223 protein-coding genes, 3 tRNA genes, 2 pseudogenes and 2 riboswitches (2 of these 230 cut by a window edge) are annotated in these 222820 nt (G+C 63.5%); of the genes and pseudogenes, 106 read left to right on the top strand and 122 right to left on the bottom strand.

The annotated features are described in order from the left end of the window. Both D0Y60_RS06325 and rpsU read left to right on the top strand, forming a co-directional pair. Positions 1 to 99: the end of an FAD-dependent oxidoreductase gene (locus D0Y60_RS06325; protein WP_117367886.1), read on the top strand. It extends 2112 nt beyond the left edge of the window; only the last 99 of its 2211 coding nucleotides appear in the window; its start codon lies off the left edge, out of view; its stop codon occupies positions 97 to 99. 236 nt (positions 100 to 335) lie between these two features. Further along, positions 336 to 572, top strand: a complete 237-nt coding sequence (gene rpsU / locus D0Y60_RS06320; protein ID WP_117367884.1) for a 30S ribosomal protein S21 — start codon at positions 336 to 338, stop codon at positions 570 to 572. An 89-nt stretch (positions 573 to 661) separates the two neighbouring features. Here rpsU and D0Y60_RS06315 read toward each other — a convergent pair whose 3' ends face one another. After that, the gene (locus tag D0Y60_RS06315) at positions 662 to 1087 is read right to left on the bottom strand and encodes a sulfocyanin-like copper-binding protein (protein WP_117367882.1); all 426 of its coding nucleotides are present in this window, start codon (positions 1085 to 1087) and stop codon (positions 662 to 664) included. Between the two features lie 186 nt (positions 1088 to 1273). Here D0Y60_RS06315 and D0Y60_RS24710 point away from each other — a divergent pair, with 186 nt between their 5' ends. Beyond that, entirely contained in the window at positions 1274 to 1450 is a 177-nt protein-coding gene (locus D0Y60_RS24710; RefSeq protein ID WP_158565412.1) for a hypothetical protein, read from the top strand. 746 nt (positions 1451 to 2196) lie between these two features. Here D0Y60_RS24710 and D0Y60_RS06310 read toward each other — a convergent pair. The 4 genes from D0Y60_RS06310 to D0Y60_RS06295 all read right to left on the bottom strand — a co-directional run bounded on the left by D0Y60_RS06310 (position 2197) and on the right by D0Y60_RS06295 (position 6208). Beyond that, complete coding sequence (locus tag D0Y60_RS06310) at positions 2197 to 3252, bottom strand: histidine kinase dimerization/phosphoacceptor domain -containing protein (RefSeq protein WP_117367880.1); 1056 nt, start codon at positions 3250 to 3252, stop codon at positions 2197 to 2199. Positions 3253 to 3270: 18 nt separating this feature from the next. Further along, entirely contained in the window at positions 3271 to 3717 is a 447-nt protein-coding gene (locus tag D0Y60_RS06305; protein WP_117367878.1) for a response regulator, read from the bottom strand. Next, a complete protein-coding gene (locus D0Y60_RS06300) occupies positions 3714 to 5210 on the bottom strand; it encodes a CHASE3 domain-containing protein (protein WP_117367876.1) in 1497 nt (498 codons plus the stop codon). The genes D0Y60_RS06305 and D0Y60_RS06300 overlap by 4 nt, the downstream gene beginning before the upstream one ends. A 116-nt stretch (positions 5211 to 5326) precedes the next feature. Further along, the gene (locus D0Y60_RS06295; RefSeq protein WP_117367874.1) at positions 5327 to 6208 is read right to left on the bottom strand and encodes a DMT family transporter; all 882 of its coding nucleotides are present in this window, start codon (positions 6206 to 6208) and stop codon (positions 5327 to 5329) included. A gap of 186 nt (positions 6209 to 6394) precedes the next feature. On the opposite strand from D0Y60_RS06295, the gene D0Y60_RS06290 reads away from it, so the two are divergent. Beyond that, positions 6395 to 7300, top strand: coding sequence for a DMT family transporter (locus tag D0Y60_RS06290; protein WP_117367872.1), 906 nt, complete (start codon positions 6395 to 6397; stop codon positions 7298 to 7300). A gap of 94 nt (positions 7301 to 7394) precedes the next feature. Further along, positions 7395 to 8051, top strand: coding sequence for a helix-turn-helix transcriptional regulator (locus D0Y60_RS06285; RefSeq protein WP_117367870.1), 657 nt, complete (start codon positions 7395 to 7397; stop codon positions 8049 to 8051). Between the two features lie 17 nt (positions 8052 to 8068). Here the strand turns inward: D0Y60_RS06285 and D0Y60_RS06280 are convergent, their stop codons facing one another. Beyond that, on the bottom strand, positions 8069 to 8890 hold the full coding sequence (locus D0Y60_RS06280) for a transporter substrate-binding domain-containing protein (protein WP_245409101.1): 822 nt from the start codon (positions 8888 to 8890) through the stop codon (positions 8069 to 8071). A 117-nt stretch (positions 8891 to 9007) separates the two neighbouring features. Here D0Y60_RS06280 and D0Y60_RS06275 point away from each other — a divergent pair, with 117 nt between their 5' ends. Continuing rightward, on the top strand, positions 9008 to 10960 hold the full coding sequence (locus tag D0Y60_RS06275) for a glycosyltransferase family 2 protein (RefSeq protein WP_117367866.1): 1953 nt from the start codon (positions 9008 to 9010) through the stop codon (positions 10958 to 10960). A gap of 10 nt (positions 10961 to 10970) precedes the next feature. Here the strand turns inward: D0Y60_RS06275 and D0Y60_RS06270 are convergent, their stop codons facing one another. From D0Y60_RS06270 to D0Y60_RS06250, 5 genes are all read right to left on the bottom strand, one after another. Further along, positions 10971 to 12989 (bottom strand): beta-galactosidase, encoded by a 2019-nt coding sequence (locus D0Y60_RS06270; RefSeq protein WP_199564115.1) that lies wholly within the window; start codon positions 12987 to 12989, stop codon positions 10971 to 10973. A gap of 95 nt (positions 12990 to 13084) precedes the next feature. Beyond that, on the bottom strand, positions 13085 to 13732 hold the full coding sequence (locus tag D0Y60_RS06265; protein ID WP_199564122.1) for an SDR family oxidoreductase: 648 nt from the start codon (positions 13730 to 13732) through the stop codon (positions 13085 to 13087). Between the two features lie 16 nt (positions 13733 to 13748). Further along, positions 13749 to 15404, bottom strand: coding sequence for an amino acid ABC transporter permease (locus D0Y60_RS06260; RefSeq protein ID WP_117367862.1), 1656 nt, complete (start codon positions 15402 to 15404; stop codon positions 13749 to 13751). A 145-nt stretch (positions 15405 to 15549) separates the two neighbouring features. Further along, positions 15550 to 16296, bottom strand: coding sequence for a transporter substrate-binding domain-containing protein (locus D0Y60_RS06255; protein WP_117367860.1), 747 nt, complete (start codon positions 16294 to 16296; stop codon positions 15550 to 15552). 224 nt (positions 16297 to 16520) lie between these two features. Further along, positions 16521 to 16594: transfer RNA gene (locus D0Y60_RS06250), tRNA-Gly, on the bottom strand. 246 nt (positions 16595 to 16840) lie between these two features. Here D0Y60_RS06250 and D0Y60_RS06245 point away from each other — a divergent pair. Continuing rightward, positions 16841 to 17122: a hypothetical protein gene (locus D0Y60_RS06245; protein ID WP_117367858.1), complete on the top strand. Its 282-nt coding sequence runs from the start codon at positions 16841 to 16843 to the stop codon at positions 17120 to 17122. Between the two features lie 30 nt (positions 17123 to 17152). Here D0Y60_RS06245 and istB read toward each other — a convergent pair whose 3' ends face one another. From istB to D0Y60_RS06230, 3 genes are all read right to left on the bottom strand, one after another. Continuing rightward, positions 17153 to 17965, bottom strand: a complete 813-nt coding sequence (gene istB / locus D0Y60_RS06240) for an IS21-like element helper ATPase IstB (RefSeq protein WP_117367856.1) — start codon at positions 17963 to 17965, stop codon at positions 17153 to 17155. Next, complete coding sequence (gene istA / locus D0Y60_RS06235) at positions 17955 to 19481, bottom strand: IS21 family transposase (protein ID WP_117367854.1); 1527 nt, start codon at positions 19479 to 19481, stop codon at positions 17955 to 17957. The genes istB and istA overlap by 11 nt, the downstream gene beginning before the upstream one ends. A 96-nt stretch (positions 19482 to 19577) precedes the next feature. After that, positions 19578 to 19874 carry a hypothetical protein gene (locus D0Y60_RS06230; RefSeq protein WP_245409114.1) on the bottom strand — a complete coding sequence of 99 codons (297 nt, stop codon included), beginning with the start codon at positions 19872 to 19874 and terminating at the stop codon, positions 19578 to 19580. Between the two features lie 444 nt (positions 19875 to 20318). Between D0Y60_RS06230 and D0Y60_RS25210 the strand changes: the two genes are divergently transcribed. After that, positions 20319 to 21788 carry an MJ1477/TM1410 family putative glycoside hydrolase gene (locus D0Y60_RS25210; RefSeq protein WP_117367852.1) on the top strand — a complete coding sequence of 490 codons (1470 nt, stop codon included), beginning with the start codon at positions 20319 to 20321 and terminating at the stop codon, positions 21786 to 21788. Here D0Y60_RS25210 and D0Y60_RS06220 read toward each other — a convergent pair. After that, a complete protein-coding gene (locus tag D0Y60_RS06220) occupies positions 21785 to 22816 on the bottom strand; it encodes a LacI family DNA-binding transcriptional regulator (protein ID WP_117367850.1) in 1032 nt (343 codons plus the stop codon). The two genes, D0Y60_RS25210 and D0Y60_RS06220, sit on opposite strands and share 4 nt — an antisense overlap. Positions 22817 to 22908: 92 nt before the next feature. After that, positions 22909 to 24015: a 2'-deoxycytidine 5'-triphosphate deaminase gene (locus tag D0Y60_RS06215; protein ID WP_117367848.1), complete on the bottom strand. Its 1107-nt coding sequence runs from the start codon at positions 24013 to 24015 to the stop codon at positions 22909 to 22911. 78 nt (positions 24016 to 24093) lie between these two features. Continuing rightward, positions 24094 to 24172, top strand: a riboswitch (SAM riboswitch). A gap of 43 nt (positions 24173 to 24215) precedes the next feature. Here D0Y60_RS06215 and D0Y60_RS06210 point away from each other — a divergent pair. Together D0Y60_RS06210 and apaG are read left to right on the top strand one after the other, a co-directional pair. Beyond that, entirely contained in the window at positions 24216 to 25400 is a 1185-nt protein-coding gene (locus tag D0Y60_RS06210; RefSeq protein WP_117368440.1) for an O-succinylhomoserine sulfhydrylase, read from the top strand. 125 nt (positions 25401 to 25525) lie between these two features. Continuing rightward, positions 25526 to 25918 carry a Co2+/Mg2+ efflux protein ApaG gene (apaG, locus tag D0Y60_RS06205; protein ID WP_117367846.1) on the top strand — a complete coding sequence of 131 codons (393 nt, stop codon included), beginning with the start codon at positions 25526 to 25528 and terminating at the stop codon, positions 25916 to 25918. 15 nt (positions 25919 to 25933) lie between these two features. Here the strand turns inward: apaG and D0Y60_RS06200 are convergent, their stop codons facing one another. The 3 genes from D0Y60_RS06200 to D0Y60_RS06190 all read right to left on the bottom strand — a co-directional run bounded on the left by D0Y60_RS06200 (position 25934) and on the right by D0Y60_RS06190 (position 29253). Beyond that, positions 25934 to 26926, bottom strand: coding sequence for an Hsp33 family molecular chaperone (locus D0Y60_RS06200; protein WP_117368438.1), 993 nt, complete (start codon positions 26924 to 26926; stop codon positions 25934 to 25936). A 196-nt stretch (positions 26927 to 27122) separates the two neighbouring features. After that, positions 27123 to 28034 carry an ornithine carbamoyltransferase gene (gene argF / locus D0Y60_RS06195; RefSeq protein ID WP_117367844.1) on the bottom strand — a complete coding sequence of 304 codons (912 nt, stop codon included), beginning with the start codon at positions 28032 to 28034 and terminating at the stop codon, positions 27123 to 27125. 28 nt (positions 28035 to 28062) lie between these two features. Continuing rightward, positions 28063 to 29253, bottom strand: a complete 1191-nt coding sequence (locus tag D0Y60_RS06190) for an aspartate aminotransferase family protein (protein ID WP_117367842.1) — start codon at positions 29251 to 29253, stop codon at positions 28063 to 28065. Positions 29254 to 29676: 423 nt separating this feature from the next. Here D0Y60_RS06190 and D0Y60_RS06185 point away from each other — a divergent pair, with 423 nt between their 5' ends. Beyond that, complete coding sequence (locus tag D0Y60_RS06185; protein WP_117367840.1) at positions 29677 to 30207, top strand: GcrA family cell cycle regulator; 531 nt, start codon at positions 29677 to 29679, stop codon at positions 30205 to 30207. A gap of 275 nt (positions 30208 to 30482) precedes the next feature. Here D0Y60_RS06185 and phoB read toward each other — a convergent pair whose 3' ends face one another. The 7 genes from phoB to phoR form a co-directional block, all read right to left on the bottom strand. After that, on the bottom strand, positions 30483 to 31166 hold the full coding sequence (gene phoB / locus D0Y60_RS06180) for a phosphate regulon transcriptional regulator PhoB (RefSeq protein ID WP_117367838.1): 684 nt from the start codon (positions 31164 to 31166) through the stop codon (positions 30483 to 30485). Between the two features lie 21 nt (positions 31167 to 31187). Next, entirely contained in the window at positions 31188 to 31916 is a 729-nt protein-coding gene (gene phoU, locus D0Y60_RS06175; protein WP_117367836.1) for a phosphate signaling complex protein PhoU, read from the bottom strand. A 50-nt stretch (positions 31917 to 31966) separates the two neighbouring features. Next, a complete protein-coding gene (gene pstB, locus D0Y60_RS06170) occupies positions 31967 to 32782 on the bottom strand; it encodes a phosphate ABC transporter ATP-binding protein PstB (protein ID WP_117367835.1) in 816 nt (271 codons plus the stop codon). Positions 32783 to 32795: 13 nt separating this feature from the next. Further along, positions 32796 to 34124 (bottom strand): phosphate ABC transporter permease PstA, encoded by a 1329-nt coding sequence (gene pstA / locus D0Y60_RS06165; protein WP_199564114.1) that lies wholly within the window; start codon positions 34122 to 34124, stop codon positions 32796 to 32798. Then, positions 34121 to 35605, bottom strand: coding sequence for a phosphate ABC transporter permease subunit PstC (pstC, locus tag D0Y60_RS06160; RefSeq protein WP_117367833.1), 1485 nt, complete (start codon positions 35603 to 35605; stop codon positions 34121 to 34123). Before pstC ends, pstA begins: the two co-directional genes overlap by 4 nt. Before the next feature lie 106 nt (positions 35606 to 35711). Continuing rightward, positions 35712 to 36746, bottom strand: coding sequence for a substrate-binding domain-containing protein (locus D0Y60_RS06155; protein WP_117367832.1), 1035 nt, complete (start codon positions 36744 to 36746; stop codon positions 35712 to 35714). A gap of 189 nt (positions 36747 to 36935) precedes the next feature. Then, entirely contained in the window at positions 36936 to 38123 is a 1188-nt protein-coding gene (gene phoR / locus D0Y60_RS06150) for a phosphate regulon sensor histidine kinase PhoR (RefSeq protein WP_245409113.1), read from the bottom strand. 260 nt (positions 38124 to 38383) lie between these two features. On the opposite strand from phoR, the gene ppk2 reads away from it, so the two are divergent. Beyond that, on the top strand, positions 38384 to 39265 hold the full coding sequence (ppk2, locus tag D0Y60_RS06145; protein WP_117367830.1) for a polyphosphate kinase 2: 882 nt from the start codon (positions 38384 to 38386) through the stop codon (positions 39263 to 39265). A 9-nt stretch (positions 39266 to 39274) separates the two neighbouring features. Here ppk2 and D0Y60_RS06140 read toward each other — a convergent pair whose 3' ends face one another. After that, a complete protein-coding gene (locus D0Y60_RS06140) occupies positions 39275 to 40411 on the bottom strand; it encodes a biotin transporter BioY (RefSeq protein WP_117367829.1) in 1137 nt (378 codons plus the stop codon). A 387-nt stretch (positions 40412 to 40798) separates the two neighbouring features. Here D0Y60_RS06140 and D0Y60_RS06135 point away from each other — a divergent pair, with 387 nt between their 5' ends. From D0Y60_RS06135 to D0Y60_RS06115, 5 genes and pseudogenes are all read left to right on the top strand, one after another. Beyond that, positions 40799 to 41761, top strand: coding sequence for a nitronate monooxygenase family protein (locus D0Y60_RS06135; RefSeq protein ID WP_117367827.1), 963 nt, complete (start codon positions 40799 to 40801; stop codon positions 41759 to 41761). Positions 41762 to 41885: 124 nt separating this feature from the next. Continuing rightward, positions 41886 to 41961, top strand: a tRNA-Thr gene (locus tag D0Y60_RS06130). A 302-nt stretch (positions 41962 to 42263) separates the two neighbouring features. Beyond that, the gene (locus tag D0Y60_RS06125; protein ID WP_117367826.1) at positions 42264 to 42611 is read left to right on the top strand and encodes a YidB family protein; all 348 of its coding nucleotides are present in this window, start codon (positions 42264 to 42266) and stop codon (positions 42609 to 42611) included. A 39-nt stretch (positions 42612 to 42650) separates the two neighbouring features. Beyond that, on the top strand, positions 42651 to 43106 hold the full coding sequence (locus D0Y60_RS06120) for a hypothetical protein (protein WP_117367825.1): 456 nt from the start codon (positions 42651 to 42653) through the stop codon (positions 43104 to 43106). A 315-nt stretch (positions 43107 to 43421) separates the two neighbouring features. Further along, positions 43422 to 43978, top strand: a pseudogene (locus tag D0Y60_RS06115) (NADPH-dependent FMN reductase). A 69-nt stretch (positions 43979 to 44047) separates the two neighbouring features. On the opposite strand, the gene D0Y60_RS06110 reads toward D0Y60_RS06115, so the two are convergent. Continuing rightward, positions 44048 to 44284 carry a DUF4189 domain-containing protein gene (locus tag D0Y60_RS06110; protein WP_117367823.1) on the bottom strand — a complete coding sequence of 79 codons (237 nt, stop codon included), beginning with the start codon at positions 44282 to 44284 and terminating at the stop codon, positions 44048 to 44050. Positions 44285 to 44393: 109 nt separating this feature from the next. After that, complete coding sequence (locus D0Y60_RS06105) at positions 44394 to 45590, bottom strand: AI-2E family transporter (protein WP_117367822.1); 1197 nt, start codon at positions 45588 to 45590, stop codon at positions 44394 to 44396. A gap of 299 nt (positions 45591 to 45889) precedes the next feature. Between D0Y60_RS06105 and D0Y60_RS06100 the strand changes: the two genes are divergently transcribed. Both D0Y60_RS06100 and pgi read left to right on the top strand, forming a co-directional pair. After that, positions 45890 to 47590, top strand: coding sequence for a long-chain-fatty-acid--CoA ligase (locus D0Y60_RS06100; protein WP_117367820.1), 1701 nt, complete (start codon positions 45890 to 45892; stop codon positions 47588 to 47590). Positions 47591 to 47715: 125 nt separating this feature from the next. Next, positions 47716 to 49341 carry a glucose-6-phosphate isomerase gene (pgi, locus tag D0Y60_RS06095; protein ID WP_117367819.1) on the top strand — a complete coding sequence of 542 codons (1626 nt, stop codon included), beginning with the start codon at positions 47716 to 47718 and terminating at the stop codon, positions 49339 to 49341. On the opposite strand, the gene D0Y60_RS06090 is transcribed toward pgi, so the two are convergent. From D0Y60_RS06090 to D0Y60_RS06075, 4 genes are all read right to left on the bottom strand, one after another. Next, a complete protein-coding gene (locus D0Y60_RS06090; protein WP_117367817.1) occupies positions 49342 to 50427 on the bottom strand; it encodes a glycosyltransferase family 1 protein in 1086 nt (361 codons plus the stop codon). It abuts the gene before it with no gap. 48 nt (positions 50428 to 50475) lie between these two features. After that, on the bottom strand, positions 50476 to 51405 hold the full coding sequence (locus D0Y60_RS06085; protein WP_117368432.1) for a carbohydrate kinase: 930 nt from the start codon (positions 51403 to 51405) through the stop codon (positions 50476 to 50478). Between the two features lie 63 nt (positions 51406 to 51468). Further along, a complete protein-coding gene (locus D0Y60_RS06080) occupies positions 51469 to 52167 on the bottom strand; it encodes an orotate phosphoribosyltransferase (protein WP_117367815.1) in 699 nt (232 codons plus the stop codon). Between the two features lie 130 nt (positions 52168 to 52297). Beyond that, complete coding sequence (locus tag D0Y60_RS06075; RefSeq protein WP_117368430.1) at positions 52298 to 52723, bottom strand: DoxX family protein; 426 nt, start codon at positions 52721 to 52723, stop codon at positions 52298 to 52300. A gap of 189 nt (positions 52724 to 52912) precedes the next feature. Between D0Y60_RS06075 and D0Y60_RS06070 the strand changes: the two genes are divergently transcribed. From D0Y60_RS06070 to D0Y60_RS06060, 3 genes are all read left to right on the top strand, one after another. Further along, positions 52913 to 53110 (top strand): hypothetical protein, encoded by a 198-nt coding sequence (locus D0Y60_RS06070; protein WP_117367813.1) that lies wholly within the window; start codon positions 52913 to 52915, stop codon positions 53108 to 53110. A 117-nt stretch (positions 53111 to 53227) separates the two neighbouring features. Then, a complete protein-coding gene (locus tag D0Y60_RS06065) occupies positions 53228 to 53932 on the top strand; it encodes a Crp/Fnr family transcriptional regulator (protein WP_117367807.1) in 705 nt (234 codons plus the stop codon). 33 nt (positions 53933 to 53965) lie between these two features. Continuing rightward, positions 53966 to 55810 (top strand): adenylate/guanylate cyclase domain-containing protein, encoded by a 1845-nt coding sequence (locus D0Y60_RS06060; protein ID WP_117367805.1) that lies wholly within the window; start codon positions 53966 to 53968, stop codon positions 55808 to 55810. 6 nt (positions 55811 to 55816) lie between these two features. On the opposite strand, the gene D0Y60_RS06055 is transcribed toward D0Y60_RS06060, so the two are convergent. Beyond that, positions 55817 to 56236 carry a hypothetical protein gene (locus tag D0Y60_RS06055; protein ID WP_117367803.1) on the bottom strand — a complete coding sequence of 140 codons (420 nt, stop codon included), beginning with the start codon at positions 56234 to 56236 and terminating at the stop codon, positions 55817 to 55819. Positions 56237 to 56251: 15 nt separating this feature from the next. Then, positions 56252 to 56893, bottom strand: coding sequence for a FecR family protein (locus D0Y60_RS06050; RefSeq protein WP_117367801.1), 642 nt, complete (start codon positions 56891 to 56893; stop codon positions 56252 to 56254). A gap of 187 nt (positions 56894 to 57080) precedes the next feature. Here D0Y60_RS06050 and D0Y60_RS06045 point away from each other — a divergent pair, with 187 nt between their 5' ends. Beyond that, entirely contained in the window at positions 57081 to 58106 is a 1026-nt protein-coding gene (locus D0Y60_RS06045; protein WP_117367799.1) for a tetratricopeptide repeat protein, read from the top strand. 48 nt (positions 58107 to 58154) lie between these two features. Here D0Y60_RS06045 and D0Y60_RS06040 read toward each other — a convergent pair whose 3' ends face one another. Then, the gene (locus D0Y60_RS06040; RefSeq protein WP_117367797.1) at positions 58155 to 59189 is read right to left on the bottom strand and encodes a proline racemase family protein; all 1035 of its coding nucleotides are present in this window, start codon (positions 59187 to 59189) and stop codon (positions 58155 to 58157) included. A 164-nt stretch (positions 59190 to 59353) separates the two neighbouring features. On the opposite strand from D0Y60_RS06040, the gene D0Y60_RS06035 reads away from it, so the two are divergent. After that, positions 59354 to 60160, top strand: coding sequence for a phosphodiesterase (locus tag D0Y60_RS06035; protein WP_117367795.1), 807 nt, complete (start codon positions 59354 to 59356; stop codon positions 60158 to 60160). 122 nt (positions 60161 to 60282) lie between these two features. After that, a complete protein-coding gene (locus D0Y60_RS06030; RefSeq protein WP_117367793.1) occupies positions 60283 to 60918 on the top strand; it encodes a DUF1236 domain-containing protein in 636 nt (211 codons plus the stop codon). Positions 60919 to 60978: 60 nt separating this feature from the next. Here D0Y60_RS06030 and D0Y60_RS06025 read toward each other — a convergent pair whose 3' ends face one another. The 9 genes from D0Y60_RS06025 to D0Y60_RS05985 all read right to left on the bottom strand — a co-directional run bounded on the left by D0Y60_RS06025 (position 60979) and on the right by D0Y60_RS05985 (position 71882). Continuing rightward, positions 60979 to 62226, bottom strand: coding sequence for an alpha/beta hydrolase (locus tag D0Y60_RS06025; protein ID WP_199564113.1), 1248 nt, complete (start codon positions 62224 to 62226; stop codon positions 60979 to 60981). Positions 62227 to 62358: 132 nt separating this feature from the next. Further along, a complete protein-coding gene (locus D0Y60_RS06020) occupies positions 62359 to 63090 on the bottom strand; it encodes a FadR/GntR family transcriptional regulator (protein ID WP_117367791.1) in 732 nt (243 codons plus the stop codon). A gap of 85 nt (positions 63091 to 63175) precedes the next feature. Beyond that, positions 63176 to 64144, bottom strand: a complete 969-nt coding sequence (gene yjfF, locus D0Y60_RS06015) for a galactofuranose ABC transporter, permease protein YjfF (RefSeq protein ID WP_117367789.1) — start codon at positions 64142 to 64144, stop codon at positions 63176 to 63178. After that, positions 64141 to 65166, bottom strand: coding sequence for an ABC transporter permease (locus tag D0Y60_RS06010; RefSeq protein ID WP_117367787.1), 1026 nt, complete (start codon positions 65164 to 65166; stop codon positions 64141 to 64143). The genes yjfF and D0Y60_RS06010 overlap by 4 nt, the downstream gene beginning before the upstream one ends. Then, the gene (ytfR, locus tag D0Y60_RS06005; protein ID WP_199564112.1) at positions 65163 to 66680 is read right to left on the bottom strand and encodes a galactofuranose ABC transporter, ATP-binding protein YtfR; all 1518 of its coding nucleotides are present in this window, start codon (positions 66678 to 66680) and stop codon (positions 65163 to 65165) included. Before ytfR ends, D0Y60_RS06010 begins: the two co-directional genes overlap by 4 nt. A gap of 151 nt (positions 66681 to 66831) precedes the next feature. Further along, complete coding sequence (gene ytfQ / locus D0Y60_RS06000) at positions 66832 to 67794, bottom strand: galactofuranose ABC transporter, galactofuranose-binding protein YtfQ (protein WP_117367783.1); 963 nt, start codon at positions 67792 to 67794, stop codon at positions 66832 to 66834. A 213-nt stretch (positions 67795 to 68007) separates the two neighbouring features. Then, positions 68008 to 68084 (bottom strand) — tRNA-Arg (locus D0Y60_RS05995). Between the two features lie 137 nt (positions 68085 to 68221). Next, on the bottom strand, positions 68222 to 69691 hold the full coding sequence (locus D0Y60_RS05990; protein WP_117367781.1) for a HAMP domain-containing sensor histidine kinase: 1470 nt from the start codon (positions 69689 to 69691) through the stop codon (positions 68222 to 68224). A gap of 184 nt (positions 69692 to 69875) precedes the next feature. Then, the gene (locus D0Y60_RS05985) at positions 69876 to 71882 is read right to left on the bottom strand and encodes a methyl-accepting chemotaxis protein (protein WP_117368426.1); all 2007 of its coding nucleotides are present in this window, start codon (positions 71880 to 71882) and stop codon (positions 69876 to 69878) included. A 424-nt stretch (positions 71883 to 72306) separates the two neighbouring features. Between D0Y60_RS05985 and rpmH the strand changes: the two genes are divergently transcribed. The 5 genes from rpmH (at position 72307) to yihA (ending at position 76449) form a co-directional block, all read left to right on the top strand. After that, positions 72307 to 72444 (top strand): 50S ribosomal protein L34, encoded by a 138-nt coding sequence (rpmH, locus tag D0Y60_RS05980; protein WP_117367779.1) that lies wholly within the window; start codon positions 72307 to 72309, stop codon positions 72442 to 72444. Between the two features lie 33 nt (positions 72445 to 72477). Then, the gene (gene rnpA / locus D0Y60_RS05975; protein ID WP_117367777.1) at positions 72478 to 72867 is read left to right on the top strand and encodes a ribonuclease P protein component; all 390 of its coding nucleotides are present in this window, start codon (positions 72478 to 72480) and stop codon (positions 72865 to 72867) included. Then, positions 72867 to 74669 (top strand): membrane protein insertase YidC, encoded by a 1803-nt coding sequence (yidC, locus tag D0Y60_RS05970; RefSeq protein WP_199564111.1) that lies wholly within the window; start codon positions 72867 to 72869, stop codon positions 74667 to 74669. Before rnpA ends, yidC begins: the two co-directional genes overlap by 1 nt. 160 nt (positions 74670 to 74829) lie before the next feature. Further along, positions 74830 to 75744 (top strand): DMT family transporter, encoded by a 915-nt coding sequence (locus D0Y60_RS05965; RefSeq protein ID WP_117367773.1) that lies wholly within the window; start codon positions 74830 to 74832, stop codon positions 75742 to 75744. Between the two features lie 51 nt (positions 75745 to 75795). Next, complete coding sequence (gene yihA, locus D0Y60_RS05960) at positions 75796 to 76449, top strand: ribosome biogenesis GTP-binding protein YihA/YsxC (protein ID WP_117367771.1); 654 nt, start codon at positions 75796 to 75798, stop codon at positions 76447 to 76449. Between the two features lie 125 nt (positions 76450 to 76574). On the opposite strand, the gene D0Y60_RS05955 is transcribed toward yihA, so the two are convergent. From D0Y60_RS05955 to D0Y60_RS05945, 3 genes are all read right to left on the bottom strand, one after another. After that, positions 76575 to 77132, bottom strand: coding sequence for a fasciclin domain-containing protein (locus D0Y60_RS05955; RefSeq protein WP_117368424.1), 558 nt, complete (start codon positions 77130 to 77132; stop codon positions 76575 to 76577). Between the two features lie 186 nt (positions 77133 to 77318). Next, positions 77319 to 78053: an anti-sigma factor gene (locus D0Y60_RS05950; RefSeq protein WP_117367769.1), complete on the bottom strand. Its 735-nt coding sequence runs from the start codon at positions 78051 to 78053 to the stop codon at positions 77319 to 77321. Further along, positions 78050 to 78589, bottom strand: coding sequence for a sigma-70 family RNA polymerase sigma factor (locus tag D0Y60_RS05945; RefSeq protein WP_117367767.1), 540 nt, complete (start codon positions 78587 to 78589; stop codon positions 78050 to 78052). Before D0Y60_RS05945 ends, D0Y60_RS05950 begins: the two co-directional genes overlap by 4 nt. 124 nt (positions 78590 to 78713) lie before the next feature. Between D0Y60_RS05945 and argB the strand changes: the two genes are divergently transcribed. Further along, positions 78714 to 79601: an acetylglutamate kinase gene (gene argB, locus D0Y60_RS05940; protein ID WP_117367765.1), complete on the top strand. Its 888-nt coding sequence runs from the start codon at positions 78714 to 78716 to the stop codon at positions 79599 to 79601. Between the two features lie 34 nt (positions 79602 to 79635). On the opposite strand, the gene D0Y60_RS05935 is transcribed toward argB, so the two are convergent. Further along, positions 79636 to 80538, bottom strand: a complete 903-nt coding sequence (locus D0Y60_RS05935) for an EamA family transporter (protein WP_117367763.1) — start codon at positions 80536 to 80538, stop codon at positions 79636 to 79638. 103 nt (positions 80539 to 80641) lie between these two features. Between D0Y60_RS05935 and D0Y60_RS05930 the strand changes: the two genes are divergently transcribed. Beyond that, complete coding sequence (locus tag D0Y60_RS05930; RefSeq protein ID WP_117367761.1) at positions 80642 to 81337, top strand: pyrimidine 5'-nucleotidase; 696 nt, start codon at positions 80642 to 80644, stop codon at positions 81335 to 81337. Between the two features lie 134 nt (positions 81338 to 81471). Beyond that, positions 81472 to 82437 carry an EF-hand domain-containing protein gene (locus tag D0Y60_RS05925; protein WP_158565410.1) on the top strand — a complete coding sequence of 322 codons (966 nt, stop codon included), beginning with the start codon at positions 81472 to 81474 and terminating at the stop codon, positions 82435 to 82437. Positions 82438 to 82567: 130 nt separating this feature from the next. Here the strand turns inward: D0Y60_RS05925 and D0Y60_RS05920 are convergent, their stop codons facing one another. The 3 genes from D0Y60_RS05920 to rmuC form a co-directional block, all read right to left on the bottom strand. Then, positions 82568 to 84898 (bottom strand): methyl-accepting chemotaxis protein, encoded by a 2331-nt coding sequence (locus D0Y60_RS05920; RefSeq protein WP_117367757.1) that lies wholly within the window; start codon positions 84896 to 84898, stop codon positions 82568 to 82570. Positions 84899 to 85184: 286 nt separating this feature from the next. Next, positions 85185 to 86087, bottom strand: coding sequence for a ribokinase (locus D0Y60_RS05915; protein ID WP_117367755.1), 903 nt, complete (start codon positions 86085 to 86087; stop codon positions 85185 to 85187). Between the two features lie 43 nt (positions 86088 to 86130). Next, positions 86131 to 87324, bottom strand: a complete 1194-nt coding sequence (gene rmuC, locus D0Y60_RS05910) for a DNA recombination protein RmuC (RefSeq protein ID WP_117367753.1) — start codon at positions 87322 to 87324, stop codon at positions 86131 to 86133. A 122-nt stretch (positions 87325 to 87446) separates the two neighbouring features. Here rmuC and def point away from each other — a divergent pair, with 122 nt between their 5' ends. Genes def through truA form a run of 3 tightly spaced genes read left to right on the top strand, consistent with a single transcriptional unit; the run spans position 87447 to position 89688 of the window. Then, a complete protein-coding gene (def, locus tag D0Y60_RS05905) occupies positions 87447 to 87971 on the top strand; it encodes a peptide deformylase (protein WP_117367751.1) in 525 nt (174 codons plus the stop codon). 29 nt (positions 87972 to 88000) lie between these two features. Continuing rightward, the gene (fmt, locus tag D0Y60_RS05900) at positions 88001 to 88945 is read left to right on the top strand and encodes a methionyl-tRNA formyltransferase (RefSeq protein WP_117367749.1); all 945 of its coding nucleotides are present in this window, start codon (positions 88001 to 88003) and stop codon (positions 88943 to 88945) included. Further along, positions 88945 to 89688, top strand: coding sequence for a tRNA pseudouridine(38-40) synthase TruA (gene truA, locus D0Y60_RS05895; RefSeq protein WP_117367747.1), 744 nt, complete (start codon positions 88945 to 88947; stop codon positions 89686 to 89688). Before fmt ends, truA begins: the two co-directional genes overlap by 1 nt. Here truA and D0Y60_RS05890 read toward each other — a convergent pair. From D0Y60_RS05890 to dapD, 4 genes are all read right to left on the bottom strand, one after another. Next, positions 89685 to 90281 (bottom strand): hypothetical protein, encoded by a 597-nt coding sequence (locus tag D0Y60_RS05890; protein ID WP_117367745.1) that lies wholly within the window; start codon positions 90279 to 90281, stop codon positions 89685 to 89687. The two genes, truA and D0Y60_RS05890, sit on opposite strands and share 4 nt — an antisense overlap. Next, on the bottom strand, positions 90268 to 91461 hold the full coding sequence (dapE, locus tag D0Y60_RS05885; RefSeq protein ID WP_117367743.1) for a succinyl-diaminopimelate desuccinylase: 1194 nt from the start codon (positions 91459 to 91461) through the stop codon (positions 90268 to 90270). The genes D0Y60_RS05890 and dapE overlap by 14 nt, the downstream gene beginning before the upstream one ends. A gap of 90 nt (positions 91462 to 91551) precedes the next feature. Beyond that, positions 91552 to 91938, bottom strand: a complete 387-nt coding sequence (locus D0Y60_RS05880; protein WP_117367741.1) for a DUF805 domain-containing protein — start codon at positions 91936 to 91938, stop codon at positions 91552 to 91554. A 3-nt stretch (positions 91939 to 91941) separates the two neighbouring features. Beyond that, positions 91942 to 92799 (bottom strand): 2,3,4,5-tetrahydropyridine-2,6-dicarboxylate N-succinyltransferase, encoded by an 858-nt coding sequence (gene dapD / locus D0Y60_RS05875; protein ID WP_117367739.1) that lies wholly within the window; start codon positions 92797 to 92799, stop codon positions 91942 to 91944. Between the two features lie 174 nt (positions 92800 to 92973). Here dapD and D0Y60_RS05870 point away from each other — a divergent pair, with 174 nt between their 5' ends. Further along, positions 92974 to 93867 carry an LOG family protein gene (locus D0Y60_RS05870; protein WP_117367737.1) on the top strand — a complete coding sequence of 298 codons (894 nt, stop codon included), beginning with the start codon at positions 92974 to 92976 and terminating at the stop codon, positions 93865 to 93867. Between the two features lie 16 nt (positions 93868 to 93883). Here the strand turns inward: D0Y60_RS05870 and D0Y60_RS05865 are convergent, their stop codons facing one another. Beyond that, positions 93884 to 94243, bottom strand: coding sequence for a hypothetical protein (locus D0Y60_RS05865; protein WP_147324496.1), 360 nt, complete (start codon positions 94241 to 94243; stop codon positions 93884 to 93886). After that, positions 94243 to 95184 carry a nucleoside hydrolase gene (locus D0Y60_RS05860; RefSeq protein ID WP_117367733.1) on the bottom strand — a complete coding sequence of 314 codons (942 nt, stop codon included), beginning with the start codon at positions 95182 to 95184 and terminating at the stop codon, positions 94243 to 94245. The genes D0Y60_RS05865 and D0Y60_RS05860 overlap by 1 nt, the downstream gene beginning before the upstream one ends. Before the next feature lie 183 nt (positions 95185 to 95367). Between D0Y60_RS05860 and D0Y60_RS05855 the strand changes: the two genes are divergently transcribed. Then, positions 95368 to 95799, top strand: a complete 432-nt coding sequence (locus D0Y60_RS05855) for an Hsp20 family protein (RefSeq protein WP_117367731.1) — start codon at positions 95368 to 95370, stop codon at positions 95797 to 95799. Positions 95800 to 95930: 131 nt separating this feature from the next. Further along, complete coding sequence (locus D0Y60_RS05850; protein ID WP_117368422.1) at positions 95931 to 96191, top strand: DUF1150 family protein; 261 nt, start codon at positions 95931 to 95933, stop codon at positions 96189 to 96191. Between the two features lie 21 nt (positions 96192 to 96212). Here D0Y60_RS05850 and trmB read toward each other — a convergent pair whose 3' ends face one another. The 18 genes from trmB to mutS all read right to left on the bottom strand — a co-directional run bounded on the left by trmB (position 96213) and on the right by mutS (position 116904). Next, positions 96213 to 96914 (bottom strand): tRNA (guanosine(46)-N7)-methyltransferase TrmB, encoded by a 702-nt coding sequence (gene trmB, locus D0Y60_RS05845; RefSeq protein ID WP_117367729.1) that lies wholly within the window; start codon positions 96912 to 96914, stop codon positions 96213 to 96215. An 8-nt stretch (positions 96915 to 96922) separates the two neighbouring features. Further along, entirely contained in the window at positions 96923 to 98161 is a 1239-nt protein-coding gene (gene metK, locus D0Y60_RS05840; RefSeq protein WP_117367727.1) for a methionine adenosyltransferase, read from the bottom strand. A 194-nt stretch (positions 98162 to 98355) separates the two neighbouring features. Next, a complete protein-coding gene (locus tag D0Y60_RS05835; protein ID WP_117367725.1) occupies positions 98356 to 98775 on the bottom strand; it encodes a helix-turn-helix domain-containing protein in 420 nt (139 codons plus the stop codon). A 147-nt stretch (positions 98776 to 98922) separates the two neighbouring features. Further along, positions 98923 to 100509: an apolipoprotein N-acyltransferase gene (lnt, locus tag D0Y60_RS05830; protein ID WP_117367723.1), complete on the bottom strand. Its 1587-nt coding sequence runs from the start codon at positions 100507 to 100509 to the stop codon at positions 98923 to 98925. A 118-nt stretch (positions 100510 to 100627) separates the two neighbouring features. Beyond that, the gene (locus tag D0Y60_RS05825) at positions 100628 to 101779 is read right to left on the bottom strand and encodes a hemolysin family protein (RefSeq protein WP_117367721.1); all 1152 of its coding nucleotides are present in this window, start codon (positions 101777 to 101779) and stop codon (positions 100628 to 100630) included. Positions 101780 to 101788: 9 nt separating this feature from the next. Beyond that, on the bottom strand, positions 101789 to 102298 hold the full coding sequence (ybeY, locus tag D0Y60_RS05820) for an rRNA maturation RNase YbeY (protein ID WP_117367719.1): 510 nt from the start codon (positions 102296 to 102298) through the stop codon (positions 101789 to 101791). Between the two features lie 14 nt (positions 102299 to 102312). Next, entirely contained in the window at positions 102313 to 103365 is a 1053-nt protein-coding gene (locus tag D0Y60_RS05815) for a PhoH family protein (protein WP_117367717.1), read from the bottom strand. 27 nt (positions 103366 to 103392) lie between these two features. After that, entirely contained in the window at positions 103393 to 104784 is a 1392-nt protein-coding gene (gene miaB, locus D0Y60_RS05810) for a tRNA (N6-isopentenyl adenosine(37)-C2)-methylthiotransferase MiaB (RefSeq protein ID WP_117367715.1), read from the bottom strand. 39 nt (positions 104785 to 104823) lie between these two features. Further along, on the bottom strand, positions 104824 to 105612 hold the full coding sequence (locus D0Y60_RS05805) for a lysophospholipid acyltransferase family protein (protein WP_117367713.1): 789 nt from the start codon (positions 105610 to 105612) through the stop codon (positions 104824 to 104826). A gap of 42 nt (positions 105613 to 105654) precedes the next feature. Continuing rightward, complete coding sequence (locus D0Y60_RS05800; RefSeq protein ID WP_117367711.1) at positions 105655 to 106080, bottom strand: Fur family transcriptional regulator; 426 nt, start codon at positions 106078 to 106080, stop codon at positions 105655 to 105657. Between the two features lie 37 nt (positions 106081 to 106117). Continuing rightward, positions 106118 to 106612, bottom strand: a complete 495-nt coding sequence (locus D0Y60_RS05795) for an N-acetyltransferase (RefSeq protein WP_117367709.1) — start codon at positions 106610 to 106612, stop codon at positions 106118 to 106120. A 4-nt stretch (positions 106613 to 106616) separates the two neighbouring features. After that, complete coding sequence (gene tsaB / locus D0Y60_RS05790; protein ID WP_117367707.1) at positions 106617 to 107258, bottom strand: tRNA (adenosine(37)-N6)-threonylcarbamoyltransferase complex dimerization subunit type 1 TsaB; 642 nt, start codon at positions 107256 to 107258, stop codon at positions 106617 to 106619. 30 nt (positions 107259 to 107288) lie between these two features. After that, positions 107289 to 107858: a NifU family protein gene (locus D0Y60_RS05785; protein ID WP_117368418.1), complete on the bottom strand. Its 570-nt coding sequence runs from the start codon at positions 107856 to 107858 to the stop codon at positions 107289 to 107291. Positions 107859 to 107954: 96 nt separating this feature from the next. Next, entirely contained in the window at positions 107955 to 108446 is a 492-nt protein-coding gene (locus D0Y60_RS05780) for a universal stress protein (protein WP_117367705.1), read from the bottom strand. A 36-nt stretch (positions 108447 to 108482) separates the two neighbouring features. Next, positions 108483 to 109550 (bottom strand): tryptophan--tRNA ligase, encoded by a 1068-nt coding sequence (gene trpS, locus D0Y60_RS05775; RefSeq protein ID WP_117367703.1) that lies wholly within the window; start codon positions 109548 to 109550, stop codon positions 108483 to 108485. An 87-nt stretch (positions 109551 to 109637) separates the two neighbouring features. Beyond that, complete coding sequence (murJ, locus tag D0Y60_RS05770) at positions 109638 to 111230, bottom strand: murein biosynthesis integral membrane protein MurJ (protein WP_117367701.1); 1593 nt, start codon at positions 111228 to 111230, stop codon at positions 109638 to 109640. Next, the gene (locus tag D0Y60_RS05765; protein WP_117367699.1) at positions 111227 to 114070 is read right to left on the bottom strand and encodes a [protein-PII] uridylyltransferase; all 2844 of its coding nucleotides are present in this window, start codon (positions 114068 to 114070) and stop codon (positions 111227 to 111229) included. Before D0Y60_RS05765 ends, murJ begins: the two co-directional genes overlap by 4 nt. A gap of 95 nt (positions 114071 to 114165) precedes the next feature. Continuing rightward, complete coding sequence (gene mutS / locus D0Y60_RS05760) at positions 114166 to 116904, bottom strand: DNA mismatch repair protein MutS (RefSeq protein WP_245409100.1); 2739 nt, start codon at positions 116902 to 116904, stop codon at positions 114166 to 114168. A gap of 137 nt (positions 116905 to 117041) precedes the next feature. On the opposite strand from mutS, the gene D0Y60_RS05755 reads away from it, so the two are divergent. Further along, complete coding sequence (locus D0Y60_RS05755) at positions 117042 to 119324, top strand: NADP-dependent malic enzyme (RefSeq protein ID WP_117367697.1); 2283 nt, start codon at positions 117042 to 117044, stop codon at positions 119322 to 119324. A 143-nt stretch (positions 119325 to 119467) separates the two neighbouring features. Here D0Y60_RS05755 and D0Y60_RS05750 read toward each other — a convergent pair whose 3' ends face one another. From D0Y60_RS05750 to D0Y60_RS05730, 5 genes and pseudogenes are all read right to left on the bottom strand, one after another. After that, positions 119468 to 120346 carry a GNAT family N-acetyltransferase gene (locus tag D0Y60_RS05750; protein ID WP_117367695.1) on the bottom strand — a complete coding sequence of 293 codons (879 nt, stop codon included), beginning with the start codon at positions 120344 to 120346 and terminating at the stop codon, positions 119468 to 119470. A gap of 84 nt (positions 120347 to 120430) precedes the next feature. Next, on the bottom strand, positions 120431 to 122707 hold the full coding sequence (locus tag D0Y60_RS05745) for an ATP-binding protein (RefSeq protein ID WP_117368414.1): 2277 nt from the start codon (positions 122705 to 122707) through the stop codon (positions 120431 to 120433). A 56-nt stretch (positions 122708 to 122763) separates the two neighbouring features. Then, entirely contained in the window at positions 122764 to 123255 is a 492-nt protein-coding gene (gene lspA, locus D0Y60_RS05740) for a signal peptidase II (RefSeq protein ID WP_117367693.1), read from the bottom strand. Then, positions 123252 to 124106: an RNA methyltransferase gene (locus tag D0Y60_RS05735; protein WP_117367691.1), complete on the bottom strand. Its 855-nt coding sequence runs from the start codon at positions 124104 to 124106 to the stop codon at positions 123252 to 123254. The genes lspA and D0Y60_RS05735 overlap by 4 nt, the downstream gene beginning before the upstream one ends. Continuing rightward, positions 124103 to 125128, bottom strand: a pseudogene (locus tag D0Y60_RS05730) (class I SAM-dependent rRNA methyltransferase); the annotation flags it as partial. The pseudogene D0Y60_RS05730 and the gene D0Y60_RS05735, both read right to left, overlap by 4 nt. 204 nt (positions 125129 to 125332) lie before the next feature. On the opposite strand from D0Y60_RS05730, the gene D0Y60_RS05725 reads away from it, so the two are divergent. Further along, positions 125333 to 125779 carry a carbon monoxide dehydrogenase subunit G gene (locus D0Y60_RS05725; protein ID WP_117367689.1) on the top strand — a complete coding sequence of 149 codons (447 nt, stop codon included), beginning with the start codon at positions 125333 to 125335 and terminating at the stop codon, positions 125777 to 125779. 1 nt (position 125780) lies between these two features. On the opposite strand, the gene D0Y60_RS05720 is transcribed toward D0Y60_RS05725, so the two are convergent. Genes D0Y60_RS05720 through sppA form a run of 3 tightly spaced genes read right to left on the bottom strand, consistent with a single transcriptional unit; the run spans position 125781 to position 127426 of the window. Beyond that, positions 125781 to 126119, bottom strand: a complete 339-nt coding sequence (locus tag D0Y60_RS05720; protein ID WP_117367687.1) for a LapA family protein — start codon at positions 126117 to 126119, stop codon at positions 125781 to 125783. 26 nt (positions 126120 to 126145) lie between these two features. Continuing rightward, positions 126146 to 126463 (bottom strand): integration host factor subunit beta, encoded by a 318-nt coding sequence (locus D0Y60_RS05715; protein WP_158565422.1) that lies wholly within the window; start codon positions 126461 to 126463, stop codon positions 126146 to 126148. 9 nt (positions 126464 to 126472) lie between these two features. Continuing rightward, on the bottom strand, positions 126473 to 127426 hold the full coding sequence (sppA, locus tag D0Y60_RS05710) for a signal peptide peptidase SppA (RefSeq protein ID WP_117367683.1): 954 nt from the start codon (positions 127424 to 127426) through the stop codon (positions 126473 to 126475). Positions 127427 to 127679: 253 nt separating this feature from the next. On the opposite strand from sppA, the gene lptC reads away from it, so the two are divergent. From lptC to ptsN, 6 genes are all read left to right on the top strand, one after another. Next, positions 127680 to 128306, top strand: a complete 627-nt coding sequence (lptC, locus tag D0Y60_RS05705; RefSeq protein WP_245409099.1) for an LPS export ABC transporter periplasmic protein LptC — start codon at positions 127680 to 127682, stop codon at positions 128304 to 128306. A 7-nt stretch (positions 128307 to 128313) separates the two neighbouring features. Next, complete coding sequence (locus D0Y60_RS05700; RefSeq protein WP_117367679.1) at positions 128314 to 128871, top strand: LptA/OstA family protein; 558 nt, start codon at positions 128314 to 128316, stop codon at positions 128869 to 128871. 34 nt (positions 128872 to 128905) lie between these two features. Then, entirely contained in the window at positions 128906 to 129691 is a 786-nt protein-coding gene (gene lptB, locus D0Y60_RS05695; RefSeq protein ID WP_117367677.1) for an LPS export ABC transporter ATP-binding protein, read from the top strand. A gap of 140 nt (positions 129692 to 129831) precedes the next feature. Then, positions 129832 to 131397, top strand: a complete 1566-nt coding sequence (gene rpoN / locus D0Y60_RS05690) for an RNA polymerase factor sigma-54 (protein ID WP_117367675.1) — start codon at positions 129832 to 129834, stop codon at positions 131395 to 131397. 250 nt (positions 131398 to 131647) lie between these two features. Beyond that, positions 131648 to 132223, top strand: coding sequence for a ribosome-associated translation inhibitor RaiA (raiA, locus tag D0Y60_RS05685; RefSeq protein WP_117367673.1), 576 nt, complete (start codon positions 131648 to 131650; stop codon positions 132221 to 132223). 72 nt (positions 132224 to 132295) lie between these two features. Next, positions 132296 to 132760 carry a PTS IIA-like nitrogen regulatory protein PtsN gene (gene ptsN, locus D0Y60_RS05680; RefSeq protein WP_117367671.1) on the top strand — a complete coding sequence of 155 codons (465 nt, stop codon included), beginning with the start codon at positions 132296 to 132298 and terminating at the stop codon, positions 132758 to 132760. A gap of 77 nt (positions 132761 to 132837) precedes the next feature. Here the strand turns inward: ptsN and grpE are convergent, their stop codons facing one another. Then, the gene (gene grpE, locus D0Y60_RS05675; RefSeq protein ID WP_117367669.1) at positions 132838 to 133452 is read right to left on the bottom strand and encodes a nucleotide exchange factor GrpE; all 615 of its coding nucleotides are present in this window, start codon (positions 133450 to 133452) and stop codon (positions 132838 to 132840) included. An 82-nt stretch (positions 133453 to 133534) separates the two neighbouring features. Further along, on the bottom strand, positions 133535 to 134614 hold the full coding sequence (gene hrcA, locus D0Y60_RS05670) for a heat-inducible transcriptional repressor HrcA (protein WP_117367667.1): 1080 nt from the start codon (positions 134612 to 134614) through the stop codon (positions 133535 to 133537). Positions 134615 to 134789: 175 nt separating this feature from the next. Between hrcA and rph the strand changes: the two genes are divergently transcribed. From rph to hemW, 4 genes are read left to right on the top strand one after another with little or no spacing between them, the layout of a single operon-like run. Then, positions 134790 to 135509, top strand: a complete 720-nt coding sequence (rph, locus tag D0Y60_RS05665) for a ribonuclease PH (protein WP_117368410.1) — start codon at positions 134790 to 134792, stop codon at positions 135507 to 135509. A gap of 9 nt (positions 135510 to 135518) precedes the next feature. Further along, positions 135519 to 135935, top strand: a complete 417-nt coding sequence (locus D0Y60_RS05660; protein WP_117367665.1) for a VOC family protein — start codon at positions 135519 to 135521, stop codon at positions 135933 to 135935. 8 nt (positions 135936 to 135943) lie between these two features. Beyond that, positions 135944 to 136588, top strand: coding sequence for an RdgB/HAM1 family non-canonical purine NTP pyrophosphatase (gene rdgB, locus D0Y60_RS05655; RefSeq protein WP_117367663.1), 645 nt, complete (start codon positions 135944 to 135946; stop codon positions 136586 to 136588). Positions 136589 to 136595: 7 nt separating this feature from the next. Beyond that, complete coding sequence (gene hemW, locus D0Y60_RS05650; protein ID WP_245409098.1) at positions 136596 to 137789, top strand: radical SAM family heme chaperone HemW; 1194 nt, start codon at positions 136596 to 136598, stop codon at positions 137787 to 137789. Here the strand turns inward: hemW and D0Y60_RS05645 are convergent. Beyond that, positions 137786 to 138709 carry a DMT family transporter gene (locus D0Y60_RS05645; RefSeq protein ID WP_245409097.1) on the bottom strand — a complete coding sequence of 308 codons (924 nt, stop codon included), beginning with the start codon at positions 138707 to 138709 and terminating at the stop codon, positions 137786 to 137788. The genes hemW and D0Y60_RS05645 overlap by 4 nt on opposite strands. A 137-nt stretch (positions 138710 to 138846) precedes the next feature. Here D0Y60_RS05645 and gcvA point away from each other — a divergent pair, with 137 nt between their 5' ends. Next, a complete protein-coding gene (gene gcvA / locus D0Y60_RS05640; protein ID WP_117367659.1) occupies positions 138847 to 139743 on the top strand; it encodes a transcriptional regulator GcvA in 897 nt (298 codons plus the stop codon). Here the strand turns inward: gcvA and D0Y60_RS05635 are convergent. From D0Y60_RS05635 to mutM, 5 genes are all read right to left on the bottom strand, one after another. Beyond that, the gene (locus D0Y60_RS05635) at positions 139740 to 140240 is read right to left on the bottom strand and encodes a GNAT family N-acetyltransferase (RefSeq protein ID WP_117368406.1); all 501 of its coding nucleotides are present in this window, start codon (positions 140238 to 140240) and stop codon (positions 139740 to 139742) included. The two genes, gcvA and D0Y60_RS05635, sit on opposite strands and share 4 nt — an antisense overlap. Before the next feature lie 71 nt (positions 140241 to 140311). Then, positions 140312 to 141868 (bottom strand): chromosomal replication initiator protein DnaA, encoded by a 1557-nt coding sequence (gene dnaA / locus D0Y60_RS05630; RefSeq protein ID WP_245409096.1) that lies wholly within the window; start codon positions 141866 to 141868, stop codon positions 140312 to 140314. An 872-nt stretch (positions 141869 to 142740) separates the two neighbouring features. Beyond that, positions 142741 to 143010, bottom strand: a complete 270-nt coding sequence (rpsT, locus tag D0Y60_RS05625) for a 30S ribosomal protein S20 (protein ID WP_117367657.1) — start codon at positions 143008 to 143010, stop codon at positions 142741 to 142743. A 192-nt stretch (positions 143011 to 143202) separates the two neighbouring features. Further along, positions 143203 to 143976: an enoyl-CoA hydratase gene (locus D0Y60_RS05620; protein ID WP_117367655.1), complete on the bottom strand. Its 774-nt coding sequence runs from the start codon at positions 143974 to 143976 to the stop codon at positions 143203 to 143205. A 68-nt stretch (positions 143977 to 144044) separates the two neighbouring features. Beyond that, entirely contained in the window at positions 144045 to 144935 is an 891-nt protein-coding gene (gene mutM, locus D0Y60_RS05615; RefSeq protein ID WP_117367653.1) for a bifunctional DNA-formamidopyrimidine glycosylase/DNA-(apurinic or apyrimidinic site) lyase, read from the bottom strand. 175 nt (positions 144936 to 145110) lie between these two features. Between mutM and ubiE the strand changes: the two genes are divergently transcribed. From ubiE to coaBC, 5 genes are all read left to right on the top strand, one after another. Then, positions 145111 to 145887 carry a bifunctional demethylmenaquinone methyltransferase/2-methoxy-6-polyprenyl-1,4-benzoquinol methylase UbiE gene (ubiE, locus tag D0Y60_RS05610; RefSeq protein ID WP_117367651.1) on the top strand — a complete coding sequence of 259 codons (777 nt, stop codon included), beginning with the start codon at positions 145111 to 145113 and terminating at the stop codon, positions 145885 to 145887. A gap of 37 nt (positions 145888 to 145924) precedes the next feature. Beyond that, a complete protein-coding gene (gene ubiB / locus D0Y60_RS05605) occupies positions 145925 to 147499 on the top strand; it encodes a 2-polyprenylphenol 6-hydroxylase (protein WP_117367649.1) in 1575 nt (524 codons plus the stop codon). A 37-nt stretch (positions 147500 to 147536) separates the two neighbouring features. Continuing rightward, a complete protein-coding gene (locus D0Y60_RS05600) occupies positions 147537 to 148340 on the top strand; it encodes an ion channel (RefSeq protein WP_117367647.1) in 804 nt (267 codons plus the stop codon). A gap of 136 nt (positions 148341 to 148476) precedes the next feature. Then, a complete protein-coding gene (locus D0Y60_RS05595; RefSeq protein ID WP_117367645.1) occupies positions 148477 to 148704 on the top strand; it encodes a hypothetical protein in 228 nt (75 codons plus the stop codon). Positions 148705 to 148808: 104 nt separating this feature from the next. After that, complete coding sequence (coaBC, locus tag D0Y60_RS05590) at positions 148809 to 150014, top strand: bifunctional phosphopantothenoylcysteine decarboxylase/phosphopantothenate--cysteine ligase CoaBC (protein WP_117367643.1); 1206 nt, start codon at positions 148809 to 148811, stop codon at positions 150012 to 150014. Here the strand turns inward: coaBC and D0Y60_RS05585 are convergent. Then, on the bottom strand, positions 150007 to 150828 hold the full coding sequence (locus D0Y60_RS05585) for a class II glutamine amidotransferase (protein WP_117367641.1): 822 nt from the start codon (positions 150826 to 150828) through the stop codon (positions 150007 to 150009). The two genes, coaBC and D0Y60_RS05585, sit on opposite strands and share 8 nt — an antisense overlap. 272 nt (positions 150829 to 151100) lie before the next feature. Between D0Y60_RS05585 and D0Y60_RS05580 the strand changes: the two genes are divergently transcribed. The 4 genes from D0Y60_RS05580 to D0Y60_RS05565 all read left to right on the top strand — a co-directional run bounded on the left by D0Y60_RS05580 (position 151101) and on the right by D0Y60_RS05565 (position 154016). Continuing rightward, complete coding sequence (locus D0Y60_RS05580; protein ID WP_117367639.1) at positions 151101 to 152012, top strand: pirin family protein; 912 nt, start codon at positions 151101 to 151103, stop codon at positions 152010 to 152012. A 55-nt stretch (positions 152013 to 152067) separates the two neighbouring features. Beyond that, complete coding sequence (locus tag D0Y60_RS05575) at positions 152068 to 152472, top strand: GFA family protein (protein WP_117367637.1); 405 nt, start codon at positions 152068 to 152070, stop codon at positions 152470 to 152472. Between the two features lie 4 nt (positions 152473 to 152476). Beyond that, positions 152477 to 153277, top strand: coding sequence for an AraC family transcriptional regulator (locus tag D0Y60_RS05570; protein WP_117367635.1), 801 nt, complete (start codon positions 152477 to 152479; stop codon positions 153275 to 153277). A 127-nt stretch (positions 153278 to 153404) separates the two neighbouring features. Continuing rightward, entirely contained in the window at positions 153405 to 154016 is a 612-nt protein-coding gene (locus tag D0Y60_RS05565) for a LysE family translocator (RefSeq protein ID WP_117368402.1), read from the top strand. On the opposite strand, the gene thiD is transcribed toward D0Y60_RS05565, so the two are convergent. After that, on the bottom strand, positions 154013 to 154825 hold the full coding sequence (gene thiD, locus D0Y60_RS05560) for a bifunctional hydroxymethylpyrimidine kinase/phosphomethylpyrimidine kinase (RefSeq protein ID WP_117367633.1): 813 nt from the start codon (positions 154823 to 154825) through the stop codon (positions 154013 to 154015). The genes D0Y60_RS05565 and thiD overlap by 4 nt on opposite strands. Before the next feature lie 42 nt (positions 154826 to 154867). Further along, positions 154868 to 154964, bottom strand: a riboswitch (TPP riboswitch). A 67-nt stretch (positions 154965 to 155031) separates the two neighbouring features. Next, positions 155032 to 156612: a peptide chain release factor 3 gene (locus D0Y60_RS05555; RefSeq protein ID WP_117367631.1), complete on the bottom strand. Its 1581-nt coding sequence runs from the start codon at positions 156610 to 156612 to the stop codon at positions 155032 to 155034. Positions 156613 to 156707: 95 nt separating this feature from the next. On the opposite strand from D0Y60_RS05555, the gene dut reads away from it, so the two are divergent. Further along, positions 156708 to 157175 carry a dUTP diphosphatase gene (dut, locus tag D0Y60_RS05550; protein WP_117367629.1) on the top strand — a complete coding sequence of 156 codons (468 nt, stop codon included), beginning with the start codon at positions 156708 to 156710 and terminating at the stop codon, positions 157173 to 157175. 4 nt (positions 157176 to 157179) lie between these two features. Then, positions 157180 to 158067 carry a GNAT family N-acetyltransferase gene (locus D0Y60_RS05545; RefSeq protein WP_117367627.1) on the top strand — a complete coding sequence of 296 codons (888 nt, stop codon included), beginning with the start codon at positions 157180 to 157182 and terminating at the stop codon, positions 158065 to 158067. On the opposite strand, the gene D0Y60_RS05540 is transcribed toward D0Y60_RS05545, so the two are convergent. Then, on the bottom strand, positions 158068 to 158700 hold the full coding sequence (locus tag D0Y60_RS05540; RefSeq protein ID WP_199564110.1) for a LysE family translocator: 633 nt from the start codon (positions 158698 to 158700) through the stop codon (positions 158068 to 158070). Positions 158701 to 158863: 163 nt separating this feature from the next. On the opposite strand from D0Y60_RS05540, the gene D0Y60_RS05535 reads away from it, so the two are divergent. The 3 genes from D0Y60_RS05535 to D0Y60_RS05525 all read left to right on the top strand — a co-directional run bounded on the left by D0Y60_RS05535 (position 158864) and on the right by D0Y60_RS05525 (position 161139). Continuing rightward, positions 158864 to 159481 carry a LysE family translocator gene (locus D0Y60_RS05535; RefSeq protein WP_117367625.1) on the top strand — a complete coding sequence of 206 codons (618 nt, stop codon included), beginning with the start codon at positions 158864 to 158866 and terminating at the stop codon, positions 159479 to 159481. A 128-nt stretch (positions 159482 to 159609) separates the two neighbouring features. Beyond that, positions 159610 to 160578, top strand: coding sequence for a cysteine synthase A (cysK, locus tag D0Y60_RS05530; protein ID WP_117367623.1), 969 nt, complete (start codon positions 159610 to 159612; stop codon positions 160576 to 160578). A 165-nt stretch (positions 160579 to 160743) separates the two neighbouring features. Then, the gene (locus D0Y60_RS05525; RefSeq protein WP_117367621.1) at positions 160744 to 161139 is read left to right on the top strand and encodes a VOC family protein; all 396 of its coding nucleotides are present in this window, start codon (positions 160744 to 160746) and stop codon (positions 161137 to 161139) included. Between the two features lie 49 nt (positions 161140 to 161188). Here the strand turns inward: D0Y60_RS05525 and D0Y60_RS05520 are convergent, their stop codons facing one another. The 12 genes from D0Y60_RS05520 to rsmI form a co-directional block, all read right to left on the bottom strand. Further along, positions 161189 to 162718 (bottom strand): YifB family Mg chelatase-like AAA ATPase, encoded by a 1530-nt coding sequence (locus D0Y60_RS05520; RefSeq protein ID WP_117367619.1) that lies wholly within the window; start codon positions 162716 to 162718, stop codon positions 161189 to 161191. Positions 162719 to 162963: 245 nt separating this feature from the next. Continuing rightward, complete coding sequence (gshB, locus tag D0Y60_RS05515; RefSeq protein ID WP_117367617.1) at positions 162964 to 163908, bottom strand: glutathione synthase; 945 nt, start codon at positions 163906 to 163908, stop codon at positions 162964 to 162966. 102 nt (positions 163909 to 164010) lie between these two features. After that, positions 164011 to 165024, bottom strand: coding sequence for a linear amide C-N hydrolase (locus D0Y60_RS05510; RefSeq protein WP_245409112.1), 1014 nt, complete (start codon positions 165022 to 165024; stop codon positions 164011 to 164013). 75 nt (positions 165025 to 165099) lie between these two features. Further along, the gene (locus D0Y60_RS05505) at positions 165100 to 165909 is read right to left on the bottom strand and encodes a hypothetical protein (RefSeq protein ID WP_245409095.1); all 810 of its coding nucleotides are present in this window, start codon (positions 165907 to 165909) and stop codon (positions 165100 to 165102) included. An 83-nt stretch (positions 165910 to 165992) separates the two neighbouring features. Then, the gene (locus tag D0Y60_RS05500) at positions 165993 to 166427 is read right to left on the bottom strand and encodes a cupin domain-containing protein (RefSeq protein ID WP_245409111.1); all 435 of its coding nucleotides are present in this window, start codon (positions 166425 to 166427) and stop codon (positions 165993 to 165995) included. Between the two features lie 162 nt (positions 166428 to 166589). Further along, positions 166590 to 167585: an endonuclease/exonuclease/phosphatase family protein gene (locus D0Y60_RS05495; RefSeq protein WP_348627853.1), complete on the bottom strand. Its 996-nt coding sequence runs from the start codon at positions 167583 to 167585 to the stop codon at positions 166590 to 166592. Beyond that, positions 167582 to 168691 carry a sn-glycerol-3-phosphate import ATP-binding protein UgpC gene (locus D0Y60_RS05490; protein ID WP_117367611.1) on the bottom strand — a complete coding sequence of 370 codons (1110 nt, stop codon included), beginning with the start codon at positions 168689 to 168691 and terminating at the stop codon, positions 167582 to 167584. Before D0Y60_RS05490 ends, D0Y60_RS05495 begins: the two co-directional genes overlap by 4 nt. Positions 168692 to 168703: 12 nt before the next feature. Continuing rightward, the gene (gene ugpE / locus D0Y60_RS05485) at positions 168704 to 169546 is read right to left on the bottom strand and encodes a sn-glycerol-3-phosphate ABC transporter permease UgpE (RefSeq protein ID WP_117367609.1); all 843 of its coding nucleotides are present in this window, start codon (positions 169544 to 169546) and stop codon (positions 168704 to 168706) included. 13 nt (positions 169547 to 169559) lie between these two features. After that, entirely contained in the window at positions 169560 to 170441 is an 882-nt protein-coding gene (locus tag D0Y60_RS05480; protein ID WP_117367607.1) for an ABC transporter permease subunit, read from the bottom strand. A 67-nt stretch (positions 170442 to 170508) separates the two neighbouring features. Further along, entirely contained in the window at positions 170509 to 171807 is a 1299-nt protein-coding gene (locus D0Y60_RS05475) for an extracellular solute-binding protein (RefSeq protein ID WP_117367605.1), read from the bottom strand. Positions 171808 to 171909: 102 nt separating this feature from the next. Beyond that, positions 171910 to 172278, bottom strand: a complete 369-nt coding sequence (locus D0Y60_RS05470; protein ID WP_117367603.1) for a YraN family protein — start codon at positions 172276 to 172278, stop codon at positions 171910 to 171912. Then, the gene (gene rsmI / locus D0Y60_RS05465; RefSeq protein WP_199564109.1) at positions 172268 to 173194 is read right to left on the bottom strand and encodes a 16S rRNA (cytidine(1402)-2'-O)-methyltransferase; all 927 of its coding nucleotides are present in this window, start codon (positions 173192 to 173194) and stop codon (positions 172268 to 172270) included. Before rsmI ends, D0Y60_RS05470 begins: the two co-directional genes overlap by 11 nt. Positions 173195 to 173440: 246 nt before the next feature. On the opposite strand from rsmI, the gene dnaN reads away from it, so the two are divergent. The 7 genes from dnaN to D0Y60_RS24830 all read left to right on the top strand — a co-directional run bounded on the left by dnaN (position 173441) and on the right by D0Y60_RS24830 (position 178476). Next, on the top strand, positions 173441 to 174559 hold the full coding sequence (dnaN, locus tag D0Y60_RS05460; protein ID WP_117367599.1) for a DNA polymerase III subunit beta: 1119 nt from the start codon (positions 173441 to 173443) through the stop codon (positions 174557 to 174559). A 216-nt stretch (positions 174560 to 174775) separates the two neighbouring features. Continuing rightward, positions 174776 to 175378, top strand: coding sequence for a phospholipid N-methyltransferase PmtA (gene pmtA / locus D0Y60_RS05455; RefSeq protein ID WP_117368394.1), 603 nt, complete (start codon positions 174776 to 174778; stop codon positions 175376 to 175378). A gap of 9 nt (positions 175379 to 175387) precedes the next feature. Continuing rightward, on the top strand, positions 175388 to 175969 hold the full coding sequence (locus D0Y60_RS05450) for a histidine phosphatase family protein (protein WP_117367596.1): 582 nt from the start codon (positions 175388 to 175390) through the stop codon (positions 175967 to 175969). 2 nt (positions 175970 to 175971) lie between these two features. Further along, positions 175972 to 176670: an orotidine-5'-phosphate decarboxylase gene (pyrF, locus tag D0Y60_RS05445; protein ID WP_199564108.1), complete on the top strand. Its 699-nt coding sequence runs from the start codon at positions 175972 to 175974 to the stop codon at positions 176668 to 176670. A 16-nt stretch (positions 176671 to 176686) separates the two neighbouring features. Then, positions 176687 to 176974 (top strand): DUF1330 domain-containing protein, encoded by a 288-nt coding sequence (locus tag D0Y60_RS05440; protein WP_117367592.1) that lies wholly within the window; start codon positions 176687 to 176689, stop codon positions 176972 to 176974. A 119-nt stretch (positions 176975 to 177093) separates the two neighbouring features. Then, entirely contained in the window at positions 177094 to 178074 is a 981-nt protein-coding gene (locus D0Y60_RS05435) for a complex I NDUFA9 subunit family protein (protein WP_117367590.1), read from the top strand. A 252-nt stretch (positions 178075 to 178326) separates the two neighbouring features. Next, positions 178327 to 178476: a hypothetical protein gene (locus tag D0Y60_RS24830; RefSeq protein ID WP_162911418.1), complete on the top strand. Its 150-nt coding sequence runs from the start codon at positions 178327 to 178329 to the stop codon at positions 178474 to 178476. A 39-nt stretch (positions 178477 to 178515) separates the two neighbouring features. Here D0Y60_RS24830 and D0Y60_RS05430 read toward each other — a convergent pair whose 3' ends face one another. Then, positions 178516 to 179322, bottom strand: a complete 807-nt coding sequence (locus D0Y60_RS05430; protein ID WP_117367587.1) for an undecaprenyl-diphosphate phosphatase — start codon at positions 179320 to 179322, stop codon at positions 178516 to 178518. 187 nt (positions 179323 to 179509) lie between these two features. Between D0Y60_RS05430 and D0Y60_RS05425 the strand changes: the two genes are divergently transcribed. The 15 genes from D0Y60_RS05425 (at position 179510) to D0Y60_RS05355 (ending at position 194361) form a co-directional block, all read left to right on the top strand. Next, positions 179510 to 180202 (top strand): glutathione S-transferase family protein, encoded by a 693-nt coding sequence (locus tag D0Y60_RS05425; protein ID WP_117367585.1) that lies wholly within the window; start codon positions 179510 to 179512, stop codon positions 180200 to 180202. A gap of 10 nt (positions 180203 to 180212) precedes the next feature. Further along, positions 180213 to 181355: a tRNA epoxyqueuosine(34) reductase QueG gene (queG, locus tag D0Y60_RS05420; protein WP_117367583.1), complete on the top strand. Its 1143-nt coding sequence runs from the start codon at positions 180213 to 180215 to the stop codon at positions 181353 to 181355. Next, positions 181352 to 182230, top strand: coding sequence for an SDR family oxidoreductase (locus D0Y60_RS05415; RefSeq protein ID WP_117367581.1), 879 nt, complete (start codon positions 181352 to 181354; stop codon positions 182228 to 182230). The genes queG and D0Y60_RS05415 overlap by 4 nt, the downstream gene beginning before the upstream one ends. 364 nt (positions 182231 to 182594) lie before the next feature. Next, positions 182595 to 182957 carry a septal ring lytic transglycosylase RlpA family protein gene (locus tag D0Y60_RS05410; protein WP_117367579.1) on the top strand — a complete coding sequence of 121 codons (363 nt, stop codon included), beginning with the start codon at positions 182595 to 182597 and terminating at the stop codon, positions 182955 to 182957. Positions 182958 to 183034: 77 nt separating this feature from the next. Next, a complete protein-coding gene (locus D0Y60_RS05405) occupies positions 183035 to 184324 on the top strand; it encodes an RsmB/NOP family class I SAM-dependent RNA methyltransferase (protein ID WP_117367577.1) in 1290 nt (429 codons plus the stop codon). A 199-nt stretch (positions 184325 to 184523) separates the two neighbouring features. Further along, on the top strand, positions 184524 to 185801 hold the full coding sequence (locus D0Y60_RS05400; protein ID WP_117367575.1) for an imelysin family protein: 1278 nt from the start codon (positions 184524 to 184526) through the stop codon (positions 185799 to 185801). A gap of 50 nt (positions 185802 to 185851) precedes the next feature. Continuing rightward, positions 185852 to 187387, top strand: coding sequence for a di-heme oxidoredictase family protein (locus D0Y60_RS05395; protein ID WP_117367573.1), 1536 nt, complete (start codon positions 185852 to 185854; stop codon positions 187385 to 187387). Further along, positions 187387 to 188514: an imelysin family protein gene (locus D0Y60_RS05390; protein ID WP_117367571.1), complete on the top strand. Its 1128-nt coding sequence runs from the start codon at positions 187387 to 187389 to the stop codon at positions 188512 to 188514. The genes D0Y60_RS05395 and D0Y60_RS05390 overlap by 1 nt, the downstream gene beginning before the upstream one ends. Next, complete coding sequence (locus D0Y60_RS05385) at positions 188514 to 189617, top strand: DUF1513 domain-containing protein (protein ID WP_117367569.1); 1104 nt, start codon at positions 188514 to 188516, stop codon at positions 189615 to 189617. Before D0Y60_RS05390 ends, D0Y60_RS05385 begins: the two co-directional genes overlap by 1 nt. A gap of 41 nt (positions 189618 to 189658) precedes the next feature. Then, complete coding sequence (locus D0Y60_RS05380) at positions 189659 to 190114, top strand: TspO/MBR family protein (protein ID WP_117367567.1); 456 nt, start codon at positions 189659 to 189661, stop codon at positions 190112 to 190114. Between the two features lie 80 nt (positions 190115 to 190194). Then, positions 190195 to 190644: a PaaI family thioesterase gene (locus tag D0Y60_RS05375; protein ID WP_117368392.1), complete on the top strand. Its 450-nt coding sequence runs from the start codon at positions 190195 to 190197 to the stop codon at positions 190642 to 190644. Beyond that, positions 190641 to 191285 (top strand): 5'-methylthioadenosine/S-adenosylhomocysteine nucleosidase, encoded by a 645-nt coding sequence (locus tag D0Y60_RS05370; protein WP_117367565.1) that lies wholly within the window; start codon positions 190641 to 190643, stop codon positions 191283 to 191285. Before D0Y60_RS05375 ends, D0Y60_RS05370 begins: the two co-directional genes overlap by 4 nt. Positions 191286 to 191338: 53 nt before the next feature. Next, positions 191339 to 192901: a glutamine-hydrolyzing GMP synthase gene (guaA, locus tag D0Y60_RS05365; protein ID WP_117367563.1), complete on the top strand. Its 1563-nt coding sequence runs from the start codon at positions 191339 to 191341 to the stop codon at positions 192899 to 192901. A 145-nt stretch (positions 192902 to 193046) separates the two neighbouring features. Beyond that, complete coding sequence (locus D0Y60_RS05360; protein WP_117367561.1) at positions 193047 to 193508, top strand: carboxymuconolactone decarboxylase family protein; 462 nt, start codon at positions 193047 to 193049, stop codon at positions 193506 to 193508. Continuing rightward, the gene (locus tag D0Y60_RS05355; protein WP_117367559.1) at positions 193498 to 194361 is read left to right on the top strand and encodes a sigma-70 family RNA polymerase sigma factor; all 864 of its coding nucleotides are present in this window, start codon (positions 193498 to 193500) and stop codon (positions 194359 to 194361) included. Before D0Y60_RS05360 ends, D0Y60_RS05355 begins: the two co-directional genes overlap by 11 nt. Here the strand turns inward: D0Y60_RS05355 and D0Y60_RS05350 are convergent. Continuing rightward, positions 194358 to 194918: a methylated-DNA--[protein]-cysteine S-methyltransferase gene (locus D0Y60_RS05350; protein WP_117367557.1), complete on the bottom strand. Its 561-nt coding sequence runs from the start codon at positions 194916 to 194918 to the stop codon at positions 194358 to 194360. The genes D0Y60_RS05355 and D0Y60_RS05350 overlap by 4 nt on opposite strands. 157 nt (positions 194919 to 195075) lie before the next feature. On the opposite strand from D0Y60_RS05350, the gene D0Y60_RS05345 reads away from it, so the two are divergent. Both D0Y60_RS05345 and D0Y60_RS05340 read left to right on the top strand, forming a co-directional pair. Beyond that, the gene (locus D0Y60_RS05345; RefSeq protein WP_117367555.1) at positions 195076 to 196134 is read left to right on the top strand and encodes a succinylglutamate desuccinylase/aspartoacylase family protein; all 1059 of its coding nucleotides are present in this window, start codon (positions 195076 to 195078) and stop codon (positions 196132 to 196134) included. 127 nt (positions 196135 to 196261) lie between these two features. Beyond that, entirely contained in the window at positions 196262 to 197719 is a 1458-nt protein-coding gene (locus D0Y60_RS05340; RefSeq protein ID WP_117367550.1) for a phospholipase D-like domain-containing protein, read from the top strand. Here D0Y60_RS05340 and D0Y60_RS05335 read toward each other — a convergent pair. Together D0Y60_RS05335 and D0Y60_RS05330 are read right to left on the bottom strand one after the other, a co-directional pair. Further along, positions 197691 to 198560 (bottom strand): endonuclease/exonuclease/phosphatase family protein, encoded by an 870-nt coding sequence (locus tag D0Y60_RS05335; protein WP_117368390.1) that lies wholly within the window; start codon positions 198558 to 198560, stop codon positions 197691 to 197693. The genes D0Y60_RS05340 and D0Y60_RS05335 overlap by 29 nt on opposite strands. A gap of 62 nt (positions 198561 to 198622) precedes the next feature. Further along, positions 198623 to 199102, bottom strand: coding sequence for an Lrp/AsnC family transcriptional regulator (locus tag D0Y60_RS05330; protein WP_117368388.1), 480 nt, complete (start codon positions 199100 to 199102; stop codon positions 198623 to 198625). A 150-nt stretch (positions 199103 to 199252) separates the two neighbouring features. Between D0Y60_RS05330 and D0Y60_RS05325 the strand changes: the two genes are divergently transcribed. From D0Y60_RS05325 to D0Y60_RS05315, 3 genes are all read left to right on the top strand, one after another. Beyond that, positions 199253 to 200422: an amino acid aminotransferase gene (locus D0Y60_RS05325; RefSeq protein ID WP_117367548.1), complete on the top strand. Its 1170-nt coding sequence runs from the start codon at positions 199253 to 199255 to the stop codon at positions 200420 to 200422. A gap of 72 nt (positions 200423 to 200494) precedes the next feature. Next, positions 200495 to 201115, top strand: a complete 621-nt coding sequence (locus tag D0Y60_RS05320; protein ID WP_117367546.1) for a YitT family protein — start codon at positions 200495 to 200497, stop codon at positions 201113 to 201115. Between the two features lie 47 nt (positions 201116 to 201162). Beyond that, positions 201163 to 201507, top strand: coding sequence for an ArsC family reductase (locus D0Y60_RS05315; RefSeq protein ID WP_117367544.1), 345 nt, complete (start codon positions 201163 to 201165; stop codon positions 201505 to 201507). Between the two features lie 16 nt (positions 201508 to 201523). On the opposite strand, the gene D0Y60_RS05310 is transcribed toward D0Y60_RS05315, so the two are convergent. Further along, entirely contained in the window at positions 201524 to 202510 is a 987-nt protein-coding gene (locus tag D0Y60_RS05310; protein WP_117367542.1) for a Gfo/Idh/MocA family oxidoreductase, read from the bottom strand. A gap of 158 nt (positions 202511 to 202668) precedes the next feature. On the opposite strand from D0Y60_RS05310, the gene D0Y60_RS05305 reads away from it, so the two are divergent. Continuing rightward, positions 202669 to 203619: an aldo/keto reductase gene (locus D0Y60_RS05305; protein ID WP_117367540.1), complete on the top strand. Its 951-nt coding sequence runs from the start codon at positions 202669 to 202671 to the stop codon at positions 203617 to 203619. A 1-nt stretch (position 203620) separates the two neighbouring features. Continuing rightward, the gene (locus D0Y60_RS05300) at positions 203621 to 204064 is read left to right on the top strand and encodes a GNAT family N-acetyltransferase (protein ID WP_117367538.1); all 444 of its coding nucleotides are present in this window, start codon (positions 203621 to 203623) and stop codon (positions 204062 to 204064) included. Here the strand turns inward: D0Y60_RS05300 and D0Y60_RS05295 are convergent. Continuing rightward, positions 204061 to 204951 (bottom strand): LysR family transcriptional regulator, encoded by an 891-nt coding sequence (locus D0Y60_RS05295; protein WP_117367536.1) that lies wholly within the window; start codon positions 204949 to 204951, stop codon positions 204061 to 204063. The two genes, D0Y60_RS05300 and D0Y60_RS05295, sit on opposite strands and share 4 nt — an antisense overlap. A gap of 149 nt (positions 204952 to 205100) precedes the next feature. Between D0Y60_RS05295 and D0Y60_RS05290 the strand changes: the two genes are divergently transcribed. Then, positions 205101 to 206099, top strand: a complete 999-nt coding sequence (locus D0Y60_RS05290) for an aldo/keto reductase (RefSeq protein ID WP_117368386.1) — start codon at positions 205101 to 205103, stop codon at positions 206097 to 206099. 111 nt (positions 206100 to 206210) lie between these two features. On the opposite strand, the gene D0Y60_RS05285 is transcribed toward D0Y60_RS05290, so the two are convergent. Both D0Y60_RS05285 and D0Y60_RS05280 read right to left on the bottom strand, forming a co-directional pair. Then, a complete protein-coding gene (locus D0Y60_RS05285; RefSeq protein ID WP_117367534.1) occupies positions 206211 to 206828 on the bottom strand; it encodes a transglutaminase-like cysteine peptidase in 618 nt (205 codons plus the stop codon). Between the two features lie 115 nt (positions 206829 to 206943). Continuing rightward, entirely contained in the window at positions 206944 to 207759 is an 816-nt protein-coding gene (locus D0Y60_RS05280; protein WP_117367532.1) for an alpha/beta hydrolase, read from the bottom strand. A gap of 236 nt (positions 207760 to 207995) precedes the next feature. Here D0Y60_RS05280 and infC point away from each other — a divergent pair, with 236 nt between their 5' ends. The 6 genes from infC (at position 207996) to pheT (ending at position 213898) form a co-directional block, all read left to right on the top strand. Then, positions 207996 to 208532, top strand: coding sequence for a translation initiation factor IF-3 (gene infC / locus D0Y60_RS05275; protein ID WP_117367530.1), 537 nt, complete (start codon positions 207996 to 207998; stop codon positions 208530 to 208532). A gap of 222 nt (positions 208533 to 208754) precedes the next feature. After that, entirely contained in the window at positions 208755 to 208958 is a 204-nt protein-coding gene (gene rpmI, locus D0Y60_RS05270; protein WP_117367528.1) for a 50S ribosomal protein L35, read from the top strand. 38 nt (positions 208959 to 208996) lie between these two features. Beyond that, complete coding sequence (gene rplT, locus D0Y60_RS05265) at positions 208997 to 209401, top strand: 50S ribosomal protein L20 (RefSeq protein WP_117367527.1); 405 nt, start codon at positions 208997 to 208999, stop codon at positions 209399 to 209401. 101 nt (positions 209402 to 209502) lie between these two features. After that, positions 209503 to 210369 carry a serine/threonine protein phosphatase gene (locus tag D0Y60_RS05260; RefSeq protein WP_117367525.1) on the top strand — a complete coding sequence of 289 codons (867 nt, stop codon included), beginning with the start codon at positions 209503 to 209505 and terminating at the stop codon, positions 210367 to 210369. Beyond that, complete coding sequence (gene pheS / locus D0Y60_RS05255; RefSeq protein ID WP_117367523.1) at positions 210362 to 211447, top strand: phenylalanine--tRNA ligase subunit alpha; 1086 nt, start codon at positions 210362 to 210364, stop codon at positions 211445 to 211447. The genes D0Y60_RS05260 and pheS overlap by 8 nt, the downstream gene beginning before the upstream one ends. Positions 211448 to 211471: 24 nt before the next feature. After that, positions 211472 to 213898: a phenylalanine--tRNA ligase subunit beta gene (gene pheT / locus D0Y60_RS05250; protein WP_117367521.1), complete on the top strand. Its 2427-nt coding sequence runs from the start codon at positions 211472 to 211474 to the stop codon at positions 213896 to 213898. A gap of 250 nt (positions 213899 to 214148) precedes the next feature. Here pheT and mbfA read toward each other — a convergent pair whose 3' ends face one another. Next, a complete protein-coding gene (mbfA, locus tag D0Y60_RS05245; protein ID WP_117367519.1) occupies positions 214149 to 215132 on the bottom strand; it encodes an iron exporter MbfA in 984 nt (327 codons plus the stop codon). Between the two features lie 164 nt (positions 215133 to 215296). Between mbfA and D0Y60_RS05240 the strand changes: the two genes are divergently transcribed. Beyond that, positions 215297 to 216076, top strand: a complete 780-nt coding sequence (locus D0Y60_RS05240; protein WP_117368384.1) for a lipo-like protein — start codon at positions 215297 to 215299, stop codon at positions 216074 to 216076. 47 nt (positions 216077 to 216123) lie between these two features. On the opposite strand, the gene D0Y60_RS05235 is transcribed toward D0Y60_RS05240, so the two are convergent. Beyond that, positions 216124 to 216846 (bottom strand): pyridoxamine 5'-phosphate oxidase family protein, encoded by a 723-nt coding sequence (locus tag D0Y60_RS05235; protein ID WP_117367517.1) that lies wholly within the window; start codon positions 216844 to 216846, stop codon positions 216124 to 216126. 41 nt (positions 216847 to 216887) lie between these two features. Here D0Y60_RS05235 and D0Y60_RS05230 point away from each other — a divergent pair, with 41 nt between their 5' ends. Then, entirely contained in the window at positions 216888 to 218318 is a 1431-nt protein-coding gene (locus D0Y60_RS05230) for a PLP-dependent aminotransferase family protein (RefSeq protein WP_117367515.1), read from the top strand. On the opposite strand, the gene D0Y60_RS05225 is transcribed toward D0Y60_RS05230, so the two are convergent. The 4 genes from D0Y60_RS05225 to D0Y60_RS05215 form a co-directional block, all read right to left on the bottom strand. Then, the gene (locus D0Y60_RS05225) at positions 218315 to 219040 is read right to left on the bottom strand and encodes a type 1 glutamine amidotransferase (protein ID WP_117368382.1); all 726 of its coding nucleotides are present in this window, start codon (positions 219038 to 219040) and stop codon (positions 218315 to 218317) included. The genes D0Y60_RS05230 and D0Y60_RS05225 overlap by 4 nt on opposite strands. A 124-nt stretch (positions 219041 to 219164) precedes the next feature. Further along, complete coding sequence (locus D0Y60_RS24700) at positions 219165 to 219341, bottom strand: hypothetical protein (RefSeq protein WP_158565408.1); 177 nt, start codon at positions 219339 to 219341, stop codon at positions 219165 to 219167. 97 nt (positions 219342 to 219438) lie between these two features. Next, positions 219439 to 219867 (bottom strand): RbsD/FucU domain-containing protein, encoded by a 429-nt coding sequence (locus tag D0Y60_RS05220; RefSeq protein ID WP_117367513.1) that lies wholly within the window; start codon positions 219865 to 219867, stop codon positions 219439 to 219441. Further along, positions 219868 to 221097: an ROK family transcriptional regulator gene (locus tag D0Y60_RS05215; RefSeq protein ID WP_117367511.1), complete on the bottom strand. Its 1230-nt coding sequence runs from the start codon at positions 221095 to 221097 to the stop codon at positions 219868 to 219870. 289 nt (positions 221098 to 221386) lie between these two features. Between D0Y60_RS05215 and D0Y60_RS05210 the strand changes: the two genes are divergently transcribed. Next, the gene (locus D0Y60_RS05210) at positions 221387 to 222412 is read left to right on the top strand and encodes a sugar ABC transporter substrate-binding protein (RefSeq protein WP_117367509.1); all 1026 of its coding nucleotides are present in this window, start codon (positions 221387 to 221389) and stop codon (positions 222410 to 222412) included. A 264-nt stretch (positions 222413 to 222676) separates the two neighbouring features. Next, a protein-coding gene (locus tag D0Y60_RS05205; protein WP_117367507.1) for an ABC transporter permease crosses the window boundary here: on the top strand, positions 222677 to 222820 show its beginning. 948 nt of this gene lie beyond the right edge of the window; only the first 144 of its 1092 coding nucleotides appear in the window; its start codon is at positions 222677 to 222679; its stop codon lies beyond the right edge, outside the window.

Raw genomic sequence — 222820 nt, 5'->3', positions numbered from 1 at the left:
GGCAGCCACTTCCAGCCGACGGCCCTCCTCAAGGACATGGCCGCCAAGGGCGAGACCTTCTACAGCCGTTTTGCCCCGGAAACGAAGAAGGCCGCCTGAGTCCCGGCATCACAGGCAGGCAAGAGGCGGCCTTCAGGCCGCCTCTTTTCGTTTCCCGGCCTGTCGAAAACACTGAGAATACCGATGTCATGCAGCAAAAAACGGTCTCCTCCGCAGGAAAATCAGCTTTGGCGCGAAAATGACTGAACATTCGCGACGGGAAGTGATAGGAGGCTTCACGGATTTTTATTTTCGGCTACCAAAGCGGCTTAAAGCCGCGACAGAAAGGACATCCATTGCAGGTTCTCGTCAGAGATAACAATGTCGAGCAGGCGCTTCGCGTGCTGAAGAAGAAATTGCAGCGCGAAGGCGTTTTCCGCGAAATGAAGGCGCGCAGCGCTTTTGAAAAGCCGTCGGAAAAGCGGGCACGCGAGAAGGCCGAAGCCATCCGCCGCCAGCGCAAGCTTGCACGCAAGCAGATGCAGCGCGAAGGCCTGCTGCCTGCGCCCAAGAAGGCCGCGCGCACGCGCTAAACCATTGCGGCCGGGCGATTGCCCGGCCTGCCCCCGCCGGCAGAACCAGCCGCGTTATCGCTGCCAGACAGGCAGCCCGCCGCTCCGGCCTACTTCGTCACCGTCAATTTGGCATGCATGCCGGCTTCGTAGTGGCCCTTGATGTTGCAGAGCAGCAGATAGGTGCCGGCCTTCAGCTTGGCTTTCAGCGTTCCGTCCGCCCCCGGCTTCAGGTCGGAGACCTCGCCGAGGCTTTTCAGCGCCTTTTCATCCACGCGATGCTTCGCGGCGACCACGGGAACCTCCTCATTCGCCGTCTTCAGCCTGACCAGCACCATCTCGTGCGCCTCGCTGACCGCATCATTGTGCACGGCGAAGACGACACTGCCGGCCTTGACCGTAGACTGGTCGAGCGAAAGCGTCATGGGGCCCCCGCCTTCCCCGCCCTCGACGACCTTGATGGTTGTCGCGGCGAAAGCCGGAGCGCTGAGGCAGATGGCGGTAAGGGCTGCAAGCGTGGCGATGCGATATGTCATGGCGTGAACCTTTCTTCAAAGCCTGCATATTCGCTAGAGCGCGTCGCTGACACTTGGCTGAACGGTGGGAAAGCAGGGTCGGCAGAGAGCTGTTCCATCGGAAACAGCGGCACACGAAGGGATGTGTGATCTTCAGATCACCGGATGGGAGAGGCTCATCCTCAACCAGAGATCAGGAGAGACCCCATGCGCAAGTTCATCGTTTCCGCCACCGTTGCCCTCGTCGCCGCCGTCTCCTTCGCGGCCCCCTCGCAGGCCGGTTACTACGGCTACGACTACCAGCCGTACTGCTTCATCAAGAAGATCAAGTCCTACGACTACTACGGCAATGTCGTCATCAAGCGCATCAAGGTCTGCCGCTAAGCGACCCGGCCACTGACCTCCCCGAAGGCCCGGATGTTCCCCTGCATCCGGGTCTCTTGCCGTTTGCGCTCTACCGTGTGGCGTATATCCTCTTTTTTTATCCCCTCTTCCGCACCAGATTTTCCCCGCTCTCCGAACCCGTGCTTACAATCCTCCCATCCCGCCGCGGATACACTGCCAGGCGTGGCAGCGAGGCGGGATCGGCGCGGGGTGTGGGGAAGAGACGCAGAACCCCACACCCCGGGCCTGCGGAAAATGGTCTCCCTCCGGCGACATGGGGGAAGCGGCGGGGTGTCGGACCGACCCTTTCGTTTCATGCCCCAGACGGCGCGCCGGATGTGCCTGTGCGGCACGCAAGGAGGCCGGGACTGGCGGATGCGTCGGCATCGTCCGCCGGACGGGAACACGCTGGAAGGTGAAAACCTTCCGTCGCGATCGCCAGAGCGTGTGGTCGCGATGTCAAAACGGCGATGGCCCCTTCCGGAAACCGGCGAACGACATCAGCCATGCCGGACTTTGCAGAGGGACCGGAGTCGCAGGCAAAAACCGCTGAACGGGGCGCTGAAAGGTGCCACATACAATACATCAAACGAGGCAGCTTCCAGCGCCCCGTCCGGAATGCTCTTTGAAAACCCACGGGCGGAAAATCCGCCGCGTGGACGGTGGCGCATGGAATACCCCGTAATGGCCCATAAAGCCGAAGTCGCACCACGAAGGCGAGGGATCGATGCGGACACGAAGGGCGTTTATGCCGGCCGCGCCGCGTCGTTCATCCGCACCAGCAACTCCGCCCGCGTGCCGGCGGCACGGCTGGCATAGTCGAGCTTGGCGCCGAGGCTGGAGGCCATGGCGCCGATGATCTTGGTGCCCAGGCCGGTGCCGCGCACCGGGCCTTCGCCGCGCCAGCCGATACCGTCATCCTCGACAAAGAGCAGCGCATTGTCGGGATCGAGCCGGGTGAAACCGACGCGGACCTCGCCGCCGGCATCGCCATAGGCATATTTGAAGGCGTTGGTGACGAGCTCCGTCACGATAACGCCGAGCGAGACAGCACGGTCCGTCGGGACATGCAGCGGCTCCAGCGACCGGTTGAGGCGCACATTGCGTCCCTGGCTCTGCAAGGACGTGTCGAGTTCTGAGAGCAGCGTGCCGAGATAGGCGCCCATATCGACATGGCGCACGTCTTCCGACGTATAGAGCCGCCGGTGGATGCCGGCAATCGCGGTGATGCGTGCCTGCGTTTCCGACAGCGCCTCCTTGACCGCCTCGTTCGAGGCGCTCGACATCTGCAGGCGGATAAGGGCAGCCGCCAGCGCCAGCGAATTGCCGACTCGGTGGTTCACCTCGGCCAGCAGCACCTCGGCGCGCTCCTTGGCGGCGCGGATCTCCTGTTCGGCGCGCAGTTTGGCGCGCTTCAGCTCGGCATTTTCGAGCGCCTGACCCAGTGCATTGGAAAGCAGCGGCATGAAATCGTCGCCGACGGACTTGATGACGTAGTCCGCCGCGCCCGCCTTCAGCGCCTCGACGGCAACCTGCGCATCGTTCGAGCCGGTGACATAGACGACCGGAACGGCATCCGGCGTATCGGCAAGCTCCTTGAGGAAGGACAGGCCGGTCCCCGATTTCAGGAAATGGTCGAGCACAACGGCGTCCGCGCCGCCCTCTGCGAGAAGCTCGCGGCCACGCTCGATATCCTCGGCATGCCGCACCTCATAGCCGAGACGGCCGAGCGCCCGCTCGGCAAGCCGGGCGAGGATGGGATCGTCATCGATATAGAGGATGCGGATCGGGCCGTCCTTCATTTACTTGGTCTCGGGCATTTACTGCGTCTCAGGGATCTGGATCACGGAGAAGAACAGGCCGAGCTGGCGGATCGCATGCGCAAAGCTTTCATATTCGACCGGCTTGGTGATGTAGACATTGGCGCCGAGATCGTAGCAGCGCTGGATTTCCCGCTCGTCGTCCGTGGTGGTGAGGATCACCACCGGCAGGCGCTTGGTGTGGGTGTTTGTCTTGATCTTCTGCAGGATATCGATGCCCGACATGTCGGGCAGGTTGAGATCGAGCAGGATCAGCAGGAAACGGCCGGCGCTGGCGAGACCGGTACGGTCCTTGCCGAGCACGAAATCGAGCGCGTCCGTGCCGTTGGTGAAGGGCACGACCTCGTTATGCACCCCGGCGCGGCGGATGTTCTTCTCGATGAGGCGCGCATGGCCTTCATCGTCCTCGATCATCACGATGGTGACTTCCTTACCCAATCCGTTCATGCCTGCATACTCCTGACTACTTTGCTGAGGTCGGGCGGCAGACGCAGAACAAACGTCGTGCCTTCCCCGAGTGCGGATTTGACGACGATATCACCACCCAGATTGCGCATCAGTGAACGAACATGCGCAAGACCGATGCCTTCGCCGGGTTTGTCCTGCGTGCCGGAGCGGCGAAACAGCTCGAAGACCCGCTCGTGATCCTCCGGCGCGATGCCGCGGCCGTTGTCGGTGAACTCGATGACGGAACCGGCGCGTCCGTTATTGCGCGCGGTGACGGAAATGCGCAGCGGACGACCCGGCGTCTGGTATTTGATGGCATTGTCGAAGAGGTTGCCGAAAACCTGCTCGAGCGACAGCCGGTCGGAAATGACCGTTGGCAGATTGTTGCCAATGGTGACAACCCCGTCGGATTCGACCACCTGGTGATTGACGGTCGCAGCCCCCATCTCGACCAGGGCCTTGAGATCGACGCGCTCGATCTTCAACTCGCGGCGCCCGTCACGCGAAATCTTCAGGATGGCGTTGATGAGGCCATCCATCTTCTTGGTGGAAGAGCGGATGAAGCCGATCGCCTCCGGCAGGTCTTCCGAGGCGGCGCGGCGCGCTTCCAGAATATCGTCGGCGCTCGGCGGTTTGCCATCGGCCAGGACATAAGTCTGGATGGAGGAGAGCGATGCCTGCAATTCGCTGGTGAAACCCATGATGTTGACCAGCGGCGCGCGCAGGTCGTGGGTGACGATGTAGGCGAAGCGCTGCACTTCCTGATTGGCGCGGATCAGCTCCTCGGTACGCTCGTCCACCCGCCGTTCCAGCGTGGCGTTCAGCGTCTCGACCTCGCGCCGCGCCAGCATGATGTCGCGGGTATATTGCGCGACGACGAGAACCGCGCCGCCGAGCACGCCGATGATGGCGATGGCGCCGATGACCGTCGTCCATTGCAGCGCGCCGGCCGACCACAGCGTATCGACGATACCGACCTGAAGGCGATGATCGGCATCCGCCATGATGGCGCCAAGCTGTTCGCGCAACTGATCCATGAGGATGCGGCCACGGTCGGTCTTAACCTGAGCAATCGCATCGGTCGTGCGGCCCTGCTCCACGGCCTCGACCGTCTCCGCGAGCTCAACGAGTTTTTCCGAAACGAGCCGTTTGATATCGGGGCTGCGCCGTGCATAGTGCTCGAACTTCGCCGATTTTTCCTCGAGCGCCCTCTGCCGCTCGGCAACTGCCATCAGCGCCTCGTCATAGGGCTTGCGGAAGGTCGCCTCGCCGGTGATGACGAAACCGCGCTGGCCGGTTTCGGCATCCTTGAGGGTCGACAGCAGGTCGGACGCAGAGCTGCGGACCTCGCGTACCTCGACCAGTTCGGCAAAATAGGTCTGCACCTTGCTGACAAGCCAAAGCGACGTGCCGACGATGCCGAGCAACGCAATCATACCTGCTGCGAGCAGGATCACAGTCGAGCGCACGAAGGCGGCGTTCGATATCGGCATTCCACCCCCCGGTTAAAGCCGTCTTCAGGATCGCGACAATATCCAGATAGTAAACCTATGCAACCAATCGAAGCCGAGAAACCGGAATTCTTTTGGTTGCATCACCACTTAACCCGTCAGACCCGAACGCGGAATCGCCCGCCGAGCCGCTCGCGTGCAATGATGATCATGCCGGCGGAGAAGATGAGGGCGGCGCCTGCGAAGACGTTCGAGCCCGGCACGTCGCTCCAGATGAGATAACCGAGCGCGAAGGCCCAGACGAGCGAGGTATATTCGAACGGCGCCAGCACCGAGACCGGCGCACGGCGCATGCCTTCGAAGAGGGCGAATTGGCCGATGCCGGCCAGGATCCCCGTGCCGGCCATCAGCAGGAGATCGATCGCGGAAACCGGCTGCCAGACGAAGGGAATGGCAGAGGCGGTGAAAAGCAGGAAGAAGCCGCTGGAGATCGTCATCTGCACCTGCGTGCGCTCATGCAGCGCCGTCTTGCGCAAAAGCACCGTTGCGACGGCCCAGAAGATGGCCGCCTGCAGCGCCAGATAGACCGGGAGCGACAGCGTCAGCCCTTTTGCCGCGATGCCGCAGGCGACGACCACGCCGATGAAGCCGATCACGACGGCAAACCAGCGATAGCCCGGCACCTTCTCGCCGAGAACCGGCACCGAAAGGATCGTCATGACGACGGGCGAGGCATAATAGAGCGTGGTGAGCTCCGCGAGCCCGAGATCGCGCGCGGCGGTATAATAGCTGAGCCAGGCGGCGAGCAGCAGAAGATTGCGCAGGAAGAGCGGCTTCAGGACCGGCGAGGTGCGGGCATCCCGGATGATTTTCCGCCCGCCGATGGCGAGGCTGAGACCAAAAATTGTGACACTGCGCACGAAAAGAATCTGCCAGACCGGCAGGGCCACGACGAGCCATTTGACCGACGCGTCCTGAAGGGAAAACAGGAAATAGGCGAAGGACGTCAGCAGAATGCCGGAAGAGACGGTCTTGTGCACGGAAAGAACCTCGAGCGCGGAGCAGAGCCGCGTTTTCTAGATAGCCTGCCCGGCGAACCGGCGAAAGTGGCTGAAAATCAGGGGACAGGAAATTTTTCTTAATTTCTGCGTCGCACCTGGAAATATCCGGAATATGATAAGTTTCAGCGTGCATGCGCGGTGCACCGGGTATATGCGCGGGACATCATGGATTCCAAACGACTAGGCTACCTCTTCACCCTGCTGGCGATCGTGATTTTCAGCCTCCAGGATGCGATCTCCAAACACCTCGGCAGCACCTACCCACCTGTCTTCATCGCCATGTTGCGCTTTTGGGCCTTTGGAGCTTTCGCGATCGCGCTCGGCATGCGCAGCCCCGGCGGCTTGAAGGCGGCCGCGGCGACGAAACGGTTGCCGCTGCAAATCCTGCGCGGCGTGCTGCTGGCCGCCCAGATCGTCGTCGTCATTACGGCCTTCAGCACCGTGGGTCTTGCGCATTCGCAGGCGATCCTCGCATCGGGGCCAATCTTCGTTGCCCTGCTCTCGATGCCGCTTTTGGGCGAACGGGTCGGCTGGCGGCGCTGGCTGGCAATCGGTGTCGGGCTCGGCGGCGTGCTGATCATCGTGAAGCCCGGCAGCGACGGCTTCGATCTGAGCGTGCTCCTGCCTCTCGTCGGGGCGCTGTCTTTTGCGGTTTATGTCATCACGACCCGTCTCGTCAGCCGGGACGACGCGGCATCGACGAGCTTCTTCTACACCGGCGTGGCCGGCGCCGCTGCGATCTCGCTGGTTGGTCCCTTCTTCTGGACCAATCTCGCTCTCGCCGACTGGCTCTGGATGGCGCTTCTCTGCGTGACAGGCATATCGAGCCACTATTTCCTCATTCGTGCTTATGACCTTCTGGATGCCTCCGCCGTCCAGCCACTCACCTATTTCCAGGTGGTGCTGGCCGCCGTCATCGGCTCGACGGTCTTCGGCGAAACGCTGAGCCTCAACATGGTCGTCGGCTCCGCCATCGTCATGGGCGCGGGCATCTTCACGATTTGGCGCGAAAGCGTCGTCGCGCGCCGTCGTGCCGCAGAAAATGCGGGCGCAAACGAGAAAGGAAAATAATCCTTTTTTCTTTACTCTACGTCCCACCTTCGCTATGCTTCCGGTCAATCGGACCGGCAGAAGCCGGTCCGCCGCCTTGGCAGGGTTCTCAAGCATGTTTTCCCACGACCGGATCTGGGCAGCGATCGACGCCCTTGCCGAGCGCAACCGGCTCTCGCCGTCCGGCCTTGCGCGCCGCGCGGGGCTGGATCCGACATCCTTCAACAAATCCAAGCGCCAGGGGGCAGATGGCCGCCAGCGCTGGCCTTCGACGGAATCGATCGCCAAGGTGCTTGACGCGACAGGCACCTCGATCGACGAATTCCTCGCCAGTACGGCGCGCGATTTTGCACTGCCGCAGGGTACCTTCCCGCCGCAGGCTGGCAGTATTCCGCTGCTCGGCTTCGCGCAGGCCGGTGCCGGCGGCTTCTTCGACGATGGGGGCTTTCCGGCCGGCCAGGGCTGGGACGTGGTGGAATTTCCCGCCTCGCCCGACCGCAAGGCCGGCGTCTATGCGCTGGAAGTGCAGGGGGACAGCATGATGCCCCTCTATCGGGATGGCGACGTGTTGATCGTCGAGCCCGGCGCGCAGGTGCGCCGCGGCGACCGTGTCGTGGTCAAGACGCGCGAGGGCGAGGTCATGGCCAAGGTCCTTCATCGCCAGACGCCGCGCACGATCGATCTCGTCTCGCTCAATCCCGAGCACCCGAACCGCAGCTTCGATATCGACGAAATCGACTGGATCGCCCGCATTATTTGGGCAAGTCAGTAAGTAAGAGCTTACTGACTCTATCCACCGTAAAGATTGACCGGGAAATAGCGCAGGTAGATTTCCTGCAGGCGGCCGTTGCGCGACAGTGCCAGCAGCGCATGGTCGACCGCCGTGGCAAGGGCGGCATCCTCCTTGCGCAGCATGATCGTCAACCCTTCGCCGAGAAACGCTTCCGACAGATAGGGACCGTCGAAGAGTGCGCAGCAACCAGCTGACTCTGTGCCGTTCGTCCAGAAGGCAAGCTGCATGCCGTCGGAAAACACCGCATCCACCTTGCCGTCCTTGAGGGCGGCCAGGAGCGCCGTGCGATCGGCAAGTGCCTCTGCCTGTATGCGGGGGAAGAAGGCCTTCAGCATCGCCTCATGCGCGCTGCCTGTCACCACGCCGACCCGCTTTCCGTCCAGCGCTGCGGCCGTCTCGCCGGATGGCGGGGCCTTCTTGGCCACGGCGAAACGTGCCGGCAGGCGCATGAACGGGCGCGAAAAGGCGAACCGCGCGCGCAGATCCGCCGTGACGGCAACGCCTGCCGCAACGGCCTCGCCATTGCCGTCGACCAGCGCCTTTTCCAATTCGGGAAAGGTCACCGCCTGGATCTGGCATTTGTCCATCAGCGCCAGTTCCCGGCAGATTTCCCGCACCAGATCGACATGGAAGCCGGCAAGCTTGCCGGTCTGGTCGATGAAGTTGAACGGCGGAAAGTCCACCGTCGTGAGGAACCGGAGGCGCACGATGCCGGAAAGATCGGGCTTTGCGATGCGCTCGCGCGTGTCAAACAGGATCGGCAGATCGACCGACGGTTTGTCCTGAGCGGAGGCTGCCGTGGGGCTCGCCGCCCCCATCAACAGGCAGAGCGTAAAAAACCCATAGATTTTTAAGGATGAAATTGCTTTATTCCACATTACAATCAACTTGGGGTTTAACGGGGACGCAGCCGCTCACGCGGCAGCGCTGGCTGCATGCGACTGGCAGAATATCCCGACGACATCGCTTTCGCCACCGCAATCGGCATCCTGCCGGTCGGCCCTGCTCATCCGGCCGAAGAGCCGCATATCCCGTCCCGGCTAATGGCGGAAGCGCGGCTCTTCCGTCGGCTTGGCCTATCGAAAACCCTGATCTCCGCCATGCTGGTGCGGGCCAACAGGCATGGCACGACGCTGGAAGCGGAGTTGCTGGCAAGCGGCGTGCTCGCGGAAGATATCTACTACGAGGCGCTCGCCGAGATCCTGCACCTTCCCTTTCTCCGGCAGCTGGATCCCGCGCAGGTAGAAGACCTGCCCGGCGCCGACAGCCAGCTGATGGAACCGAGCATCATGCGGCTCCGCCACCCGACCCGGCCTCCCATTACCGCGATCGTGCCGAGCGCCGACCGGATCGAATCCTTCCGCGAGAGGCTCGAGCTTTCGCCGATGCTGCGCACCATGCTGACGGCGACAACACCGTCCGCACTCCGCACGGCACTCTGGCAGGCCGGGCGCATGCGGCGCCTGCGCGAGACAATCGACAGACTGTTCGGCACACTGCCGGAAGCGAGTGCCCGCATCACCCTTTGGGGGCGACAGGGCTTTTACGTCGGCACGGTTGTCACCACCCTTCTGGCGCTGGCCATCACGGAACCTGTCATCGCCTCGCTTCTTCTGCACATCGTGCTCACCCTCCTCTTTTTCGCCGCCTTCCTCGTCCGCCTCGTCGCGCTTTTGGCAGAGCAGCGGCAACAGCGAGGTGGAGCACTCACTTTGGTGCCGCCCGCAGGACCGCGACCAGTCTATTCGATCTTCGTGGCGCTCTATCGGGAGGCGGCGGTGGTGCCGCAGCTGATCGATACGCTGGATGGGCTCGCCTGGCCCACTGCCTGCCTCGACATTAAACTGATCTGCGAGGCAGACGACGACGCGACACTGGCCGCGCTTGCGGCCATGCGGCTTGGTCGACACTATGAAATCGTCGCCGTGCCGCCGGGTCACCCGCGCACCAAGCCAAAGGCGCTTTCCTATGCGCTGGGGGCCGCTCGCGGCACCTATCTCGTCATCTACGATGCTGAGGACCGGGTCGATCCCCAACAACTGGAGGAAGCCTGGCGCACCTTCGAGACAGCTCCATCCGACATCGCCTGCCTGCAGGCGCCGCTCATCATCACCAATGCGCGCGAAAGCTGGCTGAGCGCTCTCTTCGCTTTCGAATATGCCGGATTGTTCCGCGTCCTCCTGCCACGTCTTGCCGCCGCCCGCCTGCCGATGCCGCTCGGCGGCACCTCGAACCATTTTCGCACGCGCGTGCTTCAGGATGTCGGAGGATGGGATCCCTACAATGTCACCGAGGATGCCGATCTCGGCATGCGGCTCTATCGGATGGGCTATCGCTGCGGCACGATCAATCGACCGACCTATGAGGAGGCGCCGACGACCACATCCGCATGGCTCGGACAGCGGACACGCTGGTTCAAGGGCTGGCTGCAGACCTGGCTGGTGCTGATGCGGCGGCCCTCGCAGCTGGTGCGCGACATGGGCCTCTGGCCGTGTTTCGTCTTTCAGGTGCTGATCGGCGGGCTTATCCTCTCCTCGCTCGCCCATCCGCTGCTGATCGTTTACGTCGGCATGATCGCTTGGCAACTTTTCGGGCAATCCGCCCACATCACCAGTCCTTTGGAACTCACCCTCTTCGCCATCGATATCGTCAATATCTTCGGCAGCTACGGAATCTTCGTGGCACTCGGCGGGGCTGGCATGACGCCGGATGAACGACGTGCAACCGGTCGGCGCTGGGCGATGACGCCTGCCTATTGGCTTCTGATGTCGCTCGCCGCCTGGCGTGCCGTGCGAGAATTGCGCAGCAATCCGTTCTTTTGGAACAAGACAGCACACCGCCCGGCACAGACGATGGCGAGCGCCGGGTCGGTTGCAGAAACCGGGTAGAAGGGCCGGATCAGGGCGTCTGCGTCCAGATCGCCACATCGACGGGGGCAAGCTCCCGGCCGCCGACCAGGAAATCCGCGGTCGGCGAGGCGGGCACCGCTGCCGGCATGCTACCGTAGTTGAAAGCGAAATGCAGCTTGCCGCGCCGGGCGAGGCGCAGATCACCTAGATCCGGCAGGCTGTTCACGTTCGCCCAGCCGAGCGTGTCGCCCATTAGCTTCGACAGGAATTCGCCGCGCGGCAGCGTGCCGACATAGCGCGCCTTCGCATTGCCAATGATCGCGGGTGAACCCTGACGATGCCCGCCCTCGAAGGTCGCAAGCATGGTCTCGGTCGTGCGGATGAGCTCACGCCAGCCCGTCACCGCGTGGCTGGTATTGCCGTAGAGTACTGGTTCACAGTGATATTCGGGCAGGGATTCGACGCGCGTCACGCGAAAATCCAGGAGATCGGCAAGCGGGCCGGGCGGCAGGTCGGCCGGAATGTGCATCTCGCGCGTCTTGCTGCCGCTGCGCGGGCCGAACAGCGCCTTCGCACCGGAGGCCTTGAGCCGGGCGATGAAATCCGCATCGGCTATGACGAGATCGGGCGCGACGACCAGCTTGTAGCCGGAGAGATCGGCGTGCTGGCCGATGACATCGACATCCACGCCGAGGCGGGCGATGGCGGAATACCAGTCAAGGGCGATGGCCGAGGCGGCATAGCCCTGGCCCTGCGGCAAGGCGCGGGTGGCAAAGCGCGACTCGTAGTCGAGCACGATGGCGACTTCGGCCTTTTCGCGCGCCTCGCCCTCGGGCAGGCGTACCATCTCCTCGGCCACCTGCGCGACCTCGAGATAGCCCTGATCCACCTCGCTGTTCGGCAGGAGCAGGCCGGCATGGAACTGCTCCTGTGCAAAGGGCGCCTGGCGCCAGCGGAAATAGGAGACCATGTCGATGCCATGCGCATAGGCAAGCCAAGTCCACAGCCGCACCATGCCATCGGCCGGCGACTGGTTGTGCGCGGCCCAGTTCACCGGGCCCGGCTGCTGCTCCATCACCCAGACCCGGCCGCGGCCGACGGCGCGGTAGATGTCGTGGTTGAAGGCCGTCTGGTCGGGATCGCCGACGCGCAAGTAGCGGGCCTTCTCCTCGTCGCTCAGCCGGCCATTGATGAGACCGCCCATCGGATAGACATCCCAGGAGGCGATATCGATGTCCTCACCGACCTTGTAATGGTCGAAGTCGGTGTTCTGGTTCATGAAATTGTGCGTGACCGGGCGACCCGGCGAATGCCGGCGGAGGATATCCACCTGCACCTTGTTGAAGCTCTTCACCTGATCCGACGAGAAGCGGTAGTAGTCAACGAGATGGGTCGGCGTCGGCTCCTCGACGAGGTTGTTGGGCAGGTCCACCTCATCGAAGCTGTTGTAATGCATGCTCCAGAACTGCGTGCCCCAGGCGCGGTTCATTGCCTCGACCGTGCCGTAGCGGGCAGCCAGCCATTCGCGGAAAGCCCGCTTGGCCTCGTCCGAGTAGCTGTGGATCGTGTCGTGATCGCCGTATTCGTTGTCTGTCTGCCAGGCGTGCACGAAGGGATTGTCGCCATAGCGGCGCGCCATTGCCTCGGTGATGCGGGCGGCCTCCAGCCGGTAGCGGCGGCTGGAGAAACAATAGTGCCGGCGCGCGCCGAATTTGCGCACCACGCCGCGCGCATCGACCGGGAGAATATCCGGATAACGATCGACCAGCCATTTCGGCGGTGCTGCGGTCGGCGTTCCCAGGATGACCTTGAGGCCGGCGCAGCCGAGCACCTCGATCGCCTCGTCCATCCACTCCCACTGGAACGTGCCGGACTGCGGCTCGATATGCGACCAGGCGAACTCGCCGATGCGCACCCAGGTCAGGCCCAGCTCCACCATGCGGCGGGCGTCCTCGTCCCATTTTTCGCGCGGCCACTGTTCCGGGTAATAGCAGACGCCGAGTTCCAGCATGCCGGCATCCTTGCGGGCGGCATCGAAGCGGTTCTGTTTGGTCAGCGGCTTATGCACGTGCAGTAATCCTTGTCATCCACGGCGCCTGGGACGCCGCCATCGTTACGATTGCGATTGTCCATCGCTTCAACTGTTCCTGTTGCGGCGCGTCTTCACCACGCCACCGTCCGGCCGTCATAGGCGCGAAAACCGCCGCTCTCGGCCATCGTCGTACCGTCGATCAGCGCTTTCAGCCCCGCCGCGCTGACGCCGACGTCGATCGCTGCCTCGTCGCCACCCATATCGGTGCGCACCCAGCCGGGATGCAGCGAGATGACGGCAATAGCGTCACGGGCAAAATCTTGAGCGAGCTTGACCGTCGCCATGTTCAGGGCCGCCTTGGAGCAGCGATAGGCATAGTCGCCGTCGTCATCATCGAGCGTTCCCTCGGCCAGCGAGCCGGCGCGGCTGCTGATATTGACCAGCACCTTGCGCCTGCCGGCAGAAAGGTTCGGGCGAAGCGCGCGGGCAATGAGCAGCGGGGCCAGCGCATTGATGCGCATGACCTCGAGGAAATCGCCCGCTTCTAGAGACGAAAGGCCGCCGGTATCGCTGCGGATCGCGGCATTGTTGATGACGATATCGATCGGCTGACCAGCGAGCGTTTCGCCGAGTGCGGCTATGGAGCCGGCATCCGCCACGTCGAGCGGCAAGGCACCCTCCGCCGGCTGCCGCATGCAGCGGAGAACGCGCCAACCGGCCGCCGCATAGAGATCGGCGAGCGTGCGGCCGAGGCCGCGCCCGGCGCCGGTGATCAGCACCGTGCCGGCAGGGGTCTCAGCGGTGTTTGACGTCATATTTCTTCTCGATCAGGCTGACGAGGCTTGCCGCCGCCAGCGTCAGCAGGATGTAAAGGATGGCCGCCGAGTTATAGGGCGCGAACGGCAGGAAGCTCGCCGACTGGAACTCGCGCATGCGCTGCGTGATATCGCGGATCGACAGGATCGACAGCAGCGACGTGTCCTTCAGGATGGCGATCAGCTCGTTGCCGAGCGGCGGAATGACGATGCGGAAGGCCTGCGGCAGGATGACGAGCCGCGCCGTCTGCCAGCGGTTGAGCCCGAGGCTTCCCGCAGCCTCGATCTGGCCCGCCGGAATGGCATTGATGCCCGAGCGGAAGATTTCCGCGAGATAGGCGGAATAGGCGATCGCCATGGCGACAATGCCGCGCACGAGGTTCGGCGGATCGAAGACGCCGGCCGTCGCATCCTTCAGGGCGCCCGACAGCGGCAGGCCGACATAAAGCACGATGACCAGCATGGGGATGCCGCGGATCGTATCGACGATGAATTCCGAACCGATCGACAACGGATGGCGGCCATGCAGGAAACCGCCGAGGGTCAAAAGGCCGATCGCGATGGCGACGACGGCGAAGGTGATGCCGGCCGCGCGGTCGCGGTCGTTCAGTGCGTCGACCTGCCAGAGGCGCGGCCAGTCGGCAGGCACGGCGGCGGCCGGCAGCAGCGCGCCGCTGACGTCTTCCTTCTTCGCGACGGTCTCGATTGCCTGTTCCGGCGTGACGAAGGTACGCACCGGCGTTTCCGTCGTCGGGCCGCCCTCGTACTGACCGAAGCGCACAGCGCTGATCAGGCCGGCGGGCGTGTTGGTGACGATGCCGATCTTGCCCTCCAGCGTGCCCGCCAGCACATAGCTGTCGCGCGGCTGCAGCAGGAACCAGGCCGAGAGCGCGGCAAACAGCGCGGTCATGCCGATGAACAGCAGAAGGCTCTGGCGCGAATAGCGCAGTTTCAAAAGCCCGACCCAGACGAGGCCGAGAATGGCCGCGAGAATATAGGCGGCGATTGCCGCGCGGATGGTCGTGGCAAGGCCCGAGGCGAAAGCGAGATGGGCAAACAGGAAGACGAAGACGAGGCCGGCGCCATTGACGGCGCCGAGGATCCACGCCCCTGCCCGGCCGGAAGCACTTTCCGACGGCGCCGGCGCGCGGCTGCCGGCAAAGGTGAGGCCGAGGCCGGCCAGCAGCAGCACGGCATAGGCTGGCCAAAGCCAAGCCTCCACGCCGCGCACCATGAGATCGGCCGCTTCCGTCAGCTGGCGCGGCGTGGCACCCTTGACGACGAGATCGGACTTGAAGGAATCCACGCCGTTCGCCACCACCGACGCGATGAAGGGATGCACGAGATCGCCGGCCAGGATAGCCGCGGTCGCCAGCAAGCCGATAAGCCCCGCCGCCAGCGTCAGCCGCGGCCGAGCCGCCTTGAGGCGCGAAAGGAGGAGCACCGCAAAGCCGGCGGAGAAGGCAGCGGCCAGAAGCAGGAAGCCCGGCACGAAGATACCCGAGCCCAGCTCGATGCCGAGGATCGCGCGCAGCGAGCGCTGGTAATCCGGCGAGGAAGCGAAGAGATAGACGATGAAGGGCAGCGCGGCCAGGATGACCAGGTTGCTGGGTCTCACGCTTCTGACGAACGACATCACGGCCTCCGGCGCCAGGGCATCACGCCCGCGGCGCCGATGCCCTCTCAACTGCTTTTCGGCTCCGAAGCAAAACCCGCCGGAACCATCTGAACATGGAAAGAAACGCCGGAAGCACCCGCACAGCGCCTCCGGCGAAGAGACCTTACTTGAGGCCCCAATATTTGGCGACGAGCTTGTCGAGCGTGCCGTCGTCCCTGATCGCCTTTAGGCCTTCGTTGAAGGCGGCGATGTTCTCGTCGCCCTTGCGGAAGACGAGGCCCAGCGGGTCGGATTCGAGATCCTTGATCGAGGCGACGAGCTCGCCGGCGAATTCGCGCTCATAGGCGGCGGCATTGGCGCCGTTGATCACGACGCCGTCGACGTCCTTGTTCTTGAGCGCGATGATGGCGGCGCTGAAACTGTCATAGGCCGCGACGTTTTCCTTGCCGACGACGCCCTCGGCGACCTGGGCATCCGTCGTGTTGGCCTGGGCGGAGAGCTTGCGACCCTCGGCCTTGAACTTTTCCAGCGTCATGCCCTGGTCTTCGGCGCGCGTCAGCACGGCCTGGCTGTTGACGATATAGGGATCGGAGAAGTCCATCGCCTTCTTGCGCTCTTCGGTGATCGAGACACCGGAGGCGACGAGATCGAAATTGCCCTGATCGAGCGCGGCGAAGATGCCATCCCAGCCGGTCGTCACGAATTCGGCCTGGCAATTGATCTTGGCGCAGATGGCATTGACCACGTCGACATCGAAGCCGACGATCTGGCCGCTGGCCGGATCCACGCTCTCCATCGGCGGCGACGTCGTGTCGGACCCGACCTTCAGAAGCTTGCCGCCCAGATCGGCCGCATGAACGCCGCCTGCCGCAAGAACAGCCAGCGCCAAAGTCGCAACGAATTTCCTCATCTCTTCCTCCTCAACCATCGGCACCGCGCCAACCGGCCGGCACTCGACAAATTTACGGCGGGCGCATAAACGCCACGACCATTCCCGTGAAAACCGTAACAAGGAATAAAAACGTTTTCAATAAGAAATATAAACGTTTTTATATGGAAATTTTGAAAAGGCTCACCATGCCGCATCAGAGGAGGAACAAAGCAGGAAATTCATCGGGGGATTGGATCAGACGCTGGAGCGGGTAGCGGGAATCGAACCCGCGCGTTCAGCTTGGGAAGCTGACAGGCTACCATTACATCATACCCGCAGGGCAGCGCCGAGGCCGCAGTCATTCAACAGTTCGCGGGGTGTGTCAAGCGGTGGAGCGCGCTGGATCTCGCCGCTATAAGCCTGACTTTTTTCAGCACGCCCGCGCAGAACCGTCGCGAGCAACATCCCAACGGGGCAATTTTTCATAAATCCGGATGTCATCAATGAAAAGATGTTGCTTTAAATCGCAGTTTACTTGCTAATGTAGCGGCTCTTATTTTGACGCTGCACAGGAGATTGCGGAATGAAGTTCTGCTTCTGCGCCAACATGATAGCACTTTTAATGGCAGGACCGGCCGACATGGCGAACGGCCAGGTTCTTTCCACGAATGAAATAATAGATATCCTCAAAGACCGAAGCACAATACTAACCAGAAGCATTACGGTCGATGACATAGGAAATAGAAAAGACACGCCTGATTTCATCGAGAACGCGACGACGCGCGGGTTGAAAGTCGAGGAGCGAAGGCAGCGCGACAACTATGTTGCGACTTACGCCAGACTGTTGATTTGCACTGAGAGCTGACCCGGGATTTGCGCCGAGAAGTGACCCGCCTTAGGCATCGTCCGTCGTGGTTGGATTGGTCAAGTTCCTACGTTTCTCCTTCGTCGTTTTGGGCTCATGAGCTGAGCTGTTTTTGAAGCGGAAGCTGTCGTTTCCGGTTTCGAGGATGTGGCAATGATGCGTGAGCCGATCGAGCAGCGCGGTGGTCATCTTGGCGTCGCCGAAGACGCTGGCCCATTCGCTGAAGCTCAGGTTGGTGGTGATGATGACGCTGGTGTGCTCGTTGAGCTTGCTCAACAGATGGAACAGCAGCGCACCGCCTGAAGCACTGAACGGCAGGTAGCCCAGTTCGTCCAGGATGACGAGATCGGAGTGTGCCAGGCGGTTGGCGATCTGCCCTGGCCGACCTTGGGACTTCTCCTGCTCCAGCGCATTGACCAATTCCACGGTTGAGAAGAACCGAACCCGCTTATGATGATGTTCAATGGCCTGGACACCGATGGCCGTAGCGATATGCGTCTTGCCCGTGCCGGGACCGCCGACCAGGACGATGTTGTTGGCGTCGTCGAGGAAGTCGCAGCGATGAAGCTGACGGACCAGCGCCTCGTTGACCTCACTGCTGGTGAAGTCGAAGCCGTTCAGATCACGATAGGCTGGAAAGCGTGCCGTCTTGAGCTGGTAGGCCGTCGATCGCACTTCCCGTTCCGCGGTCTCGGCCTTGAGGAGCTGCGACAGGACCGGGATGGCGGCCTCGAACGCTGGCGATCCCTGCTCGGTGAGCTCGCCAACGGCCTGGGCCATGCCGTGCATCTTCAGTTGCCGCAACATGATGACGACAGCGCCACTTGCTGGATTATGACGCATGGCGAACCTCCGTCTTTCTGAGCGCGTCGTAGCGTTCGACATTGGCCTTCGGCTCGTTGGTGAGCGTCAGGGCCTGTGGCGCGTCGATGGTCGGTGGCGTGAAGGATTTGCCGTCGACGAGGCGATGCAGCAGGTTCAGCACGTGCGTCTTCGTGGGGACGCCGGACTTCAGCGCCATGTCGACCGCCGATAGCACGGCCTGTTCGTCGTGCTGGAGGACCAGCGCCAGGATATCGACCATCTCGCGGTCGCCACCCGGCTTCTTCAGGAAATATTGCTGCAAGGCCCGGAACGCATCGGGCAGTTCGACGAACGGTGCACCATTACGAAGAGCACCTGGCTTGCGTTGCACCACCGCCAGATAGTGCCGCCAGTCGTAGATCGTCTGTCCCGGCCGATCGTGAGAGCGATCGATGACGCGACGATGCTCGCAGACGATCTGTCCCTCCGCGGCGATGACGACACGATCCGGATAGACCCGCAGGCTCACCGGTCGATTGGCGAAGGATGCCGGGACGCTGTAGCGATTACGCCCCAGATGGACGAGGCAGGTCGGCGTGACCCGCTTCGTATATTCGACGAAGCCGTCGAACGGGCGGGAAACCGGCATCAATGCCAAGGCCTCCTCGGCCCAGATATCGGCGATGGTGCCGCGCATCTGGCCGTGAGGGGTCTTTGCCCAGAACTCCTTGCACCGAAGCTCCAACCAATCGTTCAAGGCATCCAATGATGGAAAGCGCGGAACAGGTTGGAAGAAGCGGTGACGCGCATCCTGAACGTTCTTCTCGACCTGCCCTTTCTCCCAACCGGACGCGGGATTGCAGAACTCCGGCTCGAACACATAGTGGCTGGCCATCGCCAGGAAACGGACATTGATGTCGCGCTCCTTGCCACGGCCGACCTTGTCGATCGCCATGCGCATGTTGTCGTAGATACCGCGGCCGGGAATGCCGCCAAACACGCGGAATGCATGATTGTGGGCATCGAACAGCATCTCATGCGTCTGAAGGAGATAGGCTCGTACGATGAAGGCGCGGCTATAGCTTAGCTTCGTATGTGCGGCCTGCAGCTTGGTGCGCTCATTGCCGATGATGGCCCAGTCTTCCGACCAGTCGAACTGGAAGGCCTCACCCGGTTCGAAGGCCAGAGGCACGAACGTTCCGCGTCCTGTCGTCTGGAATTCCCTCTGCCGGTCTGCCTTCCATTCCCGGGCAAAGGCTGCAACACGGCAATAGGAACCGTCGTAGCCGAGGCTCACCAGGTCGGTATGGAGTTGCTTCAGGGTGCGCTTCTGCTTGCGGCCCTTCTTGGATTCCGTCTTCAGCCAGGCCGACAGCCGATCCGCGAACGGATCAAGCTTGCTCGGTCGCTCCGGGACTTTGAACTTCGGCTCCACGCCGTCCAGGCGCAGGTATTTGCGGACAGTGTTCCGGGACAGGCCGCTCCTGCGGCAAATCTCCCGGATCGATAGATGCTCTCGAAAATGCCAGCGTCGTATTACGCTCAGTAACGCCATGTCGATCACTCCAGAGCCCCCGCTGAAACCTCGCGAGGGATGATTGAAACATGGGTCAAATCTCAGTGATAATTTCCCGCAATCCCGGGTCAGCTCTCAGTGCAAATCAACAAGGACTGCTTTGATGCCGTTGTCGATCTGTATACCGACCTGGCTGATCAGGACCGCGGCGAGGAGCGATCCGGCGACACCACCCAGTTGGAACTTCCCAAACTGGAATTTTCCGACCCAGTACCCAACGGCCAGTGAGAGAAACAGAGCGATTTCGGGCGATGCCGAAATATGTCGGCGAGGAAGGTCATCTATATTCCTTTCGATTGAAAAGATTCGGAATGACGTTCTGTTCTGTGTTGAAATAAGTAGGCGAACCACGCGCAACCTGTCTAGGCGCATCAGCAAAAATACTCGCCACGAAGTTGCCATGTTGGTTTACCGGGCATTAACGGTGGTTGTCATGAGGATTCGGCATTCGGGAGGATATTTACGCCTGTCGAGGAGCGGCGTGGGTTTCCGTGAGCTTCGCTTGCCGTATATTGCTATTACAGAATGGGATTTTCGGAATAAAATTCGGGGCTTGATGCCTCGCTGCTTGGGAGCATCCACTTCGGGGTTGGCCACTTATCGAAGCATGGACTGCCGCTCCGGCTAGTCACTAATCTGAACAGCAGTGATAACCCAAGGTACCTCTGCAGCGCCCCGATCAGTCGCCCGAAGCCCCCGTTTCATCTGCAGACTTCACGCCGCCTGGTGCGTTTTCAAAGTGGTCGCTGTGCCGCCACATAGCCTGTGCTATGGTACAAATCATATACATTCCTCACGGCGATCGTTTTCAGCCTCATGATTACAGTCAAGACCTCTACCGGCTTCGTCTCCGTTGACAACTGGGGTTACGAATTGCAGGGGTTGAACGGTTCGGCGCTCAAGCCGGATCTGCTCGCCTCCGCGGCGCATGATCTACTGGTGATCGACGCCTCAAGGGATGGCACGGATGCCGGGCGGTTTTCTGCTAGTGAGATCACCCGGATGAAGGACGGCATGGGCGGGCGATCCGTCGTTGTGTCCTATGTCTCGATCGGCGAAGCCTCCGATTTCCGCGACTACTGGCATTCCAACTGGACGACGACGGGGATCGCTACCGGCAAGCTGACCAGCGCGGCACCGGACTGGCTGGGGCCGGTGAATCCGGACTGGCCGGAAAGCCGCAAGGTCCGCTATTGGGATAGCGACTGGCAGAAGATCGTCTTCAACACGAAGAAGACCGGCGAGGTGGATGCCATTGTCAAAGCAGGCTTCGACGCCGCCTATCTCGACATCGTCGACGGCTACTATTTCTGGGGCGCGGAGGTTTCCGCCAAGGATCGCGAAAAGGGCGATCCGGCCAATGTGAAGCAGGCGGCCCAGCGCATGGTCGACTTCATCGTCAAGCTGACAGACCATGCGCGCGAAACCAACCCTGATTTCTTCGTCATTCCGCAGAATGGTGCGTGGATTCTCAACGATCTCGGCTCGGATACCGCCCGCAAGAAGGCTTATCTCAATGTGATCGGCGGCATTGCCGTGGAAGACCTCTACTATCGCGGCGATGCGGAGGAGAACAATCCGCTCGCACCCGACAAGGAGACCATCGCGATCCTGAAGCGCGATTTTCTCGACAAGGGCAAACCCGTCTTCGTCGTTGACTACATCAACGGCAGCAAGCGGGTGGCCGACTTCAACACGATGGTGCTGAAGGACGGCTTCATTCCCTTTGCCGCACCGGACCGGGATCTCGACCGGCTCGTTGGAACCCACGATGGCGATCCAGCCTATATCAAGCCAACGGAAAAGGCGGATGCGCTGCGCGGGTCGAAACTCGCTGACACCATCGATGGCTTGGGTGGCAACGACAGGATAAACGGCCGTGACGGAAACGACCGCCTTTCGGGCGGTGCCGGCAATGACAATCTAACAGGCGCCAAGGGAGCAGACACGCTGCGGGGCGGTGCGGGCTCTGACACATTCGTCTTCACGTCCGTCAAGGATTCGACCGTTGCCGCCGCGGGGCGCGATACGATCCGGGATTTCTCTCACCGGCAGGGGGACACGATCGACCTCAAAGCGATCGACGCCAACACAAAGATCGACGGCAACCAGACCTTCAGCTTCATTGCCACGCAAACTTTTCACAACAAGGCAGGAGAATTGCGCTACGAGATCAAGTCAGCCAGCACCTATGTGTATGGAGATGTGAACGGCGACGGTAAGGCTGATTTTTCCATCCGCATAGACGGCAGCATCGCCCTCACCAACTACGACTTCGTCCTCTAGGACTTCACCAGCCGGTCATCCGACCGCTCGATCAATTTGGGCATGATCAGCGTCTGCAGCGCTTCCGGCGCCTCGCCCTCCATCCGGCGCAGAATATAGCGGCCGAGCATTTCGCTTGGCTCGTGGATCGGCAGGAAATAGGTGGTGATGGGCGGGGCGAAATATTGGCTGACGTTGAGATCGTCAGTGGCGTTGATCACGGCATCGCGGCCGTGCACCAGGCCGCGGGCGTGGAAGCCGGAGAAGGCACCCAGCGCGGAGGCCTCGTTGGCGCAGATATAGGCGGTAGGCGGGTTTGGAAGGCTCGACATGTGGAGCACGTTTTCGCGGCCGAAGGCGGGGGTGAGATGGCCGTGCGCGGTGAGCGCCGGATCGAAGACCAGGCCCGCGATGTCGAGAGCCTTGCGATAGGCCTCCAGACGGGTCAGTGAATAACTGAGATCGGCCATCGGGTTGATCAGCGCGATACGGCTGTGTCCGCGTTCGGCAAGACGCGCCACAGACAGGCGGATCATCTGCTCATTGTCAGCATCGACATAGGCATGCGGAGCATTGTGGATCGTCGTGCCATAGGTGACGAAGGGGAAATCCGCCTCCTGCATGAGGCGCACGCGCGGATCGTCGGCATGGGTGCCCGACACGATGATGCCGTCGGCCTTTTTCAGCGAGACAATCTGGCGGATCGTGGCGATGCTCTCCTCGAAGGAGCGCACCGCATAGAGCGAGACGCGGTAGGGACTGTCCTCCAGCGCCCAGGAGATGCCGCTGAGCAGCTGGGCATATTCGACGCCCTCCCACTCGTTCTGCTTGGGACCGGGCGCCGTCATGATCGCGGCGACCTGATAGGTCTTTCCCGTGCGCAGCTGTACGCCATGCATGTTGAGCTGGTAGCCGACGCGCTCGGCAGCCGCCACGACGAGAGCGCGGGTTTCCGGCCGCACCTGCGGGCTGTCGTTCAGCGCCTTCGATACGGTGGCGATCGAAAGGCCGGTCTCCTGCGCGATGGTCTTGATCGTGGGTCTTGACATGAAAAGCCGTTTCGCCGTGGCGCCGCAAGGGAGCGCGGTTCACCGCACAATAAAAACGTTTAACTTTAATGTAAAGCGCCCGAACTTGCGGTTCAGCCGGCGCGGAAATGTTTGGAGAGCTTCAGGCCCTGCGCCTGGTAATTCGAGCCGAGGCCGGAACCGTAAAGGCCTTCGGGAGCCTCAAGCATGTGCTCATAGACGAGGCGGCCGACGATCTGACCATGCTCCAGAATGAAGGGCACCTCATGGCTGCGCACTTCCAGCACCGCGCGGCTGCCGGAGCCGCCGGCCGGGGCATGGCCGAAACCGGGATCGAAGAAGCCGGCATAGTGAACGCGAAACTCGCCGACCAACGGATCGAACGGCGTCATCTCGGCCGCATAGAGCGGCGGCACATGTACCGCCTCGCGCGACACGAGGATGTAGAACTCGTCGGGATCAAGGATCAGCTCGTTGCGGCCACGACTGAACAGCGGTTCCCAGAAATCGAAGATATCGTGCTGGTTCTTGCGGTCGACATCGACGACGGAGGTATGATGTTTGCCACGATAGCCGATCAGGCCATCCGGGCCGGTGCCCTTGAGGTCGATGGAGAGCGCAATGCCACCGCCGGAGACGTTCGGCGTCTCGCTGGCGACCAGCGTATCTGACACATGCAACGCCAGGAGTTCGTTCTCGTCCAGCAGGGCCTTGCCTTTGCGGAAACGGATCTGCGAGAGGCGCGAACCGCGGCGCACGACGATGGGAAAGGTGCGCGGCGAGATTTCGAGATAGAGCGGGCCGGAATATCCGGCCGGGATCTTGTCGAATTCCTGCGCGCGGTCGGTGATGACGCGCGTGAAGATATCGAGGCGGCCGGTGGAGCTCTTCGGGTTCGCGGAGGCCGCGAGGTCTTCCGGCAGGTCGAGGCTTTCCATGAGCGGCACGATATAGACGCATCCGGTTTCCAGCACGGCGCCTTCGGAGAGATCGATGACATGCAGTTGCAGCCGGTCGAGCTTGTCGGCGACGAGATGCGACGGCCCCGGCAGGAAGCTGGCGCGCACGCGAAATGCCTTGGCGCCGAGGCGAAGGTCGAGGCTCGCCGGCTGGATCTGGTCCTTATCGAGGGCGGCCTCGCTCTTCAGTCGTCCGCTGTCGAACAAGCCGCTGATGGCGTTGTCCGCCAGAATGCCCGTGCTGCGCGTCGCAGAAGCCATGATCGTCCCGTCCTGTCAGAGGGTTCGCACAAAACCAAATGGCGGCAATTGACGCAAGCGCGGGCGCGCAGTATTAGCAGATTATCCCGTGGTGATTTGGCCGGTCGGCTTGCAGCCACGTTAAACAAGTAGCTAAAAAGGCCGGGTTCGAAACCGGCCTGCTTTTGCGGCCGGTTTTTTTGTTTGAAGGCAACGATCACATGAGCAAGTCCTGGCGCCCGGCCACTCAACTCGTTCACGGCGGAACCACCCGCTCCCAGCACGGCGAAACTGCCGAGGCGATCTTCCTCACGCAGGGTTTCGTTTATGACACCTCTGCGGCGGCCGAAGCCCGCTTCAAGGGCGAAACGGACGGTTTCATCTACGCCCGCTATGGCAGCCCGACCAACGACATGTTCGAAAAGCGCATGTGCATGCTGGAAGGCGCGGAAGACGCGCGCGCCACGGCATCCGGCATGGCCGCCGTCTCCGCCGCGATCCTCTGCCAGCTGAAGGCCGGCGATCATATTGTCGCCGCCCGTGCGCTCTTCGGCTCCTGCCGCTGGGTGGTGGAGACGCTCGCGCCGAAATACGGCATCGAATGCACGCTGATCGACGGCCGCGACCTTGCCAACTGGGAAAGTGCGATCCAGAAGAACACCAAGGTCTTCTTCCTGGAAAGCCCGACCAACCCGACACTCGAAGTCATCGACATTGCCGGCGTTGCGAAGCTCGCCAACCAGATCGGCGCCAAGGTCGTCGTCGACAACGTCTTCGCCACCCCGCTCTTCCAGAAGCCGCTGGAACTTGGCGCGCATATCGTCGTCTATTCCGCCACCAAGCATATCGACGGCCAGGGCCGCTGCCTCGGCGGCGTCGTGCTGTCGGACAAAGAGTGGATCGACGAAAACCTGCACGACTACTTCCGCCACACCGGCCCGGCCATGTCGCCGTTCAATGCCTGGACGCTACTTAAAGGTATCGAGACGCTGCCGCTGCGTGTAAAACAGCAGACGGAGAATGCGAGCCGCATCGCCGATTTCCTCGCCGACCAGAAGCAGATCGCCCGCGTGATCTATCCCGGCCGCAAGGACCATCCGCAGGCGGATATCATCGCCAAGCAGATGTCGGGCGGCTCGACGCTCGTCTGCTTCGAGCTGAAGGGCGGCAAGGAAGCGGCCTTTGCGCTGCAAGATGCGCTTGAAGTGGTCAAAATCTCCAACAATCTCGGCGACGCCAAGAGCCTGATCACGCATCCGGCGACGACGACGCACAAGAACCTGACGGACGAGGCCCGCGCCGAACTTGGCATCTCCGCCGGCACCGTGCGCCTCTCGGCCGGCATCGAGGACAGCGAGGACCTGCTGGAAGATTTCGCCCGCGCGCTTTCCAAGGTCCAAGCCTGATCAGCATTCGGAAAACGGACAAATACGGGAGGCACCGGCTGAATAGGTCGGTGCCTTCTTTGCTTATCCTTGACGAAACCATAATCCTGTACAATAGCAGGACCTAATCAGTTCAAGGCTTGCCTATGTATCGTGCGCTGACCCGCGACATCGAAGTGACCGTAGAGCCGTATTATCTGGCCGATCAGTCCGATCCCGACGACAGCCGTTATGTCTGGGGATACAGGGTCGTTATTTCCAACCACTCCCCCATCGCCGTTCGCCTCGTGACGCGGTATTGGAACATCACCGACCAGAACGGCCAGGTGGACGAGGTCAATGGCCCCGGCGTTATCGGCGAGCAGCCGGTGCTGCGCCCGGGCGATACCTACGAATATTCCTCCGGCTGCCCGCTGGAGACGCCGTCCGGCATCATGTTCGGCCGGTACCGTATGGAAGCGGAAAACGGCGAGGCCTTCGACGTCGCTATTCCCGCCTTTTCGCTGGATACGCCGGGGCAGACGCGCACCCTCAACTGAGGATGCGCTATTGTCTTACTGCGGCAGCACTTCCGCCGCTTCAAAGCGGTAGGTCGTCGAGCAGAACTCGCAGGTTACCGCGATCTCGCCCTTGTCATCGGCCGTGTGCGCGATGTCGTCGGCGCTGAGGCCGGCCAGAACGCCCTTCAGCTTTTCACGCGAGCAGGAGCAGCGGTCGAAGACCTGCTGCGGATCGTAAACGCGCACGCCGCGCTCGTGGAAGAGACGGTAGAGCAGCCGTTCGGTGCCGACATTGGGGTCCGTCAGCTCGTCGGCATCGATCGTCTCGACCATGGCCTTCGCCTCGGCCCAGTTGTCGTCATCCTGAATCTTGTGGCCGGCCTCGTCGCCGTCGCCGCCGGGAAGATCGGATTGGCGCATGCGCTCCGGTGCTTGCGGCAGAAACTGCGCGACCATGCCGCCGGCCCGCCAGCGATGGCGGGATTTGCCGGCCTCGTCGCGATCGTAGAGTTCGGCGACACCAAGGCGTACCTTGGTCGGAATCTGCTCCGACTGGCGGAAATAGACGCCGGCGATCTCTTCGAGCGTGTGGCCGTCGAGCGGAACGATGCCCTGGTAGCGCTGCGTATGCGCACCCTGATCGATGGTGAAGGCGAGGATGCCCTTGCCGAGCAATTCATGCGGCTCCGTAGCACCGGCAGCGATCGCGGCGTCGAGCGCATCCTGATCGAAACGGGCATAGGCGCGCACATTCTCAGGTGCTGCAAAATCCGCGACCAGCAGGTCGACCGGGCCGTCGCCCTTGGTCTGGACGATCAGCTTGCCTTCGAATTTCAGCGAGGTGCCGAGCAGCACGGTGAGCGTGATGGCTTCGGCCAGCAAGCGCGCGACGGGGGTGGGATAGTTGTGCCGGCCGAGGATGGTGTCGAGCATCGGGCCAAGCTGCACGGCGCGGCCGCGCACATCCAGGCCTTCGACCTGGAACGGCAGGACATGGTCGTCGCCGGCAAAGCCGACTTCACCGAGTTTAAGGGCACTTTCAGCCATCATCGTTCTGCTCCTTGCGCACCGGGAAGCCACCGGGCCATGGGCCCGGCTGCTTTCGACCGGCGTTCTACCGTGATTTGAGCGCGCTCTTGCCCGATCATTCCATACCGGGCGGGCATACGCCAGAGAAAGCGCCTTCCGGCGCTCCGTGATGGTCCCTAGATCGTGCGGGCGCCACGGTTTTTCAAGACGCGTCTCAGACGGCGCCGAGGCACCAGGCGAGGATCGACTTCTGCGCGTGCAGGCGGTTTTCCGCCTCGTCGAAGACAACGGACTGCGGGCCGTCGATAACCTCGTCGGTCACCTCCTCGCCGCGATGCGCCGGCAGGCAGTGCATGAAGAGCGCGTCCTTATCGGCGCGCGCCATCAAGGTCTTGTTGACCTGATAGGGCTGGAAGATGTTGTGGCCGCGGGCGCGATGCTCCTGGTTCATCGAGACCCAGCAGTCGGTGACGACGAGATCGGCGCCGTCGACGAGCGCCTCCGGGTCGTGGCCGAGCAGGATGTTGCCGCCATTGTCGCGCGCCCAATTCAAGATCTTGTCATCCGGCTCGGAGCCCATCGGCACGGCCATCTTCATCGTGTAGCCGAAGCGGGCCGACCCTTCGACGAAGGAGTGCAGCACGTTGTTGCCGTCACCCGTCCAGGTGAAGGTCTTGCCCTTCGGCGAGCCTCGATGCTCCTCGAAGGTCATGACGTCGGCCATGATCTGGCAGGGATGCGTCAGGTCCGTCAGCGCATTGATGACGGGCACGGTGGCGTGCTCGGCCAGCTCCAGCAGGCGGTTGTGGTCCGTCGTGCGGATCATGATGGCATCGACATAGCGCGACAGCACCTTGGCGGTGTCGCCGATCGTCTCGGCGCGGCCGAGCTGCATTTCCGTGCCCGACAGGAACAGCGTCTCGCCGCCGAGCTGGCGCATGCCGACATCGAAGGAGACGCGCGTGCGGGTGGAGGGCTTCTCGAAGATCATCGCGAGCATCTTGCCGGCGAGCGGTCGCTCTTCCTTGCCGGCTTTGTTGGCTGCCTTGCGCTTATGGGCATCGTCCATGATGACGCGGAGATCGCTTTCCGAAACGGCGGAAAGGTCGAGGAAATGCTTAGCCATGATGTGTCCTGTCTGTCCCGGTCTCTGATCAGGCGGCTTTCGCCGCCGTCAGCTTTTCGGCTGCGCGCTCGATGCGGGCAAGCCCTTCGCGTGCCTCTTCGGCGGTGACGGTGAGCGGCGGCAGGAGCCGCAGCACATTGTCGCCGGCCGGCACGCCCAGCAGTTTTTCCGCGCGAATGGCCTTCAGGAGGTCGGCGACGGGGATCTTCGCCTTGATGCCGAGCATCAGGCCCTCGCCGCGCACGTCCTCGATAACCTCGGGGAAACGATCTTTCAGCGCCGCAAGGCCCTGGCGGAAGACCAGCGCGATATCGCGCACATGCTCCAGGAAGCCGTCTTCCAGCACGACGTCGAGCACGGCATTGCCGACGGCCATGGCGAGCGGATTGCCGCCATAGGTCGAGCCATGCGTGCCGGCAACCATGCCGGAGGCCGCCTCGTTGGTGGCCAGGCACGCGCCGAGCGGGAAGCCGCCGCCGATGCCCTTGGCGACCGCCATGATGTCGGGCGTCACGCCTGCCCATTCATGGGCGAACAGGCGGCCGGTGCGGCCGACGCCGCACTGGACCTCGTCGAGGATCAGAAGAAGGCCGTATTCGTCGCAGAGCTGGCGCAACTCCTGCATGAATTCCTTCGAGACGGGGCGGATGCCGCCTTCGCCTTGCACCGGCTCGATCAGGATGCCGGCGGTTTCCTCAGTGATCGCATCCTTGACGGCAGCGATATCGCCGAACGGCAGCTTCAGGAAACCCGGCGCCTTGGGGCCGAAGCCCTCGATATATTTCTCCTGCCCGCCGGCCGCGATCGTCGCAATGGTGCGGCCATGGAAGGCGCCGTCGAAGGTGAGGATATGGAATTTTCCCGGATGCCCCTTGGCGAAGTGGTAGCGGCGCGCGGTCTTGATGGCGCATTCCAGCGCCTCGGCGCCCGAATTGGTGAAGAACACCTTGTCGGCGAAGGTCGCGTCCGTCAGCCGGCGGCCGAGGCTTTCCTGGCCGGGCACTTCATAGAGGTTGGACAGGTGCCAGACCTTGTCGGCCTGATCCTTCAGCGCGGCGACGAGATGGGGATGGGCGTGACCGAGAGAATTGACGGCGACGCCGGCGGCGAAATCGAGATATCGCTCGCCATCTTCGGCGATCAGCCAAACGCCCTCCCCGCGCGTGAACCGCAGAGGCGCACGCATATAGGTTTCATAGAGCGGCGCGGCATCGGCCATGGCGCGGATCCTCCAAAAGAGATGCGGAAAAACAGGTCTCGCACTTGACTTTTCTGGACTCCAGAAAAATCAAAAGCCGCCTTTCGGCGGCATGCGGCACTATCGGCATTTCACCCGGGGATGTCAACAAAATCGCGCCCCCGAGTGACGCTGAACCTGCCGCAAGGTGAGGATTCACGGCACGCGCAGAAGGTGTCGCCATCGAGTCACACCCGACTAGCAAGTTGGGGAAAACCTCGAAATCGATTCGCGCCGATTCCTGCGACTCTTGTCACAGAGTCCACCGGTCTCTAGGTTAAAGACCAATTACTAGACTGCATGCGGCGGAACTAGTCACCAAAAGAGTTGAAGGCGTTCAGGTTCCGGATCTGTCCGGGACGCGACGAGGGATTCCCGCATCGAACGCCGAGCGGAGACGAAAAAATGAACTGGACAGACGAGCGCGTCGAAAAACTCAAGAAGCTCTGGGCCGAGGGTTTGAGCGCGAGCCAGATCGCGGCACAACTCGGCGGCGTCAGCCGCAACGCCGTCATCGGCAAGGTACACCGGCTGAACCTGCCGGGCCGCGCCAAGGCCGGCGGCACGCAGACCGCCGCCCGCCCGAAGCGCCCGGCGACGGCTGCACCGCGCGCCGCGACCTTCCAGGCCCGTGCTGTCACTCCGCGCACCGTCGCCCGGCCGGCAGCGATGGCCAAGGACGACATGGATACGGAATTCGAGGTTCAGGCCGAACAGCTTCCGGTTCCCGCCAGCGGCAACAATGTCGTCGTGCCGATGTCGCGCAAGCTGGAACTGACGCAGCTCACCGAGCGCACCTGCAAGTGGCCGATCGGCGACCCGCTGAACGACGATTTCCATTTCTGCGGCAACGAGTCCCCTGATAATTCGCCCTACTGCACCTACCACCAGCGTCTCGCCTACCAGCCCTCGGCTGAGCGTCGCCGGATGCGTTGATCGCAGTGGACATAGAATGAGAAGCGGAGCCGAAAGGCTCCGTTTTTGTTTATGGGTAGGACGAGGGATTTTCCGTCCTATTCCTTCTGCCTTTTGTCTCTGTCCGCTTCTCCGCCATCCTCGGGTCAAGCCCGAGAGGTATGAGGAAAAGGAACGGAAGCCGGGCTGCAATGGCCGGGACCGGGAATTGACTTTAAAGGAGAGTGAAGCCTCCCCTAAAACGCAAACAGGCCCCGCAGGGCCCATTTCCGTCCTTGGGAGGAATGGCGGATCGCTTAGGTCTCCAGCGAATAGCCTGCGCCGCGGACTGTGCGGATGACATCCTGCATATTGGCGAAATTCAGCGCCTTGCGCAGGCGGCCGACATGAACATCGACGGTGCGCTCGTCGACATAGATGTCATGGCCCCAAACACCGTCCAGCAGCTGCGAGCGCGAGAACACGCGGCTCGGCGAGGTCATCAGGAATTCCAGCAGGCGGAACTCCGTTGGGCCGAGGCGAACCTCGCGGGTACGGCGATGGACGCGGTGCGTTTCCCGGTCGAGCTCGATGTCGCCGCAACGCAGCACTGTCGAGACGACCTCCGGCTTGGCGCGGCGCAGCATGGCGCGCACGCGCGCCACCAGCTCCGGTGTCGAGAACGGTTTCACGACATAGTCGTCCGCGCCGGTGGCGAGGCCGCGAACGCGCTCGCTCTCCTCGCCGCGCGCCGTCAGCATGATGATCGGCAGGCGCTCGGTTTCCGGCCGCTGGCGCAGGCGCCGGCACAGTTCGATGCCGGAGACGCCCGGCAGCATCCAGTCGAGGATGAGGAGGTCGGGCATGCGCTCCTGCAAGCGCATTTCCGCCTCGTCACCGGACAGGATCGTATCGACCTCGAAACCCTCGGCTTCGAGATTGTAGCGCAGGAGAACGCTCAGCGCCTCCTCGTCTTCCACGACGGCTATTCTGGGCACCATGGACAGGGTTCCTGCTCAAACTTACTCGGACGGGTCGGCGATGTCGGCCGCGACGACCGATGTCGACGTATCGTCCTTCGGGCGCTCGCCTTCCGGCTGGGAGCCGGTCGCCATGTAATAGATGGTTTCGGCGATGTTGGTCGCGTGGTCGCCGATGCGCTCGATGTTCTTGGCGCAGAACAGGAGATGCGTGCAGGGCGTGATGTTGCGCGGGTCTTCCATCATGTAGGTCAGGAGTTCGCGGAACAGCGAGGTGTAGATCGCGTCGATCTCGTCGTCGCGCTCGCGGATCGCCTTGGCCTTGTCCACCGAGCGGGTGGCGAAGACGTCGAGCACTTCCTTGAGCTGCATCAGCGCCAGTTCGGCGAGATGCTCCAGCCCGCGGGCGAGCTTGCGGGGCATGCCCGAGCTCTGCACGGCGATCACGCGCTTGGCGGTGTTCTTGCCGAGGTCGCCGACGCGCTCCAGTTCGGCAGCGATGCGGATCGTGCCCATGATTTCGCGCAGGTCGGCCGCCATCGGCTGACGCTTGGCGATGGTGACGATTGCCTTTTCGTTGATCTGGCGCTCGGCATTGTCGAGGATGACATCCTCGGAAATGACCTTCTGGGCCAGCGCCACGTCGGTGGAGACGAGGGCGCGGACGGAATCCGCCACCATCTGCTCGGCCGTGCCGCCCATTTCGGAGATGCGGCGGGAGAGGTACTTCAGTTCTTCGTCGTAAATCGAAACAATATGGGTCGATGACATCGTTCTGTCCTTAATGCGCTCGGGTTTCAGGGGCGTCAGCGACGGAAGCGTCAGCCGAAGCGGCCCATGATGTAGTCCTGCGTGCGCTGGTCATCCGGGTTGGTGAACATCTTGTCGGTATCGTTCTCCTCGACGAGATTGCCGAGGTGGAACATGGCGGTGCGCTGCGAAACGCGGGCCGCCTGCTGCATGGAGTGCGTCACGATGACGATGGTGAAATTGGCGCGAAGCTCGTGGATGAGCTCTTCGACCTTGGCGGTCGCGATCGGGTCGAGCGCCGAGCAGGGCTCATCCATCAGGATGACTTCGGGGCTGACGGCGACGGCGCGGGCGATACACAGGCGCTGCTGCTGGCCGCCGGAGAGGCCAGTGCCGCCTTCATGCAGGCGATCCTTCACCTCGTTCCAGAGACCGGCCTTCTGCAGGCTCTTTTCGACGATGGCGTCCATGTCGGCCTTCGACTTGGCAAGACCGTGGATGCGCGGGCCGTAGGCGACGTTCTCGTAGATCGACTTCGGGAACGGGTTCGGCTTCTGGAAGACCATGCCGACGCGGGCGCGCAGTTCGACGACGTCGATGTTCGGATCGTAGATATCGTCCGTATCGAGCGTGATGCGGCCGGTGACGCGGCAGCCGTCGATCGTGTCGTTCATGCGGTTGAGCGTGCGCAGGAAGGTCGACTTGCCGCAACCCGACGGGCCGATCAGCGCCGTCACGGTGTTTTCGCGGACGTTGAGATTGACGTCGTAGAGGGCGCGCTTGTCGCCGTAATAGACCGAAACGTCCTTGCCGATCATCTTGTAGGAAATGTCGTTCATTTTCTTGTCCAGCGCTTTCTCGACTGCGGCTTCTGACATCATGTTCATAGGATCGGTCCTTCTACCAGCGCCGTTCGAAACGGCGGCGCAACAGGATGGCGCCAACATTCATGAGGATGAGGAAGATGAGGAGCACCATGATGGCGCCCGAGGTGCGCTCCACGAAGGCACGCTCGGCCTCGTTCGCCCACATGTAGATCTGCACCGGCAGAGCCGTGGAGGGTTCCAGCGGCGTTCCCGGAATATCGGCAACGAAGGCGACCATGCCGATGAGCAGCAGCGGTGCGGTTTCGCCGAGCGCATGCGCGAGGCCGATGATCGTGCCCGTCAGGATGCCCGGCATGGCGAGCGGCAGGACGTGGTGGAACACGGTCTGCATCTTCGAGGCGCCGAGGCCGAGTGCGGCCGAGCGGATCGACGGCGGCACGGCCTTCAGGGCAGCGCGGGTCGCGATGATGATCGTCGGCAGCGTCATCAGCGTCAGCACCAGGCCACCGACGAGGGCTGCCGAGCGTGGAAAGCCCGCGAAGTTGACGAAGACGGCGAGACCGAGCAGACCGTAGACGATCGACGGTACCGCGGCGAGGTTGTTGATGTTCACCTCGATCAGATCCGTGAAACGGTTCTTCGGAGCGAATTCCTCGAGATAGATCGAGGCGGCAACGCCGATGGGCAGCGACAGCACGAGCACGATCAGCATCATGTAGAGCGAGCCGACGACGGCGACGCCGAGGCCAGCCGCTTCCGGACGGCTCGATGCGCCGTTGACGAAGAGGCCGGTGTTGAAGTGTTTGGAGAGCGCGCCGCTTTCGACGAGCGTGTTCATCCAGCCGACCTGCTTGTCGGAGATCTTACGGTTGTTTTCAGCTACCGAGAGATCGATCTGGCCCTTGAAGGCCGAGTCGAGATCGCCGTGGGCGAGGAAGGTCACCGTCTGCGTGGTGCCGATAATCGCCGGATTGGCGACGACCATGTCGCGGAACTGCGTGCGAACGCTGTCAGAAATCATACCGTTGACGGCCTTGAGGCCGGCACGGTCCTTTTCATCGACGCCTAGAACCTTGGCGAGCGCGTTGCGGGCAACGACCGGATAGTTGGCCGAGACCAGTTTCTGCGGGTTGGTGGCGCGCTCGTTGTTCTTGTCGATCACCTGTTCGGAGAACTCGACCGGGATCGTGATCATCGACTGCTGGAATGCGGTGTAGCCCTTGGACACGACCGAAAACAGCAGAAGGAACAGGAAGAGGAGACCGAAGGCGATCGCTGCCATGCCGAAGAGGCGGAAGCGGCGCTCGGCGGCGTAGCGGCGGCGAAGGCCGATATCGCGGCGCTCGGGTTTGGCGGAGACGCCAAGGGCGGCCATCGAAGGGCTCGTGGAGACCTGGCTCATTCGTACTGCTCCCGGTATTTGCGCACGATGTAAAGGGCGTAGATGTTGAGGCAAAGCGTGATGAAGAACAACGTGATGCCGAGCGCGAAGGCCACCAGCGTCTGCGGCGAGGTGAATTCGAGGTCACCCGTCAGCTGGTTGACGATCTTGACGGTCACGGTCGTCATCGGCTCGAAGGGATTGAGTTGCATGCGCGCGGCAACACCGGCGGCCAGCACCACGATCATGGTTTCGCCGACGGCGCGCGACGCGGTCATCAAGAGCGCGCCGACGATGCCCGGAAGGGCTGCCGGCAGGATGACGCGCTTGATCGTTTCCGAACGCGTGGCGCCGAGGCCGAGCGAACCGTCACGCAGCGCTCGCGGCACGGCGGTAATGATGTCGTCCGACAGCGAGGAGACATAGGGGATCAGCATGATACCCATGACGAAACCGGCCGTCAGAACGCTCTGCGCCTGGATGAAGTTCGTGTAGTTGCCGGTGACGAGGCCGTTGAGCTGGGCGGAGATATCACGCAGGAACGGGCCGACGGTCACCAGCGCGAAGAAGCCGTAAACGATGGTCGGGATGCCGGCGAGCACTTCGAGCAGGGGCTTCGCTACTGAGCGGACGTGACGCGAGGCATATTCCGACATGTAGATGGCGGCGAAGAGACCGACCGGCACGGCGACCAGCATCGCGACGAAGCCGATATAGAGCGTGCCGGCAAGCAGCGGGATCAGGCCGAACTGGCCGGCGGATGCCGTCGCACCGGCGGCGGCGAAGCGCGGATCCCAGACCGTGCCGAAGAAGAATTCCCAGGCCGGCACCATGTTGAAGAAGTGCACGGCTTCCGTGAACATCGAGGCGACGATGCCGACCGTCGTGAGGATTGCGATCGACGAGGCGGCGATGAGGCCTACCAGCATCATGCCCTCGACGCGGTTGCGGGCTCGAAACTTCGGCGCGATCGAACGGTAGGAGAAGAAGGCACCGATTGCAGCCACGGCGATAGCGAAAACAGACAGCAGGGTGCTGCTCGTATTCGTCATGCGGTTGAGGTCATCGGCCGACTTCAGCATGTAGGGCGCGGGCTCGGCGGCGACTGGCACGCCCTTGCTGGCGAGCACGTCACGGGCAGTGGCACCATCCTTGAACAGCGCCTCGCGCTCTTCCGCCGTCAGAACCTTGAAGCCACGGGCGATGGCCGAGATCATGTTGTAATTGAGGTTCTGCGTGGCCTGCGGCTCGGCCTTCACCTCTTCAGGGAAGCCGGCGCGGACGGTCGAACTTATATAGACCGGGCTCGCGACGACCCAGACGAACACGACGACGACCGCCGGAAGAATGGTCCACAGGGCAACGAAGGAGCCGTAGTAACCCGGCCGCGAATGCAGGTTGGAAAGCTTGCCGCCGGCAAGCGCGTTGGCGCGCCAGCTGCCAATAAAATAGCCCACCGCGCCGATCACGGCGACGACGAGCAAAAGAAGGGAAATACTCATTGAGGAAACTCTCCCGGCGAGATCATCCGCGGTGTCATTCATGCGACGGGCGAAATTTGCCCGAAAGGAAGCGGCCGGCGCGGTTGCGCGCGCCGGCCAACGTCAATTACATGATCTTGCCGTCGACGAAGGCCTTGCGGACCTCTTCACGCTCGGCATCCGGAGCCGGAACGAGGCCGTATTCAGCCAGCGGGCTATCGGGGCCGACCATGTCGTCGCTCGTGAAGAACTCGACATATTCCTTCAGGCCCGGGATGACGCCGAGGTGTGCCTTCTTGACGTAGAAGAACAGCGGGCGCGAAACCGGGTATTCGCCGGAAGCGATGGTCTCGGTCGACGGAACGATGCCGCTGACGGTCGCAACCTTCAGCTTGTCGGCATTGTTTTCGTAGAAGGAGAGGCCGAACACGCCAAGGCCGGTCTTGTTGGCGGCGATGCGGGCCAGCGTTTCGGTGTAGTCGCCGTCGATGTCGACAGCCAGACCGTCCTTGCGAACGGCAATGCACTTGGCATGCTGTTCCTTTTCGTCGGCGACGGCAGCCTTGATAACGTCGAGAGCGCCGGTGGCCTTGCAGCCTGCGGCCAGCATCTTCTCGTCGAAGACTTCGCGGGTGCCGTGCTTTTCGCCCGGAATATAGGCAGCGATTTCAGCGTCCGGCAGGTCCTTGTTGACGTCCGACCACTTCTTGTTCGGGTTGGCGACGAGCTTGCCGTCGACGACGATTTCAGCGGCGAGCGCGAGGTAGAGGTCCTTCGGCTCAAGCTTCAGGTCGGCATTGCCGCTATCGGTGGCGAAGACGATGCCGTCATAGCCGATCTTGACTTCCTGAATCTCGGTGACGCCGGCTGCCTTGCAGGCTTCCTTTTCGCTGTCCTTCATGGCGCGCGACGCGTTGGCGATGTCGAGGGTCTCCGGGCCGACGCCCTTGCAGAATTCCTTGAGGCCGCCGCCCGTGCCACCGGATTCGACGATCGGGGTCTTGAAGTCGGGGAAGGTCTCGCCGAACGTCTCGGCGACAATCTTGGCATAGGGAAGAACGGTGGACGAGCCGGCGATCTGGATCTGGTCGCGCGCAACGGCAACGCCTGCGAATGCGGCGGAGGCAACGAGCGCCGCGAGGGTGAGCTTAAGAGATTTCATCTGGGTTCTCCCGAAGAGGACGTGTGTGGAAAGCGCTGTTTTCGCGCTCACTGCCGTTGACCGGCGGCTCTTCTCTAAACCCCGGACGCCTTCTCTTTTATGTCGGTTTGACGAAACATTTGTGACATGCCAAGTCACTGAAAATACTTTCGAATTTTCAGTGAGACGACAGGGCGGCGGTCCTTTATGTCAAAAACGCACGGTGAAGACCGTGCCCTTGCCCACCTCAGACTTCACCATCAGGCGTGCCCGGTGGCGGGTGAGGATATGCTTGACAATGGCAAGACCGAGCCCTGTGCCCTTCTTGGACCGGCTCGCTTCCACATTAACCCGGTAGAAACGTTCAGTGATGCGCGGGACATGTTCGGGTGGAATGCCCGGACCATAATCGGTGACCGACAATTCGACCGGCGCATCGCCGCCGCCCGTCAGCGCCACATCCACCCGCTTGCCCTCCTGACCATATTTGCACGCGTTCTCGATCAGGTTCTCCATGACCTCGACCAGCTCGTCGCGGTCGCCGTTGATCACGACGGCCTGCCGGGGCAGGTCGAGCACGATCTCGACGCCGAGATCGGTCGCAAGCGGCTGCAGGCTGTCGCGTACATGGGCAATAAGCGGCACCAGATCCACCGTCTGGTCGGGCGTGAGGTTCGAGCGCAGTTCGAGGCGCGACAGGGAAAGCAGGTCGTCGACGAGACGGCTCATGCGCGTCGCCTGTTCGTGCATGATGCCGAGAAAGCGCTCATGCGCCTTCACGTCATTCTTCGCCGGCCCTTGCAAAGTTTCGATGAAACCGCGCAGCGAGGCGAGCGGCGTGCGCAGCTCATGGCTGGCATTGGCGATGAAGTCGGAGCGCATCCGGTCGATACGCCGCGCCTGCGAGACATCGCGGAAGGTGAGGAGCCAGAGCGGTTCGCCGGTGGCGTTTTCGGCGAGCGGCGCGATGCGCACGACATAGACCGTTTCCGACGGCAGACGCTCGGCATGTTCCGTCTCGCGCGGCTGGCCGGCGGCGATGGCGTCGCGCACCATGTCGAGAATGCCGGGCGCGCGGATGCGGCCGGCAAGATCGCTGCCCACGGGGATCACGCCGAAAATCGCCTCGGCGGCGCGGTTCTGGAGTTTGATCGTTTCACTGCTCGAAAGCAGAATGGCGGGGGCATCAAGCGCACCGAGCACGGCGGCGATGGCGGCAAGCTCTTGCCTGTGCGGATCGGCCGGCGGCGTTTCCGGCACCGCGATGGCGGATGGACCGACAGCCATGGTCCGGCCCGTCTCGACCATGCGCCTGTCTGTGCGCAGCAGACCGGCGATGACAAGCAAAAGAACGGTGAACGACACCCAGCCCAAATGCAGTCCGGCAAGCCAGATCATGAAGCCGACAAAAACCGCCGCGGCGATCAGAACCCGCACGCCCCACAGCTGCGCTGCCAGCCAGCCGAGACCCGTCCGCTGATCCGAAACCGCCACCCATTCCCTCGCAAGCATCATATTCTCCGCGCCTCCACCGATTCTGGAGGAATAGCGCGGTTTCATGACATGTTTTTCACGGTACGCTTGAATTCGCAATGTGGTTGTGGCCACCTTCCGGACTATACGGGGTGAACCGCACTTGATATGCGAAGGAGTTGACCATGGCGGAAAAAGCCGAGAGCCGGGCGGTTGAGCTGGATATCCACGGCAAGAAGCGCGTGTTCGATATCGACAACCCTGTGCTTCCCGACTGGATCGACGAAAAGGCGTTCGCCTCGGATGACTATCCCTATGACAAGAAGCTCGATAACAAGGATTACGAGAAGACGTTGAAGCTTCTTCAGATCGAGCTGGTCAAGGTGCAGGTCTGGCAACAGAAGACCGGCACGCGCATCATGACCGTCTTCGAGGGTCGCGATGCCGCTGGCAAGGGCGGCGCCATCCACGCCACAATGTCCTACATGAACCCTCGCTCCGCCCGCGTCGTGGCGCTAACCAAGCCGACGGAAACGGAACGCGGCCAATGGTATTTCCAGCGCTACGTCTCGACGTTCCCGACGGCGGGCGAATTCGTGCTGTTCGACCGCTCCTGGTACAACCGCGCCGGCGTCGAGCCCGTCATGGGTTTCTGCACGCCCGAGCAATACGAGAAATTCCTCAAGGAGACGCCGCGCTTCGAAAAGATGATCACCTCGGAGGGCATCCATCTTTTCAAGTTCTGGCTCAATATCGGCCGGGAGATGCAGCTGAAGCGTTTTCATGATCGGCGGCATGATCCGCTGAAAATCTGGAAGCTGTCGCCGATGGATATCGCCGCGCTCAACAAGTGGGACGATTACACGGAAAAGCGTGACCGCATGCTGAAGGAGACGCATACGGACCATGCACCCTGGACCGTGGTTCGCGCCAACGACAAGCGCCGCGCCCGCATCAACCTGATCCGCCACATCCTGAAGACGCTCGATTACGAGGGCAAGGACAAGAAGGCGATCGGCGAGATCGACGACAAGATCGTCGGCGCAGGCCTCGGTTTTGTAAAATAACTCCTGCGTTCACTCACCCGGCTGGATGCGGACGGCATAGAGATTGACGCTCGCATCGCCGCCGGTGACATCGCTGTTGATGAGAAGATGACCCGGCTCGCTTGGCGAGAGCGAGCGATCGAACTCGACCTGGAAGAGGATGTCGGTGCGCTCGGAGACGGTGAAGCGATGGCGGCCGCAACCGCCCATCGTGGAGAAGTCGCACTCCACCGACACCTGCACCGGCTTGTCGCTCGCGGATTGGACCGTCAGCGCCACCGTCGAGGTCTTGCCGCCCATTTCGTTCAGCACTTCCGGCGAGACCTCAATGCGCACCGCGCCGTCGCGATCCGGGTTGGTAGACGTGATGCGCGTGGCCGGCCCCTCATTGGTACTGACGGCCTCGAAACGGCCGGCAGAACCCGCTGAAAGCTTTGCCGTATCGCCGGGCGAGAAGATCGCGCGCCAGTCGGCGGAGAAGCGGTTCTGCGTGTCGAGCGCCTTCTTGATCGGATCGTCGCCGGAAAAATCCTCGCCTGCGACGGTCGCCGGCGGGGTCGAGTCGTCCGCACCGTTCTGCAAGTCTTTCAGAAGACCGCTCGACTGCACCCACCAGGCCAACGCGCCGAAGGCGGCGACCAGGGTTGCTACAACCAGCAGGAAGGAAAACAGCCGGCCGCGACGCTTGCGAGCCTTGGCCACGCGCTCGGGCTTGAAATCCGATGCCTCGTTGACGGTGGCGCTTTCGGCAGTGGGTCTCGCATCCCTGGCAAAGCCGTCGGCCCGCTCGGGCCGGATGCCACCGATATCGCTCGCCGCGGCCTGGCGTGCCTCGGCCCTCGGTTCTGCATCGAGCACCGGCTCCGGTCGGATGTTCCGCTCGGCACGCAACTCGGGCTGCGGGCGCGTTTCGATGACCGGTTCGACGCGAACGTCACGGACCGGCGCAGGCGTGGCCGCAGCGCGCTCTTCCGCCTCGATTTCGTGAATGGTCTCTTCCAGACGATGGCGCTGGGCCGTGATCGTCTCGGGATCGTTGATTTCCTGCTTGCGCAGGCCCGCCTCCAGCGCATTGCGCGCTGACTGGTAGATTCGTGCCCGAACCTCGGCATTCGCACGCTCAGAGCGCGCCAGCGCGTTTCTGATTGCCGTTTCCAGTCCGCTCACATGAGACCCTTCTGCGGGAGCCGCCAGACGAGGCGGCCATGATCCATCTGTGGAAAGAGCCTTTCTTTCCGGCTTTTGTTAGGTTTTGCGTAACGTTTACCGCAACATTGCGCAAGCCTTACCGCCCAAACCGGCGCCCTTCGCCGGGGATAAGCGGGGTATGAAGATAACGTATGGGCACGGCATAACCTTCGGCCGGGCAGAATGTCTCTTCACGGCGGCAGTGAACAGCCAAGGCTGCTTACCTGCTCAAATGTCCGCAACGCGCTGCCAGCGTCGCAATGGCACGACACACGCCGTCGCGTCACCATCCCTCTTTTCACGGGCGATTCCCGCTGCTATTCTTTTGACGTTTTCGTAAACGTCAAAACCGGATTTGGATTTCCCATGGCCCTGCCCGCGATCCTCAAGGAGAAGCTGCGCCTGCCCGTCGTCGGCGCGCCGCTCTTCATCGTCTCGCATCCCGCGCTGACCCTTGCACAATGCAAGGCCGGTGTCATCGGCGCCTTCCCGGCCCTGAATGCGCGGCCGGAAGCCCAGCTCGACGAGTGGCTGGCGGAAATCACCGAGGGCCTTGCCGCGTACGACGCAAAACATCCCGACCGCCCGGCAGCCCCCTTCGCCGTCAACCAGATCGTCCATCGCTCCAACAAGCGACTCGAACACGACCTCATGATGTGCGTGAAGTACAAGGTGCCGGTCGTCATTTCCTCGCTCGGTGCCGTGCCGGAGGTGAATGCCGCGATCCATTCCTATGGTGGCATCGTGCTGCACGACGTCATCAACAACCGCCATGCCAGTTCGGCGATCCGCAAGGGCGCCGACGGCCTGATCGCCGTTGCGGCGGGTGCTGGGGGCCATGCCGGCACGCTCTCGCCCTTCGCCCTGATCCAGGAAATCCGCGAATGGTTCGATGGTCCCCTCCTCCTGTCGGGCGCAATCGCCACCGGCGGTGCAATCCTCGCCGCCCAGGCGATGGGCGCCGACATCGCCTATATCGGCTCCCCCTTCATCGCGACGGAGGAAGCGCGGGCGGCCGAGGCCTACAAGCAGATGATCGTCGACAGCGCGGCCGCCGATATTGTTTATTCCAATTATTTCACCGGCATCCACGGCAACTATCTGAAACCCTCCATCACCGCGGCCGGCATGGATGCCGACAACCTGCCGGAAGCCGACCCGTCCAAGATGGATTTCGAAACCGCCACGACCGGCGCAAAGGCCTGGAAGGATATCTGGGGCTGCGGCCAGGGCATCGGCGCGGTGAAGGCCATCGGGCCCGTGGCGGACCTCGTCGCGCGCCTCGACCGCGAATACCAGGCCGCCCGCGCCCGCCTTTGCGCCGGCTGAGCCCGGCGCGGAAAGAAACCACACGGGAAAAATGCGGAAGTTGAAACTCCCCGCTTGAAATCTTTTCCCATTGCGGTTATCAGCGCACCCATTCCGGCCCGATATGCTTCGGAGCCTTGGAAAGGCCGCTTTAGCTCAGTTGGTAGAGCACGTCATTCGTAATGACGGGGTCACGTGTTCGAGTCACGTAAGCGGCACCATTCAATTCAAGCATTTCACTCCTTTTTTCAGCAGGCGTCAAAAGCGCTGCATAATAGTACCCGAACATGGGCGACGCCCTTGGACTTGTCGTCCGAGCGTTTTGCTCCCCTTCGGCATGGCGTATCACACCTCCCCTTGTCGTTGAAATGGCATCTCTCACTTTCGCAACTTTGGCGGAAGTCCGAGATAACGGTTCGCAAAGATTTCCTGGGCTGGAAGTTGGCCGAGCTTGCCTTTGTTTGATCATAATTTAGTTTCCTCTTGTAGGTGAAGGGCGGATCAAACTGCAAAGGGAGAACCCATGGGATTACTTGATGGACTACAGAATATCGTCGGTGATGCCCTGAGTGGAAAGCCGGTCGATCTCATGGCGGTGGCAGGGCAGGTCTTTCAGAATGCCGGCGGCCTTGACGGCATCGTCAGCCAGCTCAATCAGGCCGGACTCGGGGAACAGGTTTCCTCGTGGATCGGGACCGGGTCGAACCTGCCGATTTCCGAAGACCAGATCAAAACCGCGCTGTCTTCCGAGACCCTGCGCAATCTGGCGCAGTCCTTCGGGGTCGACATGAATCAACTGCCCCAAATCCTTGCCGAACATCTGCCGAAGATGGTCGACACGGCCAGTCCGAACGGCGCCCTGCCCAGCTAATCGTTCCCAACCGCAAGCCCTCCTCAAATAGGTGATATCATGACCAAGAAACTGGTTTTCATTGCTGCCGGAGCCCTTCTCACCGCATTCGCCGCAGGCTCGCCCGCCTCTGCGCTGACGATGAAGGAATGCAGCGCCAAGTACAAAGCCGCCAAGGCGGACGGCAGTGCCACCGACGTGAAATGGAACGACTTCCGCGCAAAATTCTGCGGAGCGGATGCGGCTGCAGCCGACGCCGCCGACGAAGCCGATATCGCGAAAACCCCTGAAAAGGAGCCGGCGAAATCGACGGCGAAGGCGCCGAAGGGCGTCACTTTCCCGAGTGCCGTCGATAAGAAATACGCAAGCGAAGCCGCTGGGAAAGCCCGGCTTCACACCTGCGTGGATGCCTATCGCGCAAACAAGGAGGCCGGCACGCTCAACGATCTGAAATGGATCCAGAAAGGCGGCGGCTACTGGAGCCTGTGCGCCGCCAAGCTGCGCGCAAACGGCTGATCCCTCTTTTCTGACCCCTCGGGCGGCGCCTCTGGCGCCGCCCTCTTTCGCGCCAGCCCACGCTTTGGAACCAGCATCCGGTATTCAAGGGTGGACGTGGCCCTCCCGGTCTGTCAGAAGCGACATCGGACGCGACTGCCGATAGTTTTAGATCGGGGTCGGGCGACCGATTGACGTCACGTTGCTGCCGCGAGATCACGCTGGCCGTCCCGATTCACCGCCTTAGACGCTAGGCCGGTTTCAGCCGGGCTTTTTCCCGCGAGCATGGCGGCGACCCGCGTTGCGGATGACCGCATGCCGCGCTAGCGTCTCGTCATGAAAATCCTCGCCATTTCCGGCAGCGCACGTCGACTGTCCACCAACACAGCCCTGCTCCGTGCCCTGCACGCGATCGCGCCAGACGGCATCGTCGTGGAGGTTTATGACGGCATCGGAGACCTGCCGGTCTTCTCGCCAGATCGTGAAGGTGCTGATCTGCCCCCGGCGTCCGGCAGTTCCAGCGGGTCATTGCCGGTTGCGACGGGCTTATCCTGTCGAGCCCCGAATATGTGCGCGGCATTCCCGGCGGCCTGAAGAATGCCATCGACTGGCTGGTCTCGGGCGATCAGGTGGTCGGCAAGCCGATTGCGCTCGTTCACGCTTCGCATCGCGGCGACGACATGCTTGCGGCGCTGAGGACAGTACTGTCAACTATCAGCGCGAATTTCACGGAAAGCCTTTTCTTCCGCCTTCCGGTCATGAAGGAAACGCCGGAGGCGATCCTGCAGCGCCTGATAGGCGATCCGGGCGTGGCACAGAAATTTCTGCAGGATTTTTCGCACTTTTGCCGGGAAGGCGCAAACGAGCGATTACCGCAGGCCCCTCTCTCCTGAGACCCGCGCCGAACCTGCTAGAACGCACACTTGCGGAGACCAAACCAGTAGGCTCCGCAAGGCGCCGGCTCAATCGTCTTCGTCGCATTCCGTGATTTCGCACACCGATTCCTCGGTCGTGCGGTTGGCGCATTCCGTCAGCGCCTTTTCTCGCGCATCGGCCTCGTTGTCATAGCTGTAGCTGTAGCCGTAGCTGCCCTCTTCCGATACGGCGATGCAGCCCCAGGCGAGCGCCGATGTCTGCGAGGCTGCAAGAGCAGTCGTGAGGACAAGCGCGGCGAGCGCTGTCCGGCTGGCGGATGTCATGATGTGTTCCCCTCAAGTCGCGCAACATGCGCGGCGGAGACACTATGGCTCCGTCCCCTGCCTTTGCAAGCAATTGCGGCGGCTAATTTAGGGGAATTCATGCGGAGGCTCAGCTGACGCTGCGCTCCGCATCGGACCGGCCAGTCGGCTCCGTATGGGGATCGAGAATGATCGGCGACGGTGCGTCCGTTGCCTCCACTTCGCGGATCCATTCGCGCCAGATGGCCACAAGCAGGGCCATCAGCACGGGGCCGATGAAAAGCCCGAGGAAGCCCATCGTCTTCACGCCACCGATAAGGCCAAAGAAGGTGGGCAGGAAGGGCAGCTTGATCGGGCCGCCGACGAGGCGGGGCCTGAGGGTCTTGTCGACGATGAAGAGTTCGACGGAACCCCAGATGAGCAACGCGAGGCCCGCGACCGGAGAACCACTGGAGACGAGATAGACAGAAACCAGCGTAAACGAGAGCGGCGCGCCGCCGGGAAAGAGTGCCATGATGCCGGTGATGACGCCGAGCGTCACGGCGGAGGGAACGCCGGCGATCCAGTAGGCGACGCCGAGCACGATGCCCTCGCCGATGGCAATCAGCGTCATGCCGGTCACAGTGGAGCTGATGGTGGCCGGCACGATGCGGGAAATACGCTCCCAGCGCATCGGCAGGATACGCTCGCCGAGGCGATCCACCTGGCCCGCGAAGGACTGGCCGTCGCGATAGATGAAGAACAGCGCGATCAGCATGAAAAGCGCGGCAAGCAGCAGGTTGAAGGCCTTGCCGCCGGCGGCCAGCGCGACACGGTAGATATTGCCGATATTGGCGCCGCTGACGACCTGCGTCAGCTCGCCGATGGCGCCAGGATGATCGAGGAAGCGCGTCCACTGCATATCCAGCCAACCGCCGACGACCGGCAGCACGCGGATCCATTCCGGCGTCGGCGCGCCGGTGCGGTTCATTTCCACGCCCCAACCGATCCAGTCACGCACCTCGTGCAGGGCATAGGTGGAGGCGATGACGATCGGGCCGATGATGAAGGCGAGGATGAGCAGGATGGCGATGGAGGCGGCAAGCGTGCGGTTACCGTTCACCTGCGCCAGGAGGCGCGAATAGAGCGGCCAGCTAGCAAAGGCGATGACGAGCGCCGCCAGCACCGGAACCAGGAAACCATGGAAGAAGTAGATGCCGGCGAAGACGACGAGCACCAGCAGCCAGCGCGCCGCGGAGATCGGCGAGATGAGTGCCGCCCCGCTCGGGCGCGCGGCACCGAGAAACCTGGGCTCACTTCTGCGATGTTCCTGATGCAGCAAACTCATGCACTCCACTGTCTCCGGCGTCCGGCCGGCGTCCCCTAGATAAGGTGTACCCGATGAATGTTAAACATATACGCGCTTTTTTACCGGAAGGCGCGGTGAGACGCCGCAGTTCTGCACATCACGATCACGAAAACGCGAACGGGCGACCTCATGGGCTTATTGACGTTTACGTCAATGTAATATAGCGATAATCCTTGATGGCGCCTGCCAAAAGCATCATCTTGTCCGTGTCGTGTGGTTGGAGGACCATTCGGCGCCGGCGGGACGGACGATGCCCGCGCCCAAGGAGGAGAGCACGCATGACGGCCACAATCGAGGCCCCTTCCACCGAGCCGACCGGTCGTTTCTGGCTTGCCAACTATCCTGAGGGCATGTCGGGAGAGATTGCGCCGCTGGCGCATCCTTCCATCGGCGCGCTGGTCGAAAGCTGCTGCACGCAATATGCCGACCGCCCCGCCTTCACCAGCATGGGCAAGACGCTGAGCTTCCGCGATTTCGAGGCCGCCTCGAAAAAGATCGCCATCTGGCTTCAGGCGAAGGGGCTCGAAAAGGGCGATCGCGTCGCCGTGATGATGCCCAATATCCTGCAGAACCCGGTCATCATCTTCGGCATCCTGCGCGCCGGTCTCGTCGTGGTGAATGTCAATCCGCTCTATACGCCGCGCGAACTGGAGCACCAGCTGAAGGATGCCGGCGCCAAGGCGCTTTTCGTGCTGGAGAATTTCGCAAGCACGGTGGCGCAGGTCGTTGCGCGCACCGCTGTTAAACACGTCGTCGTCACCACGATGGGCGACATGCTCGGCCTTAAGGGGCTGATCGTCAATCTCGTCGTGCGCAAGGTGAAGAAGCTCGTGCCGGCCTGGTCGCTGCCGGGGCATATTCCCTTCAAGCAGGTGATGGCAGAGGGTGCGCATGGCGCGCTGAAGCCGGTCGCCGTTGCCCCCGGTGACACGGCCTTCCTGCAATATACCGGCGGCACGACGGGCGTTTCCAAGGGGGCGACGCTGACGCATGCCAATCTCTTGTCCAACATGGAGCAGATCAAGCTTTGGATCGAGCCGATCTTCCATGTGAAGCAGCGGCCGGACCAGCTCGTCTTCATCTGCGCGCTGCCGCTCTACCATATCTTCGCCTTGACGGTGAACGGGCTGATGGGCATCGCGCTTGGCGGCCACAATGTGCTGATCGCCAATCCGCGCGACATTCCCGCCTTCGTCAAGGAACTGGCGAAATATCGCGTCCATATCTTCCCCGGCCTCAATACACTTTTCAACGCATTGATGAACAATCCGGATTTCGCCAAGCTCGATCTCTCCGATTTGCTTTTGACGCTTGGCGGCGGCATGGCGGTGCAGCGACCCGTTGCCGAACGCTGGCAGAAGACGACGGGCTGCGCGATCATCGAAGGCTATGGCCTCTCGGAGACCTCGCCGGTCGCAACCGCCAACCGGTTCGACCGGGCGGAGTTCACCGGTACGATCGGCCTGCCGCTCCCCTCCACCGAGATCGCGATCCGCGACGACGATGGCAACACGCTTGCCTTGGGCGGTATCGGCGAAATCTGCATTCGCGGGCCGCAAGTCATGGCCGGCTACTGGCTGCGCCCGGACGAGACGGCCAAGGTAATGACGCCGGACGGTTTCTTCCGCTCTGGCGATATTGGCTTCATGACGCCTGACGGTTTCACCAAGATCGTCGACCGCAAGAAGGACATGATCCTTGTCTCCGGCTTCAACGTCTTCCCCAACGAGGTTGAAGAGGTGGCGATGTCGCTCGCGGGCGTTCTCGAATGCGCGGCGATCGGCGTGCCGGATGAGCATTCCGGCGAAGCGGTGAAGCTCTTCGTGGTGAAGAAGGATCCGGCCCTGACGGAGGCCGACGTAAAGGCGCATTGCGCGGCAAACCTCACCAATTACAAGCGTCCGCGCTTCATCGAGTTTCGCACTGACCTGCCGAAATCCAATGTCGGCAAGATATTGCGCAAGGATCTCCGGGGCTGAGCGCAGCCCTGTCCGGCCACCTCTAAATCGATTTAATTTTTTCGACGCAGGCGCGTTTTCGGTCTTGATTTGACGATGCCAAAGCGACTAGCTAGCGGCATCGTCCAAAGCAAGGGAAGACGCCGATGAACGCGCTTGTCGAAAAGCTGAAATCCATCGTCCGCGACACCAACGCCACAGACATCCGGGCGGCCTTCGCGGCCGATCCCGAACGGTTTTCCCGCTACAGCACAACGCTCGGCGACTTCCTTTTCGACTATTCCAAATGCGCGGTGAACGACGCCGTGCTCGATGCGCTGGAGACGCTCGCCACAGAGGCCAGCGTCGAGAAGAAGCGCGACGCGATGTTCGCAGGCGAGATTATCAACATCACCGAAGAGCGCGCCGTTTTGCACACCGCCTTGCGCAACCGCTCCAACACGCCGGTCCTCGTCGACGGCAAGGACGTCATGCCTGATGTCAACGCCGTGCTCAACGCCATGGGCGCCTTCTCCGACGGTATCCGGTCCGGCGCACTGAAGGGTGCGACGGGCAAGAAGATTACCGACGTCGTCAATATCGGCATCGGCGGCTCCGATCTCGGCCCGGTCATGGCGACACTGGCCCTTGCCCCCTATAATGACGGCCCACGCCTGCATTTCGTGTCCAACATCGACGGCGCGCATATCGCCGACACGCTGAAGACGCTCGAGGCCGAAACCACCCTCTTCATCGTCGCCTCGAAGACCTTCACGACCATCGAGACGATGACCAATGCCGCAACGGCCCGCAAGTTCATCGCCGACACATTGGGCGACGCCGCCGTCGGCAGCCATTTCTGCGCGGTCTCAACGGCGCTCGACAAAGTTTCGGCCTTCGGCATTGGCGCGGACCGGGTCTTCGGCTTCTGGGACTGGGTCGGCGGACGCTACTCGATCTGGTCGGCCATCGGCCTGCCGCTGATGATCGCCATCGGCAAGGAGAATTTTGGCGCGTTCCTGGCCGGCGGCCATGCCATCGACAATCATTTCCGCGAGGCTCCGATCCGGCAGAACATCCCGATGCTGCTCGGCCTGATCGGCTTCTATCACCGCAATGTGCTGAACTACCCGTCGCGGGCCATCCTGCCCTATGACCAGCGCCTGTCGCGCTTCCCGGCCTATCTGCAGCAGCTCGACATGGAATCGAATGGCAAGTCCGTGACGATGGACTCCAAGCCCGTCGCGTGCAAGACCGGCCCGGTCGTCTGGGGCGAGCCCGGCACCAACGGCCAGCACGCCTTCTACCAGCTGATCCACCAGGGCACCTCGGTCATCCCGACGGAATTCATGATCGCGGCCAACGGCCACGAGAAAAATCTCCGCCATCAGCACCAGCTTTTGATTGCCAATTGCCTGGCGCAGTCGGAAGCGCTGATGAAGGGCCGCACGCTGGAAGAGGCGAAGGCCCAGCTCACCTCCAAGGGCATGGACGAGGCGAAGGCCGACAGGATCGCACCGCACCGCGTCTTCGAGGGCAACCGCCCGTCGATCACCATGGTGCATGACAGCCTGACGCCCTTCGCGCTCGGCCGCCTGATCGCGCTCTATGAGCACCGTGTCTTCGTTGAAGGTGTGCTGTTCAACATCAATTCCTTCGACCAATGGGGCGTTGAACTCGGCAAGGAGCTGGCGACGGGCCTTCTGCCGGTCGTGGAGGGCAAGGAAAGCGCTGCCGGTCATGATAGCTCGACCGCCGGTCTCGTTGCCGCACTGCTGAAGGCTGCAAACTAATCAGCGCAGGCTGAGATGGCGTGCCGCGAAAGCGCCGCGCGGCACGCGGGTCAGATTGCCCAGGAATTCAAGGGCGCAGGCGCGCCAGCTATAGGTTGCCGCCCGGGCAAGCGCCGTTTCCTTCGGGATCTCGAGCGCGGCAAGAGCCGCCTGCCGCAGGTCCTCCGACAAGGCCCCTGCCTCCCCCAGCACATCGCGCGGCGCCGTTACCGGGAAGGCGGCGACGGGAACGCCGCTCGCCAAGGCTTCCAGCATGACATTGCCAAACGTATCCGTCCGGCTCGGGAAGACGAAGACGTCGGCCGAGGCATAGATCGATGCCAGATCCTCGCCGGTCTTGCGGCCGAGGAAGTGCACATCCGGATAGCGCTGGCGCAGCATGGCGAGATCGGGGCCGTCACCGACGACGACCTTGCTGCCCGGCAGATCGAGCGCCAGGAAGGCCGGCAGGTTCTTTTCCACCGCCACGCGGCCGACATTGAGGAAGATCGGCCGCGGCAGGCCGAGATCGCGGCGCTTGGCCGGATCGAACTGCTTCGTATCGACCCCGCGCGACCAGCGCTTGATCCGGGTAAAACCGCGCGCCGCCATTTCCGCGCCAAGCGATTTCGTCGCCACCATCATGCCCTGGCCGGAATTGTGGAAACGGCGCAGCCACCAATAGCTCCAGCTTTCGGGGATCGGCAGGCGCGCGCTGATGAATTCGGGGAAACGCGTGTGATAGGCCGTGGTGAAGGGCAGCCGACGCTGCAGGCAGGCGCGCCGCGCCGCCATGCCGAGCGGCCCTTCGGTGGCGATGTGGATATAATCGGGCGCGATCGCCTCGATCTCGGCCAGCACCTGGCGCTTCGAGGTCAACGCGAGCCGGATTTCCGGATAGGACGGCAGTGGCACCGTCGCGAACTTCTCCGGCGTCAGAAAAACAACCTCGACGCCCTCCTCCGCTATGGAGCGGGCAAGCTCCTCCAGCGTGTGCACGACACCGTTCAGCTGCGGGCGCCAGGCATCCGTGACGACGAGAATGGTGGGAGCCTGCCCGTCAGGACGGGCGGGAGCGAGCGAATCTGGCGCGGTGTGATCGAGCATGGCCCCTTTGACCATGCGGCGATGACAGGCGAATGAAGGGCGACCGGCTTACGCCAGCCCGATTTCCTTCGCCCAAGGCGGGTTAGCACCCGCGCGCGAGACCGTGACGGCGGCGGCCTTGGCACCGAGCGCCAGAACCTTGGCGATCTGGTCTTCCGAGAGCGCCGAAACCTGCTGCTTGGTGAGCAGGTTCTGCATCTTCAGCGAAGCGAGTACGCCAGCATCGAAGGTGTCGCCGGCGCCGACCGTATCGACGACCGTCACGCGTTCGCTCGGCACCGTGACTTTGTGCGCCGCCGTGTAGCCGACCGCACCCTGTGCCCCGCGCGTGACGACGACGAGCTTGGCGCCGTGATGCAGCCAGTGGCGGGCGAGCGCATCCTCGTCGCCTTCGAGGCCGAACCAGGCAAGGTCCTCATCGGAGAACTTGACGATATCGGCCATACCAGCCATGCGGCGGATGCGGGCCATATGGGCATCCTTGTCCTTGATGAAACCGGGGCGGATGTTCGGGTCGAGCGAGATGACGCGCTTGTCGTGTTCACGCTTCAGGAGCGCTTCGTAGGTCGAGCCGCAGGGTTCGGGAATGAGGCTGATCGCGCCGAAATGCAGCGCCTCGCAATCGTCGCCGAGATCCGGAAGTTCGGCCTCGGTGATCATGCGGCCGGCAGTGCCCTCGTCGTAGAAGGCATAGGTCGCGTGACCGTTGACCAGCTTGACGAAGGCGACGGTGGTCGGGCGCGACAGCGTTGCACAATAGCTGTAGTCGACACCGCTTTCGGCCAGCGTCTTGCGAAGGATGTCGCCCATCATGTCGTCGGAAAGGCCGGTGAAAAATCCTGTGGGAACACCGAGGCGGCCAAGCGCGATCGCCGTGTTGAAGATCGCCCCGCCGGCATAGGGCGCGTAGGCATCCTCGCCGAGCGTTGTCGTCCGCGGCAACATGTCGATCAGCGCTTCACCACAACACAGGATCATCAGCATTCCTCCAACTGATTTTCAATCGATTTAAACGATCTTGTTGCAAAGCGCCAGCGCCATTTACGACGTCGGCAGTTCCGACACGCCGCCATGGGCAGAGGACCAGACGAGCGGAGCGTCGAAGAAGGCCTCGACGGAGGCGAGCGTTGCGTCGTCGAACAGCTTTTCGGCACGCGCGACGGCCAGCACATCCCGCCAGGTGGCGATGTGGTGCAGCTTGACGCCGCCATTGGCGTAGCGGGCTTCGGCTTCCCTGAAGATGCCATAGTAGAACAGCGACATGCCGTGATCCACGACCCCACCGGCCGCACGGATGGCGTCAATGAAGGTGAACATCGAGCCGCCGACAGTGACGAGATCCTCGATAACGAGCACACGCGCTCCCTCGGGCATCACGCCCTCGATCTGCGCATTGCGACCATGGCCCTTCGGCTTCTTGCGCACATAGATCATCGGCAAGCTGAGGCGATCGGCAAGCAGCGCCGCGAAGGGAATGCCGGCCGTCTCGCCGCCCGCAATGACGTCGATGCGCTCGAAGCCGATATTGCGCGTCAGCGTCGCGGCGGCAAAAACCATGATGGCCGAGCGGATGCGCGGATAGGAGAGCAGCTTGCGGCAATCCATATAGACCGGGGAGGCCATGCCGGAGGCGAGCTTGTAGGGTTCCTCGGGGCGGAAATGCACCGCCTTGATCTCCCACAGCATTCGGGCCATCAGCTCCGCCATCACGTCTCTGTCCGGAAAGGAATTGGAAAACATCGGCATCTCCCGCATGATTTTATCCCCGTGCGCATAGCAGCAAGAGCCGCGGCTTTCCAGCACTCGCGAAACGAAAAACCCTCCCCGGAGGCCGGGGAGGGTTTCTGGAGGACCGGTTTTTGTCGTTGGCTCAAGCGCCGCGGCGCGCGTCGACCGAGATGGAGCCCGGACCGAAGGCGGCGAGGACGAGGAAGCCGCCGGCGATCGTGATATTCTTCCACATCATCAGGCCGTTGAAGACGGTGAGCAGGCTGTTGGCGCCTTCCGGGAAGTCCGGGTTGTTGATCGCGCCGCTATGGAAGACAAGAGCGGTGAACACACAGAAGGCAGCGAGCAGATAGGCGGCGATCTTCGTCTGGAAACCGACGAGGATGGCAAGACCGGCGACGACTTCGAAGATGCCGGCAAGATAGGCGAGCGCAGTGGCGGCCGGCAGGCCGGCATTGGAGATCATCCAGGCGGTGCCCGAGGGATCGATCAGCTTGGGAAAGCCGGCGGTGAGGAACATGAGGGAAAGAAGAATGCGTCCGACGAGGACGACGACGTTCTGCGGCATGGGAAGCTCCTGAGGCTTGGCGTTTGCGTTGGCAGAGAGATACCAGCTTTCCGTCGTCAAACTAGCCAGGGCATCAGAAGACAGATCGTTCTCATTTAGTGAACGATGACCTGTTCCCGCCGGAACAGAAACCGCGGCCGCGCTGTGCGAAAAGGAGACAACACCCCGCCTTTCTTCTCCGGATCCTCCATGCACCACTATTTTCTCGCCCTGGTCCTCGCTTCCCTATCCCTTGCCTTCAGTGCACCCGGCCAGGCCGACGCCTCCTATGCATATGCCCAGCAAGGCTATTACGGGCACTACCAGCAGACCTGCATCACCAAGCGCATGCGCACGGAAGACCGGACAGGCAAGACCGTCACAAAACGGGTGCGGATCTGCCAATAGGGTGGGGCCAGCCCAAACTATCCGTTCTTTTCTGTTGCAAGCGCTCACCGGCTGGGCGAAGATTTCGGTTGAGCGGCCCGTCTTCATCCTGTCAGGGGCGGCCGGGGGAAACCGGATATGAACGAGATCAACAAGAGTGCCGCGTTTTGGCGTTCTTTTCCGATTTTCGAGGGCTTCAGCAAGGAAACGATCGGCGAGATCGCGTCCATCGCGACCTGGCGCCGCTGGCCGGCGGGAACGGTCATCTTCCAGCGCGGCGACGAGGGCACCTATCTCATTGTACTCGTCTCCGGCCGCATCAAGCTGTCGCTGATCACGCCGCAGGGCAAGGAACTGTCGCTGCGCCAGCTCGAGGCCGGATCGATCCTCGGTGAAATGGCGATCCTCGACGGCCAGCCGCGTTCAGCGGACGCGACCTCGGTGACGCCGACCGAAGGCTATGTCATCGCCAAGCGCGATTTCCTCGACGTGCTCACCCGCAACCCGACCGCCGCGCACGCGATCATCCACTATCTCTGCACCAAGCTGCGCGAGACGACGGAACAGCTGGAAACCATCGCGCTCTACGATCTCGATTCCCGCGTCGCACGCTTCTTCCTGGCGACGCTCCGCAACATCCATGGCGACGAACTGCCCGACAGCGCCAATCTCCAGCTTTCGCTCAGCCAGGGCGAGATCGCCAGCATCGTCGGCGCGAGCCGGCCGAAGATCAACCGGTCGATCCTGGCACTGGAAGAGGCCGGCGCGATCCGCCGCAACGACGGCATCATCCATTGCCATATCGGCCGGCTGCAGAACATCGCCGAGCCGGATGACGACTAACAGGCCGGCGGCCCGAAAAGGGAGCGGCTGATCATGATCGCCAAGAAATACAGACCGCTTGTCGCCGGGCTCGTTGCGAGCCTTGCCGGCGCGCTTGCGCTGTACTTCATGGGCGAAACGGCTCTGGAGCAGCAGCGCGAATTCTATTTCGACGCGCTGACCCAGGCTATTCCGGTGGCCGAGAGCGACGAGATCGTTGTGGTCGATATCGATCGCAAGGCCTTCCAGAGCGTGCCGGGCCGCGAATGGACACGCAGCCAGACCGCCGATCTCATCGACCGCCTAGCCGCCGCCAAGCCCACCGCCATTGCCTTCGATTTCGTCTTCAGCACCGATTGCGCGGCCGAGGAGCCGGCCAATGCAGCACTTTCCGGTGCCATCGCAAAGGTACCGACCGTGCTCGGATTTCTGATCGGCGAGGCGACGGACGGCGCGCCTCATCCCGTGCCGGCGCTTGCCCTGCAAAAGCCGGTCACCGTCCCTGACCTCTGGTTCATCGACGGCACGGAAAGCTCCTGTCCCTTCCTGCAGGACAAGGCGATCTCGGCGTCCGCTTCCTTCCTCGTCGGCGACGAGGATGCCGTGGTGCGCCGCGTGCAGGCCTATGCCATCGTCGGCAACGCCGCCTATCCGGCGCTCGGTGTGGAGGCCGCTCGGCTGGCAGCCGGCGCACGCACGCCCATTCTCGGCGGCAACCCCGTGTGGCTGCGCCATGATGCACGCATCCTCAGGCTCGACGAGGACGGTAGCCTGCGCTTCGTCGCCAGCGTTGCGGCCGCCATCGGTGCGCGGACCTTTTCCGCCGCCGACGTCGTGGCGGGCAAAGTCCCTCCAGAAAAAATTGAGGGCAAGGTCGTGCTGATCGGCAGCAGCCTGCCCAATCTCGGCGGCTTGCGCGCCAGCGCCTCGATGCCGCTCGAACCCTCCGTGCAGATCCATGCCGATGTCGCCAATGCCATCCTGACCGACCATATCCCGACACGCGATCCCGGCCTTGCGCCTGCCGAGGCAGGTTTTGCCTTCCTCATGGGTGCGGCGGCGGCGCTGGCGGCGACGCGACTTCGCCCGCTCTTTGCGGCGGTCGCCGGCGTCACCCTCGTCGGCTTGGTCTTCGGCGGCTCCGGGCTGCTCTATCTTCGCACGGCGCTGTTGTCCGATGCGATCGGCGTCTCGCTGGTCGTCGCCACGGCGGCACTCGTCACCGGCCTCCTGCAATTCACCCATATCCGCCGTGCCGAAGCGACGGCGCGCCAGCGCTTTGCGCAATACCTGCCGCAATCGGTCGTCTCGCGCTACATCGACAATCCCGACATGGTCCGCGTCGCCGGCGAGGAGCGGCAGGTCACCGCCCTGTTCACCGACATCGAAGGCTTCTCGACACTCGCGCAAAAAATCGGCCCGCACGACCTCGTCAAGCTGCTCGACATCTACTTCTCCGAGGTCAACGCGCTGGTGGCGCGGCATGGCGGCATGGTCGACAAGGTGGTGGGCGACGCCGTGCACGCGTTGTTCAATGCTCCGGACGATCTCGAGCGCCATGTCGACAAGGCGCTCGCCTGCGCCGACGACATCCGCTCCCTAACCGAGGAGATGCGCCGCCGCCCTGCCTTCCTGGAGAAGGATTTCGGACGCACGCGCCTCGGCATCGAGACGGGCATGGCGGTGCTGGGCGAGGTCGGCATCGGCGGCAAGCTCGACTATACCGCGCATGGCGACGCCGTGAATCTGGCCGCCCGCCTGCAGGATGCCAACAAGTTCCTGGGCACCCAGATCTGCGTCGGCCCACGCGCAGCAAGCGAAACAAGCCGAACGCTGCGCGCCATCGGCAACCACGAGATTCGCGGCTTCGGAACGATGGACCTGTTTACGCTGGACTGATGGCCCCTAGACTATCGGCGTTCCCTTTGCCCAGAACGCTTCAACCTTACCCCACCATACGCGCGTTTCCGGCCGCAGCCACTCCAGAAAATCCTCGGGCTTTGTCCTCTGATGCAAATCGCAATTCTGTAGATCCTCAAGGAGGCCCACCGTTGCGGCCTCTTTCACATCTGCGTTTCCCTGGACATGCCACAGTTCGACAACATCGAAGACAGCATCGAAGTGCTGCGTATTTCCCGATTCCAGATCGCCGATCAAATGGCGAGCAAGCTCTGAAAGCGCGAAGTAAATCGGGAACTGTTCATCACCCCGGCCTTCATCATGGAGGGCTTGCCACCTCTGGTAAAACAGGGGGTATGCCTGCAGAAGCGGCTCGACCATGTTCACGCGATCGAACACGGACACTTCGGGATCGCCCTCACGCATCCTTCATGTTCCGTCCTAGCGGATGCCGACGCTGGCATAGGCCTCGCGGATCCGGGCCTCGCCCCACTTGATGACCTCGCCGGGAGCCGCACCCGGTGCACTGATCTCGACGCCCTCGCCGCCGGAGACGGATTTGGTTACACCACCGCCGGTGACCTCGACGCGACCATGCTCGACGAAGACGGCGAAGGGGGCCTTTCGGCTGGGGCCGGCGAAGAATTTCGTGCCGCGCACGCCGATCATGCCGAAGGTGGTGCGCATGGTGAGGTCGATCTTGGCGAGGCCCTCCGGCCGGTCGAAGACCATCTGGCCGGTGCCGAGTTCGATGATGCCCCCCTGACCCGCGATGAAGGTATCGATCAGAAGCTCCGTCTCGCTGCCGAGCATCAGGCTGGTATCCTCGCCGAGCGCCAGCTCGGCGAAACTTTCCTTGCCGGTCTTCACGAAGTCGTGGTCCATCAGGCTCGCGCCGGCCTTCAGGCCTTCCTGATGTTCGGCATGTTTGCGGCTGACATCGCCGGTGATCTCGACGGCCTTGCCGATGATCGTGTTGGCCTGCGTGGCGCGAAGCCCAGCGCCGAGAAGCGCCAGCGTGCTGCCGGCGATGAACAGCCGGCGGCTGAGGGTGACGGGACGGAACGTATCGAGCGTTGGCATGACACACCTTTCGCGGGACGGAGCCCGCCTGGATGAATTGAACCCGGGCGCCGCGCTACATCCACCGTGCACACCGCCAGCAATGACTACCCTTATGCGCCGCCTCCCGTCATCCCACTGTTCCCGCGGAAACAGCCGTTTTGCACCGTTCGTCTAAGGTGCCCCCATCAACGAAGGGAGACGGATCATGACTATGCGATCCAATATGCTGAAGACGGCTGGCCGCGCCCTTTTCTTCGCGGTCCTTCTGGCGGGTGCCGATGGCGCCCGTGCCGACACCATCGATGCCAAATGCGATGCCGCCGCCGGCAGCCGTTATGACATGACGCGCAACATGGCCTTCGCGCCGGTTGAGCTCCAGGACATCAAGATCGGCGCCGCGCTCTCGGCCTGCCGCGAAGCCTACAATTCCCTCCGCAGCCCGCGCATGGCCTTCCAGTTGGCCCGCGCCCTGGAGCGCGCCGGCCAGGATCTTGACGCGATGAAGCTCTATGCTGAGGCCGCAGCGCTCGGTCATACGGTCGCTATGGTCAATTACGGTGCGATGCTTGGAAAACGCGGCGATCCGGCTGCCGAATTCAGCCATTACAAGAAGGCCGCCGAACTGGGTGACATGCTCGGCGCCTACAATCTCGCCGTCGCCTATCGCGATGGGATCGGCACCGAAGTGAACGGCGCGGAAGCCGCCCGGTGGTTCGACAAGGCGTCTGCCGGCGGCGACGAGACCGCCGCCTTCAATCTCGGCGTGCTGCTCGACGACGGCAGCCTCGTCGCCGAGGACAATGCGCGCGCCGCCGCCTATTACAAGCTCGCGGCCGAACGCGGCAGCATCGATGCCATGATCAATCTCGGCCTGATGCTGGAGACCGGCGAAGGCGTTGCCCAGGACCTTACCGCCGCCGCCGGTTATTTCGAGCAGGCGGCCGACAAGGGCGACAGTTTCGGCAAGCTGAAGATCGGCCTGATGCAGCAGAGCGGCACCGGCATCGTCAAGAACATCGAGCAGGCCGTGACCAGCCTCGTCGCCGCCTTCGAAATGCGGGACGTCGATCTCGAAGTCATCCTGCGCGACCAGCCGGACCAACTATCCGCCGATGCGCGCCTTGCCATCAAACAGGTGCTGGCCGACCAGGACCTGATCGAGGACGCCGATACGGCGGAGATCGATCCGATCACCCTCGGCGCCATCGAGAAGCACTACGCTGCGAAGTGAAAAAGCAAAGCCCCGGAGCCGCAGGACGTCGCTCCAGGGCTTTTTGTCTTAGCGGATTTCACCGGCCTGCGGGCCCCAGGTGTCGGTCATGGCGAAACCGTCGGCGAGCGGATCGGTCGGGTCGAGCGCGATCTGGTGCAGGCCGAAGGTCCAGCCGCGGCCGGTGATGGTCGGGATAATCGCCTTGCGGCCGGCGACGACCGTTTCGGCTTCCAGACCCACCTCGAACTGTGAACCGATGATCGAGCGCGAGCGGAACGTGTCGCCGACCTTGACGAGGCCGCGGGCGTGCAGCGTGGCGAGGTTCGCCGAATTGCCGGTGCCGCAGGGCGAGCGATCGACGCGGCCGGGCCACATGGTGGTGGCGGTGCGCACAGTGCCGTCGGGATCGCGGTCGCGGAACATGACATAGGCGATGCCGTTGATCTCGGGGATTTCCGGATGCACGACCTTCATCGACTTGTTGATGAGATCCTTCAGTGCCATGCCGGCATCGACCAGCGCGCGGGCATTGGCCTTTTCGATCTTCGTGCCGATCTGGTCGACATCCACAAGCGCATAGAAGATGCCGCCATAGGAGATGTCGAAGCGCACGCGGCCCCAATGCGGGGTGTCGATCTCGACATCCAGCGCTTCCACGAAGGACGGCACCATCGTGAGCTTGACCTTCTCGCAGCGACCATCGCGGCAGGTCGCCGTCGCCTTGACGAGGCCGGCGGCGGTATCGAGCACGACGACGGTTTCCGGCTCCTTCATCTCGACGATGCCGGATTCCAGCAGCGCGGTCGTGATGCAGATCGAATTGGAGCCCGAGGAGGCATGCGCCTGATCGGCCTGCAAGATGATGAAGCCGGCATCGGCCTCGGGACGCTTGGCCGGCAGAAGCAGGTTCACCGAACCGGTCGCAGCGGCGCGCGGCTCCAGGCACAGGAAGCGGCGCAGGCTGTCGTCGACCGTGTTGATGTAGTTGAGCTGTTCGGCAATGGTGTTGCCGGGGATCTTCGGCACGCCGCCGATTGCCACCTTGCCGATCTCACCCTCGCAATGAACGTCCAGCAGCTGGATCGTGCGCTTCCATCTCATGTCGCTATGCTCCGTTTGGCCAGCCCGCCGGCTGTTTCGCCTTTCTGATATATCAGATTGCCGTCGCTTCCAACTGCTTTTCATGCGGCACGTTCGCACGCTACGAATGCATCCGGCGCGGCCTTCATCCTGCGCCTGAAATAACCCCGCCGCGAGACCCTTTCATGACCAAGCTCATTGTCTTTACAGATCTGCACATGGTGCCCGAGGGCACGAAGATCATCGGCCTCGATCCCTATGATCGGCTGCTTGCCGGCATCGAGCATGTCAACCGCTACCATGCCGATGCCGACCGGGTGATCTTTACCGGCGACCTGACACATCGCGCCGATACACTGTCCTATGAGCGCCTGCACGGCCTGCTCGCCAAACTCGTGCCCCCGGCAGCCATCACTATCGGCAACCACGACTATCGCGACCGTTTCCTGGAAACCTTCTCCCATGTCCAACCGGATGAGAACGGCTTCGTGCAGCAGGCGATCGATTTTCCCGACTGCCGCGTCGTGCTGCTCGACACGCTTTTCGCTCCGCCCTACGACTATCCTTTGAGCCATGCCGGCTATCTATGTGGGACCCGCCTTGCCTGGCTCGACAAGACGCTGGCCAGCGCCGGCACCCTGCCCGTCCTTCTCTTCATGCATCATCCACCGCACAAGACGGGCTTTACCGGCATGGATGCGATCCGGCTATCCAATGAGCACGCCTTCTACGATCTGGTGCTGAAGCACGGCAATGTGCGCCATATCTTCGCCGGCCATGTGCACCGTACGATTGGCGGCTCGCATCGCGGCATTCCCTTCTCGATCTTCAAGAGCCCGGTGCATCAACAGCCGATGCCCTTCGACGCGCCGAACGCCTCGCTTTCGGTCGACGAACCGGCCGCCTACGGCATTGTCGTGGTGACGCCGGAGGGGCTGCAGGTGCATCACGAGGACTACGAAATCGCCAAGCGGGATTCGGAAATCGCCTGAGGCGAGGATTACCGTGCGTTACACATCGTGATGTCCTTTAGACATGATGCGGGAACCGATTCCGACATGTCACGTTGTCTCCGCCGAAGGGGTGGGAAACCCAATCTTCCAAGGAGAAAGACATGCGTAAGATTCTTATGGCAGGTGCCGCTCTGGCCCTTATCGGCGCTTCTGTCGCCCATGCCGATGACCGCGACAAGGAGGTTCTCGGCGGCACCGCCATGGGCGCTGCCGGCGCCACGGCGGGCGCTGTCGTGGGTGGCCCTGTCGGCGCCGTCGTCGGCGGTATGGTCGGCTTCGCCATCGGCGCGGATGCGGCGGTTCCCGATGATGCCCGTGTCTATGTGATGCAAAACCCGACCCCGCCGGTCGTGCTGGATGGCCAGCTGACGGCCGATACGCGCTTCGACAACACGATTGCGCTGACGCCGATCCCGGACCATCCGGATCTCGCCTATGTCTATGTCGATAACCGTCCGGTCATTGTGCGCACGGATAGCCGCCAGGTGATCTACGCGCCCGAGGTCGAGACGACGGCAAGCATTTCCGGCGACATCCCCGAAGCGACCATTACTTATGTGGAACGCCATCCGGTCGAGCCCGTCGTGCTCGAAGGTCCCGTCCAGGCCGGCGCGGTGATCCCCGATACGGTGCAGATCGTCGAGGTGCCGGAAAATCCAAGCTACGGTTATATCTATGTCGACCAGCGCCCGGTGCTCGTCGATCGCAGTTCGCGCGAAGTGATCTGGGTCCGCTAAATCGGACGCAGAATTGAAATCGAAGGGCGGCTCCTTGTAGCCGCCCTTTTCTTTCTGAACCTACTGCCCGGCTGCCGTAACCGTCGTATCTTCGACCGACCGACCGAGGCGGCGCCATTGGTCGTCGTAGTTCTTACGCGTGACCGGATCGAAGACGGCGATCGGCGTGGAGACGACGATGCTCGCCGCACTGCCGACCGTCTCGGCCGTGCCCAGCGCTACGGCACCGAGCCGGTCGCCGAAGCCAACCTCGGAATCCGTCACCGTCTGACCGTCGATCAACCGGTTACCGATCAGGCGCACGACCTCAGGGCTTTCGGCGAATTTGCCGTGGTTCAGACTATCGCCGGATTTCAGCGCCGTCAGGTCGAGCACCGTTATACCCTGTTTTTCCAGCATAGAACGATAGGGCTCCTGCGAGGGGTCGATCTGGCCGAGCCGGTCGACATTGCCGGAGATGCGGCGCGACAGGGTCAGTGCCCGGTCGTCCCGCGAGACGAACAGTGTGAACTGCGGCCGCTCCTTGCCGAGCGCACGCAGCTGCTGGCCGAAAACGTCGACGTCGAGATCGGGCGAGGCGAGAATGACCTGTTGAATCTTTTTCGGCACGCGCCCTTTGCGGATTGCCATCTGGCGCAGCGTCTCCACCGCCAGCCACGTGCCCATGGAATGGGCCATGATGGTTATCTCGCCGACCTTAGGCGATGCGACCGCAGCATTCAGCAGTTCTTCCAGTGCATCGCGCGAATAGTTGGTGCTTTCCTTGTCGTAGGAATAATCGAAAATGCTGGCACGCGAAGGCCAGGTGAAGATGATCGGCGCCGCATCCGTCTTGGAATCATGCACGATCTGCGCAAAGCGGTAGACGGCATCCTCGTAGCGGTTGTTGAAACCGTGCACGAAGATCAGCACGCGCCGGCTTTTCGGCAGGTTGCGGTCAAGCCAGGCGCTCCCGGCCTTCTCCTTGTCGATCGCCTTGACGCTGACCGTGGAGAAATCCTTCATCGGATCGGCCGGCAGCTTCTTCGGCCATTGCACCTGGCCGATCTTGCGCTTGTCGTCAGGCGGAATGGAAATGGCGATGTCGCGCAGCTGGAGATCCGAGCCTCGTTCGCCGGAAAACAGCACGCCCGGCTGCTCGGAGGGGGCGCGCGTGGTTGCGACCAAGAGATCGACGGTCGAAACGCCCGGCGGCGTCTCGCCGCTCGGCACCAATACGCCCTCGGGCCGACCGGCACAGCCAGCCAGCAGAATGACCCCGGCGACAATCACGCGACGCAGTACGCGCGGCATTTCGCGGTGCATCATGTCCCGCTTCCTTCCGCTTTCCAGTTTTCGCCGGTGCGGCGCACCGATGTCCCTGCTTAGCGGAGTGAGGCGCGGTTTAGAAGACAAGCCGTACCAAAGCGCCCATCGACGTCGGGAGGCGTGGCATATCGGTCACGCCGGCCCGGACGACTGCCCGCCCAGCGCATCGGTGATGCGGGCGCGGCCGACGCGGATGACGTTTTCCATGGCGCGGCGTGCGCCATCCTCGTCGCGACGGCGGATTTCCTCGACGATGCGCATATGGTTTGCCGCAACATCGCCGATCTTGATGCGGTCGGACGCCGGCGAACTCAGCTTGAAAACGCCGGCCAGCGCCGCCTCGATCAGGCTGCCGACGGTGCGCATGAAGGGGTTCCGAGCGGCGTCCATCACGGCGAGGTGGAAGCGCAGGTCGGCCAGCGCCAGCGTTTCCGGCGTGTGTTCGGGATCACCCATCGCAACCGCGAGCAGCATCATCTGGTTGATATCCGCCTCCGTCGCGTGGCGCGCGGCAAGCGCTGCGGCCTGCGGCTCGAAGCCGAGGCGGATTTCACTGAGATGGATGAGGAAGACGTCATCGACGCCGACAGCGAAGTGCCAGGTGAGGATATCGCTGTCGAACAGGTTCCACTGGTCCTTCGGCGTCACCCGCGTGCCGATGCGGGCGCGCGGCACGACAAGGCCCTTGGCGGCGAGCGTCTTCATCGCCTCGCGGATGACGGTGCGCGACACACCAAAGCGCGCCTCCATCTCCGTATCGCCCGGCAGCGTCGAACCCACCGGAAACTCGCCGGCGATGATCGCCTTGCCGAGTTCGCCCACCACCTGCGAGTGGCTGGTGCGCGCCACCGCTCCGTTCATCATGGTTTCGAGCAGACCTGTTTTCCGCACCGCCCTGCCCTCAATCTAGAGGCAGAGTGGGCGAAGAGGGGGTGGCGTGCGCAGGAAATCACGCATGCCGCCTCCGCCGGTCCGTGACGTGGATCAGCCCCTTCTGCAACAGGATGAAGGCGAAGAGCAGCAGGCCGATCAGGATCTTCGTCCACCAACTCGACAGCGAGCCGTCGAAGGTGATGTAGGTCTGGATGAGGCCCTGGATGAGGATGCCGACCAGCGTACCCGCGATGAAGCCGGAGCCGCCGGTGAGCAGCGTGCCGCCGATGACGACCGCGGCGATGGCGTCCAGCTCTACGCCCACCGTCGCCAGCGAATAGCCGGCCGAGGTATAGAGCGAGAAGACGATGCCCGAGAGGCCGGCGAGGAACCCGGAGAGCGCATAGATTCCAATTGTCGTGCCCCCGATCGGCACGCCCATCAGCCGCGCCGTCGCAGTACCGCCGCCGAGCGCATAGACATTGGCGCCGAAGCGGGTGCGGTGGGCAATCAGGATGCCGAGCGCGAAGACGAGCAGCATCAACCCGCCGATCAGAGTGATGCGCCCGCCGCCGGGCAGCTTGTAATAGGCGCTCTTCAGCGTGGCGTAGAACGGATGTTTGATGGGGATCGAGTCGATCGACAGGACAAACGCCATGCCTCGCGCCAGAAACATGCCGGCGAGCGTGACGATAAAGGGGGGCATTTCCAGATGATGGATGATCGCCCCCATCAGCGCGCCGAAGGCCGTGGTGATGGCAAGTGCCAGTACGAAGGCGACGAGCGGATGGATCGACGTCGCCTGAAGCAGCACGGCGAGGAAGACGCCGGTGAAGGCGATGACCGCGCCGATCGAGAGATCGATGCCACCCGAGAGGATGACGAAGGTCATGCCGACGGCGGCGATGCCGAGAAAGGCATTGTCCGTCAGCAGGTTGCCGATGACGCGCGTCGACAGCATGTTGGGATATTGCGCGATGCAGACGGCATAGGCGATCAGGAAGATTGCGATCGTCGCAGTGAGCGGAAGGTAACGCGGGTTCATTTCGCCTCCCCGGCCGTCTTCTTTTCCGATGCGCGGGCACGGGAGAGAAAGACGAAGGCCGACTGCGCGCGCGGCGACTGGATGACGAGGATCAGCACGATGATCGCCGCCTTGATGATGAGGTTGAATTCCGGCGGGAAGCCCGAAAGCAGGATGCCGGTATTGACCGACTGGATGATCAACGCGCCGATCAGCGAGGCGGCAATCGAGAAGCGCCCGCCGAGCAGCGACGTACCGCCGACGACGACCGCCAGGATCGCATCGAGCTCCAGCCAGAGCCCGGCATTGTTGGCATCCGCCCCCCGGATATCGGCGGCGGCAATGATGCCGGCAAGCGCCGCACAGAGGCCCGACAGCACATAGGCCGCGATCAGCAGCACGCCCGTCGAGACACCCGACAGCATGGCGGCGCGGCGGTTGACGCCGAGTGCCTCGATCAGCATGCCGAGCGCCGTGCGCCGCACGAGGAGCGCCACGATGACTCCAAAGGCAAACCAGATCACAACGGGCATAGGCAGGCCGAACAGCGAACCGCTGCCGATGAAGATCAGCCCGGCGTCGTTGAAGGTGAGGATAGCGCCTTCGGTGATCAACTGGGCGATGCCACGTCCGGCGACCATCAGCACCAGTGTCGCGATGATCGGCTGAATATCGAGCACGGCGACGAGGATGCCGTTCCACAAGCCGCAGAGAATGCCGGTGCCGAGCGTGATCAGGAGCGTCATGGCAAGCGAATGGCCGGACGTGATGGCGGCCGCAGCCACCGCGCCGCAGATCGCCATGACGGCGCCGACCGAGAGGTCGATGCCCTTGGTGGCGATAACGACCGTCATGCCGATGGCGAGCAGCGCCACCGGCGCGCCTCGGTTCAGGATGTCGATCAGGCTGCCGTAGAGCCGGCCATTCTGCATTTCAAGACGGAAGAAGCCGGGAAAGGCGATGGAGACCATCAGCAGGATGACGGCGAGTGCCGCAACCTGTGGGAAGAGCCTGACCGCATAGGCTTTCAGTGTCGCGCTCATGCGTCCGCCTTCCCGGCAGAGGCGGCAATCGCCTCGACGATGCCGTCGGTCGTCACCTGGTTGCCGACGAGTTCCGCGACATGCGCCCGGTCGCGCAGCACGATGACGCGGCTCGAATAGGCGACGAGTTCTTCCAGTTCGGACGAGATCACGATTAGCGACATGCCTTTCCCGCAGAGCTCCTCGATAAGGCGAATGATTTCCGCATGCGCTCCGACATCGATGCCGCGCGTCGGCTCGTCGAGGATCAGGAAATCCGGGTTGGTGGCGAGCCAGCGCGCGAGGATCGCCTTCTGTTGGTTGCCGCCTGACAGAAGCCGGATCGGCTTTTCGCGGTCGCTGGTACGGATATCGAGCGCCTTGATATAGTCGTCGGCCAGCCGGTCCTGTTCGCTACGGCTGATCGGCCGCGCCCAGCCGCGCCTTGCCTGCAAGGCGAGCGCGATGTTCTCGCGCACCGAGAGATCGCCGATGATGCCGTCGACCTTGCGATCCTCTGGACAGAAGCCGAATTTTTCGCGGATGGCGGACCGTGGCGACGAGAGGTCGAGCGTGCGGCCATCAGCCTCCGCCGTGCCGCTATCGGCCCGCTCGGCACCGAACAGTATCTCCGCCGTCTCGGTGCGCCCCGAGCCGAGCAGGCCGGCAATACCGACCACCTCGCCCCTGCGCACATCGAGATCGAAGGCCTGGATATGGCCCTTGCGGCCGAAATTGCGAAAGCGGAAACGGACCTCGCCGCCCTCGCCCTTCGCGCCATGCTCCGCCGCCACCTCCTGCACCAGCTCGCGGCCGAGCATCATGGCGATGAGATCGCGGCGCGGCAGGTCCGCCGTCGCCCGCGTGCCGACGAGCTTTCCGTTGCGCAGCACGGTGATGCGGTCGGAGATGTCGTAGACCTGTTCGAGGAAGTGGGTGATGAATATGATGCCGAGGCCGCGCGCCTTCAGGCGGCGCACGATGCGAAACAGCATCGCCACTTCATGCGCATCGAGGCTGGCCGTCGGCTCGTCGAGGATCAGCACCTTGCCCGAGAGATCGACGGCGCGCGCAATCGCGATGACCTGCTGCACCGCCACCGAATAGGCGGCAAGCTCGGCGGTGACATCGATATCGAGGTCGTATTCGGCGAGCAGCGCTTTCGCGCGTCGGTTCATGTCGCGGCTGTCGATAAAGCCGAAGCGCTTTGGCTGGCGGCCGAGGAAGAGGTTTTCGGCGACCGTGAGGTTCGGCAGGAGATTGACCTCCTGGTAGACCGTGCCGATGCCGAGATTCTGGGCTTCCAGCGTGCTCTGCGGATCGACATCCGCGCCGTCGAGCAGGATGCGCCCGCCATCGCGGCGATAGGCGCCGGTCAGGCATTTGACGAGCGTCGACTTGCCCGCGCCGTTTTCGCCGAGCAGCGCATGGACCTCGCCGCGGTGAAGCGAAAAATCGACGCCGTCGAGCGCCCTGGCACCGGGAAAGATCTTGTCGATCGCCGTTGCCGAAAGAATGGAGGTACTCGCCTGCATGATCCCACCCGTGTGACGTCTGCCGCCCGCCGCCCCAACGGGAGACGGCAGGCGAACCGGCCGATCCGGCGAAAAACCGTATCAGCCGAATGCTAGGGGGCGGATGCCCCGCGTCAAGTTAGGAGCCGGACGCGGGGCTCCCGGGAGGAGATCAGTAGCCGAGGCCCTTCTTCTCCTCGTAGACCTTCTGCGGATCGTCAGCCTGGGTGTAGAGCTTGGATTCCGTCTGGATCCACTTCGGCGGCTCCTTGCCGTCCTTCAGGAAGGCATCGAGCGCGTCGAGCGCGGGGCCTGCCATGTTCGGCGTCAGCTCCACGGTGGCGTTGGCTTCGCCGGCCGCCATGGCCTGGAAGATATCCGGAACGGCGTCAATGGAGACGACGAGGATATCCTTGCCCGGTTTCAGGCCGGCTTCCTTGATCGCCTGGATGGCGCCGACGGCCATGTCGTCGTTATGGGCGTAGAGCGCGCAGATGTTCTTGCCGCCGTCTTCCGCCTTCAGGAAGCTTTCCATGACTTCCTTGCCCTTGGTGCGGGTGAAGTCGCCGGTCTGGCTGCGGATGATCTTCAGGTTGTCCTTGCCGGCGAGCGCTTCCTCAAAACCCTTCTTGCGGTCGATGGCCGGCGACGAACCCGTCGTGCCCTGCAATTCGACGACGTTGCACGGCTTGCCGGCAACGGTATCGACCAGCCACTTGCCGGCAACGTTGCCTTCATGGACGAGGTCGGAGGTGACGGCCGTCAGGTAAAGGTCCTTCGAGGCATCGACCGTGCGGTCGAGCAGGATGACCGGGATTTCCGCATCCTTGGCTTCCTGCAACACTTCATCCCAGCCCGTGGCGACGACGGGGGCGATCAGGATGGCATCGACATCCTGCGCGATGAACGAGCGCAGCGCCTTGATCTGGTTTTCCTGCTTCTGCTGGGCGTCGGCGAATTTCAGGTCGATGCCGCGCTTTTCAGCCTGCTGCTTGGTGAGCGTTGTTTCGGCAGCGCGCCAGCCGGATTCCGAACCGATCTGCGAAAAACCGATGGTGAGATCGGCGGCGGATGCGGCGCTGAACATCGAGGCAGCAAGGATCGTGGCACTTGCGAGTGCGATTTTGAATTTCATGATGTCCTCCCAAAGAAAGCTGCTCCTCAGCAGCAGGCTTAAAACATCATATTGTATTACTATTGTAAACGGCCAAAAGTTGCCTGAAGCGATTTTTTTGATCGCTTCGCGGGAATGCTGATTTCACAGCGGGGAAAACGAAAAAAGCGCCAAACGGCGCGTGAAGGATCGCCCTAGCAGGGCGCAATCAACCGGCCTATTCAGGAAGAGAAATGGCGCACCCGAAGAGATTCGAACTCCTGACCCCCAGATTCGTAGTCTGGTGCTCTATCCAGCTGAGCTACGGGTGCGCTGACAGCGGGGCGTTTGGTGCCCGTCTGTGAGGCGGTTCACTAAAGGGTACTCCGGGTTATTGCAAGCGCCTTTCTCAGAAAAAATGCACTTTTTTCACCGTCCCGTCATATCCGATCAGCAACCGCCTCGGAAATCAGGCGCGGTGACGGAAGGCATCGAGGGGGACGGGGCGGTCGGGCAGCTCGATGCGAAAGAGCGTGCCGGGCGTCGCCTTTTCAACGAGCGCGATCGTGCCGCCGTGGGCGAGCACCAGTTCGCGGGCGATGGCGAGGCCGAGGCCCGTGCCGCCGGAACGAACGGAGCCGCGGAAGGCGGCGAAGAGGTTTTCGCGCGCCTTGGCGGGCATGCCGGGGCCGTTGTCATCGATGGCGATCGAGACGACCGCACCGGTGCGCAGACCCGTCACCATGACGGCGCGGCGCTCGCCGCCGAGATCCTGCGCCAGCGCCTCCACGGCGTTGCGGCAGAGATTGTGAATGACGCGGAAGAGCTGCTCGCCATCGGCATCGACTTCGAGTGCCGGCTCGATCTGCACAACGAAATCGATATCGCCGCGCGTATCAAGCGCCAACACCTCCGACACCTCCTGCACCAGAGGGCGCAATGCCACGAAACGGCGGCGCGGTTCCGGCTCGCGCATGCGGCCGTAGGAGAGCACTTCATTCGTATAGCCCACCGCCCGGTCGATGCTGCGCAGCAGTTTCGGCGCGACGCGCTTGACCACGGGATCGTCGACGTCGGACAGGCGGTCGGACATCAGCTGCGCCGAAGACAAGATGTTGCGCATGTCATGGTTGATCTTTGAGACGGCCAGCCCAAGATCGGCGAGGTTCTTCTGTTCCTTCAGCGTGCGCTGCAACGTCTGCTGCATGGCGGCCAGATGGATGCCGGCGACAGCGATCTCGTCGCGGCCGCCGGAAGGCACCAGCACGCGCGCCGGATTAGCGGGATCGGCGGTGAAGGCCTGGATGTTTTCCGTCATCCGGCGCACCGGGCGGATCAGCAGGCGGTTGAGCGCAAAAAAGATGGGGCTTGCCGTGACCAGCGAGATGATCATCGAGAGGATGAAGACATTGCGTGCATAGGTGAGCATGGCGCGGCGCAGCTTCTGTTCGTCGAGCAGGAGCTCGATGCGCGTGCTCGTCTCGCCGACCGGCCCATAGACGCGGATGACGCGCTTGCCGCCGAAGAGCAGCGTGTCAAAGGCATCATAGATAGCTGTCGGCAGCGAGACGTCGGAAAGGTCGTATTGTGCGTCGATGCTCGGCGGCATGTCGACAGCCGCCACCATGCGCGAAGCATCCGCCTTCTTGAGCACGATCGCCTTGGCGCCGGTCGCCATCAGCGTTTCCTGCTGCACGGAGCGCGGCAGCTCTTGGTCCGGCAGCCCCTCGATGACGACGCTGGCCGCCGCCGCCGTGTTCAAGCGGTCGCGCAGCCATTGAAGGCGCATATTGGCGACCGAGGGGGCGAAGATGAGCACTTCGGCGATCAGCACGAAGGCGGCGGTGAGGAGCAGCAGGCGGCCCGACAGGCCGGACAGATACCCGGCCGCCGGCACCGGCGCTTCGGTCAGGGACGCCGCGGCGTCTCTCTCCATCATTTCTCAACTCCCGGCGGCAAGTGCTTGGCAAATGACAGCGGGCCGGAAGCGCGTCCCTGCGCCGCCTGCCCCGCCGATGCCGTAATTATAAGAGATTGCGGCGATTTTTCCAACGCCGGTTCAAAATGCAAAACGCGGCGGTGTCGCCACCGCCGCGTTATCATTCTCGCGATCCCTGTAAGGATCAGAACTCTTCCCAGTTTTCCTGGGCGACGGCGGCGGTTGCCACAGCACGGTTGCCGCCGAAGGCACGGGCGACATTGCCCATCATGCGGCGAGCCGGCGACTCCACAGGGCGGCTTTCCGCGCGGGCGGGCGCCACATACTGCGCGGCATCCCCGGTGCGGAAGCGGGCGACGAGATCGGCCAGGCTATCGGCCTCCCCTTTCAGCTTGTGCGTGGCGGCCGAGGTTTCCTCGACCATCGCTGCATTGTGCTGCGTCACCTGGTCCATCTGGTTGATGGCGGTGCTGATTTCCTGCAGACCGGTCGCCTGTTCGCGCGCGGCCGTGGCGATGGCATGGATGCGGTCGTTGATGGTGACGACACGGGTTTCGATGTCGGAGAGGGCAGCCCCCGTCTCCTGGACATATTTCACGCCGACGGCGACTTCACTGCCCGATTTGGTAATCAGGCCCTTGATGTCCTTGGCCGCGCTGGCGGCGCGCTGGGCGAGTTCACGCACTTCCTGCGCGACGACGGCAAAACCCTTGCCGGCTTCACCGGCACGCGCTGCTTCAACGCCGGCGTTCAGTGCCAGCAGGTTGGTCTGGAAGGCGATTTCGTCGATCACAGAGATGATCTGGCTGATCTCACTGGAAGCCTGCTCGATGCGCCCCATGGCATCGATGGCGTTGCGCACGATGGCGCCGGACTGTTTTGCGCTCTGCGTCGCCTCGCCGACCATCGAGGTCGCCTCGTTGGCCCGCTCCGTCGAATTCTTGACGGCAGCGGTGATCTCTTCGAGAGCCGCTGAGGTTTCCTCCAACGCCGCGGCCTGCTGCTCGGTGCGCTTGGACAGATCGTCCGAGGCGGTGCGCAGCTCGCCGGAATTGGCATTGATGGCGTCCGTCGAACCGCGCACATCGCGCATGGTGCGCTGGAGCGTGGCAAGCGTTGCGTTGACGTTCTGCTGCAGCTCGGCAAAGGCGCCGCGGAAGGCGCCGTTCATGGTCTGCGTCAGGTCGCCGTCCGCCAGCGAGCCGATGACGCGGCGGGTTTCGGCAATGCCTTCCTCGACGCCGGCCACCAGCTCATTGACGGAGCGGGCAAAGCGGTTGAGGTCTTCGTTGTGATAATCCTTGCTGATGCGCGAGGAGAAGTCGCCGGCGGCGGCCGCATGTACGACGGTCGCGATGGAGGACTGGAGATCCGCACTCTTTTCGCGCAGAATCTGTTCCTGGGCGTTGAGGTCGCGCACGGTGATGGCGTTCTGGCGGAAGACGGCAACGGCGGCGGCCATTTCGCCGATTTCGTCCTTACGGCCGGCATAAGGCACTTCCGTTTCAAGATCGCCGCCGGCAAGACGGTTCATCGTGTCGGTGACCTCCTGGATCGGGCGGCTGAGTTCGTTGGTCGCTATATAGAAAGCGATACCGCCGCCCAGAACGAGGCCGGCACCGACCGTGCCGAGCACGAGCGTCAGCATAAGGGCCTCGAAGGAGGCGATGTCGGCCTTGATCGCCGTCAGGTTCTCGTTGTCCGTCTGAACGACAGCATCGATTTCCTTCTGGAAGGCCTTGCGGTTGGCGCGGTTCAGTTCGTTATTGCCTTGCTCGTTGGCGGCGGCAATCGATTCCGTCGTGCCGAGGCGGGCCGTTTCCATGCGGAAAGTGCGGAATTCGGCGGCGCGCGAAACCACGGCGTCGAATGCGGCCTTCTGCACGTCGGGAACGAGCGGCTGCCACTCCTTGAGCGTCGCGTCGATACCGTCGAGTTCCTTGGCGATGCCATCGGCAAACTTCTTGGCACCCTCGGTGTCTTTGGCAGCATAGACGCCGCGCGCCTCCATGACGACGGCGGTGACCTGACGGTTCAGATGTTCGCCGAGGAAGGCGCGGTCGGCGGCGTTCTCGTATTGATGCAGCTTGTCACTGTATTCCGAGACCACATGGACGGCGATGGCGCCGATGAGGACGGAAATGAAGCCCATCACACCCACGATGAGGTAAATCTTGCCGCGTATCTTCACATCATACTCCAAAGGCACAGCTGACGACCAGGAAAACGACATCATCGTCCTCCCCAAGACCTCGACGGTAAACGCTAAAGGTTAATTAGAATTTGATGCAACCGCCCAGAAATCAGGCATTTAAGACCTCGCTTACGTTGCGGGCGCAAAAAATATTGAGGAAAATCAGGAATAAAGCCTGACGTTACGTTATCCAAATGTCACCAAGGACAAGGCGTGCGCAACCACAGATAGTTTCCATCTTAACGAATGTGGCAGCTGGACAGCCGTCAAAGCCGCAATTGACTTTTAAGCGTCTTTGCCCTTATAAGCCGCGCACGTCCGGACAGCCTGGCTTCCCGCGAGGGCAAGCCTGTGTCGGACTTTCAACGCTGATTGCGTAAAGCAAAACCCAAGAAGGGCCGCACACCGCGGTATTAAATAAATGTCGAAGCGTACCTACCAACCCTCCAAGCTTGTCCGCAAGCGTCGTCACGGCTTCCGCGCCCGCATGGCTACCAAGGGCGGCCGCAAGGTCCTGTCCGCACGCCGCGCACGCGGCCGCGCGAGCCTCTCGGCCTAAGGCCGTGTCTGCCCGAACAGAGGCGACGGGCATATGACGAAAAAAGTTAGACAATCTGCTGTCGGACGGCTGAAAAGCCGTCCGCAGTTTCTTTTTGTGCGTGAGGGCGAGAAGCGCAAGGGACCTCTGTTCCTTCTCGAAGTGCGCAACCGGCAGATGCCGGACGAACCGCCCCGCGTCGGCTTCACCGTTACCAAGAAGCACGGCAATGCCGTGGAACGCAATCGCATGCGCCGGCGCCTGAAAGAGGCGGTGCGGCTATCGGCCGGGTTTGCAATGGAGCCCGGACACGACTATGTGGTTGTCGCCAGAAGGGATGTGCTCGGCGCGTCCTTCGAAACCTTGAAGGCCGGTCTGAAGGACCGGATCGCGACGCGGCAGAAACAAAAGCAGCAGCGCCCTGCTGCTCCCGGGAAAGAGTGATGGAAAACAACCGCAATTATTTCGTGGCGATCGCACTGTCGGTGCTGATCCTCGTCGCGTGGCAGTTCCTCTATGTGAACCCCAAACTGGACAAGGACCGCGCCGCGCTGGAAGCGCAGCAGGCCACCCAGACGCAGCAGACGACGACGGCCGCCGACGGCACCGCGACGACGACGACCGCGACCAACGGCACCCTGCCGGGTGGCGCGGCCACGGGCACGACGACCGAAACGCGCGACGCCGCGATCGCCAAGTCCGCCCGCGTCGAGATCGACACACCCTCGCTCGCTGGTTCGATTAATCTCACGGGCGCCCGCTTCGACGACCTGAAGCTCAAGGAATTCCACGAGACCGTCGACAAGACGAGCCCGATCATCACGCTTCTGAGCCCGGCCGAGACCGAACACGGCTATTTCGCCGAAGTCGGCTATGTCGGCAGCGACGCGACGGGCACCGTTCCCGGCCCGCAGACCGTCTGGACGCAGGACGGCACCGGCAAGCTGACGCAGACGACCCCCGTGAAGCTCACCTTCACCAATGACAAGGGCGTCGTCTTCACCCGCACCGTCTCGGTCGACGAACACTACATGTTCACCATCACCGACAGCATCGAGAACCGTACGGACGCGGCCATCGCGCTCTCGCCCTATGGCCGCGCAACGCGCTTCTTCAAGCCGAAGGACCCGTCGGTCTACGTGCTGCATGAGGGGTTCATCGGCGTGCTCGGCGATCTGGGCCTGCATGAGGTGAAGTACAAGGAAACCGAGGACGACACAACGGTCTCGCCCGGCAAGGCGACCGGCGGCTGGCTCGGCATCACCGACAAGTACTGGGCGACCGCGCTCGTACCGCCGCAGGCCACCCCCTACGACACGCGTTTCTCCTACTTCACGGACGGCCGCCCGCGCTACCAGGCGGATTACCGCCAGGACGACATCACTATCGCGCCCGGCCAGAAGACCGACGTCAAGAACCTGTTCTTCGGCGGCGCCAAGGAAGTGCCCGTCATCGACGGCTACAAGACGTCCCTTTCGATCCCGCATTTCGACCTGATGATCGACTGGGGCTGGTTCTGGTTCTTCACCAAGCCGATGTTCCAGCTGATGGACTTCTTCTTCCGCTATTTCGGCAATTTCGGCATCGCGATCCTGATCACCACGATCGTCGTGAAGGGCCTGTTCTTCCCGCTCGCCAGCAAGCAGTACGCTTCCATGGCGAACATGAAGAAGATGCAGCCGAAGATGGAGGAGCTGAAGGCCAAGCACGGCGACGACCGCATGGCGCTGCAGCAGGCCACGATGCAACTCTACAAGGAAGAGAAGATCAACCCGCTGGCCGGCTGCTGGCCGATTCTCCTGCAGATCCCGGTGTTCTTCGCGCTCTACAAGGTGATCTACGTCACCATCGAAATGCGCCACGCTCCGTTCTTCGGCTGGATTCACGACCTGTCCGCGCCCGATCCGACGTCGTTGTTCAACCTCTTCGGCCTTCTGCCCTACGACGTGCCGCATTTCCTGATGATCGGCGTCTGGCCGCTCATCATGGGTGTCACCATGTTCCTGCAGATGCGCATGAACCCGACGCCGCCGGATCCGACCCAGGCGATGATCTTCACCTGGATGCCGCTGATCTTCACCTTCATGCTGGCGACCTTCCCGGCGGGCCTCGTGATCTACTGGGCCTGGAACAACACGCTCTCGATCATCCAGCAGGCGATCATCATGAAGCGCCACGGTGTGAAGATCGAGCTCTTCGACAATCTCAAGGGGTTGTTCAGCAAGAAAGCCAAACCATCGTCCTGACGCTTTCAGGATTGAGAGACACGAACCCCGGCCATGTGCCGGGGTTTTGTTTTTAAGGCCTTCCGCCAAGCCCGCTTGCGACATCGCCTCGTCGCTGGCATGGAAGCGGTGCGGGCGCATCCCTGTCATGCTCGCGACAATCCCTTTTCTGCGAGCGCCCATGTCCTCCGCCTCCACCCTTCCGGTCACGCCCACTCTCCCGGAAAGCCGCGGACAGGGTTTCGGCGCAGCCCTGGTGCTGGGCGCAGCCGTCGCCTGGAGCTTCGGCGGCACCCTGGCGCGTTTCCTGCATATCGAAGACGGCTGGACGGTCGTGTTCTGGCGCTCGCTCTTCGCCGCGCTCTTCCTACTGGGCTTCATGCTGGTGCGTGACGGGCCGCGCGGCACCGTGCAGCTCTTCAGGGGCATGGGCCTTGCCGGCATTGCCGTCGGCATCTGTTTTGCCACCGCCTCCACCTCCTTCATCCTGGCGCTCGCCTATACGACCGTCGCCAATGTCATGCTGATCCAGGCCGGCGTGCCGCTGATCGCCGCCCTGATGGCCTGGATGCTGTTTCGCGAAAAGATCGCCACGCATACCTGGATCGCCATTGCCGCCGTGATCGGCGGCGTCGCCATCATGGTCTCGGAATCGCTCGGCGGTGGCGCCTCGATGATCGGCGATGCGCTCGCTCTCCTCATCGCCTTCGCCTTTGCCAGCGCTACGATCATCACCCGCCGCTTCGCCCATGTACGCATGACGCCCGCCGTCTTCCTCGGCACGGTCATCGCCGGCACGACGGCGGCAAGCCAGGCCTCGGGCTTTGCCATCACGGCGAGCGAGCTCGGAATCCTCATCGTCTTCGGCGCGCTGAATTTCGGCCTCGGCCTCGCCCTCTTCGTGACCGGCGCCCGCCTGATCCCCTCCGCACTCGCCGCCCTGCTCGGCACCGCCGAGACGGTGCTGGGGCCGCTCTGGGTGGCGCTCATCCATGGCGAAATCCCGAGCCCCTATACGGTCATCGGCGGCGCCATCGTGCTGACCGCGCTCATCTGCTATCTCGGTGTCGAGCTGTGGCGGCAGCGCCGCGCTTGACTTTCGCGGCCAAAACCCGGAAGCCGGGGGCCTGATAACAAAGGCAAAGCAATGACAGAGACGACCATACCGGGCGACAAGCCGCTGTTCGGCAGGCCGTGGATCTTCATCCGCGGCGTGCCCGCCATGAAATTCCTGCCGCCCGAGGGACCGCCGGAGATTGCCTTTGCCGGCCGCTCGAATGTCGGCAAGTCGTCGCTGATCAATGCGCTGGTCGGCCACAAGGGCCTTGCCCGTACCTCTAACACGCCCGGCCGCACCCAGGAACTCAACTATTTCGTGCCCGACGGCTTTTCCGGCGAAGAAGGCGACCTGCCGCCGATGGCGCTGGTCGACATGCCCGGCTACGGCTATGCCCAGGCGCCGAAAGAGCATGTCGACGCCTGGACCAAGCTGGTCTTCGACTATCTGCGCGGCCGCTCCACGCTGAAGCGCGTCTATGTGCTGATCGACAGCCGCCACGGCATCAAGAAGAACGACGAGGAAGTGCTCACCCTGCTCGACAAGGCCGCCGTCTCCTATCAGGTCGTGCTGACCAAGACGGACAAGATCAAGGATGCCGGCGTGCCGCGCCTCATCGAGGAAACCCGCCTGAAGATCGTCAAGCGCCCTGCCGCCTATCCGGAGGTGCTGTCCACCTCCTCGGAAAAGGGCCGCGGCCTCGACGAGTTGCGCAACGCCATCCTGACGGCCATCGAGCGTTAAAAAGGCCGCCGGAAGACCGGCGGTGTTTCCCTGCATTAAAAAAAGGCCGCCGGAAGACCGGCGGCCAGGGCTGGCGAGGGACTGGTATCCCGCGCGGGTTCATGAACGACGCGGGACCTTGAGGCTCAGGCCTTCGGCAGCAGAACCTTGTCGATGACATGGATGACGCCGTTCGACTGTTTGACGTCGGCGATCGTCACGGTCGCGACACCGCCCGTCTCGTCTGTCAGCGTGATCTTGTCGCCATCCATCTTCGCCGTCAGCGTGCAGCCGCCGACGGTCTTGACCGGGTGCGCACCGCCATCGTCCTTGATCATCTTGCCGATCGCGTCCGACATCGCATCAGCCCCCACGACATGGCAAGTCAGCACCTTGGTGAGCTGGTCCTTGTTTTCAGGCTTCAGCAGCGTATCGACCGTGCCGGCCGGCAGCGCCTCGAAGGCTTCGTTGGTCGGCGCGAAGACCGTGAACGGGCCCTTGCCGGAAAGTGTCTCGACCAGACCGGCAGCCTTCACGGCGGCGACCAGCGTCGTGTGATCCTTCGAGTTGACGGCGTTTTCTACGATGTTCTTTTCGGCGTACATCGGCGCACCGCCGACCATCGGGTTTTCGGCATGGGCGGCAAAGGCGCCGAGCGTGAAGACCGTGGCAAGGGCGGCGGTGCGGAGCGTGAAACGGGTCATGGTGGGACTGTCCTTCTTTTCGGCCCGCGACATGCGGGACCTCCCATTGCGATGCCCATCGGGCGATCCTTGCGAGCAACGGGACCTTTCGAAAAAGAGTTTCAGACGGCACGATCTTTTTTATAGAGACCAGATTTTAAAACAAAAAAGCCGCGCAAAGCGCGGCTTGTGCGGCAATCCGGAAGATCATTCGAACCGGGCGGCTCCCGAGGCGATCACCGGGCCGGTCGCGCTTCCCGTCGGCGAACCGCCGAAAGGCTCAACGCTGACGGCCAGCACGGCCCCCTGCACGAGACGGCCGCGCATGACGGCGGGAACCGCCAGTTCCCCTTCGCCCGTCTGCGGCAGCACCCCGAGCGAGACCGGCGATTTGCCCTCCTCGACGAGCCAGAGCTCCAGCGATTTCTCTTTCTCCTTGCCAGCAGCGACGGGCGTGATGCGCAGCGCGCCATTGGCCTCGTCGTAGCGGGCGACGAGATTGATCGCCGCATTCTCGCCCGCGAGGTCCGCCACCAGCCGGCCATTGCTCATCGGGCGAGGCGCCATCAGCGTGCTCATCGACAGCGCAAGCCCGACGGATGTTACCAGTGAGGCAAGGGCGAGCGAACGCCACAGCGCCAGCGACTGCCAGAACCCGCCGGCCACCTTGCCGGAGAAGGCCGCATCCGGCGGCGAAGTGCCCAGAATACGCTGCTCGATGGCGGAGTAGGTTCGCGGCGGCGGTTGCAGCGCCTCGTAGTCGTCGTTGAAAGTCGAGAGGTTTTCCTCCCAGCGGTTCACCATGGCGGCGAACTGGCGATCCTTGGCAAGCCGTGCCTCCACCTTGCGGCGGTCTTCGGCCGAAAGCACCCCGAGCACATATTCGCCGGCGATCACCTCGTCGCGGCGGGGGTCTCTCATCTCTTTGTCGGACGCCGTCATCGGCTCATGCACTCTCTCAGTTTCAACAGGCTTCGGCGAAGCCAGGTTCGCATCGTGTTTAGGGGCACGCCGTGGATATCGGCAAGCTCTTCGTAGCTCAGACCCTCTATATAGGCACGCCGAACCGCCAATGCCCGATCGGGCTCCAGCGTTTCCATGCAGCCATCGATCCGGCGGCCCTCCGACCTCAGCACGACCGCCTCCTCTGGCGTCATGAGCGGGTCGGCGATATCATAGGCCGCATCGATATCCGATGCCACCGGTCTTCGCGCCCTGATGAGATCGATTGCCTGATTTCGCGCAATCGCCGCGAGCCATGCCATCGGGTTGGTCTCGCTTTCCACATAGCGGTCGGCGCGCTGCCAGATTTTCACATAGACGTCCTGCAATGCCTCTTCCGCCTCGCTTCTATCCCTGAGGATACGGAAACAAATGCCGAAAAGTTTCGACGCGCTTTTTTCATAGAGCACGGAAAACGCCTTGCGGTCCTTCAGGGACACGCGGCCGATCAGGTAGGATATCTCATTGCCGGCCACATGCGGCTCCCGTTGCTTGGGGCGAAGTCTTTTTCTGGCCCTACGCAGCAATGTGGCCGGCGGATCATTCCATCGTCACAAAACATGCGTTAAACAGGCGCCCATCCAATCCGACGAGGCCGCCATGTCCCTATCCGAAAGCGAAACCCAAGCCCGCCTTCTCGCCCAGGCCCTGCCCTATATGCAGCGCTACGAGAACAAGACCATCGTGGTGAAATACGGCGGCCATGCCATGGGCAACCCGGAACTCGGCAAGGCTTTCGCCAGCGATATCGCTCTCCTCAAGCAGTCGGGCGTCAACCCGATCGTCGTGCATGGCGGCGGCCCGCAGATCGGCGCTATGCTGACCAAGATGGGCATAGAATCGAAGTTCGAAGGGGGGCTCCGCGTCACCGACCAGAAGACGGTCGAGATCGTCGAGATGGTGCTGGCCGGTTCGATCAACAAGGAGATCGTCGCGCTCATCAACCAGACAGGCGAATGGGCGATCGGCCTGTGCGGCAAGGACGGCAACATGGTCTTCGCCGAAAAGGCCAAGAAGACCGTCGTCGATCCCGACAGCAATATCGAGCGTATCCTCGACCTCGGCTTCGTCGGCGAGGTTGTCGAAGTCGACCGCACATTGATCGATCTGCTCGCCAAGTCCGAGATGATTCCTGTCATCGCCCCGGTCGCACCGGGCCGTGACGGCCATACCTACAACATCAATGCCGACACCTTCGCCGGCGCCATCGCCGGTGCGTTGAACGCCACGCGCCTGCTGTTCCTGACCGACGTTCCCGGTGTGCTCGACAAAAACGGCCAACTCATCAAGGAACTCTCCGTCGCCCAAGCGCGCGAACTCATCAAGGACGGCACGATTTCCGGCGGCATGATCCCGAAGGTCGAGACCTGCATCGACGCCATCAAGGCCGGCGTGCAGGGCGTCGTCATCCTGAACGGCAAGACCGCCCATTCCGTGCTGCTCGAAATCTTCACCGAGCACGGCGCCGGCACGCTGATCGTGCCCTGATGCGCTCTGTCGGCGGCCCCGCGCCGCCGGTGTCCTACCAGAAGAGCAGGCCGAGGATGCCGCAGACGATCAGCAGGCATCCCACCACTTCCGTGCGGTTCACCCGCTCGTGGAACAGGAAGTAGGAGGCCATGAAGGTGAAGACGAGCTCGATCTGGCCGAGCGCGCGCACATAGGCGACCTGCTGCAGGCTCATCGCCGTGAACCAGCAGGCCGAGCCCAGCACCCCGGCAATGCCCACCAGCGCAGACGAGCGCCAACTCCGCAGCACCTGCACGATCTCGTTCTTGTCCTTCCACAGCATCCAGACCAGCATGAAGGCCGTCTGGAAGGTGGTGACGCAGGCGAGCGTCACCGCCGCGTTCATGATCGGGCCGGGACCATCCAGCGACAGCGACGCGCTGCGATAGGCAACGGCCGAGACACCAAAGACAGCACCCGAGGCGATGCCGATCAGCGCGGTGCGGCTGGTCAGCGCCGCAAACGTGTTGCGCCAGGAGAGCGGCGCGCGGGCAATCGAGATCAGCATCACCCCGATGACACCAACCACGATGGCAATGACGGCGCCGAAGGTTATGCGCTCGCCGAGCAGCACGAAGCCGAAGATCGCCGCCTGCACCGGCTCGGTCTTGGAATAGGCCGTGCCGACGGCGAAATTCCGGAGCGAGAAGAGATAGACCAGCAGCATGGTCGCGAAGATCTGCGCCAGACCGCCGACCACCGCCCAGAAGGCGAAGCGCCCATTGAGCGTGGGGAAACCAAGCCCGACACCCCAGTGCAGCACGACCACATAGAGGATCGCCAGCGGAAAGCCGTAGCCGAACCGCACGAAGCTCGCGCCGCGCGTGCCGAGCTTGCCCTGAAGGTGTTTTTGCAGGGCCGATCGCAGGTTCTGCAGGAAGGCGGCGGCGATGGTGATGGGGATCCAGAGTTCCATGCCCTGCCGCTAGCATGCGGGTTGCCGCAAATCCATCATCCGCACGGCCCGGCTCGCGAAAATTCCGTTTTCCTCGACGGTCCCCCGTGCCATAAGACGCCCTATGACCGATCTTCCGAACAAAGCCGATTTTTCCACCGTGCGTGACTGGGTCTTCGACCTCGACAACACGCTCTACCCGCATCACATCGATCTCTTCGCCCAGATCGACCAGAACATGACGGCCTATGTTTCGGCCCTGCTGGGTCTCACGCGCGAAGACGCGCGCGCCCTGCAGAAGCAATATTATTACGATCACGGCACGACGCTGAACGGGCTGATGATCCACCATAAGATCGATCCGGCCGACTTCCTGGAAAAGGCGCACGCCATCAATTACGGCGTGCTGTCGCCCGATCTGCCGCTCGGCGAGGCGATCCAGGCGCTGCCCGGCCGCAAGTTCATCTTCACCAATGGTAGTGTGAAACATGCCGAGATGGCCGCCAAGGCGCTCGGCATCTTCCACCATTTCGACGATGTCTTCGATATCGTGGCGGCCGAATATGTGCCGAAGCCGGCGGGTGCAACCTATGACAAGTTCATGGCGCTGCACCGGGTGGATACGCAGCATGCCGTGATGTTCGAGGATCTGCCGCGCAATCTCGTCGTGCCCAAAGCGCTCGGTATGAAGACCGTGCTGCTCGTGCCGCAGGACGCGAACCACGAATTCGTCGACGCCTGGGAAAAGCGCAGCGACGACGACCGGCATATCGACTATGCGACGTCGAACCTCACGGCCTTTCTCAACGCGCTTCTCTAATTAAGCCCGACATATTCCGGACATGGAAAAAACCCTTTTCTGCCAAAGGGTTGAATTACCAATTTGTAACTAGCACCGGCCGGCGTTCCCTCTATCCTGTCTTTCAAGGGACATGATGGATGAAAGGAACGACCATGGCTAAAAAGGAACTTCTTCTCGGCGCCGTCGCTGCCGGCCTTCTTCTCTCGGGTGCCGCGGCACCCGCTTTCGCCGCCAAGGGCGAAGGCAAACATCATCAGCGCCATGCCGCGATGATCGAACGCCTGGATACAAACAAGGACGGCAAGGTCTCGCTCGACGAGTTCAAGGCCAATGCCTCCGCCGCCTTCAAGACCTTCGATGCCGATGGCAATGGCCAGGTGACGAGGGACGAGATCAAGGCGCGCCATGCCGCCTTCAAGGCGGCCCGCAAAGCCGTTCACGATGCCGCGGATACCGACAAGGACAAGGCCCGCCAGGCGCTCCACGCTGCCGGCCCCTTCATCCTGCCCGGTGCGGGAAAAATGTTCGACCGGACCGATACGGACAAGAACGGCTCGCTTTCAGAAGCTGAAGTGCTCGCCGCGGCGGACACGATCTTCGCGCGCCGTGACGGCAACAAGGACGGCGCCCTCGATACGGCGGATGCCGGCGCGATGAAGGGCAAGGGCCATCACGGAAAGGGCCACGGCAAGGGTGGCGAAGAGCGCGCGGAGCGCATGCTGAAGCGTCTCGATACCGATGGCGACGGCAAGGTCTCGCAGGCCGAGATGCTGGCCCAGGCCACGAAGACCTTCGAGCGCTTCGATACCGACAAGAACGGTGAGGTCTCCAAGGCGGAGGTCGATGCCAAGCGGGACGCATTCCGCGATGCCCGCAAGGCGTTCCGCGCGGTGAAGTCGACCGACGACGAGGCTCGCAAAGCTGCCCGTGAGGCGCTTGGCGAAGCCCGCATGGACCGCATGGGCGCTCGCATGTTCGAACGCGCCGATACCGACAAGAACGGCACGCTAACCAAGGCCGAAATGGAAACCGCCGCCGCCACGCTGTTCAAGCAGCGCGACAGCAACGGCGACGGTTTCCTCACGCAGGATGAACTTGGCAAGCGTCCCAAGCGGTAACCTTCTTCCCGACAGCACGTCCGACTGAACGCCCCGGCCTCAAAACCGGGGCGTCTTTTTGCGCCGGCATCGCAAACAAAAAAGGCCGGCGTTTCCGCCGGCCTTCCTGTTAGGTTCGTTTGGCTTCGCCTCAGAACTCTTCCCAGTTGTCCTGGGCAAGTGCGGTGTTGCCGGCGACCTGCGGGATGGCGCGGGCGGTCGTGCGCGGTGCCTGGTAGCTGCTGCGCGCGGCGGCCTGCGGACGCGCAGCCTGCTGCATCGGCTGGGCAGCTGCCGCAGCGGCTCCGGCGCGGAAGCGGGCAACCAGCGACTTCAGCGTCTGTGCTTCGTCGTTCAGCGCCATCGACGCGGCGGTGGTTTCTTCCACCATCGCGGCGTTCTGCTGCGTCACCTGATCCATCTGGTTGACGGCCGAGTTGATCTCCTTGAGGCCGACGGCCTGTTCGGAGGCCGACTGCGAGATCTGGCGGATCAGGCCGTTGATCTGGATGACCTGATCGGCGATGTTTTCCAGCGCCTCGCCGGCCTTGCCGACGAGATCCACGCCTTCGCGCACCTGCACCTCCGAGGTGTTGATGAGCGCCTTGATCTCCTTGGCCGCCTTGGCCGAGCGCTGGGCGAGTTCACGCACTTCCTGCGCCACGACCGCAAAGCCCTTGCCGGCTTCACCGGCACGCGCCGCCTCGACGCCGGCATTCAGCGCCAGCAGGTTCGTCTGGAAGGCGATCTCGTCGATGACGCCGATGATGTTGGAGATTTCGCCCGAGGAGTGCTCAATACCATGCATGGCGGCGATCGCCTTCTGCACGACCTCGCCGGACTTACTGGCGTCGCTGCTGGCCGTTTCCACGGATTTGGCGGCAACGCGGGCATTGTCGGCACTCGAATTGACCTGCGAGGTCAGCTGATCGAGGGCGGCAGCGGTCTCTTCCAGGCTGGCCGCCTGTTGCTCGGTGCGGTGGGACAGGTCGGCCGCGCCGCGGGAAATCTCGCCCGTGCCGCCACCGATATTGCCGACCGAGGCGTTGACCGTCTGGATCGTTTCTTCGAGGCTGGCGATGGCCGAGTTGAAATCGGTCTTCAGCTTGCCGTATTCGCCGGGGAAATCGCCCGACAGGCGGAAGGTGAGGTTGCCGGTCGACAGCTGTGCGAGGCCGTCGCCGAGGCGGGCGACGATATCGCGCTGCAGGGCGCTGGATTCGGCGCGCTCGGCTTCCGAACGGCCGCGTTCGGCCTCCGTCAGCTGGCGCTGGCTGTTGGCTTCGGCTTCCAGGCGCTTGGTATCGGCAAGCTGGTGGCGGAAGCCCTCCAGTGCCTTGGCGACGGAGCCGGTTTCGTCCGAGCGGTCCTGGCCGGCGATGGGCTGGGTGTAGACGCCGTTGCTCAGTGTCGCGACGTCAGCGACGAGACCAGCGAGCGGCTTCTGCACGAAGGTGCGCACCGCGAAATAAAGACCAGCGAGCACGGCACCCAGAACGATCAGGCCGCCGATGATCATCATAAAGGTCTGATCCTGCACCGGCGCGTTGATCGCGGCGCGCGGCACGTCGACAATGACGGCCCAGGTCGTGTTGATGTCGGGCAGCGCGAACGGATAGACGACGCGGTCGAAGGAGGCGAGTTCGCCGAAGGTGAGGTTGGCGATATGGCCAATCTTGCCGGTCGCCAACGAGTCCTTCACCACCTCGTTGCCTTCGCCGTCATATTCCTTCATCAGCAGCTCGACCGTCGGCGCGACGATCCACTTGGCGCCTTGGGAGACCAGCATGACGCGGCCTTCGCCGAAGGGCTTCAGCTGGCTGAGCTTTTCATAGAGGGTCTTCAGCGATACGTCGACGCCGGTGACGCCGATCATCTTGCCATTGACATTGACCGGATAGGCGATGGAAGCCATCGTCAGGCCGTCGCCGGTGGACGTTTCCTGGTAGGGCTGGCTCATGGCGCCCTTGCCGCTCTTGGCGGCGAGCGAGTACCACTCGGCCTTGTAGTCGGATTCGAAGGTCGACAGCGTGATGTTACCGTCCTTGCGCTTCGTCCAGTAGGGATTGAACGAGCCGTCCTTGTGGGTGCCGGTCTCCAGCTGTTCCGCCATGCCGCGCGACTTGCCGTCGAAGGCATTCGGCTCTTCGGCAAACCAGCTGCCCAGTGCAAAGCTGTTCTTCTCAGTGTTGGCCTTGAGGATGGCAACGACGTTCTTGCGATCCATGAAGCCCGCGGCCTGGCCCTGCTCGATGACACCGCCCATGGCGCGCGCGGCACCGGCAAGCGCGCCGATATCGGCGGCGATGTCGGAGGCGATCGCCTTCGCTTCGGTATCGGCCTGCGTATAGACGAGATCGGAAACACGGCTCTGGGTCTGGCCGATCAGGACGGTGTTGGAAGCAAGCATCACCAAGGCGATCGTGCCGCCGGTGACCAAGATGAGCTTCGTCGCGAGCGACTTGGCCTTGAACTTGAACATGAAATCCTCACGATGATAGACGTCCGTGGCGGACAGCCACGAAGAAGCACATTCACTGGGCAGGGATCTCCATCATGGAGTGCGCGGCGCAGGACCAGCGCCAGAGACGGACCACCCCCTTCAAGGCGCGGTGTCTGAAGACTTCAGTAACCGATAAAATATTAATAAATAACCAAACGCTAACACCACGAAGTGGCTCAACTGGCTGAATTCTCAGGCATCGCACGCAATGCGATGCCTGATTTTCTATCTGCGAAATCCCGGTGACGTCGCAGTTGCACTGTCCTTAGATATTCGCATCTACGGTCGCGGCGAAGGGGATCGACGGCTGAGCGCCAGGTTTGAGGCAGGCAAGCGAGCCTGCGACGGAGGCCCGGCGCAGCGCATCCTTGAAGGCAAGGCCGGTATCGAGCGAGGCGGCAAGGTAGCCGCAGAACGTATCGCCTGCCCCCACCGTATCGACCGGCTCGATGGTAAGGCCGGAAGCGCGGAAGATCTCGCCCTTGCGGATCGCGATGACTCCATCGGCGCCGAGCGTCACGATGATCGTCTGGCTGCTTTCGGCATGCAACGCCCGCAGGGTCGCCTCGCGCGCCTCGTCCGACAGTTCACCCTTGCCGACGAACAGGTCGAACTCCGTCTCGTTGGCAACGAGGATATCGGCCATGGCACCGAGGCGGCGGGCCTCCGCGCTGAAGGGAGCTATATTGATGATCGAGGTGACGCCCTTCTGCTTGGCGGCGACGAGGGCCGTCTCGATGGAGGCGTTTGGGATTTCGAACTGCAGCATCAGATAGTCGCCGCGCGTCATGGCGCCGACAGTCCGCTTGGCGTCTTCCTCGGTGACCGTGCCATTGGCGCCGGGCACGACAACGATGACGTTTTCGCCGTCATCCTCGGCGACGAGGATATGGGCGGTGCCCGTGGCTTCGGCTGCCGAGCGCACCGCATTGAGATCGACGGCGGCATCGGCGAGCAGCGCGAGTGCCTGGCTGCCGAGGCGGTCGTCGCCGACGGCGCCGGCCATGCGTACCATCGCGCCGGCGCGGCGGGCGGCGAGCGCCTGGTTGGCACCCTTGCCGCCGGCGGCGGTTGTGAAGCTTGTGCCCATGACGGTTTCACCGGGCTTCGGCAGGCGTTCTGGCGTGGCGATGAGGTCCATGTTGATGGAGCCGAAGACGGTGATCATGAGAGTTGCCCCTGTTGTTTCCGCCGGACACTGCCCGAGGCGATCAGTCTTCGTCAACTATCCTCAGGCGCAACTGGCCTGACCGGCTTTCAACTGTTGCTTCCGCCTGTGGAGAAGGCGCCGAAACCGTCTCGAATTCCAGCTCGCCGATGCGCGCGCCGCGGCGCGCAAGCTTCTCCGTCGAGGTGAGAATCAGGTCCACGTCCTTCTGCGCCGACGTGAAATGACCGTGCAGCTTGCGCACCCGGTCGTCGAGCCGCGTCAAATCGTCCATCAGCCTGACGACCTCGCCCTGGATGACATGGGCCTGCTCGCGCATGCGCTGGTCCTTCAGAAGCGCCTGGAGCACCTGCACCGAGAGCATCAAGAGCGAGGGCGAGACGATGACGATGCGGGCGCGGTGCGCCTTCTGCACGACGGGCTCAAAATTCTCGTGAATGCTGGCGAATATCGATTCCGATGGCACGAAGAGGAAAGCGGTGTCCTGCGTCTCGCCGGCCAGAAGATATTTTTCGGCGATATCGCGGATATGGATTTCCATGTCGCGGCGGAACTGCTGGGCGGCAGCCTTGGCCGCCTCCGGCGAACGCCCATCCGACATCGCGTTCCAGGCTTCGAGCGGGAATTTGGCGTCGACGACGAGCGGCGGCTGGCCGTTCGGCATGCGGATGGTGCAGTCGGGCCGCACGCCGTTGGAAAGCTGCGCCTGGAACTGGTAGGCGCCCGACGGCAGGGCGTCGGCGATGATGGTCTCCATGCGCGACTGGCCGAAGGCGCCACGGGTCTGTTTGTTGGAGAGGATGGCCTGCAGGCCGACGACATCCTTCGCCAGAGACTGGATGTTGGTCTGGGCCGTGTCGATGACGGCAAGCCGCTCCTGCAGGCGGCGCAGGTTCTCGTGCGTCGCGCGGGTCTGCTCGGAGATCGACTGGCCGAGCCGCTGGGTCAGCCCGTCGAGCCGTGCGTTGATCGCGTGGTTGGTCTCCGACTGCTTGGCGCCGAAGACCTCGGCCATGGCCGCCACACGTCCCTGCATTTCCGTCTGCGCCTTCAGGAGTTCGGTGAAGCGCTGCTCCGCCATCGCGGCCTCTTCGCGTCGGTGCGCCCGGCTGCGGCGTGCCGATAGCAGAGCGAATGTGCCGAGAAGCACGGCTGCAAGCAGCACCAGCACCGGGCCGGGACCACCGAGCCGCGCGAGCAGAGAGGCGACGAGACTATCGAAGGAAGGATCAATCATGCAGCGACCATACCATGGTTTGCCGCGGAAACCAGATCATAACGTGAACAAATTCGATGTGCCGGCCGCGTCGTACAGGCCAAGCCGATTGAAAGCGCCAAAAAACCGCGCTAAGGAGGCGCATGACCATCAAGCCGCTGATTATCCTTCCCGATCCGATCCTTCGCCAGGTTTCGAGCCCAATCGCGACCATCGACAGCGAGGTGAAGAAGCTCGCCGACGACATGCTGGAAACCATGTACGATGCGCCCGGCATCGGCCTTGCCGCGATCCAGATCGGTGTCGCGCGGCGCATGCTCGTGCTCGACGTATCGAAGGACGGCGAGGACAAGCAGCCGCTCGTCTTCATCAACCCGGAAATCGTCGCCTCCACGGATGCGCGTTCGGTCTATGAGGAAGGCTGCCTGTCGATCCCGGATTATTATGCCGAGGTCGAACGCCCGGCCGGAATCACCGTCAAACATCTCGACCGCGACGGCAAGGAGCAGCTGACGGAGGCCGACGGCCTGCTCGCCACCTGCCTGCAGCACGAGATCGACCATCTGAACGGCGTGCTGTTCATCGACCATATTTCCAAGCTGAAGCGCGAAATGGTGATCCGCAAGTTCACCAAGGCCGCGAAGCTGCGCGGCAGCAAGGCGCTCTGAGGCCGCCTTAACCTCACGGAGGCTGACCGATGGCCCTTCGCATCATTTTCATGGGCACGCCGGATTTCTCCGTTCCGACGCTTGCGGCCCTCAAGCAGGCCGGCCACGAGATCGTCGCCGTCTATTCGCAGCCACCCCGCCCCGCCGGCCGACGCGGCCTGGAACTGGTGAAATCGCCGGTGCATCAGGCCGCCGAACTGCTCGGTATTCCTGTCCGCACGCCCGTCAACTTCCGCGAAGAGGCCGATCGCGAAGCGTTTCGCGAACTGGATGCGGATGTGGCCGTCGTCGTCGCCTATGGGCTGCTGCTGCCGGAGGCAATCCTCTCGGGCACGCGTCTGGGCTGCTATAACGGCCACGCTTCGCTCCTGCCACGCTGGCGCGGGGCCGCCCCCATCCAGCGGGCGATCATGGCGGGCGATGCCGAGACCGGCATGATGGTCATGAAGATGGACAAGGGGCTAGACACCGGTCCCGTCGCAATGACCAGCCGTGTCGCGATCACCGATACGATGACGGCGGGCGAACTGCACGACAAGCTGATGCAGGCCGGCGGCAAGCTGATGGCGGACGCCATGGGCAAGCTCGAGGCCGGCGACCTGACGCTGACGCCGCAGGCAGACGACGGCGTGCTCTACGCCGCCAAGATCGACAAGGCCGAGACACGCATCGATTTCTCCCGTTCGGCCCGCGACGTGCACAATCATATCCGTGGCCTCTCGCCCTTCCCCGGCGCCTGGTTCGAGCTGCCGATCGCCGGCAAGCCGGAGCGTGTGAAGGTTCTGGCAAGCGCCCTTGCCGCTGAAACGCCCGGCAAGCCGGCCGGCACGGTGATCGACGATCAGCTGACCATTACCTGCGGCGATGGCGGTGCGGTGCGGCTCGTGCGCCTGCAGAAGGCCGGCGGCAAGCCGCTCGATGCCGGCGATTTCCTGCGCGGCACGCCCGTCGCGGCGGGTCAGGTCCTTTCCTGATGCCGCGCTATCGCCTGCGCATCGAATATGACGGCACGCCCTATGTCGGCTGGCAGCGACAGGACAACGGTCCCTCCGTGCAGGGCGCCATCGAGGCGGCGATCCTGTCGCTGACGGGCGAAACCGTGTCCATTCGCGGCGCGGGGCGCACGGATTCCGGCGTGCATGCCAGGGGACAGGTCGCCCATGCCGATCTTTCCCGCGACTGGAAGGAACACACGCTGCGCAACGCGCTGAACGCCCATCTCGGCATGGCGGGCGAGCGCGTCGCCATTCTCGATGCGGCCGAAGTGCCGGATGATTTCGACGCGCGCTTTTCCGCGAAGAAGCGGCACTATCTCTATCGCATCATCTCCCGCAAGGCACCACTGGCGCTGGAGGCGCACCGGGCCTGGTTCGTCGCGAAGGATCTCGACCACGAAGCGATGCATGAAGCCGGGCAGATGCTGGTCGGCCGGCATGATTTCACGACCTTTCGCGCCGCCCAGTGCCAGGCGAACAGCCCGATCCGCACGATCGACCGGCTGGAGGTGACGCGCAGCGGCGATCTCATCGAGATGCGCGTCTCGGCGCAGAGCTTCCTGCACAACCAGATCCGCTCCTTTGCCGGCACGCTGAAGCTGGTCGGCGAAGGCAAGTGGACTGCGGAGGACGTGCGCACAGCACTCGAAGCGCGCGACCGCAAGGCCTGCGGCCCCGTAGCGCCGCCGGACGGCCTCTACTTCATGGCTGTGGATTATTAAGCCGGCAGGGTCCCGAGCAGCCCCTGCAATTCCTGTCCTGCGATCATTGGCGGCAACACGAAAATTGCCGTGATGGCAGCAGCGAGCAGCGTCTGCTTGCCGACGCACATCCACACCAGCCGGAATTGCAACACGACGCTTGCGCCAAAGATCACATAGAGCAGCAGGCCGGAAAAGGTAGCACTTGCTGGTAGAACAAGCGTCAGCGCAAACGGGATTGCGGCGGCATAGGCGAAGGGCACCGCAATCCAGTTGCTCGCCGTCACAACGGTTGCCAAGTATTTACCATAGCCAAGTGGACGGGCGAGCACGACCAGCAACGCCAGCGGCAGCAGCCAGCCGACGAGATCGATGAAGGCAAGCTTCATGAAGAAGTTCAGCCCGGCATGGGTCTCCGCGGGCATGCCAGCAAGATAATAGAGCCGCCACGAGGCCCAGATAACGGCGAAGGCGGGCAGGCACCAGACGATGGCCCAGAACGAGCGGGCGAAACCGCGCATCGTCAGGTCCAGCCAGCCGAAACCATCCTGCTTCTGTTTCAATAGCAGCAGAACGCCGGTCAAATAGTACAGGACCTCATCAAGTCCGGGCATCGCCGAACCAGCGTTGGATGAAGGTTTCATAGATCACGGTCAGCGTTTCCAGATCGGCGACCGCCACGCGCTCGTCCACCATATGCATGGTCTGGCCGACGAGGCCGAATTCCAGCACCGGGCAATAGTCCTTGATGAAGCGCGCATCGGACGTGCCGCCCGTCGTCGAGAGTTTCGGCGCGCGGCCGGTGACGGCTTCGACGGCGCCCGACATGGAGGCGATCAGGCTGTTGTTGCGCGTCAGGAAGACATGGCTCGGGCGCTCGGCCCAGGTGATGTCGTAGGAAAGCGGCGCGCGGCCGGGGCGCAGCTTCTCGTCGGCGGCCGCGGCATCCAGCCGGCGCACGATCTCCCCCATCACAGTCTCGGCCGTCCAGGTGTCGTTAAAGCGTATGTTGAAGCTCGCCGTCGCCTTGCCGGGCACGACATTGGTCGCGCGGTTGCCGACGTCGATGGTCGTCACTTCGAGGTTCGACGGCTGGAAGCCCTCCGTGCCGGCATCGAAGGGCGGGTGCATCAGCGCGTCGGTGAGCGCGACGATGCCGCGCACGGCATTGTCGGCGAGATGCGGATAGGCGGCGTGACCCTGCACGCCGTGAACGGTGACGGTGCCGGAGACGGAGCCGCGCCGGCCGATCTTGATCATGTCGCCAAGCCGGTCCGGGTTGGTCGGCTCGCCCACGAGGCAGGCATCCCAGCGCTCGCCGCGTTCGGCGGCCCATTGCAGGAGCTTTATCGTGCCGTTGACGGCTGGACCTTCCTCGTCGCCGGTGATGAGGAAGGAGATGGAGCCCTTCGGCGGGCCGTTCTTTGCGATATGGCGGGCGACGGCCGCGACGAAGCAGGCAATGCCGCCCTTCATGTCCACGGCACCGCGGCCGAACATCTCGCCGCCGGAAATCTCGGCACCGAACGGATCATGCGTCCAGGCGGCCGCATCGCCGACGGGCACGACATCCGTATGGCCGGCGAACATAAGGTGCGGCCCTTCTGTGCCGATGCGGGCGTAGAGGTTCTCGATATCGGGCATGCCGGGCTCGGTCGCCACCATGCGCTGCACCTTGAAGCCGAGCGGCTCCAGCATGGCGGCAAGGGCCGTCAGTGCGCCGCCTTCGGCCGGCGTCACGGAGGGGCAGCGGATGAGCGTTGCAAGGTTCTGAATCGGATCGGCAGAGGTCATGAGGCACGCGGTCACGGCATGAGAACAGGGAGAAGCGAGATGTAGCCCATGGCCGAGGGATTTGTCACGCGCGGGCGTGGGCTGCGACCGTCAGTCTTTGGGACGATTGGTCACGTGCCCGTAATCGTTCGGACCGTTGGTACCGGGCCAGACGAGGAAGGCGATGAGCGCGAAAATGGAGATGGCCGGAACGAACAGGCAGATGATCAGCGGCACAGGCAGGTTCATATCGTGCAGCCGCTTGATCGTCAAAAGGATGGAGGAGACCGTGGAGACGAGACCGACACCGACGAACACGAAGGACCAGAACAGGAAGGACGGATCTTCCTTAGGCACCATGACGATCTGCGTCAGCGCGGCCGAAAGCAGCATCAGCCAGAAGGCCCAGCCGAGCGCGAAGGGCGCGCGGCTGAGGCGGCCGGACCAGCCGAAGAAGAGCCAGGTGAGGCTCGGCCCCTGCTCTTCGACCGTGGCCATGGCTTAGTCTCGCAGCAGTTCGTTGATGCCGGTCTTCGAGCGGGTTTGGGCGTCAACGCGCTTGACGATGACGGCGCAGTAGAGGCCGGGCGCCGGCAGGCCGTTCGGCATGGTCTTGTCCGACGGCATGGAGCCGGCGACGACGACCGAATAGGGCGGCACTTCGCCATAGGTCACTTCGCCGGTGGCGCGGTCGACGATCTTGGTCGACTTGCCGATGAAGACGCCCATGCCGAGCACGGAGCCTTCACGCACGATGCAGCCTTCGACGACTTCCGAACGGGCGCCGATGAAGCAATTGTCCTCGATGATCGTCGGGCCGGCCTGCATGGGCTCCAGCACGCCGCCGATGCCCACACCGCCCGAAAGATGCACATGCTTGCCGATCTGCGCGCAGGAGCCGACCGTCGCCCAGGTATCGACCATCGTGCCCTCGCCGACATAGGCGCCGAGATTGACGAAGGAGGGCATCAGGATGGCGTTCGGCGCGATGTAGGCCGAGCGGCGCACGACGCAGTTCGGCACGGCGCGGAAGCCGGCCTTCTCGAATTCGTTGACGCTCCAGCCGTCGAACTTGGAGGGCACCTTGTCCCACCAGGAGGATTCGCCCGGACCACCCTTGACGATTTCCATCGGGTTGAGGCGGAAGGAGAGCAGCACGGCCTTCTTGAGCCACTGATTGACCGTCCAGTTGCCGTCCTCGCCGCGTTCGGCGACGCGCACCTTGCCCGTGTCGAGCAGGTTCAGCGCCGTCTCCACCGCGTCGCGGACTTCGCCGCGCGTTCCGGTGTTGATGCCGTCCCGTTCCTCGAAGGCGCGGTCGATGGTTGCGGACAATGCGGACAGGTTGGACGTGCTCATCGGAATTCCTTAAACTTCGACACTTATTTTTGATTGTCGGGATACCGGAAGGTCGATTTCATCAATCTGCAAGATGCTCTAGAGCAAGTGCCGGGAAAGATGAAGCCCCTTTCCGGCAGATACTGTCGCACGGGCGAAATGGTAATCCCGTGGGCGAAGAAAGCAGGACATCGCATGGCAAGATTGAAAAAGAAGAGCCTCCGCCGCAAGGACGGCGTGTGGGATCCGTTGGCCGACAGCGCGCAGGATAAGCACCGCGCCGCCGTGGTACCGCAGACGCCGCAATCGGCCCATCCCGCCTATCGGCTTGCCTATGTCGACGACGATTTTCTGTGCCGCGAGGAGCTGCGCCCAGTGCGTCTGCAGCTCGAGCTGCTGAAGGTCGAGATGATGCTCGCCGAGCGCGGCATCAAGTCGACCGTCGTGATGTTCGGCGGTGCACGCATCCCCGCCCCCGGACAGGAAGCCTGGGCGGCGCGCAACGAGACGCAGCGCGCCAATCTCGAGGCGGCCTCGGTCTATTACACGGAAGCGCAGAAGTTCGCGCGGCTCTGCTCGGAGCGCTCGGCGGAACTCGGCTATAAGGAATATGTCGTCGTGACCGGCGGCGGGCCGGGCGTGATGGAGGCGGGCAATCGCGGCGCGGCCGATGTCGGCGCGCCCTCGATCGGCCTCAACATCGTCTTGCCGCACGAACAGGCGCCGAACCCCTATGTAACGCCGGAGCTGAGCTTCAACTTCCACTATTTCGCGATCCGCAAGATGCATTTCCTGCTGCGCGCCAAGGCGGTCACGGTGTTTCCGGGCGGTTTCGGCACGCTGGACGAACTGTTCGAGACGGTAACCTTGATGCAGACCGGCCGCATGGCGCTGGTGCCGCTCATCCTGTTCGGCAAGGACTTCTGGCACAAGATCATCGACTTCGATGCCCTTGCCGCCTTCGGCACAATCGCGCCCGGCGATGTCGAGCTGATGCAGTTCGTCGAGACGGCCGACGAGGCCTGGGACATCATCGTCAAATTCTACGAGAAGATGGAAGCCGAACACGCGGCTGCCGCACACGGCTGAGGCGGGCTGCCCGCGCCTATTTGCGTTCGGTCGGCTGCGCCTGCAGCCGGCCGCGCGACCGTGAACGTGTCGCGCTGGCGAGACGCTGCGTCGCCTCCTTCAGCTCCAGTTCGGTAAACAGCGGCTGGTATTCCGGCCGCAGCATCAGGGCTTCCATGGAAAGTTCGGCCTTGCCCGCATCGAGCAGGCGCTCAAGCCCCGTCGTACCGGGCTTGAAGACGAGATCCTTCGCCGCGGCCACGCCGCCGTTCAAGAGCACGAAGCGGCGCAGCAGCACCGGGCGGAAGCCGAGTTCCGCGAAGCGGTCGTAGAGGCCCATCATCTCCTTGTGGAAACGGGCCTCCACCGCAGGGCTGGCACTGCGCGGCCCCCGCATCACAGGCGGCCGACGCGCTCGGTGAGCAGCGCGAAGAAACCGTCGGCATCGACATCCTTCATGACGCGCGCATTGTGCTTGCGGCCGGTGACCTGCCACCAGTCGATGACCGTCATGCCCACCGTCAGCGGCGAGGCCGTCTCGATCTCGACATTGCAATCGCGGCCAGCAAAGAGCTCCGGCTTCAGGAGATAGGCGATAACCGTCGGGTCATGCAGCGGGCCGCCGTCGGAGCCGTATTTCTCCACGTCGAAGCGCTCGAAGAATTCGAGCATCTCGACCAGGGCGGTCGCCGGACGATTGGCGATTTCACGCAGCTTGGCCACACGGCTCTTCAGCGTCAGCACCTTGTGCGTGACGTCGAGCGGCATCATGACGATGGGGATGCCGGACTGGAAAACGGCGGCGGCGGACTCAGGGTCGACATAGATGTTGAATTCGGCAGCCGGCGTGATGTTGCCGCCCTCGAAGAAGCCGCCGCCCATCATGACAAGTTCGCGCACGCGACCGGCGACATCAGGGGCTTTCTGGAGGGCCGTCGCGATATTGGTGAGCGGGCCGAGCGTGCAGAGCGTCACGCTGCCCTCGGGCTCATTGCGCAGCGTCTCGATGATGAAATCGACGGCGTGCTGCGCCTGCAAGGGCATCTGCGGCTCGTGCAGCTCCGGACCGTCGAGACCGGTCTTGCCGTGCACGTGCTCGGCGGTGATCAGCGGACGGGCGATCGGCTTGTCGGCGCCGGCGAAAACCTTGACGTCGGTGCGCGCGCAGAATTCCAGGATGATGCGGGCATTGGTCGAGGTGCGCGACAGCGGCACGTTGCCGGCCACCGTGGTGATGCCGAGGATCTGGAGTTCCGGGCTGCCGAGCGCCAGCATGATCGCGGCGGCATCGTCCTGCCCCGGATCCGTGTCGATGATGATTTTCCGAGGCTCGGACATGCCGTTTCCATCCCGTGTTTCTTATGATTCGTGGCGCGTCTCGCGCGGGCGAAGCGGCGACTATATTTGCGAAATCGCCGTTCGCAAGCGTCTTGCGCCGAAGACGCGCAATCACCATATTGCAGTCATCGGGATGCCGAGACCGGGTCCCGCCACAGTCGCTTGAAAGCCAAGGACTAGACGATGACACGCATGACCCCTTTTGCCAGCCCGCTGATGCTGGGTTTCGACGCCATGGAAAAGACCCTCGAGCGCATCGCCAAGGGCAATGATGGCTATCCCCCCTACAATATCGAACGCCTTCGTCCGAACGGCGATACCGGAGCGCCCGAGCGCCTGCGTATCACGCTCGCCGTTGCGGGTTTCTCCGAAGAGGAACTCGACGTGACAACGGAAGAAAACCAGCTCGTCATTCGCGGCCGCCAGGTCGACAATGGTGAGCGGGATTATCTTTACCGCGGCATCGCCGCCCGCCAGTTCCAGCGTACCTTCGTGCTTGCCGACGGCATGCGCGTTCAGGGCGCCGAGCTGAAGAACGGTCTCCTGTCGGTGGATCTCGTCCGGCCCGAGCCGGTTCGAATGGTAAAGAAAATTAACATTTCCGTATCAGACTAGATCATGAGCCGTTCCTGCGGGAACAACCGCCGGACCGTCTCGAGCGTAACCTGATCGCTGACGCACCGAGCGCCATTGTGGCCGCGGGCGCCCAGCGGCCGGCAGATGCCGGCATTGCCATGGAGGCAAAGATGGGACTGAAAATCGCAACCCCGACTACCGTTTCGAAGGCAGACCTTGCGCATCTCGGCGCCGGCGAAGTCGGTTACATCAGGAAGATGAAGGCCGACGAAGTGTCGCGTGTCTTCCCGGAAGCCCCGGAAATCGATCCGAGCCTGGATCTCTGGGCCCTGTTCGGCGCCGACGGCACGCCGATCCTGCTGACCGACAACCGTTCCAGCACCTTCTACAAGGCTGCCGAAGACGAGCTGCGCACAGTCAGCCTGCACTAAGTCTGAAGATCAGGCCTTCCGTTAGAGCCGACGGAAGGTGAGATAGGCCGACTTGCGGCCTTCGCGCTTGGCCTTGGCCTCGTAGCGCGTGCCCGGCCAGCCGGCATAGGGCGTGAGCCAATCGGCCGCGTTTTCCGCGGTCCACACGAAAGCGGGATGCGCCCCGCAGTGCATAAGCGTCCAGTTGACATAGGTGTCGATGTCGGACGCGAAGCAGAAGAGCCCGCCCGGCTTCAGCACGCGGGCAAAGCGGTCCAGATTGACCTTTGAGACGAACCGCCTCTTCCAGTGCTTCTTCTTAGGCCACGGATCCGGATAGAGCAGGTCGATCTGATCAATCGAATTGGCGGGGAGCCAGTCGAGCAGCTCTGTCGCATCGTCATCGTAAAGCCGGATGTTCTTCACGCCCGTTTCCTCGACGCGGCCGATCAGCTTCGCCATGGAATTGACGAAGGGCTCGACACCGATGAAGGCGGTCTTGGGGGTTTCCAGCGCGCGGTGAATGAGATGTTCACCACCGCCGAAGCCGATTTCCAGGCGCATGCGATCCGGCTTGAAGCCGTAGAGCGTGGTGATATCAGCCGGAGCCTCGGTCGTGAGATCGACCTTCAGCTCCGGCAGCAGGGTTTCGAGATGCTGCACCTGCCGCTCGCGCAGGGGTTTTCCCTTGCGCCGGCCGAAAAAGGCCTCGCTGGCGCGGGTGGGGTGCTCGGCATCGCTCATGTCAGGTCTCAGTTCTTCACGGCATCCTTGAGGGCCTTGGCGAGATCGACGCGTTCCCAGGAGAACGAGCCGTCGCGGCCGGCCTTGCGGCCGAAATGGCCGTAAGCGGACGTCTTGGCATAGATCGGCTTGTTGAGATCGAGGTGGCGGCGGATGCCCGAAGGCGACAAGTCCATGACCTTGCGGATTGCGTCCTCAACGGCGTCTTCGCTAACCTTGCCAGTGCCATGCAAGTCGACATAGACCGAGAGCGGCTGGGCGACGCCGATGGCGTAGGACAGCTGGATCGTGCAGCGGTCGGCAAGGCCGGCAGCCACGACGTTCTTGGCGAGGTAGCGTGCGGCATAGGCGGCCGAACGGTCGACCTTGGTCGTGTCCTTGCCGGAGAAGGCGCCGCCGCCATGGGGAGCTGCGCCACCGTAGGTGTCGACGATGATCTTGCGGCCGGTCAGGCCCGCGTCGCCATCCGGGCCGCCGATGACGAACTTGCCGGTCGGGTTGATGTACCAAGCGCAATCGTCGGCGATCTTGATGTCGTGCAGGGCTTCGCGAATATAGGGCTCGACAACCTCACGCACCTTCTTGGAATCCCAACTGTCATCGAGATGCTGGGTGGAAAGCACGATGGAGGCGACGTCGGCGGGCTTGCCGTCGACGTAGCGGACCGTCACCTGGCTCTTGGCATCGGGGCCGAGCTTGCCGGCATCGCCCTCGCCCTTCTTGCGGGCATCGGCGAGGAGCTGGAGAATGCGGTGCGAATAATAGAGCGGCGCCGGCATGAGTTCCGACGTTTCGCGGCAGGCGTAACCGAACATGATGCCCTGGTCGCCGGCACCCTCGTCACCCTGCTTGTCGGCAGCATTGTCGACACCCTGGGCAATATCGGCGGACTGCGAGTGCAGGAGCACGTCGATCTTCGCCGTCTTCCAGTGGAAACCGTCCTGCTCGTAGCCGATGTCGCGGATCGCCTTGCGGGCGGCCGACTTGAACTTGGAGGGATTGATGACATCCTTGCCGTCCTTGTCCTTCTTCAGGAGGCTCGGCGGCAGGCGCACTTCACCGGCGATCACGACGCGGTTCGTCGTCGCAAGCGTCTCGCAGGCAATACGGACCGACCAGGGATCGACCTTCGACTTCACGGCTTCGCGATAGACCAGATCGACGATCTCGTCGGAGATACGGTCGCAAACCTTGTCCGGATGGCCTTCGGCGACGGACTCGCTGGTGAAGAGATAGCTGCTGCGCATGCGGGAATTCCCCTCAAAGAAAAATGACTTCGACGTTGTTATTCAGTTCATCGGGGAAAGACAAGCACACAAGGACATAAGAATGTCTTTATGTCCCGGATTTCCGGGCGATCCGCCCCGTCGAAAATCAGGATACGCGACGGAAAAGGGCGGCCTGCCCGCCGCCCCTTCATCTCATGCAACAATGGATGGGATCACTCGACTTCGGCTTCGGCGGCCAGCGCCTTCACAAGATCGACAAGCTTGCGGCGCACCTTGGGATCGCCGATCTTCACGAAGGCGCGGTTGAGCTGCAGGCCCTCGGAAGAAGACAGGAAATCGACCACGTAATTGGAGCTCGACGCCTCGGCGAGGCCGGCCTGAGCATCCGACTGATCGCCCGGTGCGTCCTCGAAGAAGAAGGAGACGGGTACGTTGAGAATGCTCGAAATGTTCTGCAGGCGGCTGGCGCCGACGCGGTTCGTGCCCTTCTCGTATTTCTGAATCTGCTGAAAGGTGATGCCGAGGCTCTCGCCCAGCTTCTCCTGGCTCATGCCAAGCATGGTCCTGCGAAGCCGGATCCGGCTTCCGACATGAATATCTATCGGATTCGGCTTCTTTTTGTTTTCCATCATCACTTTCGTCCTAACGCGGAATGGCCCCACCCTTCCGGCAGCCTTAACGAAGACTTAACGTCACGTTGTATGCGCAACCTCTTAAGGGCTACCACAATACAGGAGAACGGCCGGCGGGTTGCACTATGCTATTTTAGGGGTTTTGGGTCAATTCATCCTGTTTCTAAAACCAATACGAGAAATCGCCGCCGCCGCAAATAGAGCAGCAAGCACGGCTATAAACGACCAACCCTGCCGTTTCGCCCTGTCGGCAACCTGAATTCTTCCCGGGAGGGTTGCATCGACAAATCCGGGCGTATCATATGATATACCTGTGACAATAGCCCCCCGGCTGTCCACCACGGCCGAAATGCCGTTATTGGCGGCGCGAATCAGTGGCAGGCCGCGCTCGACGGCGCGCAGGCGTGCCTGCAGGAAGTGCTGGTAGGGACCGGGCGTGTTGCCGAACCACGCATCGTTGGTAATGTTGAGCAGCGCCGCGGCCTGTTCTGCCGCGTCATTGATCTCCGAGGGGAAGATCGCCTCGTAGCAGATCAGCGGATAGAAGCCCTTGCTGGCAGCGGTCAGAAGCTGATGCTCCCGGGCGGCGGAAAAGCCGCCGGGCATGGCCGCGACGGCCGAGACGCCGAGGCTTTCGAAGGCCTCCTCGAAGGGCATGTATTCGCCGAAGGGCACGAGATGCACCTTGTCGGCGGCCGAGACAATCTGGCCCTTGCCGTCGATGACATAGATGGAATTGTAGTAGCGCGGCGCCTTGCCGGAGCCCGCGCTTTCCGTGCGCACGGCACCGGCGATCAGTACCTGATCGTCCTCGAGCACATCGGCGATGCGCACCAGCGCATCGGGATTGTCCGTGAGGATGAAGGGAATGGAGGTCTCCGGCCAAACGATGACATCGGGCCGCTTGCCGCCCTCGGCCGGTTTTTCGGCACTCAACTTCAGATGCTTTTCAAAGATTTCGGCGCGGGCGGAATCGTCGAGCTTCAGCGCCTGATCGATGACCGGCTGGATGAGGCGCACGACGGTGGCCTCGCCCGGCGGCGGCGTTACGAAATGAAGAATGTAGTAGCCGTAGCCGATATGGGCGGCGAAGAGCAGCGTGGCGAGCGCCAGGCCCGGCATGCGGCCGCGCCGCGTGCCGATCAGCGCCGGGGCGGCGAAGACGAAGACGGCAAGGGCATTGATCGCGGCAAGGCCGAGAACGCCCGACGACTGCATGAGAAGCGGGACCGGCATGGCGCCGTAGCCGACCGCATTCCACGGAAAGCCGGTGAAGAACGTGCCGCGCAGCCATTCCGCGACGCCGAAGGCGAAAGCGAGCGCCGCGATGCGGCCCATGCCATCCGACCAGAAGAGGCGTGCGATAGCGGCGGCGAGACCATAATAGAGCGCGAGGAAGGCCGGCAGGCCGAGAATGGCGAGTGGCAGCGCCCAGGCATAATCGTCGGCTTCCACCAGAAGCGCATTGCCGAGCCACCAGAGCCCGCCGACGAAATAGCCGAAGCCGAAGAACCAGCCGATACGGAAGGCGGGCGCGAGGCGCCTGAAAAAACCGGCTTCCGGCGCGGCACTTGCGCCGTCCAGCAGCCAGACGAGCAGGGTGAAGGACACGAAGAGCGCCGCGAAGAAACCGAAGGGCGGCAGCGCCAGCACCCCGATCAGACCCGCAAGAAATGCCACCAGCGCCCGTCTCGTTCCAGACAGGAGCATGACCGTGCCCGCGAGCCGCTCCATGCCGTCCCCTTTTTTGATGTCCCCGAATCAGCCGCGCCAGTCTTCCAAAAAACCAACGCCTTGTCCTACCGTAACACAGGACAAGGCGCAGATCATTTTAGGGATCAGGCAGATGGCGTCAGTCGGCGTTCGCCTTGCCGGCCTGCTGTTCCGGTGTCTGCTGACGGTCGGCGGCAGCGTTCGTGCCCTCGCCTTCCGGCCGGCGCTCGCGGCGGCGCACCGAGCCGGCGCGCTTGCGGGTGACGCGCACGCGCTTGACGCGGCGCGGATCGGCATCGAGCACATGGAATTCGAAACCGGGCACGGCCTGCACCACCTCGCCGCGCACGGGGATGCGGCCGAGCGAGGCGAAGATCAGGCCGCCGAGCGTATCGGCATCCTCGAGCTGTTCGCGGATGTCGAAATCCGGACCGATGGCCTCTGCCAGCTCTTCCAGCTCGACACGGGCATCGGCGATGAACACGTCGTCGCTGACGCGCTGGATCATCGCTTCTTCATCGTCGTGCTCGTCCTCGATATCGCCGACGACCATCTCGACGATATCCTCCAGAGAGGCGAGGCCGTCCGTGCCGCCATATTCGTCGATGACCAGCGCCATCTGCGTGCGGTCGGCTTGCATGCGCGCCATCAGGTCGGCGGCCAGCATGGACGGCGGCACGAAGAGAACCTGGCGGATGATGCCGGCTTCGGCGACGGTTTTCGACAGATCGACGCGGCCGAGGTCGAATTCGGCTTTTGGCGCACGGGCCGGCTTCTCGCCATTGGCGGGTGCCGCCTTGGCGCCGGTACGGCGCTTGTTGCGAGCCTGCTTGGTGACATAGGCGAGCAGGTCGCGGATATGCACCATGCCGCGCGGGTCGTCGAGGCTTTCATTGTAGACTGGCATGCGTGAGCGGCCGGAATCCTCGAAGATCACCATCAATTCCGCGATCGTAATGTCCTGATCGACGGCCTCGATATCGGCGCGTGGCACCATAACGTCCTCGACCCGTACTTCACGGAAGCGGAGAATGTTGTGCAGCATCGCCCGTTCTTCGGGCAGGAAGGCCGGCTCGCCGCCGGTGTCTTCCGTCATCAGGGCCTCGGCAAGATCCTTGCGCAGTGTAGAGGCACCCGTCATGCGCCAGAGCCGGGCTGCGCGGGACCAGAAGGATGTCCGGCCTCCGCTTTCCTGCTTCGGCGCGCTGGTACTACTGCCCGCCTCGTCCTGACTGGAGGCGTCCGCCTCGTGCTTTTCCGTCGTCGCCGACTGATTTCTGAAGTCGCTCATTGGTCCAAACTATTCATCGGGGTCATCCCCATAGGGGTCAGATAGGCCAAGCCCGGCAAGAATGCGAGTCTCCAGCCCCTCCATTTTTTCCGCTTCCTCGTCGTCCATGTGATCATAGCCGAAGAGATGCAGAAATCCATGCACCATCAGATGCGTGAGATGGTCGTCGAAGGACTTGCCGAGTTCGCCCGCCTCGCGGGTCAGCGTTTCCTCAGCGAAGATGATATCGCCGAGCATCGGACCCGGCATTTTTCCGGGCGTCACCGGGAAGGCCGGGAAGGACAGGACATTGGTCGGCTTGTCTTGGCTGCGCCATTGCGCATTGATGCCGCGGATCTCGGCATCATTGGTAAAGACGAGCGAGACTTCCGGTGCGCCGGTCTTCGGAAAGGGCTGCTTTTCCGTCTTGCGCAGATAGTCGACGGCGGCACCCAGCACGCGCGCGCTCATGTCGGCAAGGCGTTCCTCGGAGGGCCATTGGCCCTCCTCGATGGAGATCTGGATATCAAGTTCGCTCATCGGGTAACGACCGCTCAGCGGTCGGTCTGCTCGCTTTCGTCCTGCACGGCGGTCGTCGCCTCATAGGCCCGGACGATGCGGGCGACCATCGGGTGGCGCACCACGTCGACGTCCTTGAAGCGGACGACCGAGACGCCCTCGACGCCCTTGAGGATCTGCAACGCTTCGACGAGTCCGGACTTCACGCCGCGCGGCAGGTCCACCTGGCTCGGATCGCCGGTGACGATCATGCGGCCGTTTTCGCCGAGACGCGTCAGGAACATCTTCATCTGCATCGACGTCGTGTTCTGCGCCTCGTCTAGGATGACGGCGGCGTTCGCGAGCGTGCGGCCGCGCATGAAGGCAAGGGGCGCGATCTCGATGACGCCGGCGGTGATGGCCCGTTCGACCTTGTCGCCCGGCATCATGTCGTAGAGCGCGTCATAGAGCGGGCGCAGATAGGGATCCACCTTCTCCTTCATGTCGCCGGGCAGGAAGCCCAGGCGCTCGCCGGCTTCCACCGCCGGACGGGACAGGATGATGCGATCCACCGCGCCGCGCTCCAGAAGCTGGGCGGCATAGGCGACCGCGAGATAGGTCTTGCCCGTGCCGGCCGGGCCGACGCCGAAGACGAGCTCGGACCGCTCCAGCGCGCGGATATACGTATCCTGCGTCGGCGTGCGGGCGGCGATCGTCTTCTTGCGGGTGGAGATTTGCGACATGGAGAGCTTGGCCTTGCGCTCCATGGTCGGCAGCGACAGCTGATCGTCGGCGGCAATCGCCATGCGGATGGCGCCCTCAACGTCGGACAGCTCGATCGAGCCGCCCTTCTGGAGACGGTCATAAAGATAATCCAGCGCCCGACGGGCCTGGCTTGTCGCGACGACATCACCGGAGATGGAAACGGAATTGCCGCGGGCGCGCGCATCGATATGGAGGCGCTGTTCGAGCAGCTTCAGATGCTGGTCGAACTGACCGAAAAGCTCGCTTGCGTATCGATTGTTTTCGAACGTGAGCACGAATTGATTTACGTCGGTCTGGTTCTTCGACTGGCGCGGCGAGGACGTCATCAGTTCGTGTCCGTTCAAGCGGTCAAGCTCCTTGCGATCCGCCCGTCACCCGATCGCTTCTGCGAAGAGGCTGTTGGGCCCGGCATCGGTGATTCGTACTCTTATAATGTCACCGATTTCCGACGTTTTTGCATCAACATTCACGGGCTGAAGCCAGGGCGAGCGGCCGACGAGCTGGCCGGGCATGCGGCCGGGCTTTTCCAGAAGCAGATCGATTTCCTTGCCGATGCAGCCGGCGGCGAAGTCGCGCTGCTGGCGAAACAGCAAAGCCTGCAATTTTTCAAGGCGTTCGGCCTTCACGTCTTCCGCGACATGACCGTCCATCTCCGCGCCGGGCGTGCCGGGGCGGATGGAATATTTGAAGGAAAATGCCTGTGCATAACCCACCGCCTCAATGAGGCGCATCGTATCTTCGAAGTCCTGGTCGGTCTCGCCGGGGAAGCCGACGATGAAATCGCCCGAGATCGCGAGGTCCGGCTGGACGGCGCGGATGCGCGCGATCAGCGCGATATATTCGGCCGCCGTGTGGCGCCGGTTCATGGCCTTGAGGATGCGATCCGAACCCGACTGCACCGGCAGATGCAGGTAGGGCATCAGCTTGGGCAGGTCGCGATGCGCCGCGATCAGCCGGTCGTCCATGTCGCGCGGATGGCTCGTGGTGTAGCGCAGGCGCGCGAGGCCTTCGATTTCCGCAAGGCGACAGAGCAGATCGCCGAGGCTCCATTCGGCACCATCGGGACCAAGGCCATGCCAGGCATTGACGTTCTGGCCGAGCAGCGTGATTTCGCGCACGCCGCCTTCGACGAGACGCTCGGCCTCGGTGACGATCTGCGCAACGGGACGGGAGACTTCCGAGCCGCGCGTATAGGGCACAACGCAGAAGGTGCAGAACTTGTCGCAGCCTTCCTGCACGGTGAGGAACGCGGTGACGCCGCGAGCACGCGTCTTGGCCTTTTCCGGCGCGGGAAGATGCTCGAACTTGTCCTCGATCGCATAATCCGTCTCGACAACACGCTCGCCGCCCTTGGCCCGGCGCAGCGCCTCCGGCAGGCGGTGATAGGTCTGAGGGCCAACGACGAGGTCGACGGCCGGTGCACGGCGCAGGATTTCCTTGCCCTCGGCCTGGGCGACACAGCCGGTAACGCCGATCACCATATCGCGTCCGTCCTTGGCGCGGGCCCTCTTCATGTCGCGCAGGCGGCCAAGCTCGGAATAAACCTTTTCGGCGGCCTTTTCGCGGATATGGCAGGTGTTGAGGAGAACGAGGTCGGCCTCCTCCAGCACGTCCGTCGCCTGATAACCATCCTTCGACAGCGCATCCGTCATGCGCTCGCTATCATAGACGTTCATCTGACAGCCATAGGTCTTCACGAAGACTTTTCGCGTGTTCGGCGTGGCCGCGGAGGCCTCGGGCAATGTAAGGGACTGTTCGCTCATGGCCGCTTCCATAGTGGAAATATGCCGGAATTTGAAGCTTTATCTGCCGCGCAGCCTTGCGCCCAGCATGGCGCGAATGCGCGTCTCGACTTCGCGGCTTACCTGCTTGCGGTTGCTGGCTCGCGAATAGTCCACCCGCTCGCCGAAATCGACATCCACGTCGACCGCACCCTCGCGCATCACGCCCAGCAGATGCGGCCCGAGCGCGATATCGCCCGGCCAGGCGGCGAGCGGCCGGTGGAAGCGGCCCATCGCCATCCCGTGCACGCCCGTATAGGCAATCGAGACCGGCTGAATAAAGACGACGCCATCAGGCGCATGCGGCACGGCCGAGGCCGCGGCGCCGAAGAGCGAGGTCTTGACTTCCATCAGTCGGTTACCGTCGGAGGTCGTGCCCTCCGGGAAGAGCACGATGATCTCGCCGGCCGTAAGGCGCTCGGCGATCTCGTTCACCTGATCGCCCGTCTTCTGGCGCTGCTCGCGCTCGACGAAGATCGTCGCCTGGAGGCGGGCGAGCAGGCCGAAGATCGGCCAGCCGCGCACCTCCGCCTTGGCGATATAGGCGACGTCGGCCACCGAGCCGAGCACCAGGATGTCCTTCCAGGAGGCGTGGTTGGCGGCAAGCAGCAGCGGTCGCTTCGGCTCAAGCACGCCATGCACGCGCACGCGCAGGCCCAGCGCCCAGCAGGCGACACGATGCCAGAGGCGCGGCAGGCGGCGGCGGATCTTCAGGTTGAAACGCAGGCCGACGAGCTGAATCGGCAGCAGGACGAGCGTGACCGTGACAAGCACGGCAAGGGCGATGGCAATGCGCAGCCAGGTGATCAAGCGCTCACCGGTCCATGATCAGGGGGAGAGTGGCGATGCGCCTCACTCGCCCTCCTTGAGGGGAATGCCGTAAAGCTCCAGCCTGTGACCGACGAGCTTGAAACCGTGCTCGCGCGCGATGCGCTCCTGCAGGGCCTCGATCTCGGGCGAATGGAACTCGATGACCTGCCCGTGTTTCAGGTCGATCAGGTGGTCGTGATGCTCATCCGGCACCGTCTCGTAACGCGAGCGGCCGTCGCGGAAATCGTGGCGCTCGATAATACCGGCATCCTCGAAGAGTTTGACGGTGCGATAGACGGTGGATATGGAAATGCGCGAATCGACGGCCGAGGAACGGCGGTAGAGTTCTTCGACATCGGGATGATCGGCGGAGGATTCGAGCACGCGCGCGATCACGCGGCGCTGCTCGGTCATGCGCATACCGCGCTCGACACACAGCTCTTCCAGCGATTTTTCCGCGTCCGCCATCCCGTCTGCCCTTCTCTTGTCGCCCCCTGATAGGGGACTAGCGAAGATCGCGCCGCATGACAAGCGCCGCGGAGCGGCTGCCATCGGCAGCGGCATAATAGGCTTTGCGCTCACCGGCCTTGGTGAAGCCGAGCTTGCCATAGAGACCGCGCGCGGCATGGTTGACCTCATCGACCTCGAGGAAAATATCCTCGGCGCCGCGCATTTTCGCCTCGCGCAGCGCGGCCAGCATCAGCCGCCAGCCGAGGCCCGACCGGCCAAAGCGCGAATCGACGCTGATCGTCAGGATTTCCGCCTCGCCGGCCGCCGCGCGCGCCAAAACAAAGCCGCCGGCGGTGCGGCCAGGCACGCTCTGCTTCAGTGCCAGAAAGCCGAAAACCGGCTCCTGCAACAGCAGGGAATGGAATTCATCGTCATTCCACGGCTGGGGAAAACGCAACTGGTGCAGCGCCGCGGCCAGACCGGCATCGGCAGCCTCCAGCGGAAAAATTTCGAAAACGGGCTTGCGGGTGAAATAGTCGGTCAGGGACATGGCATCAGGCTCGGCGGATCGCGAAACCCGCCTGCGGCTTGGCATCGGGACCGCGCAGATAGAGCGGCTTCGGCAGATGTTTTTGCGGATCGAGGTGGGTGCCAATGCGGGCAACGGTCGCGATATCGACCCCGTCCGTCTCCACTGCCGCCCCCTCGCGCAGCAGGGCCGAAGCCGAGCCGGCAATGTCGCCATCATGCGCCTGCGCGATGGCGCGCGCCTCTTCAACGGTGGCGATGGCCGGCGACGTGGCCTCGCTGCCATCGGCGGCGAAGGCCTGCCAATAGACCTCATCGCGCTTGGCATCGATCGCCACCAGCAGCGGGCCGTTGCGGCCGGCAGCCAGCGCCGAGAGCGTGCTGACACCGACGGCGGGAATGCCGAGCGCCAGCGCCAGACCGCGCGCGGCCGCGACGCCGACGCGGATGCCGGTGAAGGAGCCAGGACCAATGGTGACGGCGATGCGGTCGATTGCGGGAAGATCAAGACCGGCGGCGGCGAGCGCGCCGTCGACGAATTCCATCAGCCGCTCGGCATGGCCGCGGCCGATATCCTCGCCGGCAGCGCCGAGCACGATATCCCGATTGGAATCATAAAGAGCAGCCGAACAGCCGGTGCCCGCCGTATCGATCGCAAGGACGATCATACTGGGCACCTGCGGCAGGCGGAGCGGGCCTTATGCGACGGCTTCAACTTCCTGCACTTCCGGTACGAAATGGCGAAGAAGGTTCTGCACGCCGTGCTTCAGCGTAGCCGTAGAGGACGGGCAGCCGGAGCAGGCGCCTTTCATGTTGAGATAGACGACACCGTCGCGGAACCCCTTGAAGGTGATGTCGCCGCCGTCCTGCGCCACGGCCGGGCGCACGCGCGTGTCGAGCAGTTCCTTGATGGTGGCGACGATCGTCTCGTCGCCCGCTTCGAAGAACTCGCCCTCGTCCTCGTCGCTGCCACCGAAGGCGCCGCTGGCGAGGATCGGCTGGCCCGACATGAAGTGTTCCATGATGTTGCCGAGGATGGCCGGCTTCATGTGCTGCCAGTCGGCATTGTCCTTGGTGACGGTGATGAAATCATAGCCGAGGAACACGCCGGTGACGCCGGGAACGCCGAACAGGCGGGCGGCAAGCGGCGAAGCGGCACGCGCTTCCGTCTCGTCGCGGAACTCGGCCGTACCGGTTTCCAGCACGACCTTGCCGGGCAGGAACTTCAGGGTCGACGGGTTCGGCGTCGATTCGGTCTGGATGAACATGGTCGTCTCCGTCCGGCCAGGCGTCTTCTTGGCCAAAATCTTAGAATAATTCAAAAGAAGATAGGCGTTTTGCTGCCGCTCTTCAAGACCGCAGTGTCAGCTCAGCGCGTCCAGTTCCTCGTCGCTCAGCTGGTCCGGGATCACCGTGACGGGGATCGGGAAGGCCTGGGCGCGGCTGGCGAGCGAACTGACCAGCGGCCCCGGCCCTTCCTTGGCCGAACCGGCCGCCAGAACGAGAATCGCGATATCGCGGTCCTCCTCGATCAACTCGTTGATCGCCTCGGAGGCGACACCCTCGCGGATCACCGTTTCCGGCTCGATGCCGATCGCTTCACGTAGCGCCTGCCCCGCCTTGGCGAGCACGGCTTCCGCCTCGTCGCGCGCTTCCGCCCGCATAATCTCCTCGACCCCCAGCCATTGCTGGAAATCGCCATTGGCGATCACATAGAGCAGCACGACGGCGCCGTTGGAATTCTTCGCCCGCATCCCCGCATAGTGAACGGCGCGCTGGCATTCCGGCGTGTCGTCGATAACAGCCAGAAATTTCCGGCGGTGGCCTTCCATACGGGAAAGTCGTCGAGAAACCATACGGCCCCCTTCTCTCAAAGACGTTTCGAGGCGACCTTACTGCACAAAACCGATGATGTCGCGGACTTCCTTCATGGTTTTTTCAGCCCGCGCCCGTGCCCTTTCGCCGCCGTCCCTGAGGATCGCGTCGATATGGGTTGTGTCGTCCATCAGGCGGCGCATCTCGTTGGTGATGGGCGAGAGAACGTTGACCGAGAGATCGACCAGCGCCGGCTTGAAGGCCGAGAACTGCTGACCGCCGAATTCCGAAAGCACTTCCGCCTTGGTCTTGTCCGACAGCGCGGCATAGATGCCGACGAGGTTTTCGGCTTCCGGGCGGCCCTTCAGGCCCTCGACTTCGCTCGGCAACGCGTCCGGATCGGTCTTGGCCTTGCGGATCTTCTTGGAGATCGTATCGGCATCGTCGAGCAGGTTGATGCGCGAGAGATCGGACGCGTCCGATTTCGACATCTTCTTCGTGCCGTCGCGCAGCGACATGACGCGCGGCGCCGGGCCGCCGATCAGCGGCTCGACCATCGGGAAATAGGCGTGAACCGGCTCTTCGCCAACGACGATGTCGACGCCTGTGCCGGCGTTGCGGATGTGATTGCCAAAGTCGATGTTGAACTTCTGCGCGATGTCGCGGGTCAGTTCGAGATGCTGCTTCTGGTCGTCACCGACGGGCACATGCGTCGCGCGATAGACGAGGATGTCGGCGGCCATCAGGCTCGGATAGGCGAGCAGGCCGAGCGAGACCTGCTCGGCATTCTTGCCGCCGGTCTTATCCTTGAACTGGGTCATGCGCTCCATCCAGCCGATGCGCGCGACGCAGTTGAATATCCAGGCGAGTTCCGAATGCTGCGGCACGGCGGACTGGTTGAAGACGATGTGCTTCTTCGGATCGATGCCGGAGGCGATGAAGGCCGCGGCGATCGAGCGGATCTGGTTGCGCATGTCCTCGTGCACCAGCTGCGCGGTCAGCGCATGCAGGTCGACGACGCAATAGATGCAGTCATTGTCGGCCTGCAGCGCGACGAACTTGCGGATCGCGCCGAGATAGTTGCCGAGGTGGAGATTGCCGGTCGGCTGGACGCCGGAGAAGACGAGAGGCTTGAATGCGCTCATGGCGGTGTTCCTTCAGGCGGGTGGAGGGCCTGATCCTGTTCTAGGGAAAACGATAGGACGCGCTTATGCACGCCGCCGGGGCGGCGATCAAGTGGCCGGGTCCGATGGCGGCGGCTTACCGCGGCCGCGCTTCAGGTTGCGCCGGAGCATGCCGAGATCGGCGCCGCCGATCAGGAAGGCGACGGAGAAATAGACCACCATGGCAAGGCCGATCAGCAGACCGAGCGCCGACAGCTGTTCGAAGAGCGGGGAGGTGGGCGCCAGACGGTGCGCGAGATAGCCCGAGGCATATTCCAGCGAGACGGCCATGACGACCGTGGCGATCAAGAGCCGCGCGACGCGCCAGGCGAGCGCCCTTTCCAGCGGCCAGTGACCGCGGCGCACCAGCGTCACGAAGAGCAGCAGCGCAGTGATCCAGCCGGAGACGGTTTCGGCCGTCGCGATGCCGCGCTCGTAAAACAGCGGGAAGAGCGAGACGGCAAGGATGCAGTTGATGACGACCGACAGCATGGTGATGCGCATCGGCGTCTTGGTGTCCTCGCGGGCGAAAAAGCCGGGATTGAGCGCCTTGATCATCACGAAGCCCGGCAGGCCGAGGCCGTAGATGGCGAGCGTGCCGGCGACCACGGAGGTGGTTTCCGGGCTGAAGGCGCCGCGCTCGTAGAGCACGCGCACGATCTCATCGGAGATGACCCAGAGGGCGCCTGCGGCCGGCAGCGTCAAGAACAGTACGAATTCCATCGAGCGGTTCTGCAGGTTGCCGGCCTCGCGCTCATGGCCACCCTTCAGCGCGCGCGCCAGTTCCGGCAGGAGCACCACGCCGACGGCGATGCCGACGACGCCGAGCGGCAGCTGATAGACGCGGTCGGCATATTGCAGGGCGGAGATCGCGCCGTCCTTGGTGGAGGCGATCATCTGGCCGATCAACTGGTTGATCTGGGTGATGCCGCCGGTAATGGCCGCTGGGAAGGCAAGCCAGAGCAGACGCTTGACGTTCGGCGTCATGCGCGGGCGGCGAAAGCCGATCTTCATGCCGGCCTGGCGCACGCCGGCATAGAGCACGGCCATCTGCAAGAGGCCGGCGGCCAGCACGCCCCAGGAGAGATACCAGGCCACCTGGAGCGGCGATGCGCCTTCCCAGAGGCCGTAACCCAGCGCGCCGATCAGCACGACATTGAGGAAGACCGGCGCGACGGCGGCGGCGAAATAGTGGTGCAGCGAGTTCAACATGCCCGACAGCATCGCCGTCAGCGACATGCACATAAGATAGGGGAACATGACGACGGCGAGCTTGACCGTCACGTCGAACTTTTCGGCATCGTCCACGAAGCCCGGTGCGATGACCCAGGCGACGATGAGCGGCATGAGCAGCTCCATCGCGATGGTCAGCATCAGGAGAACCGAGAACAGGACGCCGAAAACCTCTTCGGAAAAGCGCTTGGCACCGTCGAGACCGCCCGCCTCGATCTCCTTGGCGAAGAGCGGCACGAAGGCGGCGTTGAAGGCGCCCTCAGCAAAGAGGCGACGGAACAGGTTGGGGAAGCGGAAGGCGGCGTAGAAGGCGTCGGCCATCGGGCCTGTGCCGAGGGCGGCCGCCATCAGCGTCTCGCGCGCAAAACCGAGCACGCGGCTGCCGAGCGTCGCGCCGCCCACCGTCGCGAATTTTTTCACCAGACTCATTGTTGTGCCTTGACCCTTTTCGGTGTGGCGGGAACCGGCGCGATCATGCCGGACGGCATGCGGTCGCGCAGCTCGTCCACTTCATCGGCCATCACGGCCTTCAGCCGGGCGACGATATTGGCGTGCCGGTTCTCATTGGTGACCTTCTGGCCGACGAGGTCGGTAACGTAGAAGGTATCGATGACCTTCTCGCCGAAGGTGGTGATATGCGCCGAGGCGATGTCGAGCGAGAGATCGGACAACACGGCTGTGACCTCGGACAGCAGGCCCGGACGGTCGAGGCACTCGATCTCGATGACGGTGAACTTGTTCGACAGCGTGTTGGAAATGGTGACGGCCGGCGAGACGGTGAAGGTACGGCTGCGCTTGCGGCTTTTGGTGCGCGTCGCGATCACCTCGGGCAGGCGCTTGCGGCCCGACAGCACGTCCTCGATCATGCGCCCGATCGTGCCGCCGCGGCGCGTCTCGTCGGCATCGTTGAGGAATTCGCGGTTGACGAGGATCGTGTCGAGCGCCCTTCCGTCCGAGGTCGTGAAGATTTGCGCATCGACGATGTTGGCGCCGGCCGCGGCACAGGCGCCGGCAATCACCGTCAGCAGGCGCGGATGGTCGGGCGAGAGCACGGTGATTTCGGTGATGGCGTGGAAGGAATGCGTGCGCACCATGGTCGCCAGCGTATGCCCCGCCTTATCGGTCTCGCGGATGAAGGCGGCATGGCGCACCTGATCCTCCAGCGACACCGTCAGCAGGTAGGGATCGTAGTGCAGCTTGGTATAGGTCTTGCGGTCCTTCTGGCTCCAGTCGGCCGGCAGCGTATCCGACAGGATCTGCCGCGCCGCCTGAGCACGCTCCTTGCGCGACAGCTCGGAGAAGCCGCCGGAGATCAGCAGTTCCGTTTCATAATACAGGGTGCGCAGAAGCTGGCCCTTCCAGCCGTTCCACACGCCGGGGCCAACGGCGCGGATATCGCAGACGGTCAGCACCAAAAGCATTTTCAGCCGCTCCATCGACTGCACCTTCTCGGCGAAGTCGACGATGGTCTTGCGGTCGTTGAGGTCGCGGGTCTGCGCGACCATCGACATGGTCAGATGTTCCTCGATCAGCCAGACGACCAGCTCCGTCTGCTTCGGGGTCAGGCCGAAGCGCGGGCAAAGCTTGCGGGCGACCTTGGCGCCGGCCTCCGAATGGTCCTCCGGGCGGCCCTTGGCGACGTCGTGCAGCAGAACAGCGACGTAGAGCGGGATCTTGTCCTCGATCGAGGGCATCACCTGATAGCTCAGCGGATGCGCCTCTTTCTCGCGCCCCTGGTCGATATTGGCGAGAACGCCGACGGAGCGGATCAGGTGCTCGTCGACCGTGTAGTGATGATACATGTTGAACTGCATCATCGCGACGATCTTGCCAAATTCCGGGATGAACCTGCCGAGCACCCCGGCCTCGTTCATGCGGCGCAAGAGAAGGGCGGGATCGCGCGGCGAGGTGAGGATCGACAGAAAGAGGCGGTTGGCCTCGTCATTCTCACGCACCGCGCCGTTGATCAGCCCGAGCGATCGCGTCACCAGCTTCAGCGCGTCCGGGTGGAATTCCAGGCCGTTGAGATCGGCGATATGGAAGAGCCTGATGATATTGACCGGATCGCGCTTGAAGACCTCGGGATCGGCGATGGTGATGCGGCCGCGGTCTTCCAGAAAATCCAGCGTTCCCGCAATTTTGCGCGTGCGGCGGGTGAAGCGGCTGATGACCGCGGTGATGCCGGGCGCTTCCTTGGCCTGCTGGTCCTCCAGCGTGGCGCAGAAGATGCGTGTGAGGTCGCCGACATCCTTCGCCACGAGGAAATAGTGCTTCATGAAGCGCTCGACGGCGGAAAGACCCGGATGCGGCTGGTAGCCCAGGCATTCGGCGATCTCACGCTGGATGTCGAAGGACAGCCGCTCTTCCGCCTTGCCGGTCAGGAAATGCATGTGGCAGCGCACCGCCCAGAGAAAATCGTCCGCCTTCTGGAAGAGCTTGTATTCCTGCCTGGAGAGCACGCCGAGCTTCACCAGCTCGGCCGGGTCCTTGATGTGGTAGAAATATTTGGCGATCCAGAACAGCGTGTGCAGGTCGCGCAGACCGCCCTTGCCTTCCTTGACGTTCGGCTCGACGAGGTAGCGCGTGTCGCCGGCCTTGCGGTGGCGCTCGTCGCGCTCGGCAAGCTTTGCCGCGATGAATTCCGGGCCGGTGCCGCGCACGATCTCGCGGTCGAAGCGCACCGCCAGTTCCTCGAACAGCGAGGCCGATCCGCAGATGTAGCGGGCTTCGAGGATCGCCGTGCGGATCGTCATGTCGCCCTTCGAAAGCTGGATGCATTCCTCGATATTGCGGGTGGCATGGCCGACCTTGAAGCCGAGGTCCCACAGGATATAGAGCATGAACTCGATGGCCGGCTCGCTCCAGGCGGCGGGCTTGGCCGGCAGGAGGAAAAGCAGGTCGATATCCGAGCCCGGCGCCAGCGTGCCGCGGCCATAGCCGCCGACGGCCGTCACCGTGATGCGGGCGGCGGGCGGCGCCTGGCCGGCGCTGAAGACGTGGTTCAGCGCAAAGTCATGTAGCACGGAGATCAGCTGGTCCTGCAGCCAGGAAATGCGCGCGGCGCATTGCAGGCCGCTGCCGTCCACGAAAAGCAGTTCGCGGGCGCGGGCGCGGCCGGCGGCATTGGCCGCCTTGAACTCGGCGAGCAGTGCACCGCGCATGCGATCGCGATATTCGGCATTGGTGCTGGCGATGAATTCGCATCTGGCGCGCAGCGCCGGCACGTCGAGAAGGCCGGACTCAGCCGGTGCCAAGAGCTTGTGTTCCATCAGATGCCGGCCTTGAGTCCTGCTTCTCGTCCATCGCCCGTAAGGTTCGCATGCCTATAGACCCTTTCGGCATGCGAGGACAATGATTCTAGCCGTTACCGATTGCCAAGTTCTTTCTTCAGCGCATAGAGCGCATCCAGCGCCTCGCGCGGCGTCATGTCGTCGGGATTGAGGTCCTTCACGAGCGTCTCGATCTTCGATGGGCCGGCGTCGCGCTTGGCTTCCTCGCGGCGCACCGCGACCTGGAACAGCGGCAGATCGTCGATGAGCTGGCTTGCCGGGTTCTTGCGGTCGGCATCCTCGAGCTTGGCAAGCACATCCTTCGCCCGCGCCACCACGGAGGCCGGCAGGCCCGCAAGGCGTGCGACCTGGATACCGTAGGAACGATCCGCCGCACCGGGGCCAACCTCGTGCAGGAAGATCACATCACCGTCCCATTCCTTGACGCGCATCGTGGCGTTGGACAGGCGGCCAAGCTTTTCGGACAACACCGTCAACTCGTGGAAATGCGTGGCGAAGAGACCACGGCAGCGGTTGCCCTCGTGCAGGTGCTCGACGGAGGCCCAGGCGATGGACAGGCCGTCGAAGGTTGCGGTGCCCCGGCCGATCTCGTCGAGAATGACGAGCGAACGCTCGGTTGCCTGGTTGAGGATCGCCGCCGTTTCGACCATTTCGACCATGAAGGTCGAGCGGCCGCGTGCCAGATCGTCGGACGCGCCGACGCGCGAGAAGAGACGGTCGACGATGCCGATATGGGCGCTTTCGGCCGGCACATAGGACCCCATCTGCGCCAGAATGGCGATGAGCGCGTTCTGGCGCAGGAAGGTCGATTTACCGCCCATATTCGGGCCGGTGAGCAACCAGATCGCTCCGTAGCCCTTGCTGTCCGTCGGCGACAGATCGCAGGAATTGGCGACGAAGGCCGCAGCGTTCTGGCGGCGCAGCGCCTGCTCGACGACCGGATGGCGGCCGCCGACGATGGCGAACATCGTCGAATTGTCGACGACTGGGCGGCAATAGGCCTGCTCTTCGGCAAGCGCCGCAAGACCAACCGAGACATCGACGACGCCGAGCGCGCGGGCGGCCGCCTTGATGGCTTCCGCTTCCGAGACAACGGCTTCGACCAGACCGTCGAAGGCCGCAAGCTCGATGGCGAGCGCACGGTCGGCGGCATTGGCGATCTTGGTTTCGAGTTCCGACAGCACCGTGGTCGTGAAGCGCATGGCGCCCGCCATGGTCTGGCGGTGGATGAAGCGGGCTTTCGCCTCGTCCCCATCCGTGAGCGCCGAGGCATTGCCGGCGGAGACCTCGATGAAATAGCCGAGCACGTTGTTGTGCTTGATCTTCAGAGACTTGACGCCGGTTTCTTCCGCATATTGCAGCTGCAGGCCGGCGATGACGCGGCGGGACTGGTCGCGCAGCGCCCGCACCTCGTCCAGCTCCGCATCCGCCGCCGCGCGGATGAAACCACCGTCGCGCTTCAGGAGCGGCAGCTCGTCGGCCAGCATGAAGGACAGGCGGTGCGCGAGATCGACGGGGAGCGCGGCGATGGCCGCGCGGGCGCTCGCAAGCTCGCCTTCGAGATTTTCGCCACCCATCAGCGCCGCGATCTCGGCGGAGGCTGAAAGGCCCTGCAGGATGGCGCCGAGATCGCGCGGGCCGCCGCGGCCGAGCGCGATGCGCGACAAGGCGCGCGGCATATCAGGCAGACGTTTCAGCGCCCGGCGTAGATCCTCGCAGAACGACGGCCGGTCGGCCAGTGTCGAGATCGAGTCGAGGCGGGCGTTGATCGCCTCGGGATCGGTCAGCGGCGACATCAGGCGTTCGGCGAGCAGCCGCGCGCCGCCGCTCGTGACGGTGCGGTCGATCGCCTTCAGCAAGGTGCCGCTGCGCTCGCCCGACTGGGTGCGCACCAGTTCGAGATTGGCGCGGGTCGCCGGATCGATGAACAGCGTCGAGGCCGAGCTTTCGCGCTCCGGCCGGCCGAGCGGCGGGCGTTCGGCGATCTGGGTTTTTTCGACATAGGCGATTGCCGCGGAGGCCGCCGCGAACTCGGCGCGTGAAAAGCTGCCGAAACCGTCGAGCGTCGAGACGCCAAAATAGCGGGCGATGCGGCCCTCCGCCGTCGCGCTGTCGAACAGCACGGACGGCTGGGGCACGGCGACGCGGCCGAGCACATCGAGTACAGGGCGGAATTCCGGATCGTAGAACAGCGTATCCGGCACGATCAGCTCGCGCGGCTCGATGCGCAGGATATCGGCGAGAAGCTGGCTTTGCGCGGTCTCCGACAGACGAAAAATGCCGGTGGAAATGTCGATCCACGCGAGCGCCATCGACGGCTCGGCCCCGCCGCGAATACGCGAAACGGCCATCAGATAGTTGGCATCCGAGGGCGAAAGCAGCTTTTCCTCGGTCAGCGTGCCGGGCGTGACCAGGCGCACGACATCGCGCCGCACCACGGACTTGGAGCCGCGTTTCTTCGCCTCGGCCGGGTCCTCCACCTGCTCGCAGACGGCGACGCGAAAGCCGACGGAAATCAGCCGCTGCAGATAGTCATCCGCCGCATGCACCGGCACGCCGCACATGGGAATATCGAGGCCCATATGCTGGCCGCGCTTTGTCAGTGTGATACCGAGCGCGCGCGCGGCATCCACGGCATCCTGGAAGAACAGCTCGTAGAAATCCCCCATGCGGTAGAACAGCATGCTGTCGGGATTGTTCGCCTTGATCTCGATATATTGCTCCATCATCGGCGTCGCCGTGGCGCGGCTTTCGTCACTGGCAAGCTCTGCTGTCGAAAGGATATCGGTCTGGCGCACGATCTGATCGTTCACGGAGATTCTGTTTCTTCTAAAACGAGGGGTCTGTTCTTCCCAGAAAAGAGGTGTCACCCTAGCCACGCGGCGATATAGAAAACAACAGCTGTCCGCAGCTATGGGCCTATCGCCCACAAGAGTGTGAAGGGGGGAATATGCCGGGAACCGACAAAACCGATCGCCAGAGGGCAACCGTTACGGATAAGGAAGCGCTGGATTTCCACGCCAACGGCCGTCCCGGCAAGCTTGAGATCACGCCGACCAAGCCGATGGCCACGCAGCGCGATCTGTCGCTCGCCTACTCGCCGGGTGTGGCCGTGCCCGTCAAGGCCATCGCCGAGGACCCGGCAACCGCCTATGACTACACGACGCGCGGCAACATGGTCGCCGTCATCTCGAACGGCACCGCCATTCTCGGTCTCGGCAATCTCGGCGCTCTCGCCTCCAAGCCGGTGATGGAAGGCAAGTCCGTCCTCTTCAAGCGCTTCGCCGACGTCGATTCCATCGACCTCGAAGTCGATACGGAAAATGTCGACGAATTCATCAACTGCGTGCGGTATCTCGGCCCCTCCTTCGGCGGCATCAATCTCGAAGACATCAAGGCGCCCGACTGTTTTATCATCGAGCAACGCCTGCGCGAATTGATGGACATCCCGGTCTTTCACGACGATCAGCACGGCACCGCCATCATCGCCGCCGCCGGCCTCATCAACGCGCTGGCGCTGACCGGCCGTGACTTCAAGACGACCAAGCTCGTCTGCAACGGCGCGGGTGCCGCCGCCATCGCCTGTATCGAACTCATCAAGTCGATGGGTTTTGCGCCCGACAACGTCATCCTCTGCGATACCAAGGGCGTCATCTACCAGGGCCGCGAAGACGGCATGAACCAGTGGAAATCGGCGCATGCCGTCAAGACCGACCGCCGCTCGCTCGCGGAAGCCATGGTCGGCGCCGACGTCGTGTTCGGCCTCTCTGCCAAGGGCGCCTTCTCCGAAGAGATGATCCGCTCGATGGCGCCGCGCCCGATCATCTTCGCCATGGCCAATCCGGATCCGGAAATCACGCCGGAAGAAGTCGCCCGCATCCGTGACGACGCCATCGTCGCGACCGGCCGTTCGGACTATCCGAACCAGGTCAACAACGTGCTCGGCTTCCCCTATATTTTCCGCGGCGCGCTCGACGTTCGCGCCTCCACCATCAACGACGCGATGAAGATCGCCGCAGCCGAGGCGCTCGCCAAGCTCGCCAAGGAAGACGTGCCCGACGATGTCGCCGCCGCCTATCAGGGCGTTCGCCCGCGTTTCGGCGCGCAGTACATCATCCCCGTGCCGTTCGATCCGCGCCTCATCTCGGCCATTCCGGTCGCCGTCGCCAAGGCGGCGATGGAGACGGGCGTCGCACGCAAGGACATTGCCGATCTCGACGCCTATGCCCGCGACCTGCGTGCCCGCCGCGACCCGATCGCCTCGACGCTGCAGCAGATCTATGCCCGCGTGCGCCGCCAGCCGAAGCGCGTGGTCTTCGCCGAGGGCGAGGAAGAGCAGATGATGCGCGCCGCCATCTCCTACGTGAACGAGCAGCTTGGCACCGCCATCCTGCTTGGCCGCGAGGAGCACATGCGCGAGACGGCCGAACGCGCCGGCATCGACCTCGACCGGCCTGGCATCGAGCTGGTCAATGCCCGCATTTCCAAGCGCAACAACGTCTATATCGACTATCTCTACGCCCGCCTGCAGCGAAAGGGTTTCCTCTACCGCGATGCCCAGCGCCTGATCCACAACGACCGCAACCATTTCGCGGCCTGCATGGTGGCGCTCGGCGATGCCGACGGCATGGTGACGGGTCTGACGCGCAACTATTCCACCGCACTGGAAGACGTGCGCCGCTGCATCGATGCCAAGCCAGGCCACCGGGTCATCGGCGCGTCGCTGGCGCTCTGCCGCGGCCGCGCGGTGCTGGTTGCCGATACGGCCGTGCATGACATGCCGTCGTCTGAAGAACTGGCCGACATTGCGGAGGAAGCCGCCGGCCTCGCCCGCCGTCTCGGCTATGAGCCGCGCGTGGCGATGCTCGCCTATTCGACCTTCGGCCATCCCTTGGGCGAACGTTCGGAGCGCGTGCGTGAAGCGGTGAAGATCCTCGACCGCCGCCGCGTCGATTTCGAATATGACGGCGAAATGGCGGCCGATGTCGCGCTCAATCCGCGCCTCATGGAGCAATATCCGTTCTGCCGCCTGTCCGGCCCCGGCAACGTGCTTGTCATGCCGGCGTTCCATTCCGCGTCGATTGCCACCAAGATGCTGCAGGAACTCGGCGGCTCCACGGTCATCGGCCCGCTGCTCGTCGGCCTCGACAAGTCGGTGCAGATCGTATCGATGGGCGCCAAGGACAGCGACATCGTCAACATGGCGACTCTTGCCGCCTACAATTCCGGCTGATTTTTTCGCTTCCAGCCTCGTGTTCAGGGCCTTGTCGCAGCCGCGGCAGGGCCCTGAAGCTTTTGGACAGGCAAAAAACCGCCCGCCCCGGAAGCCGGGAGCGGGCGGTCAAATCAAGCTATGCTGACCTTCATGCAAAAGAATTAGCTGGCGAAACGTCCCGCGTCGGCGCCGTAATAGTTAAGGTAGCGGCCGGAAATCTTGCCGATCGGCAGCACGATCAGCACGTCCGTCGTGTTGAAGCCATGATCGACGACAGCGCCGGTGCCGACGGTCGCGCCAAGCCGCAGATAGCCCTTGATCAGCGGCGGCATGGCGGAGAGCGCCTTGCGGGCATCGATACCCTCAGGCGGCACCAGATCCATGGTGCGGAAGAGTTCCGGGCGGGCCGAAACGCTCCACTCGTCCTTGGCCTGCACATTGTGATGCAGGAAGGAGAGCGCCAGCGCATGCTCCTCCGGCACGATGCCATGGAAGGAGGCGCAGCCGAACATCACATCGATGCCGTGCTTCAGCGCATAGGCCCAGTTGCCCTGCCAGAGCAGCTCGACCGTGCGTTTGGTGCGGTAGGCCGGCAGCACGCAGGAGCGGCCGAGCTCCATGAAGCGCTTTTCCGGATGCTGGGCAATCAGCGCATCGACGTCGAATTCCGACTGCGAATAGAAGCCGCCGGAAACCGCCGCCACATCCTGGCGCAGCAGGCGGTAGGTGCCGACGATCTGCTCTTCCGCGTCGCCCTCGATGGAGGTGTCGAGCACCAGCAGGTGATCACAGACCATATCCCAAGCGTCGATGTCGCGCTTGCGGCGCACGGCGTCGGAGGACAGGCGGGCGTTCATTTCTTCGGCGAACACGCGGTAGCGCACGGCCTGGGCAGCATCGATCTCGGAGACAGAGCGGGCGATTCGGGTTTCCAGATTGCCGATGCGGCCGAGCACATCCGTTCCCGAACGTCCCGCGACCGGGGCGGTCTTCTGGGCGATCTCCACCGGGGCGATGGTCTGGGCAAGGTCGAGCGTCATGGCAGTATACCCGTTATCAGGAACTTCGTGAGGTTTAACCACGATTCTGCAACAAGATAATGACGCAAGTCCGGCTTGAGAAGATCAGACTGTCACAGAACGGCCGAGACGAGCGATTTCGGCAATCAGCTGGACCGGATCGGCGGGCTTGGCCAGCACCGCCTCGGCACCGACGGCCAGCAGTTCCTCGGCCAGTCCGGCGCGGCTGTCGGCGGTGAGAACGATGACCGGCACGCGGGCATTGCCGTAGTCACGCTGCACGATGCGGGCGATCATCTCCTTGCCGTCGCCCCCGGGCATGCCAAGATCGGTGACGATGAGATCGGCCGCGAACGGCCCGGCATCCGTGGCGCCGGCAAGCGCGGAGACGAGGGCCGGGTAATCCGGCACGTGGCGCACCTGATGGCCCGCCCGCTCCAGCACCGAGCGCACCAGCATGGCATTCACCGGGTCATCCTCGGCCAGCAGGATGCGCGCGCCGGTCACGGGAACCGGTGTCGGAGCAGCCTCAAGCGGCAGGTCCTTCAGGATCGGGCGGTTGTCGTTGATCGCATCGCGCACCTCGATGCCCTTCATGCGGCCGCGCAGCACCTCAACGAGCGAACGCTCGCGCAGCGGCCGGATCAGCCAGGAATCGTAGCCCTCGCCATTGCCGATGGCGCGGCCGGTCCGCTCCTCCGGATTGACGAGATAGATGCGGCGGGCGCGGCTGTCCTTGATGACGTTGAGGTCGGCGAGCTCGCGGCGGAAGGCGCCGGCAAGCCTGTTATCCACGATGATATCGGTCAGCGCCGCCTTGCGGCCTGCAAGCCCCTGCAACAGATCGAAAGCCTCGTCGATGGAGCTGGCGAGATGGCAGGTGCCGCCAAGCGCATCGACGGTACGCACCAGCGCCTTGGAGGCCGGGCCGGCAGGAGCGAACAGGAAGACGAGACTGCCCTTCAGCACGCCCTTGCGCGAGACGCCGGGCATCTTCTTCACATCGACGGGCATGCGGATGGTGAAGGTCGAGCCCTTGCCGGGCGTGCTTTCGAGCGTCAGCGCACCGCCGGCCTCGTTGAGGATGCGGGCCGAGATGGCGAGGCCGAGGCCGGTGCCGCCGCTACGCTGGGCCACACTTCCGGTCTGCTCGAACTCCTCGAAGATTCGCGCCTGTTCCTCGGCATTCATGCCGGGGCCGGTATCGGTGACGCGGATGACGACGGCACCGCGCTCCAGCGTGGTTTCCAGCGAAACGCCGCCGGTATGGGTGAATTTCACGGCATTGCCGACGACATTGTAGAGCACCTGGCGCAGGCGCGGCGCATCATAGGTCAGGAGACCCGGCACTTCGGGCGAGACGAAGGAGCCGATCTCGATGCCCTTTTCATGGGCGCGGTGCGACAGCATTTCGACGACGCTTTCCAGCATCGGCCGCACCGGCTCTTCCGACGGACGCAGCTGGAAACGGCCGGCCTCGATGGTCGAAAAATCGAGCAGGTCGTCGACGAGCTGCACCAGCGCATGGCCGGACTGGCGGATGCCGGCGAGGTAGTTCTTCTGCTCGGCCGTCAGGCGCGTCTGGCCGATGAGGTGCGACATGCCGAGAATGCCGGACAGAGGCGTGCGGATTTCGTGGCTGACGGTGGCGAGCAGGCGGGATTTGGCGGCACTCGCCTCCTCGGCACGCTGGCGGGCGCGCTCCCGCTCGCCTTCCGCCCGGCGCTCTTCCGTCACGTCCCGGGCGATGGAATGCACGACGAGATCGCCGGACGACGGATCGCGCACGGTGACGTCATGCCAGGAATAGATGCGCCTTCCGGCGGGGCCGTTCACGTCGACATCGTAACGATGAGCGATCGCCTGCGAACGGAATGTCAGCCCGATGGCCTCGCAAGTCTTTCCTTGGATATCGGTGAGGCCAGTGAGATCGGACAGCACGGCATTGGCGCGCAGGATACGGCCGTCGAGCGCGCGCATCATGACGATATCGCCGAGCACGTCATGAATGGCCGAGAGGATTTGCGAGGTCTCGCTGCGTTCCCAGGACTGGTCATGGTCCGTCTCGGCGGCGGCCGGGCGTCGGGTGCGGTAGAGGAACACGGCCCCCGCGATGCCGGCGAAGCCCAAGGCGACGGCAGCAATGTAGAAGCCCGTCATCATGCCGGTCGCCAGCACAAGGGCCGCTGAAAGCAAGCCGACACCCGCAATCACGCTGCGGATCGTCGCGTGGCTTTCTGGCTCCGGGCGCGGCACGACGATATCGGCCTCCGCATCGGGGGAGACGGTCACGTCCTCCCCGGACCGGGCGCGAGTGGAACGGCGCGGCGGTTCGGCAAATTCGGCCTGGAGCCGGTTCTGTAGCTTGACGGGTTCGCTCATGACGATCCGCTTATCACGCGGACCGTTCAAATCGGCTTCAGCAAGTCGCTAAAATCTTAGCGATCGCGGCGGCGCAGCAAAAGCAATTCGTCGAGGATGACGAGGCCGGCGCCGATAGTGATGAAACTGTCGGCGAGATTGAAGACGGCAAACGACCAAGTTTCGGTGTAGAACAGCACATAGTCGATGACATAGCCGAACAGCGCGCGGTCGATGAGATTGCCGAAGGCGCCGGCGATGATGAAGGCATAGCCGGCATGGGCAAGGCCGCGCTGCTTCGGCGTCTGGCGCCACAGCCAGATGACGAAGCCGACAACGAAGAGCCGGAGCGTGACGATGAACCAGCCCTCCATGCCTGACAGCATGGAGAAGGCGACGCCGTAATTGTAGGTGCGGTAGAGCGCCAGCATCGGCACGACATGCACCGCTTCCTGGAACGGCAGCCACATCTCGACAGCGACTTTCACGGCCTGATCGAGAAGCAGAGCGAGCAGGATGAAGACGACGACCGGCAGCGGCCGCGACATAAGGGGAATGCGATCGTTCATGCGCGCACGTCCAGCGTCAGCAGATGACGGCGCGCCTCGAAGAGCATGACGCCCGTGGCGATGGCGAGATTGAGCGAATCCGCCAGACCGACCTGAGGGATGCGGGCCAGCGCATCGGCCTCGCGGGCCAGCTCTTCCGGCAGGCCGGACTGTTCGTTGCCCATCAGGAGCACGACGGGTTTCTTCTTGTAATCGATGGTGCGGTAATCGACGGCGCCGGCGAGATGGGTCGCGACGACGGAGACGCCTGCGCCCTTCTTCCAGCCGAGGAAATCGGCCACGCTGGTCTTCACCAAAGGCACGGCGAAGACCGAGCCCATGGTGGCGCGCACGGTTTCCATCGAGAAGGGATCGGTGCTCTCGCCGACGAGGATGACGCCGCTCGCGCCCGCCGCATCGGCCGTGCGGATGATCGTGCCGAGATTGCCGGGGTCGCGCACGCGGTCGAGCGCCACATAGGTCTCGCCGCTTGCGGGCCTGAGATCGCGCAGGTTCGTCCAGCGTTGCGTGAAGATGCCGACGACCATCTGCGGGTTGTCGCGTCGCGTGATCGAGGCGAGCACCTTTTCGCTGACCTCAAGCACCAGCCCACCACGCGCCACCGTCTTCGTCGCGCATTGCACGACCTGCGGCTTGTCCTTGACGTTCTTGGCATAGACCAGCGTCCTGATCTCGAAGCCGAGTTCCAGTGCGTCGATGACCAGCTTCAGGCCCTCGGCCATGAAACTCTTCGTCTCGTCGCGGTCCTTCTTGTTGGCGAGCGCCTTGATGTCCTTGACGATAGGGTTCGAAAGGCTCGTGACCTCTTTCACCTGACCGACGCGGCGGCTCCCGTGTTGTTCCTGGCTCATGCACTGATCCATCGGCTGAAGAGGGAGGTGGAGAGCGCGCGGCCGGCTTCCTTGCCGTCCGTGCCGGTCTCGCGGATGACGAGTTCGCCCGATTCCACCGTGCCGCCGGCGCCGCGCATCGTTTCGCGCATCAGCTCGTGGATGGAATAGAAGCTCGCCCGGATCGAATAGGCCGTCAGCACGAGGCCGATGGCCTTGGGCGACAGGATCTCGCGGCAGATGTCGAGCATCAGCGGCAGATGATCGAAGAGATGCCAGACCTCGCCGTTCGGGCCGCGGCCGAATTTCGGCGGGTCGGTGAGGATGATGTCATATTTGCTGCCGCGGCGCTCCTCGCGCTGGATGAACTTCATCGCGTCCTCGCAGATCCAGCGGATCGGCAGCTTGTCCATGCGGCCCAAAGTCTGGTTTTCGCGCGCCCAGCCGATGGCCTTTTTCGAGGCGTCGACATGGGTGACTTCCGCGCCAGCGGAAGCCGCGACCAGCGAGGCGACGCCGGTATAGCCGAAGAGGTTCAGCACCTTGACCGGCCGGCCCGCCGTCTCGACCTTCTCCTTCATCCAGCTCCAGTGGGCGAGCTGCTCGGGGAAGACGCCGACATGGCGAAAGGCGGTGAAGCGGCCGTGGAAATCGACGCCGAGCAGCTGCATCGGCCACGTCTCGCCAAGGGCGGCCCTTGGGAATTTCCAGCGCCCCATGCCGTCTTCGTCGGTGTCACCGGTGAAGAGGGCGTCGGCCTTGTCCCAGATGCTGTCCGGCAGGCTGCGCTGCCAGAGCGCCTGAGCCTCCGGGCGCACGATGCGATAGGGGCCGTATTGCTCCAGCTTCTCGCCGGCACCGCTGTCGATCAGGCGGTACTGGTCGGAGCCGGCGGTCTCCAGGATGACCGGCAGGCGTTCGGCCGGCTTTGCGCCCTCACGGCGCATCAAGGGACGGGCAGGCAGCTCGGGGGCTGGACGCATCTCCTTGCTGCAAGCGGGCTTCGAGGCGGGCGTTTTGGCGGCCGGCGGTCTGTAGGCCTGCGCGCTGGAAGGCGTACGGGCTTTCACGGGCGCGGCGGGGCCGCTCTTCGGCCGGCGGGGTCTGTCCTTCACGATAGGTCGTCCGTCGTCGGGTGGATGGGTGCCGGCAGTGCCGGAAAACAAGCGGCTCCCATACCATCCCTCCCCCACTTGGCAAAGCGCTTTCCGATTGCGATAACTTGAACCGCCAAGGGAGGATCGATCATGGACATGACCGGCGAAGAACGTATTGCCGCTCCGCGCGACGCCGTCTGGGCAGCGCTCAACGACCCGGAGATCCTGAAAGCCTGTATTCCCGGCTGTCAGTCGCTGACCATGAAATCGCCTACGGAGCTGGAAGCCACCGTGAAGATCAAGATCGGCCCCGTCTCCGCGAGCTTCAGCGGCGAAGTGACGCTCTCGAACCTCAATCCGCCCGAGAGCTACACGATCTCGGGCGAGGGCAAGGGCGGCATTGCCGGCTTTGCCAAGGGTGGCGCGGATGTGCGGCTGACCGAGGACGGCGACGGCACGATCCTCGCTTATGACGTCAAGGCGCAAATCGGCGGCAAGCTCGCCCAGCTCGGCTCGCGGCTGATCGATTCCTCGTCGAAGAAACTCGCCACCCAATTTTTCGCGGATTTCGGCGCGCGGCTGAACGGCGCGCCCTGATTTATTTCGCCGGCAGGACGGCCTGCGAGGCGATCACCTCGGCGCGGGTGCGGTGCTTTTCCGCCTCCGAGTGCCATTTCATGGCCTCGACCGCTTCGATGCGCGCGCGCTTGCGGTGCTTGCCCTGGGCAAACCAGGTGGCGAGCGAACCGACGACCAGGCCGAAGATCACGGCGAGGAAGAGATAGACGAAGAACGGTGCGGTCACTGACAGCACGCTGTCTTCCGGCCGAAACGGATTGAGCGCCAGCGTCACCGCCTGACGGTTTGCCACCGACAGCACGATCAGCACGATGGCGATCGGCAGAAGCACGAGGACGTTGACTATTCTCTTGATCATGGCGTCACCTGTCTGGCGCGAAGCCCTCAGTCGTCCTGGTCGGCCTGGCCCGGATTGAGGCGTTCGCGCAGTTCCTTGCCGGTCTTGAAGAAGGGAACCCACTTCTCCTCGACGAAGACGGCATCGCCAGTGCGCGGGTTGCGGCCGGACCGCGACGGGCGGTTCTTGACGGAGAAGGCGCCGAAGCCGCGTAGCTCGACGCGGTTTCCGGCAGCCAGTGCATCGGTGATCTCGTCGAGCACCGCATTGACGATGTTCTCAACGTCGCGGTGATAGAGGTGGGGATTGCGCGCGGCGACAATCTGAACCAGTTCCGACTTGATCACTGTATCCCCCTCAAAAATTCTTGTTTTTCAATCACGATCAACCTGCCAAACCGAGACCAGACCGTCAAGAAACAACTTTTCGCCCGTCAGCTTTTCGAGCGCCGGTTGAAGATCGAGGGGCAAGCCAAGGACGGAGCGGGCAAATTCACGCATGCTGCTGCCGCCAAGAAAGGGGAAACCCGATTGGTTGGTCGCCTCATAATCGACGAAGGGCAGGTCCGCCGCCACCTTGCGGCCGTCGAGATAGGCGCGGATTGCCTCCGGTCCGCCGAGCGTGTCGACCAGCTTGTTCTTCAGCGCCTGCCGGCCGGTGAAGATGCTGCCGTCGGCCAGACGCACCACGTCGGCGCGTGGCAACTTGCGGCGCTCGGCGACGAGATCGACAAACCAGTCGTAGCTGTCCATGACCATGGCGCGAATCATCGCCTTGGCATCTTCGCTTGCCGGATGGAAGGGCGAGGGTTCGGCCTTCAGCGGCGCGGACTTGATCTCCTCCAGCGACACTCCGATCTTGTCCATCAGGTCCTTCATCTGCGGATATTGGAAGAGCACGCCGATTGAGCCGGTGATCGAGCTTTCGCCGGCGATGATCGTGTCGCCGGCCGTCGCGATCATGTAGCCGGCGGAAGCGGCGAGCGTACGCACGTCGGAGACGACGGGCTTCTTTTCCGCCACCTTGCGCAGCGCCTTGTAGAGGACCTCGCCGCCATAGGTCGTGCCGCCGGGCGAGGAGATCGTCACGACGAGCGCCTTCACACGGTCGTTCCTAGCGATGCCATCCAGCCGCTCAAGAAGCTCGGCATCGTCCTGGATGATGCCGGAAATCTTGACGCGGGCGATGTGATCGATCGCGCCCATGTCCTTGCGGCCCCAGCTTGCGGCGATGAATATCCCGGCAAGGGCGATGACAACAGCCGCGATGCGCCAAAAGGTCAGCTTGCGGCGCAATTGCCGGCGGTCGGCGATGGTGGCGTTATCCATTCCCTATCCTCAATATGCTGGCCCTTGCCGCGAAACGTGGCTTGCCGAAGGCCCTATCGATATGGCATTCCCGGCACAAATGGCAATTCGTCGCTGAAGTTTCTTGCGCATCCATTGTTTGTTCAGGAATAATCGCCATATGGGCCCCGTTATGCATTGGGCCCGTCGCTTCCGCGAGTGAAGGCCGGACGGCTCGAACCAAGCAGGCAGAATGCTCAACAGCGTGGCAGAGGCACCGGCAGGTGCACCAGGCATGAATGTTTCCGCCGAGGCCTATCGCCTCGCGAAGCGGCATTCTTCGCGCGTGCGCTTCCTGAAGGTCGCTTTGCCGATCGCAGCGGTCTTCATCGGAGCTATCTTCGTGGCCGTCTCGATCGTGCGCACCTGGATTCCCGCGGATCTGCAGGTCGAAAGCGCCTCCATCGAGGACGGCAAGATCGTCATGCGCAATCCGGCGATCTCGGGCCGCAACGATGCTGGCATTAGTTATTCGATGAAGGCCGAGCGGGCGCTTCAGGACATGAAGCAGCCCGACGTCATCACGCTTGAAAACATCAAGGCGAAGATGCCGGTCAACGAGACGACGGTTGCCGAAGTGGTAGCTGCAACCGGCATCTACGACCGCGGCAAAAACCTGCTCGACATGGTCGCGCCCTTCACCATCACGCTCAACACCGGTCTCGAAGCCGCTTTCCGCTCCGCCCATCTCGATATCAACGGCGGCAGCATGCAGACGAACGAGCCGGTTTCCATTCGTTCCCCGGAAGCATCCATTGTTGCGCAGTCGCTGCGAATGACGGATAAAGGCCGGACCGTCGTCTTTGAAGGCAAGGTCGTCGTCGACGTCGATCCCGCCGCCATCCGCAACCGAGAAAAGTAAGAGCGCCATGTTCGCCAGTCTCTCCCCCCTCAGGGCCGCCAGCCTTTTCGCTCTTGCCGCCGGCCTCGCGCTGGCTTCGGCCCCCGCGGGCGCGCAGCAGACCACGAGCCGCATGAAGGGCATGCAGCTTTCGAACGATCAGCCGATCCAGATCCAGAGCGACAAGCTCGAGATCCAGGACCAGCAGAACAAGGCCGAATTCACCGGCAATGTGAAGGTCGTGCAGGGCACGACGACGCTGCAAGCCGGCAAGATGATCGTCTTCTACAAGTCGGGCGGTGGCTCGGTCGCGAGCGGCGACGCCGACATCGAGAAGATCGATGTGTCCGGAAAGGTCTATCTCAAGTCCGGCACGCAGGAAGCGACCGCCGATACCGGCACCTTCAACCTCGTCAACGAGACGTTGCTGCTGAAGGGCGACAAGGTCGTGCTGTCGGAAGGCAAGAACGTCTTCGTCGGCTGCCAGCTCGCCGTCACGATGCGCACGGGCGAGGCCAAGCTCGATGCCTGCGGCGGCCGCGTCATGATCCAGCTCGACCCGAAGTCGCGCAAGACGACCAACTGATAGCCATCCCGTGTCGTTGCCCCTCCTCTCCCGGTTGAAGCACCGCCCGAAAAAGGGTGCGCAGGAAACCCATCACACCGCCGACCTCTCGCGCTACGAGGGGACGCTGATCGCGCGCGGCCTGACCAAGACCTATCGCGACCGTCGGGTCGTCAACGGCGTGTCGCTCGTGGTACGCCGCGGCGAGGCCGTCGGCCTGCTCGGGCCCAACGGTGCGGGCAAGACGACCTGTTTCTACATGATCACGGGCCTTGTGCCCGTCGATGAGGGGTCGATCGAAATCAACGGCAACGACGTAACGGCGATGCCGATGTACCGTCGCGCCCGTCTCGGCGTCGGCTACCTGCCGCAGGAAGCCTCGATCTTCCGCGGCCTGACGGTCGAGGACAACATCCGCGCCGTGCTCGAAGTACACGACAAGGACAAGGCGCGGCGCGAGCAGAAGCTCGACAGCCTGCTCGCCGAATTCTCGATCTCGCATCTGCGCAAATCCGCAGCCATCGCGCTGTCGGGCGGCGAGCGCCGCCGTCTCGAAATCGCCCGGGCGCTCGCGACCGATCCGACCTTCATGCTGCTCGACGAGCCCTTTGCCGGCGTCGATCCGATCTCTGTCGCCGACATCCAGGCACTGGTGCGCCATCTCACCTCGCGCGGCATCGGCGTGCTGATCACCGATCACAATGTGCGCGAAACGCTCGGCCTGATCGACCGCGCCTATATCATCCATGCCGGCGAAGTGCTGACGCATGGCAGGGCAAACGACATCGTCAGCAATGCCGATGTGCGCCGCCTCTATCTCGGCGACAATTTCAGCCTCTGAGATCCATCGCCGCCATCTTCACCAAGTTGGCGGCTGGCGCTTGACCAAACTCTTCAAAAAAGCAATTTTTGGGCCAGTTGGATTTTAGCTGCCTGGCCATCATGGTTCCGGGCGGATTTTTCCAGGAGTAGTGCGTCCGCATGGCCCTAGCCGCAAGCCTTTTCCTGCGCCAAAGCCAGTCGCTGGTGATGACACCGCAGCTGATGCAGTCGATTCAGCTGCTGCAGATGACGCATTTCGAGCTGAACCAGTTCATCGAGCAGGAAGTCGAAAAAAATCCATTGCTGGAGATCGCTTCAGGCGAGGACGGCGTGCGGGACTTCGAACGCGGCGGCGACGATTATTCCAGCGGCAGCGACGATCACCGGCATGCCGAAAACCCGGGCAGCGACGAAGGCTTTCAGCCGGACCTCTATGACAGTGCCACCACGGGCGGCGCCGACAGCGCGCCGGATGCCTTCGACGGCGGGCTCGACAATGTCTTTCCCGATGATGCCGGCCCGCGCAGCGCGGATGCGCCGGAACTGCTCGGTCAATGGAAATCCATGCCCGGCGGCGGCGAGGATGGCGAGGGCTACGACCTCGACGACTTCGTGGCGAGCCGCAAGACGCTCGCCGACGTGCTCAACGAGCAAATCCCCTTCGTCCTGCCCGACGCCATCGACCGGCTGATCGCCCAGCATCTCGTCGACCAGCTCGATGATGCCGGCTATCTCCAGGGCAGCACAGCGGAAACGGCGCTGAAACTCGGCAAGCCCGTTGCCGCGGTGGAACGTGTGCTGGCCCGGCTGCAGGAACTGGACCCGCCCGGCGTCTTCGCCCGCTCGCTCAGCGAGTGCCTCGCCATCCAGCTCAGGGCGCGCGACCGGCTCGACCCGGCCATGGCCGTCCTGGTCGACAATCTCGAACTGCTCGCCCGGCGCGATTTTTCGACGCTGAAGAAGCTCTGCGGCGTCGGCGAGGAAGATCTGCTCGACATGCTCGCGGAGATCCGCAAGCTCGATCCGAAGCCCGGCACGCGCTACGAGACGAGCGCCTCGGAAGCCGTGGTGCCCGACATCGTGGTGCGCGCCGCACCCGACGGCAGATGGCAGGTGGAGCTTAACCCCGATACGCTGCCGCGCGTTCTCGTCCATCGGGAGTATTATGCCGCCGTGTCACGCCACACGGACCGCAACAGCGAGGACTACGCCTTTCTCAATGAGTGCCTGCAGACGGCCAACTGGCTGACCCGCAGCCTCGACCAGCGCGCTCGCACCATCATGAAGGTGGCGACGGAGATCGTGCGCCAGCAGGATGCCTTTCTCATGCACGGCGTCGACCATCTGCGCCCGCTGAACCTGAAAACGGTTGCCGAGGCAATCAAGATGCATGAATCGACGGTGAGCCGCGTCACTTCGAACAAATACATGCTGACGCCGCGTGGCCTGTTCGAGCTCAAATATTTCTTCACCGTCTCGATCGGCTCGGCGGAGGGTGGTGATTCTCATTCCGCGGAGAGCGTGCGCCACCGCATCCGCACAATGATCACGCAGGAACTGCCCGATGCCGTGCTCTCGGACGACGATATCGTCGACATTCTTCGCAAGGGCGGCGTGGAGCTCGCCCGCCGCACGGTCGCGAAATACCGCGAGGCGATGAACATTCCTTCCTCCGTGCAGCGGCGGCGGGAAAAACGGGCGCTCGCAAAAGCTGCCGCCTCCTGACGAAAACGCTGGAAAACCGGCGCTTCCGGTTGACGGAAGTTAACAATGCCTGAATCCACTAATTGACTTCGTAAACGGGAAGGGCTAATGCGCGCCCCAATTCCGAAGGGAAGAAATACCGGACTTCCAAACATATCCCCGGTTTTCTCTAGCGTGCGGTGCAACACAGAGCGCATGCGTGAAAAGCTTGGAACGCAGATGAGGTTGGAATAGACTGGTGCGCGCAAATCATGAAAGAGAGGTAGCCTCCATGAGTGTGCGTGTGTCCGGTAAACATATGGAAATCGGTGACAGCTTCCGCCAACGCATTGAAGAGCAGGTGGAAGAGGCCGTAACCAAATATTTTGACGGAGGATATTCGAGCCAGGTCACCGTGGAAAAAGCGGGATCGCGGTACAGTGCCGACTGCAAGGTCCATCTCGATACCGGGATGGCGTTGCAAGCCAATGGCGAAGCAAACGACCCCCTCGTGGCCTTTCAATCGGCCTCGGAACGGATCGAGAAGCGCCTGCGTCGGTACAAGCGCAAACTCAAGGCCCACCACAATGGCAACGGTCACGACGCCTTTGCGGAAGTGGCCTACACGGTGATGGATTCGGTCCCCGACGAAGACGATGAGCTTCCCGAGGACTACGCACCGACCATCGTTGCGGAAAGCACGAAGAAACTGCGGACAATGTCCGTCGCAGGCGCTGTCATGGCGCTCGACATGACGGATGATCCGGTTCTTCTGTTCCGCAGCGCCGGGTCGGAGCAGCTCAATATCGTCTACCGACGCAACGACGGCAATATTGGCTGGATTGATGCAGCCAATATCAAAAGCTGAGTGATGGAAGCGTGGTGCCGGGACGGGCACCACGCTTCTTCAAACCTTCACCCAGCGCACGAGGACAAAAGCATGGCATTGGCAGGTCTACTGCAGCAGAGTGCGATTATTCCGGCGATGAAAGCCAATTCCAAGAAGCAGCTGCTTCAGGAGCTGGCGGTAAAAGCGGCAAAGATCACCGGGATTCCGGAACGCGAGATCTTCGACGTCATCCTTCAGCGCGAGCGGCTCGGTTCGACCGGCGTGGGCAATGGCATCGCCATCCCGCACGGCAAGCTGAAGGAGCTTTCGCAGATCACCGGCCTCTTCGCGAGGCTTGAAACCCCCGTGGACTTCGAGGCCCTGGACGACCAGCCGGTCGACCTCGTCTTCCTGCTGCTCGCGCCGGAAGGCGCCGGCGCCGACCACCTGAAGGCCCTTTCGCGCATCGCCCGCGTGCTGCGTGATCCCGCCATGGTGGCAAAGCTGCGCGCTTCCGACAACGAAAGCGCAATCTATGCCTGCCTCAGCGAGGAACACGCGTCCAACGCGGCCTGAGGCTTTTCAATTCACATGAAAAAACCGGCGGCCTTGCGGCCGCCGGTTTTTCTTTGTTTGAAAGGCAAAGTCTTCGATCAGGCCTGCGCGGTACCCGCGTCAACGGCCGGCGCCTTCGGGCCGCCCTTGGCGACGCCAACCATGGCCGGGCGCAGCACGCGCTCGCCGATGACGTAGCCGTCCTGCACGACCTGAACCACCGTGTTGTTGGGAACCTCGGCGTTCGGGACTTCGAACATCGCCTGGTGGAAATTCGGGTCGAATTTCTCGCCGATGGGCTCGAGCTTTCGCACGCCGTGACGTTCGAGGGCTGCCAGCATCGAACGCTCGGTCATTTCGACGCCTTCGGCCAGCGTCTTGACGCTGTCGTCGTTTGCCAGTGCGTCGGCTGGAATCGCGTCGAGCGCGCGGCGCAGGTTGTCTGAGACGGCCAGCATGTCACGGGCGAAACCAGCGACGGAATAGGACTTGGCATCCTTCACGTCGCGCTCGGTGCGGCGGCGCAGGTTATCCATCTCGGCGGCAAGGCGCAGATACTTGTCGCGCAAGTCGGCATTCTCCGCGCGAAGCACGTCGAAGGGATCCGGCTCGGACGGGGTGTCGGCCTCGACAGCGGCATCCGCCGCTGCTTCCGCAGCCAGGCTGATATCCACCACATCGTCAGGTCCGTGTTTCTTGCTCTCGTCGGTCATGACGTACTCCGAATTGCATGTGTCCTGAGGTTGGGCCCGATATCGAGCTTTGAGCCCGAAAAATCAAGGGCGGATGGGCAATTCAACGCGAAAGCCGCGACATCAGCTGCGCCGTATAGTCCACCATCGGCACGATCCGCGAATAATTGAGCCGTGTGGGGCCGATGACGCCAACCGCGCCGACGATCTTCTCGTCGCTGTCGCGATAGGGCGCGACTATGAGCGAGGAACCTGACAGCGAGAAAAGCTTGTTCTCCGAGCCGATGAAGATGCGTACCCCCGGCCCGGCTTCCGCGAGGTTGAGCAGCTCGATCAGTCCATCCTTGCGTTCGAGATCGTCGAACAGCATTCGCAGGCGGTCGATATCGTCGGCGCCGGCCAGGCCTTCGAGCAGGTTCGCCCGGCCGCGCACGATGAGCCGTGTCGGCTTGCCCGCCTCGAAGCCACCGGACCAAACGGCAAGGCCGCGCTCGACGAGATCCTGCGACAGCTTGTCCAGCTCGCCGCTGATCTCGCCGCGCAGCCGCTCCAGCTGCGAGCGCGCTTCGACCAGCGTATTGCCGGCAAGATGCGCGTTGAGGAAATTGGCGGCCTCGGTAAGCTGCGAGCCGGTGACGCCAGCCGGCAGCTCGATGATGCGGTTTTCCACCTGGTCGTGATCGCCGACCAGCACGACCAACGCCTTGGTCGGCTCCAGCCGGATGAACTCGACATGCTTGAGCACGGCATCGTTCTTCGTGGTGATGACGAGGCCGGCCCCCCTCGACATGCCGGACAGCGCCTGGCTCGCCTCGTTCATCATCGTCTCGACGGCCGTGTGCTTCTGGCCATGCGGGCGCACATGCCGCTCGATCGAGGCGCGATCCTCCGCAGAGATGTTGCCGATCTGCATGAAGGCATCGACGAAGAAACGCAGGCCGAGCTGCGTTGGCAGGCGGCCGGCGCTGATATGCGGCGAATAGATAAGGCCCAACTCTTCCAGATCGCTCATCACATTGCGCACAGAGGCGGGCGACAGCGACATGGGCAGGATGCGCGACAGGTTGCGCGAACCGAGCGGCTCGCCGCTTTCCAGATAGCTTTCCACGATACGACGAAAGATTTCGCCCGACCGCTCATCGAGCGACGAATGAATATCAGGACCCGGAGACCTCAAAACCATCTTTCATCAGCAACCTTGTTATGCCCTCAGAATATAGTGATTTCGACTGCCAGCGCAAAACGGATTTTCGCGGCGCACCATGCCGAGAAATCGGCGCTAGCGCGGCCGCGCCATTCCCTCATCCGGCGAACTGGTCTAAAGCACCTTTCAAGATATCATGAGACAGGAGTTCGTCATGCGGCCGTCCGGCAGAAAAACCGATCAGATGCGCAAGGTTTCCTTCGAGCGCAACGTGTCCAAACATGCCGAGGGATCCTGCCTGGTCAAGTTCGGCGATACGCATGTGCTGGTCACGGCAAGCCTCGAGGACAAGACGCCGCCGTGGCTGCGCAACAGCGGCAAGGGTTGGGTGACCGCCGAATACGGCATGCTGCCGCGCGCCACCGGCGACCGCATGAAGCGCGAAGCCGCCAGCGGCAAGCAGGGCGGCCGAACGCAGGAAATCCAGCGCCTGATCGGCCGGTCGCTGCGCGCCATCGTCGATCTTGAAGCGCTCGGCGAGCGCCAGATCACCATCGACTGCGACGTCATCCAGGCCGATGGCGGCACGCGCACCGCCTCGATCACCGGCGCCTTCATCGCTCTGCATGACTGCCTGAAATGGATGGAAGCGCGCAACATGATCAAGACGGAGAAGGTCCTGAAGGACCATATCGCCGCGATCTCCTGCGGCATCTTCGCCAACCAGTCCGTGATCGACCTCGACTATCTCGAAGACTCCGCCGCCGAGACCGACGCCAATTTCGTCATGACCGGCTCGGGCGGCATCGTCGAGATCCAGGGCACCGCCGAAGGCAAGCCGTTCACGGAGGAGGAATTCTCCAGCCTGATGACGCTTGCCCGCAATGGCATCGCCGAACTCGTCGCCCTGCAGAAGCAGGCGATCGCCGGATAAGGCACGACCATGACCGCCGCGATCGAAGGCATTCTCGAAACAGCGCTCTATGCTGACGACCTCGACGCGGCGGAAGCCTTCTATGGCGGCATTCTGGGGCTCGAAAAGATCACCCGGCAGGCGAACCGCCACGTCTTCTTCCGCTGCGGCCCCGGCGTTCTCCTGATCTTCAATCCGCAGGAGACCGTCCACCCTCCGCCGCCCCACGCCTTCCCCGTGCCGGTACACGGAACGACGGGTGCGGGACACGCCTGCTTCAAGGTTCCGGGGCCAGAGCTTGATTTCTGGGTGAAAAAGCTCATAGAAGCCGGCATCACCATCGAAGCGGACTTTCGCTGGCCGAACGGCGCCCGCTCCATCTATTTCCGCGACCCCGCCGGCAACAGCCTCGAATGTGCCGAGCCCGGTCTGTGGAACATTGCTTAGGAATCCTGATGCGCAAGCTCGACACCAAGACGATCGTCGTCGCCAGCCACAATGCGGGAAAAATTCGCGAGATCGAGGACCTGATCGGCCCCTTCGGCTTCTCCGCCAAATCCGCCGCCGAACTGAAGTTCGACGAGCCGGATGAAACCGGCACGACCTTTGAGGAAAACGCTGCCATCAAGGCGCTCGCCTCCGCCAAGGCCTCGGGCCTGCCGGCCCTTTCGGACGATTCCGGCCTCGTCATCGATGCGCTTGATGGTGCGCCGGGCGTCTACACCGCCAACTGGGCGGAAAAGGAAGACGGCACGCGCGATTTCGCCATGGCGATGGAGAAGGTCGAAAAGGCGCTGGCCGACAAGGGCGCCACCGACGCGAAGCACCGCACCGCGCGCTTCGTTTCCGTGCTCTGCCTTGCCTGGCCGGATGGCCACACCGAACTCTTCCGCGGCGAAGTGGAAGGCACCGTCGTCTGGCCGCCGCGTGGCGACAAGGGCTTTGGCTATGACCCGGTGTTCCAACCGGAAGGCTACGCGACGACCTTCGGCGAGATGAGCGCGGAGGAAAAGCATGGCTGGAAGCCCGGCGATGCCACGGCGCTGTCGCACCGGGCGCGCGCCTTCAAGATTTTCGTCGAAACCTGCCTGAAGGCTTGAGCGATCCATGACGGCAGTGCCCTTCGATATGCGGCCGAGCTTCACGCCGGATCTTTCCGATCCCGGCTTCGGCATCTATGTGCACTGGCCGTTCTGTGCCGCCAAATGCCCCTATTGCGACTTCAACAGCCATGTGCGCCACCAGCCGGTCGACCAGCCGCGCTTCGTGCAGGCCTTTTTGAAGGAAATGGCGACGATGCGGCGGCTCACCGGCTCGCGCACCGTCACCAGCATCTTCATGGGCGGCGGCACGCCTTCGCTGATGGCCCCGGAGACGGTGGATGCGATCCTCAACGGCATCGCCCGCCACTGGCATGTGCCTGACGGTATCGAGATCACCATGGAGGCCAATCCCTCCAGCGTCGAGGCCGAGCGTTTTCGCGGTTATCGCGCCGCCGGCGTCAATCGCGTGTCTCTAGGCGTGCAGGCGCTGAACGACCGCGACCTGAAATTCCTGGGACGCCTGCACGACGTCGCCGATGCGTTGAAGGCCATCCGCCTGGCGCGCGACATCTTCCCGCGCATGTCCTTCGACCTGATCTATGCCCGCCCGAACCAGACCGTCGAGGACTGGGACCGTGAGCTCAAGGAAGCCGTCTCCTACGCCGTCGACCATCTCTCGCTCTATCAGCTCACCATCGAGGAGGGCACGCCCTTCTACGGGCTGCACAAGGCCGGCAAGCTGATCGTGCCCGATGGCGAGCAATCCGCCGTGCTCTATGAGGCGACGCAGGAGATCACCGAGCGCGAGGGCATGCCGGCCTACGAGGTCTCCAACCATGCCCGCCCCGGCTCCGAGAGCCGCCATAACCTCACCTACTGGCGTTACGGCGACTATGTCGGCATCGGCCCCGGCGCGCATGGCCGGCTGACGACCGGCGGCGCGAAGATCGCCACCGCCACGGAGCGCAAGCCGGAGGGCTGGCTGAGCCTCGTCGAGGCCGAGGGCCACGGCATGGTGGACCAGGAGCTGCTGGAGCGCGAGGCGCAGGCCGACGAGCTGCTGCTGATGGGGCTGCGCCTGAAAGAAGGCATCGATCTCGTGCGCTGGCAGGCCTTGTCCGGCCGCGAGCCGGATCCGGCTCGCGAACAGTTCCTCATCGAGCACGGCTTCATCGAGCGCCTCGGCAATTCCCGCCTGCGCTGTACGCCGGCGGGCATGCTGATCCTCGATGCCGTGGTCGCCGATCTCGCCTGTTAGGCCGACCGGCGCTTGTCCGCAAACATCTTGAACACCCGCCCATCGATGGCTGCAAGGCCGACGGCGATCAGCGCCATGCCGGCAAAATGCTTGGGCGCCAGCACCTCGCCCAGAACCAGCGCGCCGAGCAGGATGGCACTGACGGGGATGAGGAACGTCACCAGCATCAGGTTCGTCGCCCCCGCCGTCGCAAGGATGCGGAAGAAAATGACATAAGCGAGGGCTGTGGCGAGCACGGCAAGGCCGAACAGCGCCAACCAGGCCTCGTGCGAGGGCATGGCCAGCGTCCAGGGACGATCGACGACCAGCGCCACGGGCAGCATGATCAGCGCGGAGGCCGTCACCTGCCCTGCGGCCGGCAGCAGCGGCGGCAGGCCCATGCGGCGGAAACGGCGGCCCCAGATGCCGGCAAAGGCATAGGACACGGCAGCCCCGAGCACAGCCAGCTGCGCCAGCACATTCGTGCCGAGATCCGACAGCACCGAAGGGCCGATCATCAGCGCGACACCGGCAAAACCGACGAGCACCCCCACCAGCCGGCCGCCTGTCATCTTCTCATCCTCTGTCAACACATGCGCGACGATGACGGCGAAGAGCGGCGTCGTGGCATTGAGGATAGAGGCGAGGCCGCTGGCGATATGCGTCTGGCCCCAGACGATCAGCGAGAAGGGGATGACATTGTTCAGCACGCCCATGCCGAGAAAGGCGAGCCAGACCTCGCGGCTGCGCGGCACGGCATGGCCGGACAGGCGCACGATGGTCCAGAGCGCAATCGCCGCCAGCGCCACGCGGGCGGCGACGATGGTGAGCGGCGGCAGCTCGCGCACGAGAATGCCGTTGAACAGGAAAGAGCCGCCCCAGAGCGCGGAAAGCGCGATGAGCAGGCCCCATTCGATCGTCGTCATAGGACGGTTTGACATGATGGTATCCTCAGAGATTTTTTCTAAACCGGATGAAAAGGCCGGATGTGAAGCACCGGAATTTGCGCTATCATTCCGGTAATTTCCGCCTGAGACAAACGATCATATTTCCCGATATCAGCGAGGAAAACTAAATCATGAACGGTCGCCTCCCCTCCCTGTCCGGCCTGCGCGCCTTCGAGGCGACGGCCCGCCACCTCTCCGTCACTCTTGCCGCCGACGAGCTTTCGGTCACGCCCGGCGCCGTCAGCCTGCAGATCCGTGACCTCGAAGAAGCGCTCGGCGTTCGGCTCTTCGAACGCAAGCCGCGCCGGCTGATCCTGACGGATGACGGCGAGGGCTACTTCAAAGCCATGCGCTCGGCCTTCCGGCTGATGCGCGAGGCGACGGAGGAACTGCTGATCCGCGCACGCTCACCGGCAACCCTTTTGATCAGCTGCACGCCGACCTTCGCCGCGCAATGGCTGGTGCCGCGCCTGCCGAAATTCGAGGAGCGCCTGCCCGGCGCCGATATCCGCATCAGCGCCTCCAACCGCCTCGTCGATTTCGCCCGCGACGGCGTCGATATCGCGATCCGCCACGGTTTCGGCCGCTATGAAGGGCTGGTGAGCGAACGGCTGCTGGACGACGACCTCGTGCCCGTCATCGCCCCTTCCCTGCGCGAGCGGATACCGCTCGACGAGCCTGGTGACCTCGAAAAACATGTGCTGATCCACGATGTGCACCGGCAGGACTGGCGGCTCTGGCTGGAATCCAACGGCATTACCGAGATCGACGCCCAACGCGGCCCCGTCTTCACCGATAGCAATGGCGCGATCGAAGCGGCAAAGGCGGGCGATGGCGTGGTGCTGGTGCGGCTCTCGCTGGTGGCGCGGGAAATCCAGGAACGGCGGCTGATCGCGCCCTTCTCGAGAGGGGTCGCGACAGGGCTCGCCTACTACATCGTCTATCCGCCCGGCGCGCTGGATCGCCCGGCCGTCGCCAGCCTCCGGCAATGGCTGACGGAGGAGGCCCGTGCGGTGCGCGGCAGCTAATCCGGAAAATCTTCCATCTGCTCTTTGTAAATCTCGAACCCTGCCCGCCTGTAAGTCGCCTGCGCCTTCGGGTGGTCGTTGGTATCGGTATGCAGCCAGATCCGCCGCGTCGCCTCACGCCAGACGGCCCGCAGCGCCGTGTCGAGCAGCCAGGGGCCGATGCGCCGGCCATAGGCGGCCGGGATGAGGCCGAAATGCGTAAGTTCGGTATCCTCGGTATCGGCGGCATCGAATTCGCAGAGGCCGATCGCCCGCCCCGCCTCGCGCGGGACGAAGGTCGTCGTCGATGATGCCGACAGGAAGGCCACCAGCGCCGCCTGCGGCATGTGCAGGCGGGAATCCCAGGTAAGCGGCGTGCCGATCTCCCGGTAGAGGAGCAGATAGTCTTCGACGGAGAGGCGTTCCGGCTGGACCGTCAGATGGGCCGCCGGTACCGGCAACGCCGGACGGCCCGCCGGCGGTTCCCGCAACTCCATATAGGTGACGAGCAGACGCATGCCGGTGTCCAGAATGCGAACGCCGTGCACATCCAGGGAATGGCACGGCATCACGCTAGAAGGGAAAGGGCCTATTCGTTGATCAGGCGCTTCAGAAGCTCGATCTCGTGGCTAAGCTTGGTATCGCCCGAGATCAGTTCCTCGATCTTGCGCACGGCATGCAGAACCGTGGTGTGATCGCGTCCGCCGAAACGGCGGCCGATTTCCGGGAAGGAGCGCGGCGTCAGCGTCTTCGAAAGATACATGGCGATCTGGCGCGGCTTGACGATGACGCGGGTGCGGCGGTTCGAGACCAGTTCCTGGCGCGAGACGTTGTAATGCTTGGCAACGACGCGCTGGATGTCCTCGATGCGCACGCGGCGCGGCTCGCCGGCGGCGACGAGATGGCCGAGCAGTTCGTCGACGCGCTCGATCGTCAGGTTCGGCTCGAAGGAGCGGCGGAACAGCAGCTGGTTGAAAGCGCCTTCCAGCTCGCGGCCGCTGGCCGTGATGTTGCGGGCGACGTGGCTCAGAATTTCCGGCGAGATATCGAGCGAGCCGTCTTCCTGCTGGGCTGCGGCCAGGCGGCGCTTGAGGATTTCAAGGCGCATCTCGTAGTCGGGCGCTTCCATCTCGATGGCGACGCCACCCTGGAGGCGCGAACGCACCCGCGGATCGAGCGATTCCAGTTCCCACGGCGCGCGGTCGGCGGCAACGACGACCTGCTTGGCGGAATCGAGCAGCATGTTGAGCAGATGGCAGAATTCGTTCTGGATCGAGTTGCCCTGCAGGAACTGCATGTCGTCGATGATCAGGAGATCGATGTTGCGCAGCGTCTCCTTCAGCGAGAGCGCGTCATTGTCGCGGATCGCGGTCGCGAAGCGCCACATGAAATATTCGGCCGTCAGATAGACGACGCGCGGATTGCGGGCGCTGGAAAGCGCACCGAGCGCGATGGCCTGGAGAAGATGCGTCTTGCCGAGGCCGACGCTGGAATGGACGAAGAGCGGGTTGAAGCGCACGGCGCCGGCACCGGCTTCCGCGATGGTGCGGGCGGCGGCAAGGGCGACGCGGTTCGACGTGCCCTCGACGAAGGCATCGAACGTGTAGCGCTGATCGAGCGGGGAGCCGAAGAGCGGGCCCGTGTGCTGGGCGCGCGGCTGGGCGGCGGGCGCAATCGAAGCAATGGCATTGGCGACGGGCTGCGGGCCACCGGCGGCGCGGCGCGGCTGGGCCTGCGGCGCGGGTTCTGCAACGGCAATGGCCTCGTCGACGCTGCCGGGACGCACGCCGCGGGTCGCGGTGCGTACCAGAATTTCCACCTTGAGGATCTCGGCATCCTCCTGCTGGAACAGGCTGGTGATGAGATCGAGATAACGATTGTTGATCCAGGACTTCAGAAACGTCGTGGGCACCGAAAGGCGCACGACACTCTTAGAAACGGAATGGATCTTCAACCGACCGAACCAGCTTGCGAAAACGTCCGGACCGACCTGCGCTTTAAGGCGCGCGCTGACCCTTTCGAAAATCGCGTCCTGCTTCATATCGGATGAGACCCCCGCCGCGGTCGCTTCTTCTGCCGGAAGCGCCTTGAGTGCATTTTCCCCGTTCGCGAATGCACCAGTCGTCCTGGCCGTATTCATCTGCATCTTGCCGCCTTCTTTCATGCTTCTTCGCCACGCCGGCAGTTCTGTCGACGCCTTCCATGTTTGCCATACCCCGTCCGTGTCGAGCCAATCGCCCGAACGGGTTCTGGTGTCCCTGACAGTGCCGACCCCCTACCTTCAGCACGGTCCTGTTTGTCAAACACAACTCGGGCCTCGAAAGATCCGGCATCATGCCTGATCCGCTTGGTCCGTCTGTGAGCCACGCCGTCCGCTCCCTCGTTGAGCGTCCGTCGGGCATGCCCGCATTCATCCGGCCGTCCTCGCGGCTCTCATCCGGCGCAACCAAGGTCACAAAAAGCCCTACCAGTGTGCCAGGGGCATCTGGGGCAAGCTTTGCCGGTTGGATGATTTTACGAAGCGTGGGCGGCTCCGTTACAGGAAACAAACAACCACCGCTGCCTTGTTAGACAGTCTTGCCGGCGATCATTTTCGGGATATGTCCGCGCCCCCTGTGGAAAGCATTTAGGCAGGATCACGCCCCAAGATCAATCACGAATTTTACGCAAAATTAAGGGGCAGGCGTTGACTCGGACAAGCGTTTTTGACTCGGGAAGCCCTCCTCGCAACAGAATCCGTTAGGAATCAATGGCTTTGTTTTCGGGTGAGTTTCGTGACGCTGGAAAAACGAAAAAAATAAAAATTCGCTTGACTCAGATTGCTGTCAAACTCCCGCTACGAAAGGTCATCGAGACGGGATAACCTCTCACAAGTAACTGAATTTAAATAGTTTTCTTCGTCACTCTTTTGACACGATCGAGCCTTGCACATTAACCATAGCGAGGCCGAAAAACAAAACAAAAAGCCCGGCGCAGGCGCCGGGCTTTTACTAATATTGCATAGCTCAGGTGAGCTGATCAGGCCGCCGTCATCGTCTTGACGCGGTTCGCCAAACGCGAAACCTTGCGAGACGCCGTGTTGGAATGCAGCACGCCCTTGGTGGCAGCGCGCATCAGTTCCGGCTGGGCAGCCTTGAGGGCGGCAGCAGCGGAAGCCTGATCGCCGGAAGCGATGGCTTCTTCGACCTTGCGGATGAAGTTGCGGACGCGCGAGCGGCGCGACTTGTTGACTGCGGTGCGCGCGGCGATCTTGCGGGTCGCCTTCTTTGCCGAGCTGGTATTGGCCATGTATGCCTCTCTTCAGAAATCTGACACGAACTCCACCCTCGCTGTGCCGGGTCACTGCGACCTGTCATCCAAGCAATTCGGGAGCAATATCGGAAAACCTCAGAACTCGGCTTTCCAAACTGTGGGCGGCGTATAGCTGGAAACCGCGGGGTCGTCAACGCGGATTCTGCAAGAAACGCCGCCTCTGACGATTCACCGGTTGCGGAACACAGGCTTGCGCTTCTCGATGAAGGCCGTCATGCCCTCCTTCTGGTCTTCCGTGGCGAAGAGCGCATGGAACAGCCGGCGCTCGGCGCGCATGCCTTCCGACAGCACCGTTTCATAGGCGCGACTCACCGCCTCCTTGGCCATCATGGTGGAAGGCAGCGAGAAGCCTGCGATCTTCTCCGCCGCCGCAAGCGCCTCATCCAGGAGCTTTTCCGGCGCCACGACGCGGGCGACGAGACCGCAGCGCTCCGCCTCCGCCGCGTCCATCATGCGGCCCGTCAGGATCAGATCCATCGCCTTGGACTTGCCGAGCGCGCGCGTCAGGCGCTGCGTGCCGCCCATGCCGGGAATGATGCCGAGCGTGATTTCCGGCTGGCCGAACTTCGCCGTCTCCGAGGCGATGATGAAATCGCACATCATCGCGACCTCGCAGCCGCCGCCCAGCGCAAAGCCGCTGACGGCGGCGATCATCGGCTTGCGGCAGGCCGCAACCTCGTCCCAACCCGCTGCGAGGTCTTCCACGACCGCTTCGGCAAAGCCGTAGGGTTGCATTTCCTTGATATCGGCGCCGGCGGCAAAGGCTTTTTCCGAGCCGGTGAGCACGATAGCGCCGATGCCGGCATCCGCCTCGAAGCCCGCAAGCACGCTTTTCAGCTCCTCCAGCAGCTTGCGGTTCAGCGCGTTCAGCGCCTGCGGCCGGTTGAGCGTGATGAGACCGACGCGTCCGCGTGTCTCCACCAGCAGGGTTTCATAGGCCATTCGTCTCGCTCCTTTTTGTTACGCTCTGCCGAACGCAAAACCGCTTCACACTTTTCCTGGCATTGGCTCTACTTCTGGCAGTCGGCACAGTAAAACGTCGATCGTCCGCTCTGCACGATACGGCCAATCGTGCCCGTACAGCCGGGTGTCCGGCACGGTTCTCCCGCGCGATCATAGGCGGAAAAGGAATGCTGGAAATAGCCGAGCGAGCCGTCGGCGCGAATATGGTCGCGCAACGTCGAGCCGCCGGCCTCGATGGCGTCGGCAATGACCTGGCGGATCGCCGCGGTCAGCGCAACCAGTTCCTTCTTCGGCTTGCCCGCCGCCGTCACCAGCGTGCCCGCCAGCCGTTCCGGTGAAAGATGCGAGCGCCACAGCGCCTCGCAGACATAGATATTGCCGAGGCCGGCAATGTTCTTCTGGTCGAGCAGGGCCGCCTTCAGCGGCGTCTGCCGGCCGCGGAATTTCGCGGCGATATAATCGGCGTCGAGCGTGTTGCCGGTGGGCTCGGCGCCGAGATCGCGGAAGAAGGCATGGGCGGCAATCTCCTCGCGCTTCGCGATATCCATGAAGCCGAAGCGGCGCGGATCGTTATAGACGACGCGGCGCTCGCCCTCCGGCGTCTCGAGATGAAAGACGACGTGATCGTGGCGGGTGTCCTTGCTGCGCGGCAGGTGGAAGTCACCGGGCGTGTCGCTGACATCCGCCCCCTCCACCCGGAAGGAGCCGGACATGCCGAGATGGGCGATGACGACATCGCCGCCCTCGACATCGATCAGCAGATATTTGGCGCGCCGGCCAAGCGATGTCACACGTCGTCCCTCGAGCTTTTCGGCGAAGGCAGGCGGAAAGGGAAACCGCAAATCCGGCCGGCGTAGCTCCGCCCGGCGGATGCGCGCGCCCTCCATGACCGGCGCCAGACCGCGCTTGACTGTTTCCACTTCCGGTAATTCCGGCATGTTCGTCTCCTTGAACGGGATTTAACCTTAGGCGCATTTGCCGCGCTCCGGCATTTCCCTCTCGGCAATCTATGCCCTATATACCCGGCGAAGCGTTCAGATAACGCGGCCAAAGCCAAATCGCTATGGTCTAAGTGGCGATATGGCTGCGACAGACCGGCCCATGGAGACGATGATGACGGAACAGCGCACCTCCGCAGACGGCGGCATGGAAACCTCCTACGGTTTTCGCGAGGTTCGCGAAGGCGAGAAGCAGGCGCTCGTCAACGACGTGTTCCACAAGGTCGCCAAGCGCTACGACATCATGAACGACGTGATGTCTGCGGGCCTGCACCGGGCCTGGAAGGACGCGATGATATCAAGCCTCAATCCGCGCAAGGATGCGTCCTACAGGACGCTCGACGTTGCCGGCGGCACCGGCGACATCGCCTTCCGCATCATTGAGGCCTCCGATCGCCTGGCGCATTCGACGGTGCTCGACATCAACGGCTCGATGCTGGCGGTCGGCGCCGACCGGGCGGCGAAGAAGGGCCTGTCCGCCAATCTCGACTTCGTCGAGGCCAATGCCGAGGACCTGCCCTTTGAGGCGAACAGTTTCGACGCCTATACGATCGCCTTCGGCATCCGCAACGTGCCGCGCATCGATGTGGCGCTGTCAGAGGCCTACCGGGTGCTGAAGCGCGGCGGCCGCCTGCTGGTGCTGGAATTCTCCGAAGTGGAAATGCCGCTGCTCGACAAGATCTATGATGCCTGGTCGTTCAACGCTATCCCGCAATTCGGCAAGATGATCACCGGCGATGCCGAGCCCTATCAGTATCTGGTGGAATCGATCCGTAAATTTCCCAACCAGGAAGATTTCGCCGCGATGATCCGTACCGCCGGCTTTTCGCGCGTGACCTACACCAATTACACGGGCGGCATCGCCGCGCTGCATTCGGGCTGGAAGCTGTGAGCATGGCCCGCTTTTCCTCCAGACAGCATCGTTCCGCATGAGTGTCATCGGCGCCTATCTCCGCCTTGCCCGCGTGGGCTGGGTTCTCGTTCGTGAGGGCGTCGTCTCGGCGCTGCCGACAGAGGGCATGCCGCCTCTTGCCCGCACCGCCCATGCCTTTGCCGGCCTGCTGGAGCGCCGCAAGGCCTCGCGCGAAGACCGCGGTGACCGGCTGGCCCGCGCCATCGAGCGCCTCGGCCCCTCCTATGTGAAGATGGGTCAGTTCCTGGCGACACGTCCCGACGTCGTCGGCGCCGAGATCGCGGTGGAGCTTTCCGCTTTGCAGGACCGAATGGCCACCTTCCCGCGGGAAGCGGCCGTCGCCACGGTCGAGGGTTCGCTCGGCCGCACGCTCGACGATCTCTATGTGGATTTCGGCGATCCCGTCGCCGCCGCCTCCATCGCCCAGGTCCATCCCGCGACGGTGCGCGATGCCAATGGCGAGCGCAAGGTGGCGGTGAAGGTCATCCGCCCCGGCGTGCGCCAGCGTTTCACACATGACCTCGAGGCCATGTATGCGGCCGCCCGCCTTCAGGAAAAGATCCTGCCCAACACGCGCCGGCTGAAACCCGTCGAGGTGACGCGCACGCTGGAACAGACGACCAAGATCGAGATGGACCTGCGCCTTGAGGCGGCAGCCCTTTCCGAACTCGGCGAGAACACCAAGGACGATCCCGGCTTCCGCGTGCCTGATGTCGACTGGGAGCGCACCGGACGTGACGTCGTCACAATGGAATGGATCGACGGCATCAAGATGTCGGATGTCGATGGCCTGCGCGCCGCCGGCCACGATCTCAACAAACTCGCCAATACGCTGATCCAGTCTTTCCTGCGCCATACGCTGCGCGATGGCTTCTTCCATGCCGACATGCACCAGGGCAACCTGTTCGTCGATCCGCAGGGCGTCATCGTCGCGGTCGACATGGGCATCGTCGGGCGGCTCGGCAAGAAGGAGCGCCGCTTCCTCGCCGAAATCCTTTACGGCTTCATCACCCGCGACTACCAGCGCGTCGCCGATGTGCATTTCGAAGCTGGTTACGTACCCTCATACCACGACACGGCAAGCTTCGCCCAAGCGATCCGCGCGATCGGCGAGCCGATCCATGGCCAGCCGGCCGAGACGATCTCGATGGCAAAACTGCTCACCCTACTCTTCGAGGTGACGGAACTCTTCGACATGGAGACCCGCACCGAGCTCGTCATGCTGCAGAAGACCATGGTCGTGGTGGAAGGCGTGTCGCGCACGCTGAACCCCCGCTTCAACATGTGGAAGGCCTCCGAAGGCGTCGTCGGCGACTGGATCCGCGACAATCTCGGCCCCAAGCGCCTGCTGACCGACCTGCGCGACGCCGCCCACGCCGCCCTCCGCCTCGCCGAAGCCGCCCCCGAGATCGCCGCCAAGGCCGAAAAGCTCTCGCAGGACCTGACCTCGATGGCCGAAAAAGGCCTGCGTTTCGACGCCGAGACCGCTGAAGCGATCGGCCGCTCGGAGGCCCGTCATGGCCGTTCGGGGCGCATCGCGCTCTGGGTCATTGCCGCAACGCTCGTCTATATCGCCTGGACGCTCGGCTGAGCTTGACCGGCGCCAGCCTGGCGCTAGTCTTTCCGTCATGACTGACGAACCGCTGAGCGTGACCGAACCGCGACCCTTTCTCGAACGGGCGCGGCGGCAATTGCGCGGGCTTTATTTCGGGCGGGACCGGGAGGCAGTGCGATTTCAGCTGGCGATGCTGTTCATCGACATCGCGGTGCTCGTCTTCTTCATCGCCGGGCCCTATCTGCGCACCGGTTCGGCCTACGTCATCATCGACTATGCGATTGCGGCGGTCATCGCCTTCGAGCTTGCTGCGCGGGCGCTGATTGCTCCGAACCTGCGCTATTGGCTGCTGCGGCCGATGACCTGGGTGGACATCGTCATTCTCGGCACGCTTCTATTTCCAAACCAGTTGCATAACTTCGCATTCCTGCGCGTGCTGCGCATCTGGGCAATCAGCCAGAGCAAGCTCGTGACGGTGCTTTTACGCCGCATCGGCTATGGTTATCTGGAAGACGTCATCCAGGCCTGCGTCAATTTCCTCGTCTTCCTCTTCCTCGTCACCGGCTTCGTTTACAGCAACTTCTTCTACGGCGCCGATGGTTTCGCGGGCTTCGTTGATGCGCTCTATTTCTCCGTCGCGACGGTCACGACGACCGGCTTCGGCGACATCACGCTGCCCGGCACGCTGGGAAAACTCACCTCGATCATCACGATGATCGTCGGCATCTCGCTTTTCGTACGCCTCGCCCAGGCGATCGTCCGGCCTTACAAGGTGACCTTCCCCTGCCCGCAATGCGGCCTGTCGCGCCATGATGCCGATGCCGTGCACTGCAAGGCGTGCGGTCATGTGCTCAATATTCCAGACGAGGGCGCCTGAGCGGGGAACCACCCCGTCTTGGCCCACAGCTGCGGCTTGCGGCAACATGTGAAGGTGTTACTTTAGCAAGGCCGGAACAACCGGCGCATTGCAGTGCAAGACCGTATTCTCCAAGGGCCAAAAGGGGAGCCGTCCCATGCGCAAGATCACGCTTTTATTCGCCGTTGCCGCCTTGTCGTTCAGCAGCCTCGCCGCACCCGCATTTGCCGGCAGGATGCCGGACGGATCGAGTCTTCAGACCGGCGGCACCGTCGAATTCGTGACCCATTACTACGGGCACAAGCCGAAGTGTTTCTGGAAGAAGGTCAAGAAATACGACTATTACGGCAACCTCATCATCAAGAAGGTGAAGGTCTGCCACTAAGGCATCCGCGCCGGCCAAGGCTTGGAAATGCCGCGGCAACGGGGTAGGACGGGGTGACCGTCCTCTCCAGGGCGGACTTGCGCCTCTTGAGTCCGGGACTTGCCATGCCGCTTGCAGGAAAACGCATTCTTCTCGTCATGTCGGGCGGCATCGCCGCCTATAAGAGCCTCGATCTCATCCGTCGCCTGCGCGAGCGCGGCGCGGAGGTGCGGCCGGTCATGACGGCGGGGGCGCAGCAGTTCGTGACGCCGCTGGCCGTCGGCGCGCTGTCGTCGGGCCATGTCTATACGGAGCTGTTTTCCCGCGAGGACGAACAGGATGTCGGGCATATCCGGCTGGCGCGTGATTGCGACCTGATCGTCGTCGCGCCCGCCACCGCCGACCTCATGGCCAAGATGGCGAACGGCCTTGCCGACGACCTGGCCTCGACCGTGCTGCTCGCCACCGATCGTCCGGTGCTAGTGGCGCCGGCCATGAACCCGAAAATGTGGGCGCACGCCGCGACCGGCCGCAATGTCGAGACGCTGCGCAAGGATGGCATCGCCTTCGTCGGCCCCAATGCCGGCGAGATGGCGGAAAGCGGCGAAGCCGGCTTCGGGCGCATGGCCGAGCCGATGGAGATCGTCGCAGCGGTAGAGCGCCTGCTCGATGATGGCACAAAGCCGCTGGCCGGCCGCACGGCCTTGGTGACGTCGGGCCCGACCCATGAGCCGATCGACCCCGTGCGCTACATCGCCAACCGCTCCTCCGGCCGGCAGGGCCATGCCATTGCCGAAGCTCTCGCGCGGCTCGGTGCGGATGTGACGCTCGTGTCCGGTCCCGTCACGATTCCCGATCCCAAGGGTGTGAAGGTCGTCCATGTCGAGCAGGCGGCCGAGATGCTGGACGCCGTGCTGGCAAGGCTGCCCGCCGATATCGCCGTGATGGTTGCGGCCGTGGCCGACTGGCGCGTGGCGACACCGAACAGCGAGAAGATCAAGAAGCAGCCGGGCGAAGGCCCGCCGCCGCTGATGCTGACGGAAAATCCGGATATCCTGAAGACCGTCGGCCACAGCGACAAGCGCCCGACGGTCGTCGTCGGCTTTGCCGCGGAAACGCAGGACGTGGAGAGCAACGGCCGCATCAAGCTTCAGAAGAAGGGTGCGGACCTGATCATCGCCAATGACGTCTCGCCGGAAACCGGCATCATGGGCGGGACGCGCAACAGCGTGAAGCTGATAACCAGCGACGGAATCGAGGCATGGCCGGACCTCTCCAAGGACGACGTGGCGGATCGCCTCGCCGGCTGGATCGCCCACCGGCTTACTTGACGAGGCTGAGCTTCGCTTCCATGGCGCTGGCCGGACGGCCGGCGGGCGAGAAGATGCGCACGTCCACGCCGTTTTCGCCGAGAACGACGGCGCTGCCGTCGGGGATTTCCACCCAGGCTTCCGTATCGTCGTTCAAGGGTTCGGAAACGAGGCAATAGCCGCCCGTCTCGCCCATCGGCGCGGCATAGAGCGTCGGGGCCTTGTAATCCGTCGCATAGCGCACGGCATAGAGCTGCTTGCCATCCGTGAAGGCGGCGGTGAACCTCACCAGAACTTGGCGATCGAGATGGGCAGCGAGGCGCTCGACGAAGGCGATGGTCTCGGCCATGGCGCCTAGCGGATCGCGCGCCAGGCCGAATTGCAGCGCCAGCAGGAACAGCAGCTCTGAATCCGTCGAGCCGGTGCGGGCGTGGTAGAGGTCGTTGTCGAGCATGGTTTCGAGCGGCCGGCGCAGATGCTCGAAATCGGCGATCTGGCCATTGTGCATGAAGGACCAGATGCCGTTGACGAAGGGATGGCAATTGTCGCGCCGCGTGCCGCCGCCGGTCGCCGCGCGCACATGGGCGAGGAAGAGCGGCGAGCGGACCTGGCTTGCAATGCTCCTGAGGTTGCAGTCCGACCAGGCGGGCAGGATATCGCGGTAGCGGCCGGGCTCCGGGCGCTCGCCATACCAGGCAATGCCGAAACCGTCGCCATTGGTGGCCGTCTTGGCGCGGGTGGCGCAGTGGGATTGCTCGATCAGCGAGTGCGCGGGCGAGGACACCAGTTCCTCAAGGAAAAGCGGCTCTCCGCGATAGGCTGCCCAACGGCACATGACACTTCCCGCTTGTTTGGACCGGCGCGAACCGGTGTGAGATACGACGCATTAACCATGGCACTGCCCGGATTTTCAACGCAAATGGGTAAAAATGCGTTAACGAATGTAAACGGGGCGAGACCATGCGTGTCATTCTGACGGCGGGCAGCGCGCGCGGCAGTTTCTGGTGAAACAGGATTTTGTGAACAGTCCGTTCTGCGGCGGCCAGATTTCGTGAACGATGGGCTGGGCGTATAAGGGCTCCAGCACTCCAAACGAAAGGACTTCCGATGTCCATACGCCCCATCAAACACGAAAGCATCGCCCGCCCCGCCATGGAAGGCGCCGGCGTGAAGCTGCACCGCGTCTTCGGCTTCGGCGATCCGTCCATGACCGATCCCTTCCTGATGATGGACGATTTCCGCAACGACGACCCGCAGGATTACATTCGCGGCTTCCCCTGGCATCCGCATCGCGGCATCGAGACCATCACCTATGTGCTCGCCGGCTCCGTCGAACATGGCGACAGCCTCGGCAATCACGGCGTGATGGGTGCCGGCGACGTGCAGTGGATGACCGCCGGCAGCGGTATCCTGCACCAGGAAATGCCGCGCGGCGATTTCGCCGGCAAGATGCACGGCTTCCAGCTCTGGGCCAACCTGCCCTCGTCGCTGAAGATGACCGCGCCGCGCTACCAGGATATCAAGTCCGGCGATATCCCCGTCGTCGTCGATGACGACGGAACGGTGGCTCGTATCATCGCCGGCAGTTTCTGGGGCAAGACCGGCCCGGTCGATGGCATCGCCGCCGAGCCTGTCTATCTCGACATCTCCGTGCCGCCGGGTCAGACCAAGCGCCTGCCGGTCGATACCTACCGCTCGGCCTTCGCCTATATCTTCGCCGGCTCGGGCACGTTCCGCGATGCGTCGAAACCGTTTGGCGTGAAGGTGGAGAAGGAATTCCAGGGCGAGGAGCTAAACATCCGCGACCTCTCAGGCAACCGCACGCTGGTCGTGTTCGACACCGGCGACGAGGTGACGGTGCAGGCCGGCGAAAAGGGCATCCGCTTCCTGCTCGTCTCCGGCAAGCCGATCCAGGAGCCCGTCGCCTGGCATGGCCCGATCGTGATGAACACGCAGGCCGAGCTGGAACAGGCCATGCGCGAACTGCGCAACGGCACCTTCATCAAGCCAGCGCATTGACGCCTGCCTGTGAAACTCTATCCTTCCGCCGTATCGCACGGCGGAAGGATTGTTCATGCGCATCGACGGGCAATGCCATTGTGGCTTCGTGACCTATGAGGCCGAGATCGATCCCGATGCGGTCATGATCTGTCATTGCACGGATTGCCAGCGGCTGACCGGTTCGCCCTATCGCGTCACCGTACGTGCCGCGCGCGAGGCCGTGCGCCTGACCGGAAATCAGCCGAAAATCTACACCAAGATCGCCGGAAGCGGCCGCCCACGCCTGCTGTCCTTCTGCCCCGAATGCGGCACACCGCTTTTCTCGACGGGAACGGGAGAGGCGGCAGCGACCTGGGGCATCCGCTGGGGCAGCATCAACCAGCGCGCGGACCTGAAACCGGTGCGGCAGATATGGTGTTCCTCCGCCGCCGACTGGTTCGGCGAGACCGCCGCCCTTCCCGGCACACCCCAGGAATAGAGGCATGGCCGCCGGGCGCTTCCAGATCCTGCGCACGGCCATCGACGGCATCGAGGCCGTTGTCGCCGACAGCAGCCACACATTCGCACGTCACAGCCACGACACCTATGGCATTGGCATGATCGAGCGCGGCGCGCAGACCTCGGCGAGCGGGCGCGGCAGGGTCGAGGCGAAGGCCGGCAACACGATCACCGTCAATCCCGGCGAAGTGCATGATGGCGTGCCTTTCGGCGATGCCCCACGCGCCTGGCGCATGCTGTATCTCCGGCCGGAGATCGTTGCGGCGGCGGCACGGGATATTTTCGAAGGCCGGCCGCGTGAGGAGTTTTATGCACCGGTTCTGGCGGATAGGCGTGTCGGCGCCCTGGCGTCGGCGGCGCTTGCGGCCTTGCTCGACGAACAGGCCGCGCCGCTTGGCCACGAGGAACGGCTGCTCCTGCTGCTCGCGGCCGTGCTGCGCGAACAGCCGGCAAAACGGGCCGGCATCGCCGCCTCGGGCGTCGATCGTGCCCGCGAAAAACTCGACAGCATGCCGGCGGCCACTATCACCCTCGAAGACCTTGCGGAAGAAAGCGGGCTTGGCCGTTTCCGGCTGGTACGCGACTTTGCCCGCGTGACCGGGCTGACGCCGCATGCCTATCTCATCCAGCGCCGCACCGAGCTGGCCCGCCGGCTGATCGCGGCGGGAACGCCGCTCGCCGAAGCCGCAGCGCAAGCAGGCTTTGCCGACCAGAGCCATATGACGCGCAATTTCACCCGCCGCTACGGCTATACGCCCGGCGCCTACCACGCCGCCCTCGCCTAGCGACTTTTCGCAATTCCGGACGCAAAACCGCTCCGCACTTTTGCTGGAATTGCTTGGCCGCAATTTCGTTCAAGACCACCCTGGCCGCTCCGGTGTTTCCTGCACGCTCCTCAGCATGGAACATCACATGACCACCGAATTCCTCATCACCTCGCTCGTCGTCATCCTGCTGCCCGGCACCGGCGTCATCTATACGCTGGCGCTCGGCATCAGCGGTGGCTTTCGCGCCGGCCTGCTTGCCGCTTTCGGCTGCACGCTCGGCATCATCCCGCATATCCTCGCCAGCGTCGTCGGCCTTGCCGCCGTGCTGCATGCCAGCGCGCTCGCCTTCGAGGTGTTGCGCTACGCGGGCGTCGCCTATCTCATCTTCATCGCCTGGAGCCTCCTGAAGGATTCGAGCGCGCTCGATCTCGGGCCGGATCAGCCGGCGGAACGGGCATCGCGCATCGTGCGGAAAGGCATCTTCACCAATATCTTCAACCCGAAGCAATCGCTGTTCTTCCTGGCCTTCCTGCCGCAATTCGTACCCGCACAGGCCCCTGACGTCACTGCGCGCATGCTCATCCTCGGCGCCATCTTCATGGCGCTGACCTTCCTCGTCTTCGCGCTCTACGCAGCACTTGCCGCAGGCCTGCGCCAGCAAGTGCTGAGCCGGCCGAGGATCATGGTCTGGACCCAGCGCAGCTTCGCCGCCGCGCTCGGCCTGATGGGCCTGCGATTGGCGCTTGCCGATCGCTAGCTCCAGAGCGCGTGAAAATGGTGCAGCGGGCCGTGGCCTGAGCCGACGGTCAGCGCATCCGAGCCGCGCACGGCGCCGGCAATGTAGCTTTTTGCCGCCGCCACGGCATCCGACAGCGTCTTGCCCTTGCCGAGTTCGGCCGCAATGGCGCTCGATAGCGAGCAGCCGGTGCCATGGGTGTTGCGCGTCAGGACGCGCACGCCCTCGAACCAGCGCAGGCGATCGCGCGTCGCCAGCACATCCGGGCTCTGGTTGCCGGGCAGGTGCCCACCCTTCAGCAGCACCGCCTTGGGGCCAAGCGCCAGCAGGCGGTTCGCCTGATCCGCCATCGTCTCCCGGTCCGTTGCCTCCGCCTCGCCGAGCAGGGCGGCCGCCTCCGGCAGGTTGGGCGTGAGCACCGTGGCGAGCGGCAGCAGGCGGCGCATCAGGGCATCGACGGCCTCGCGCGCCAGAAGCGATGCGCCACCCTTGGCGACCATGACGGGATCGAGCACCAGCGGCGTGCTGCGATGGGTGGCAAGCGCATTGGCCACCGCCTCCACGATATCCGCGGAAGCGATCATGCCGATCTTCACCGCATGAACCCGCACATCGGCGAAGACATCCCGAATCTGCGCCGCGACGAAATCCGCCGGCACGAGATGCACGCCCGACACCCCTTGCGTGTTCTGCGCCGTCAGCGCCGTCAGCACGGCCATGCCATAGGTGCCGCGTGCCGCGAAGGTCTTGAGATCGGCCTGGATGCCGGCGCCGCCGGAGGGGTCGGAGCCCGCGATGGAGAGGATGTTTGCGATGGTCGTCTCGGCCATGGAGCCTCCTTGCGACGGAGGCAGCCGTGGGGCGCAAAGCGATGAGGCACCCGTTCGACTCCCTCCGCCGGCATGATCCGGTTCAGGTTCAAAGGGTGCTTCTCAGCCCGCCTTGCGGCGGACGCCCCTGTCCAAGCATTGCTTTTCGCAAATGAAAAGCCGCCTGTCATCTTGAAAGTGACAGGCGGCAAAATGGCAGGCGCGCGTTACGCCTTGGTGACGTGATATTCCTTAATGGCCACCATCTTGATCGCCGGATAACGCTCCGCCTCGTAGCGCAGCGAGAAACTGTCCTGCGCCAGGAATACAGGGTCGCCATCGAGGTCGCGCGCGATATCGCCACGGCGCTGGGTGACAAACTTGTCAAGTTCCGTGGCGCTATCGGACGAAATCCAGCGGCAGACCGAGAAGCGCGACATCTCGAAGGAGACGGGCAGGCCATATTCCTGCTGCAGACGTTCCTTCAGAACGTCGAGCTGCAGCGCGCCGACGACGCCGACGATGGCGGGCGAGCCGTCTTCCGGCGAGAAGAGCTGTACGACGCCCTCTTCCGCCATCTGCTGCAAGGCTTCCTTGAGCTTCTTGGCCTTCATCGCGTCTTCCAGCCGCACGCGGCGCAGGATTTCCGGCGCGAAGTTCGGCACGCCTTCGAAGACCAGCGCTTCGCCTTCCGTCAGCGTATCGCCGATCCTGAGCGTGCCATGGTTCGGGATGCCCACCACGTCGCCGGCATAGGCCGTATCGGCCAGTTGGCGCTGCGAGGCGAAGAAGAACTGCGGCGCCGAGAGGCCGATGGTCTTGCCGGTGCGGGCAAGGCGCACCTTCATGCCGCGCTCCAGCATGCCGGAGCAGACGCGGGCAAAGGCGATACGGTCGCGATGGTTCGGGTCCATGTTGGCCTGGATCTTGAAGACAAAGGCCGTCATCTTGTCCTCGGCGGCATGGACCTTGCGCACATCGGCGATCTGGTCACGCGGCGGCGGCGCGAAGGCGCCGAGTGCGTTGATGAGATCGCGCACACCGAAATTGCGGAGCGCCGAACCAAAGAAGACGGGTGTCATATGACCTTCGAGGAAGGCTTCGCGGTCGAACGGACGGCAGGCCTCGCGCGCCAGTTCCATTTCTTCGACGAAGGCCTGGCGCTCGTTTTCCGGCAGGCTCTTGGCGACTTCGGCTGCGTCGTCCATCTTCGTCGGCTGCACCTGCGTGTCCGAGCCACGATAGGTGCGGTCGGCGAGGTGATAGGAACCGGAAAACGTCTTGGAACGGCCGACCGGCCAGGTGACCGGCGCGGTATCGAGCGCCAGCTTCTCTTCCACCTCGTCGAGGATTTCGAAGGGATCGCGGCTTTCGCGGTCCATCTTGTTGACGAAGGTGATGATCGGGATATCGCGCAGTCGGCAGACTTCGAAGAGCTTAAGCGTCCGCGGCTCGATACCCTTGGCAGCGTCGATGACCATGACGGCGGCATCGACGGCCGTCAGCGTGCGGTAGGTGTCGTCGGCGAAGTCCTCGTGGCCGGGCGTATCGAGGATGTTGAAGACGTTGCCGTCATATTCGAAGGTCATGACCGAGGTCACGACCGAGATGCCGCGCTCGCGCTCGATCTTCATCCAGTCCGACCGCGTCTGGATGCGGTCCTTCTTTGCCTTCACTTCGCCGGCGAGCTGGATAGCGCCGCCGAACAGCAGCAGCTTTTCGGTGAGCGTGGTTTTACCGGCGTCCGGGTGCGCGATGATCGCGAAGGTGCGGCGGCGGGAGACCGCCTCGGCGAGGGTTTCAGCCATTTTTTCTGCAATATCCTGTGAGTTGCCGGCGTCTTTACAGGCTCCGCCGCGAAGATGCAATTGACGCGCTGCCGCCACGGCCGGCTTATAGCCGCATGACCGCCCCCGCCCAGCCCACCCTTTCGCTCGTCCGCCTACCGCATGGCGAGGGCATCGATCTGCCCGCCTATGAGACGCCGGGTGCCGCCGGCATGGACCTGCGCGCCGCCGTGGAAGCCGATGCGCCGCTCACGCTCGCACCGAGCAAGCGCACGCTGGTGCCGACCGGCTTCGTCTTCGAAGTGCCCTTCGGCTACGAGGCGCAGATCCGCCCGCGTTCAGGTCTCGCCTTCAAGAACGGCATCACCTGCCTCAACACGCCCGGCACCATCGACAGCGATTATCGCGGCGAGGTGAAAGTGCTGCTCGTCAATCTCGGCGAAGAGCCCTTTGTGATCGAGCGCGGCATGCGCATCGCCCAGATGGTGATCGCCCCGGTCACGCAAGTAGCCGTGCGCGAGGCGACGGACGCCAGCGAGACCGCACGCGGCGCCGGCGGCTTTGGCTCGACCGGCGTGCGCTGAGACGATGACGGGCCATCCTGCGCTCGTTTTCCGCGCGAACTATTTCGGCGATCCGGCGGCTTCGCTGGCGCTTGCCGCCCTGCTCGACGACACGTTCGGCATCGATGTAACGATCCTCGACCGGCTCGGCGGGCCGGACCCGACCGGCGTGCCCTTCGCCTGGTTCGACGCATCCGGCACCTGCATCGCCAATATCAGCGCCTTCTCGATGCCGCTGGTCATCAACGGCAATTTCACCCGCGCCGCGGGACTGCAATCGGGCGCGGTGCGGCCGGATTTTCGCGGGCGCGGCCTGTTCCGCTCCGTCATGGAAGCCGCCCTCGACTATTGCGACAGTGAGGGTTTTGAAGCCGTGGCGCTGCTGACCGACAAGCCCACCCTCTACGAGCGCTACGGCTTCCGGGCGCTCGCGCAGCATCGTTTCGCAAGCCCGGCACCAAAAGGCGGCCGGGCTGGCGCAACGCGGCAACTCGATATGGCCAATGATGCGGATGTGACATTGCTTCGCCGGCTCCTGAGTGGTCGTCGCCCGGTTTCCGATCGTTTCGCGCCGCTGCGGCAGGTCGAGATGTTTCTGTTCAACGCCGCGCTGATGCCGGATCTCCGGCTCGACCTCATGGAAGAGGACGGTTCCGTCATCGCCTGGCAACAGGGTGAAGACGGAACCTTCGAACTGTTCGATGTGGCCGGTGCGCAAATCCCTGCCCTTACCGATATCCTAGCGAGCCTGCGGATCACGCCGTCAAAAATCCGCGTGCACTTTGCGCCCGATCATCTGGACTGGACCGGCGAGGCCATCGCCGACGAAGGCGGTATGGCGCTCATGCTCCGCGGGGCGGAAGGCCTGCTGCCGCAAAAACCCTTCGCGCTGCCGCCAATGGCAGAGTTCTGATCAGCGTCCCGCGTCCGTCGCCATGCGCAGCGCCAGCCCCGCCAGCATGGTGCCCATCAGCCAGCGCTGCACGAGCGCCCAGCGCGGGCGGGTGGCGAGAAGGGCGGCCACCGAGCCGGCGGACAAGGCTATCAGCCCGTTGATGCTGACGGCGATGACGATCTGCGTGCCGCCCAGCACCAGCGCCTGCAGGAAGACATGGCCCCTTGCCGGATCGATGAACTGCGGCAGCAGCGAGAGATAGAGTACAGCCACTTTGGGGTTCAGCAGATTGGTGAGAAGCCCCATGAGGAAGAGTTTGCGATTGCCGTCGCGCGGCAGGGTCTTCACCGCGAAAGGCGAACGCCCGCCGGGGCGCAACGCCTGCCAGGCCAGCCAGGCGAGATAGAGCGCGCCGGCAAAACGCAACGCATCATAGGCATAGGGCACGGCCATCAGCAGCGCTGTGATGCCGAGTGCGGCGGCAAACAAATAGAACACGAAACCGAGTGCCACGCCGCCGAGCGAAACAAGCCCCGCCGCCGGCCCCTGGCAGATCGAGCGGGAGACGAGATAAAGCATGTTCGGCCCTGGCGTCAGCACCATCCCGAGCGCGATGAGGGCGAAGGCGGCAAGGCTGGTCAAATCGGGCACGATATGTCTCCGCTGGATCGGTAAAGAAGGCTTATCTTCCGCCCCCTGAGGCCGCAAGAATCGCACTTGTCCCGGTGACAAGAGTGCCGGTAGCGCACGGCCAGCCGGACCATTGCCGGAAAATGCGGCTGGGCGTAAAAGGGAGGTGCCCAAGGAGATTCCCATGACCCTCGCCGTCCTCATCGCCTATAGCGGCGCCTTGTTCATTGCCGCCATCATTCCCGGTCCCGGCATTACGGCGATCGTCGCCCGCGCGCTCGGCTCCGGCTTCCGGCCGACCTTCTTCATGGGGCTTGGGCTCATCCTCGGCGATATGGTCTATCTGACGGCGGTCATTCTCGGCCTTGCCTTCATCGCCCAGACCTTCACCACCGCCTTCATGCTGATCAAGATCGCCGGCGCGCTCTATCTCGGCTACATCGCCTGGAAGCTCTGGACGGGTGGGCTGCTGCCGCAGAACATCGAGGAGCAGCGCTCCACCAGCATGACCATGTCGTTCCTGTCCGGCCTGTTCGTGACACTGGGCAATCCCAAGACCATGCTGTTCTATGTCGCGCTCGTGCCGACGCTGGTCGATCTCGAGTCGATCGGCCTCAAGGACTACGGCGTGCTGCTGGCCGCTACCTTCGTGGTTCTGCTCATCGTGGTCGTGCCCTATATCGCGCTCGCCGCGCGTGCCCGGGTTCTGCTCAAGCAGCCGAAGGCGTTGCAGCGGCTGAACCGCGTCGCCGCCGGCATTCTCGCAGGGACTGCGGCCTATATCGCCACCCGCGCAGCATGATGGTTTCTCAGGCTTTTGCCCGCTGGCAATCCGATTATTCCGTTTGAAACCGTTTTCCCGCGAAATCCGGACTCGTCTCGCGTCGCGTTCGCTCCTATCTTCTCTTCGACAATAACGAGGAGACCCCGATGAGCGAACCCCGCAAGCCCGGCCGCGGCCGTATCTACGCCTCCATCACCGAGACCATCGGCGATACGCCGATCGTGCGGCTCGACAAGTTTGCCAAGGAAAAGGGCATCGTCGCCAACCTTCTGGCGAAGCTCGAATTCTTCAATCCGATCGCCTCGGTCAAGGACCGCATCGGTGTGGCGATGATCGAGGCGCTGGAAGCCCAGGGCAAGATCACGCCCGGCACATCGACGCTGGTCGAGCCCACCTCTGGCAATACCGGCATCGCGCTCGCCTTCGCCGCCGCCGCCAAAGGCTACCGCCTCATCCTCACCATGCCGGAGACCATGTCGGTCGAGCGGCGCAAGATGCTCGCCCTGCTCGGCGCCGAACTGGTGCTGACCGAAGGGCCGAAGGGCATGAAGGGCGCCATCGCCATGGCCGAGGAACTGGCCAGCACTATTCCCGGCGCCGTCATTCCCCAGCAGTTCGAAAACCCGGCCAATCCGGAAATTCATCGCAACACGACCGCTGAAGAAATCTGGAACGACACTGATGGTGCCGTCGACATCCTCGTCTCGGGCATCGGCACGGGCGGCACGATCACCGGCGTGGGACAGGTCCTGAAGGCCCGGAAACCCGGCTTCCGGGTTGTTGCAGTCGAGCCGGCCGACAGCCCGGTTCTCTCGGGCGGCAACCCCGGCCCGCACAAGATCCAGGGCATCGGCGCCGGCTTTGCCCCCGCCATCCTCGACAAGGATATCTATGACGAGGTCGTGACCGTGAGCAATGACGAGGCCTTCGCCAATGCCCGCCTCGTGGCGCGGCTTGAAGGCGTGCCGGTCGGCATTTCCTCGGGCGCGGCCCTCACAGCCGCCGCGAAGGTAGGCAGCCGTCCAGAGAACGCCGGCAAGACCATCGTCGTCATCATCCCGTCCTTCGCTGAGCGCTATCTTTCGACCGCTCTCTTCGAAGGGCTTGCAAGCTGACGTCTTTCCGGCGAGCGCCGGTTTGGCGGAAGCTCCAAAGGTTTTGTCTGCCGTATCCCCCAAAGCCGAAGCGAACGCGCTTCGGCTGAATGGCTTGTGCATAAGATCGCCGCATGGCCCGGCCTTGCGGCATCCAAGTCCAAACCAATTATCGTCCTCTCCCCCATGCTTCACCACCTCTCTCTCGGCGTTCACGACATCGACCGTGCGGCGGCTTTCTACGACGCCGCGCTTGCGCCGCTCGGCTATACACGCGTCTGGTCCGACCTGCGGCCCGGCGAAGCCGGCCAGGCCGTCGGCTACGGGCTGCCGGGCGGAGGCGACAAGCTGGCCATCAAAGCCGATGACGATGCCCGCGCGCCCGGCGCCGGCTTCCACATCGCCTTTGCCGCACCGAACCGCCCGGCCGTCGATGCCTTCCACGCGGCAGCCACCGCTGCCGGCGGCCGCGACAACGGCCCGCCCGGTCTGCGTCTGCACTACGGCCCCACCTACTATGCCGCCTTCGTCGTCGATCCGGACGGGCATCATATCGAGGCGGTTTTCAAAGGACCGGGGTAACACCGGAGACAGCGGGCGGATGCATATTCGGCCCCGTTGACGTCGACCATCAGGCCGTGACGAGCCGCTCGCCGGCAATCCGGTAGGAAATCGCCTCCGCCAGGTGGATACGACCGACGATCGCGGCTTCGTCGAGATCGGCCAGAGTACGGGCGACCTTGAGGACGCGGTGATAGCCGCGGGCGGAAAAGCGCATCTTCTCCGCGGCATCGCGCAGCAGCTGGAGGCCGGCGGAATCAGGCTCGGCTACTTTTTCAACCAGCGCGGTCGAGGCCCGCGCATTGCTGGTCACCGAGCCCATGCCGAGGCGCGCGAAACGATCGGCCTGCAGGGCGCGGGCCTGGGCGACGCGCCTTGCCACAACCGCACTCGGCTCTCCGGCCATTGGGCGGATAAGATCCGTCGCGGAAACGGCGGGCACGTCGATGCGGATATCGATGCGATCCATCAGCGGGCCGGAGACGCGGGCTTGATAATCGCTCATACAGCGTGGACCGCGCGCGCAGCTGCGGCCGGGCTCGCCCGCCATGCCGCACCGGCAGGGGTTCATGGCCGCGACGAGCTGGACGGCGGCGGGATAGCTGACACGGTGATTGGCGCGCGCGATGATGCATTCGCCGGTTTCGAGCGGCTGGCGTAGCGCATCGAGCGCCTGCGGCGTGAATTCGGGGAGCTCGTCGAGAAATAGGACGCCATTATGCGCGAGCGACACTTCGCCGGGACGCGCCCGCGGCCCGCCGCCCACCAATGCCGCCATGGTGGCGGAATGATGCGGCGTACGGAACGGGCGGCGATCCGACAGGCGCCCGCCGGAAAGCTGGCCGGCAATGGAATGGATCATCGACACTTCCAGCAGCTCGGCCGGGGCAAGCGGCGGCAGGATGGCGGCGAGGCGCGCGGCAAGCATGGATTTTCCCGAGCCGGGCGGACCGACCATCAGGAGATTGTGGCTGCCAGCCGCCGCCACTTCCAGCGCCCGCTTGGCGCTTTCCTGTCCGCGAATATCCAGGAGGTCGGGCAGGTCGCCGGCTGCCGCGCGCACCGCCGGCACTGGGCGGGCGAGAACCTGCGTTCCCTTGAAATGGTTCGCGAGCGCGATCAGGCTACGCGGAGCGAGAATTTCGAGCCCTCCACCAGCCCAGGCCGCTTCCGCACCATTCTCCGCCGGGCAGATCAAGCCCTTGCCGAGTGCATTGGCACCCATGGCGGCAGGAAGCGCGCCGGCGACGGAGGCGACCGTGCCGTCGAGATTGAGTTCGCCGATGACGAGGAAATCCTCCAGCGCATCCGCCGGCACTGCGCCGAGCGCCATCATCAGGCCGAGCGCGATGGCGAGATCGTAGTGGCTGCCTTCCTTGGGCAGATCCGCCGGCGCGAGATTGACCGTCACCCGCTTGGGCGGCAGCGAGAGACCGGAGGCGTGGAGAGCCGCTTGCACCCGCTCGCGGCTTTCCGCCACGGCCTTATCAGCCAAGCCGACGATCTGCATGCCCATCTTGCCGGGCGCCACCATGACCTGCACATCGACAGGCACGCCCTCGATGCCTTGAAATGCAATCGTGCCAACCCGTGCCACCATGATCGCCCCGCCCGTCCTGCAGCGCGCTCAAAGCGCGATGACGCCACAACACTTTTATGCCGAAAGCAGTCCACCAACCCGCCTCTGGGTTGCAGCCGCAAATCTGGCATGAAACACGGAATGAAACAAGAACAATTATAGAACTCGCCGCACGATTTTCCGCGCGTCGGTTGCATTCGGTTGCATTTGTGGAACGAAGCCGGGACGTCCGTGAACAGAACGCCCCGGCAAGGATGGAAACGGCCTCAGCGCTTGCGTTCGATCGCGTCCCAGAGGAGGGCTGCGATGTCGGCGCCGCCGAATTTCTTGACCTCGCGCAGGCCGGTTGGCGAGGTCACGTTGATCTCGGTCATATAGTCGCCGATGACGTCGATGCCGACGAGCAGGAAGCCGCGCTCGCGCAGGGCGGGGCCGATGCGGGCGCAAATTTCCTTCTCACGCGCCGTCAGCTCGGTCGGCTCGGGGCGGCCGCCGGCATGCATGTTGGAGCGGGCATCGTGCTCGGCCGGCACGCGGTTGATCGCGCCCACCGGGTCGCCGTCAACGAGCAGGATGCGCTTGTCGCCCTTGCGGACGTCAGGCAGATATTGCTGGGCGATGAAGGGCTCGCGGAACATCTGGCCGAACATTTCCAGAAGCGAGGACAGGTTGCGGTCGTCCTTGGTGGAATGGAAGACGCCGGCGCCGCCATTGCCGTAGAGCGGCTTCAGGATCATGTCGCCCATCTCGTCGCGGAAGCGGCGGATTTCGGCGGGATCGCGGGTGATCAGCGTCTTCGGCATGAGATCAGCGAATTCGGTGACGAAAATCTTTTCCGGCGAATTGCGCACCCAGGCCGGGTCATTGACCACGAGCGTCTTGGGATGGATGCGCTCCAGGAGATGCGTGGACGTGATGTAGGACATGTCGAATGGCGGGTCCTGCCGCAGCAGAACCACGTCCATGGTCGAGAGATCGACGCGCTCGGGCGCGCCCAGCGTGTAGTGGTCACCCTTGACGTCGCGCAGTTCCATCGGTTCGACGCTGGCATAGACCGTGCCGTCGCGCAGGCTCAGGCGATCAGGCGTGTAATGGAAGAGCTTGTAGCCGCGGGCCTGCGCCTCGAGGCTCATGGCGAAGGTGGAATCGCCCGCGATATTGATGGTCGACACGTGGTCCATCTGGACCGCGACGTTCTTGATCTTAGCCATGAAAGTCCCCTCAGGAATGCCCGACACATTTAGAATGTCGCAGGCGTGAAGACAACGCCGCCGCGGCGAAATCGGCGCGTCTTCGGCAGCCCGGCAAACGGGTCAGAGTTGCAGGCCGAGGAAATGGAAGGGCTCGGCAGGGACGAAATCCGCCGTTGCATCGCCGGAATAGGTGTGATCCTGGTCCCTGCCGAGATCCAGCTTCAGCACCTTACCGGTCTCCGGTGCGAAATCGATTTTTTTCAGATCAACCCAGAACGTGTTCGGCGTGAGGGCGGATTCGAAGAAATAGAGGCCGCGCTTGTGATCGGCCACGGTGCGCCAGCGCGTTGAGGAAATGTTCGGCTCGTCCGGTGTCGTGATGCCGAAGGGCACGGAGACATTGCGGATCACGCTGAAGACGCTGGCCAGCGCGCGGTTCGGATCCTCCGCCTTGGGGATGGCATTCACATAGAACGAGGCGCGCGCAAAGCGGTCGGAAGCACGGTTGGTGCCTGGCAGCATGACCGTGCCGCCGATCTGCTTCCAATAGCTGTTGAGGGCAAGTTGCTGGTCGAAGGTCGGCGAATTGGTCATGACCTGATAGGAGCGGTCGTGGTGGATGACCTGCTTGCCGTCAATATATTCGATGATGGCGCTGTCGCCGCTCGCATCCGAAATGGAAAGGTGCAGGGTCGTCAAACGCTCCTCCCCGGGCACGTTATCCGACACGATGGTGAACGGTTCTTTCGCGAGATCGGCCACCGCCTCGTCAACCGTCGCGAAATTGTCGAGCACATATTGCGCCCAGGCGGCGATCGTTAGGCCAGGTTTGCTCTGGTCAAACTTCGGATATTCCGATTCCACCAGCCACAACACATTGGCGACGAGGCCGCGCTCGTTCATGCCGTCGGTCGTCGATACATCATAGCCCGTTGCGATAACGCTGCCGTATTTCGAGGTCCACTTCAGGGAGTTCGGTCCCGCCTCGCCGTTGCGTTCCATTCCGCGTGGGAAAACCCAGAGATTGGTCGCGACATCGAGCTTCCAGTCCATTGAACGGGCGGTGATGATGTTGTCGTTCGGCCCGAGATAGACGAAGCGCGTGCAGGCCTCGGCGGCTGGCGCCAGCGCCATGCAAGATGCGGCAAGTGCGAGAATGGCCGTCCGGGCTTTGAGCATAGTGGTGCGTCGCATGGTCTTCTCCCTGCGTCAGAAGCGGATGGACAGGCCGACGACCGGTCCATGCTGGGTCACGTTCCAGTTGAACTTGTTGCCGGTGAAATCATCACCTTCGTAATCCTGCGAAAGCACGCGATAGCCGACGCGCAGAATGGTCGGCAAATTGCCCATATGGGTACGGTAGCCGAGATATGCCTGGGCATTGACGCTAAGCTTGGAGCCGGTGCCGAAACCGCCGACATCGGCCTCGGCATTCACCGTCCACCGATCGTTGAGGTCGGCATTCAATCGCAGCCCGACGAAGGGATCTGTCCAATCCGCCCGCTTGGTCGTTTTGAGGAAGCCTGCGTCAACCGTTGCCTTGAGGCGCGTCCAGCGCACGCCGACGGTCGGCTCGACGGAAAAGCGGCGCGGCTGGCCAAAAACGGTGACGCCACCGAGCTGCTCTTCATAGACCTTGTAGAAGGCGCCTGCGGAGAGAATGGTGGTCTGAATGTCAAGGCCGAGCTGGTGATGGAAAACTTCCTCGTCCTGGCTGGTCAGCACATGCTGCCCATCGAAATAGACGCCCCATTGGCCATTGGTCGCCTCGACATTGCCCATGACCGCGAAATCGAGATGGCCAAGAACGTCGCTGAAAGGCACATCGACATCCGTCGTGCGGCCGGCGAGCGTCGCATCGCCTTTCAGAGAAGCGGCCCAGACATAGGGGCTGACAATGACCCGCCATTCGCTGTCAGAGTCGAGACGCGCCGGATCAAAATCGCCAGCGTGCGCGGATGGGCCACCCACGACAACGGTCAGAAGAATTGCAAACCGGCCAAACCACCGCAGCGCCATCAAACACCCCCTGAGTTGCGCCCAAAGGCTACAGCGCCACCAGCAATGCGCAAGACCATATTTGTGGCAAGGCTCGGAAAATTTCAGGCCGCAAGCCCACCGGAGGACGCAGTGATGCCGCGCAGGCGATCGCGCAACTTCAGCGCCAGATTGATCGGCGTCGGGAATTCCTTGCGGCAGAAGGCGATCTTGCGCACGTAGGTTTCGATGTGCCAGGTCGCCCAGCTCTTGCCGGGGAAATAGGCGATGTCGCCAGCCTTCAGCGTGCGCTGGCTGCCGTCCTCGGCGGTGATGTGAACCTCGCCTTCGAGGATCATCACCGTTTCGTCCCAGCCGAAATACCAGCGGAAGGTACCGGCCGTGCAATCCCAGATCGCCGTCGTCGCCTGATCGTCATAAGCGCGCGAATGCAGCGAGAGCCGTGCCTGCGGGTTGCCGGCGAGCACCCAGGTGGGTTCGATCGGCTTCGGCGCCATTTCAAGATCGTCGAGCGAGGCCGAGATCAACGGCCGCGGCATCTTCTCTTCGGCGGCTTTCGAACGCATGGCAGCGCCGACCATAGTGACGAGCATCAGTTTCAGGACCATTTCATCCCCCTTACAATCCAGGGGGAAGCCTTACGCGAAACCGGTAACAGCGCCGTTCAAACAATCCGTTGCATTTTATGCATCGGTCATCTTTCAGACGAAACCATCGATCCGGCAGGTGATCAGGTCGTGGTCAGACAGCGGTCGTCCGGAAGGGGAGAGCGACGAAACAATCGCAGTCTCAGAGACAGCAAGGCCGCGCGACAGGAACCAGTCGAGCTTCATCGCGCGTTCCGGCCAGCGGGTGATGAGGCTCGGCCGCGTCGTCATGACATCGAGCGGGCCGCCGTGGCGGATGAAACCACGCTCGGCGGCGCGGGCGAACAGGCCTTCTGCCTCGAAGTCGCCGCCGGCATGGTTGCCGGTGTTGAGATCGCCACCGATGAGCACGGGCAGTCCGGGGAAGGTGGCGTCGAGCGTATCGATGAGACCGACTACTTGCCGCTCGCGATAGGCGGCCGTCGTGGCGCTTTCCAGATGGGTGGAGACCAGCACGAGCGGGCCGGATTCGGTGTTGATGACGGCGCCGATCGCCATGCGCTCACCAAGCCGCGGCTGGTCGACCGCGCCCATGAACCACAGGCGTTCGCCTGCCAGACGAAGCAGGAAGGTCTGGTGTAGCGGCACGGTTGAGAGGAGGCTATTGCCGTGCAGACCCCGGCTGTTGAAATCGTCCTTGCAGAATTCCAGCTCCGTCTCGGAGCCGAGGCCGAGCTCGATGAACTCCACGCCATAGAGATAGGCCATGCCGAGTTCATCGGCGAGTTCGGCCGTGGTGTTTGTCTGGCGCGTGCGGGCCATGCCGTCGTCCATTTCCGACAAGAGCACGATCTCGGCGCCGGTTGTTCCCAGATGCTCGGCGCTGGGTTTGGGAGACAGGCAGCGCTCGAGGTTCCAGGCGGCCACGGTGAAGGGGAACGGCAGCGGCTCGGCGCGTTCGGCGCGACCGCCCGTCTCCACCGCATTCATGCAGGCGAGCTCGGCCATGCGGCCATCATGGGCGGTGATCGATTTTTCCAGCGTGGCGATCGCCGCGCGATCCTCCTGACTGGGAGCGGCCAGCCGGTCGACGGTGGTGCGGATCATCATGCGACGGCCTCCGGAGCAGCGGTCACAGTAACTTGACCGACGGCCTCGCCCGACCAGTCGATGCGCTGGCCGCTGGCCGTGTCGAAGAAATGCAGCCGGGACGGAGCGATGGAGAGCGAGGTCGTTTCAGGCAATGGGATTTCCGAGGAGAGGGCTGCGACCATCGCCTGATCGCCGACCATGCCATGCACGAGACGCTGCGAACCGAGTTCCTCGACATAGTCGATGCGGAACGGCAGGCTGCCCTCCGCATCCGCGTGCAGGCGCAGGTCCTCGGCGCGCAGGCCGACGGTGACGGCGCCCTGCGTCGGAACATTGGTGCCGAGATCGATCAGGGCCGGGCCGAGCGCCAGCTTGCTGCCATGCAGCTCGCCGCTGACGAGATTCATGGCCGGTGAACCTATGAAGCTCGCAACGAAGGTCGTTGCCGGGCGATGATAGACATCGAGCGGACGACCGATCTGCTCGATACGCCCGCCGGAGAGCACGACGAGCCGGTCGGCGAGCGTCATGGCCTCCAGCTGGTCGTGGGTGACATAGAGTGAGGTCGTGCCGACGCGGCGCTGCAGGCGCTTGATCTCGCCGCGCATGGAGACGCGCAGTTTTGCGTCGAGATTGGACAGCGGCTCGTCGAACAGGAAGGCCGACGGCTTTCGCACGATGGCGCGGCCCATCGCAACGCGCTGGCGCTGGCCGCCCGAGAGTGCGCGCGGCTTGCGCTCCAGATAGGGCTGGAGTTCGAGCATGCGGGCAGCTTCCGCCACGCGCGCATCGATCTCCGCCTTCGGCGTGCGGCGGTTCTTCAGGCCGTAGGCGAGGTTTTCGTAGACCGTCATATGCGGATAGAGCGCATAGTTCTGGAACACCATGGCGATGTCACGGTCGGCGGGATCGATATCGTTGACGGTGCGCCCGCCGATCGTCACCTCGCCCCGGCTGATCGTCTCGAGCCCGGCGACCATGCGCAGCAGCGTCGATTTTCCGCAGCCCGAGGGGCCGACGAGCACGATGAACTCGCCATCGACGATATCGATGTTGACGTCGCTGACCGCGGTCACGCCGCCATTGTAGATCTTGGATACGTCGCGGATATCGATCGACGCCATGGACGAAACTCCTTACTTGTCGCTTTCGGTGAGGCCCTTGATGAACCACCGCTGGAAGATCAGCACGATCATGACCGGCGGCAGCATGGCGAGGATCGCCAGCGCAAAGGCTTCGTTGTAATCGGGAATATTGGAGCCGACCCAGACGAGCAGGATCTGCTTGATGCCGCGCACCAGCGTGAAGAAGCGCTCGTCGGTCGTCATCAGCGTCGGCCAGAGATACTGGTTCCAGCCATAGACGAACATGATGATGAAGATCGCCGCGATCATGGTGCGCGAGAGCGGCACCAGCACGTCGATGAAGAATTTCACCGGCCCTGCCCCGTCGATGCGGGCGGCCTCCAGCAGTTCCTCCGGCACGGACTTGAAGAACTGGCGGAAGAAGAAGGTGCCGGTGGCCGACGCCAGAAGCGGCACGATGAGGCCGGTATAGGTGTTGGTCAGCGCCAGCTTGTTCATCACCTCATAGGAGGGAACGATACGCACTTCGAGCGGCAGGAGCAGCGTCGTGAAGATCATCCAGAAGAACAGCGTGCCGAGCCGGAAGCGGAAATAGACGATGGCATAGGCGGCAAGCATCGACAGGATGATTTTGCCCGCCGCGAAGCCCACGCCGAGGATCAGCGAATTCCAGATCATGCGCGCACCGGTTATTTCGCCGGTAAAACCGCCCTTGCGGGTTAGGACCTTGTCGTAGGTCTCGGTGAAATGGCCGCCCCAGGTCAGCGACAGGCCGTTGCGGTGGATGTCGGCGGCCTCGTGCGTCGAGGTCATGAAGGCGACCACGACGGGCGCCACCATGATGAAGACGCCGAGCAGGAGCACGAGATGATCGAAAAGGCGGATGCGGGTCATGGGTCTCGCCCTCTCAATTGTAGTGCACGCGCCGCTCGATGAAGCGGAACTGGAAGATGGTGAGCACGAAGACGACGATCATCAGGATGACGGACTGGGCCGAGGAGCCGCCGAGGTCATTGCCGCGGAAACCGTCCATATAGACCTTGTAGACCAGGGTGATCGGGTTGTTGGCGGCCTTGTCCTTCACCATCACGTCGATGACGCCGAACGTGTCGAACAGCGCGTAGGTCATGTTGATGATGAGCAGGAAGAAGGCAGTCGGCGCAAGCAGCGGCAGCGTCATCGTCCAGAAGCGGCGGAAGCCAGAGCGGCAGTCGATGGCGGCAGCCTCGCGCACCGAGACGGGAATGCTCTGGAGCCCCGAAAGAATGAAGATGAAATTGTAGGGTATCTGCTTCCAGACCGAGACGGCGATCATCGCGAAGGCGGTGTCGTAATAGTTCAGGCCGACCTTCATGTCCCAGCCGAACAGCGCCGCGAATTTCACGAGCGGGCCGATATGCTGGTCGAAGAACATCATGCCCATCAGGCCGGCAACCGGCGGGGCGATGGCATAGACCCAAATGAGCAGCGTCTTGTAGGTGGCGCTGCCCTTCAGCACCGTATCGGCCTTGACGGCAAGCAGCACGCCGATGCCGAGCGACAGGAAGGTGACGAGCGCCGTGAAGACCACGGTGAAACGGGCAATCGCCTGATACTGCACGGAGCCCAACGCATCGGAATAGTTGGAGAGGCCCACGAAGGTCGAGCCGAAGCCGAACGGGTCTTCTAGGAAGAACGACGACTGGATCGCCTGCACGGAGGGCCAGTAGAAGAAGACGAAGATGATCGCCATCTGCGGCGCGATAAACAGATAGGGCAGAAAGGGCGAGGAAAACTGCACGCGCTTCATGGGGCCACCTTCATAGCGGCGTGCCGGGAGCCTGAGACCCCGGCACGGATTTCAAGGAAGCGACGGATCAGCCGGCGGTCTTGGCGAAGCGGGCGAGCAGGTCGTTCGCTTCGGTCTCGATTGTCTTCAGAGCATCTTCGACGGAGGTTTCACCGGCGAAGATGCGGCCATATTCGCGTTCCATGATTTCACGGATTTGCGGATAGAAGCCGAGGCGGTAGCCCTTCGACCATTCGCCCGACGGCAGCATCAGCTGCTGGATGCCGACTTCGGCAGCCGGCTTTTCCTTGTAATAGCCTTCGGACTTGGCAAGCTCATAGGCCGCCTTGGTGATGGCAACATAACCGGTGGCTTCGTGGTAGAACTTCTGCACCTCAGGCGAGGTCAGGAACTGGAAGAAGTCGGCCGTGCACTTGTTTTCAGCGTCCGGCTTGCCGGACATGGCGAAGAGAGCCGCGCCACCGATGAAGGTGTTGGTGCCGGCACCCTTCACGCTGCCCCAATAGGGCAGGAAGGTTGCGGAAAACGGCTTCTGCGCGGTCTTCTGAAGGCCGCCGAACGAACCCGAAGAACCGATCCAGAAGGCGGCCTTGCCGTCTTCGAAGAGCTTCTGGTTGTCGTTCCAGCCGGCGCCGTAATAGCCGAAATAGCCCTCGTCAGCCCAGGCCTTGAGCTTGGTGAACATCATGACGAGGTTCGGGTCCGTCATGTTGATCTTGGTGTCGACCACAGAGTCGTAACCGTTGTTGTTCGTCGCGAACTGGATGTTGTGGCGCGAGAAGAAGTTTTCGGTGAACTGCCAGGTCAGCTGCGACTGGACGAGCGGCAGATAGCCGGCTTCCTTGAGCTTCGGGGCGATCGTCTCGAAGTCTTCCCAGGTCTTCGGCGCTTCGACGCCGGCCTTTTCGAGGGCTTCAGTGTTGACATACATGATCGGCGCCGAGGAGTTGAACGGCATGCCGACGAACTTGCCGTCAGGGGCGGCGTAGAAGTAGCGCACGCCTTCGATGAAGGCTTCGCGGTCGAAGGTGTAGCCGGCCTGGGTGATCAGGTCTTCGGCCGGAATGACGGCGCCCGGCGCGTTGATGATCGTCGCCGCACCGGCGTCGAAGACCTGCAGGATGTTCGGCTGTTCGCCGGCGCGGAAGGCGGCGATGCCGGAGGCGAGCGCCTCTTCATAGGTACCCTTGGAAACCGGCGTGATCGCGCAGGCCGACTGGGCCTCGTTGAACTTCTTGGCGACTTCGTTGATGACTTCGCCGTTGCGGCCGGCCATGCCGTGCCACCAGGTGATGTTGGTGGCGGCCATCGATGCCGTGGCGGACAAGGCGAGTGCGAAACCTGCGAGGGAAAGCGGCTTGAACATGGGAGCTCCTCTTCACCGGACTTGGTGTGAGGCGTGCACTAAGCAGCGACCATGACACGCGCGTTACGCTTTCATGTCAGTTTCGTTACATTTTCCTTTTACTTAAAACGCATCCACAAAGTGCTTTGGGAGCTGCCAGGGCAAGACCGCAACGATATCATATCGTAACGAAAGGCGATGGGCGTCCGGCTGGCGGGAGAGCCAGATGTCGCTTGCCGCGCGGATGCGGTGCTGGGCGGTTCCTGTGACGGCGAAGACGGCGCTATCGACATCCCGGCGCGCCTTGACCTCGACGCAGACGACGAGATCGCCGCGCCGGGCGATGATGTCGATCTCGCCGAGCTTCGTGCGGTAACGGATGGCGCGGATGCGGTAGCCTTTGGCAAGGAGATAGAGCGCGGCAAGATATTCGGAGACGTGCCCCCGGCGGAAGGCTTTCAGCCGGTTGGGGTCCGCCGCCTTATTCCGCATCGCCACCCTTGAGATCGATGAGACGCTGGTAGAGGTCGCGGCGCGGCAGGCCCGTCTGGCGGGCGGCTTCCGTCGCCGCCTTGCCGGCCGACATGTCCTTCACCAGGGCCGTCAGCAGGCGGTCGACATCCTCGGCTTCGGGCGCGGCAGCCTCGCCGGGCGGGCCGATGACAAAGACGATCTCGCCCTTCACGGTGTGGCCGTCGCTATAGTGGGCGGCGAGTTCGCCGAGCGTGCCGCGGCGGAATTCCTCGAAGGTCTTTGTCAGCTCGCGGCTGACACAGGCCGCCCGACCCTCGCCCAGCACGTCGGCGGCGGCGGCAACGGTCGCGGCGATGCGGTGCGGCGATTCGAAGAACAGCAGCGTTGCGGGCACGTTTGCCAGTTCGGCAAGACGGTCGCGCTTTGCCTTGTCCTTGGTCGGCAGGAAGCCGGCGAAGAAGAAGGCGTCGTTCGGCAAGCCCGAGCCGACGAGCGCGGCGAGCGGCGCGGAGGCGCCGGGGATCGGCACGACGCGGTGGCCGGCTTCGATGGCGAGCAGCGCGAGGCGATAGCCTGGGTCGGAGACGAGCGGCGTGCCAGCGTCCGAGACCAGCGCCACGGATTTACCGGCCTCAAGTGCTGCGATCAGGCGCGGGCCGGCCTCGTCGGCATTGTGCTCGTGATAGGCATAGGGCCGGTTGATGATGCCGTAGCGGTCGAGCAGCACGCGGGTGACGCGCGTGTCCTCGCAGGCCAGCACATCGGCGCCGGCGAGCGTTTCCAGCGCTCGCAGCGTGATGTCGGCGAGATTGCCGATCGGGGTGGCGACGAGATAGAGCGCCGGTTCCAGCGGCCGGGTGGGGATCACGGCATTGTGCAGGCGGAACGTCTTTCCGCCCTCGCCCGTGCCGCCTGCCGCTGTCTCGTCCCGCATTGCCATTCCCTTTCCGGCCGGCCCTTTCCGGCCGTTTGGACGGCCACGTATGTCTCCCCTTATGGGCGAGCGCCGATGGCCTCGCAAGAGACGACGGTTGACTATCGCGTGTCCCGCGCCGTTAGCACTTGCAATCGGGCGACAAATTCTGCCATTTTGCCCGTCCCATCTTTCCGGCCTCGCCGGAGTTTCAAGGCAATGCCGCGCCGGTTTCCGGCGTGCCAGCGGTCGAAAGCGGTACAGTTCATGCGCATTACTCTCGAGCGGTCCAATCTTCTGAAGTCGTTGAACCACGTTCACCGCGTGGTCGAGCGGCGCAACACGATCCCGATCCTCTCGAACGTGCTCCTGCGCTCCGATGGTGCCAGCCTCGACATGAAGGCGACAGACCTTGATCTCGAAATCACCGAGGCGACGCCCGCCCAGGTCGAGCAGGCCGGCGCCACGACCGTCCCGGCGCATCTGCTCTACGACATCGTGCGCAAGCTCTCCGACGGGTCGGAAGTGCTGCTCGCCACCAGCGCCGACGGCGCCTCCATGACGGTCGCCTCCGGCCGCTCGAAATTCTCGCTGCAGTGCCTGCCGCAGTCGGATTTCCCCGACCTCACCGCCGGCAGCTTCTCGCACACATTCCGCCTCAAGGCGACGGACCTCAAGATGCTGATCGATCGCACGCAGTTTGCGATCTCCACGGAAGAGACCCGCTACTATCTCAACGGCATCTTCATCCACACGATCGAAAGCGCCGGCCAGCTGAAGCTGCGCGCCGTCGCCACCGACGGCCACCGCCTCGCCCGCGCCGATGTCGAGGCCCCCTCGGGCTCCGAGGGCATGCCGGGCATCATCATTCCGCGCAAGACGGTCGGCGAATTGCAGAAGCTGGTCGACAATCCCGACCTGACGGTGACGGTCGAAGTCTCCGACGCGAAGATCCGCTTCACGATCGGCTCGATCGTGCTGACCTCCAAGCTGATCGACGGCACCTTCCCGGATTACCAGCGCGTGATCCCGACCAACAACGACAAGGAACTGAAGATCGACTGCCAGTCCTTCGCGCAGGCCGTCGACCGCGTCTCCACCATTTCCTCCGAGCGCGGCCGCGCCGTGAAGCTGGCGCTCGGCGAAGGCCAGCTGACGCTGACGGTCAACAACCCGGATTCCGGCAGTGCTACGGAAGAACTGGCTGTCGGCTACGACAACGACCCGCTGGAAATCGGCTTCAACGCGAAATACCTGCTCGACATCACCTCGCAGCTTTCGGGCTCGGAAGCCGTCTTCATGCTTGCCGATCCCGGTTCGCCGACGCTGGTTCGCGATCTTGCCGGCGACGACGCCCTCTACGTGCTCATGCCGATGCGCGTCTAGGACCGTTCGCGCGGCGTTGGGAAACCGTTCTGGAACCCGCCGGCCGCCGGCGGGTTCTTTTTTAAGCAGACGCTTTCGCATGTCGGGGAAACTTGCAGGTGGCGGCGCAATCAGACTTGTTTTTGACGCAAACCGCGTCACATATTTGCCATGGTCGGCGACGCGGATGGAATGAATCCTGACGCCGGCCAGGAGTGCACCATGAAGGGGGATGGCATGACGTTGCGCGTGAAGGTCAAGGAACGGCTCGGTAAGAAGTTCGGCGACGAAATCCGTTTCTTCAAGGGTTGGATGAACAATACGCGGGCCGTCGGCTCGATCATACCGACCTCCTCCGTCACCGCGCGCCGCATGGCAAGCGTCGTCGATGTGAAATCCGGTCTCCCCGTCCTGGAACTCGGACCCGGCACCGGTGTCATCACCAAGGCGATCCTGGAAACCGGCCTTGCCCCGGAAAAGCTGACCTCCATCGAATTCTCGACGGATTTCTACAACCACCTCGTCGCCCGCTTCGACCGCGTCAATTTCATCAACGGCGATGCCTTCGATCTAGACAAGACGCTCGGCGATCTGCGGGACACGACCTTCGACAGCGTCGTCTCCGCCGTGCCGCTTCTGAACTTCCCGATGCATATGCGCGTGTCGATGATCGAGGATCTCCTGTCGCGCATTCCCGTCGGCCGGCCCGTCGTGCAGATTTCCTATGGCCCGCTCTCGCCCGTCGTCGCCATGCCGGACCGCTACCAGATCACTCATCTCGACTTCGTCGTGCGCAACATCCCGCCGGCGCAGCTATGGACCTACCGCCGCACCCATTGAGGTTCGGCCATGTATGCCCTCTATATCACCCATCCGCAGGTCCAGATCGACCCGGCCGTGCCGGTGCCCGACTGGGGTCTTTCCGAACGTGGCCGCGCGCGGGCGTTGCTTGCAGCATCGTCGGGCTGGACGAAAGAAATCGGCCGCTTTGCCGCAAGCACCGAACGCAAAGCGATCGAGACGGCCGAAATCCTCTCTGCCGGGCGGCTTCCGGTCGAAACCGATCACGCCATGGGCGAGAACGACCGTTCCGCCACGGGCTTCCTGCCGCCCGATGCCTTCGAAAATGCCGCCAACTGGTTTTTCGCCCATCCGCAGGAAAGCTTCAAAGGCTGGGAGCGGGCGGCAGATGCACAGGCGCGCATCGTCGCTGCGGTCGAACGGGTTCTGGCCGACCATGATCCCGAAACACCCATCGCCTTCATCGGTCACGGCGGTGTCGGCACGCTGCTGAAGTGTCATCTCACGGGAAAACCGATTGCCCGCGACGGCGACCAGCCGGCCGGCGGCGGCAATCTTTTTGCATTCCGGCTTGCGGACCGCGCCGTCACATGCGACTGGACGGCAATAGAATCTTGGAAAGGGTTTTGACCATGTCCGCGCGCGACCGCCTGATCGTTGGCCTCGATGTACCAACCATCGCGGAGGCGGAAAAGGTGGTCCGGACGCTGGGCAGCACCGCCCTTTTCTACAAGATCGGCTACCAGTTGGTCTTTGCCGGCGGCCTGGAATTCGCCCGCGACCTTGCCAAGGACGGCAAGAAGGTCTTCCTCGACATGAAGCTGCTCGACATCGACAACACGGTGGCGAAGGGCGTCGAAAACATCGTCAAGATGGGCATGTCGATGCTCACGCTGCATGCCTATCCTAAGGCAATGGCCGCCGCCGTCGCCGCCGCCAAGGGCTCCGATCTCTGCCTGCTCGGCGTGACCGTGCTCACCTCCATGGATGCCAAGGACGTCATCGACGCCGGCTATGAATATGACCCGCACACGCTGGTGCTGCGCCGCGCCGAACAGGCGCGCATCGCCGGCATGGGCGGCGTGGTCTGTTCCGCCGAGGAAGCCAAGGCCGTGCGGAAAATCGTCGGGCACGACATGGCGATCGTCACGCCCGGCATCCGCCCCGCCGGCGCCGAGCTCGGCGACCAGAAGCGTGTGATGACGCCGGCCGATGCGCTGAAGGCCGGCTCCAGCCACCTCGTCGTCGCCCGCCCCATCGTCAAGGCTGACGACCCGCTCGCCGCCGCCAAAGCGATCCTCGCCGAGATGGACGGCGCGCTTCAAGCATAACCTGAGGGAGAGAATCATGCCGAAGGGCTACTGGATTGCACAGGTCGATGTGCGTGACCCCGAGCGCTACAAGGACTATGTCGCCGCCGCCAAGCCGGCCTTCGAAAAGTACGGTGCAAACTTCATCGCCCGCGGCGGCGCCTATGCGCAGCTGGAGGGCCGCGTGCGCGCCCGCAACGTGATCATCGAGTTCCCCTCGCTGCAGGCCGCCGTCGATTGTTACAACTCGCCGGAATACCAGATCGCCGCCGCCATCCGTCAGGAAGTGGCGGATGCGGAAATGGTGGTCGTCGAGGGTTTGTAAACCGCCACCGCCAAGCGCTTGCAAAACCGGCAAAAGAGACGCCTCGCCGCGCTTCACCTTGCCGGTTGTTTGGGCTATGTAGGCGCTACCTACCTATCCTATTCTTCAGGAGCAGCCATATGACCTTGTCCAACCTTCCGCCGCTCGTCACCGTCTTCGGCGGCTCGGGCTTCGTCGGGCGTCATGTGGTGCGCGCCTTGGCGCGCCGCGGCTACCGCATCCGCGTCGCCGTTCGCCGCCCCGATCTCGCCGGCTTCCTTCAGCCGATCGGCGGCGTCGGCCAGATCTCCTTCGTCCAGGCGAACCTGCGCTACCGCCAGTCGGTCGATCGCGCCGTCGAAGGCTCCGACCATGTCATCAACTGCGTCGGCGTGCTCTTCGAAACCGGCCGCAACACCTTCGATGCCGTGCAGGATTTTGGCGCCCGCGCGGTGGCGGAAGCCGCCCGCGCCGTCGGTGCGAAGCTTACCCATATCTCGGCCATTGGCGCCGATGAAAACTCCGCCTCCAGCTATGCCCGCACCAAGGCGCGCGGCGAGGCGGCCGTACTGCGCACCGTGCCGGATGCCGTAATCCTGCGCCCCTCCATCGTGTTCGGCCCGGAAGACGGCTTCTTCAACAAGTTCGCCACCATGGCACGCTATGCGCCCGTCCTGCCGCTGATCGGCGGCGGCAACACGAAGTTCCAGCCCGTCTATGTCAACGATGTCGCCGAAGCCGTCGCCCGCTCGGTGGACGGCACGATCGAACGCGGCCGCATCTATGAACTCGGCGGCCCCGAAGTGCTGAGCTTCCGCCAGTGTCTCGAACTGATGCTGCGTGTCACCGACCGCAAGAACCCGCTCGTGTCGCTGCCCTTCGGCATCGCCTCGCTGATCGGCTCCATCGCCTCGCTCATCCCCTTTGTCACGCCGCCGCTCACGTCGGATCAGGTGACGCTGCTGCGCGCCGACAACATCGTTTCCGACGCCGCCAAGAGCGAAGGCCGCACGCTGGAAGGCATGGGCATCGAGCCGGTTCTTGCCGAAGCGATCCTGCCGAGCTACCTCGTGCGCTACCGCACGCAGGGTCAGTTCACGAAGGTCGACAGGGCCGCCTGAGCCGCTTTACGACTCTGAAAACGGCCGCCGCGGGGCTTTCCCCACCGGCGGCCGTTTCTTTTTTTCGAAAGCGCTTTGGCCAAGCTGTTGCACTTATGCAGCGGTTAAAAAAAGCGTTGCGGCATTTACGCACGATTCAACATGTCGCGTTATTGCTTGTCGTCGGGCCAGCGAATAAACACCGCCCCCGTCGCGTCCTGCACAGAAGGCAGAGAGCGGCGTTTTTCAGGACTTCGAGAGGCTTATCCGCCCATGGGCAAGGCAATTGCAATCTTCTTCGGATTTTCGGCTCTGATCATCGTGGCCGGATCCTTTGCCGCGCCCACCACGGTGTCCGCCAGCAAGCACGGCTGCTCGCCGGCTTACGGCGTCGATCCGTGCACGACCGCTTCGGTCAAGTAAGCCCCGGCCAGTCTGAAGTGACCGGCCGAAGCCGGTCTTTCAACCCCAGATCAGAAGGGCGATCAGGCCCAGCGTGCCCACGATGATGCGCCAGACGGCGAACAGCGTGAAGCCGCGGCGCGACACGAAGTCGAGCAGCGAACGCACGACGAAGAGGCCCGCCGCGAAGGCGGCGATGAAGCCGACGCCGATGACGAGTAAGTCATCGGACGAAAGCGCATCGCGGTTCTTGTAGAGATCGAGCGCGAAGGCGCCGACCATGGTGGGCATTGCCAGGAAGAACGAGAATTCCGCAGCCGAGCGCTTGTCGGTGCCCATCAGCAAGGCGCCCGCGATGGTCGCGCCCGAGCGCGAGGTGCCGGGGATCATGGCAAGGCACTGGCAAAGGCCGATCTTCAGCGCCAGCGACGGCGGATACTGCATGACATCCGTATAACGCGGCGTGAGCGGCAAGCGGTCCACCACATAAAGAATGACGCCACCGACGATCAGGACAATGCAGATCAGCATCGGCGTTTCGAACAGCACCGTCTTGATGAAATCATGCGCGAGCGCGCCGATAATGGCCGCCGGCAGAAATGCAAGAAGAATGGAAAGCACGAAGCGGCGCGACTGCGGGCTCGACGGCAGCGAAAGGGCGATACCCAGGAGCTTGGAGAAATACACCGAGAGAATGGCGAGGATGGCCCCGAGCTGGATCAGGACGGCGAAGGCGTTGCCAGGCGACTTGAAGCCTAGAAAATGCTGCGCCAGCACGACATGGGCGGTGGAAGACACCGGGATGAATTCGGTCAGGCCCTCGATAAGGCCGAGAATGAGGGCGCTGACGATGGATTGGTCTGCCATGAAGGTTCCTTGGGAATTGGGAAAGGAAGGCATGATACGAAGCAGGCGTACGGCAAAAAGCCCGATTCGCTTGTGTTTGTACCACCAAATTTCTATAGGTTCGTCAAATCAGCCGTGACCAAATCAGCTCCCAACGAAGCGACCGGCCCGGCAAAGCTCCTTCCGCAAGACCAGCAAAGCAGCCCGAATGCCCACACTTTATCATCACCCGATGTCCGCCGCCTCCCGCTTCGTCCGCCTGATCCTCGCGGAATACGGGTTCCAGACGGAGCTTGCCGAGGAGCAGCCCTGGGAAAACCGGCGCGATTTCCTGGCGCTGAACCCGGCCGGCACGCTGCCCGTCTATGTCGATGACAGCATGCGCGCGCTCTGCGGCGCCAGCATCATCTCGGAATATCTCGACGAGACGCATGGTGTTCTGAAGCGCGACCGCCGTCTTCTGGCGGAAGATCCCTTCCAGCGCGCCGAGATCCGCCGCCTGACGGAATGGTTCCTGCAGAAGATGGAACAGGATGTGACGCGCCCCCTGGTCCGCGAGCGGATCTTCAAGCTGCAGATGACCTCGGACCAGGGCGGCGGCCCGCCCGACAGCAAGGTGCTGCGCAATTCGCGCGCCAATATCCGCCAGCACATGAAGTATCTCTCGTGGCTTGCCGGCTCGCGCACCTATCTCGCCGGAGATCGTCTCAGCTACGCCGACCTTGCCGCCGCGGCCTGTCTTTCGGTGCTCGACTATATGGGCGAGATCAACTGGACGGATGCGCCGCAGGCCAAGGACTGGTATCAGCGGCTGAAGTCGCGCCCGTCCTTCCGGCCGCTGCTGGCCGAGCGCGTGCGCGGCGTCACCCCCGTCTCGCACTACGCGGACCTCGACTTCTGAGGACGCGGCCATGTCGGGCGACGAAAAGATCCGGCGCCGCCTGACCGATTTCATCAAGGCGGAAGCGGCCGACAAGGGCTTTGATCTTTGTCGCATCACCGGGCCTGACTCCATTCCGCAGGCCCCGGCCCGCCTCGCCGATTTCCTTTCCAACGGCTATCACGGCACGATGGAGTGGATGGCGGAGACGCAAGCGCGCCGCGCCGATCCGCGCGTGCTGTGGAGCGACGTGCGCTCCATCGTTCTCTTCGCCATGAATTACGGTCCCGAGCACGACCCGCGCGCGGTGCTGGAAAAGCCGGATCGGGCGGCGATCTCCGTCTATGCGCAAAACCGCGACTATCACGACATCATCAAGGGCCGGTTGAAGGAACTGGCCACCCGCTTTGCCGCGCGCGGCGGGGCGGATGTCAAAGTCTTCGTCGATACGGCACCCGTCATGGAAAAGCCGCTCGCCGCCGCCGCCGGGCTCGGCTGGCAGGGCAAGCATACCAATCTCGTCAGCCGCACGCATGGCTCCTGGCTCTTCCTCGGCAGCCTCTTCACCACCGCCGACCTCTATAAGGACGAGCCGGAGCGCGACCATTGCGGCTCCTGCCGCGCCTGCCTCGACGCCTGTCCAACCGATGCCTTCCCCGCGCCCTACAAGATCGATGCGCGCCGCTGCATCTCCTACCTGACCATCGAGCATAAGGGTACGATCGATCCCGCGATCCGTGAGAAGATCGGCAACCGCATCTATGGCTGCGACGATTGCCTTGCCGCCTGCCCGTGGAACAAGTTCGCAGCAGCGGCCTCCGAAATGAAGCTTGTCGCCCGAGACGACCTGAAGACGCCCGCGCTCGCCGATCTCCTGACCTTCGACGATCCCGGCTTCCGCGCCCATTTCTCCGGCTCGCCGGTCAAGCGCATCGGTCGCGACCGCTTCGTGCGCAACGTGCTGATCGCCGCCGGCAATTCCGGCGACCGCGGCCTGATCGCGCAATGCATCAACCTTGCCGACGATGCATCCCCCGTGGTGCGCGGCATGGCCGCATGGGCGCTTTCCCGGCTGATGGACGCTTCCGAATTCGCACGATTTGCGGCAGGAAGGACTGACGACGCGGACGCGGATGTGCGCGCGGAATATGAGAGAGCGAGGGCCACCCCATGACGAAACACCTCCTGATCCTTGGCGCCGGTTTTTCCGGCAAGGCCATTGGTGAGGTTTTCAAGGCGGCCGGCTTCTCGGTTTCCGGCACCACGCGCTCCCCGGAGAAGGCCGAAAGCTTGCACGCCCTCGGCATAAACCCCATCGTCTTCGACGGCAGCACGATTTCCGCCGATCTTGCAGCCGACATGGCGCGCGCCACACATGTCGTGCAGTCCATCGCACCGGGCAAGGACGGCGATCCGCTGTTTCGCGCCGGCAGCCCGGCCCTCTCGGCCCTGATGCCGAAGCTCGAATGGGCCGGCTATCTCTCCACCGTCGGCGTCTATGGGGACCACAAGGGCGCCTGGGTGGACGAGGAGACGGCGCTGAACCCGGTCTCCGCCCGCTCCGTCGAGCGCGTCGAGGCGGAGAACCATTGGCTGGCCTTCGGGGAGGCCTCCGGCATCCCCGTCGCCGTGCTGCGGCTTGCCGGCATCTACGGGCCGGGCCGCAATGCGCTGCGCAACGTGGAAGAGGGCAGCGCCCGCCGCCTGATCAAGAAGGACCAGGTGTTCAACCGCATCCGCGTCGAGGACATCGGCGGCTCCGCGCTGTTCCTGTCAGAGAACCGTCTCGGCGGCGTCTGGAACATCACCGACGACGAACCCGGTCCGCCGCAGGACGTGGTGGCCGAAGCTGCCCGCCTGATGGACCTGCCCACACCGCCCGATATTCCTTTCGAGGCGGCGGAACTTTCTCCCATGGCGCGGTCTTTCTACGGGGAGAACAAGCGTGTCTCGAACGCCAAGCTCAAGGCTGCCGGCTTCGGATTCCGCTTCCCGAACTACCGTCAGTCGCTCGCCGAGCTCAAGGCTTCCGGGCGCTGGCGGGGCTAGCCGGCGTGTGGCCGGCAAAGGCCGCTTTTGCGATTTCGCACAACCATAAATTTATCTGCCCTATTTTTGCCGCCGAATTCCTGCGTAGTAATTGCTAATATTGAAAGTTTTTTCCGAAAATTTGCGGAAATGTTGCGCGACCATTTCACGCGACAAGTCGAATGAGTTTAGTCACTGATTCGCAAGATTCTTTTTTACCCCGTTAACGAAGATTAAAAATCCATCGTGGGCGATGGACTGTATATCCGGCAGCACTTCGACAGCAAGTGTGGCCGGTTGAGGCACGTTTTCGCCATTTTTGCTTCCTCATAGGGCGATCAATCAAAGGGGATTTCCGCAACTCGCCGTAAGGGTCACACGATACATGCTGTCAAAGTTCTCCAGCCTGGCGCTCGCCTCTCTCGTCGCCGCCTCCTCTTCCTTCGTTTCCTTTTCCGATGCCCAGGCCGCCGGTTGCGGTCGCGCTTCCTGGTATGCGCTGCACTCGCGCACCGCCTCCGGCGAGCGCATGAATCCGAACCTGTTGACGGCCGCGCATCGCAGCCTGCGCTTCGGCACCAAGCTGAAAGTCACCAATTCCAACAACGGCCGCAGCGTCGTGGTGCGCATCAACGACCGAGGCCCGTTCATCCGCGGTCGCGTGCTCGATCTCTCCAAGGCTGCCGCGTCCAACATCGGCATGATCGGCGCCGGCCATGCCAAGATCTGTTACGAAGTCATCGGCTGATCCATCCCCAAATCTGAGGGCGCCGGCTTGCTCTCGGCGCGTTCCGCCGCTACCACGACGCAAAACGGAGTAAACGGATGCGATTGGGTGGGCGGCTCTCGGGAGCCATCGAGGTTCTCTCGGATATCGAGACGCGGCGGCGCCCGGTCGCCGATGCGCTCAAGGACTGGGGCCTCGCCCATCGGTTCGCCGGCTCCGGCGACCGCGCCGCGATCGGCAACATCGTCTATGACGCGCTGCGCATGAAACTGTCGCACGCCTTCCTGATGGACGATGACAGCCCGACGGCCCTCGGTTATGCCGTACTGCTGCGCCAATGGGGCCTTTCGCCCGAGGCGCTCGCCGCCGAGTTCGAAGGCGACCGGTTTGCGCCGGAGGCACCGTCTGAAGAGAGGCTCGCCGCATTCCGCGCCCGCAATCTCGACTCCGCCGCCCCGCATGTGCAGGGCGACATCCCGGACTGGATCCAGCCGGCCTTCGAGGCGAACTTTTCGGACGACTGGCTGGCGGAAGCCAAGGCGCTGGCCGACCGGCCGACGCTGGACCTGCGTGCCAACACGCTCAAGGCAAGCCGCGACAAGGTGCTGAAGGCTCTGGAGCGCAACGCCGCCGTTACCTCCACCATCGCCCGCCAGGGCATCCGCATTCCCGCCGGCGAAGGGCCGTCCCGCCTGCCCAATGTCACCGCCGATCTCGCCTTCCAGAAGGGCTGGTTCGAGGTGCAGGACGAGGGATCGCAGATCGTCGCCGATCTCGTCGTGCCGCAGGAGGGCGAGCAGGTGCTCGATTTCTGCGCGGGCGGCGGCGGCAAGACGCTCGCCATGGCGGCTGCGATGAACAACAAGGGTCAGGTGCACGCCTACGACACCGACCGCAAGCGCCTCGCCCCGATCATCGAGCGGCTGAAGCGCGCCGGCACGCGCAATGTGCAGGTCCACGAGAGCCTGTCGAGCCTGGCGCCGCTCAAGGGCCGTTTCGACCGCGTGCTGGTCGATGCGCCCTGCACCGGCACCGGCACCTGGCGCCGCCGTCCCGACACCAAATGGCGCCTCACCGAGAAGAACCTGGAAGAGCGCATCAGCCAGCAGCAGGAAGCGCTAGCCAATGCCAGCGCCTTCGTGCGCCCCGGCGGTTTTCTGCTCTATGTTACCTGTTCGATCCTGCCGCAGGAAAACGAGGAGCAGGTCCATGGCTTCTGCCAGGCCAATCCCGACTTCGAGATCCTCTCGGCATCGGACACCTGGCAGAGCCTGTTCGGCAGCGGAAAACCGCAGCCGCGCTCACGCGACGGCAAGACCGTGACGCTGACCCCGGCCTCGACCGATACGGACGGTTTCTTCTTCTGCGCGATGGGTCGGAAGGCTTGACGCCTTGTGATCTGTCAAGCATCGGGAAACACCTTGAAATCGTTCTAAACTATACACTTTGACACCAGTTTTTATTTGGTCCATGACACCAAGGCCTGAATAAACCCGGCCCGGCTTCATGCCGGCTCACCCGGTCGGTCGCTTTTCTTGCGATGCCCGGTGTCGGGGGGACACGCCAAACAGGACACCAGGAGACGTCATGACCACTTCCTTCCTTCGCGCGGCCGCCTTCGTGCTTGCTGCCGCGACGTCGAGCCTTGCGATCGGCTCCGCCCATGCGGCAGCCGATCCGGCTGCGATCGTCAAGCACTATGCCGAAATCGCCCATGCCAAATTTTCCGACACACTTGACGCGGCCAAGGCCCTCGATGCGGCGGTCGACGCGCTCATCGCCAAGCCGAGCGACGAAACGCTTAAGGCGGCGCGCGAGGCGTGGCTAAAGGCGCGCGTGCCCTACCAGCAGACGGAAGCCTATCGCTTCGGCAACCCGATCGTCGACGATTGGGAAGGCAAGGTGAACGCCTGGCCGCTCGACGAAGGCCTGATCGACTATGTCGACGCGAGCTACGGCACGGAAAGCGACGAGAACGCGCTATTTGTCGGCAATGTCATCGCCAATCCGAAGCTGGAGATCGCCGGCAAGACGATCGACGCGACGACGATCACGCCCGCCGTGCTGCAGGAACTGCACGAAGCAGGCGAAGTCGATGCGAACGTCGCGACCGGCTACCACGCCATCGAATTCCTGCTTTGGGGCCAGGACCTGAACGGCACCGGTCCGGGTGCGGGCAACCGCCCGGCGACCGACTACGACAAAGACAGGTGCACCAACGGCAATTGCGACCGCCGCGCCGCCTATCTGAAGGCCGCGACGTCGCTGCTCGTCACCGATCTGGAAGAGATGGTAAAGGCTTGGGCCGCCGATGGCGACGCCACCAAGAACGTGACGGCCGATCCGAAGGCCGGCATCACCGCCATGCTGACCGGCATGGGCTCGCTCTCCTACGGGGAACTCGCCGGCGAGCGCATGAAGCTCGGCCTCTTGCTGCATGATCCGGAAGAAGAGCAGGATTGCTTCTCCGACAACACGCACAACTCGCATTACTATGACGTCGCCGGCATCCAGACCGTCTATACGGGCGAATATACCCGCCCTGACGGCTCGAAGCTGACTGGCCCGTCGCTTTCGGAGCTCGTCGCGGAAAAGGACGCAGCACTCGACACGGAGATGAAAGCCAAGCTCAACGCGAGCCACGCCGCCTTTCAGGCGCTGAAGGACCGTGCCGACGGTGGCGAAGCCTATGACCAGATGATCGGCGAAGGCAACGAAGCCGGCAACAAGGTCGTCCAGGCCGCCATTGACAGCCTGATCGACCAGACCAAGACGATCGAACGCGTCATCGGGTCGCTGGATCTTGGCAAGATCGAGCTTGAAGGCTCCGATAGCTTGGATAATCCTACAGCTGTCTTCCAATAAGAAAGAAGGCGGGCCGCCTCCCTTTCGGGGTGCGGCCCGGATTTCCTCACATGACAGAACGCCCTGCCCGTCGCCTGCTCGCGGTTTCCGCCGCGTTCACCGTCGCGGCAGGCGTTTTCGTTCTGGGGAGCGCGCAGTCACAGACGCGCGGCCGCGACGATCTCTCGGACAAGGACCTGAGACGCGTTCAGGCCATCACGGCCCTGACGACGGATTTCTCCAAGGCCGAGCCCTACGAAGCGATGTCCGCCGGTGCGGCGACCTCGCTTGCGAAAATCGACCGCAACAGCTTCTCCCATTTTTCCGAAAACATAACCTTCAAGGAGCGCGAGACCTTCAAGCTCGGCAACGCGCTGTTTCAGAAACTCTGGGTCTCCTCGCCCTCCTCCACGCAGGCTTCCGACGGGCTTGGGCCGCTCTACAATGCCCGCTCCTGCCAGTCCTGCCACATCAAGGACGGTCGCGGCCATCCGCCCGAGGACACGGCGGACGCCACCTCGATGTTTCTGCGCCTCGCCCGCCCGGCGGCAACGCCCGAGGAAGCGGCGGCACTGAAGAACTTTCAAGTAATGAGCTTGCCCGATCCGACCTATGGACGGCAGTTGCAGGATCAGGCCATTACCGGCCTCAAGGCCGAAGGCCGCATGGTCATCGCCTATACGGAACAGTCTGTGACGCTGGCCGGCGGCGACGTCGTCCGTTTGCGTCGCCCGACCTATTCCGTCGCCGACCTCGCCTATGGCACACTCGACGCGACGACGACGCTCTCGCCGCGCGTCACCCAGCCCATGCTCGGCCTCGGACTTATCGAGGCCATCCATGCGGCGGACATCCTCGCGCTGGCCGACCCTGACGATGCAAATGGAGACGGCATCAGCGGCAAGGCGGCAATCGCCGTCGATCCCAAAACGGGAAAGCCGGCGTTGGGGCGCTTCGGCTGGAAGGCGCAATCGGCCACCGTGCGCCAGCAGAGTGCCGACGCCTTCGCCTTCGATATTGGCATCTCGACGCCGGAGGTGCCGCTGCACCAGGGTGATTGCATGCCGGCGCAGACCGCCTGCATCGAACGCCCCGACGGCGCCCAGAAGCGGCTTGGTGACGCGGAAGCGCCGCCGCCGGTCATGGACCTCGTGACCTTCTACGCCGAAAACCTCGCCGTGCCGGCGCGGCGCAAGGCGAGCTTCGCGGAAACGCTCGCGGGAAAGCGCCTGTTCTACGAGACGGGCTGCGTATCCTGCCACCATCCGAAATTCGTGACCCGGCGCGATGCCGCCAACGCAGCGCAGGCCTTCCAACTCATCTGGCCCTATTCCGATTTTCTGCTGCACGACATGGGCGAAGGCCTTGCCGACGGGCAACAGGTGGGAGTGGCGAGCGGACAGGAGTGGCGCACGCCGCCACTCTGGGGTATCGGGCTTACAAAAACCGTCAACGGCCATACGTTCTTCCTGCATGACGGGCGCGCGCGCTCCCTCACCGAGGCCATTCTGTGGCACGGCGGCGAGGGCCAGAAGTCACGCGACCGCTTCGCCACGCTGGAAAAACACGACCGCGACGCCCTTCTGACATTCCTGGAGAGCCTCTGATGACCCAGCGCCCGCCTTTCCTCCGGTTCGGCTTCGTGCTTGCCGCCGCCTTCATGTTTGCGACGAGCCTGCCAGCCTTTGCACAGGAAGGCAGCGCGCCCGCCGTGCCCGAGCTGACCGAAGAGATCGTCACCGGCATCATGACGCGCGCCGTCGATGACGTGATCCGTCCCGGCTACCGCACCTTCGAGGCCTCTGCGGGCAAGCTCGCCGAAATGACGAATGCCTATTGCAAGGCGCCCTCGGACGAGGGCCGCAAGGCCGTTGACGCCGCCTTCCGCCAAGCCGTGACGGACTGGGGCCGCATCGAAATCGTGCGCATCGGACCCGTCATCGATGACAACCGCTTCGAGCGCATCCTGTTCTATCCCGACCGCAAGGGCACAGGCCTGAAGCAGGTGCAGGCGCTGCTGCAGGAGGAAAATGAGGCGGATGCTGACGCCGCGACCATGGGCAGGAAGAGCGTCGCGATTCAGGGTTTTGGAGCCATCGAATTCGCGCTTTACGGCACTGGTTCTGACGCCGTCGCAAAGGCGCCGAACGCCTTCCGCTGCCGCTATGCCGCCGCCGTCGCGACCCATATCAAGACGACGGCTGGCCAACTCGCCGCCGCCTGGGATGCGCCCGATGGCGTGCAGAAGGACTGGAAACATCCCGGCCCCGACAATCCCGTCTTTCGAACCAGCAAGGAGGCGATGACGGCGTTGCTCGGCATTCTCGTTCACGGCACGGAGGCGGTGCGCGACCAGCGCATCGAGACCTTCTACCGCAATGGCGGCATCGCCCGGCCGAAATCGGCGGTCTTCTGGCGCTCGGGCAACACCTGGACGTCGATTACGGCCAATCTCGAAGGCCTTCAGACCCTGTTCGACAAATCCGGCATGGGCGACCTCATCGATCCCAGCATCGCCTCGGTCAACGGCAATATCGATTTCATCCTGAAGTCGCTGCGCCGGATCACCCCAACCATCGACCCCGACATGGCGAAGGCGGTGTCCACGCCGGAAGAGCAGCAGAAGATCAGCTTCCTGCTCGTCAACACGCGCGAGTTGATACTCGCCTTCGACGGCGGCTATGGTGGCGCCATCGGTCTCGGCTCCGGCTTCTCCTTCTCGGATGGCGACTGATGCGCAAAGCGGGCGGCCAAAGCGCGCTTCTCGACCGGCGCGCCTTCCTGCGCATGGCGGGTGCAGCCTGGGCGGCAGCGCTCACCCCACAGGCCGCCTTTGCGCTGGCGCGCACCGAAGCCGTCTTCGCCTCCGGCTATAAGGCGTCCGACGGCAGCTTCGGCACTGCGGTGCTCGCCGAAGACGGCGGCGTGATCGAGTGCACGCCGCTGCCCGCCCGCAGCCACGGCATGGCCTTTTCGCCCACCACGAACCATCTCGTCGCCTTCGCGCGACGTCCTGGCACCTTCGCGCTGGTGATCGACCGTGGCGGCCAAAAACAGCCAGTCACCATCGCCGCCGCCGAAAACCGCCATTTTTTCGGCCATGGCTGCTTTTCACCCGACGGACGCCTGCTCTACGCCAGTGAGAACGATTTCGACGCCAATCGCGGCGTCATCGGCCTTTACGATGCAAGGGACGATTATCGCCGCATCGGCGAATACCAGACCTACGGCATCGGCACGCACGACCTCTCGGTCAGCGACGACGGCACACTTTTGATCGCCGCCAACGGTGGCATCGAGACCCATCCGGATTTCGGCCGCACCAAGCTCAACCTCGACCATATGGAGCCCTCGCTCGCCTTGATCGATGCGAAGACCGGCGCACTTGTCGAGCGGCACACGCTCCCGGAAAAGCTGCGCCAGCTCTCCACCCGCCATATCGATCTCGACGAGAAGGGCCGCATCTGGTTTGCCTGCCAGTATGAAGGCCCGCGCAACGACCTGCCGCCGCTCGTCGGCCATTTCGGCAAGGGCGAGGATTTGACCTTCCTGTCGCTGCCGGAGGACACCACGATCGGCCTTGCCAACTATGTCGGCGCCATCGCCGTCAACCGCCGCGAAAGTCTCGTCGGCCTCACCTCGCCGAATGGCGGCCGTTTCGTCGTGCTCGACGCGAAGACCGGCGGGGTCCTGCGCGATGAAAGCGTCCCGGATGCCGCCGGCATCGCCAGCGCGCCGCAAGGCTTTGCCGTCTCCTCCTATGACGGAGATTTTGCCGGACGTCGCAACGATGTCGCCTGGGATCAGCATATCGCGTCGCTGAAATCACGGGCCTGATTGCCTCTGGACGGTTTCGGCAAGCGCACTAGGTCAGGCACATGAACAACAAGCCCCTCGTCTATCTCGCCTTCCTTATTCTCGTTCTCGGCGGTGGCCTTCTGATCGGCGCCAACAATGTGCCCGGCGACTGGTATCAGTCTCTGGCCAAACCGTCCTTCAATCCGCCGAACTGGCTTTTTGCCCCGGTCTGGAGCGTGCTCTATGTCGTGATTGCTGTCGTCGGCGCGCGCATCTGGCTATCGCTTCGCCGCTCTATGGCCATGCGGCTCTGGTATGCCCAGCTCGTCCTCAATTTCGCGTGGTCGCCGATCTTCTTCGGCCTTCAGGATCCAACATCGGCCCTGATCGTCATCCTCGGCCTTCTCGTGACCGTCGGCGGCTTTATCATCGCGTCTTGGCGGCAGGACCGCACGGCGGCGCTTCTCTTCCTGCCCTACCTCGCCTGGGTCGCCTTCGCGACCGCGCTCAACGGCGCAATTGTCGCGCTGAACTGAAAGCCGCTTGCAGTGCAGCATGCACCATGCAAACGTCGGTCCGTTCCTTAGGGCCGCGCGCCCGCAAAGATGTGGGCATCATGACAGGCTTTCCACCGCCGGACTTCGCCGGCCGCATCACCAGAAGTTTCGGCCGCCAGCCGGCCATGGCGCTGATCGGCGCGGAACTCACCCGCGTCGAGCACGGCACCGTGGAAATCGAGTTGCCCTTTGACGAGAAGCTCACGCAGCAGCACGGCTTCCTCCATGCCGGCGTCATTTCCGCCGCCCTCGATACGGCCTGCGGCTACGCCGCCTATTCCGTCATCGATGCGGACGCCTCGATCCTGACCATCGAATTCAAGGTGAACCTCATGTCGCCGGGGCGCGGCGAACGGTTCCTGTTCCGCGGTGAGATCACTAAGCCGGGCTCCAACATCATCGTCGCCGACGGCCGCGGCTATGCCATTTCCGATGGCCCTGCAAAGCTCATCGCCTCGATGACCAGCACGATGATGGTGGTGCGCGGCCGCGAGGACATTACCGAATGAGTTTCGCCCTCAAGACCGTCGGTACGAAGCGCATCCTCTACGTCATGGCCGCCAGTCCCGAATATGGGCCGCATCTCAAGGCCCGCATCGCGCCGCTCATGACCGGCGTCGGCCCCGTGGAAGCCGCCGTGCAGCTGACGCTGGCGCTTTGTCATCTGGCGGCGGATGGCGACCTACCCGACTATGTCGTTTCGCTTGGCTCAGCCGGCTCCGCAACGCTGGAGCAGACGGAAATCTACCAGGCGACCTCGGTCTCCTATCGCGACATGGATGCCTCTCCGCTCGGCTTCACGAAAGGCGCGACGCCCTTCCTCGACCTGCCGGTCGAGGTTGCCCTGCCGATCCACATTCCCGGTATTCCAACCGCACGGCTCTCGACAGGTGCGAACATCGTCTCCGGTGCCGGCTATGCCCGCATCGATGCCGACATGGTGGAGATGGAAACCTTTGGCGCGTTGCGCGCCTGCCAGGCCTTCGGCGTTCCCCTCATCGGCCTTCGCGGCATTTCCGACGGCAAGGCCGAACTCACCCATATCGGCGACTGGACGGAATACCTCCACGTCATCGACGAAAAGCTCGCCGCCGCCGTCGACACGCTGGAAGCGGCCATCGCCTCGTCGACGATCGCACGCAACGGCTGAAAATCCGGCCATCCCCCGTTGCGCGGCGAAGAGATATTCTTTAAAGGCTCGCCATGACCCAGACAGCTCATCCCGACAGCGTTCTCATCATCGATTTCGGCAGCCAGGTGACCCAGCTCATCGGGCGGCGCGTGCGCGAAGCAGGCGTCTATTGCGAGATCATCCCCTTCCAGTCGGCGGAAGAAGCCTTCCACCGCATGCAGCCGAAGGCGATCATCTTCTCCGGCGGCCCCGCCTCGGTGCTCGACCAGGGCAGCCCGCGCGCCCCGCAGGTGGTCTTCGATTCCGGCCTGCCGATCCTCGGCATCTGCTATGGCCAGCAGACGCTCGCCACCCAGCTCGGCGGCACCGTCGAGGGCGGCCACGCCCGTGAATTCGGCCGCGCCGATGTGGAAATTTTGAAGTCCAGCCCGCTCTTCGACGGCTTCTGGGACGTCGGCAACAAGTATCCGGTGTGGATGAGCCACGGCGACCGCGTCACCGTCGCGCCCGAAGGCTTCGAGATCATCGGCACGTCGGAAAACGCCCCCTTCGCCATCTGCGTCAACGAGGCGAAGCGCTACTACACGACGATGTTCCACCCGGAAGTGGTGCACACGCCCGATGGCGCCAAGCTCTTGTCGAACTTCGTGCACAAGATCGCCGGCATCAAGGGCGACTGGTCGATGTCGGCCTACCGCGCCCGCGCCGTGGAAGCCATCCGCGAGCAGGTCGGCGACAAGCGCGTCATCTGCGCGCTGTCGGGCGGCGTCGACTCGTCGGTTGCAGCCCTCCTCATCCATGAGGCCGTCGGCGCGCAGCTCACCTGCATCCTCGTCGACCATGGCCTGATGCGCAAGAACGAGGCGGCCGACGTCGTCGCCATGTTCCGCGAGCACTACAATCTGCACCTCATCCATGTCGACGCCGTCGACCGCTTCGTCGGCGAGCTGGAAGGCGTCTCGGATCCGGAAACCAAGCGCAAGATCATCGGCCGCCTGTTCATCGAAGTCTTCGAGGACGAGGCCAAGAAGCTCGGCGGCGCGGAATTCCTCGCCCAGGGCACGCTCTATCCCGACGTCATCGAAAGCGTTTCTTTCACCGGCGGCCCCTCGGTTACGATCAAATCGCACCACAATGTCGGCGGCCTGCCCGAGCGCATGAACATGAAGCTCGTCGAGCCCTTGCGCGAACTGTTCAAGGACGAAGTGCGCGTGCTCGGTCGCGAGCTCGGCTTGCCGGATAGTTTCATCGGCCGCCATCCCTTCCCCGGTCCGGGCCTTGCTATCCGCTGCCCGGGCGGCATCACCCGCGACAAGTTGGAGATCCTGCGCGAAGCCGACGCGATCTATCTCGACGAAATCCGCAAGGCCGGCCTCTACGACAAGATCTGGCAGGCCTTTGCCGTGCTTCTGCCGGTCCAGACGGTCGGTGTCATGGGCGACGGACGCACCTACGAGTTCGTCTGCGCGCTGCGCGCCGTCACCTCCGTCGACGGTATGACCGCCGATTTCTACCACTACGACATGAACTTCCTCGGCCGCGCCGCAACCCGCATCATCAACGAAGTCCGCGGCATCAACCGCGTCGTCTATGACGTGACATCGAAGCCGCCGGGCACGATCGAGTGGGAATGAAGATAGCCTCCTCACCGCAGTGACATCTCGAAGCCCCGGCGCCCGCGTCGGGGCTTTTCTCTTTTTCTAGAAAAAATTCCGCAGCGATGTCACATCCGCCGTTCCGGCTTCGTCATGGTGGTGTAGAACTGAAAAGGAGACTGGAATGTCACCCCGCATGACCGATTATTTCAAACGCGCCGAACCCGCTTTCAAGGCGATGTTCGCGCTGGAAGCCGCCCTGAAGGCGAGCCCGCTCGATGCCATCCTGGTGCATCTGGTGAAGGTGCGCGCCTCGCAGATCAACGGCTGCGCCTATTGCATCCACATGCATGTCGGCGAAGCGCTGAAGGACGGCGAGGATTCGATGCGCCTGCATCTTCTGGCCGGCTGGCGCGATTCCTCGCTGTACACCGCGCGTGAACGGGCAGCCCTCGCCTGGACCGAAGCGCTGACGCTGGTTGCTGAAACCCATGCCCCCGACACCGACTGGGTGGACCTAGAAGCCGCCTTCACGGCGGACGAGCAGGCTTGGCTCACCATCGCCATCGGCGCGATCAATGTCTGGAACCGGGTACAGGTCGGGTTTCGCGCCGAACATCCGGTCGACCGGCGTCATGCAGCCTGATACGGCCACGCAAATCTTCGAAGCGCAGCGGCCGCGGCTGCTGCGCCTGGCCTATCGCATGCTCGGCTCGAGGACGGAGGCGGAGGATGTCGTACAGGAGGCCTGGCTGCGTTGGCACCGCAGCGATCGCAACGCAGTCGCCGAACCGGCCGCCTGGCTCACCCGCATCGTTTCGCGCCTTTGCCTCGATGTGATGAAATCGGCGCGCGCACGCCGCGAGACCTATCCCGGCCAATGGCTGCCCGAACCGCTGATCGAACCGGAAGACGACGAACTGCGCGCCGACAACATCACGCTCACCCTGATGGTGGCGCTTGAACGCCTCTCGCCGCTGGAGCGTGCTGCCTTCCTGCTGCATGACGTCTTCAACCAGCCGCTCGACGACGTGGCGGCGACGCTGAAGCGCAGCCAGGCCGCCACGCGGCAACTGGCGGCACGGGCCCGCGCCCATGTGCGCCTCGATCAGCCGCGCTACGAGATCGCCCGCGAAGACGGCGAGGCTCTGACGCGCGCCTTCTTCGAGGCCTGCCGGCTGGGCGACGCCGTGGCACTCGGGTCGCTGCTGGCGGCGGATGTGACGCTGCGCTCGGACGGGGGCGGCAAGGTGTTGACCTTTCCCAACGCCATCCAGGGCGTCGATCGCCTCATCCGGCTCTATCTCGGGCTTGCGCGAAAACTCGGTTCCCGCATGGAATTTCTCGGCCATGTCGTGATCGATGGCCTGCCGGGTTTTTTGAGCCGGGTAGACGGCCACCTGCAGACAACCGCCGTGGAAATCGTCGAAGGGCGCATCGCCGCCATCTATATCACCCGCAACCCGGACAAGCTGACCGGGGCGAAGCTCACCGGTTAAAACCCGAACGACTGCTGCGCCGGGGCCGGCGGGGCGAAGGAGACGCCTTCCAGGGCCAGCATCTTCACCTTGGAGATGGAACCGCCCGGCGCAGAAAAGCCGCCCACCTTGCCGCCGGCGGCGAGCACGCGATGGCAGGGGATGATGAGGGCGACGGGGTTTTTCGCCATGGCCTGGCCGACCTCGCGCGCCATTTCCGGGCCGGCGCCGAGATCGCGGGCAATAGTGCCGTAGGTCGTCGTCTCGCCCCAGTGCACGCGGCGCGCGGCGTCATAGACCTTCAGGAAGAAATCGCTCTGGCCGGCGAGGTCGAGCGGCACGGCAGTGAAATCGGCTTCCTCCCCGGCGAAATAGCGTTGTGCCGCCGCCACGGCCTGCTGGACGGCGGGCGGCGGTTCGGCGGCCTCGGCCTCGGGCAGGTGGCGCATCAGCAGGCGGCGGGTCATGGCGGCGTCTTCGCCAGGCAGCTGGAAGCGCACGACACCCGCAGCTGTCCAGGCGATGCCGCAGGGGCCGCCCGCCGTATCGAAAATCAGATAGTGGGTCTTGCCGGTCATGGGCGGCTCCTGTTGCCGTTTCCAGCACAAGATCGGGCTTCGCCCGGCGCGTTTCAACCCGTTTCTTGCGCGGCAAGAGGTGTCTTGGCCGGGGGCTTGCGTCCGCCGCGTCCAATTCGCATAAACCTTCGAAAAAACGATTCAGCGAGGGCGCGACGTGGAGACTTCGGACATCATCATCGGCGGCGATACGGCGGGCATCGAATGGCGCGTGCCGGTCTACCGCTTCAAGGGCAGCGATGCGGCCGCCCCCTCCGTCTACATTCAGGCGGCCCTGCATGCCAACGAGCTGCCTGGCACCGCGCTCCTGCATTTCCTGCTGGAGCGCCTGCGCAAGGCCGATGCCGAGGGCGCGATCCGCGGCGACATCACCGTCATCCCGCAGGCCAATCCGATCGGCCTCGCCCAGTTTCATTTCGGCGAGATGGAGGGCCGCTTCGATCTGGGATCGCGCACCAATTTCAACCGCGACTATCCGCTGATCGCGCTTGCCGAGCGCGAGACGCTGCTGGACAACCTCGCCCGCCGCAGCGCCGCCGACCGACTGAAGCGCACGCTGCTGCACACCGCCCTTGGCCATAACCTCGTGCTCGATCTGCACTGCGACGACGAGAGCCTGCAATATGCCTATATCGATGATGCCTTCTGGCCGGAGGCGGCCGACCTTGCCGCCGCCCTCGACATGCAGGCGGTGTTCCTCTCGGATGGCGAAAGTACCGCCTTCGAGGAGGCCGTCGGCTTCGCCTTCAAGCACCAGGGCGGCGACAAGCTGAAGAGCGTGCCGGGCCGCCTCTCCGTCACCGTCGAGCTGCGCGGCCGGCGCGATGTCTATCCCGATATGGCCAAACGCGATGCCGATGGCCTCTGGGCTTTCCTCGCAGGTCGCGGCGTCGTCAACGATCCCGCCAATGCAGCGAAAGCCTATACCGGCCCGGCCATCCCGCTCGACAATATCGAGATGGTGCGCGCGTCCGAGCCGGGCACCGTGCTCTTCCATCGCGACATCGGCGACAGCGTGAAGGCCGGCGATCTCTTGGCGACGCTGATCATCCGACCGGGCGCGCCCGACGGCACGATCGACGTGACGGCGGCGCATGACGGCCTGATCGCTACCCGCACCTCCGCGCGCTATGCGCGGCGCGGCGATGACCTGATGAAAATCGCCTGCCATGAAGCGACCCGCAAGGATCGCAAACCCGGCACGCTGGAGGACTGAGAGAATCTTCCCTGCGAGGGGCTTGTGCCCCTCGCAATCACGCCGCCGGAGGCAATATATAGGGAGGGCTTACGAGCCGTGGTTGCGGCTGTGGCTGGAGGAACGCGAGGGGTGGCCTGCACGCATCATGTTTGAGACTCTCTCCGCCTACTGGCCGCATATCCTCGTCGCCCTGTCGATCATCCTCGGTATCCCCGCCGCCATTCATGCGACAATGACGAAGGAAGAGGTGCGCGCGGCGATCGGCTGGGTCGGCGTCATCGTGCTCTCGCCCGTCGTGGGCCCCGTCATCTATGCCGTCGGCGGCGTGAACCGCATCCGCCGCAACACGCTGAACCTCAGCCGCGAGGGCCTCATCGCCGCCGGCTGGTATCACCGGTCCGAATACGACGTTTCCAACGAACACATGACGGTGGCCTATGGCGGAGCGCTCGCCGCCATGCAGCGGCTCGGCGATACGGTGGGCCGTTGCAAACTGACCTCCGGCAACCGGATCAAGCTGCTTGCGACCGGCGACGAGGCCTATGCCGCGATGCTGTCGGCCATCGGCGCCGCGGAGCGCTCCATCCTGCTCGAAACCTATATTTTCGACCGCGACGCGGCCGGCGAGCGCTTCGTGCAGGCGCTTTCGGCCGCCGTGGCGCGCGGTGTCGCGGTGCGCGTGCTGATCGATGCTGTCGGCGCCCGCTATTCCATTCCCTCCATCGTCTCGGAGCTGAAGCGGGCGGGCGTGCCGGTCGACGTCTTCAACGGCAACATCGTCATGGGCCTGCGGCTGCCCTATGCCAATCTGCGCACTCACCGAAAAATCCTGATCGTCGACGGCAGCGTCGCCTTCACGGGCGGGCTCAACATCCGTGCCGGCTTCTGCACCGAATTTTCCGACGCGGCGGCGCTCGACACGCATTTCCGCCTCACCGGCCCCGTCGTCAGCGATCTCTTCCGCATCGCCTACGAGGACTGGCGCTTTTCCGGCGGTGACGAGCTGTCCGGCGAAGTCTGGCAGATCGCCCCGCCGCCGGACGCGCCCGACAGCGGCATGCTGGCCCGCGTCGTGCCGTCAGGCCCCGACAAGAGCCTGGAAACCAACCACCGCATGCTGATGGGCGCCCTCTCGGTGGCGAAACATCACATCCGCATCATGTCGCCCTATTTCCTGCCCGACCGGGAGCTGATCAGCGCCATCGTCACGGCGGCGCGGCGCGGGGTAGAGATCGACATCATCGTGCCCTCTTCCAACAACCTGAAGCTCGTCGATCTCGCCATGACCGCGCAGTTCGACCAGATGCTGAAACACGGCTGCCGCATCTGGCGCGCCTCGGGTGCCTTCAACCATTCCAAGCTGACGGTGGTCGACGACGCCTGGTCCTATGTCGGCTCCTCCAACATCGACCCGCGCTCGCTCCGGCTGAATTTCGAGGTGGATATCGAGGTGATCGATCCCGATTTCGCCGAACTCATCGGCGCGCGCATTGACGCAGCCCTTGAGGGATCCGAGCAGGTGAAGCTGGAGGAGCTGCGGGCGCGGCCCTTCGTGCAACGCCTCGTCGAGCGCATCACATGGCTTGGCTCGCCCTATCTGTAGGCTCGGCGGAGCGCTCCGAGACGACCTTCAAATCGATATGCGCCTTGATCGGCAGGTGATCCGACGCAATGCGAGCGAGCGGAGAATCATGCACTTCCACCGATGTGACGAGATCATGCGGATGGCCGAGTGCCCGGTCGAGCGCCAGCACGGGAAAGCGCGAGGGAAAGCTCGGCACCGCGCCGGAGGCCGGATCGAAGGTCGGATGCAGGCGGGCAAGCGACGAGCCTCGCCCAACACGCCATTCGTTGAGATCGCCGACCAGCAGGGTCGGCATCACCTCGTCTTCCGCCAAGGAAGCGAGGATCGCCATGGCCTGCTGTTCGCGCGAGCGCTTCAACAGCCCGAAATGCGCGGCGACGAGGCGCAGCTTGCCGGTGGGCAGATCGAGCGTCACGACCAGCGCGCCGCGCGGCTCAACGCCCGGCAGCTTCAGCTGGCGCACGCCGCCGACGGCCCCCTTGCGGATCATGATCATGTTGCCGTGCCAACCGTGGCCGGTCGACGACAGCGCGGTAATGGGCACCGGCACGAGGCCACAGTCGCGCTCCAGCATATCGAGCTTCAAGAGGCCTGAGCGCTCGCCGAACCGCTTGTCGGCCTCCTGGATGGCGATGACGTCAGCATCGATCTCCGCGATGACGCTTGCCGTGCGCTCGGGATCGAAACGCCGGTCGACGCCGATGCATTTGTGCACGTTGTAGGAGGCGATGACGGTGTCACCCGGACGATTGCTCTCCGGCGGCCGGTGGCCGCGCCGGTTGCGAATGGCCGTCAGCAGCGCAGCCGATGTGTTCCTGGCGTTCCTGTCCAAGGGTCCTTCCTCGTGCGTTCTCTGCATCATATGGGCCGCCCCGCGCCATGGGCAACCGCGGAACTGCAAGAAGGTTCCGGAAAACGCCGTCAGGGCAGCGGGCTGACCTGCATCTTCGGGCTGTCGAGCAGGATGGTCGAGCGCAACGTCTTGATCTCGCCGATGCGCTCGAACTCGCTCCACAAGAGCCGCCGGTAATCGGCGACATCCTTCACGGCGATCTTCAGCAGGAAATCGAAATCGCCGGCCACCGTATGGCATTCGACGACCTCGGGCATGCGCCGCACCAGATCGATGAAACGCTCGCCGACTTTCGGCGCCGTCCGTTCCAGCGTCACCTCCAGAAAGGCCTGAAAACCGATGCCGGCGGCGCGCGGATCGACGATGACGGTGTGGCGGATGACGCCGCTCGCCTCCAGCCGCGCGAGGCGCCGCGACAGCGGCGCGGGCGACAGGCCGACCTTTTCCGCCAGCTGGTTGTTGGAGAGCCCCGCATCCTCGACGAGCAGGCGGATGATGCGCCGGTCGGTCTGGTCCAGTGCAACCTCCTCGCCCGTCTTTTTGTCCATATCGCGCGCTCCCGCAAAAATCTGCATCAATCTAGCGAATGGAAGCAAGAAGACAAAAGCTTCTTGCGCTTTCTCCGCAATATCATGGTCGATTTTGCGGATGCTTTGACTTAAACCACTTCCAAACAAACCCCAGACAGGAACCCGGCTATGTTCGATGCCCTCACCCGCCAACCCGATGACCCGTTGCTTGCCCTGATCGGCCTTTTCCGGGCGGATGAGCGTGCCGGCAAGGTGGATCTCGGCGTCGGCGTCTATCGCGACGAAACGGGCGCCACGCCGATCTTCCGCGCGGTGAAGGAAGCCGAAAAGCGCCTCGTCGAGACGCAACCGACCAAGGCCTATGTCGGCCCGGAAGGCGATCCCGTCTTCCTCGACCGGCTCTGGGAGCTGACGACGGCAGACGCCGGCCGCGGCCGCGCCACCGCCGCCCTCCAGACGCCGGGCGGTTCCGGCGCGCTGCGCCTTGCCGCCGATCTCCTGGCGCGCATGGGCACCAAGGGCATCTGGCTCGGCCTGCCGAGCTGGCCGAACCATGCCAGCATCTTCAAGTCCGCCGGGCTTGAGGTCATCACCTATCCGTTCTTCGACATTCCCGCGCAGAGCGTGCAGTTCGACCGCATGATGGAAGCGCTCGGCGGTGCTGCCCCCGGCGACGCCGTGCTGCTGCATGCGAGCTGCCACAACCCGACCGGCGCGAATCTTTCGGACGACCAGTGGCGCGCCGTCTCCGCGCTCATCGCCGAAAAGGGCCTGCTGCCGCTCGTCGATATCGCCTATCAGGGTTATGGCCGCGGCCTCGACGAGGATGCCGCGGGTCTGCGCACGCTGCTGACCGCTGTGCCGGAAGCGCTGGTCGCCGTCTCCTGCTCCAAATCCTTCGGCCTCTACCGCGAGCGCACCGGCGCGATCTATGCCGCCTGCAGCAATGCCGACACGGCTCTCTCCGTGCGCAGCAATCTCGCCGCACTTGCCCGCACCAGCTATTCCATGCCGCCGGACCATGGCGCGGCCATCGTCAGCATGATCCTCGGTGATGCCGCGCTGAAGGCCGACTGGATGGCCGAGATCGAGGCGATGCGCCTGCGCGTCACCGCCATCCGCGAGCGGCTCGCCGCCGGGCTTTCCGGCCGCTGGCAGGTGCTGACGTCGATCCGCGAGCAGGAGGGTATGTTCTCGCTTTTGCCGCTGGAAGAGGCGCAGGTGCTGAAGCTGCGCGCCGAGCACGCCATCTACATGCCGACCTCGGGCCGCATCAACATTGCCGGCCTGAAGACGGCGGAGGTCGATGACGTCATCGCCAAGTTCCTGAGCCTCTAGATTCTTTTGTTTTCGTTTGTTTTTTCGGGAAAACCGGTTCCCACTTTTCCCTGACAAACTCTGAGAGACACCATGTCCGTCGAACCTGCCAGCCAGGCGGAGGGCCACTCCGCCTATGAGGATCTTATTGCCATCGTCATCGGCACGCTGTTCGTGGCGCTCGGCGTGGTCATCTATACCAAGGCGGTGCTGCTCGCCGGCAGCACGGCGGGCCTGGCACTCCTCCTGCAATATGCTGGTGGCATCGGTTTCTGGTGGCTGTTCTTCGCCGTCAACCTGCCCTTCTATATCCTCGCCGTCAAAAAACTCGGCTGGGCCTTCACGCTGCGCACCTTCGCCGCCGTCACGCTGGTTTCCATCTTTAGCCGGCTAACGTCAGAGCTCATCAGCTTCTCCCATCTCGATCCGCTCTATGCGGCGGTCATGGGCGGCGCGCTGTCGGGCACCGGCCTGCTCATCCTCTTCCGCCACCGCACCGGCCTTGGCGGCATCAACGTGCTGGCGATCTATCTGCAGGATCGTTTCGGCCTGCGCGCCGGCTATTTCCAGATGGCCGTCGATCTCGCCATCCTCGCCGCCGCCTATTTCGTCATCCCGCTCGACCGGCTTGCGCTCTCCGTGCTCGGCGCCGTCGTCGTCAACATGACGCTCGCCATCAATCACCGCCCCGGCCGCTATCTCGGGGTGACGTGACCGTTTTGCCGGCTTATGAAGGCGGCACGGCATTGAAGGAGAGACACGTGACGGTCACGATCTACGGCATCAAGAACTGCGACACCATGAAGAAGGCGCGCACCTGGCTCGACACCAAGGGCATCGCCTACACGTTTCACGACTACAAGGCGGAAGGTATCGACGAAAAGAGCCTGAAGCGCTTCGTCGACGCGCTCGGCTGGGAGACGGTGCTGAACCGCGCCGGCACCACCTTCCGCGCCCTGCCGGATGAAGACAAGCAGAACCTCGACGCGAAGAAGGCGATCACCTTCATGCTCGCCCAGCCCTCGATGATCAAGCGCCCCATGCTCGATCGCGACGGGGCGCTCACCGCCGGCTTCAAGCCGGACATCTACGAAACGCTGTTCTGAGTTTCAGGGGCCGGCCTCAGACCGCCTCCCAGCCGTCCTTCTCGCTGGCGCGGTAGATGGCGTCGATGAGCTTCTGGTTCTCGACCGAGCTCTCCAGTGTCACCACCTCTTCGTTTTCGCCGAGCGCAGCCTTGGTGAAGGCTTCGGCCTCGCGCTTGTACTGGCGCGCATCCTGGAAGCGGAAATGCTGGCTCTCGCTATGCGAGGCATTGGTCAGCTCGATTTCCTCCGCGCCGTAGCGGTCGGCATTGAAGGGCGATTTCACCTCGATGAAGCCCTTGTCGCCGTGGAAGACCATGACCTGGCGATGGGCGAGCTGCGTCGAGATGTAGAAGGACAGTTCGAAATCGCCGAAATCTGCGCGCACGCTCGAATAGATGTCCGTGCCGAATTCCGGATCGCGGTCCGTACTCGCCTGCACTCGGATCGCCTCCTTGCCGGTGACGAAACGCGTGGTGATCGTCGGATAGACGCCGATATCCGGCAGGCCGCCGCCGCCGAGCGACGGCACGTTGCGCATGTTGCCTGGGTCGCGGTTGTAATAGGTGAAGACGCCCTGCACGTGGCGCAGCTTGCCGATGGCACCCTCGGCCAGAAGCGAGCGCACCTTGCGCCAGACGGGGCTGTAGGTGACCATGAAGGCTTCCGAAATCAGCACCTTGTTGCGGTCGCGCGCGGCAATCAGCGCATCGATCTCGCCGGCATTGAGCGCGATCGGCTTTTCGCAGAGCACGTGTTTGCCGGCATCCGCCGCCTTGATCGTCCATTCCACATGCTGCGAGGTCGGCAGCGGGATGTAGACGGCATCGATCGTGTCGGAGGCCAGCATCTCCTCGTAGGAGCCGAAGGCATGCGGCACGGAAAACCGGTCGGCCATGGCGCGGGCCTTGGCGAGGTCGCGGCTGGCAATGGCCGTCACGACGCAGTTTTCCGCATCCTGGATGGCCGGCACGACGAGCTCGCGGCCGATCTTGGCCGTCGACAGAATTCCGAAACGCAGCATGGCGATGTCTCCTTGATTTGGCCCGAAGACTATTCGCGAGGTACGTTCCTCGCAAGCGTGGACGCTCGCAAAAAATGCCTTGCCTGGCAGCGTGCAAAGCGGGCGCACCCGGCCTATGCTGCAAGAACATTTCAGCACGTATCCCTTGGAGGAAGCCCATGCAGTTTCGTTCCCTCGGCCGGACCGGCCTTTCCATCGCGCCCCTCGTCTTCGGCGGCAACGTCTTCGGCTGGACAGCCGACGAGAAGACCTCCTTCGATCTTCTGGACGCCTTCACCGGCGCCGGCTTCAACGCCATCGACACGGCCGACGTCTATTCCAGTTGGGCGCCGGGCAACCAGGGCGGTGAATCCGAGACGGTTATCGGCAAATGGCTGAAGCGCTCGGGCCTGTCGCGCGACAAGGTGGTCATCATCACCAAGGTCGGCTCCGACATGGGCCAGGGGCGGCGTGATCTGCGCAAGTCGTGGATCGTCGAAGAGGTTGAAAACTCGCTGCGCCGGCTCCAGACGGATCACATCGACCTCTATCTCTCGCACTGGCCCGATCCGGAAACACCCTATGAGGAAACGCTGGAAGCCCACGCCGGCCTCGTCAAGGCGGGCAAGGTGCGCGCCTTCGGTGCCTCCAACCTCGATGCCGGCCAGCTGCAGGCCTCCTTCGATGCCGCCGACGCGGCGGGCCTGCCGCGTTACGCCGCGCTGCAGCCGGAATACAATCTCTATGACCGTGCCGGCTTCGAGGGCGCGCTGGCCGATCTTTGCCGGAAGGAAAATCTCGGCGTCATCACCTATTTCAGCCTCGCCTCCGGCTTCCTGACCGGCAAGTACCGCACGGCGGCCGATACCGAAGGCAGGGCGCGCGGCGAGGATGTGGCGCGCTATCTCGACGACCGCGGCCTGCGCATCGTGGCCGCACTCGACCGGGTGGTGGAGGAGACGGGCGCGACGCCCGCCGAAATCTCGCTTGCCTGGCTGATGGCGAAACCCGCCGTCACCGCGCCGATCGCCAGCGCCACCAGCCTCTCCCAACTCGAAAGCCTGATGAAGGCGGCGGCATTGTCGCTCTCGGCCGAGCAGATTGCCGCCCTTGACGCGGCAGGAGCCTGACATGGCCCTTATTATCCGCGATCCACTGGAAAGCGATGAAGCGGCCTGGCGCAAACTCTGGGCCGGCTATCTCGCCTTCTACAAGACCGACGTGGCCGAGGAAGTGACCGCCTTCACCTGGGCGCGCATCCTCGATCCCGGCTCCCGCATGGCGATGCGCCTTGCCGAAGAGGACGGCGCGGTGATCGGCTTCGCCATCCACCACTATCACGACTCGACCTGGAGCATCGCGCCGGAAGGCTATCTTGAAGACCTCTTCGTCGATGGCACGGTGCGCGGCAAGGGCGCCGGCCGGGCACTGATCGACGATCTCATCGCGATCTCGAAACGCCACGGCTGGAGCGGCATCTACTGGCACACCGCGCAGGACAACGCCCGCGCCCGGAAGCTCTATGACAGTTATGTCGAAACGGACGAGCACATTCGCTACCGGCTGACGACCTAATTTCTGTAGCGAAAGAAATCGACGAAGGCGCGCAAGGCCGGGCGCATCTGGCGGCGTGAGGGATAGTAGATCGAGAAACCGTCGAAGGCGGGGCACCAGTCTTCCAGCACAGCCACCAGCCGGCCGGCGGCGATATCCTCGGTCACCCGCTGGTCGAAGACATAGGCGAGGCCCGCACCATCCATCGCGGCGGCGCGCATCAGCCGCTGGTCGGAGACGATCAGCGGCCCCGATACATCCACCGTCACCAGACGTCCGTCCTTCTCCAACTCCCAGCGGTAGATGCGGCCGCTGGAAAAGCGGCGACGGATGCAGCGGTGCTGCATGAGATCGCGCGGCTGAAGCGGCCTCGGATGTTTTTCGAAATAGGCCGGTGCGCCGACGACGAGGCCGCGCCACGGGCCACTCGCCCGGACCGCGATCATATCCGCCTCCAGATGCTCGCCGAGCCGCAGCCCCGCATCGAACCCCTTTTCGACGATATCCTCGAAGCGGTCGTCGGTGCGCAATTCCAGCTCGATCTCTGGATATTCCAAAAGGAAAGCGCCGAGGCGCGGCATGACGATGTCTTCCGCCGCGATCAGCGGCATGGTGATGCGCAGCGGCCCGGCGGGCCGGGTCTGCCGCTCGGCCAGCGCCTCCATGGCGGCGTCGATATCAGCCAGCGCCGGCGCCAGCGTGTCGAGCAATTGCCGCCCCTCCTCCGTCGGCGCGACGCTGCGGGTGGTGCGGGCGATCAGCCGCACGCCGAGGCTCGCCTCCAGCGCGGTGACGGCATGGCTGACGGCCGAGGGCGCGATGCCGAGCGTGGCCGCCGCATTGCGGAAACTGCGCACCTCGGCGACGATGGCCAATACGGCGAGTTGGGAAAGCTGGGTCCGGTTCATTGTTCCAACAGATAGAACAAGCCATTGGCTTTTGCATCCATTTTCAGCGGAAGCATCGCGCCCTAGATTAAGCCTACCGGATGACGGCGACCGCTTCGCCGCCCGGCCCGCGGACCTCTCCCACCGGTCCCATCCAGAAGGAATGCGTCATGAAACACAGACATCTCGGCACGCTCGACGTTTCCGCCCTCGGCCTCGGCTGCATGGGCATGAGCCATGCCTATGGTCCCGCCGACGACGAGACGGCGGCGATCAACACGCTGCACCGCGCCGTCGATCTCGGCATCACGCTGTTCGATACGGCGGAGGTCTATGGCCCCTACAAGAACGAAATCCTCGTCGGCAAGGCGCTGAAGCCGGTGCGCGACAAGGTGGTCATCGCCACCAAGTTCGGCTTCCGCATCGACGCGACCAAGCCGGCCGCCCAGATGATGGTTGGCACCGACAGCCGCCCGGAAAACGTGAAGGCCGTCGCCGAGGCCTCGCTGAAGCGGCTCGGCACCGATGTCATCGACCTCTACTACCAGCACCGCGTCGATCCCGCCGTGCCGATCGAGGAGACGGTCGGCGCGATGGCCGAACTGGTGCGCGAAGGCAAGGTGAAGGCGCTCGGCCTTTCCGAAGCCGGCGCGGAGACCATCCGCCGTGCGCATGAAGTGCACCCGATCGCCGCCGTGCAGAGCGAATATTCGCTGTGGAGCCGCGACGTAGAGGAGAACGGGGTGCTCGACACCTGCCGCGCCCTCGGCATCGGCTTCGTGCCCTTCAGCCCGCTCGGCCGCGGCGTGCTGACCGGCGCCTTGAAGAAACTCGAAGGCCTCTCCGCCGATGATTTCCGCCGCTCCCTGCCGCGCTTTGAGGCGGAGAATTTCGATGCCAATCTGGCGCTGGTGACGGCGCTAGAGGAGATGGCCTCGGACAAGGGTGTGGCCCCGGCGCAGCTGGCGCTTGCCTGGGTTCTGGCGCAGGGCGATTTCATCGTGCCGATCCCCGGCGCCAGCAAGGTTCCGCATCTCGAGCAGAACACTGCTGCCGCTGACGTCACGCTGACGCCGGAGGAAGCCGCCCGCCTCGGCGACCTGCTGTCCCCCGCCAAGGTCTCGGGCGGACGCTATTCGCAGCGCATGGCCGCGATGGCCAACCGGTAGGACCATCTGCCGGCCAGGCATGAAAGGGCGTGCCCGGAAATACCGACACCAAACAAAAAGGCCGCGGATCTCTCCGCGGCCTTTCGGCAGCCCCCCGCCGGAAAAATGTGGTTACTGGCCGACCGACGACACCATGACGGCATCGCCGTTTTCGATGGAGACCCAGCGGCCGGCATGGAACGAGGCCTGGCGCTTCAGGAAGCGGTAGGGCGTCGTCGTCCAGAGTTTGACCTCGTTGTTGAGGTTGTCGAGGATGAAATCGCCCTGCGTTGTGCGCAACGTCAGCACGGCATGGCCTTCACCATCCGGCTTGCGCACGACGGTGATCAGCAGGTCGCCGACGGCAAAGCCCTTTTCCATCAGCTTCTTGCGCTTCAGGAGAACGAAATCCTCGCAGTCGCCGGCGCCATCGGGATAGGACCAGAATTCGTCGCGGCCGTGCAATTCCTTGTCCGTCATCGGCGTGATGTCGCGGTTGACGTCGGCATTGATCTGGCGAACGACCGACCAGCCGAATTCCGTGACCTTGGCGGGCGCCTGATTGCGCACGCCAGCCTGGCATTCGGATTTGTTGGTCTGGCAGAATTCGTAATGGCCGATCGGCTGTGAGGTCACGCTGCCTGTCTTCATGGACAGGGCCGACGCGGGCGCCGTGAAAGCCGAGGAAGAAGAAATGAGCAGAGCAAAAAACGCCGCCGCCCCAGCCTTCGCACCAATCATTCGTGCCATGTAACGTCCCCTAATCGTTAACAAAGAGTTAACGGTGCCGCGGGGGTTTCGTCAATCATCAGAATTGGCGATGCCGTAATATGGTTAAGATGTGATCGGCGCGCCACGCTTCCCGTTATGGGAGACGGGCCAGACCCTCCGCAGCTTCCAGAATCTTGGCGATATCCTGCGGCCGCGATAGGCGGTGGTCGCCATCGCGGATCATGGTCAGCACCACGTCGTCGCCTGACAGATGCTCCATCAGCCGCACCGCATGGGCATAGGGCACGTCGGGGTCGGCCATGCCCTGCAGGATATGCACCGGGCAACCGGTTTCGATGACGCCCGTCAGCACGCGGTTTTCCCGCCCGTCCTCGATCAGCTTCAGGGTATAGATGTTCGGATCGGGGCCGTAGGGCGTCGGCTCCTCGAACTGGCCGCGCTCGGCAAGGGCGGTCCGCTCGGCCTCCGTCAGGTTCGGCTCGATCAGGTCCGAAGTGAAATCCGGCGCCGGCGCGATCAACACGAGGCCGGCGATCGCGACATCCTTGCACTTTGCAAGCTCGGCCACGGCGCGCAGCGCAATCCAACCGCCCATGGACGAGCCGACCAGCACGACGCGGCGGGTGCCCAGCGCCTCGGCCGCATGATCAATGACGGCAAGCGCCTCCTCCAGCCAGCGCGAGATCGTGCCGTCGACGAAGGCGCCGCCCGAGACGCCATGGCCGGAATAGTCGAAACGAATGCAGGCCGTGCCGATCCGTTCGGCAAGGGCGGCAAGCTCTACGGCCTTGGTGCCGCTCATGTCCGAGCGGTAGCCGCCGAGCCAGACGAGATGGGCAAGCGTGTTGCCGTTAGCGGCCGGCTGAAGCTCTACGGCAATCTGCCGGGCCGCCTCGCCCGTGCCCACCGTGATGAAATCCGCCCCCGCACCGTTGCCGTTTGCCGCCATCGTTCCTATCTCCTGTCCGTGCGCCGACCCATGCAAAAGCGCCTTTTTGCCAGTCTTTGGCCCCGACCTAGACCAGATTCGCGCGTGCAAGGACAGGTGGTGATTTTTTCCGCGCCGCGTGCTATTGACTTCACAAGCGCGATCAACACATTGCCGAAAACGCCGGACATACGGCAAAACGGCCCGGTCGCCGCACAGATTCATATCGTTCGAAACAGTTCGAGGAGAACACGACCATTCGCAGACCCTTTAAAGCGGAAGCCCCCGTCAAAGACGGCCCGCGTTCCAACCGGGAAATCCGTATTCCCCGCGTCCAGCTCATCGATGCCGAAGGCACCAACCACGGCACCGTTCCCACCGATCAGGCGCTCCGCATGGCGGAAGAAGCCGGCCTCGATCTCGTGGAGATTTCGCCGAACTCCGAACCGCCCGTCTGCAAGATCCTTGACCTCGGCAAGCTGAAATATTCCAACCAGAAGAAAGCAGCCGAAGCGCGCAAGAAGCAGAAGATCGTCGAGATCAAAGAAATCAAGATGCGCCCGAACATCGACACGCACGATTACGACGTGAAGATGAAGGCGATGAACCGCTTCTTCGAAGAAGGAGACAAGGTTAAGGTGACGCTGAAGTTCCGCGGCCGCGAAATGGCCCACCAGGAACTCGGCATGAAGCTTCTCCTTCAGGTCAAGGAAGATACGCTGGCGATCGCCAAGGTCGAAGCCGAGCCGAAGCTCGAGGGACGCCAGATGATGATGGTGCTCGCGCCGAAGTGAGCCCATCGGTCCCCGGACCGCACGGATCAAGCCGCCTTTCGGGGCGGCTTTTCCATTTTCGGCCATCGGAACCCGGTTTTGCGGAATCCGGTTGCGCTTTCTGAGGACTTCGGTTACAAGCCGCCGTCCGAACGGTCCGGCAGGGCATGCCGTGGCCGTTCTTTACGCTGGAGAGGCGCCTTCGTCAGTGTCTCTCGAATTCAAGAAGAATGGAGTAGCAAAATGCCCAAGATGAAGACGAAATCGTCTGCCAAAAAGCGGTTCAAGATCACCGCGACCGGCAAGGTCGTCGCTGCCGCTGCCGGCAAGCGCCACGGCATGATCAAGCGTTCCAACAAGTTCATTCGCGACGCACGCGGCACCATGGTGCTGGCCGAGCCGGATGGCAAGAAGGTGGTCAAGAACTACCTGCCGAACGGTCTCTGAGACTAATCGCGCTTTTGAAACGTTAAGGAGATCATGACATGGCACGTGTAAAACGCGGCGTAACTTCCCACGCCAAGCACAAGAAGACGCTGAAGGCAGCCAAGGGTTTCTACGGCCGCCGCAAGAACACCATCCGCGCCGCGAAGGCAGCGGTTGACCGTTCCAAGCAGTTTGCCTACCGCGACCGCAAGGTCAACAAGCGCAACTTCCGCGCTCTCTGGATCCAGCGCATCAACGCTGCCGTCCGCGAGCACGGCCTGACCTACGGCCGCTTCATCGACGGCCTGAACAAGGCTGGCATCGAAGTTGACCGCAAGGTCCTGTCGGACATGGCGATCCATGAGACCGAAGCTTTCGGCGCGCTCGTCGCAGCCGCCAAGAAGGCTCTGGAATACCTCAAGGACGCCGGCACGAAGAACGAGTTTGAGACCGCCGTCAACTAACCGGCGCTCACAACAAATCTTCGCTTCGTTGTGAAACCCGCGCCGGGGAACCGGTGCGGGTTTTTGCTTTCAACCAGGATCGCAGCCCCAGGATCGCAACCATGGACGGCAAGCTCTTCGCGCTCAACACGATCCCCAACATGACGGATGGGGATGTCGAGGCGTTGCTGGCCGCGCTGACCCGCGAAACGCGCCGCGTCGAGCGCGTGGACCTGTCCTTCGGCGCGGTCTGGATCAAGCGCTACGGCACCGAGCGTCCGCCGGTCTGGACGAAGGCGCAGACGGCGCTTTCCCGCCTGCTCGGCCAGCCCTTCCTGCGGCCCTCTCCCGTGCTTGACGGAGCGGGCATGATCGCGCGCGAGATCCGCCGCATCGAGACTTTCGCCGCCGCTGGCGTGCCCGTGCCGCGGGTGCTCTATTCCTCCGGCAGCGCACTCGTTCTTTCCGATGTCGCGCCGACGATCACGGCCCGCCTGAAAGCTCTCGCCGCGACCGACCCTGCCGCCCATGACGATCTGCTCGTTGCCTGCGCGGCCCATCTCGGTGCACTGCATGCCAAGGGCTTCTGTCACGGCAGGCCGCATCCGCGCGACTTCTTCCTTGCCGGCGAAGCCATCGGCTTCATGGATTTCGAGGAGGAGCCCGAGGCGGCCATGCCGCTTGCGACGGCGCAGGCGCGCGACCTCTGGCTGCTGTTCCTGCAGGTCGCCGACCGCGCCCTTCTCGGGCGCGAGACCGCCGATCGCGCCTTTGCCGCCTGGCGCCATGCCGCGCCGGCGGGGATCAACGGGGAACTGGTGAAAATGCTCCGGTTCCTCGGCAAGTTTTTGTCGCCAACCCGATTGATCGGGCGCGTGCACATGGGTAGTGATCTCCGGCGCTTCCTCGCCGCGACTGGCTATCTATCCGAGGTTCTCCTGAACGCTCCCCGCCCGGCCGACGCAAGCAAAGCAGGTAAAGATGACTGAACTCGACACACTGGAAAAGCAGCTCCTCGCCGATGTTGCCGCAGCCTCTGACGAGGCGGCGATCGAAGCCGTGCGCGTCTCCGCACTCGGCAAGAAGGGCTCCGTCTCGGAACTCCTGAAGACGCTCGGCACCATGTCGCCGGAAGAGCGCCAGACGCGCGGTGCCGCGATCAACGCGCTGAAGACGCGCGTGACGGACGCCATCACCGAACGAAAGACCGCGCTGCGCGACGCCGCCATCGACGCCCGCCTGAAGGCCGAGACGGTCGATGTCAGCCTCCCGGTCCGCTCCTCGCCGGCCGAGCGCGGTCGTATCCATCCGATCAGCCAGATCGTCGACGAGATCACCGCGATCTTCGCCGATATGGGCTTTTCCATCGCCGAAGGTCCCGACGTCGAGACTGACTACTATAACTTCACGGCGCTGAACTTCCCCGAGGGCCATCCGGCCCGCGAGATGCACGACACGTTCTTCTTCCCGGCGGACGAGAACGGCGACCGCAAAGTGCTGCGCACACACACCTCGCCGGTGCAGGTGCGCACGATGGAAGCGCAGAAGCCGCCGATCCGCATCATCATTCCGGGAAAAACCTACCGCCAGGACAGTGACGCGACCCATTCGCCGATGTTCCACCAGGTCGAAGGCCTCGTGGTCGACAAGAAGGCCAATGTCGCCAACATGCGCTGGGTGCTGGAAGAGTTCTGCAAGGCCTTCTTCGAGGTCGACAGCGTCACCATGCGCTTCCGCCCGTCGTTCTTCCCCTTCACCGAGCCGTCCTTCGAGGTCGATATCCAGTGCGACCGCTCGTCCGGCCCGATCGTCAAGTTCGGCGAAGGCACCGACTGGATGGAAATCCTCGGCTGCGGCATGGTTCACCCGAACGTGCTGCGCGCCGGCGGTCTCGACCCCGACGAATACCAGGGCTTTGCCTGGGGCATGGGCCTCGACCGCATCGCCATGCTGAAATACGGCATGCCCGACCTGCGCGACTTCTTCAACGCCGACGTCCGCTGGCTGAGCCACTACGGCTTCCGCCCGCTCGACATGCCGACCCTGTTCGGCGGCCTCAGCGCGTAACCGGCATCCAAGGAGAAACTATCCATGAAATTCACGCTCTCCTGGCTGAAGGACCACCTCGATACAGACGCTTCGCTGGACGAGATCTGCGCGAAGCTGACGGCGATCGGCCTTGAAGTGGAAGACGTCGACGACAAGGCGGCGTTCAAGCCCTTCGTCATCGCCAAGGTCGTCTCGGCCGAACAGCATCCGAATGCCGACAAGCTGCGGGTGCTGATGGTCGATACTGGCAAGGGCGATCCGATCCAGGTCGTCTGCGGTGCACCGAACGCGCGCGCCGGCCTCATCGGTGCCTTCGCCGCCCCCGGCACCTATGTGCCCGGCATCGATGTCACGCTTTCGATCGGCAACATCCGCGGTGTCGAAAGCCGCGGCATGATGTGCTCGGAGAAGGAACTCGAAATCTCCGACAACCATGACGGCATCATCGAGCTTTCCGCCGATGCGCCCGTGGGCACGAGCTACGCCGCCTATGCCGGCCTCGACGATCCGGTCATCGAGATCAACCTGACGCCAAACCGCCCTGACTGCACGAGCATTTTTGGTATCGCCCGCGACCTTGCCGCCTCAGGCCTCGGCACGCTCAAGACCCCGAAGGCCCCGTCCTTCACGGTCGAAGGCGAGACGCCGGTCAAGGTGAAGCTGGAACTCGGCGGCGACGATCACCTGTGCCCCGGTTTTGCGCTCCGCCTCGTGCGTGGTGTGAAGAATGGCCCGAGCCCTCGCTGGATGCAGCAGCGGCTTCTCGCGATCGGGCTCCGCCCGATCAACGCGCTCGTCGACATCACCAACTACATGACCTTCGATCAGGGCCGTCCGCTGCACGTCTTCGATGCGGCCAAGGTGAAGGGCAATCTCGTCGTGCGCCGCGCGGCCGAGGGTGAGAAGGTGCTGGCGCTCGATACGCGCGAATACACGCTGAACCCGTCCAACGTCGTCATCGCCGATGACAACGGGGTCGAATCCATCGGCGGCATCATGGGCGGCGAGCATTCGGGCTGCGACGAGAACACTGTCGATGTGCTGATCGAATCGGCTCTCTGGGACCCGATGAACATCGCCAAGACCGGCCGTTCGCATGGCATCATCACCGATGCGCGCTACCGCTTCGAGCGAGGCGTCGATCCGGAATACATGGTGCCCGGCCTCGAACGTGCCACCGAACTCGTGCTGGAACTGTGCGGCGGCGTGCCGGCCAAGGCCGATGTCGTCGGCTACAAGGGCTACACCCCCAAGGTCGTTGACTTCCCCTTCTCGGAAGTGAAGCGCCTGACGGGCCTCGACGTGTCCGAAGCCGAAAGCGCCAATATCCTGACCCGTCTCGGCTTCACCGTGACGGGCGCGGGCGAGCGCGTCGCGGTCGCCGTCCCCTCCTGGCGCCCGGATGTCGACGGCAAGGCGGACCTTGTGGAAGAGGTCATGCGCATCCATGGCGTCGATAACATCAAGCCGGCGCCGCTCGAAAGCCATGCGGCGGTCAATGGCCGCATCCTGACGACGCTGCAGATCCGCACACGCCTTGCCAAGCGGGCACTGGCCGCCCGCGGCATGCTGGAAGCCGTCACCTGGTCCTTCATTCCGAAGGCCCATGCCGAGCTGTTCGGCGGCGGCGCGCCGTCGCTGGCGTTGTCGAACCCGATTGCATCTGACATGTCCGACATGCGCCCCTCGCTGCTGCCGGGCCTGCTTTCGGCCGCCCAGCGCAATGCCGACAAGGGCTACGGCGACGTCGCGCTGTTCGAAGTGTCCGGCACCTATGAGAACGACCGGCCCGAGGGCCAGCGCCGCGTGGCCGGCGGTATCCGCCGCGGCACGGCGAGCCTCGCCGGTTCCGGCCGCCTCTGGTCGAATGCCGCCAAGGGCGGCGGCAAGCCGGTCGACGTCTATGACGCCAAGGCCGATGCGCTCGCCGTGATCGAGGCCTGCGGCCTGCCGATGGGCAATGTGCAGATCGAGCCCGGTGCGCCGGCCTGGTATCATCCGGGCCGCTCCGGCACGATAAAGATGGGCCCGAAGATCGTTCTCGGCTATTTCGGCGAGTTCCATCCGAAGACCCTCGGCGCGCTGGATGTCTCCGGTGCGCTTTGCGGCTTCGAGATCTTCATCGATGCCATGCCCGAGCCGAAGAAGAAGGCGACGCGCACCAAACCGGCGCTCGACCTTTCGCCCTTCCAGGCCGTGAAGCGCGACTTCGCCTTCGTCGTCGACAAGACGGTGGAAGCGGGCGCCATCGTGCGCGCCGCCACGGGCGCGGACCGCAAGCTGATCTCCGCCGTCAACGTCTTCGACGTGTTCGAGGGCGCATCGGTCGGCGACGGCAAGAAGTCGATCGCCATCGAAGTCGTCATTCAGCCCATCGACAAGACGCTGACCGACGAGGATTTCGAGGCGCTGACCGGCAAGATCGTCGGCAATGTCTTGAAAACGACCGGCGGCACGTTGCGTGCCTGATCAAGATCGAAACGGGGCGGCAACGCCCCGTTTTCCATTTCGTGAGGGATGGTCGCAATTTGTGAACGCACCGTCATCGGCGACTGCATTGCGGATTGGTTAGCAAGACCTTAATCCCCTCCTCAGGAGGGACAACGAGGTCGAAATGGAATCACTTGCCAATCTCATTCCCGTCGCCGCCATGGGCTTCGGCATCTATCTTTTCTTCCGCTGGGTCGTGCGCGACATGAACCGCCCGGCAGGGCAGTGATCACGCGTTGCCGATGAGCACGCCGGCCGCCAGAACGAGGCTACCGCCCAGCACGACCTGCATCGCCGCGCGCCAGAACGGCGTCTCCATGTAGCGGTTCTGGATGAAGGCGATCGCCCAGAGCTCCACGAACACGACGAAGACGGCGATGGTCGTCGCCAGCATGAAGTTCGGAATGAGATAGGGTAGCGCGTGGCCTAGCCCGCCGAGCGCCGTCATGATGCCTGAGGCAAGACCACGCTTGACCGGTGAGCCGCGGCCGGAGAGTTTGCCGTCGTCATGGGCCGCTTCCGTGAACCCCATGGAAATGCCTGCGCCCACCGACGCGGAGAGGCCGACCAGAAAGGTCTGCCAGGTATCCTGAGTGGCGAAGGCGGCCGCGAAGATCGGCGCCAGCGTGGAAACCGAGCCGTCCATCAGGCCGGCAAGGCCAGGCTGCACATAGGTCAGCACAAATTGCCGCCGCGCTGTCTGGTCCTCTTCTTCTTTCACATCTGCAGGCGTGTGTTCCTCGCCGAGTCGCCGGGCGAGCGATTCATGCGATTTCTCCGCCAGCGCCAGATCGCCGAGCAGTTTTCGCGTCGCCGCATCCTGCGTGCGCGCCGCCGCCGTCAGGTAGAAACGGTGCGCCGCGTCCTCCATGGCCTCCGCCTGCGCCCGAATGCTTTCCAGCGGCATGTTGCCGATCAGCCAGTCCGGCTTTCGCTCGGGAAAATCCCGCACGAATTCGCGCCGCACCAGCGGAATACGGTCGCCGAAGCGCGCGAGATGCCGATCAATCAGCATCTGTCGATGATGGCTCTCCTCAGCCGCCATCTCCTCGAAGACGCGCGCGGAATGCGGGTAGGCGTCGCGAAGCGCATCCGCATAGGCGAGGTAAATGCGTCCGTCGTCCTCCTCCGAGGAGATCGCGAGCGCCAGAATTTCCTGTTCGCTCAAGGATTCGAGGCTGCGTTTACCGGGGCCGAGAAGGCGGGAGAACATCTTTGAGGATCCAGTTTAGAATAATTCTAATTATAGGACGCGATGGCGTTTCGTCAACCTCGACAGGATGTCGCGCGCAGGGCTAGAGTGGAAGCCGATGAGACTGCAAGGGATGAGACGTGACCGCCGCACTCAGGCCGCTTTCCGCAAGCCGCGATACGCTGATGGACCGTCTCGGCCGAAGACTCGCCGATCGGCTGCAAAGCCAGACCTCCGGCTACGAGCCCTATACGCCCTCCGACCCGGAAACGCTGGCGCGCACGCTGAGGCCTGGCGATATCCTGCTCGTCGAGGGCAACCAGAAGGTCTCGGCGGCAATCAAGTATCTGACGCAATCGACCTGGTCGCATGCCGCGCTCTTCGTTGGCGATCAAGTGCCGCTAACGCTGGAGCAGGCGGCCCTGCCGGCTACGGAGCGGCCGCAGCTTATCGAGGTCAATCTCGGCGAGGGATGCGTGGCCGTGCCGCTCAGCAAATACCGCACCTACAACACACGCATCTGCCGGCCCGTGGGCCTGACGCCCGACGATCGCGACATGCTGGTCTCCTTCATGGTCTCGCGCCTTGGGATGAAATACGACCTGAAGAACATCACCGACATGTTGCGGTATTTCCTGCCGACGCCGCCGATCCCCGTGCGCTGGCGCCGCCGCATGATCGCCTTCGGCTCCGGCGATCCGACGCGGGCGATCTGCTCGACGCTGATTGCCGAAGCCTTCGAGCGCATCCGCTACCCGATCCTGCCCGACGTAACGCGCGCGCCCGGCCACGCCGCCGCAACCTCCACCTATTCGCGCGAGGAAATCCTTCACATCCGCCACCACTCGCTCTATACCCCGCGCGACTTCGACCTCTCGCCCTATTTCGAGATCGTCAAACCCACGCTTGAATACGGCTTCGACTATAAGCGGTTGGAATGGGCGCCCAACCGGGAGGGGCCCTGAGAAGGGGCGAAGCATTCGCCGCATGACCCCTTATCTGTGGAGGCGCCTCAGGCCTCTTCGTAGATCCGCTGCCCTTCGAGAAGCGCCGTGTCGAGCCGGCCGCCTTCGGGGAAGATCGACAGTGTTTCCGGCTTGTCGACGCCGCCCACCAGCCGGTGGCAGGTCTGCACCTTACCGAGCACGGTCGTGACGGGGATGACGCCGGCCCAGATCGGCAGGGCGAAATCTTCCTCGTCGTCGCCGACGCCCTTGGCGCGGACTTTTGCGGCGGCATCGTCGATCACCATGGCGATGATCGTCGTGGCCTTGGCCTCCTGCGGCGTGATGGGACGCAAGAGCGCGCTGCGCTCGGGATAGAAGCGGTCGACCACGTCGCGCATCGCCTCGATCTTCTCCGCCTCGTCGTCCACAAGCCGCGCCGTGCCGAAACACATGGCGGAGCGGTAATTGGCCGAATGGTTGAAACCGGAGCGGGCGAGCACCAGCCCGTCGAGATGGGCGACGGTGAGGCAGGCGGGCGTGCCGGCCTTCAGGTGGCGCAGCATGCGGCTCGCTGACGAACCGTGCCAGTAGAGCGTGTCGCCCCGGCGCCAGAACAGCGTCGGCGTGGCATAGGGCTGGCCGTCGATGACATAGGCGACATGACAGAGCATGGCCGCATCGAGAATGGCGTGGACCGCCGCGCGATCATAGCTGCCGCGCTCATGCATGCGCTTGACGCGGTTACGCGGGGTGACGGGATAGGTGGCGGTTTCAGTCTCGGCGGTCATGCGGGTCTTGCCTTTCGAAAAATCTGGCCACATGGTGCGTCATGATATTGGATCGAAAAAGCACCAATTCAGAGCAAAAAATCAGGACCAATCTGCCGGATTGGTCCGCGCTCATTCCCGTTCTGCCGGCGACGGGGAAACGCACGCCGGCGCTTTACCGCGAACTGCGCCGACTGATTGAGGCGGGCAACATCCCGCCCGGCGCCAAACTGCCGCCATCACGCGACCTTGCAGGCCGACTGAAGACGTCGCGCGGCAGCGTGATCGCCGCCTTCGAAATGCTGATCGCCGAGGGTTATGCCGTGGCGCGCACCGGCGCCGGCACCTTCGTGGCCGGACGGGTGCCGACGGTGAAACCCACAGCCCTCGCACCATCGGAGAGCGTCGTACCGAAAATGCCATTGCCGGGCACGCTCGGGGTGGCGATGGCGGATGCCCGCACGCTCGGCCTTTTCCGCACGCTCCTGTCGCGCCACCTCGCCCGCCCCGGCCCGGAGCATTTCTATTACGGCGATCCGCGCGGCGGCGATGCGCTGCGCCAGGCCATCGCCGCCTATCTCCGGCAAGCGCGTGGCGTGCGCTGCGAGGCGCGTTCGATCGTCATTACGACCGGCATCCAGCAGGGCATCGATCTCGTCATCCGCAGTGCGCTTGCCGTCGGCGACCGGGTGATGATCGAAGATCCCTGTTATCCGAGCGCCCGCGCCGCCCTTGCCGGTGCGGGCCTCGTCCTTTCGGGTCTGCCGGTTGACGAAGAGGGCGCGGATATCGGGCAGGCCGCGCGGGGCGCGAAGGCGGTCTATGTCACGCCCTCGCACCAGTTTCCGCTCGGCGTGGCGATGAGCATGCGCCGGCGGCTCGCCTTGATCGACTGGGCACGGGAGACCGGGGGCTGGATCCTTGAGGACGATTATGACAGCGAGTTCCGCTTCGCCGGCCCGCCGCTCGCCGCCATGCAGGGCATGGATGACAGCGGCCGCGTGATCTATCTCGGCACCTTCTCCAAGGTGCTGTTTCCGGGCCTGCGCCTCGGTTATGCCGTGATCCCCGATGCACTGCTCGACCAGGTCATCGCGCTGCGCATCCGCACTGACCGCAGCCCGCCGACACTGGCCGAGGCCGCGCTGACCGACCTCATCAACGAGGGTCATTTTTCAGCGCATCTGCGGCGGGCAAGGCGGCAGGCGCAGGCGGCGCGGGATGCCCTGGTGGCAGGGCTTTCGACGGCGCAAAACCTCACCGTCGATGTGCCGGACCAGGGCCTGCACCTTGTCGCGGCGCTGCCACCATCGCTTGCCGATACGGAAGCGGTCGAGATCGCCCGTCAGGCCGGGCTGGGTGTGCGCGCCCTCTCGGCCATGGCCGTCACCCATGCGCCGCGGCAGGGGCTGGTGATCGGCTTTTCCGGCTTTGCACCCGATGTGCTGGAGGCGGTCGCAAGGCGATTCGCGACCGCGATCGTCGACCGTTAGGCGACGCGGCGGGCTTCTGCCGCACCAATCGTCGCCACCCAGGCACGGGCCAGCGCAAGGCCGGTGGCGTCGGCGGCCGGGCCGTGTTCGGCGGCAAGGGCATCGCGGCGTGCATGCCATTCGGGCGCGGTGGTCCGGATCAGGTCCGGGAAGGTCTCGACCCAGGCCTCGACGACCGGCCGGCTCGCCTCGAAATGGAACTGCGTGCCGTAAATGGCGCGGCCGAGGCGGAAGGCCTGGTTCTCGGCGGCGGCATTGCCGGCAAGGCGGACGGCACCCTCGGGCAGCGTGAAGGAATCGCTGTGCCATTCGAAAATCGGGAAATCGCCGGCGGCGGCCGACAGCACGGGATCACCGGCCCCATCCTTGGTGAGCGCCACCTGGCACCAGCCGAATTCCGGATGGGTGCCGATCAGGTTCTCCGCGCCATAGGCCCGCGCCAGAAGCTGGCTGCCGAGGCAGACGCCGAGCACGGATTTTTCGGCATCGCCGAAGCGGCGCATCAGGGCGGCAAGGTCCGGCAGATAGGCGTGGTTTTCGTCGTCGCGGGCATTCTGCGGGCCGCCCATCACCACGATAGCATCGTGACCGGTCTCGTCGGCGGGGATGGCGTCGCCGGCATGGGGACGGCAAATGTCGAGTTCGGCGCCCGCTTCCTCAAGCGCCACGCCGATCTGTCCGAGCAGCGTTACCCTGTCGTTTTCCACCACCAGAACTCGCATGCGATACTCCCTTTCGATATCGCGCGAGACAATCACGCCCTTTTGCTTCGTTCAAGGGCTGAAACATAAAGAACCCGGCTCTTACGAGCCGGGCCAGGCGGGGAGGATTGATGAAAGGACGAAATCAGCGGCAAACCTTGATGCGCTTGATGACGACATTGCCGTAGTAGTCGTAGGACTTGATCTTCTTGATGAAGCAGTACGGCTGGTAGTCGTAGCCGTAGTAACCGGCCTGCGAGGGGGCCGCAAAGGAGACGGCGGCGACGAGGGCAACGGCGGCGGAAACGATGAACTTGCGCATGGGTCTCTCCTGATCTCTGGTTGAGGATGAGCCTCTCTCATCCGGTAATCTGAAGATCTCACATTGCCCGCCCTACCGCTGTTCCCACCGGAACAGTTCAGGGATAAATGACGCCCTTGCGCAGGATCACATTCGCATAGAGCCGCGGCTCGCTGGTCTGCACCAGCGTATGGGCGGCACGCACGCGGTTGTAGAAATCGGCGCCGACCAGCGGCACGACCCGGCGGTCCGGCTCGTGCCCGGCACAGCAGGCGATGATCTCGTGGTGGACGGGCTCCAGCCTGTCGCGCTCCTGGCGGAAGGTCGAGCGGAAGATCGCTTCCTCGACGAAATCGTCGACAGGCATGACGGACAGCACGGCGTTGAGCGCAGGGATGAGCGCAACGCCATCGAGGCGGACGAGGCGGCGGGCATGTTCGACACCGGGGTAATTGCCGTCGACGATGGCGATCTCGTCGCCGTGTCCCATGGCGCGCAGTGTCGACAGGAGCTCCGGGCTCAGGATGGGGTCGATACCTTTCAACATTCAGGCAAGCTCCTTGAAGAGGACGTTATGATCCGGAAGATAGCGGGAGAACAGCGGCAGGCTGGCACCGCCGACCGAGCGCGCGCGGCTGCCGACCGCGCCCTCGATGATCTCGGGCATGGTGACGCCCTGCAGGTCGAGCCGGGCAACGGCGGCCCGCGTGGCGGCGACGACGCGTTCGCGCACCCAGGCCGGAAAACCGCCGTCGATGATGACGGCCGAGAAGTCGATGACCGAGGCAGAGGCGACGACGGCCTGGGCAAGCGCTGCCGCCATGTCGTCGATCCAGATTTGCAGCGGTGCGCCAAAATCCACCCAGTCGTCGGGCGAATACCAGACGGGTTTCGGGTCGATGCCGTGCTCGCGCAGCAGGTTCTCGAGGCGGTAGATCGAGGCGATCTTCAGGAGCTGCACCGTCTCGCCGTTGCGGCCCTGCACGGGCAGCGGGCCGATGGCGCCGGCGGTGCCCGTGCGGCCGGTGAAGAGCGCGGAATTCAGCACTACGCCACCGCCGATGAAAGAGCCGATGAAGAGATAGAGGAAGTCGGGATATTGCGGCCCGAGGCCGAAGACCAGCTCGGCGGCGCAGGCGCTGGTCGCATCGTTCTGCAAGGTCACGGGATAGGGCACGCGCTTGGCGATCTCGGCCTCGAGATCGACCCCGCGCCATTGGTCCATATCGGCCTGCGGTGCACCCACTTCACTCGCCCAGCTCCACAGCTCGAAAGGCGCGGCGACGCCGAAGCCGGCGATGCGGGCGCGCTCCTCCGGCGTGATCGACGCTTCGAGCTCCGCCAGCCCCTCCTCGACGAAGGAAAGCAGCGATCCGGGCATGGGATAAGGAAAGGTCAGCCGCACCTGGCGGCGGATGCCGCCAACGAAATCCATCAAGACGATATCGGCGCTGCGCCGGCCGATCTTGAGACCCAGCGAATAGACCGCATCCGGATTGAGCCGCATCGGCACGGAGGGCTGGCCGACCTTGCCGCGCATCGGCTCTCCGCGCATCAACAGGCCCTCGGCCTCCAGCGCGCGCATGATGACGGTGACGGTCTGAGCCGAAAGGCCGCTGCGCCGCGCGATATCGGCCTTCGACAGGCTGCCATGCCGGCGGACCAGCGACATCACGAGGCGCTCGTTATAGGCGCGCACGCGCACCTGGTTGGCGCCACCGCTGGGATCGAGGATTTCGGCCGGCGCGGCGGGCGCCGTCGCGGCATGTTTGCTCATCGTCTCCTCCCGTGCCCTTCAGGATGCGATGCATCCCTTCAGGTCCTCTTATCGGCTGTCTTTCCGCTCTTCCATCGGAAATGTGACAGCCGGGGTCTCCGCCCATCTTGATCAGAGCATGCCACATCGAATTAATAATTCAATTCGATTTATTTATTGACAGGCATTTCTTTTGATGTTTTTCTCAAGCTCGGAAGCAGGGTCGGCTGGCGGAGGAGCCGCACGGCCCCTTGCGACCGGATGGCTCCAGGAGAGGAGCGCATCCCGTTTTGTCCTTGGGAGGATACAGATGAAAAAATCCATCATTTCCGCCGCTCTTGGCGCACTCGCGCTCGGCGTAGCCTTCTCGTCGTCGGCTGCCGCCGCTGACACCACCGCCTGCCTGATCACCAAGACCGACACCAACCCCTTCTTCGTCAAGATGAAGGAAGGCGCCGAAGCCAAGGCCAAGGAACTCGGCGTCACGCTGAAGGCCTATGCCGGCAAGGTCGACGGTGACTCGGAAAGCCAGGTCGCAGCGATCGAAACCTGCATTGCCGACGGCGCGAAGGGCATCCTGATTGCCGCTTCCGACACCAAGGGCATCGTTCCCTCGGTGCAGAAGGCCCGTGACGCCGGCCTGCTCGTCATCGCACTCGACACGCCGCTCGAGCCGCTCGACAGCGCCGACATGACCTTCGCCACCGACAACCTGCTCGCCGGCGAACTGATCGGCAAGTGGGCTGCAGCAACGCTCGGCGACGCCGCCAAGGACGCCAAGGTTGCCTTCCTCGACCTGACGCCTTCCCAGCCTTCCGTCGACGTTCTGCGCGACCAGGGCTTCATGAAGGGCTTCGGCATCGACGTGAAGGACATTACCAAGATCGGCGACGAGGACGACCCGCGCATCGTCGGCCATGACGTGACCAACGGCAACGAGGAAGGCGGCCGCACCGCCATGGAAAACCTCCTGCAGAAGGATCCGTCCATCAACGTCGTGCACACCATCAACGAACCGGCTGCTGCCGGCGCCTATGAAGCGCTCAAGGCCGTCGGCAAGGAGAAGGACGTGCTGATCGTGTCGGTCGACGGCGGTTGCCCGGGCGTCCAGAACGTCATCGACGGCGTCATCGGCGCCACGTCGCAGCAGTACCCGCTGATGATGGCGGCCCTCGGCGTCGAGGCGATCAAGAAGTTCGCCGACACCGGTGAAAAGCCGAAAGCCACCGAAGGCAAGGACTTCTTCGACACGGGCGTCGCCCTCGTGACGGACAAGCCGGCGGCAGGCGTCGAGTCGATCGACACCAAGGCCGGCAAGGACAAGTGCTGGGGCTGATGCCCCCGCCGGCCCGGTTTGATCGGGCCGGCCATCCGCCATGGACGGATCGGGTGGCGCGAACGCACCCTTGTTTTGACAATCGCGAAAAGACGTGGGCACCTTTCTCCCCAGGGATCAGCGGCATGGTATCGTGCTGCTGCACGGAGAAGGCCGCCCGAAGAAGGCGGCAGGTGCGCGAACGCGTCTCTACCGATACGTCCACGCACCCATTTTATCCGGCACTGCCGCGACGGTCGGCATCGGAAGGGGAGGAAAAGGATCATGAGTGAGACAACGACGGCCACACCGGCCTCGCAACCCTCGCAGGAATTCGAGAAGGTACTGACCGGCAGTTCGACGCAGGTCGCGTCCTTCGATACGAACGACAAGACACCCATTCAGAAATTCCAGCATTTCCTGCATGGC

The organism is Shinella sp. WSJ-2 (assembly GCF_003432075.1).
Lineage (GTDB): Bacteria > Pseudomonadota > Alphaproteobacteria > Rhizobiales > Rhizobiaceae > Shinella.
This window is presented reverse-complemented; position numbering and strand designations above follow the sequence as displayed.

Excerpts from the sequence above, each read along its gene's own strand:
- D0Y60_RS05635 (WP_117368406.1), bottom strand. The coding sequence starts at position 140,240 with ATGCGTCTGCTCGTCACCTATATGGAGTTGCGGGAACCGCCGGCGGGC.
- D0Y60_RS05230 (WP_117367515.1), top strand. The coding sequence starts at position 216,888 with ATGATATTGGATCGAAAAAGCACCAATTCAGAGCAAAAAATCAGGACC.
- miaB (WP_117367715.1), bottom strand. The coding sequence starts at position 104,784 with ATGAGCGAACAGTCCCTTACATTGCCCGAGGCCTCCGCGGCCACGCCG.
- D0Y60_RS05755 (WP_117367697.1), top strand. The coding sequence starts at position 117,042 with ATGCCGGGAACCGACAAAACCGATCGCCAGAGGGCAACCGTTACGGAT.
- D0Y60_RS06200 (WP_117368438.1), bottom strand. The coding sequence starts at position 26,926 with ATGGCTGAAAGTGCCCTTAAACTCGGTGAAGTCGGCTTTGCCGGCGAC.
- D0Y60_RS05415 (WP_117367581.1), top strand. The coding sequence starts at position 181,352 with ATGACGAAACACCTCCTGATCCTTGGCGCCGGTTTTTCCGGCAAGGCC.
- D0Y60_RS06075 (WP_117368430.1), bottom strand. The coding sequence starts at position 52,723 with ATGCCGCAGAACGTCGTCGTCCTCGTCGGACGCATTCTTCTTTCCCTC.
- D0Y60_RS25210 (WP_117367852.1), top strand. The coding sequence starts at position 20,319 with ATGATTACAGTCAAGACCTCTACCGGCTTCGTCTCCGTTGACAACTGG.
- D0Y60_RS05785 (WP_117368418.1), bottom strand. The coding sequence starts at position 107,858 with ATGTTCATCCAGACCGAATCGACGCCGAACCCGTCGACCCTGAAGTTC.
- D0Y60_RS05525 (WP_117367621.1), top strand. The coding sequence starts at position 160,744 with ATGCTTCACCACCTCTCTCTCGGCGTTCACGACATCGACCGTGCGGCG.
- hemW (WP_245409098.1), top strand. The coding sequence starts at position 136,596 with ATGACGGCAGTGCCCTTCGATATGCGGCCGAGCTTCACGCCGGATCTT.
- D0Y60_RS05435 (WP_117367590.1), top strand. The coding sequence starts at position 177,094 with ATGACCTTGTCCAACCTTCCGCCGCTCGTCACCGTCTTCGGCGGCTCG.
- D0Y60_RS06050 (WP_117367801.1), bottom strand. The coding sequence starts at position 56,893 with ATGCCAACGCTCGATACGTTCCGTCCCGTCACCCTCAGCCGCCGGCTG.
- D0Y60_RS05320 (WP_117367546.1), top strand. The coding sequence starts at position 200,495 with ATGTCCGTCGAACCTGCCAGCCAGGCGGAGGGCCACTCCGCCTATGAG.
- mutM (WP_117367653.1), bottom strand. The coding sequence starts at position 144,935 with ATGCCGGAATTACCGGAAGTGGAAACAGTCAAGCGCGGTCTGGCGCCG.
- D0Y60_RS06305 (WP_117367878.1), bottom strand. The coding sequence starts at position 3,717 with ATGAACGGATTGGGTAAGGAAGTCACCATCGTGATGATCGAGGACGAT.
- dapE (WP_117367743.1), bottom strand. The coding sequence starts at position 91,461 with ATGACCTCTGCCGATCCGATTCAGAACCTTGCAACGCTCATCCGCTGC.
- D0Y60_RS05890 (WP_117367745.1), bottom strand. The coding sequence starts at position 90,281 with ATGCCCGGACTTGATGAGGTCCTGTACTATTTGACCGGCGTTCTGCTG.
- dnaA (WP_245409096.1), bottom strand. The coding sequence starts at position 141,868 with ATGCAGATGAATACGGCCAGGACGACTGGTGCATTCGCGAACGGGGAA.
- D0Y60_RS05425 (WP_117367585.1), top strand. The coding sequence starts at position 179,510 with ATGCCCACACTTTATCATCACCCGATGTCCGCCGCCTCCCGCTTCGTC.
- lspA (WP_117367693.1), bottom strand. The coding sequence starts at position 123,255 with ATGAACGATCGCATTCCCCTTATGTCGCGGCCGCTGCCGGTCGTCGTC.
- D0Y60_RS05475 (WP_117367605.1), bottom strand. The coding sequence starts at position 171,807 with ATGTTCAAGCCGCTTTCCCTCGCAGGTTTCGCACTCGCCTTGTCCGCC.
- D0Y60_RS05440 (WP_117367592.1), top strand. The coding sequence starts at position 176,687 with ATGCCGAAGGGCTACTGGATTGCACAGGTCGATGTGCGTGACCCCGAG.
- dapD (WP_117367739.1), bottom strand. The coding sequence starts at position 92,799 with ATGAGCACGTCCAACCTGTCCGCATTGTCCGCAACCATCGACCGCGCC.
- truA (WP_117367747.1), top strand. The coding sequence starts at position 88,945 with ATGCCGCGCTATCGCCTGCGCATCGAATATGACGGCACGCCCTATGTC.
- D0Y60_RS06080 (WP_117367815.1), bottom strand. The coding sequence starts at position 52,167 with ATGTTTTCCAATTCCTTTCCGGACAGAGACGTGATGGCGGAGCTGATG.
- D0Y60_RS05495 (WP_348627853.1), bottom strand. The coding sequence starts at position 167,585 with ATGATGATCCGCACCACCGTCGACCGGCTGGCCGCTCCCAGTCAGGAG.
- D0Y60_RS05220 (WP_117367513.1), bottom strand. The coding sequence starts at position 219,867 with ATGTTGAAAGGTATCGACCCCATCCTGAGCCCGGAGCTCCTGTCGACA.
- rnpA (WP_117367777.1), top strand. The coding sequence starts at position 72,478 with ATGACGAAAAAAGTTAGACAATCTGCTGTCGGACGGCTGAAAAGCCGT.
- D0Y60_RS05645 (WP_245409097.1), bottom strand. The coding sequence starts at position 138,709 with ATGTCAAACCGTCCTATGACGACGATCGAATGGGGCCTGCTCATCGCG.
- rpmH (WP_117367779.1), top strand. The coding sequence starts at position 72,307 with ATGTCGAAGCGTACCTACCAACCCTCCAAGCTTGTCCGCAAGCGTCGT.
- D0Y60_RS06190 (WP_117367842.1), bottom strand. The coding sequence starts at position 29,253 with ATGGCCGATGCCGCGCCGCTCTATGAAACCTATATGCGTGCGCCTCTG.
- D0Y60_RS06125 (WP_117367826.1), top strand. The coding sequence starts at position 42,264 with ATGGGATTACTTGATGGACTACAGAATATCGTCGGTGATGCCCTGAGT.
- metK (WP_117367727.1), bottom strand. The coding sequence starts at position 98,161 with ATGCGCAGCAGCTATCTCTTCACCAGCGAGTCCGTCGCCGAAGGCCAT.
- D0Y60_RS05355 (WP_117367559.1), top strand. The coding sequence starts at position 193,498 with ATGCAGCCTGATACGGCCACGCAAATCTTCGAAGCGCAGCGGCCGCGG.
- def (WP_117367751.1), top strand. The coding sequence starts at position 87,447 with ATGACCATCAAGCCGCTGATTATCCTTCCCGATCCGATCCTTCGCCAG.
- D0Y60_RS05750 (WP_117367695.1), bottom strand. The coding sequence starts at position 120,346 with ATGACGCTCGACCTTGCCCAGACCATCGCCCCGGTGGAGATCGCCCAG.
- D0Y60_RS05470 (WP_117367603.1), bottom strand. The coding sequence starts at position 172,278 with ATGCGGAATAAGGCGGCGGACCCCAACCGGCTGAAAGCCTTCCGCCGG.
- dnaN (WP_117367599.1), top strand. The coding sequence starts at position 173,441 with ATGCGCATTACTCTCGAGCGGTCCAATCTTCTGAAGTCGTTGAACCAC.
- rplT (WP_117367527.1), top strand. The coding sequence starts at position 208,997 with ATGGCACGTGTAAAACGCGGCGTAACTTCCCACGCCAAGCACAAGAAG.
- rmuC (WP_117367753.1), bottom strand. The coding sequence starts at position 87,324 with ATGATTGATCCTTCCTTCGATAGTCTCGTCGCCTCTCTGCTCGCGCGG.
- ybeY (WP_117367719.1), bottom strand. The coding sequence starts at position 102,298 with ATGAGCGAACTTGATATCCAGATCTCCATCGAGGAGGGCCAATGGCCC.
- D0Y60_RS06290 (WP_117367872.1), top strand. The coding sequence starts at position 6,395 with ATGGATTCCAAACGACTAGGCTACCTCTTCACCCTGCTGGCGATCGTG.
- rph (WP_117368410.1), top strand. The coding sequence starts at position 134,790 with ATGCGGCCGTCCGGCAGAAAAACCGATCAGATGCGCAAGGTTTCCTTC.
- istA (WP_117367854.1), bottom strand. The coding sequence starts at position 19,481 with ATGGCGTTACTGAGCGTAATACGACGCTGGCATTTTCGAGAGCATCTA.
- ubiE (WP_117367651.1), top strand. The coding sequence starts at position 145,111 with ATGACGGAACAGCGCACCTCCGCAGACGGCGGCATGGAAACCTCCTAC.
- D0Y60_RS05395 (WP_117367573.1), top strand. The coding sequence starts at position 185,852 with ATGACAGAACGCCCTGCCCGTCGCCTGCTCGCGGTTTCCGCCGCGTTC.
- D0Y60_RS05925 (WP_158565410.1), top strand. The coding sequence starts at position 81,472 with ATGGCTAAAAAGGAACTTCTTCTCGGCGCCGTCGCTGCCGGCCTTCTT.
- D0Y60_RS06315 (WP_117367882.1), bottom strand. The coding sequence starts at position 1,087 with ATGACATATCGCATCGCCACGCTTGCAGCCCTTACCGCCATCTGCCTC.
- D0Y60_RS05860 (WP_117367733.1), bottom strand. The coding sequence starts at position 95,184 with ATGTCCGAGCCTCGGAAAATCATCATCGACACGGATCCGGGGCAGGAC.
- gshB (WP_117367617.1), bottom strand. The coding sequence starts at position 163,908 with ATGGCTAAGATCAAGAACGTCGCGGTCCAGATGGACCACGTGTCGACC.
- D0Y60_RS05285 (WP_117367534.1), bottom strand. The coding sequence starts at position 206,828 with ATGGCACGAATGATTGGTGCGAAGGCTGGGGCGGCGGCGTTTTTTGCT.
- D0Y60_RS05375 (WP_117368392.1), top strand. The coding sequence starts at position 190,195 with ATGACAGGCTTTCCACCGCCGGACTTCGCCGGCCGCATCACCAGAAGT.
- D0Y60_RS05700 (WP_117367679.1), top strand. The coding sequence starts at position 128,314 with ATGTTCGCCAGTCTCTCCCCCCTCAGGGCCGCCAGCCTTTTCGCTCTT.
- D0Y60_RS05380 (WP_117367567.1), top strand. The coding sequence starts at position 189,659 with ATGAACAACAAGCCCCTCGTCTATCTCGCCTTCCTTATTCTCGTTCTC.
- coaBC (WP_117367643.1), top strand. The coding sequence starts at position 148,809 with ATGCCGCTTGCAGGAAAACGCATTCTTCTCGTCATGTCGGGCGGCATC.
- D0Y60_RS05325 (WP_117367548.1), top strand. The coding sequence starts at position 199,253 with ATGTTCGATGCCCTCACCCGCCAACCCGATGACCCGTTGCTTGCCCTG.
- argF (WP_117367844.1), bottom strand. The coding sequence starts at position 28,034 with ATGGCTAAGCATTTCCTCGACCTTTCCGCCGTTTCGGAAAGCGATCTC.
- D0Y60_RS05920 (WP_117367757.1), bottom strand. The coding sequence starts at position 84,898 with ATGTTCAAGTTCAAGGCCAAGTCGCTCGCGACGAAGCTCATCTTGGTC.
- argB (WP_117367765.1), top strand. The coding sequence starts at position 78,714 with ATGTCCCTATCCGAAAGCGAAACCCAAGCCCGCCTTCTCGCCCAGGCC.
- D0Y60_RS24710 (WP_158565412.1), top strand. The coding sequence starts at position 1,274 with ATGCGCAAGTTCATCGTTTCCGCCACCGTTGCCCTCGTCGCCGCCGTC.
- ytfR (WP_199564112.1), bottom strand. The coding sequence starts at position 66,680 with ATGCAGGCGAGTACCTCCATTCTTTCGGCAACGGCGATCGACAAGATC.
- tsaB (WP_117367707.1), bottom strand. The coding sequence starts at position 107,258 with ATGATCGTCCTTGCGATCGATACGGCGGGCACCGGCTGTTCGGCTGCT.
- D0Y60_RS24700 (WP_158565408.1), bottom strand. The coding sequence starts at position 219,341 with ATGCGCAAGTTCATCGTTTCCGCCGCCGTTGCCCTCGTCGCCGCCGTC.
- D0Y60_RS05545 (WP_117367627.1), top strand. The coding sequence starts at position 157,180 with ATGACGGGCCATCCTGCGCTCGTTTTCCGCGCGAACTATTTCGGCGAT.
- pstB (WP_117367835.1), bottom strand. The coding sequence starts at position 32,782 with ATGAACATGATGTCAGAAGCCGCAGTCGAGAAAGCGCTGGACAAGAAA.
- D0Y60_RS05565 (WP_117368402.1), top strand. The coding sequence starts at position 153,405 with ATGACCACCGAATTCCTCATCACCTCGCTCGTCGTCATCCTGCTGCCC.
- cysK (WP_117367623.1), top strand. The coding sequence starts at position 159,610 with ATGAGCGAACCCCGCAAGCCCGGCCGCGGCCGTATCTACGCCTCCATC.
- D0Y60_RS05385 (WP_117367569.1), top strand. The coding sequence starts at position 188,514 with ATGCGCAAAGCGGGCGGCCAAAGCGCGCTTCTCGACCGGCGCGCCTTC.
- mbfA (WP_117367519.1), bottom strand. The coding sequence starts at position 215,132 with ATGTTCTCCCGCCTTCTCGGCCCCGGTAAACGCAGCCTCGAATCCTTG.
- D0Y60_RS06155 (WP_117367832.1), bottom strand. The coding sequence starts at position 36,746 with ATGAAATCTCTTAAGCTCACCCTCGCGGCGCTCGTTGCCTCCGCCGCA.
- D0Y60_RS06055 (WP_117367803.1), bottom strand. The coding sequence starts at position 56,236 with ATGCGTGAGGGCGATCCCGAAGTGTCCGTGTTCGATCGCGTGAACATG.
- pmtA (WP_117368394.1), top strand. The coding sequence starts at position 174,776 with ATGACGTTGCGCGTGAAGGTCAAGGAACGGCTCGGTAAGAAGTTCGGC.
- D0Y60_RS05745 (WP_117368414.1), bottom strand. The coding sequence starts at position 122,707 with ATGAGCGAACCCGTCAAGCTACAGAACCGGCTCCAGGCCGAATTTGCC.
- rsmI (WP_199564109.1), bottom strand. The coding sequence starts at position 173,194 with ATGCGGGACGAGACAGCGGCAGGCGGCACGGGCGAGGGCGGAAAGACG.
- D0Y60_RS05340 (WP_117367550.1), top strand. The coding sequence starts at position 196,262 with ATGTTTGAGACTCTCTCCGCCTACTGGCCGCATATCCTCGTCGCCCTG.
- D0Y60_RS05290 (WP_117368386.1), top strand. The coding sequence starts at position 205,101 with ATGAAACACAGACATCTCGGCACGCTCGACGTTTCCGCCCTCGGCCTC.
- D0Y60_RS05935 (WP_117367763.1), bottom strand. The coding sequence starts at position 80,538 with ATGGAACTCTGGATCCCCATCACCATCGCCGCCGCCTTCCTGCAGAAC.
- D0Y60_RS05555 (WP_117367631.1), bottom strand. The coding sequence starts at position 156,612 with ATGGCTGAAACCCTCGCCGAGGCGGTCTCCCGCCGCCGCACCTTCGCG.
- D0Y60_RS06210 (WP_117368440.1), top strand. The coding sequence starts at position 24,216 with ATGAGCAAGTCCTGGCGCCCGGCCACTCAACTCGTTCACGGCGGAACC.
- apaG (WP_117367846.1), top strand. The coding sequence starts at position 25,526 with ATGTATCGTGCGCTGACCCGCGACATCGAAGTGACCGTAGAGCCGTAT.
- istB (WP_117367856.1), bottom strand. The coding sequence starts at position 17,965 with ATGCGTCATAATCCAGCAAGTGGCGCTGTCGTCATCATGTTGCGGCAA.
- D0Y60_RS06030 (WP_117367793.1), top strand. The coding sequence starts at position 60,283 with ATGCGTAAGATTCTTATGGCAGGTGCCGCTCTGGCCCTTATCGGCGCT.
- D0Y60_RS06100 (WP_117367820.1), top strand. The coding sequence starts at position 45,890 with ATGACGGCCACAATCGAGGCCCCTTCCACCGAGCCGACCGGTCGTTTC.
- phoR (WP_245409113.1), bottom strand. The coding sequence starts at position 38,123 with ATGATCTGGCTTGCCGGACTGCATTTGGGCTGGGTGTCGTTCACCGTT.
- D0Y60_RS05405 (WP_117367577.1), top strand. The coding sequence starts at position 183,035 with ATGCGATTGGGTGGGCGGCTCTCGGGAGCCATCGAGGTTCTCTCGGAT.
- ubiB (WP_117367649.1), top strand. The coding sequence starts at position 145,925 with ATGAGTGTCATCGGCGCCTATCTCCGCCTTGCCCGCGTGGGCTGGGTT.
- D0Y60_RS06025 (WP_199564113.1), bottom strand. The coding sequence starts at position 62,226 with ATGATGCACCGCGAAATGCCGCGCGTACTGCGTCGCGTGATTGTCGCC.
- D0Y60_RS05295 (WP_117367536.1), bottom strand. The coding sequence starts at position 204,951 with ATGAACCGGACCCAGCTTTCCCAACTCGCCGTATTGGCCATCGTCGCC.
- rpmI (WP_117367528.1), top strand. The coding sequence starts at position 208,755 with ATGCCCAAGATGAAGACGAAATCGTCTGCCAAAAAGCGGTTCAAGATC.
- pstA (WP_199564114.1), bottom strand. The coding sequence starts at position 34,124 with ATGAGCCAGGTCTCCACGAGCCCTTCGATGGCCGCCCTTGGCGTCTCC.
- D0Y60_RS05765 (WP_117367699.1), bottom strand. The coding sequence starts at position 114,070 with ATGGAACACAAGCTCTTGGCACCGGCTGAGTCCGGCCTTCTCGACGTG.
- D0Y60_RS06135 (WP_117367827.1), top strand. The coding sequence starts at position 40,799 with ATGGCCCTGCCCGCGATCCTCAAGGAGAAGCTGCGCCTGCCCGTCGTC.
- D0Y60_RS05400 (WP_117367575.1), top strand. The coding sequence starts at position 184,524 with ATGACCACTTCCTTCCTTCGCGCGGCCGCCTTCGTGCTTGCTGCCGCG.
- D0Y60_RS05965 (WP_117367773.1), top strand. The coding sequence starts at position 74,830 with ATGTCCTCCGCCTCCACCCTTCCGGTCACGCCCACTCTCCCGGAAAGC.
- D0Y60_RS06280 (WP_245409101.1), bottom strand. The coding sequence starts at position 8,890 with ATGGGGGCGGCGAGCCCCACGGCAGCCTCCGCTCAGGACAAACCGTCG.
- D0Y60_RS05870 (WP_117367737.1), top strand. The coding sequence starts at position 92,974 with ATGGCAAGATTGAAAAAGAAGAGCCTCCGCCGCAAGGACGGCGTGTGG.
- gcvA (WP_117367659.1), top strand. The coding sequence starts at position 138,847 with ATGAACGGTCGCCTCCCCTCCCTGTCCGGCCTGCGCGCCTTCGAGGCG.
- D0Y60_RS05510 (WP_245409112.1), bottom strand. The coding sequence starts at position 165,024 with ATGGCGCTGGCGCCAGCCGCCGAGGCCTGCACGCGCTTCGTCTATCTC.
- D0Y60_RS06040 (WP_117367797.1), bottom strand. The coding sequence starts at position 59,189 with ATGAGATGGAAGCGCACGATCCAGCTGCTGGACGTTCATTGCGAGGGT.
- sppA (WP_117367683.1), bottom strand. The coding sequence starts at position 127,426 with ATGGATAACGCCACCATCGCCGACCGCCGGCAATTGCGCCGCAAGCTG.
- D0Y60_RS05780 (WP_117367705.1), bottom strand. The coding sequence starts at position 108,446 with ATGGTTTCTCGACGACTTTCCCGTATGGAAGGCCACCGCCGGAAATTT.
- D0Y60_RS06185 (WP_117367840.1), top strand. The coding sequence starts at position 29,677 with ATGAACTGGACAGACGAGCGCGTCGAAAAACTCAAGAAGCTCTGGGCC.
- D0Y60_RS05865 (WP_147324496.1), bottom strand. The coding sequence starts at position 94,243 with ATGCGGGGGCCGCGCAGTGCCAGCCCTGCGGTGGAGGCCCGTTTCCAC.
- ugpE (WP_117367609.1), bottom strand. The coding sequence starts at position 169,546 with ATGACCCGCATCCGCCTTTTCGATCATCTCGTGCTCCTGCTCGGCGTC.
- D0Y60_RS05235 (WP_117367517.1), bottom strand. The coding sequence starts at position 216,846 with ATGACCGCCGAGACTGAAACCGCCACCTATCCCGTCACCCCGCGTAAC.
- pyrF (WP_199564108.1), top strand. The coding sequence starts at position 175,972 with ATGTCCGCGCGCGACCGCCTGATCGTTGGCCTCGATGTACCAACCATC.
- D0Y60_RS24830 (WP_162911418.1), top strand. The coding sequence starts at position 178,327 with ATGGGCAAGGCAATTGCAATCTTCTTCGGATTTTCGGCTCTGATCATC.
- queG (WP_117367583.1), top strand. The coding sequence starts at position 180,213 with ATGTCGGGCGACGAAAAGATCCGGCGCCGCCTGACCGATTTCATCAAG.
- D0Y60_RS05915 (WP_117367755.1), bottom strand. The coding sequence starts at position 86,087 with ATGATCACCGTCTTCGGCTCCATCAACATGGACCTCATCGCCACGCCA.
- phoB (WP_117367838.1), bottom strand. The coding sequence starts at position 31,166 with ATGGTGCCCAGAATAGCCGTCGTGGAAGACGAGGAGGCGCTGAGCGTT.
- D0Y60_RS05370 (WP_117367565.1), top strand. The coding sequence starts at position 190,641 with ATGAGTTTCGCCCTCAAGACCGTCGGTACGAAGCGCATCCTCTACGTC.
- rpsT (WP_117367657.1), bottom strand. The coding sequence starts at position 143,010 with ATGGCCAATACCAGCTCGGCAAAGAAGGCGACCCGCAAGATCGCCGCG.
- D0Y60_RS05835 (WP_117367725.1), bottom strand. The coding sequence starts at position 98,775 with ATGATGGAAAACAAAAAGAAGCCGAATCCGATAGATATTCATGTCGGA.
- D0Y60_RS06085 (WP_117368432.1), bottom strand. The coding sequence starts at position 51,405 with ATGATCCTGTGTTGTGGTGAAGCGCTGATCGACATGTTGCCGCGGACG.
- ppk2 (WP_117367830.1), top strand. The coding sequence starts at position 38,384 with ATGGCGGAAAAAGCCGAGAGCCGGGCGGTTGAGCTGGATATCCACGGC.
- D0Y60_RS05410 (WP_117367579.1), top strand. The coding sequence starts at position 182,595 with ATGCTGTCAAAGTTCTCCAGCCTGGCGCTCGCCTCTCTCGTCGCCGCC.
- D0Y60_RS05330 (WP_117368388.1), bottom strand. The coding sequence starts at position 199,102 with ATGGACAAAAAGACGGGCGAGGAGGTTGCACTGGACCAGACCGACCGG.
- D0Y60_RS05930 (WP_117367761.1), top strand. The coding sequence starts at position 80,642 with ATGACCGATCTTCCGAACAAAGCCGATTTTTCCACCGTGCGTGACTGG.
- D0Y60_RS05535 (WP_117367625.1), top strand. The coding sequence starts at position 158,864 with ATGACCCTCGCCGTCCTCATCGCCTATAGCGGCGCCTTGTTCATTGCC.
- D0Y60_RS05850 (WP_117368422.1), top strand. The coding sequence starts at position 95,931 with ATGGGACTGAAAATCGCAACCCCGACTACCGTTTCGAAGGCAGACCTT.
- D0Y60_RS05350 (WP_117367557.1), bottom strand. The coding sequence starts at position 194,918 with ATGACCGGCAAGACCCACTATCTGATTTTCGATACGGCGGGCGGCCCC.
- D0Y60_RS05430 (WP_117367587.1), bottom strand. The coding sequence starts at position 179,322 with ATGGCAGACCAATCCATCGTCAGCGCCCTCATTCTCGGCCTTATCGAG.
- D0Y60_RS05505 (WP_245409095.1), bottom strand. The coding sequence starts at position 165,909 with ATGGCGCTGCGGTGGTTTGGCCGGTTTGCAATTCTTCTGACCGTTGTC.
- grpE (WP_117367669.1), bottom strand. The coding sequence starts at position 133,452 with ATGACCGACGAGAGCAAGAAACACGGACCTGACGATGTGGTGGATATC.
- D0Y60_RS06060 (WP_117367805.1), top strand. The coding sequence starts at position 53,966 with ATGATCGCCAAGAAATACAGACCGCTTGTCGCCGGGCTCGTTGCGAGC.
- D0Y60_RS05500 (WP_245409111.1), bottom strand. The coding sequence starts at position 166,427 with ATGCCGCGGCCGTTGATCTCGGCCTCGCTCGACGATCTTGAAATGGCG.
- murJ (WP_117367701.1), bottom strand. The coding sequence starts at position 111,230 with ATGAGTCTGGTGAAAAAATTCGCGACGGTGGGCGGCGCGACGCTCGGC.
- trmB (WP_117367729.1), bottom strand. The coding sequence starts at position 96,914 with ATGAGCGATGCCGAGCACCCCACCCGCGCCAGCGAGGCCTTTTTCGGC.
- yjfF (WP_117367789.1), bottom strand. The coding sequence starts at position 64,144 with ATGAACCCGCGTTACCTTCCGCTCACTGCGACGATCGCAATCTTCCTG.
- D0Y60_RS06285 (WP_117367870.1), top strand. The coding sequence starts at position 7,395 with ATGTTTTCCCACGACCGGATCTGGGCAGCGATCGACGCCCTTGCCGAG.
- ytfQ (WP_117367783.1), bottom strand. The coding sequence starts at position 67,794 with ATGAAATTCAAAATCGCACTCGCAAGTGCCACGATCCTTGCTGCCTCG.
- pstC (WP_117367833.1), bottom strand. The coding sequence starts at position 35,605 with ATGAGTATTTCCCTTCTTTTGCTCGTCGTCGCCGTGATCGGCGCGGTG.
- D0Y60_RS05570 (WP_117367635.1), top strand. The coding sequence starts at position 152,477 with ATGGCCGCCGGGCGCTTCCAGATCCTGCGCACGGCCATCGACGGCATC.
- D0Y60_RS06035 (WP_117367795.1), top strand. The coding sequence starts at position 59,354 with ATGACCAAGCTCATTGTCTTTACAGATCTGCACATGGTGCCCGAGGGC.
- lnt (WP_117367723.1), bottom strand. The coding sequence starts at position 100,509 with ATGGAGCGGCTCGCGGGCACGGTCATGCTCCTGTCTGGAACGAGACGG.
- fmt (WP_117367749.1), top strand. The coding sequence starts at position 88,001 with ATGGCCCTTCGCATCATTTTCATGGGCACGCCGGATTTCTCCGTTCCG.
- D0Y60_RS05580 (WP_117367639.1), top strand. The coding sequence starts at position 151,101 with ATGTCCATACGCCCCATCAAACACGAAAGCATCGCCCGCCCCGCCATG.
- D0Y60_RS05620 (WP_117367655.1), bottom strand. The coding sequence starts at position 143,976 with ATGGCCTATGAAACCCTGCTGGTGGAGACACGCGGACGCGTCGGTCTC.
- D0Y60_RS06230 (WP_245409114.1), bottom strand. The coding sequence starts at position 19,874 with ATGCGCCTAGACAGGTTGCGCGTGGTTCGCCTACTTATTTCAACACAG.
- D0Y60_RS05720 (WP_117367687.1), bottom strand. The coding sequence starts at position 126,119 with ATGATCAAGAGAATAGTCAACGTCCTCGTGCTTCTGCCGATCGCCATC.
- D0Y60_RS05260 (WP_117367525.1), top strand. The coding sequence starts at position 209,503 with ATGGACGGCAAGCTCTTCGCGCTCAACACGATCCCCAACATGACGGAT.
- D0Y60_RS05480 (WP_117367607.1), bottom strand. The coding sequence starts at position 170,441 with ATGAAGCGCGTGCAGTTTTCCTCGCCCTTTCTGCCCTATCTGTTTATC.
- trpS (WP_117367703.1), bottom strand. The coding sequence starts at position 109,550 with ATGAGCGCATTCAAGCCTCTCGTCTTCTCCGGCGTCCAGCCGACCGGC.
- D0Y60_RS05800 (WP_117367711.1), bottom strand. The coding sequence starts at position 106,080 with ATGGCGGACGCGGAAAAATCGCTGGAAGAGCTGTGTGTCGAGCGCGGT.
- D0Y60_RS05360 (WP_117367561.1), top strand. The coding sequence starts at position 193,047 with ATGTCACCCCGCATGACCGATTATTTCAAACGCGCCGAACCCGCTTTC.
- D0Y60_RS05955 (WP_117368424.1), bottom strand. The coding sequence starts at position 77,132 with ATGACCCGTTTCACGCTCCGCACCGCCGCCCTTGCCACGGTCTTCACG.
- D0Y60_RS06215 (WP_117367848.1), bottom strand. The coding sequence starts at position 24,015 with ATGGCTTCTGCGACGCGCAGCACGGGCATTCTGGCGGACAACGCCATC.
- D0Y60_RS05660 (WP_117367665.1), top strand. The coding sequence starts at position 135,519 with ATGACCGCCGCGATCGAAGGCATTCTCGAAACAGCGCTCTATGCTGAC.
- D0Y60_RS05735 (WP_117367691.1), bottom strand. The coding sequence starts at position 124,106 with ATGAGCCAGGAACAACACGGGAGCCGCCGCGTCGGTCAGGTGAAAGAG.
- pgi (WP_117367819.1), top strand. The coding sequence starts at position 47,716 with ATGAACGCGCTTGTCGAAAAGCTGAAATCCATCGTCCGCGACACCAAC.
- D0Y60_RS06275 (WP_117367866.1), top strand. The coding sequence starts at position 9,008 with ATGCGACTGGCAGAATATCCCGACGACATCGCTTTCGCCACCGCAATC.
- pheS (WP_117367523.1), top strand. The coding sequence starts at position 210,362 with ATGACTGAACTCGACACACTGGAAAAGCAGCTCCTCGCCGATGTTGCC.
- D0Y60_RS06065 (WP_117367807.1), top strand. The coding sequence starts at position 53,228 with ATGAACGAGATCAACAAGAGTGCCGCGTTTTGGCGTTCTTTTCCGATT.
- hrcA (WP_117367667.1), bottom strand. The coding sequence starts at position 134,614 with ATGGTTTTGAGGTCTCCGGGTCCTGATATTCATTCGTCGCTCGATGAG.
- D0Y60_RS05725 (WP_117367689.1), top strand. The coding sequence starts at position 125,333 with ATGGACATGACCGGCGAAGAACGTATTGCCGCTCCGCGCGACGCCGTC.
- D0Y60_RS06300 (WP_117367876.1), bottom strand. The coding sequence starts at position 5,210 with ATGCCGATATCGAACGCCGCCTTCGTGCGCTCGACTGTGATCCTGCTC.
- dut (WP_117367629.1), top strand. The coding sequence starts at position 156,708 with ATGACCGCCCCCGCCCAGCCCACCCTTTCGCTCGTCCGCCTACCGCAT.
- thiD (WP_117367633.1), bottom strand. The coding sequence starts at position 154,825 with ATGGCCGAGACGACCATCGCAAACATCCTCTCCATCGCGGGCTCCGAC.
- D0Y60_RS05300 (WP_117367538.1), top strand. The coding sequence starts at position 203,621 with ATGGCCCTTATTATCCGCGATCCACTGGAAAGCGATGAAGCGGCCTGG.
- D0Y60_RS06020 (WP_117367791.1), bottom strand. The coding sequence starts at position 63,090 with ATGATGAACGGAGCGGTGGCGCGCACCAGCCACTCGCAGGTGGTGGGC.
- D0Y60_RS05990 (WP_117367781.1), bottom strand. The coding sequence starts at position 69,691 with ATGATGGAGAGAGACGCCGCGGCGTCCCTGACCGAAGCGCCGGTGCCG.
- D0Y60_RS05575 (WP_117367637.1), top strand. The coding sequence starts at position 152,068 with ATGCGCATCGACGGGCAATGCCATTGTGGCTTCGTGACCTATGAGGCC.
- D0Y60_RS06245 (WP_117367858.1), top strand. The coding sequence starts at position 16,841 with ATGAAGTTCTGCTTCTGCGCCAACATGATAGCACTTTTAATGGCAGGA.
- D0Y60_RS05585 (WP_117367641.1), bottom strand. The coding sequence starts at position 150,828 with ATGTGCCGTTGGGCAGCCTATCGCGGAGAGCCGCTTTTCCTTGAGGAA.
- D0Y60_RS05825 (WP_117367721.1), bottom strand. The coding sequence starts at position 101,779 with ATGAGCGACTTCAGAAATCAGTCGGCGACGACGGAAAAGCACGAGGCG.
- D0Y60_RS06045 (WP_117367799.1), top strand. The coding sequence starts at position 57,081 with ATGACTATGCGATCCAATATGCTGAAGACGGCTGGCCGCGCCCTTTTC.
- D0Y60_RS05795 (WP_117367709.1), bottom strand. The coding sequence starts at position 106,612 with ATGTCCCTGACCGACTATTTCACCCGCAAGCCCGTTTTCGAAATTTTT.
- D0Y60_RS06260 (WP_117367862.1), bottom strand. The coding sequence starts at position 15,404 with ATGTCGTTCGTCAGAAGCGTGAGACCCAGCAACCTGGTCATCCTGGCC.
- D0Y60_RS05215 (WP_117367511.1), bottom strand. The coding sequence starts at position 221,097 with ATGAGCAAACATGCCGCGACGGCGCCCGCCGCGCCGGCCGAAATCCTC.
- D0Y60_RS05855 (WP_117367731.1), top strand. The coding sequence starts at position 95,368 with ATGACACGCATGACCCCTTTTGCCAGCCCGCTGATGCTGGGTTTCGAC.
- D0Y60_RS05280 (WP_117367532.1), bottom strand. The coding sequence starts at position 207,759 with ATGGCGGCAAACGGCAACGGTGCGGGGGCGGATTTCATCACGGTGGGC.
- D0Y60_RS05310 (WP_117367542.1), bottom strand. The coding sequence starts at position 202,510 with ATGCTGCGTTTCGGAATTCTGTCGACGGCCAAGATCGGCCGCGAGCTC.
- D0Y60_RS06105 (WP_117367822.1), bottom strand. The coding sequence starts at position 45,590 with ATGAGTTTGCTGCATCAGGAACATCGCAGAAGTGAGCCCAGGTTTCTC.
- rpoN (WP_117367675.1), top strand. The coding sequence starts at position 129,832 with ATGGCCCTAGCCGCAAGCCTTTTCCTGCGCCAAAGCCAGTCGCTGGTG.
- yidC (WP_199564111.1), top strand. The coding sequence starts at position 72,867 with ATGGAAAACAACCGCAATTATTTCGTGGCGATCGCACTGTCGGTGCTG.
- D0Y60_RS06070 (WP_117367813.1), top strand. The coding sequence starts at position 52,913 with ATGCACCACTATTTTCTCGCCCTGGTCCTCGCTTCCCTATCCCTTGCC.
- D0Y60_RS06220 (WP_117367850.1), bottom strand. The coding sequence starts at position 22,816 with ATGTCAAGACCCACGATCAAGACCATCGCGCAGGAGACCGGCCTTTCG.
- phoU (WP_117367836.1), bottom strand. The coding sequence starts at position 31,916 with ATGTCATCGACCCATATTGTTTCGATTTACGACGAAGAACTGAAGTAC.
- raiA (WP_117367673.1), top strand. The coding sequence starts at position 131,648 with ATGAGTGTGCGTGTGTCCGGTAAACATATGGAAATCGGTGACAGCTTC.
- D0Y60_RS05390 (WP_117367571.1), top strand. The coding sequence starts at position 187,387 with ATGACCCAGCGCCCGCCTTTCCTCCGGTTCGGCTTCGTGCTTGCCGCC.
- guaA (WP_117367563.1), top strand. The coding sequence starts at position 191,339 with ATGACCCAGACAGCTCATCCCGACAGCGTTCTCATCATCGATTTCGGC.
- D0Y60_RS05880 (WP_117367741.1), bottom strand. The coding sequence starts at position 91,938 with ATGGCCACGGTCGAAGAGCAGGGGCCGAGCCTCACCTGGCTCTTCTTC.
- lptC (WP_245409099.1), top strand. The coding sequence starts at position 127,680 with ATGAATGTTTCCGCCGAGGCCTATCGCCTCGCGAAGCGGCATTCTTCG.
- D0Y60_RS06010 (WP_117367787.1), bottom strand. The coding sequence starts at position 65,166 with ATGAGCGCGACACTGAAAGCCTATGCGGTCAGGCTCTTCCCACAGGTT.
- D0Y60_RS06255 (WP_117367860.1), bottom strand. The coding sequence starts at position 16,296 with ATGAGGAAATTCGTTGCGACTTTGGCGCTGGCTGTTCTTGCGGCAGGC.
- D0Y60_RS05950 (WP_117367769.1), bottom strand. The coding sequence starts at position 78,053 with ATGACGGCGTCCGACAAAGAGATGAGAGACCCCCGCCGCGACGAGGTG.
- D0Y60_RS05595 (WP_117367645.1), top strand. The coding sequence starts at position 148,477 with ATGCGCAAGATCACGCTTTTATTCGCCGTTGCCGCCTTGTCGTTCAGC.
- D0Y60_RS06310 (WP_117367880.1), bottom strand. The coding sequence starts at position 3,252 with ATGAAGGACGGCCCGATCCGCATCCTCTATATCGATGACGATCCCATC.
- D0Y60_RS06120 (WP_117367825.1), top strand. The coding sequence starts at position 42,651 with ATGACCAAGAAACTGGTTTTCATTGCTGCCGGAGCCCTTCTCACCGCA.
- D0Y60_RS06110 (WP_117367823.1), bottom strand. The coding sequence starts at position 44,284 with ATGACATCCGCCAGCCGGACAGCGCTCGCCGCGCTTGTCCTCACGACT.
- pheT (WP_117367521.1), top strand. The coding sequence starts at position 211,472 with ATGAAATTCACGCTCTCCTGGCTGAAGGACCACCTCGATACAGACGCT.
- D0Y60_RS05210 (WP_117367509.1), top strand. The coding sequence starts at position 221,387 with ATGAAAAAATCCATCATTTCCGCCGCTCTTGGCGCACTCGCGCTCGGC.
- D0Y60_RS05240 (WP_117368384.1), top strand. The coding sequence starts at position 215,297 with ATGGACCGTCTCGGCCGAAGACTCGCCGATCGGCTGCAAAGCCAGACC.
- D0Y60_RS05600 (WP_117367647.1), top strand. The coding sequence starts at position 147,537 with ATGACTGACGAACCGCTGAGCGTGACCGAACCGCGACCCTTTCTCGAA.
- D0Y60_RS05225 (WP_117368382.1), bottom strand. The coding sequence starts at position 219,040 with ATGCGAGTTCTGGTGGTGGAAAACGACAGGGTAACGCTGCTCGGACAG.
- rdgB (WP_117367663.1), top strand. The coding sequence starts at position 135,944 with ATGCGCAAGCTCGACACCAAGACGATCGTCGTCGCCAGCCACAATGCG.
- D0Y60_RS05305 (WP_117367540.1), top strand. The coding sequence starts at position 202,669 with ATGCAGTTTCGTTCCCTCGGCCGGACCGGCCTTTCCATCGCGCCCCTC.
- D0Y60_RS05490 (WP_117367611.1), bottom strand. The coding sequence starts at position 168,691 with ATGGCGTCGATCGATATCCGCGACGTATCCAAGATCTACAATGGCGGC.
- ptsN (WP_117367671.1), top strand. The coding sequence starts at position 132,296 with ATGGCATTGGCAGGTCTACTGCAGCAGAGTGCGATTATTCCGGCGATG.
- D0Y60_RS05520 (WP_117367619.1), bottom strand. The coding sequence starts at position 162,718 with ATGGTGGCACGGGTTGGCACGATTGCATTTCAAGGCATCGAGGGCGTG.
- D0Y60_RS06090 (WP_117367817.1), bottom strand. The coding sequence starts at position 50,427 with ATGCTCGATCACACCGCGCCAGATTCGCTCGCTCCCGCCCGTCCTGAC.
- yihA (WP_117367771.1), top strand. The coding sequence starts at position 75,796 with ATGACAGAGACGACCATACCGGGCGACAAGCCGCTGTTCGGCAGGCCG.
- D0Y60_RS05335 (WP_117368390.1), bottom strand. The coding sequence starts at position 198,560 with ATGCAGAGAACGCACGAGGAAGGACCCTTGGACAGGAACGCCAGGAAC.
- D0Y60_RS05450 (WP_117367596.1), top strand. The coding sequence starts at position 175,388 with ATGTATGCCCTCTATATCACCCATCCGCAGGTCCAGATCGACCCGGCC.